The organism is Ruoffia tabacinasalis, assembly GCF_005864045.1.
Classification (GTDB): Bacteria; Bacillota; Bacilli; order Lactobacillales; family Aerococcaceae; genus Ruoffia; species Ruoffia tabacinasalis.
Genome location: NZ_VBSP01000001.1, coordinates 1 through 195,929 on the forward strand (window position 1 = coordinate 1; position 195,929 = coordinate 195,929).

General features: G+C 34.6%; 190 protein-coding genes, 4 pseudogenes, 1 riboswitch and 2 other annotated features. Of the genes and pseudogenes, 107 read left to right on the forward strand and 87 right to left on the reverse strand.

Annotation, left to right across the window (positions count from 1 at the left end; genetic code table 11):
* The first annotated feature begins 214 nt into the window (after window positions 1–214).
* The 4 genes from FEZ33_RS00005 to FEZ33_RS00020 all read left to right on the forward strand — a co-directional run bounded on the left by FEZ33_RS00005 (window position 215) and on the right by FEZ33_RS00020 (window position 2,680).
* Window positions 215–946 (forward strand): sortase family protein, encoded by a 732-nt coding sequence (locus FEZ33_RS00005; protein ID WP_138403331.1) that lies wholly within the window; start codon window positions 215–217, stop codon window positions 944–946.
* Window positions 947–1,062: 116 nt separating this feature from the next.
* Window positions 1,063–1,344, forward strand: a complete 282-nt coding sequence (locus FEZ33_RS00010) for a DUF503 domain-containing protein (RefSeq protein WP_138403332.1) — start codon at window positions 1,063–1,065, stop codon at window positions 1,342–1,344.
* A gap of 18 nt (window positions 1,345–1,362) precedes the next feature.
* Complete coding sequence (locus tag FEZ33_RS00015) at window positions 1,363–1,797, forward strand: pyridoxamine 5'-phosphate oxidase family protein (protein ID WP_138403333.1); 435 nt, start codon at window positions 1,363–1,365, stop codon at window positions 1,795–1,797.
* 211 nt (window positions 1,798–2,008) lie between these two features.
* Window positions 2,009–2,680, forward strand: a complete 672-nt coding sequence (locus FEZ33_RS00020; RefSeq protein ID WP_138403334.1) for a deoxynucleoside kinase — start codon at window positions 2,009–2,011, stop codon at window positions 2,678–2,680.
* 64 nt (window positions 2,681–2,744) lie between these two features.
* Here FEZ33_RS00020 and FEZ33_RS00025 read toward each other — a convergent pair whose 3' ends face one another.
* Entirely contained in the window at window positions 2,745–4,103 is a 1,359-nt protein-coding gene (locus FEZ33_RS00025) for an FAD-binding oxidoreductase (protein WP_138403335.1), read from the reverse strand.
* Between the two features lie 103 nt (window positions 4,104–4,206).
* On the opposite strand from FEZ33_RS00025, the gene FEZ33_RS00030 reads away from it, so the two are divergent.
* From FEZ33_RS00030 to FEZ33_RS00060, 7 genes and pseudogenes are all read left to right on the forward strand, one after another.
* Complete coding sequence (locus FEZ33_RS00030; protein WP_138403336.1) at window positions 4,207–4,968, forward strand: alpha/beta fold hydrolase; 762 nt, start codon at window positions 4,207–4,209, stop codon at window positions 4,966–4,968.
* Complete coding sequence (locus FEZ33_RS00035) at window positions 4,965–5,702, forward strand: pseudouridine synthase (protein ID WP_138403337.1); 738 nt, start codon at window positions 4,965–4,967, stop codon at window positions 5,700–5,702. Before FEZ33_RS00030 ends, FEZ33_RS00035 begins: the two co-directional genes overlap by 4 nt.
* Before the next feature lie 125 nt (window positions 5,703–5,827).
* On the forward strand, window positions 5,828–6,373 hold the full coding sequence (locus tag FEZ33_RS00040; RefSeq protein WP_138403338.1) for a MotA/TolQ/ExbB proton channel family protein: 546 nt from the start codon (window positions 5,828–5,830) through the stop codon (window positions 6,371–6,373).
* On the forward strand, window positions 6,363–6,863 hold the full coding sequence (locus FEZ33_RS00045) for a hypothetical protein (RefSeq protein ID WP_138403339.1): 501 nt from the start codon (window positions 6,363–6,365) through the stop codon (window positions 6,861–6,863). Before FEZ33_RS00040 ends, FEZ33_RS00045 begins: the two co-directional genes overlap by 11 nt.
* A 12-nt stretch (window positions 6,864–6,875) precedes the next feature.
* Window positions 6,876–7,283, forward strand: coding sequence for a hypothetical protein (locus FEZ33_RS00050; RefSeq protein WP_138403340.1), 408 nt, complete (start codon window positions 6,876–6,878; stop codon window positions 7,281–7,283).
* A gap of 118 nt (window positions 7,284–7,401) precedes the next feature.
* Window positions 7,402–8,279 (forward strand): annotated as a pseudogene (locus FEZ33_RS00055) (fumarylacetoacetate hydrolase family protein).
* A 13-nt stretch (window positions 8,280–8,292) separates the two neighbouring features.
* The gene (locus FEZ33_RS00060; RefSeq protein ID WP_138403341.1) at window positions 8,293–8,892 is read left to right on the forward strand and encodes an SOS response-associated peptidase; all 600 of its coding nucleotides are present in this window, start codon (window positions 8,293–8,295) and stop codon (window positions 8,890–8,892) included.
* Between the two features lie 58 nt (window positions 8,893–8,950).
* On the opposite strand, the gene FEZ33_RS00065 is transcribed toward FEZ33_RS00060, so the two are convergent.
* Entirely contained in the window at window positions 8,951–9,397 is a 447-nt protein-coding gene (locus tag FEZ33_RS00065; protein WP_138403342.1) for an Ohr family peroxiredoxin, read from the reverse strand.
* A 163-nt stretch (window positions 9,398–9,560) separates the two neighbouring features.
* Here FEZ33_RS00065 and FEZ33_RS00070 point away from each other — a divergent pair, with 163 nt between their 5' ends.
* Window positions 9,561–10,652: a baeRF6 domain-containing protein gene (locus FEZ33_RS00070; protein WP_138403343.1), complete on the forward strand. Its 1,092-nt coding sequence runs from the start codon at window positions 9,561–9,563 to the stop codon at window positions 10,650–10,652.
* A 79-nt stretch (window positions 10,653–10,731) separates the two neighbouring features.
* On the opposite strand, the pseudogene FEZ33_RS12650 reads toward FEZ33_RS00070, so the two are convergent.
* Together FEZ33_RS12650 and FEZ33_RS00085 are read right to left on the reverse strand one after the other, a co-directional pair.
* A pseudogene (locus tag FEZ33_RS12650) lies at window positions 10,732–12,491 on the reverse strand (ABC transporter permease/substrate binding protein).
* Window positions 12,484–13,740, reverse strand: coding sequence for a quaternary amine ABC transporter ATP-binding protein (locus FEZ33_RS00085; RefSeq protein ID WP_138403346.1), 1,257 nt, complete (start codon window positions 13,738–13,740; stop codon window positions 12,484–12,486). Before FEZ33_RS00085 ends, FEZ33_RS12650 begins: the two are co-directional and overlap by 8 nt.
* A gap of 398 nt (window positions 13,741–14,138) precedes the next feature.
* Here FEZ33_RS00085 and FEZ33_RS00090 point away from each other — a divergent pair, with 398 nt between their 5' ends.
* The 3 genes from FEZ33_RS00090 (at window position 14,139) to FEZ33_RS00100 (ending at window position 15,765) form a co-directional block, all read left to right on the forward strand.
* A complete protein-coding gene (locus FEZ33_RS00090; protein ID WP_138403347.1) occupies window positions 14,139–14,636 on the forward strand; it encodes a cupin domain-containing protein in 498 nt (165 codons plus the stop codon).
* 150 nt (window positions 14,637–14,786) lie between these two features.
* Window positions 14,787–15,095 carry a hypothetical protein gene (locus FEZ33_RS00095; RefSeq protein WP_138403348.1) on the forward strand — a complete coding sequence of 103 codons (309 nt, stop codon included), beginning with the start codon at window positions 14,787–14,789 and terminating at the stop codon, window positions 15,093–15,095.
* A 160-nt stretch (window positions 15,096–15,255) separates the two neighbouring features.
* Entirely contained in the window at window positions 15,256–15,765 is a 510-nt protein-coding gene (locus FEZ33_RS00100; RefSeq protein WP_138403349.1) for an AI-2E family transporter, read from the forward strand.
* Window positions 15,766–15,824: 59 nt separating this feature from the next.
* Here FEZ33_RS00100 and nth read toward each other — a convergent pair whose 3' ends face one another.
* The 3 genes from nth to FEZ33_RS00115 form a co-directional block, all read right to left on the reverse strand.
* Complete coding sequence (gene nth, locus FEZ33_RS00105) at window positions 15,825–16,448, reverse strand: endonuclease III (RefSeq protein ID WP_138403350.1); 624 nt, start codon at window positions 16,446–16,448, stop codon at window positions 15,825–15,827.
* A 79-nt stretch (window positions 16,449–16,527) separates the two neighbouring features.
* Window positions 16,528–17,301, reverse strand: coding sequence for an HpcH/HpaI aldolase family protein (locus FEZ33_RS00110; protein WP_138403351.1), 774 nt, complete (start codon window positions 17,299–17,301; stop codon window positions 16,528–16,530).
* A gap of 32 nt (window positions 17,302–17,333) precedes the next feature.
* A complete protein-coding gene (locus tag FEZ33_RS00115) occupies window positions 17,334–17,909 on the reverse strand; it encodes a YdcF family protein (RefSeq protein WP_212746642.1) in 576 nt (191 codons plus the stop codon).
* Window positions 17,910–18,412: 503 nt separating this feature from the next.
* On the opposite strand from FEZ33_RS00115, the gene FEZ33_RS00120 reads away from it, so the two are divergent.
* Window positions 18,413–19,243 carry an aldo/keto reductase gene (locus FEZ33_RS00120; protein WP_138403353.1) on the forward strand — a complete coding sequence of 277 codons (831 nt, stop codon included), beginning with the start codon at window positions 18,413–18,415 and terminating at the stop codon, window positions 19,241–19,243.
* 48 nt (window positions 19,244–19,291) lie between these two features.
* Here the strand turns inward: FEZ33_RS00120 and FEZ33_RS00125 are convergent, their stop codons facing one another.
* Window positions 19,292–20,338, reverse strand: a complete 1,047-nt coding sequence (locus FEZ33_RS00125) for a DNA/RNA non-specific endonuclease (protein WP_138403354.1) — start codon at window positions 20,336–20,338, stop codon at window positions 19,292–19,294.
* Between the two features lie 251 nt (window positions 20,339–20,589).
* Between FEZ33_RS00125 and FEZ33_RS00130 the strand changes: the two genes are divergently transcribed.
* From FEZ33_RS00130 to FEZ33_RS00215, 18 genes are all read left to right on the forward strand, one after another.
* Window positions 20,590–21,456: a helix-turn-helix domain-containing protein gene (locus FEZ33_RS00130; RefSeq protein WP_138403508.1), complete on the forward strand. Its 867-nt coding sequence runs from the start codon at window positions 20,590–20,592 to the stop codon at window positions 21,454–21,456.
* A gap of 17 nt (window positions 21,457–21,473) precedes the next feature.
* The gene (locus tag FEZ33_RS00135; RefSeq protein ID WP_138403355.1) at window positions 21,474–22,079 is read left to right on the forward strand and encodes an NADPH-dependent FMN reductase; all 606 of its coding nucleotides are present in this window, start codon (window positions 21,474–21,476) and stop codon (window positions 22,077–22,079) included.
* 18 nt (window positions 22,080–22,097) lie between these two features.
* On the forward strand, window positions 22,098–23,345 hold the full coding sequence (locus FEZ33_RS00140) for an NAD(P)H-dependent oxidoreductase (RefSeq protein WP_138403356.1): 1,248 nt from the start codon (window positions 22,098–22,100) through the stop codon (window positions 23,343–23,345).
* Between the two features lie 78 nt (window positions 23,346–23,423).
* Entirely contained in the window at window positions 23,424–24,356 is a 933-nt protein-coding gene (locus FEZ33_RS00145) for an FAD:protein FMN transferase (protein WP_235888729.1), read from the forward strand.
* A 170-nt stretch (window positions 24,357–24,526) separates the two neighbouring features.
* Window positions 24,527–25,483 carry a nucleoside hydrolase gene (locus FEZ33_RS00150; protein WP_171031209.1) on the forward strand — a complete coding sequence of 319 codons (957 nt, stop codon included), beginning with the start codon at window positions 24,527–24,529 and terminating at the stop codon, window positions 25,481–25,483.
* 170 nt (window positions 25,484–25,653) lie between these two features.
* Complete coding sequence (queF, locus tag FEZ33_RS00155; RefSeq protein ID WP_138403358.1) at window positions 25,654–26,151, forward strand: preQ(1) synthase; 498 nt, start codon at window positions 25,654–25,656, stop codon at window positions 26,149–26,151.
* Between the two features lie 18 nt (window positions 26,152–26,169).
* Window positions 26,170–26,814, forward strand: coding sequence for a 7-cyano-7-deazaguanine synthase QueC (gene queC, locus FEZ33_RS00160; RefSeq protein WP_138403359.1), 645 nt, complete (start codon window positions 26,170–26,172; stop codon window positions 26,812–26,814).
* Window position 26,815: 1 nt separating this feature from the next.
* The gene (locus tag FEZ33_RS00165) at window positions 26,816–27,286 is read left to right on the forward strand and encodes a QueT transporter family protein (protein WP_138403360.1); all 471 of its coding nucleotides are present in this window, start codon (window positions 26,816–26,818) and stop codon (window positions 27,284–27,286) included.
* 317 nt (window positions 27,287–27,603) lie between these two features.
* Window positions 27,604–28,155 carry a GNAT family N-acetyltransferase gene (locus FEZ33_RS00170; protein ID WP_138403361.1) on the forward strand — a complete coding sequence of 184 codons (552 nt, stop codon included), beginning with the start codon at window positions 27,604–27,606 and terminating at the stop codon, window positions 28,153–28,155.
* A 246-nt stretch (window positions 28,156–28,401) separates the two neighbouring features.
* Complete coding sequence (purF, locus tag FEZ33_RS00175) at window positions 28,402–29,907, forward strand: amidophosphoribosyltransferase (RefSeq protein WP_235888736.1); 1,506 nt, start codon at window positions 28,402–28,404, stop codon at window positions 29,905–29,907.
* Window positions 29,900–30,934 carry a phosphoribosylformylglycinamidine cyclo-ligase gene (gene purM / locus FEZ33_RS00180; RefSeq protein WP_138403362.1) on the forward strand — a complete coding sequence of 345 codons (1,035 nt, stop codon included), beginning with the start codon at window positions 29,900–29,902 and terminating at the stop codon, window positions 30,932–30,934. Before purF ends, purM begins: the two co-directional genes overlap by 8 nt.
* Before the next feature lie 9 nt (window positions 30,935–30,943).
* On the forward strand, window positions 30,944–31,534 hold the full coding sequence (purN, locus tag FEZ33_RS00185; RefSeq protein ID WP_138403363.1) for a phosphoribosylglycinamide formyltransferase: 591 nt from the start codon (window positions 30,944–30,946) through the stop codon (window positions 31,532–31,534).
* Entirely contained in the window at window positions 31,531–33,123 is a 1,593-nt protein-coding gene (purH, locus tag FEZ33_RS00190; protein ID WP_138403364.1) for a bifunctional phosphoribosylaminoimidazolecarboxamide formyltransferase/IMP cyclohydrolase, read from the forward strand. Before purN ends, purH begins: the two co-directional genes overlap by 4 nt.
* Before the next feature lie 25 nt (window positions 33,124–33,148).
* Window positions 33,149–34,411 (forward strand): phosphoribosylamine--glycine ligase, encoded by a 1,263-nt coding sequence (gene purD, locus FEZ33_RS00195; protein ID WP_138403365.1) that lies wholly within the window; start codon window positions 33,149–33,151, stop codon window positions 34,409–34,411.
* A 3-nt stretch (window positions 34,412–34,414) separates the two neighbouring features.
* Window positions 34,415–34,912, forward strand: a complete 498-nt coding sequence (purE, locus tag FEZ33_RS00200; RefSeq protein ID WP_138403366.1) for a 5-(carboxyamino)imidazole ribonucleotide mutase — start codon at window positions 34,415–34,417, stop codon at window positions 34,910–34,912.
* On the forward strand, window positions 34,905–36,056 hold the full coding sequence (purK, locus tag FEZ33_RS00205; protein WP_138403367.1) for a 5-(carboxyamino)imidazole ribonucleotide synthase: 1,152 nt from the start codon (window positions 34,905–34,907) through the stop codon (window positions 36,054–36,056). Before purE ends, purK begins: the two co-directional genes overlap by 8 nt.
* Window positions 36,057–36,075: 19 nt before the next feature.
* Window positions 36,076–36,762: a phosphoribosylaminoimidazolesuccinocarboxamide synthase gene (locus tag FEZ33_RS00210; RefSeq protein ID WP_138403368.1), complete on the forward strand. Its 687-nt coding sequence runs from the start codon at window positions 36,076–36,078 to the stop codon at window positions 36,760–36,762.
* 15 nt (window positions 36,763–36,777) lie between these two features.
* Window positions 36,778–40,314 carry a phosphoribosylformylglycinamidine synthase gene (locus tag FEZ33_RS00215; RefSeq protein WP_138403369.1) on the forward strand — a complete coding sequence of 1,179 codons (3,537 nt, stop codon included), beginning with the start codon at window positions 36,778–36,780 and terminating at the stop codon, window positions 40,312–40,314.
* A gap of 88 nt (window positions 40,315–40,402) precedes the next feature.
* Here FEZ33_RS00215 and FEZ33_RS00220 read toward each other — a convergent pair whose 3' ends face one another.
* Window positions 40,403–41,392: a substrate-binding domain-containing protein gene (locus tag FEZ33_RS00220; protein WP_171031210.1), complete on the reverse strand. Its 990-nt coding sequence runs from the start codon at window positions 41,390–41,392 to the stop codon at window positions 40,403–40,405.
* A 154-nt stretch (window positions 41,393–41,546) separates the two neighbouring features.
* Between FEZ33_RS00220 and FEZ33_RS00225 the strand changes: the two genes are divergently transcribed.
* From FEZ33_RS00225 to FEZ33_RS00260, 8 genes are all read left to right on the forward strand, one after another.
* Window positions 41,547–42,644, forward strand: coding sequence for a Gfo/Idh/MocA family protein (locus FEZ33_RS00225; RefSeq protein WP_138403371.1), 1,098 nt, complete (start codon window positions 41,547–41,549; stop codon window positions 42,642–42,644).
* A 13-nt stretch (window positions 42,645–42,657) separates the two neighbouring features.
* Window positions 42,658–43,617: a substrate-binding domain-containing protein gene (locus FEZ33_RS00230; protein WP_138403372.1), complete on the forward strand. Its 960-nt coding sequence runs from the start codon at window positions 42,658–42,660 to the stop codon at window positions 43,615–43,617.
* Between the two features lie 19 nt (window positions 43,618–43,636).
* Window positions 43,637–45,121 carry a sugar ABC transporter ATP-binding protein gene (locus FEZ33_RS00235; RefSeq protein WP_138403373.1) on the forward strand — a complete coding sequence of 495 codons (1,485 nt, stop codon included), beginning with the start codon at window positions 43,637–43,639 and terminating at the stop codon, window positions 45,119–45,121.
* Window positions 45,114–46,124: an ABC transporter permease gene (locus tag FEZ33_RS00240; RefSeq protein WP_138403374.1), complete on the forward strand. Its 1,011-nt coding sequence runs from the start codon at window positions 45,114–45,116 to the stop codon at window positions 46,122–46,124. The genes FEZ33_RS00235 and FEZ33_RS00240 overlap by 8 nt, the downstream gene beginning before the upstream one ends.
* A gap of 8 nt (window positions 46,125–46,132) precedes the next feature.
* Window positions 46,133–47,047 (forward strand): sugar phosphate isomerase/epimerase family protein, encoded by a 915-nt coding sequence (locus tag FEZ33_RS00245; RefSeq protein WP_138403375.1) that lies wholly within the window; start codon window positions 46,133–46,135, stop codon window positions 47,045–47,047.
* A 167-nt stretch (window positions 47,048–47,214) separates the two neighbouring features.
* Window positions 47,215–47,643: a VOC family protein gene (locus tag FEZ33_RS00250; protein ID WP_138403376.1), complete on the forward strand. Its 429-nt coding sequence runs from the start codon at window positions 47,215–47,217 to the stop codon at window positions 47,641–47,643.
* Window positions 47,644–47,699: 56 nt separating this feature from the next.
* Window positions 47,700–48,245: a DUF899 family protein gene (locus FEZ33_RS00255; protein WP_138403377.1), complete on the forward strand. Its 546-nt coding sequence runs from the start codon at window positions 47,700–47,702 to the stop codon at window positions 48,243–48,245.
* A 200-nt stretch (window positions 48,246–48,445) separates the two neighbouring features.
* The gene (locus FEZ33_RS00260) at window positions 48,446–49,129 is read left to right on the forward strand and encodes a metal-dependent hydrolase (protein ID WP_138403378.1); all 684 of its coding nucleotides are present in this window, start codon (window positions 48,446–48,448) and stop codon (window positions 49,127–49,129) included.
* Between the two features lie 45 nt (window positions 49,130–49,174).
* Here FEZ33_RS00260 and FEZ33_RS00265 read toward each other — a convergent pair whose 3' ends face one another.
* A complete protein-coding gene (locus tag FEZ33_RS00265) occupies window positions 49,175–49,588 on the reverse strand; it encodes an OsmC family protein (protein WP_138403379.1) in 414 nt (137 codons plus the stop codon).
* Window positions 49,589–49,853: 265 nt separating this feature from the next.
* On the opposite strand from FEZ33_RS00265, the gene FEZ33_RS00270 reads away from it, so the two are divergent.
* From FEZ33_RS00270 to FEZ33_RS00280, 3 genes and pseudogenes are all read left to right on the forward strand, one after another.
* Window positions 49,854–50,447: an RluA family pseudouridine synthase gene (locus FEZ33_RS00270; RefSeq protein ID WP_138403380.1), complete on the forward strand. Its 594-nt coding sequence runs from the start codon at window positions 49,854–49,856 to the stop codon at window positions 50,445–50,447.
* Window positions 50,448–50,994: 547 nt separating this feature from the next.
* Window positions 50,995–51,138 (forward strand): annotated as a pseudogene (locus tag FEZ33_RS12955) (hypothetical protein); the annotation flags it as partial.
* Window positions 51,139–51,144: 6 nt separating this feature from the next.
* Window positions 51,145–51,507 carry a recombinase family protein gene (locus tag FEZ33_RS00280; RefSeq protein WP_268951487.1) on the forward strand — a complete coding sequence of 121 codons (363 nt, stop codon included), beginning with the start codon at window positions 51,145–51,147 and terminating at the stop codon, window positions 51,505–51,507.
* Window positions 51,508–51,737: 230 nt separating this feature from the next.
* Here the strand turns inward: FEZ33_RS00280 and FEZ33_RS00285 are convergent, their stop codons facing one another.
* A complete protein-coding gene (locus tag FEZ33_RS00285) occupies window positions 51,738–52,100 on the reverse strand; it encodes an MBL fold metallo-hydrolase (RefSeq protein WP_138403382.1) in 363 nt (120 codons plus the stop codon).
* Window positions 52,101–53,538: 1,438 nt separating this feature from the next.
* Window positions 53,539–53,649, forward strand: a riboswitch (TPP riboswitch).
* 85 nt (window positions 53,650–53,734) lie between these two features.
* Here FEZ33_RS00285 and FEZ33_RS00290 point away from each other — a divergent pair.
* From FEZ33_RS00290 to FEZ33_RS00315, 6 genes are read left to right on the forward strand one after another with little or no spacing between them, the layout of a single operon-like run.
* The gene (locus FEZ33_RS00290; RefSeq protein ID WP_138403383.1) at window positions 53,735–54,784 is read left to right on the forward strand and encodes a LuxE/PaaK family acyltransferase; all 1,050 of its coding nucleotides are present in this window, start codon (window positions 53,735–53,737) and stop codon (window positions 54,782–54,784) included.
* A complete protein-coding gene (locus tag FEZ33_RS00295) occupies window positions 54,771–56,192 on the forward strand; it encodes an acyl-CoA reductase (RefSeq protein ID WP_138403384.1) in 1,422 nt (473 codons plus the stop codon). The genes FEZ33_RS00290 and FEZ33_RS00295 overlap by 14 nt, the downstream gene beginning before the upstream one ends.
* 13 nt (window positions 56,193–56,205) lie before the next feature.
* Window positions 56,206–56,949: an ABC transporter ATP-binding protein gene (locus FEZ33_RS00300; protein ID WP_138403385.1), complete on the forward strand. Its 744-nt coding sequence runs from the start codon at window positions 56,206–56,208 to the stop codon at window positions 56,947–56,949.
* Complete coding sequence (locus tag FEZ33_RS00305; protein WP_138403386.1) at window positions 56,942–57,703, forward strand: ABC transporter permease; 762 nt, start codon at window positions 56,942–56,944, stop codon at window positions 57,701–57,703. Before FEZ33_RS00300 ends, FEZ33_RS00305 begins: the two co-directional genes overlap by 8 nt.
* Window positions 57,690–58,646, forward strand: a complete 957-nt coding sequence (locus FEZ33_RS00310; protein ID WP_138403387.1) for an ABC transporter substrate-binding protein — start codon at window positions 57,690–57,692, stop codon at window positions 58,644–58,646. The genes FEZ33_RS00305 and FEZ33_RS00310 overlap by 14 nt, the downstream gene beginning before the upstream one ends.
* Before the next feature lie 4 nt (window positions 58,647–58,650).
* Complete coding sequence (locus FEZ33_RS00315; protein WP_138403388.1) at window positions 58,651–59,415, forward strand: SDR family oxidoreductase; 765 nt, start codon at window positions 58,651–58,653, stop codon at window positions 59,413–59,415.
* A gap of 169 nt (window positions 59,416–59,584) precedes the next feature.
* Here FEZ33_RS00315 and FEZ33_RS00320 read toward each other — a convergent pair whose 3' ends face one another.
* Window positions 59,585–60,394, reverse strand: a complete 810-nt coding sequence (locus FEZ33_RS00320; protein ID WP_138403389.1) for an MBL fold metallo-hydrolase — start codon at window positions 60,392–60,394, stop codon at window positions 59,585–59,587.
* A 161-nt stretch (window positions 60,395–60,555) separates the two neighbouring features.
* Here FEZ33_RS00320 and FEZ33_RS00325 point away from each other — a divergent pair, with 161 nt between their 5' ends.
* The 9 genes from FEZ33_RS00325 (at window position 60,556) to FEZ33_RS00365 (ending at window position 68,331) form a co-directional block, all read left to right on the forward strand.
* Window positions 60,556–60,972 carry a hypothetical protein gene (locus FEZ33_RS00325; RefSeq protein ID WP_138403390.1) on the forward strand — a complete coding sequence of 139 codons (417 nt, stop codon included), beginning with the start codon at window positions 60,556–60,558 and terminating at the stop codon, window positions 60,970–60,972.
* 14 nt (window positions 60,973–60,986) lie between these two features.
* On the forward strand, window positions 60,987–61,349 hold the full coding sequence (locus FEZ33_RS00330; protein WP_138403391.1) for a Spx/MgsR family RNA polymerase-binding regulatory protein: 363 nt from the start codon (window positions 60,987–60,989) through the stop codon (window positions 61,347–61,349).
* Window positions 61,350–61,369: 20 nt separating this feature from the next.
* Window positions 61,370–61,765: a hypothetical protein gene (locus tag FEZ33_RS00335; protein WP_138403392.1), complete on the forward strand. Its 396-nt coding sequence runs from the start codon at window positions 61,370–61,372 to the stop codon at window positions 61,763–61,765.
* Between the two features lie 127 nt (window positions 61,766–61,892).
* Window positions 61,893–62,143: a binding site (T-box leader), on the forward strand.
* Window positions 62,144–62,208: 65 nt separating this feature from the next.
* The gene (locus FEZ33_RS00340) at window positions 62,209–63,060 is read left to right on the forward strand and encodes an SAM hydrolase/SAM-dependent halogenase family protein (protein WP_138403393.1); all 852 of its coding nucleotides are present in this window, start codon (window positions 62,209–62,211) and stop codon (window positions 63,058–63,060) included.
* Between the two features lie 4 nt (window positions 63,061–63,064).
* Window positions 63,065–63,619 carry an ECF-type riboflavin transporter substrate-binding protein gene (locus FEZ33_RS00345; RefSeq protein ID WP_138403394.1) on the forward strand — a complete coding sequence of 185 codons (555 nt, stop codon included), beginning with the start codon at window positions 63,065–63,067 and terminating at the stop codon, window positions 63,617–63,619.
* Between the two features lie 5 nt (window positions 63,620–63,624).
* Complete coding sequence (locus tag FEZ33_RS00350) at window positions 63,625–65,352, forward strand: ABC transporter ATP-binding protein (protein ID WP_138403395.1); 1,728 nt, start codon at window positions 63,625–63,627, stop codon at window positions 65,350–65,352.
* Window positions 65,352–66,182 carry an energy-coupling factor transporter transmembrane component T family protein gene (locus tag FEZ33_RS00355; protein ID WP_138403396.1) on the forward strand — a complete coding sequence of 277 codons (831 nt, stop codon included), beginning with the start codon at window positions 65,352–65,354 and terminating at the stop codon, window positions 66,180–66,182. The genes FEZ33_RS00350 and FEZ33_RS00355 overlap by 1 nt, the downstream gene beginning before the upstream one ends.
* A gap of 167 nt (window positions 66,183–66,349) precedes the next feature.
* Window positions 66,350–66,751 carry a universal stress protein gene (locus tag FEZ33_RS00360; protein WP_138403397.1) on the forward strand — a complete coding sequence of 134 codons (402 nt, stop codon included), beginning with the start codon at window positions 66,350–66,352 and terminating at the stop codon, window positions 66,749–66,751.
* Between the two features lie 122 nt (window positions 66,752–66,873).
* On the forward strand, window positions 66,874–68,331 hold the full coding sequence (locus FEZ33_RS00365) for a DEAD/DEAH box helicase (protein WP_138403398.1): 1,458 nt from the start codon (window positions 66,874–66,876) through the stop codon (window positions 68,329–68,331).
* 58 nt (window positions 68,332–68,389) lie between these two features.
* Here FEZ33_RS00365 and FEZ33_RS12335 read toward each other — a convergent pair whose 3' ends face one another.
* On the reverse strand, window positions 68,390–68,566 hold the full coding sequence (locus FEZ33_RS12335; RefSeq protein ID WP_171031212.1) for a hypothetical protein: 177 nt from the start codon (window positions 68,564–68,566) through the stop codon (window positions 68,390–68,392).
* Between the two features lie 228 nt (window positions 68,567–68,794).
* On the opposite strand from FEZ33_RS12335, the gene FEZ33_RS00370 reads away from it, so the two are divergent.
* Window positions 68,795–69,046, forward strand: coding sequence for a hypothetical protein (locus FEZ33_RS00370; RefSeq protein ID WP_138403399.1), 252 nt, complete (start codon window positions 68,795–68,797; stop codon window positions 69,044–69,046).
* 100 nt (window positions 69,047–69,146) lie between these two features.
* Here FEZ33_RS00370 and FEZ33_RS00375 read toward each other — a convergent pair whose 3' ends face one another.
* Both FEZ33_RS00375 and trkA read right to left on the reverse strand, forming a co-directional pair.
* Window positions 69,147–70,598, reverse strand: a complete 1,452-nt coding sequence (locus FEZ33_RS00375; RefSeq protein ID WP_138403400.1) for a TrkH family potassium uptake protein — start codon at window positions 70,596–70,598, stop codon at window positions 69,147–69,149.
* Window positions 70,599–70,608: 10 nt separating this feature from the next.
* The gene (gene trkA, locus FEZ33_RS00380; protein WP_235888730.1) at window positions 70,609–71,985 is read right to left on the reverse strand and encodes a Trk system potassium transporter TrkA; all 1,377 of its coding nucleotides are present in this window, start codon (window positions 71,983–71,985) and stop codon (window positions 70,609–70,611) included.
* A 745-nt stretch (window positions 71,986–72,730) separates the two neighbouring features.
* On the opposite strand from trkA, the gene FEZ33_RS00385 reads away from it, so the two are divergent.
* From FEZ33_RS00385 to FEZ33_RS00525, 32 genes are all read left to right on the forward strand, one after another.
* Window positions 72,731–73,552 carry a ParA family protein gene (locus tag FEZ33_RS00385; RefSeq protein ID WP_138403402.1) on the forward strand — a complete coding sequence of 274 codons (822 nt, stop codon included), beginning with the start codon at window positions 72,731–72,733 and terminating at the stop codon, window positions 73,550–73,552.
* Window positions 73,552–74,421 carry a ParB/RepB/Spo0J family partition protein gene (locus tag FEZ33_RS00390; protein ID WP_138403403.1) on the forward strand — a complete coding sequence of 290 codons (870 nt, stop codon included), beginning with the start codon at window positions 73,552–73,554 and terminating at the stop codon, window positions 74,419–74,421. Before FEZ33_RS00385 ends, FEZ33_RS00390 begins: the two co-directional genes overlap by 1 nt.
* Window positions 74,422–74,491: 70 nt before the next feature.
* On the forward strand, window positions 74,492–74,629 hold the full coding sequence (locus tag FEZ33_RS12340; protein WP_171031213.1) for a hypothetical protein: 138 nt from the start codon (window positions 74,492–74,494) through the stop codon (window positions 74,627–74,629).
* Between the two features lie 78 nt (window positions 74,630–74,707).
* Window positions 74,708–75,028: a hypothetical protein gene (locus FEZ33_RS00395; protein WP_138403404.1), complete on the forward strand. Its 321-nt coding sequence runs from the start codon at window positions 74,708–74,710 to the stop codon at window positions 75,026–75,028.
* A gap of 217 nt (window positions 75,029–75,245) precedes the next feature.
* Window positions 75,246–75,998 (forward strand): DUF2786 domain-containing protein, encoded by a 753-nt coding sequence (locus FEZ33_RS00400; RefSeq protein WP_138403405.1) that lies wholly within the window; start codon window positions 75,246–75,248, stop codon window positions 75,996–75,998.
* 242 nt (window positions 75,999–76,240) lie between these two features.
* Window positions 76,241–77,182, forward strand: coding sequence for a hypothetical protein (locus FEZ33_RS00405; protein ID WP_138403406.1), 942 nt, complete (start codon window positions 76,241–76,243; stop codon window positions 77,180–77,182).
* 37 nt (window positions 77,183–77,219) lie between these two features.
* Window positions 77,220–77,402, forward strand: coding sequence for a hypothetical protein (locus FEZ33_RS00410; protein ID WP_138403407.1), 183 nt, complete (start codon window positions 77,220–77,222; stop codon window positions 77,400–77,402).
* 24 nt (window positions 77,403–77,426) lie between these two features.
* Window positions 77,427–78,011 (forward strand): hypothetical protein, encoded by a 585-nt coding sequence (locus FEZ33_RS12540; protein ID WP_212746643.1) that lies wholly within the window; start codon window positions 77,427–77,429, stop codon window positions 78,009–78,011.
* 144 nt (window positions 78,012–78,155) lie between these two features.
* Window positions 78,156–83,162 (forward strand): VaFE repeat-containing surface-anchored protein, encoded by a 5,007-nt coding sequence (locus tag FEZ33_RS00420; protein WP_138403408.1) that lies wholly within the window; start codon window positions 78,156–78,158, stop codon window positions 83,160–83,162.
* Window positions 83,163–83,223: 61 nt separating this feature from the next.
* The gene (locus tag FEZ33_RS12345) at window positions 83,224–83,400 is read left to right on the forward strand and encodes a hypothetical protein (RefSeq protein WP_171031214.1); all 177 of its coding nucleotides are present in this window, start codon (window positions 83,224–83,226) and stop codon (window positions 83,398–83,400) included.
* Between the two features lie 10 nt (window positions 83,401–83,410).
* Window positions 83,411–83,692 (forward strand): hypothetical protein, encoded by a 282-nt coding sequence (locus FEZ33_RS00425; protein WP_138403409.1) that lies wholly within the window; start codon window positions 83,411–83,413, stop codon window positions 83,690–83,692.
* A 14-nt stretch (window positions 83,693–83,706) separates the two neighbouring features.
* Complete coding sequence (locus FEZ33_RS00430; protein WP_138403410.1) at window positions 83,707–84,882, forward strand: hypothetical protein; 1,176 nt, start codon at window positions 83,707–83,709, stop codon at window positions 84,880–84,882.
* Window positions 84,883–84,944: 62 nt separating this feature from the next.
* Window positions 84,945–86,681 (forward strand): hypothetical protein, encoded by a 1,737-nt coding sequence (locus FEZ33_RS12545; protein ID WP_212746644.1) that lies wholly within the window; start codon window positions 84,945–84,947, stop codon window positions 86,679–86,681.
* Window positions 86,682–86,742: 61 nt separating this feature from the next.
* Window positions 86,743–86,991: a hypothetical protein gene (locus FEZ33_RS00440; RefSeq protein ID WP_138403411.1), complete on the forward strand. Its 249-nt coding sequence runs from the start codon at window positions 86,743–86,745 to the stop codon at window positions 86,989–86,991.
* Entirely contained in the window at window positions 86,981–88,000 is a 1,020-nt protein-coding gene (locus FEZ33_RS00445; RefSeq protein WP_138403412.1) for an ArdC-like ssDNA-binding domain-containing protein, read from the forward strand. The genes FEZ33_RS00440 and FEZ33_RS00445 overlap by 11 nt, the downstream gene beginning before the upstream one ends.
* 41 nt (window positions 88,001–88,041) lie before the next feature.
* Complete coding sequence (locus FEZ33_RS00450; RefSeq protein ID WP_138403413.1) at window positions 88,042–88,380, forward strand: hypothetical protein; 339 nt, start codon at window positions 88,042–88,044, stop codon at window positions 88,378–88,380.
* Between the two features lie 4 nt (window positions 88,381–88,384).
* Complete coding sequence (locus FEZ33_RS00455) at window positions 88,385–90,460, forward strand: VirD4-like conjugal transfer protein, CD1115 family (RefSeq protein WP_171031215.1); 2,076 nt, start codon at window positions 88,385–88,387, stop codon at window positions 90,458–90,460.
* Window positions 90,461–90,483: 23 nt separating this feature from the next.
* Window positions 90,484–92,517 (forward strand): pLS20_p028 family conjugation system transmembrane protein, encoded by a 2,034-nt coding sequence (locus tag FEZ33_RS00460; RefSeq protein ID WP_138403415.1) that lies wholly within the window; start codon window positions 90,484–90,486, stop codon window positions 92,515–92,517.
* A gap of 57 nt (window positions 92,518–92,574) precedes the next feature.
* Window positions 92,575–92,934, forward strand: a complete 360-nt coding sequence (locus FEZ33_RS00465; RefSeq protein ID WP_138403416.1) for a DUF5592 family protein — start codon at window positions 92,575–92,577, stop codon at window positions 92,932–92,934.
* Window positions 92,935–92,992: 58 nt separating this feature from the next.
* Complete coding sequence (locus FEZ33_RS00470; RefSeq protein ID WP_138403417.1) at window positions 92,993–93,631, forward strand: TraC-like domain-containing protein; 639 nt, start codon at window positions 92,993–92,995, stop codon at window positions 93,629–93,631.
* 85 nt (window positions 93,632–93,716) lie between these two features.
* Window positions 93,717–95,630 (forward strand): VirB4 family type IV secretion system protein, encoded by a 1,914-nt coding sequence (locus tag FEZ33_RS00475; protein ID WP_138403418.1) that lies wholly within the window; start codon window positions 93,717–93,719, stop codon window positions 95,628–95,630.
* 74 nt (window positions 95,631–95,704) lie between these two features.
* Window positions 95,705–95,881, forward strand: coding sequence for a hypothetical protein (locus FEZ33_RS12350; protein WP_171031216.1), 177 nt, complete (start codon window positions 95,705–95,707; stop codon window positions 95,879–95,881).
* Window positions 95,836–96,420, forward strand: a complete 585-nt coding sequence (locus tag FEZ33_RS00480) for a hypothetical protein (protein WP_138403419.1) — start codon at window positions 95,836–95,838, stop codon at window positions 96,418–96,420. The genes FEZ33_RS12350 and FEZ33_RS00480 overlap by 46 nt, the downstream gene beginning before the upstream one ends.
* A gap of 9 nt (window positions 96,421–96,429) precedes the next feature.
* A complete protein-coding gene (locus FEZ33_RS00485) occupies window positions 96,430–98,337 on the forward strand; it encodes a bifunctional lytic transglycosylase/C40 family peptidase (RefSeq protein ID WP_138403420.1) in 1,908 nt (635 codons plus the stop codon).
* A 2-nt stretch (window positions 98,338–98,339) separates the two neighbouring features.
* Window positions 98,340–99,200, forward strand: a complete 861-nt coding sequence (locus FEZ33_RS00490) for a hypothetical protein (RefSeq protein ID WP_138403421.1) — start codon at window positions 98,340–98,342, stop codon at window positions 99,198–99,200.
* A gap of 292 nt (window positions 99,201–99,492) precedes the next feature.
* A complete protein-coding gene (locus tag FEZ33_RS00495; RefSeq protein WP_138403422.1) occupies window positions 99,493–99,768 on the forward strand; it encodes a hypothetical protein in 276 nt (91 codons plus the stop codon).
* A 19-nt stretch (window positions 99,769–99,787) separates the two neighbouring features.
* Complete coding sequence (locus tag FEZ33_RS00500) at window positions 99,788–100,060, forward strand: hypothetical protein (RefSeq protein WP_138403423.1); 273 nt, start codon at window positions 99,788–99,790, stop codon at window positions 100,058–100,060.
* A complete protein-coding gene (locus tag FEZ33_RS00505) occupies window positions 100,050–100,520 on the forward strand; it encodes a hypothetical protein (RefSeq protein ID WP_138403424.1) in 471 nt (156 codons plus the stop codon). Before FEZ33_RS00500 ends, FEZ33_RS00505 begins: the two co-directional genes overlap by 11 nt.
* Window positions 100,513–101,748 (forward strand): MobP2 family relaxase, encoded by a 1,236-nt coding sequence (gene mobP2 / locus FEZ33_RS00510; protein ID WP_138403425.1) that lies wholly within the window; start codon window positions 100,513–100,515, stop codon window positions 101,746–101,748. The genes FEZ33_RS00505 and mobP2 overlap by 8 nt, the downstream gene beginning before the upstream one ends.
* Window positions 101,749–102,022: 274 nt before the next feature.
* Window positions 102,023–102,619, forward strand: a complete 597-nt coding sequence (locus FEZ33_RS00515; protein WP_138403426.1) for a recombinase family protein — start codon at window positions 102,023–102,025, stop codon at window positions 102,617–102,619.
* Between the two features lie 60 nt (window positions 102,620–102,679).
* A complete protein-coding gene (locus FEZ33_RS00520) occupies window positions 102,680–103,984 on the forward strand; it encodes a DUF3991 domain-containing protein (RefSeq protein WP_138403427.1) in 1,305 nt (434 codons plus the stop codon).
* A gap of 134 nt (window positions 103,985–104,118) precedes the next feature.
* Window positions 104,119–104,619, forward strand: coding sequence for a hypothetical protein (locus FEZ33_RS00525; RefSeq protein ID WP_138403428.1), 501 nt, complete (start codon window positions 104,119–104,121; stop codon window positions 104,617–104,619).
* 79 nt (window positions 104,620–104,698) lie between these two features.
* Here FEZ33_RS00525 and FEZ33_RS00530 read toward each other — a convergent pair whose 3' ends face one another.
* The 6 genes from FEZ33_RS00530 to FEZ33_RS00555 form a co-directional block, all read right to left on the reverse strand.
* Complete coding sequence (locus tag FEZ33_RS00530; RefSeq protein WP_138403429.1) at window positions 104,699–104,989, reverse strand: helix-turn-helix domain-containing protein; 291 nt, start codon at window positions 104,987–104,989, stop codon at window positions 104,699–104,701.
* Between the two features lie 88 nt (window positions 104,990–105,077).
* On the reverse strand, window positions 105,078–105,353 hold the full coding sequence (locus FEZ33_RS00535) for a helix-turn-helix domain-containing protein (RefSeq protein ID WP_235888731.1): 276 nt from the start codon (window positions 105,351–105,353) through the stop codon (window positions 105,078–105,080).
* Window positions 105,346–105,702, reverse strand: coding sequence for a type II toxin-antitoxin system RelE/ParE family toxin (locus FEZ33_RS00540; RefSeq protein WP_138403430.1), 357 nt, complete (start codon window positions 105,700–105,702; stop codon window positions 105,346–105,348). The genes FEZ33_RS00535 and FEZ33_RS00540 overlap by 8 nt, the downstream gene beginning before the upstream one ends.
* Before the next feature lie 114 nt (window positions 105,703–105,816).
* Entirely contained in the window at window positions 105,817–106,011 is a 195-nt protein-coding gene (locus tag FEZ33_RS00545) for a hypothetical protein (RefSeq protein ID WP_138403431.1), read from the reverse strand.
* Between the two features lie 66 nt (window positions 106,012–106,077).
* Entirely contained in the window at window positions 106,078–106,641 is a 564-nt protein-coding gene (locus tag FEZ33_RS00550) for a JAB domain-containing protein (protein WP_138403432.1), read from the reverse strand.
* 514 nt (window positions 106,642–107,155) lie between these two features.
* On the reverse strand, window positions 107,156–108,022 hold the full coding sequence (locus tag FEZ33_RS00555; protein ID WP_138403433.1) for a hypothetical protein: 867 nt from the start codon (window positions 108,020–108,022) through the stop codon (window positions 107,156–107,158).
* Between the two features lie 295 nt (window positions 108,023–108,317).
* Here FEZ33_RS00555 and FEZ33_RS12960 point away from each other — a divergent pair, with 295 nt between their 5' ends.
* From FEZ33_RS12960 to FEZ33_RS12920, 5 genes and pseudogenes are all read left to right on the forward strand, one after another.
* On the forward strand, window positions 108,318–108,656 hold the full coding sequence (locus FEZ33_RS12960; protein ID WP_369122672.1) for a phage holin family protein: 339 nt from the start codon (window positions 108,318–108,320) through the stop codon (window positions 108,654–108,656).
* 97 nt (window positions 108,657–108,753) lie between these two features.
* A complete protein-coding gene (locus FEZ33_RS00565) occupies window positions 108,754–109,365 on the forward strand; it encodes a hypothetical protein (protein ID WP_212746645.1) in 612 nt (203 codons plus the stop codon).
* 209 nt (window positions 109,366–109,574) lie between these two features.
* Window positions 109,575–111,365, forward strand: a pseudogene (locus tag FEZ33_RS12915) (SH3 domain-containing protein); the annotation flags it as partial.
* A 490-nt stretch (window positions 111,366–111,855) separates the two neighbouring features.
* Window positions 111,856–112,806: a site-specific integrase gene (locus tag FEZ33_RS00585; RefSeq protein WP_138403436.1), complete on the forward strand. Its 951-nt coding sequence runs from the start codon at window positions 111,856–111,858 to the stop codon at window positions 112,804–112,806.
* Window positions 112,807–113,719: 913 nt separating this feature from the next.
* A complete protein-coding gene (locus tag FEZ33_RS12920; RefSeq protein ID WP_328590756.1) occupies window positions 113,720–114,565 on the forward strand; it encodes a cytochrome b5 domain-containing protein in 846 nt (281 codons plus the stop codon).
* Between the two features lie 54 nt (window positions 114,566–114,619).
* Here FEZ33_RS12920 and FEZ33_RS00600 read toward each other — a convergent pair whose 3' ends face one another.
* The 8 genes from FEZ33_RS00600 to rsgA form a co-directional block, all read right to left on the reverse strand.
* Window positions 114,620–115,240 (reverse strand): carbonic anhydrase, encoded by a 621-nt coding sequence (locus FEZ33_RS00600; protein WP_138403437.1) that lies wholly within the window; start codon window positions 115,238–115,240, stop codon window positions 114,620–114,622.
* A gap of 75 nt (window positions 115,241–115,315) precedes the next feature.
* Window positions 115,316–115,807: a shikimate kinase gene (locus FEZ33_RS00605; protein WP_171031217.1), complete on the reverse strand. Its 492-nt coding sequence runs from the start codon at window positions 115,805–115,807 to the stop codon at window positions 115,316–115,318.
* Window positions 115,808–115,817: 10 nt separating this feature from the next.
* The gene (gene aroA / locus FEZ33_RS00610) at window positions 115,818–117,125 is read right to left on the reverse strand and encodes a 3-phosphoshikimate 1-carboxyvinyltransferase (protein ID WP_138403439.1); all 1,308 of its coding nucleotides are present in this window, start codon (window positions 117,123–117,125) and stop codon (window positions 115,818–115,820) included.
* Window positions 117,118–118,326 carry a chorismate synthase gene (gene aroC, locus FEZ33_RS00615; RefSeq protein WP_138403440.1) on the reverse strand — a complete coding sequence of 403 codons (1,209 nt, stop codon included), beginning with the start codon at window positions 118,324–118,326 and terminating at the stop codon, window positions 117,118–117,120. Before aroC ends, aroA begins: the two co-directional genes overlap by 8 nt.
* 24 nt (window positions 118,327–118,350) lie before the next feature.
* Complete coding sequence (locus FEZ33_RS00620; protein WP_138403441.1) at window positions 118,351–119,232, reverse strand: shikimate dehydrogenase family protein; 882 nt, start codon at window positions 119,230–119,232, stop codon at window positions 118,351–118,353.
* Window positions 119,210–120,310 carry a 3-dehydroquinate synthase gene (gene aroB / locus FEZ33_RS00625; RefSeq protein ID WP_138403442.1) on the reverse strand — a complete coding sequence of 367 codons (1,101 nt, stop codon included), beginning with the start codon at window positions 120,308–120,310 and terminating at the stop codon, window positions 119,210–119,212. The genes FEZ33_RS00620 and aroB overlap by 23 nt, the downstream gene beginning before the upstream one ends.
* Complete coding sequence (aroF, locus tag FEZ33_RS00630) at window positions 120,310–121,347, reverse strand: 3-deoxy-7-phosphoheptulonate synthase (protein WP_138403443.1); 1,038 nt, start codon at window positions 121,345–121,347, stop codon at window positions 120,310–120,312. Before aroF ends, aroB begins: the two co-directional genes overlap by 1 nt.
* Before the next feature lie 544 nt (window positions 121,348–121,891).
* Window positions 121,892–122,962: a ribosome small subunit-dependent GTPase A gene (gene rsgA, locus FEZ33_RS00635; protein ID WP_138403444.1), complete on the reverse strand. Its 1,071-nt coding sequence runs from the start codon at window positions 122,960–122,962 to the stop codon at window positions 121,892–121,894.
* A gap of 270 nt (window positions 122,963–123,232) precedes the next feature.
* Here rsgA and FEZ33_RS00640 point away from each other — a divergent pair, with 270 nt between their 5' ends.
* Entirely contained in the window at window positions 123,233–124,189 is a 957-nt protein-coding gene (locus FEZ33_RS00640; protein ID WP_138403445.1) for a glutathione S-transferase family protein, read from the forward strand.
* Between the two features lie 53 nt (window positions 124,190–124,242).
* Here FEZ33_RS00640 and FEZ33_RS00645 read toward each other — a convergent pair whose 3' ends face one another.
* Window positions 124,243–125,238: an ornithine cyclodeaminase family protein gene (locus FEZ33_RS00645; RefSeq protein WP_138403446.1), complete on the reverse strand. Its 996-nt coding sequence runs from the start codon at window positions 125,236–125,238 to the stop codon at window positions 124,243–124,245.
* 184 nt (window positions 125,239–125,422) lie between these two features.
* On the opposite strand from FEZ33_RS00645, the gene FEZ33_RS12355 reads away from it, so the two are divergent.
* Window positions 125,423–125,572, forward strand: coding sequence for a hypothetical protein (locus tag FEZ33_RS12355; protein WP_171031218.1), 150 nt, complete (start codon window positions 125,423–125,425; stop codon window positions 125,570–125,572).
* Between the two features lie 69 nt (window positions 125,573–125,641).
* On the opposite strand, the gene FEZ33_RS00650 is transcribed toward FEZ33_RS12355, so the two are convergent.
* The 3 genes from FEZ33_RS00650 to FEZ33_RS00660 all read right to left on the reverse strand — a co-directional run bounded on the left by FEZ33_RS00650 (window position 125,642) and on the right by FEZ33_RS00660 (window position 127,914).
* Window positions 125,642–126,637 (reverse strand): NADPH:quinone reductase, encoded by a 996-nt coding sequence (locus FEZ33_RS00650; RefSeq protein ID WP_212746646.1) that lies wholly within the window; start codon window positions 126,635–126,637, stop codon window positions 125,642–125,644.
* Window positions 126,638–126,701: 64 nt separating this feature from the next.
* A complete protein-coding gene (locus tag FEZ33_RS00655; protein WP_138403447.1) occupies window positions 126,702–127,169 on the reverse strand; it encodes a hypothetical protein in 468 nt (155 codons plus the stop codon).
* A gap of 70 nt (window positions 127,170–127,239) precedes the next feature.
* Window positions 127,240–127,914, reverse strand: coding sequence for a uracil-DNA glycosylase (locus tag FEZ33_RS00660; protein ID WP_138403448.1), 675 nt, complete (start codon window positions 127,912–127,914; stop codon window positions 127,240–127,242).
* A gap of 88 nt (window positions 127,915–128,002) precedes the next feature.
* Between FEZ33_RS00660 and FEZ33_RS00665 the strand changes: the two genes are divergently transcribed.
* Window positions 128,003–128,512 carry a GNAT family N-acetyltransferase gene (locus tag FEZ33_RS00665; RefSeq protein WP_138403449.1) on the forward strand — a complete coding sequence of 170 codons (510 nt, stop codon included), beginning with the start codon at window positions 128,003–128,005 and terminating at the stop codon, window positions 128,510–128,512.
* Window positions 128,513–128,522: 10 nt separating this feature from the next.
* On the opposite strand, the gene FEZ33_RS00670 is transcribed toward FEZ33_RS00665, so the two are convergent.
* The 9 genes from FEZ33_RS00670 to FEZ33_RS00710 all read right to left on the reverse strand — a co-directional run bounded on the left by FEZ33_RS00670 (window position 128,523) and on the right by FEZ33_RS00710 (window position 141,219).
* On the reverse strand, window positions 128,523–129,119 hold the full coding sequence (locus FEZ33_RS00670) for a class I SAM-dependent methyltransferase (RefSeq protein ID WP_138403450.1): 597 nt from the start codon (window positions 129,117–129,119) through the stop codon (window positions 128,523–128,525).
* 64 nt (window positions 129,120–129,183) lie between these two features.
* Window positions 129,184–131,910 carry a LysM peptidoglycan-binding domain-containing protein gene (locus FEZ33_RS00675; RefSeq protein ID WP_138403451.1) on the reverse strand — a complete coding sequence of 909 codons (2,727 nt, stop codon included), beginning with the start codon at window positions 131,908–131,910 and terminating at the stop codon, window positions 129,184–129,186.
* Between the two features lie 92 nt (window positions 131,911–132,002).
* Window positions 132,003–132,650 carry an amino acid ABC transporter permease gene (locus tag FEZ33_RS00680; RefSeq protein WP_138403452.1) on the reverse strand — a complete coding sequence of 216 codons (648 nt, stop codon included), beginning with the start codon at window positions 132,648–132,650 and terminating at the stop codon, window positions 132,003–132,005.
* Between the two features lie 108 nt (window positions 132,651–132,758).
* Window positions 132,759–132,965 (reverse strand) — a binding site (T-box leader).
* An 89-nt stretch (window positions 132,966–133,054) separates the two neighbouring features.
* Window positions 133,055–133,417 (reverse strand): DUF6568 family protein, encoded by a 363-nt coding sequence (locus tag FEZ33_RS00685; protein WP_138403453.1) that lies wholly within the window; start codon window positions 133,415–133,417, stop codon window positions 133,055–133,057.
* 65 nt (window positions 133,418–133,482) lie between these two features.
* Window positions 133,483–135,099, reverse strand: coding sequence for an LPXTG cell wall anchor domain-containing protein (locus tag FEZ33_RS00690; protein ID WP_171031219.1), 1,617 nt, complete (start codon window positions 135,097–135,099; stop codon window positions 133,483–133,485).
* Window positions 135,100–135,253: 154 nt separating this feature from the next.
* Entirely contained in the window at window positions 135,254–136,432 is a 1,179-nt protein-coding gene (locus FEZ33_RS00695; RefSeq protein WP_138403455.1) for a CapA family protein, read from the reverse strand.
* Window positions 136,433–136,442: 10 nt separating this feature from the next.
* On the reverse strand, window positions 136,443–139,940 hold the full coding sequence (locus FEZ33_RS00700) for a pyruvate carboxylase (protein WP_138403456.1): 3,498 nt from the start codon (window positions 139,938–139,940) through the stop codon (window positions 136,443–136,445).
* A gap of 26 nt (window positions 139,941–139,966) precedes the next feature.
* Complete coding sequence (locus FEZ33_RS00705) at window positions 139,967–140,590, reverse strand: thermonuclease family protein (RefSeq protein ID WP_138403457.1); 624 nt, start codon at window positions 140,588–140,590, stop codon at window positions 139,967–139,969.
* Window positions 140,591–140,757: 167 nt separating this feature from the next.
* Window positions 140,758–141,219 (reverse strand): PTS sugar transporter subunit IIB, encoded by a 462-nt coding sequence (locus FEZ33_RS00710; protein ID WP_138403458.1) that lies wholly within the window; start codon window positions 141,217–141,219, stop codon window positions 140,758–140,760.
* Between the two features lie 222 nt (window positions 141,220–141,441).
* Here FEZ33_RS00710 and FEZ33_RS00715 point away from each other — a divergent pair, with 222 nt between their 5' ends.
* Window positions 141,442–142,599: a helix-turn-helix domain-containing protein gene (locus FEZ33_RS00715; protein ID WP_171031220.1), complete on the forward strand. Its 1,158-nt coding sequence runs from the start codon at window positions 141,442–141,444 to the stop codon at window positions 142,597–142,599.
* An 81-nt stretch (window positions 142,600–142,680) separates the two neighbouring features.
* Here FEZ33_RS00715 and nrdH read toward each other — a convergent pair whose 3' ends face one another.
* From nrdH to FEZ33_RS00740, 5 genes are all read right to left on the reverse strand, one after another.
* Window positions 142,681–142,908, reverse strand: coding sequence for a glutaredoxin-like protein NrdH (gene nrdH, locus FEZ33_RS00720; RefSeq protein ID WP_138403460.1), 228 nt, complete (start codon window positions 142,906–142,908; stop codon window positions 142,681–142,683).
* Window positions 142,909–143,042: 134 nt separating this feature from the next.
* The gene (locus FEZ33_RS00725) at window positions 143,043–143,900 is read right to left on the reverse strand and encodes an LD-carboxypeptidase (RefSeq protein WP_138403461.1); all 858 of its coding nucleotides are present in this window, start codon (window positions 143,898–143,900) and stop codon (window positions 143,043–143,045) included.
* A gap of 29 nt (window positions 143,901–143,929) precedes the next feature.
* Window positions 143,930–144,721, reverse strand: a complete 792-nt coding sequence (locus FEZ33_RS00730) for an ABC transporter ATP-binding protein (protein WP_138403462.1) — start codon at window positions 144,719–144,721, stop codon at window positions 143,930–143,932.
* Between the two features lie 16 nt (window positions 144,722–144,737).
* Entirely contained in the window at window positions 144,738–145,628 is an 891-nt protein-coding gene (locus FEZ33_RS00735) for an ABC transporter permease (RefSeq protein ID WP_138403463.1), read from the reverse strand.
* A gap of 8 nt (window positions 145,629–145,636) precedes the next feature.
* A complete protein-coding gene (locus FEZ33_RS00740; RefSeq protein WP_138403464.1) occupies window positions 145,637–146,638 on the reverse strand; it encodes an ABC transporter substrate-binding protein in 1,002 nt (333 codons plus the stop codon).
* Window positions 146,639–147,074: 436 nt separating this feature from the next.
* Between FEZ33_RS00740 and FEZ33_RS00745 the strand changes: the two genes are divergently transcribed.
* Window positions 147,075–148,781, forward strand: a complete 1,707-nt coding sequence (locus tag FEZ33_RS00745; RefSeq protein WP_138403465.1) for an Rqc2 family fibronectin-binding protein — start codon at window positions 147,075–147,077, stop codon at window positions 148,779–148,781.
* Between the two features lie 103 nt (window positions 148,782–148,884).
* Here FEZ33_RS00745 and FEZ33_RS00750 read toward each other — a convergent pair whose 3' ends face one another.
* The 3 genes from FEZ33_RS00750 to parE all read right to left on the reverse strand — a co-directional run bounded on the left by FEZ33_RS00750 (window position 148,885) and on the right by parE (window position 154,474).
* Window positions 148,885–149,814: a manganese-dependent inorganic pyrophosphatase gene (locus FEZ33_RS00750; protein ID WP_138403466.1), complete on the reverse strand. Its 930-nt coding sequence runs from the start codon at window positions 149,812–149,814 to the stop codon at window positions 148,885–148,887.
* A gap of 75 nt (window positions 149,815–149,889) precedes the next feature.
* A complete protein-coding gene (gene parC, locus FEZ33_RS00755; protein WP_138403467.1) occupies window positions 149,890–152,385 on the reverse strand; it encodes a DNA topoisomerase IV subunit A in 2,496 nt (831 codons plus the stop codon).
* Window positions 152,375–154,474, reverse strand: coding sequence for a DNA topoisomerase IV subunit B (gene parE / locus FEZ33_RS00760; RefSeq protein ID WP_138403468.1), 2,100 nt, complete (start codon window positions 154,472–154,474; stop codon window positions 152,375–152,377). Before parE ends, parC begins: the two co-directional genes overlap by 11 nt.
* 255 nt (window positions 154,475–154,729) lie before the next feature.
* On the opposite strand from parE, the gene plsY reads away from it, so the two are divergent.
* Window positions 154,730–155,359 carry a glycerol-3-phosphate 1-O-acyltransferase PlsY gene (gene plsY / locus FEZ33_RS00765; protein ID WP_235888733.1) on the forward strand — a complete coding sequence of 210 codons (630 nt, stop codon included), beginning with the start codon at window positions 154,730–154,732 and terminating at the stop codon, window positions 155,357–155,359.
* Between the two features lie 75 nt (window positions 155,360–155,434).
* Here the strand turns inward: plsY and FEZ33_RS00770 are convergent, their stop codons facing one another.
* The 12 genes from FEZ33_RS00770 to FEZ33_RS00825 form a co-directional block, all read right to left on the reverse strand.
* The gene (locus FEZ33_RS00770; protein ID WP_138403469.1) at window positions 155,435–156,325 is read right to left on the reverse strand and encodes an aldose 1-epimerase family protein; all 891 of its coding nucleotides are present in this window, start codon (window positions 156,323–156,325) and stop codon (window positions 155,435–155,437) included.
* Window positions 156,326–156,346: 21 nt separating this feature from the next.
* Window positions 156,347–157,768 carry an ATP-dependent protease ATPase subunit HslU gene (hslU, locus tag FEZ33_RS00775; RefSeq protein ID WP_138403470.1) on the reverse strand — a complete coding sequence of 474 codons (1,422 nt, stop codon included), beginning with the start codon at window positions 157,766–157,768 and terminating at the stop codon, window positions 156,347–156,349.
* 39 nt (window positions 157,769–157,807) lie between these two features.
* The gene (hslV, locus tag FEZ33_RS00780) at window positions 157,808–158,329 is read right to left on the reverse strand and encodes an HslVU peptidase proteolytic subunit (RefSeq protein ID WP_138403471.1); all 522 of its coding nucleotides are present in this window, start codon (window positions 158,327–158,329) and stop codon (window positions 157,808–157,810) included.
* A gap of 2 nt (window positions 158,330–158,331) precedes the next feature.
* Window positions 158,332–159,252, reverse strand: a complete 921-nt coding sequence (gene xerC, locus FEZ33_RS00785; RefSeq protein ID WP_138403472.1) for a tyrosine recombinase XerC — start codon at window positions 159,250–159,252, stop codon at window positions 158,332–158,334.
* A gap of 275 nt (window positions 159,253–159,527) precedes the next feature.
* Entirely contained in the window at window positions 159,528–161,588 is a 2,061-nt protein-coding gene (topA, locus tag FEZ33_RS00790) for a type I DNA topoisomerase (RefSeq protein ID WP_138403473.1), read from the reverse strand.
* 189 nt (window positions 161,589–161,777) lie between these two features.
* Window positions 161,778–162,683, reverse strand: a complete 906-nt coding sequence (dprA, locus tag FEZ33_RS00795) for a DNA-processing protein DprA (RefSeq protein WP_138403474.1) — start codon at window positions 162,681–162,683, stop codon at window positions 161,778–161,780.
* Window positions 162,684–162,751: 68 nt separating this feature from the next.
* Window positions 162,752–163,549, reverse strand: coding sequence for a ribonuclease HII (gene rnhB, locus FEZ33_RS00800; protein WP_138403475.1), 798 nt, complete (start codon window positions 163,547–163,549; stop codon window positions 162,752–162,754).
* Window positions 163,542–164,405, reverse strand: a complete 864-nt coding sequence (gene ylqF / locus FEZ33_RS00805; RefSeq protein WP_138403476.1) for a ribosome biogenesis GTPase YlqF — start codon at window positions 164,403–164,405, stop codon at window positions 163,542–163,544. Before ylqF ends, rnhB begins: the two co-directional genes overlap by 8 nt.
* A 13-nt stretch (window positions 164,406–164,418) precedes the next feature.
* On the reverse strand, window positions 164,419–165,012 hold the full coding sequence (lepB, locus tag FEZ33_RS00810) for a signal peptidase I (protein ID WP_138403477.1): 594 nt from the start codon (window positions 165,010–165,012) through the stop codon (window positions 164,419–164,421).
* On the reverse strand, window positions 165,009–166,466 hold the full coding sequence (locus FEZ33_RS00815; RefSeq protein WP_138403478.1) for a S41 family peptidase: 1,458 nt from the start codon (window positions 166,464–166,466) through the stop codon (window positions 165,009–165,011). Before FEZ33_RS00815 ends, lepB begins: the two co-directional genes overlap by 4 nt.
* Window positions 166,467–166,485: 19 nt before the next feature.
* On the reverse strand, window positions 166,486–167,205 hold the full coding sequence (gene deoD, locus FEZ33_RS00820) for a purine-nucleoside phosphorylase (RefSeq protein WP_138403479.1): 720 nt from the start codon (window positions 167,203–167,205) through the stop codon (window positions 166,486–166,488).
* Window positions 167,206–167,219: 14 nt separating this feature from the next.
* Window positions 167,220–167,441, reverse strand: coding sequence for a YozE family protein (locus tag FEZ33_RS00825; protein WP_138403480.1), 222 nt, complete (start codon window positions 167,439–167,441; stop codon window positions 167,220–167,222).
* Window positions 167,442–167,642: 201 nt separating this feature from the next.
* On the opposite strand from FEZ33_RS00825, the gene FEZ33_RS12360 reads away from it, so the two are divergent.
* Together FEZ33_RS12360 and trhA are read left to right on the forward strand one after the other, a co-directional pair.
* A complete protein-coding gene (locus FEZ33_RS12360) occupies window positions 167,643–167,816 on the forward strand; it encodes a hypothetical protein (RefSeq protein WP_171031222.1) in 174 nt (57 codons plus the stop codon).
* A gap of 107 nt (window positions 167,817–167,923) precedes the next feature.
* Entirely contained in the window at window positions 167,924–168,568 is a 645-nt protein-coding gene (gene trhA, locus FEZ33_RS00830; RefSeq protein WP_138403481.1) for a PAQR family membrane homeostasis protein TrhA, read from the forward strand.
* Window positions 168,569–168,608: 40 nt separating this feature from the next.
* Here the strand turns inward: trhA and pip are convergent, their stop codons facing one another.
* The 9 genes from pip to FEZ33_RS00875 form a co-directional block, all read right to left on the reverse strand.
* Window positions 168,609–169,547 carry a prolyl aminopeptidase gene (gene pip, locus FEZ33_RS00835; RefSeq protein WP_138403482.1) on the reverse strand — a complete coding sequence of 313 codons (939 nt, stop codon included), beginning with the start codon at window positions 169,545–169,547 and terminating at the stop codon, window positions 168,609–168,611.
* Window positions 169,548–169,560: 13 nt separating this feature from the next.
* Window positions 169,561–170,367, reverse strand: a complete 807-nt coding sequence (proC, locus tag FEZ33_RS00840) for a pyrroline-5-carboxylate reductase (protein WP_138403483.1) — start codon at window positions 170,365–170,367, stop codon at window positions 169,561–169,563.
* Between the two features lie 15 nt (window positions 170,368–170,382).
* Window positions 170,383–171,681, reverse strand: coding sequence for an adenylosuccinate lyase (gene purB / locus FEZ33_RS00845; protein WP_138403484.1), 1,299 nt, complete (start codon window positions 171,679–171,681; stop codon window positions 170,383–170,385).
* On the reverse strand, window positions 171,681–172,181 hold the full coding sequence (locus tag FEZ33_RS00850) for a dihydrofolate reductase (protein ID WP_138403485.1): 501 nt from the start codon (window positions 172,179–172,181) through the stop codon (window positions 171,681–171,683). The genes purB and FEZ33_RS00850 overlap by 1 nt, the downstream gene beginning before the upstream one ends.
* 12 nt (window positions 172,182–172,193) lie before the next feature.
* Window positions 172,194–173,138: a thymidylate synthase gene (locus tag FEZ33_RS00855; RefSeq protein WP_138403486.1), complete on the reverse strand. Its 945-nt coding sequence runs from the start codon at window positions 173,136–173,138 to the stop codon at window positions 172,194–172,196.
* A gap of 16 nt (window positions 173,139–173,154) precedes the next feature.
* On the reverse strand, window positions 173,155–175,047 hold the full coding sequence (locus tag FEZ33_RS00860; protein WP_138403487.1) for an ABC-F family ATP-binding cassette domain-containing protein: 1,893 nt from the start codon (window positions 175,045–175,047) through the stop codon (window positions 173,155–173,157).
* Between the two features lie 181 nt (window positions 175,048–175,228).
* Window positions 175,229–176,878 carry an ABC transporter ATP-binding protein gene (locus FEZ33_RS00865; RefSeq protein WP_138403488.1) on the reverse strand — a complete coding sequence of 550 codons (1,650 nt, stop codon included), beginning with the start codon at window positions 176,876–176,878 and terminating at the stop codon, window positions 175,229–175,231.
* 137 nt (window positions 176,879–177,015) lie between these two features.
* Entirely contained in the window at window positions 177,016–177,198 is a 183-nt protein-coding gene (locus tag FEZ33_RS00870; RefSeq protein ID WP_171031223.1) for an LPXTG cell wall anchor domain-containing protein, read from the reverse strand.
* 58 nt (window positions 177,199–177,256) lie between these two features.
* On the reverse strand, window positions 177,257–178,933 hold the full coding sequence (locus tag FEZ33_RS00875; protein ID WP_138403490.1) for a formate--tetrahydrofolate ligase: 1,677 nt from the start codon (window positions 178,931–178,933) through the stop codon (window positions 177,257–177,259).
* Between the two features lie 281 nt (window positions 178,934–179,214).
* Between FEZ33_RS00875 and FEZ33_RS00880 the strand changes: the two genes are divergently transcribed.
* Window positions 179,215–179,715: a DUF2798 domain-containing protein gene (locus FEZ33_RS00880; protein ID WP_138403491.1), complete on the forward strand. Its 501-nt coding sequence runs from the start codon at window positions 179,215–179,217 to the stop codon at window positions 179,713–179,715.
* A 94-nt stretch (window positions 179,716–179,809) separates the two neighbouring features.
* Here the strand turns inward: FEZ33_RS00880 and lepA are convergent, their stop codons facing one another.
* The 16 genes from lepA to FEZ33_RS00960 form a co-directional block, all read right to left on the reverse strand.
* Window positions 179,810–181,633, reverse strand: a complete 1,824-nt coding sequence (gene lepA, locus FEZ33_RS00885; protein WP_138403492.1) for a translation elongation factor 4 — start codon at window positions 181,631–181,633, stop codon at window positions 179,810–179,812.
* A gap of 257 nt (window positions 181,634–181,890) precedes the next feature.
* Complete coding sequence (gene dnaJ / locus FEZ33_RS00890) at window positions 181,891–183,042, reverse strand: molecular chaperone DnaJ (RefSeq protein WP_138403493.1); 1,152 nt, start codon at window positions 183,040–183,042, stop codon at window positions 181,891–181,893.
* A gap of 107 nt (window positions 183,043–183,149) precedes the next feature.
* Window positions 183,150–184,976, reverse strand: coding sequence for a molecular chaperone DnaK (gene dnaK / locus FEZ33_RS00895; RefSeq protein ID WP_138403494.1), 1,827 nt, complete (start codon window positions 184,974–184,976; stop codon window positions 183,150–183,152).
* Window positions 184,977–184,997: 21 nt separating this feature from the next.
* Window positions 184,998–185,570, reverse strand: coding sequence for a nucleotide exchange factor GrpE (gene grpE, locus FEZ33_RS00900; protein ID WP_235888734.1), 573 nt, complete (start codon window positions 185,568–185,570; stop codon window positions 184,998–185,000).
* Window positions 185,571–185,592: 22 nt separating this feature from the next.
* A complete protein-coding gene (gene hrcA, locus FEZ33_RS00905; protein WP_138403496.1) occupies window positions 185,593–186,609 on the reverse strand; it encodes a heat-inducible transcriptional repressor HrcA in 1,017 nt (338 codons plus the stop codon).
* A 130-nt stretch (window positions 186,610–186,739) separates the two neighbouring features.
* Complete coding sequence (locus tag FEZ33_RS00910; RefSeq protein WP_138403497.1) at window positions 186,740–187,612, reverse strand: YitT family protein; 873 nt, start codon at window positions 187,610–187,612, stop codon at window positions 186,740–186,742.
* On the reverse strand, window positions 187,605–188,564 hold the full coding sequence (ribF, locus tag FEZ33_RS00915) for a riboflavin biosynthesis protein RibF (protein ID WP_138403498.1): 960 nt from the start codon (window positions 188,562–188,564) through the stop codon (window positions 187,605–187,607). Before ribF ends, FEZ33_RS00910 begins: the two co-directional genes overlap by 8 nt.
* A 17-nt stretch (window positions 188,565–188,581) precedes the next feature.
* Entirely contained in the window at window positions 188,582–189,490 is a 909-nt protein-coding gene (gene truB, locus FEZ33_RS00920; RefSeq protein WP_171031227.1) for a tRNA pseudouridine(55) synthase TruB, read from the reverse strand.
* Between the two features lie 136 nt (window positions 189,491–189,626).
* Window positions 189,627–190,001, reverse strand: coding sequence for a 30S ribosome-binding factor RbfA (rbfA, locus tag FEZ33_RS00925; protein ID WP_138403500.1), 375 nt, complete (start codon window positions 189,999–190,001; stop codon window positions 189,627–189,629).
* A gap of 21 nt (window positions 190,002–190,022) precedes the next feature.
* Window positions 190,023–192,239, reverse strand: coding sequence for a translation initiation factor IF-2 (gene infB / locus FEZ33_RS00930; RefSeq protein WP_138403501.1), 2,217 nt, complete (start codon window positions 192,237–192,239; stop codon window positions 190,023–190,025).
* A gap of 20 nt (window positions 192,240–192,259) precedes the next feature.
* Complete coding sequence (locus FEZ33_RS00935; protein ID WP_138403502.1) at window positions 192,260–192,583, reverse strand: L7Ae/L30e/S12e/Gadd45 family ribosomal protein; 324 nt, start codon at window positions 192,581–192,583, stop codon at window positions 192,260–192,262.
* Complete coding sequence (rnpM, locus tag FEZ33_RS00940) at window positions 192,580–192,873, reverse strand: RNase P modulator RnpM (RefSeq protein WP_138403503.1); 294 nt, start codon at window positions 192,871–192,873, stop codon at window positions 192,580–192,582. The genes FEZ33_RS00935 and rnpM overlap by 4 nt, the downstream gene beginning before the upstream one ends.
* 32 nt (window positions 192,874–192,905) lie before the next feature.
* Entirely contained in the window at window positions 192,906–194,231 is a 1,326-nt protein-coding gene (gene nusA / locus FEZ33_RS00945) for a transcription termination factor NusA (protein WP_138403504.1), read from the reverse strand.
* Window positions 194,232–194,255: 24 nt separating this feature from the next.
* A complete protein-coding gene (gene rimP / locus FEZ33_RS00950; RefSeq protein ID WP_138403505.1) occupies window positions 194,256–194,729 on the reverse strand; it encodes a ribosome maturation factor RimP in 474 nt (157 codons plus the stop codon).
* Window positions 194,730–194,927: 198 nt separating this feature from the next.
* Entirely contained in the window at window positions 194,928–195,368 is a 441-nt protein-coding gene (locus tag FEZ33_RS00955; protein WP_138403506.1) for a hypothetical protein, read from the reverse strand.
* 205 nt (window positions 195,369–195,573) lie between these two features.
* A partial coding sequence (locus FEZ33_RS00960; protein ID WP_138403507.1) for an IS30 family transposase occupies window positions 195,574–195,929 on the reverse strand: 356 nt, incomplete at its 5' end.

Genomic DNA, 195,929 nt, shown 5'->3' on the forward strand with positions numbered 1-195,929 from the left:
GTGGTGAATTAACCATATCAGAAAGGGGGTCTTTTTTCATCACCTAATGGGTGATGAAGCAGATTACTTTAAAGACTATTAAATCAATGTTAGGAAAGACTATTAGTAAAACTATGAATTATTCAGGATACTAAATATTAACGGAAATTTATAATATATTTAGTATTAAATTAGACACTTTTAGTTATAATATGATTACTAGACTAATTTTGAGGTGATTTTTATTAAACGCTTTCTACTATTAACATCAATACTCGCGACTCTCATGCCTTATACAAATTCTTATACGCCAAACACGGCAGTACTTGCTCAAGATACTTCGTCAGTACAGGAAAGAAACAGAGTAGACGAGGACGAAACAGAAAAAGATAATGAAGATGACAGCCTGAAACCCGAAGATATTGAAGGTGCGGTCATTCATGAACCAGTTTTACCAACTGACTACGATGAAGAGGAAATCGAATCCTTGCCAGAAGATGGGACAGAAGCAGGCTATACTGAAGAAAGCCTAAACGTGAATGGTTATGAGTTTTCTTTTAAAGACATGCGAGGAAACGAAGGCTTCGGTGATCATTTTGATGAATTAAATGAAGTCTTGAATGAAAACCGATTGGCTTATGTAGGTCAAAATAATATCAATACATTTTTTGGTCATTATTATGATTTATCGGGTACAGGCGTTTTTAATCCATTAGCGGATCAAGGTCTGCTAGAGATTGGAACAGAAGTGGTCATTACAGATGAAGATGGTTTAAGTAAAGGTTATGAAATTACTCAAACGATTGAATTTCTACATGAAAATCAACAAAAGCAATTTTACGGTGATGATTATATGCCTGATTTAGCTTACTACGGTAATGGTGATGATATGGTATATATTCAATATTGTCGTTGGGATATTCAGACTGGCCTATTAATCACAAATATTGGCTACCGCATTTGGTAATATTGTCATAACCAATATCAGAGGAATGAATCATGTTTTATAACGTGATTGATTTCTTTTTGTAATTCATTATCAATGTGAGACATTGAAATATTTAATTTAAAGTAGGGATATAGATGCATGTACATGTCTTGACAATCACCTTTATAATTAATGATGCTTATTCTTTAAAAGATAAACGCCGCATCGTCAAAAGTATCATTCAAAAGAGTCAAGGTCGATTTAAAGTTTCAGCAGCAGAAGTTGCATTTCATGATATATTAAATCAAAGTGAACTTGCTTTCGGGATTGTTACAAGCGATGCAAAGTTAGGCAAGAAGCGTTTAGAAGATATATTTGCCTTTATAGAGAGTACTTATCCAATTATGGTTACTGAATATAATATTGCAGGAATGTAATTTTTTAGGAGGAAGAATATGGAATACAAAAAATATTTTACTTTATTACAAGATGAGATTGGTGCAGCTGTTTTTTCAACAGTGGACAATGAAGGATTGCCGCAAGCACGTTATATTAATGTAGGCGTAGGGAATGAAAAAGGAATCTTCTTCATGACATCCCCTAAAACTGACTTTTACCAGCAATTAGAAGCGAAACCTGAAGTATCAATTACGGGAATGGCTAAATCTGATAAAGGTATTGAAGTTATTCGAGTCAGTGGATCAATCCGAAAAGTTGGAAAAGAGCATTTAAAAGAAATTCTAAAGGATAATCCATATGTTAATGATGTGTATCCAGATGAAGCAGACCAACAATCTGTTCAAGCATTCCAATTATTTAAAGGACATGGTAAATATCAACATCTACAAAATAAAATCGCCGAACATTTTGAATTTGATGTAAAAGATTAGCTATTCAGGGCGTCACTTTTTAACGAGAGTGACGCCTTTAATATTATAAATTTATGTGGAATAATTAACTTGAATCCATCGACAAAATTCTGTATAGTTTCATAGGTGCGTCTAAGACAATTTTTAATATTTACTTGATAACACAATATATAGTGTTATAATTTGTAAATAGACACAACATGTTGTTGCATGGAATAAAGGAGAGGAGTCGATGGCGATTATAGTTGTTGGTGGAATGATTGGTGCTGGAAAGACAAGTGTAGCAAAATTAATTGGTAATGCACTTGGTTCAGATATTTTCTATGAAAATGTGGATGACAATGAAATACTTCCATTATTTTATACCGCATCAGAGGAAGAACAAGAATTAAAAAGATATTCATTTTTATTACAGTTAGAATTTTTAAGTAGCCGTTTTTATAGTATTAAGGAGGCACTTGTTCACCGTAATAACGTATTAGATCGTTCAATCTATGAAGATTGGTACTTCGCGAAAGTAAACAACGACTTAGGTCGTATTTCAAATCTTGAGTTTAGTATTTACGAAAAGCTTTTGACAAATATGCTTGAAGAATTGGATGAACTACCTAAAAAATCTCCCGATTTAATGATTTATTTAACAGGCTCATTCGATACAATCTTAAAGAGAATCGGCATTCGTGGTCGTGAATTTGAACAAGATATCAATTTAGTGAACTATTATGAAACACTTTGGAGTGGCTACGATGATTGGGTAGATAATCACTACCACGCATCACAAGTAATCAAAATTGATATTGATAAATACGATGTCGTTAATAACCCTGCTGATGCAGAAGTGGTTATTGAGCTAGTAAAAAATAAACTTGTTGAGATGGGTCAATTAGAACCTGCGACAAAATAAATACATAAAAAATCACCTTAAAGAGTTAATCTTTGAGGTGATTTCTTTGTTTAAGGATGAAGTATTAATCAAAAATTTTACCTGGATTTAATCGATTGTCAGGATCAAATGCCAATTTAATTTGTTTTAAGTAATGCAAATATTCGCTACTCATCACTTGTTTAAAGTATGGCTTTTTAACTAAACCAATACCATGTTCTGCAGAAGGTAAACCACCGACTTCAGAGACATAAGCATATAAATTCGTCAGTATTTCATGTTTTTTCTCTTGCCATTCATCTTGGGTTAAGTCGCCTCGTAAGATAGAAGAGTGAATATTACCATCTCCTGCATGCCCAAAACTAATGAAATTTAAACCACTATTTGCTTCGACTTCATGTGTATATTTGAAAAAATTCACAAATTCATTCACAGGAACGGAATAATCTAGAGGCTCTTGTTCAGAAATTGTTAGTATTCCTGCTAATATATTATCGCGTAAATCCCATGCAGTTAAACTATCTTCTTCAGAAAGCACTAAAAACTCAACTGCATTATGATCATGAGTAATTTTTTCTAATCGCTGAGCTTCTTCTTGAATGACCGCTTCTTGCATCCCATCAAAGGTCATTAATAAGTAGGCAACTCCTTTTTCACTTGGGAATGTTTTATTCAAGAGTTGTTCACTATATGCGATGGCACGACGTTCGAAAAACTCAACAGCCGTGATATCCAAACCATTCCGCAAGATAGAAAGTACTGATTCCGCCGCATCGTCTAAAGAAGGGAAGGCGGCGATATAGGATTGTTTAAACTTAGGTAAGGGAATCACTTTTAAGTAGACTTTAGTAATGATTCCTAAAGTTCCTTCCGAACCAATAAATAGATGATTTAAGTTATAACCTGAACTGTTCTTAATTGCTACACTACCTGTCTCAATAACGTCACTGTTAGCAAGGACGATTTCCATCTTACGAACGTATTCACGGGTTGTACCATATTTAACCGCGCGCATACCACCAGCATTTGTAGCTACATTACCACCGATCGAACCGTGTTTTGCTCCAGGATCAGGTGGGTAGAAATAGCCTTTGGACTCTACATATTGTTGGACGTCACCGTTTGTGACACCAGGTTCTACCACTAAAGTTAATGTATCTAAATCGAAGTCAATAATCTGAGTCATCCTGCTGAGATCGATGATTAACTCACCTCCGAACGCTGAAGTCGCTTCAGCTAAACCAGTATTAGCGCCATAAGTAATTATGGCTAAGTCATTTTGGTTGGCATATTTAACTAAGTCGACGACTTCTTGAGTATTTAATGGATATGCCACCGCATGAAGATTAACTTTTATACTGTGCTCATTCACCGAATAGGCTTCAGGAATGCGACTTCCTTGTAGAATGCGTGATGGCTCTGATATAATATTATCTAATTTCATAATTGCCTCCTTTGAAAAGCTTTTCAATACAATAAGAATAACAAATTAGTTAAATATTGTCATCAAAACTACAATGATAAACTTTATAGAAAGTTGGAAAAAATTGAAAATTATTGTAAGAAAAAGAATGATTGGAACCATTCCAGTATTTGAAGTTGTTGAAGATACCGACCAAAATAAACCATTACCAATCATCGTATATTATCATGGTTGGCAAATTAATAAGACATTAGTAATTACCCAAGGTCGCAAGTTAGCGGCTAAAGGCTTTCGCGTTGTGTTACCAGATGCGGAGAACCACGGTGAACGCATCCAAACGGTTTCAACGATACCTTCATTGACCTTTTTTAATAGTATTCATACAAATTTATTTGAATTTGGCTATATTATTGATTATTTCAAAAAACGACATTTAACCACTAATTTCATTGGTGTAGGTGGTTTGTCGATGGGTGGAATGACAACTTGCGCCTTAATGACACATAATCCAGAAATTAATGCTGCTGCTTGTATTATGGGAACGCCCGCATTAACTGATTATAGAAACATGATTCATCGTCATGCGACCAGTCGCAATATTTATTTGCCTCAGGACTATTTTTATCTAACATCTTGGATTCCTAAGTATGATCTATCCCGTCAACCCGAATTATTAGGCGACAGACCTTTCTTTATCTGGCATGGGGATGAAGATGAAAAAGTTCCTTTTAGCCAAACAAAGGCCTTTGTAGAAGAGAATCCAGAGCTGAATATGGAAGTTATCTTCGAACATACTGGTCACCTTGTACAAACACAGACGATGGATCGAATTTCTGACTTTTTTGAACGTAGCCATAATGACTATTTAGAAGGGTTACACAAATGACGCTTGATGAGTTATTACAACAGGCACTCAATTTGCCGGTTAAAAAAAGAAAAAGATTGCTACAGAGTAAACAAGTAACATGTGATGGAAAAATCGTTACAGATAGAATGCTTACGATTGATTCTGGCCTATTTGATATTAGAGTAAAAGGTAAGCGCATCGGTGAAAATCTAGGACATACTTATATCGCTTTGAACAAACCCAAGGGGGTCTTGAGTGCTAAAAAAGATTTGGAATTCACTACCGTTTTAGAATTATTAAAAGAACAAGACTTTGATGAGAGTTTATCAATTGTAGGTAGATTAGACCGCGATTCAACAGGTTTAGTCTTTCTCACAAACAATGGTCAACTTCATTATTTATTTGAACAAGCGCGTTTTGCTAAAGAAAAGCAATATCATGTCACAGTGAATGGCAAGATGGACCAGAAAATGGTGGAGGCATTTGAAAAAGGCTTGTTATTAGAAGGCGGAATTCAACTCAAACCAGCTGAATTACGCATCTTAAATCAATCGATGAGTGAAAGTACTGGGGTAGTTACTTTAACTGAGGGGAAAAGACATCAAATTAAACGTATGTTTTTACAATGTGGGGTTAAAGTCATAGGCTTACATCGCATCATGGTTGGTCCCATTTATTTGGACAAGACAACGCAAAGTGGTCAATACCGACATTTATATAAAGAAGAGTTACAAGAAGTAAAAGAAATGATGCAAGAATTAAAACGATCATAATTTGAATATTTATTTAGTACCTAATGAAAAAAATGAAATAAATTTACTGTGATAAAGTTATATTCTTCGTAAATTACGTGTAAAATGGTATGATTAAACCACATATGATTAGAGGTGAATAGTCATTGCAATTTTTTCAACCAATATTAGATAATTTTTTTAAATTTGATTTTTTAATTATTATTATAGCGATTGGTGCAGCGTTTCTTTATTACAAATGCTTAGAAAGCTGTAAGCAATTATTTAATATTTTAATCCCACGGGGAAATGTGGCTCTAGGTAAAGAAAATCAAAAAAGTATGAACAAACATTACGAGTTATATTTTGATTCAGATGGTGAGCAAGAAATTCTCCAAAAGCGTCAGAAAAGTAATAGTCTCTATGTATTATTTACAAACGTCTGTGCGATATTCCCCTTGATGGGTTTATTAGGAACAGTCATTTCATTAATACCGATGGTTGGTGAATTAGATACAAGTTTATTCTTTATGGCATTGACTTCAACATTTTGGGGGATTGTATTCGCCATTATCTTCAAAGCTTTAAACGGTTATTTACAAGCGAGGGTGGAGGAGAATAATGAATTAGTCCAAACATATTTATTAAGAAAAGATGCGATTGTCGAACGACATGCGCGTCGAAATGACGAGGCCCCTTACGATGAAATTTAAAGAAATGATTGTTGATTTAACTCCTTTGCTTGATGTGATATTAATATTATTATTTATGGTATTAGCGACACAGTCTCAATCAACAGCGGAGACGATTACAGAATTAGAAGAAGAGGTTACCCATTTAGAACAAACACAAATGCCTCAAACGTATTCAGAACAAATTTGGTATCAAACGTATCAACAATCGATTGGGAAAGTAAATATTGTCTTTCCATCCAGCTTGGATAATGATCCCATGTATTTAGTTTTGGAAGATGGATCGGAAGTTCAAAAACCTGAAACTCAAGACTTATATTCATGGCTTTCCTCTCAAATCGAGACAATTGAACAAGAAGTTATCATTGTTTCGTTTACTTATAATAATGAGGAAATATTATTAAGAGATTATCGAAATATTCTATCAGCAATAACACAAATAGATCAAAATTCGAATAGTACAGTTGTGTATCAGGAACAGTTAATCGATCAAAGTAATAAAATTGAATAAGGAGTGGTAATGATGGCTAGAAAAGACAATAAGAAAAAAAGTAAATTCGGTATTTGGGGTTGGCTTGTAGCAGCCTTAGTATTAGTAGGTGGAGGCTTCGGAGTCACGCAAGGTGGCTGGTTAGATGGTGGTTTAGGCGACGGAACCGAAACGACAGAGACTACGATAAATGAAACCAGCAGTGTTGGTGAAGGGAATGAGGAAGCGAAACACGTAAATATAACGATTTCTCAATCTGATATTTTTTGGGATAATGAAGCTGTGACAGAAGATGAAGTAGAATCACGTGTGAGCGATGAGGAAGACTCTACTACTTATACTGTGACAGATGATAATGCGATTAAAGCTACTTATGATTCAGTCATTGAAACTTTAACTGATTCTCAAGTTGATTTCCAAGAAGCTGAGGAACAATCTTAATATAACTAAAATATAGAGAAATCTAGATTCATCAGAATCTTGGCTCTCTATTTGTTTATTCGTTATAATGTCAATATAGAAAACGCTTTATAATCATAAAAATGAAAGAAATTTAACAATGAAATTACTTAGTTACAGTCATAAAGATTCAAGCCATGTAGGTTTACTTACACCAGATGGTGTTCTTTCACTTGATATCCTTAGTAAATACACGGATAAAGAGCCAAAAGGCTCACTCGAATCATTCATTGAGGAGAAACAATTTCCGTTAATTAAACAAATTATTGAAGAAAATAAAGCATCTTTCATTGAATCTGATTATTTAAAATACGAAGATTTACATATTTTACCGTCAGTAAGTCGACCTGAAAAAATTATTTGTGTCGGTTTAAACTATTTAGACCATGTCTCAGAAGGTCCAGACTTAGATGTACCTGAAGAACCGGTCTTATTTAGTAAATTTAACAACGCTCTTTTTGCGGATGGGGAAGTTATACCTAAACCCTTAGATGGCGAACAAATTGATTATGAATGTGATTTAGTTGTGATTATGGGAGAAACTGCCAAAGACGTGTCTGAAGAAGAAGCGTTGGATTATGTATTTGGTTATACGATTGGGAACGATTTGTCAGTACGAGACTTACAATTTAGATCAGGCCAATGGTTACTTGGTAAGACCCCAGACAAATTTTCGCCCATTGGCCCAGTAGTTGTGACGTCAGACAGTATAAATCCTAATCAATTAAATATTTCTACTACGCGCAATGGTAAAATCGTTCAACAATCAAATACAGATAAAATGATTTTTAACTGTGCTAAAATTATTTCTTATATATCAAAATATATGACGCTTAACCCGGTGATTTAATATTTACAGGGACACCCGAAGGTGTTATCTTAGGCTATGATGAAACAGAACAAGAGTGGTTAGACTCTGGTGACGAGATACAAATCACAATAGAAGGTATTGGAACACTTACGAATCGTATTAGTTAAGGAGTGATTAACTATGTGTGGGCAATATAGTTTTTTAGAGAATAAAAAAGCATTACTGGATCGTTATGAAGGTACAGAATTAGATGCGAACTTACCTGAAGATGAGAGAGAAGTGTACTATCCAAGTCAAAATAACCTCATTTTACTTCCAAATAATAAATTTTATGCGATTAAATGGGGATTTACGCCTAGTTTCGCTAAGAAACCTCTGATTAATGCACGTTTAGAATCAATATTGGAAAAGCAGACATTTATTGAACCTTTTAAACGTAAACGTTGTTTGATTCCGGCCACTTCGTTTTATGAATTTAAGGAAGTTGATTCACAAGAGAAGAAAGAGCGTTGGCAAATTGCCGTAACAGATTCAGATATCTTCTCAATTGCAGGGATTTGTGAGCGTTACGACAATGAAGATGGTTCAAGTACATTGACCTACTCGATGTTAACGAAAGATTCAGTGGGGCAAATGGCTGACATTCATCACAGAGTTCCCGTCATTTTAGATAAGAAAACAGAGAAGGAGTATTTGAATTTAAATACTGATCCAAATCAGCTCCAAGAAATACTTCTCACATTAACTATAGATTTAACCTTTAAACAAGTAACAAATTAAAAGCAAGCTTATGGACTGTTCTTAAACAGTTTATAAGCTTGCTTTTTTAAGAGTTAAATTAATTTACGTCATCAATAAAGAATGTTTCGATGGCAGTAACTTTAGAATCGATGTTTCCACGAGTTGCTTTTGAATAAGCGCAATCACCGTGCGCTTGGTCAGCGATTTCTTGCACTTCTGTTAACGATAAGCCTTCAATACCAACTTCGATATTAGCCACTAGTTTAAAACCGCCGAATTCAGGGTCAGTATTAAGTCCAATTTCAACGCCAACTTTTGACTCACCTTCTGCACCAAACGTCTTCTTGTGGCGTTCTAAAGCTGAATGGAAGCAAGCACTCCAACCTAAAGCGAATAACTGCTCGGGATTGACAGCTTCTCCTGGGCCACCCATTTCTTTAGGAATTGCAACATCCACTTCAAAACTACCATCTACTAAACGACTAATTCCATGACGTCCACCAGTATTCACTGCCATAGTCGTATAACGTCTTTTTTCTGTCATTAATTATCATCCTTCATAAGTTCTATATATATAGATTACCAATAATTATTTGGGATGCAACTTTTCTGTACTAATATAGTGTGATATCTCAATGTGTATGATTTTACAGTTAAGAGAGATATTGTTACAATTAATGTATTACAAGAAAGAAAGGGGTTTCACTATGATTAAATTAACTGCCTTTCCGGCGAAAGAGTTAGAAAAGGTTGATAAGTTATTCGTGACAATTGCTATGGAGTTGCATGCAACATCTGTCAGCTCTGATAAAGATCGTATTCAATTGAATAATCTTTTAGAAGAGGCTAAAAAGAGAGTTGAAGCAGAATGCGACAAAGAAGTTTCAAACAAGTTTCAAGAACAGATTGAAAGAGCGAAAGTCAATGACGTTGAGTTAGTAACTTATCGAGGAGGACTCGCATTATATATTACAGAAGACGAAGTCTACTATTACCACCTAGGTATTCCGGTTGCTAATTTAGTTAATGTAGGTAAAGCACCAAATTTAACACCACTGATTGAAAATTATCAGTACACGAACCAATATCATGTATTAATTCTAAATCGTGAGGATATTCGTTTATTCGAAGGGGATGCTACTTCTGTTAAAGAAATTGACTTTGAAGATGATGATGCACCAAGAACATTAAATGATGCTCTAGGTTCAGAATTAACTGGTGGAGGAGAACAAGGCTATCATGGTCATAATGATACAAGTCATGAAAAAGACATAGATCGTGAGAATTACTTCCGAGAAGTTGACAATTACATTCATGAAAATTATTCTTCAGCTCGTGACTTACCACTCATTTTATATGCTTTGTCAGAAAATCAAGCTGTATTTCGTGAATTATCAAAAAACCCATACTTAATTGATGGGCGAATTGAAGAGTCAGGTGCAAATGCGAATTTCAATACTGTTCAAGAAAAAGCATTGAACAAAAATATTGAAATTGTTAAAAAAGAACAAGAGACCATGTTCAGTCGCTTTAGAGAAACAGCACCTAAGTTTAGAGTTGATAATCAATTAGATGATTTATCCATGAGTGCTATAGAAGGGCGAATTGAAGAGTTATTAGTAAATAAAGGTTATAGTCAATCCGGGACAATCACTGATAATGGTAGTTTTGAAGAATCAGACAAAGACTTCTTAAAACAACTCATAACAAAAGTTGCAACTGCTAAAGGAAAGATTTATATTGTTCCAGACGATGATATGCCAGAAGGAATTAATGTCTCTGCAAGATTGCGCTATTAAACATTAGAATATTAAAAGTAAAAATCACACTCCATTAGGATTATTTCCTAATGGAGTGTGATTTTTTAAGAGATTAATTTTATTCAAATACGCCTTCTAACCAAGAATCCACTGTTTCACGATTCTCATTAATCCAGTTTTGTGCGGCTGTACGGTTATCCGTACCATTTTGCATTGCTAATGTCACACTTTCCATGTCATCGATTTTCCAAAAGAAACGATCAACAATTTCGTTAGCTTCAGGATGATCTTCCGCAAAGCCTAAGCGAGTGAAAGTATAAATATCTTCAGCTTCACCATATACGAAATCAGGATCTTCTAACATCTTAATATCATACTCTAAGAACATCCAGTGGGGAGTCCAAGCAACAAAGACAAATTCTTCTTCATTTTGAATTGCTCCATCTAGTGAAGCTAACATTGCTCCAGTAGATGGTGCTTCTAATTCCCAATCACTTATATTGTCATAATGGCTCATTGCTTCTTCTGTTTGAATCATGGCACCTGCACCAGGCTCGATACCAATAATGGTTTGTTCTGCTTGCGAATCTAAATCAGTAATCGAATCAACGTCCATATAACTTGGAACACCAATTCCTGAAGAAGCACCTTCTAAGTTTGGGCCTAAATCAACCATGTCGTCTTCATATTCTTCAATAATGGTCCCATGTGTTGTAGGTAACCAAGCAGCAGTCATAACATCTGATTCTCCAGTAGAGATAGATTCGAACATGATGGCATTATCAACCGATACAAGATTTACATTGTATCCAGCTTCTTCTAAAACTAAGGCTAAAACAGTTGAGGACGCAATTTCTGTATCCCAAGGGTTATGAACTATTTGGATAGTCTCTCCCGTTGAACGTGTTGCAAGTTCAGTATTGTTAACACTATATACAATTTCACCTACGAACAGAACAGCTAGAATTGCTCCGATTATTCTATGTATTGTTTTCTTATTCAAAAATATTCTCCTTTCCGTTCTTAGTCTACGCGACTTTTATTTGAGCTTTGTAAGATACGATCAATAACAATGGCTAGGACAACTAAAGCGAAACCTGAAACAAATCCAGCTCCAACTTGACCACGTTGTAATGCAGTTAATACGTTCGTACCAAGACCTGGTGCACCAATCATTGAAGCAGTTACAACCATTGAAAGTGCAAGAAGAACGGTTTGGTTTGTACCAGCCATAATCGTTGATTTGGCATTTGGTAATTCGACTTTATAAAGTTTTTGCCATCCCGTACTACCAAATGAATCAGCTGCTTCAACTAATTCTTCAGGAACTTGCCTAATACCTAAGTTAGTGAAACGAACAATAGGTGGTAGGGCGAAGATTACTGAAGCAAACACACCAGGCACCATCCCAATCCCAAAGAAAGAAACAGCTGGAATTAAGTAAACAAAGGCTGGCATTGTTTGCATAAAGTCTAGAATAGGTTGAATGATTTTTTCAGCAAGTGAGCTCTTAGCCATCAGAATACCTAAAGGTATACCAACGATAATTGAGATTAAACTTGCAACAATAATTAATGTTAGGGTATTCATCATATTACCCCATAAGTTCTGGTTGTGAATATATAATAACCCAATACCAGCGAAAATTGATAAGCCCATTTTTCTATTTGAAACGAAATAGGCAACTAACATCACAATTATGATAAAAGCAAGTGGTGGAATTAACATTAACATACGTGTCATCCATTCCATTGAACTTGTACCAACATTGTTTAATGAATCAAATAACACATTGAAATTGGCAGTTATCCAATCAATAAAGTTAGAAACCCATTCTGAGACAGGCAACTGTGGAAACATATCTAATAAACTACTCATGGTCTAATTCCTCCTTAGTAGAATCTTTAATTTCTGTATCATCCTCATTGTTTTTAATAACATCGTATTGAGTGTCAGTTGTCATGGCACCAATAACGTTACTACGGACGATAACACCTTCTAATTCACCTTTATTGCTTGTAACAGCAATTGGCGTTTCAGAATCATGAATTACATCGAATAAGTCATCAATTAAAGCACCAGATTCAACTTCTGGAACATCTGATTGAACAGCACCTGATATATCATCATGACCTTGGTGTAGTAATGATTCCACTTCTTCGCGGGTTACATATCCAATTAATTGCTCATCTTTATCTACAACAAGAATGTTACTCATGCCTTCATCTACCATAATACGTAGTGCTTCTGAAGGTGTCTCTAATTGAGTTGTAACAGCTGTTGGTTCTTCCATAATATGTTGCGCTGTATATATTTTAGTACGATCAATATCTTCTACGAAGCGTTTAACATAATCATTCGCAGGTTTTGATAAGATTTCTTCACCCGTACCAACTTGAACAACTTCACCATCTTTCATGATTGCAATACGATTACCAAGTCTTAATGACTCGTTTAAATCATGGGTAATAAAGATAATTGTTTTATTTAATGTTTTTTGCATTTCAATTAACTCATCTTGCATATCACGACGGATTAGCGGATCTAAAGCAGAAAAGGCTTCATCCATTAATAAAATATCTGGGTCGTTAGCAAGCGCTCTTGCAAGTCCAACACGTTGTTGCATTCCTCCAGATAACTGATCAGGGAATTGATCCTTATATGGAAGTAAGCCAGCGTTATCTAATGCTTGTTCCGCTTTTTCTTGACGTTCCGCTCTCGGTACGCCTTGTACTTCTAAACCATACTCAGTATTCTCTAGAATAGTACGGTGAGGGAAGAGACCAAAATTTTGAAACACCATACTAATTTTTTTACGACGGATATCTCGTAAATCATTTTTATTCATTTGTGATACATTTGCTTCATCAATATATACATTACCGTTTGTCGGTTCAATAAGACGATTTAACATACGAACAAGTGTAGATTTACCACTTCCTGATAAGCCCATAATAACGAAAATTTCTCCAGCTTTTACATCAAAAGTAGCTTGATTCACACCAAGTGTTGCACCTGTAGCTGCTAATATTTCTTCTTTAGTTTTTCCTTGATTCATTAAGTCTAATGCTTCTTTTTCATTGTCTCCGAAAATCTTTGTTAAGTTTTCGACTCTTAATTTACTCACTAATTTTACCTCTTTTCAATGTAATCTTTTTGTAATAATCTCGTTTTTCACAATAACATAGTTGATAAAGCAAGTAAAATCAGACGAAAAGATGAATATGCTTACTAAATTAGATTATCGCTTACAATCCATTAAGTTAGCCATTCTAATAATATGATAAGAATTCTCTCATTTTCACTTTTTGAACAGAAATCAAATAAAATTTTACAATTATTAAATAATTTATATTCATAGAAGCAAGTGATAATCCTTCTGTGATAATTTTTATCTTAATTTATATAGAAATATATTTGATATTCTGGCGGATATAATGCAAGGTAAATTTCGTGCGATTTAATAAGTGTAGCGTTATAATAAACTATAAGTATTAGAATAAATAAAACGATAGGAGATTCAAAATGGAAACAATAAAAATGCAACTTCAAGAAAATAAACCTTTTCCCAATAACAAACTGCCTGTCGTCCTATATAAGAAGGCATTGGATGAGATTTTTAAACAAAACGACTATTCTGGAGAGGCTGTTCTAAGTTTCCTAGAGAAACACGACTATTCAAATGGTTGGATAAATGGAATTCTGTCAGAACATCACTTTCATTCGATTGCCCATGAGGTGTTAGCATGTATTTCCGGATCAGCGAGGGTACAATTGGGAGGTCCTGAGTCAAAAATTATTACCTTTACTCAAGGGGATGTCGTATTCCTACCAGCCGGAACAGCGCATAAAAAGATGGATTCAACTGAAGACTTCATAATTGTAGGCGCATATCCGAATGGAGATTCATACGACATGCGTTATGGAGAAATAAGTGAGTATGATAAAGTAAAAGAGAACATTATACAAGTTCCCAAGCCGGAACTGGACCCTGTCACGGGACAATCGTTTTTAAAGGATTGATTTCGTATAAATGAAAGTGAGATGTATACTATGTACACAGCAAGCAAATCAGAAAATATCGAAGCCCTAATAGATGAAATTATGCCAGAAAGTCAAATAGATAAAAATTATATTTATGGTTAGACACAACCAGGTTTAATGGCGTCAATAATGTATAATAAGTTTCAATTTTTAGTAGCTTCAGATTATTACATTGTGTATTTTACTCCTGACAATCTACTATTTTTATCCGTTACAACTTTAGGAGACTTAAGTGGAGAGTATGCAATTATTCCAACCGAAGATATTGAATTTTTCAAAGCGAAAAAAGGATTAATTCAATATAAAATCACAATCAAATTTTATGGTGAACAGAAGAGCATGATTTTAAAGTGCAATAAGGCTATTCTCAATATGAAATGGCAAAAAGAAAACTTAAATCATTTGCTTGAGACAAATTGGAATGGCTTTGTAAAATAAATCTAAAATAAACGCATTAAACAGATTAATTGTTTAATGCGTCTTTTGTTATAGAGCATATTTACGTCTTAGGGCGGATGATTTTTATACTAAATTTGTTAAAATATAACTATACTAAAAATAAAAAAATCAATCTGTAATAAATGAGAGGATAGATTTGATGAATTTAAACACACAATTTTGGGGTGAAGTATTTTCAACAGGAGTTAAAAATATTTGGCTATTTGCAAAAGCAGAAGTAAAAGTCATTGGTATTGTAATATTACTACTCTTTCTAGGCTTTCGGGGAATTGGCTATGAACCTGGCTATGCTATTGCATTTGCGATTGGAATTAGTCTATTAGATTTAATTCCCATCGTCGGTGCGGGCATTGCATTCATACCTTGGGTAATTATTGAATGGATATTTGGTGATCCAAGTCAAGGGTGGTTATTACTCTTCCTATACATTGGAGTCGAAATTATCGAACAATTAATTGAACCATTTTTCTTAGGAAAAGACTTAGAGCTACCATTCTGGTTACCCGCAGTGATTATGATCTTATGTGCGGTTATATTTAATGTATTAGGGATTGTTGTTGCCTCAGTGTTAATACCATTTATAGCAGCGTATCGCCAAGTACGCAATAAATACCGTAGAGAAAATCATTTAAACAACTATTATGATTAAATACTAAAGGAGCGCAGAATATATCTGTGCTCCTTTTTTGAATATGAATGAGAAGAATATTAGCCTAAATGTACATACAATTGCGGGTGATTTTCACAAAGTGGCTTACGCGGTTTACAAATTTCTCTTCCAAAGTTTATCATCGCTTGATGAGCATGTCCCCATTGCTCTGGAGGTAATATCTCTGTCACTCGCTTTTCTATATCTTGAGCTGTCGCATCATTGTCAACAATATTGTGATGCTTACATATCCGTGTTACATGGGTATCAACCGCAAAAGCTGCTTCACCATAGGCGACACTTAAGATAATATTGGCAGACTTTGGACCAATACCGGTTAAGGATGTTAATTCTTTACGTGTCGTTGGAACTTCACCACCAAAGTTATCTAACAGCTGTTGGCTACTCATAAAAATATAGCGCGCTTTATTATGATATAAGCCTATCGTATTTATATACGTTTCAATCTCTTCAATACTCGATTCAACGACCGCTTCAGGCGAAGGGTAGCGTTCAAACAATTTGTCCTGAATTTTCTCAATAGAGGCATCCGTTGCTTGTGCACTTAGGATGACTACCATTAATAATTGAAAAGCATTCTCATAACGCATCGTCGGTCTAGCTTCTGGATATAAATTCATAATTTCATTGAGTACGATTTTAGCATCTGTTTTACTTAGCATCTTATCATTCCTACTATAAGTTTTAGTTATATTATAGTATATATTTAAATTATTTACAGGAAAGAATAGATTCCAAGCTTTACTTTTTAACAGTTTCTAACATATTCTTAAAAGCTTCGATCATAATTGAAGCATCCATTGAGCAAGTAACGGCATCAAAGCCATAATCTCTATAATATTTTGCCTGCTCAGTATTAGCCCCAAAGATAAAAGTAAATTTATTGTTATCACGACACGCTTTATAAATACGAGCTAAAGCTTCTTTAAAAATAGGGTGATCAAATTGAGCGGGAATACCTAAGGCAATCGTTAAATCAAAAGGACCAACAAAGATACCGTCAACACCATCGATCGCACAAATTTCTTCGATATTCTCTAAACATTCAGGTGTTTCACATTGTGGGATGACTAACGTTTCTTGATTACGCTCTTTAAAGTAGGCTGGTAAATCGGAAACTTTATCACTATAGCCAAAATCAGTGACACGAGATAGGAAAAATCCACGATTACCAATGGGTGCGTACTTCCCCCAATCAACCACTTGTTTAACTTCATCAACAGTTCGAATATTTGGAATAATTAACCCTTGAACACCAACATCTAATGGACGTAATACATTCGATCGACTAATATCTTTTATTCTCATTAAAGTAGACATATCACGTAATTCAGCTGTATGAACAATTTCCAGCAGTGATTCCGCAGTAAACGTACTGTGTTCAAAATCAACAATGAAGAAATCTAACCCCGCAATTCCTAAACATTCTACGATAGAAGTTCCAATCGTTTCAAAGAACGTGCCAACCACTTGTTCGCCTGCCTGCATTTTCTTTAATATCATATTTTCTTTCATAATTATCCCCCCTAAATTCTATGTTAACTGTATCATAAAGGTAATGGGAACGCATTCATCAAAACCGCATAGTGCAACAAACTGTATAATAGGGTATAAAGAATTGAAAATAAAACAACCCACTTCAATTGCATATATAAATAAGCAAAGAACTCTCGAATAAAAGCATTCGCATTGAATACCCATTTCTTACCTGATTCAGCACCATAGCTCACAGATTTTAAACCTAGTTTTTTAGCAATCAATTCAGCTCTAAACAAATGATACATTGTACTGATAATTGCAAATGAAGCATCTTCAGAGGCAAAGTGCTGACTTGAGAATAAAATGTTTTCATATGTATTTACAGATTGATCTTCAATAATAATATGATTTTTTGGGACACCTTGGCTTATTGCATAATTAGCCATAGCTAGTCCCTCTGGAATCATCTCATCATCACCTTGGCCACCAGACATAATTAATATTAAATCAGGGGCTTCTTTGTATACTTGAATTGCTTTATCAATCCGTTTGGCAAGTAAAGGCGTCACTTTTTCTTTATTCAATCCAGCGCCTAGAACGATGAGATAATCTACGCTTGGTTTCTCTTTACTAAATAAATTCATCAGAGCCGAAAGAAGATAGCTGTTAACGACTAGTATACCCAAACAAATACCACAAACAAAGTAACCAATTCCCCATGTAATTAAAGGGAGTTGAAGTATTTCGATAACATTAATTTCGTTCAGATACAATAGAAGAGAAATGATAATACCGACAAACAAACTAATTATTAAGCATTTGAACAATTTTCTATGTTTGCTTAAGAAACCTATAGTCAAAACCACAGGTATAATTAAGAATAGAATACCTAATATTATACCCATAATTAGCGCCAAATTATTAAAGTTAAAAATCAGAAACATAACAACACTTTGAATTGCGACTAAAATCATGACCAGACCTAAAAAAATAGTTCTAGGTTCATATTTATAAATAACAAAACAAAGTACGAATAAAAGAATAAAAACTAACAATGACATTGCCATTTGATCCTCCGGGTGCATTTATTATACGAATTCAAGAAATAATGGTAACATAATCATATCAAGTTTAGGAGGAAATATGTATGACACAATTAAAAGAAGTATTTACATTTTCAAACGGTTTAGAAATCCCTGCGATTGGATTGGGAACATGGCAAATGAGCCCAGAAGAAGCAGAACAAATGACAGCTTATGCGTTAAATAATGGCTATATACACATCGATACTGCCCGCACTTATGGAAATGAAGAGGGTGTCGGTAAAGGGATGAAAGCTTCAGGAGTGAACCGAGAAGACTTTTTCCTAACTACTAAAGTAAGTGCTTTTTCAAAAACTTATGATGAAGCTAAAAAAGACATTGAAGACTCATTAACGGCTTTAGATACTGAGTATCTTGATTTAGTGATCATTCATGCTCCTCGTCCTTGGGATAAAATGCATTCCGATGGACCCATTGAGAAATTATATTTTGAAGAGAATCTGCAAGTATGGAGAGCATTGGAAGAAGCATATGAAGCAGGTAAAGTAAAAGCCATTGGTGTTTCAAACTTTGAAATTGATGACTTAGTTAATCTGCTAGAGAATGTAAAAATCAAACCAATGTTAAATCAAATTAAATACCATATTGGTTTCCGCGATGAGCAATTAGTTCAATATTGCCAAGAAAATGACATTATTGTTGAAGCTTACTCTCCAATTGGAACAGGAAAATTATTAAATAATCCTGACATTCAAAAGATCGCTGATAAATACAATAAATCAACCGCTCAAATTGCGATTCGTTATTGTTACCAAAAAGGCTTAGTTGTATTACCAAAATCAGTCCATGAAGAATATGTGGATAATAACGCAGACCTTGATTTTGAAATTTTAGCCGGCGACATGGATTACTTAAATCGTTTAGTTATAAACTAGTACACATATAAAAACAGACTCCAGCAAAAACTGGAGTCTGTTTTTTTGTTATTCGCAACCAATGCCGTCATTGTCACGATCTAAATGTGAAGCGTATCCAGGTTCACCGCGATGAATTGGTGCTGCTCCAGCCTCTCGAACAGCTGTACAATTTTTATATGAGACATATTCTTCTGCCGGCGTTTCTGTAGCTACCTCAGCAAATCCAGCAGGTTCAACTTCTCCTTGACCTTCAGTCGCATCGGAATTGACCGGCTGATTCGAAGAAGAGCTGTTAGCAATCGCATTTCCAGTGAAGTATAAAGTAGTGCCAGGGTGTTCCTTGTTTACTGGGGCAGCCGTTGCTGTTTGTTCAATATATTCTCCATCATGCTGACCAGTTCCATAATCAAGCTGGACATTTTTCTGTCTATTTGGAATATAAATATTAAATTGCAAGGTTTCACCGTTATCATCAATGGAGAAACCTTCCATAAATGCACCTGAAGCAAGTAAGTTCCCATCTTCAAATAAAGGAGTCACACGGTAACGGACGGTAAGTAAGTCATTTTCGATGGTACTTGCGACAAAGTTCTCAAAAGGTAACATACCATCCATATTAAACCATCGTGTTCCGGTCATTAGATTTAATTCTGGGACACCTTCGCCAATCAATTGATGACCAATTAAGTGAGATCGATTATAAAGCCAACCGCCACTACCGATTTGCTTGTACTTCCCTTGATGCCAACCAGTAGGGTGGATGGCCGAGATATCAGTTCTTGACTCTTGCTCCGCAGGTAAAGTATCCACGGAAAGAACTGCATTAGCTGCACCCACTCGACCTAAGTCATCTAATTGACTAAATTCCACCCATGTTTTTGTTGCGGTAATATCTTTGTTAGTAAAGTAAGGGATATTATTATTAATCTCGACATAAGTTTCTCCTTCAGGCACATTTGGTGCACTTTTCGGCAATTCTGGTGTAATCGAGAAGCCACTGCTATCAATAAATTGTTCGTTAGCATCTGCGGACTTATGATCAACGGGAAATACAAGTAGCGTCAATATAAAGAATATTGACAGTTTATGAAATACATTCTTATTTATTTTCAAATTAAAATCTCCTAATCCAAAGTATATCCTTATTATATTAATAATTAATTTATTTACAAGGCCTTTATAATATTTAATTATACATATTCAATATATATTACCGATGTAATATTTTAAAACGATTAAATAAATAATAATTATATAAAATTTTATATAAACGGTTGATATTAATATTAGTTATATGTATAATAAAAGCATTCGATAGTGAATGTAATCACAATGTGATAATAAGTGATTTAAGGGGTGATATCATAAATATAGAAAGATTTATCGAAGTCCGAAAGCAAAGGGGCTTAGTTCAAAGTGAGCTAGCTGAAGGCATATGCACTCAGGCGACTTTAAGTCGGTTTGAAAACAACGGTCACGTACCGAGTTTAAAAATATTAATTAAATTATGTAATCGGTTAGAATTACCACTTAGTGAATTGTTTCCTAAAGTTGGAGTCAAGCATTCTAAGTTAAAAGAGTTAATGGAAGAAGCCGAATTCTCGCTCATCTTAAGTGAGTATGAGAAAGCAGGGAATTTGCTGGAAAACATCGATTTAACTCTGATTGATAACTCTGAATTAACAATGCGATATCATTATTTAAAGGCATTTGTGATGATCTATAATAAGCATTCTACTATTGATACGTTGTATGAATTAGATCAGATATTACTTGATAATCATATAAATCAACATGAATTATATAAATTATTGGCTTATACGGGCAGTGGGATTATCTTTAAGCAATTAGACGAGTTAGAAAAAGCGGAGTTTTACTTTGCGAAAGTCTTAGATCGGATTTATGATTTTCCGACCAATCATATGGAAGAAGTTTGGCGCGTGTTACACATCGTCTTTGAATGCAGTAAGTTCTACGCGCATATCGACGAGATAGATATTAGTAATGCTTTAGCTGAACATGCCATTTCTATTTGCTCAGATAACCATGTAACCTATTATCTAGCGAGGGCGGCGATTCAGTTAGCTAAAAATGCTATGACCGTAAAAGAATCTAAAGATACAATCTTAGCGTTAATTTATGACGCTCGGGCTTATTCAAAAATTAATCGAAATAAAATCGCATTAAAAGAACTTGATGAGATGGAAAAATATATAAAAAATGAATATTAATAAGAGGGGATATTTAAATGAAGAAATTATTAGGAATTGTTGGGACAAACTCAGATAATTCAACTAACCGTAAGTTATTACAATATATGGAAACACATTTTTCAGAAAAAGCTGAAATAGAATTAGTTGAGATTAAAGACTTACCCATGTTTGTCAAAGATAAAAGCATTGAATTACCAGAAAGTGTTAAAGAGTTATCAGATAAAGTTGAACAGGCTGACGGTGTAATCATTAGTACACCTGAATATGATCATTCTGTACCAGCTGCATTAATGAATGCTTTAAGTTGGTTATCATTTAAAACACATCCATTCGTTGATAAGCCAGTCATGGTTGTCGGTGCATCATATGGAACACTTGGTTCATCACGAGCTCAAATGCATGCCCGCCAAATATTAGACTCACCAGAATTAAAAGCTAGAATTATGCCAAGTTCAGAATACTTACTAGACCATTCATTACAAGCATTTGATGAACAAGGGCAATTAATTTCAAAAGAAAAAATTGAACTACTTGATGGCTTATTCTCAGATTTCTTAACTTTCGTTGAGATTACTGGGCAATTAATGGAAGCACATGCTGTTAATGTTAAAGAAGCAGATAACTACACTTGGGAAGACTAATAAAGGAGATAATATAGTATGAAATTAGTAGGAATCGTTGGATCAAATGCAGTAGGATCATATAACCGTTTATTATTACAATTTATCCAAAAGCATTTCAATAAATTAATTGAATTAGACATCGTTGAAATTGATAAAGTGCCATTATTTAACCAAAGTGATGACCAAACTCAATCACCTGTTATTCAAGATATTGCTAAAAGAATTGAAGCGTCTGACGGTGTGATTATCGCCACACCAGAACATAACCATACCATTCCAGCAGCTCTAAAAAGCTTAATTGAGTGGCTATCATTTAAAATTCATCCATTCGAAAATAAACCTGTCATGATTGTCGGTGCATCGTACTTCTCACAAGGATCTTCACGTGCTCAACTTTCCTTAAGACAAATCTTAGACTCACCAGGTGTCAATGCGATTGTACTACCGGGGAATGAGTTCTTATTAGGGAATGTAAAAGAAGCATTTGACGAAGAGAACAACTTAAAAGATCAAGGAACAATAAACTTCTTAGCATCTTGCTTAGAAAAATTCATCCGATTTATTAAAGTCGTTTCAGAATTAGAAGGTAAAGGGGGAGCAACTGAAGTGGTAAAACCAATCGAGGAAGATTTATTTGCTAATGGAAAGATTGACACAACAATTGAAGGTGTAGAGATGACGGCTCCAGACTGGGTAGAACAAGCAGCTGAAAAAGTAAACCCAGCGACAGGAAATGACTATGTCAAACTTAATAGAGGTATCCTAACAGTGAACCAAATTGATCAATTCTTAAGATCAATGCCAATGGAATTAACGTTTGCTGATAGTAACAACCAATTCTTATACTACAACAGCGTTCTACCACCAGAAGAAATGTTCGCCAAACGTTATCCAGAACAACCAGGAAACCCTCTTGGTGCATGTCACCCAGACCGTACACACAAAAATGTGAAATGGGTTATCTCACAATTACGTTCAGGAAAACAAGATATTGTCCGTGTTCACGTACCAACACATGGGCCAGATAAATTTGTGGTTCACAACTATCAAGCGATTCGTGATGATGAAGGTAATTACATGGGAATTAATGAATATATTATGGATATTAAACCAACAGTTGATTGGTACTTACAACAAACTGGTCAAGAATTAGTTGGAGGAAAAGATACAGTATCAGGCGCTTCACAAAGCGATAATAAACAAGCTGACACAGTTTCAGGTGCATCACAAAGTAATGCAGCAGAACCAGAAGTGGATACAGTATCAGGTGCATCTTCACATTAATATGATATAATTTAGTAAAAGTTCGGAGGTAAATCTTCGAACTTTTTTGGCTAAATAATGATTTAAGGGGTTTTAAATATGGAAAGTATTACTTTTAAAGCAATGGGTACGACGATTAATTTACAAATCGAACATGAATTTTCGCACTATTTGTTAAACGAAGCTAAAAAACGATTGTTAGATTACGAAAATCGTTTTAGCGCGAATGATGCGAACAGTTTATTGATGAAGGTCAATCAATTTGCTGGTATCGAAGCTGTTGCTGTAGACTCTGATATATTTGAACTCATTAAGATAGGTAAAGTCTATAGTGTAGATTTATCGAATACATTAAATATTGCGATTGGCCCCTTAATCAAACTATGGAAGATTGGTTTTTCTGATGCAAAAGTTCCATCTCAAGCCGAGATAGACGAACGCTTAACACTCATTGACCCTAATTTGATTCAGTTAAATGACGAGAAACAAAGTGTTTATTTTGAAAGAAAAGGGATGGAAATTGACTTAGGTGCATTAGCTAAAGGCTTTTTTGCTGATCAAATCAAACACTTCTTGAAAAAAGCAGGCGTTAAAAAGGGGATCATTGACTTAGGCGGTAATGTCTTATTACTGGGAAGTCATCCAACAAATCCAGACACGTTATGGCGAGTTGGGGTTCAAAATCCTTTCATGACAAGGAATAATTTAGTTGGATTATTGAAGGTTAAAGATAAATCGGTTGTTACTTCAGGTATTTATGAGCGAACATTTGTCTATAATGGCGAAGAATATCATCATATATTTGATAGTAAGACAGGATACCCAGTCAAAAATAATATCGCAAGTTTAACAATAGTCTCTAAAGAATCTTTAACAGGGGAACTCTATACAACGATGTATTATAAAGCCGAAGCGCATGATATTATAAGACAAATAAATCAAATACAAGATGTAGAAGCGGTTGTTATTACAAAAGACAGTGAAATTTTAATCACGCATGGATTAGTGAATGATTTTATAAAAGTAGACTAAGTATACAGCTCTTGCTCATCAAGCAGGAGCTGTTTTTGAATTTTGATATAGTTATGAATGCGAACATATTATTCTGAAGAGTGTTTAAACGTAATGATAACTAGCTATCATTTGATGAGTCAACTATACTTTAGATAAGATAATAATAAATGACCGTGGAGATGAATGAGATGACAATGAAGATGATTATGGATTTAGACACGGGTGTGGATGATGCTTTAGCTTTAGCGTATGCACTTAGTTTTGAAGAAGTAGAACTTATTAGCGTCACTACAAGTTTTGGTAATGTCACTTTAGAAAACGCAACAAAGAATACAATAAACTTACTTGATTTACTAGGTCATAGTCATATTCCAGTTTTTGAAGGTGCGAGTTCACCTTGGGGCGAGACGAGTTATGAACCTCAACCGCATCTACTTCGTATTCATGGAGAAAATGGTATCGGTAATGTTGACTTGGGTGAGCCACAAAGACAACCGAGTAAACAATGTGCTGTGGATTTTATTATTGAATCTGCTAATAAATTTGGGAAAGAATTAATATTATATACGGCTGGACCTATGAATAATTTGGCTGATGCGATAAAAAAAGATAAAGAAGCGATTGAAAAGATTGGAAAAATCGTGAGTATGGGAGGTGCACTGACAGTACCTGGGAATGTATCTCCATATGCTGAAGCAAATATTCATAGAGATCCAAAATCAGCTCAATATGTCTTCGACAGTGATATCCCAATGACTTTAGTTGGTCTCGATGTAACACTCAAGACGATGATTAAAGGAACTGATATATCTTCATGGCATCCAATAGGCACCACAGCAAGCGATGCAATGGTTGAATTGGCTAATTATTATTATACCAATGAATTTGATGATGCTGATATTGGTGGCGCTATGCATGATCCATTAGCTGTGGAGGTGGCATTGAACCCTTCAATCGTTACTCAATCAACGAAAATTAATCTTAAAGTAGAAACTAAAGGTGAAGCGAAGGGGAGAACTATTGGAAATCTAGATTTATTAAACCGGCAGTTTAAGTCTATGACAGTTTGTTTAGATGTAGATAGTGTACTTTTTACGCAGCGATTTATTGAAAGAATGCAACATGTTTTAAGTCACGGAGACTAAGTCATTGCAATATATACTTAGTCAGTTATAATGAAGCTTAATTAAATATGACAGTTCGTAACCATCCTGTCATTAAACAAAACTAGGGCTAATTTTAAGATAAAACTCTAGAGGTGTTATATAGACATCTCTTTTTTGATGCTTTCAATTTGCCGAAGGAGAGAGAGAAAATGCAAGGTAGAAGTAATGAAGAAATGGGTAATGTAAGTTTGTTGGGGAATCAAGGGACAAATTATTTAGATAATTATGCTCCAGAAATATTAGAGTCATTTCCAAATAAGCATTTGGATAATGATTATTTTGTTAAATTTAATTGTCCCGAGTTTACGTCTTTATGTCCAATGACAGGGCAACCAGATTTTGCGACTATTTACATTAGCTATGTTCCAGGGGAGAAAATGGTTGAAAGTAAGTCATTAAAACTTTACTTATTCAGTTTCCGTAATCATGGTGACTTTCATGAAGATTGTATGAATATCATTATGAAAGACCTCATTAAGCTGATGGAACCAAAATATATTGAAGTATGGGGTAAATTCACACCTCGTGGTGGAATCTCGATCGATCCATATTGTAATTATGGTCAACCCGGAACAAAGTGGGAAGATATGGCTTGGGAACGACTTAAAAATCATGATTTATATCCCGAGAAAGTGGATAACCGTTAGGTTAAAGGGGGTATAATGATGAAATTAGTTTTATTAAGTGGTGGAGTTGATAGCTCTACAGCCTTAGCTCTTGCTAAATCAACCGATCCAGATATATTAGCAATTACTTTTACGTATAATCAACAACATGAACAAATGGAATTACTAGCCGCTCAAAAAGTCAGTGAATATTATCAAGTCAACCATAAAATTATGGATTTAAGTTCAATTTTTTCAGATAGTCAATCTGCCTTGAGTTTAAATAACGACATCCCAATTGCTGAGGGAGCATATGGAGAATCTAATGAACTTAATACAGAAGTGGAGTTTCGAAATGGTGTCTTTTTAGCAATATTAGCTTCATTGGCTAAACAGTATCGAGCTGATGAAATTTACTTCGGTGCACATCAAGACGAGTCCGGAACAGTTTATCCTGACTGTTCGCCTGAATTTATTCAAACAATGAATCAAGCGATTCAGCTTGGTACAAATAATTCTGTATCAATAAAAGCTCCCTTCATGACTAGGTTAAAAAAAGATATTGTAGCCACAGGGATTGAATTGGAGGTACCTTATGAGCTAACTTATAGCTGTTACAAAGGGACTGACCCTGCTTGTGGAGTTTGTGGTACGTGTATTGACCGCAAAAAAGCTTTTGAAGCGAATGGACTGGAGGTAGCATAAAATGCAAAGTATAAAAACAAAAAAATTAGTTAATAATGCGTTGTTAGCATCATTATACGTGGCCTTGACTTTAATTAACCCGATCTCTAGTGGGATATTCCAGTTTAGAGTGTCAACATTATTAGTACCAGTTCCATTTTATCAACCTAAATTAGCACCAGGAATACTCTTTGGTGTGATGATCAGTAATATTTTTAGTCCATTAGGGCCAATTGATATATTATCGGGTTTTCTAATTCAATCCGTGACTCTTTATGTGTTTAACCGATTATTCAAATCCGCTTATATTAAAAGTATAGCTTATGGAATATGGTGTGGCATCGTGGTTGGGGCGACCTTGCATTATGCAGTGGGCGCACCGTTTTGGGTAAGTGTCATCAGTGTTGCGATATCTAACATTATCGTAGCTTTAATAGGTACATTTGTTGTAGAGAGATATCTCTCTTCTTTCATAAAACAAATGGCACATTAAGTGTATTAATTTAATTCATCAATGAGCAGAAATCTAAATAGATTTCTGCTTTTTTTGTTATTTTTGAATTGCAAACACCTCAAATTTAAAAAACAAGTTTTATGCATGAATTAAAAAATAGTAAATCGAACGATCGACTGAATCCTTATACGGAACACTGCTATTCGTAATTCCAGTACAAAAAAATTAATTGCTTTCTAATACGAAAAGATAACCAGGTAAATTGCCTGGGTTTTTGCTTATATATACCGCTTTCTATGTTGATATAGCACAATAAAAATATGGAGAAAAATTACAAGTTTAGAGGAGTCAAATTTATGTATAAAGATAACGAATTGATTATCCGCACATTGAAAGAACAAGATTTAAATCAATTGTGGGAGTTTATATTTAAGGAAGATAATCCAGAATGGAAACAATGGGATGCACGTTACTACCCACATGCATCAAAGTCCTATGATAATTTTTTAAAGGATTCTAATCAATGGGTTGATCAAGTTGATCGATGGGCAATTGAATATAAAGGAAAGCTGATCGGGACTGTCTCCTATTATTGGGAGCACGAACCATCGCTGTGGTTAGAAACTGGTATTGTGATTTATGATGCGTCCAATCGAGGACAACATATTGGTAGGCGTGCATTATCTCTTTGGATTAGTCATTTATTTAATACATTACCCTTAGTTCGTGTGGGGTTGACGACTTGGTCTGGAAATGAACCGATGATCAAAGTCGCTGAGAATTTAGGCATGCAGATGGAAGCGCGAATACGTAAAGTAAGACTATACAATGATTATTATTATGACTCAATTCGCATGGGGATTTTACGTGAGGAATGGGATAAATTAAATAAATTTGAATTGGAGTAGCTTATTGCTGCTCTATTTTTTTTGATAAATTTGTATGCTATTTTTAAAAATTCAACTGTTAGATAAAAACCCTTACGAATAACTTTGCAAGTCTTATGTAAATATAAATATTATTTTAAGCCGAACGTTCGACTATAAAGCTTCTGAATTGTTCTCATAAAGATTGTTTCAAATTTTTATAAGGTGTAACTTAAATATGACAAAAAAGTTTTTTATATAAATATACGAATGGGAGTGAAATGTTTGATGAGAACGATTGAAGGAATGAGCTCAGTAGGAGCGAATTTCCGAGGCATCGATAGTGTCGTAGAGTCTGGTGGATTATTTGGTATTTGGAATCATCCCTTAGCTAATAAAATCACCTATTTTGGACTTCATGCTTTACAACACCGGGGGCAAACGAGTGCTGGGATAGTAACAAAAGATGAGAACACTTTTACGAGTTTTCGCGGTCGAGGATTAATTTCACATATTTTTGATACAGAAGATAAATTAGAGAAGTTAGTAGGGAACAGCGCCATTGGTCAGGTTCGTTCTGCCACTGTTAGCGATCAGGCAGATGATTCGAATATTCAACCGTTATTATTTCACTTCAATAATCAATCGATAGCCATCACGCATAATGGAAATTTAACTAAAGCCTTGTCTTTACGTCAACAATTAGAGGACGAGGGGGCCGTATTTTCCACAAACTCTGCGGCTGAAATTTTAATTCATTTGATTCGACGTTCAAAGAAGAATAATTTTACAGATGCTTTTCAATCATCCATCGAACAATTAAATGGTGGGTTTAATTTTTGTTTATTAACGGATGATGCGTTGTATGGAGCTGTGGATAAACATGGATTTAGACCACTAGTCATCGGACAGTTTTCTAATGGTGCTTATATCTTAGCTAGCGAAACATGTGTGTTATCAAGTGTTGGGGCAAAATACGTCACAGAAGTGCAGGCTGGGCAATATGTAGTTATAAATGATGAAGGTTATCATATCACAAACTACACTAACTCACAGAAAGCAACACTTGAACCAATGGAATTTATATATTTTTCACGACCTGATTCTGATATTTCAGGAATTAATGTTCATACTGCACGAAAAGAGATGGGGCGCCGTTTAGCTAAAGAACGGCCAACACACGGGGCAGATTTAGTGATTGGCGTACCTAACTCATCACTTTCTTCTGCAAGTGGTTACGCCGAAGAACATAGTTTGCCTTATGAGATCGGATTAATTAAACATCAATATATTGGTAGAACATTTATCCAACCCAATCAAGAATTACGGGAACAAGGAGTTCGGTATAAACTTTCTGTTGTTGAAAGTCTAATACGTAATAAATCAATTGTCCTTGTTGATGACTCGATAGTGCGGGGGACGACAGTGCGCCACTTAGTTGAGTTACTTAAAGGGGCTGGAGCGAAAGAAGTTCATTTAAGAATTGCCAGTCCGCCTATTCGATTCCCAAACTATTACGGCATTAATACAACACATACAGAGGAATTAATTGCTGCGAACTACACAATTAAAGAGTTAAATGAATTGTTTGGTAGTGATTCACTTGGCCACCTGTCAGTTAAAGGCTTAGTTGATAGTATTAATTTTGATAAGAATATCCCGGATCAGGGAGTTAGTTTAGACGCCTATACCGGTCAATACCCTTCAGATATAGGAGATTATCAGAATGAATTTCAAGAAAGTTTAACCCCATTACAAAAGAAAATTTTAAAAGGAGAATTTAGTGATGAGTAATGCATATCAACAATCAGGTGTCGATATTGAAAAAGGATATGAGGCAGTTGATCGAATGAAGAAGCACGTTAATAGAACGATGCGGCCAGAAGTTATGAATCAATTAGGAAGTTTTGGAGCATTGTTTAAATTGGATACGAAGCAATATAAAAATCCAGTGTTAGTTAGTGGTACGGATGGAGTTGGAACAAAAATATTACTTGCTCAACAGTCAGGTAAATTAAACACCATCGGTATCGATGCAGTGGCCATGTGTGTCAATGATATCTTAGCCCAAGGTGCTCAGCCTTTATTCTTTTTAGATTATCTTGCTGTAGGCAGTACAGTTCCAGAAGATATTGAACAAATCGTTTCAGGTGTAGCGGAAGGTTGTGTTCAAGCCAATGCTGCACTTGTTGGGGGCGAAACAGCTGAGATGCCTGATTTATATGCAAATGGTGAGTTTGATTTAGCGGGATTCTGTGTCGGAGTTGCTGATGAAGCAAATATTCTAGACGGTTCTAAAGTTAAGGCTGGGGATGTGCTCATTGGTTTACCGAGTTCAGGCATTCACTCAAATGGTTATTCATTAGTACGCAAAATATTCTTCAAAGACCATGAAATGAACTTTGAAGATCAACTATCAGATGGACATACATTGATTGATCATTTGTTAACCCCGACTAAGATATATGTCAAAGAAGTCATGCCGTTTGTCGATTCACAAAGTATTAATGGTATAGCGCATATTACCGGCGGTGGCTTCTTTGAGAATCTACCGCGCATGTTCTCAAAGAGTTTGACGGCAGTGGTAGATGTTCATACGTGGACAATCCCAACTATATTTAATGAATTACAGAAATTTGGAGAATTAGACCTTGAGGAAATGTTTAACGTTTTTAACATGGGTATCGGGATGGTCTTAGCAGTTGAAGAAACAAAAGTAGAAACAATTCTCTCAAGTATCAATGAAAGTATGGTTATTGGACGCATCGAGGATCAAAAGAATGAGGGCGAAACTGTTCGTCTAAATATAGATAAGGAGTAGTACTTGACTATGAATCTAGCACTATACGCTTCAGGAAATGGAACAAATGTACAAGCCATCATTGATGCAGTAAAAGCAGGAGAGATAGCGGGAAATATTAATTGTTTAGTCTGTGACAATCCTAAAGCTTATGTGGTTAAACGGGCAAAGGATGTAGGGATTGATACTTTAATCTTAAGTCCCAAAGACTGCCAAAGTCGCCAAGCATGGGAGCTTGAAATTATTAAATATTTAGAGGCTCATCAAGTTGATTTAATCATTCTAGCTGGCTTTATGCGAATTATTGGAGCGGACATACTCAATCACTATCCGAAAAAAATTATTAATATCCATCCATCACTCTTACCGGCGTTCCCTGGTCGTAAAGGCATACAAGACGCATATAATGCTGGTGTAAAAGAGAGTGGAGTCACAGTCCATTATGTTGATGCAGGGATTGACACAGGAGAAATTATTGCTCAGGAAAGACTTCAAATTCAACCGGAATGGACATTAGAAAAATTAGAAAATAAAATTCATCAAATAGAACACTCTTTATATCCGAAAGTGATTCAACAATTGGCAAAAGAGTTCAATGAGAAAGGAATCAATGTAAAATGACAAAATATGCACTACTTAGCGTATCTGATAAGACTGGAATCATCGAAGTAGCTCAAACGCTTGTAAATAATGGAATTGAATTATTATCAACAGGAGGCACCTTTAAGACTATCGAAGAAGCGGGTATTCCGGTAACTGCCGTGGAAGATTATACAGAATTTCCAGAAATGATGGATGGACGTGTAAAAACGTTACATCCAAAAATTCATGGTGGCTTATTAGGGTTACGCGATAATAATGAGCATATACAAGCTATGAATGACCACGGTATTTCAACGATTGATTATGTCATTGTTAATCTATATCCGTTCAAAGAAACAATTACTAAACCTGATGTCACATTGGCAGATGCGATTGAAAATATCGATATCGGTGGTCCGTCAATGCTACGTAGTGCAGCAAAGAACTATCAATCAGTCACCGTTGTTACAGATCCCGCAGATTACCCAACATTAATTCAACAACTTACAGATAATAATGAAAGTACTTATGAATTTAGACAGTATTTAGCTGGTAAAGTGTTTCAATTGACCTCTCATTATGATGCATTAATTTCAGATTACTTAGATCAGTTTAACAAGAAAGAACAAAACTTTGAAGTTAACCAGTGGTCCCACAAGACCTTAACTTATTCAGAAAAGCAATCTTTACGTTACGGGGAGAATAGTCATCAATCGGCTACCTTCTATAAAGAACTCAATGCACCGAAATCTTCCATTGCAGCAGCCATTCAATTGAATGGTAAAGAATTATCTTACAATAATCTAAAGGATGCGGATGCAGCGATTAAGATTGCAAGAGAGTTTACAGAACCAGTAGCCGTAGCAGTTAAACATATGAATCCATGTGGTGTGGCGATAGCAGATACAATTGAATTAGCCTTTGAACGTTGTCAACAAGCGGACCCTGTTTCAATATATGGTGGAATTGTGGTCGTGAATCGGGAAGTATCATTGGAATTAGCTAATGCTTTAGGGAAAATATTCTTAGAAATTATAGTAGCACCAAGCTTTAGTCCAGAAGCATTGGAAAGATTAACTAAAAAGAAAAACTTACGTCTTTTAACTATCGATTTTGATGAAGAATCAAATATTGATCAAGAAGAATATGTTTCAGTTTCAGGTGGATTATTAGTACAAGCAGTGGATCAATCCAATGAATTGGTGAAAGATTCTTTAACAGACATTCCAAATACATGGGATGTCTCAACTAAAAGACAACCCTCGCTTGAAGAGCTAAAAGCGATGAACTTTGGTATGAAAATTGTTAAACATGTTAAAAGTAATGCAATATTAGTGACAAATGATTATATGACCTTAGGAATTGGAGCAGGGCAGATGAACCGTGTCGGTTCCGCTGAAATTGCTCTAAAACAAGCAGAAGAAAAAGATGAATTCCTAAGACAAACTTATGTAATGTCGAGTGATGCTTTTTTACCAATGTCAGATACTGCCGAATTAGCACATCGACGAGGTATTACGGCTATTGCTCAACCAGGTGGGTCGAAATATGATCAAGACTCTGTTCAAGTTTGCGATGACAATGACGTTGCTATGGTTATGACTGGTTACCGCCATTTCAGACACTAAAATATATTAATTAGGAGAGAACCCAATGAAAGATATCTTAATTATTGGATCGGGCGGACGTGAGCATGCCTTGGCACTTGCTTTTGCCCGCAGTCCTCAAGTAGAGCAAGTATATGTTGCCCCGGGTAATCCAGGTATGGTTATGACTAATCATAATATAGAATGTGTAAATATTCCGGTAACAGAAATCGAACGTTTAGCGGAGTTTGTAGAAGGCTCAGCGATTGACCTGACATTTGTTGGTCCCGAACAACCTTTGGAGTTGGGCATTGTTGATTATTTTATAAGTCTCAATTTACCTATCATAGGGCCAACAAAAGCGGCTGCACGTTTAGAAAACTCGAAGAATTTCGCTAAAGATATTATGTCACTTGCAGAAGTAAAAACAGCTAAACATCGTTTTTTTCAAGCAGGAGAATGTCAAGAAGCGATTGAATATGCAGAAGCTTTAGGATTACCATTTGTAATTAAAGCAGATGGCCTTATGAGTGGTAAGGGTGTAGTGATTCCAGAAACGATGGAGGAAGCTGTGAGTACACTTGAGTTGATGATGGATAAGAATAATAAAGAAGTGCTCATTGAAGAATTTTTAACAGGAACAGAATTTTCCCACTTTAGTTTAGTTAATGGATCTCATATCATTTCACTAGGTACGGCATGCGACTATAAGCGTGCACTTGATAATGATCTAGGATTGAATACTGGAGGCATGGGTTCTTTCGCTCCAGTTCCTTGGTTTGATGAAGAAGCGGAACAACGTGTATTGACTGAGATTGTTCATCCAATTGCCAATCAAATGATTGAGAACGAAACACCGTTCACTGGTATTCTATATACTGGAATCATCTGGACGAGTGAAGGGCCAAAAGTGATTGAATTTAATACTCGTTTAGGAGATCCAGAGACTCAAGTCCTACTTACATTGTTAGAGAATGACTTCTATGAAGTCGCCCAAGCTCATTTAGATCAATCACCCATTGATATTCGTTTTAAAAAGCAATTTAATCTAGGAGTTGTCCTTGCAGCCGAAGGCTATCCAAGTCTGCCAAAGGCAGATATTCCTTTAAATATTCCAAAGTCAATCGAAGAGAATATTTACTTTGCTGGGGTAGGTGGTAGTCCCGAGATGGAGCTCCTTTCAAAAGGAGGACGAATCTTAATGGTTACTTCTAGTGGCGATACTATTGAAGAAGCTAGGGAAAAAGTTTATAACGATATGAAACAATTTGATATTCAAGATACATTCTACCGAACAGACATTGGTTTACATCGAAATAAGGAGGCGTAAAGCATGACAGAACAAACAGATATTGCTGTAGTCATGGGCAGTATTTCTGATTGGGAACAAATGCAACATTGTTGTCAATTTTTAGATACACTAAATTTAACTTACGATACAAAGGTAATCTCGGCTCATCGTATGCCTACGGAGATGATTTTTTTTGCAGAAAATGCTAAGAGCAATGGTTATAAGGTGATCATCGCAGGTGCTGGGGGAGCTGCTCACTTACCAGGTATGATTGCTTCAAGTACTACATTGCCCGTTATTGGTATACCGATAAAATCAAGCGCACTAAGTGGGATGGATTCACTCCTTTCAATCGTCCAAATGCCAGCTGGTGTACCAGTCGCAACGATGGCAATCGGACCAGCAGGAGCCAAAAATGCTGGATTAATGGCAGCAAGAATTCTAGCTGTGACTGACAAAATAGTTGAGAAATCTTTAAAAGAATTTCAAGTGAATCAACGACAAGCTGCTCTGGAGAGTAATGGTGAATTGAATGACTAAGGTAATTCAACCGGGCGCAATGATTGGTATTATAGGTGCTGGACAACTTGGAAAGATGTTAGCTCAATCTGCCCAAAAGATGGGCTATAAAGTAGCAATGTATGATCCTAACCCAACTTCTTGCGGCTTTGCTGTTGCTCATTCAACAACAGTAGCGGATTTTACGGACAGGGAAGCTTTATTGAAATTTGTTCAAAGCGTTGATGTAGTCACTTATGAGTTTGAAAATATCGATGGTGACTTACTTAAAGAACTGGAAAGTGAAAGTTATTTACCACAAGGGACAAACTTATTACTGAACTCACAAGATCGAATTAAAGAAAAGAATTGGCTGAATCAACAAGGCATACCTACGACAGACTTTGCTGAAGTGAATAGTTGGACGGATTTAACAGAGGCGATCAAAACAATCAATATACCAGCGATTATAAAAACAACGCGTTTTGGTTACGACGGTAAAGGACAAGTTTTCTTAACTGACAAATCAGATTTAGAAGCGAAGCAATCAGATATTGAAGCCTTGTTAAAAGAGCAAACTTTAATTTTAGAGGCATTTTGTGACTTTAAATATGAAGTGTCGGTCATCGTTTCTCAAGATTTATATGGAAACATTGAAATATTTCCAATAAGTCAAAATCAACATATCAATGGTGTCTTATACTCCAGTATTGTTGGAGCGAATTACTCTGAAGACTTGACTGATCAAATATATGACATTGCTGAGAAGATTGCTAAAGCAGGGAAGCTTATTGGTGTATGTGGGATTGAATTCTTTATTACTGAGGATGAAGAAGTATTTGTTAACGAAATTGCTCCCAGACCTCATAATACTGGGCATTATACAATCGAAGCGACTAACGTATCTCAATTTGATCAACATATTCTTGGAATAACAGGTCGTTCACTGATTAATATTCGCTTGTTTGAACCAGGATTAATGATTAATATTTTAGGTCAACATTTACCTTATGTTGAAAAAGTTAGTCAACAATATCCCGAAGCGATTTATCACATATATGACAAAGGGGAAGCTAAAAAACAACGCAAGATGGGGCACTTTACACTTACAAAACCTGACTATAATCAGTTAGAAACGATGCTCTATCAATCAACAAGCCTAAAGGCATGGCAAGACTTATTCTGATAAAGAAAAGGGGACAGACATGGAATTACTCTATCAAGGGAAAACTAAAGATATTTATCAAGGATTGAATCAGTCGATGATTCTAAAGTTTAAAGATGATGTGACGGGGACAGACGGTAAGTTTGATCCTGGTGCAAATCAAATTGGTTTATCTATTGAAGGTATGGGAAATTTAAACTTAAGATTAACAACATTATTCTTTCAATTACTTAACCAGTCTGGTATTCCTACTCATTTTATTGATTCAAATCTTAATGAAAATACAATGACAGTGAAGTCTGCAAGTGTATTCGGTAAAGGGTTAGAAGTCATTACTCGATTTAAGGCAACGGGTTCATTTATTCGTCGATACGGGGAATATATTGAAGATGGAGCAAAACTAAATAATTATGTCGAATTTACGTTAAAAGACGATAAAAGACAAGATCCATTAGTGACTAAAGATGGGCTAATTGCCTTAAATATATTAACGAATAAACAATATGAGATATTAATTGATTTAAATATTCAAATAGCACAGATCATCCAGAAAAAACTAGCTGAACATGGGTTTGATTTATACGATATAAAATTAGAGTTCGGTTATGTTAATCATCCAGATAATATTATTCTTATCGATGAAATTTCTGGGGGGAATATGCGCGTTTACAAGGAAGGGCAACTTGTTGACCCTATTGAATTAGCACAATATTTCAATGATTTATAAGGAAAGGACAAATTAATGAGCAAATTTATAGTAGTACCAGCGCAAGATTCTTCATTCTTATTAAAAGAAGCGCATCATTTCTTGAAATTAACAAACTTGCAAGCAGTAAAGCAATATGACGTTTTTGAAACTTCGGATGAAAGTGAATTAACTTTAGTCGAGCCTTTATTTGAACAAGGTATTATTTACGATAACTTAGAGTCATTTAACACTTCCACTGCATTTCGTTATCGCCAAGTATTGGGGCAATATGATGAAGTAGAAGAGATGACTAACCGTATTATACAAAATATTGAAGGACATGATCTTTCTTTACATCATTCAAGAATTATTGATTTAAAAGGTTTAACTGAAGTCGAAGTAAAAACTTTCAAAACATATTATATTAATGAAACAGAAACTGAACTCGTTTCTTTTAATGCTTTAAATTATGATATGGGAGTCAGCCAAGGCTTAGATTTACAAGAAATAGAAGGTTTTAATGATTTAGATACGGTTGGCTTACAAGAGTTAATTAAAGATTATTCAATGGACCTTGCTGATATAGAAGTCGTTCAAGCGTATTTTCAATCAGAAGCAGTTAATCCAACTGTCTTCCAATTAAAAGTCATCGATACATACTGGTCAGATCACTGTCGCCATACGACATTTTTAACTGAATTGACAGACATATCCGTGACTGAAGGTAAATACCAAGAAGCCATTGAAGCTACTATCGCAGAGTATAATGACGTGCGTGATTCAGTCTATGCTAATCGTCCTAAAGTTAAACCAGTTACATTAATGGATCTTGCAACGATTAATGCAAAACATGCAAAACAATTAGGTCTGTTAGATAACTTAGATGAATCTGATGAAGTGAATGCTTGTTGTATTCGCATTAAAGTGGATGTTGAGGGTGTTGAAGAAGATTATTTACTCTACTTTAAAAATGAAACTCACAATCACCCAACTGAGATTGAACCTTTCGGAGGGGCGGCTACATGTATTGGTGGGGGGATTCGTGATCCGCTTTCAGGTCGTAGCTACGTTCATCAAGCGATGCGAATTACTGGAGCTAAAAACCCGAATGCGTCATATGAATCAACACGAGATGGTAAATTACCACAACGTATCATCTCACAACGTGCTGCTATGGGATATAGTGACTACAGTAACCAAATCGGACAAAGTGCTGGTTACGTGCGCGAATATTACCATGACGGCTTTGAAGCTAAGAGAATGGAATTAGGTGCCTTAGTTGCTGCTGCTCCAGTTGATAACGTTGTACGTATCAAACCAGAACCTACGGATTTAATTATTTTACTTGGTGGACGTACTGGACGTGACGGATTAGGTGCAGCAGTTGGATCATCAATGGTTCAAACTGAGAAATCAATCGAACTACAAGGGGCAGAAGTCCAAAAAGGGAGCCCGACCATCGAACGAAAGATTATTCGCTTATTCCGTAATCCAGAAGCTACGCGCTTAATTAAGAAATCGAATGACTTTGGTGCTGGGGGTGTATCAGTAGCTATTGGTGAGCTTGCTGATGGCTTAACCATTGATTTAGATAAAGTTCCGACTAAATATGAAGGAATGGATCCTAGCGAAATTGCCTTATCAGAGTCTCAAGAACGAATGGCTGTTGTCGTTTCTAAAGCTGATGTTGATAAATTTATTACGCTATCAGAAGCTGAGGACTTAGAAGCGACAGTTGTGGCAGAAGTGACTGATTCATCTTATATGGTGATGCGTTATAACGGTGAAGAGGTTTTCCGCATAAAACGTTCATTCTTAGAATCGAATGGTGGCGCCAAAGCAGCAGATGCTGTCATTAATTATTCTGATGTAAGTCAATTCTTTTCTGATTCACGAGATGTATTAACTCAGTTACAATCGATTGAAAATGCGAGTCAAAAAGCATTATCACAAAACTTTGACTTTACGATTGGAAAAAATACAGTTCTTGCACCATTAGGTGGGGAGAAGCAGGTAACTCCTCAAGAAGGAATGGTCGCAAAAATACCTGTCTTAGGCCAAGATACTTCAACTGCTTCAGTCATGACAGTTTCATTCAAACCTGATCTAGCAACGCTCTCACCATACCACGGTGCTTATTATGCCGTTGTTAATTCAGTAGCTAAAGCTGTGGCCTTAGGTGTTCCTTATCAAGAAACTCGCTTAACATTACAAGAATTCTTTGAGAGTATGGTGAATGAGAATAGTTGGGGTAAACCGACCGCTGCCTTACTTGGAGCCTTTAAATCAATGAAACAATTAGGTTTAGCTGCCATTGGCGGTAAGGACAGTATGAGTGGTACCTTCGAAGATATTGAAGTTCCACCATCACTTATTAGCTTTGCCGTTGCAACAACAGACTTTACAAAAGTCAATTCGCGAGAATTAAAATCTACAGACTCAAAAATTGTTTTATTAGAAGCTAGATTAAATGCAGATGATTTACTAGATACTGATGAAATTAAAGCTACCTTTGAAACGATTACGAACTTAATTAACGAGAATAAAGTTCGTTCAATCTCAACCATGGACGATAAGACGATTGAAATGAATCTGATTGAAATGGCTCTAGGTAATGCGATTGGTTTTGACATGAAAGCAGAATACTTGCATAAAAAATCTGCCTTAGGTTTCTTAATAGAAGTCGCTTCTGATGTAGATGTTAAAGGTAGTGTCATTGTTGCCCAAACTAATAGTAGCAATGAAGCGAAATTTGATCAAATTTACTCTTTAGAAGAATTAGCACGCCTATATGCGGAACCATTAGCTGATGTATTCTCGGATATTGAATTGGTAGCTACTTCTGAAGAAGTGAAACCAGCTTTAGAGATACCAGAAATTTCATCGAATGCCAAGGTGTTAATCCCTGTTATGACGGGGGTACATGGTGAGTATGATTTATATGAATCTTTCAAACGATATACTGATCACGTTGACTTTTTTATTATTAAAGAGGAATTAGGTTATAAAGAATCAGTTAAAGAATTTGCAAGTAAATTAACAAACTATGATGTCTTAGCTTTTCCTGATGGTTCTATTCTATCTAACCGTCTGCAGTACGGACAAGCGATTGAGTTATTAATTAAAGATATCAAAGAGGAATTAGAAGCCTTTGCCAAAGATAAGTATATTTTAGCTATAGGTGCCTCATTTGCTGGATTTGTTCGGAGTGGTTTAATTGAATTTGGTCAAGTCCAGTCAGGCACATCGATTAAGTTTAAAGAAAATCCTATGGAGAAATTTGTTTCATCTGTCGTAACAGCTAATGTCGTAAAAGAATCAAACTTTGCGACCGAAGGTTCATATTCAACAGCCATTGCTGGTGACCACTTAATTGTTGAATTAGATGAAGTAGCATTAGAGCAACAAATCCTATCAAAATACAATACATTCTTTGAAGGTGAAGCGGGGATAGATGCTATGGTTGATCCAAGTGGGCATATCCTTGGAGTTAATAGTAACTTTGAACGATTTAACTTGGATGGCTTCAATAATTTAGAAACGAATGAAGCACCATTTATAGCAAATTTATTAAAAGTTGTAGGAAAATAATTAAATAGAAAATTGAAATCACCCCCTAAGGCTAAAATCTCTGGGGGTGATTTTTATGTTGTTAACTTATTCTATTAACTTATCAAATCTATGTAGAATCGCGAACAATTAATGTTGTATCCAAAAATATTTGCTTTTCGATCCGATTACTTTTATTAATTTTCTCGCGTAATAATTCGAGAGATTGATAACCGATATCAAAGCGCGGTTGATTAACCGTCGTTAGCGCGGGGCTGATGATATTGGATAAGTCAATGTTATCAAAGCCAATAATTGCAATATCTTCTGGGATGCGATAGTTATTATTAAGCGCTGCCTTCGTTGCAGCAGCTGCAAAAATATCCGAACTAGCAAAGATCGCATCGACGTTATCATTTACTTGTAAGTAGTAATTGAGTTGCGAATAAACTAAATCATAATTAATTGTTGAGAAGTACAAAATATCATTCTCTGATACAGCTATCTTATTATCTTCACACGCATTCAAAAAACCTTCTTGACGCATGACAGCATAATTGTGATTTAATGTTGAAGTGACGTGTATTAATTTTTTCCGGCCAGATTTAATTAAAAACTCCGTTGCATTATATGCAGCTTTAGTATCATCAATACTAACTAAAGACAAATCCTTATGGTAGATATAATCGGAACACATTACCGTCGGTATGATATCATTGAGTCTTTTAACAATATTAGCATCACTGAAAGGGGATAGGGATATAATTCCAATAACATTAATATCCTCAATGAGTGACAAATAGTAATCAATATTATTTGTCGTTGTCTTTGTTCGCGTAATAATCATGCGGTAGTTAGACAATTTGGCTGCCTTTTCGATGCCTGAAAGAACATCAATATTGAAAGGGTTTGCATAATCAGGTACGAAAACAACTACTGTATTAGAGAGTTTTACTTTGCTCGCAATTTCGTAACCATTGTCAATTAAAGTTCGAGTGATGGCTGATTTTAGAGATTGACTGACATTTCCTTTATTATTTAGTACCCGTGAGACTGTTGCGATAGAGACATTGTGATCATCTGCAATCGATTGTAGCGTAGAAGTTTTTCGTTTACCCATTCTCTCACCCCTCATTTATTTGACAAAAGCATATCATATTAAATCATGGATGTAAAATTTACATTCAAATATTTATTGATTTGAATGGATATTGTTAATATAATAAAGAAAACACTTACACAACAAGTGTAAACTTTACAAAAGGAGGGGTTATGTGAAAAGAATACATGCCGCAGTTGTTGGAATTGGATTTTTAGGAATTCAACATATTGAAGCTATACGAAGAATACCCCATACAGAAGTCGTCGCAATCGTTGGTCGTGACTTAGAAAAAACGCAACACCAAGCAAAAGAACTAGGTGTCGAACATGCTTTTGTTTCAGTAACGGATTTGATTAACTCAGGCTTGAACATAGATGTGGTGCATAATTGCACACCAAACGGACTTCATTATAGTATTAACAAAGAATTAATTGAAGCGAATATTCATGTATTCGGAGAAAAACCTTTTACAGTAAACTCAAGTGAATCAGAAGAATTAGTCAATCTAGCAATTGACAAAAATGTAAAAGGGGGCGTGAATTTTAACTACAGACAAAACATTATGGTAAGTGAGATGAAAGAGCGTGTAAAAAATCAGTCGATTGGAAAGCCTTGGTTTGTACATGTGGAGTACTTACAAGATTGGTTATTGTTTCAAGATGATTATGATTGGCGAATGGACCCAGAAATGGGAGGGAAATCTCGTGCTATAGGAGATATTGGCTCACACTGTTTCGATACAATTCAACACATTCTTGGTGAGAATATTGTTGAAGTCGAAGTGAAGAATTTGCGTAAGTTTAATCAACGATTCGATCATGGAACCACCCATGATATTACAGATGAAGATGTGTCGATTATTTTCATTACTTTTGAAAGCGGTTTAAATGGATTAATCCGATTGTCGCAAGTGTCAGCAGGTAAGAAAAATGAGTTTAAAATTTCAATAGAGGGGGATAAACAAACACTAGAATGGAATCAAGAACGTCCGGATCGATTGTGGATTGGTAATAGAGATATCGGGAACACTGAAATCTATGCGTCAAAACAGTATTTAACAGACGCTGCCGCAGACGTTGCTGTTCTACCCAACGGTCATCCTGTTGGTTGGCATGATGCAGTGGCGCAAGGGATTCAGAATTTCTATGAAAATATAAGAACAAATACAAATGAAGATTTTGTCAATTTCAAGCAAGCCCATTATATTATGAAAATCATTGATGCGTGTGTCTTAAGTGCTCAAGAAGGTAAAGCAACTCAAGTCAATTAAAAGGAGTATAACCATGAAAAAAATTAAAAACTTACTCATATTATTCGTAGCATTGCTTATAACTATTTCTGGAATCAATATCGCATCATTATCTCAAGTCCAAGCGCAAGAGGAACCAGGTGAATTGGCAATTATCATTCCTGGGGCTGAACACGGTTGGTTAGCAGGTGTAGCTTATTTCGCTGAATTAAAAGCTGAAGAATTAGGCATTGAAAATTATCGAATCTTAACGAGTTCAAACGTGAATGAGCAGGCATCTCAAATTGATGAAGTACTATCACAAGAAGTCGGTGCAGTTGTCTTACTACCGCATACGGACGAATTATCTCTATCAGCACAAAAATTAGTTGACGCCGACATTCCTTTAATCGTCTTTGACCGTCGAGTGGATGTTGATTATACAGCTTACGTTGCAGGAAGTAACCCTGAAATTGGGGAAATGACCGCAGAACTTCTAGGTGAAGAGTTAGTTGGCGAAGGAAAAATCGCTGTCTTAAATAACCCAAGTGCTGGGTCAGTGAGTTATGAACGTGTCGATGCATTTAAAGCAGTAATGGAAGAAACATATCCAGATATTGAATTAGTAGATATGACTGTCGAAAACTTTACACAAGAAGCTGGATTAAGCGTAGCGACGGATATGTTAGTTGCCAATCCTGAACTGCAAGCAATATTCTCAATTGATGACGAATCATCTTTAGGAATTCTGCAAGCGATTAAAGATACGGGCCGCGATGACATTCAATATCTGTCTGGTGCTGGTGGATCACAAGCTTATTTCCAAGAAATTGCTAATAACGAGGACATTAATCTATTCACAGCAACATATTCACCATCAATGATCGGTGATGCGATTGCTGAAGCTTGGAAAGTATTAAATGGTGAAGAAGTAGAACAAGATCAAATTGTATCACCAACAATTGTAAATAGTGACAACGTTGAAGACTTCCTAGATGAGAACTCTCCGTACTAAGTTATAAAGGAATGATTGTATGAATCCTGTTGCAGAAATGAAAAGCATTACCAAATCGTTCGGTAATAACCATGTGTTGAAAGAAGTTGACTTTACATTAATGCCAGGGTCCATTCATGCGCTCCTTGGAGAAAATGGAACTGGAAAAACGACACTCATGAATATCCTTGGGAATATCATTCCCAGGGATTCTGGTTCTATCGAACTCTTTGGTGAAGTCTATGATGAGAAGGAAGTAAAGAATCAAGTTGCTTTTATTCACCAAGAACTCTCGTTAATTAATGATTTAACCGTGTTTGAAAACTTATTTTTAGGACGAGAATTAAAAAAAGGTGTCTTTCTTGATAAAAAAGCAATGAGAGAAGAAACTGAGAAATATATACAAATGTTAGATGTGGATCTAAATGCAAATCAATTAGTCGGGACGTTAAATCCAGCACTAAAACAAATTACTGAAATACTCAGAGCTGTCATGCAAGAAGCAAAGATTATTATTATGGATGAACCAACATCCTCATTAACCGATGTTGAAATTAATCACGTTTTTAATGTCATTCGGAATTTAAAAGAGAGCGGCGTTAGCATTATCTTTATTTCACATAAATTAAATGAAGTACTAACGATATGTGATTCTTATACTATAATGCGAGACGGGCATGTCGTTGCCACAGGTGAAGTGACTGATGATCTCACTGAAGCTCATTTAAGTAGTCATATGGTCGGGAAAGATTTAAGTACGGATATTATTTATAAAGAAAGACCCATTGGCGAAATGATTCTAGAATTAGAGGATTTAACAAAAGAGCGTCAGTTTAAAAATGTAGACATGACACTTAAAAAAGGTGAAATAATCGGTGTCACAGGTTTATTAGGTGATGGTCGAAGTGAACTGTTTATGTCAGTTGTAGGAGCTAATAGTCCTTTTAAAGGGACAGTTAAAGTAAATGGTCAAGCAGTTAAGATTAAGAATACGACGCAAGCGATGAAGAACAATATTACTTACGTACCAAAGAACCGGAAAGAAAATGGGATTATATCTGATTTAAGCATCAAAGAGAATATGATTTTACCTATTATGAATAGTTTGGACCAATATGGTATTTTAAATTCTAAAGCGATTCAAGAACATAATCAACGCTACATTAATGAATTATTCATCAAAGTATCTGATACGAAGAATTTAATTACATCACTCTCTGGGGGTAACCAACAAAAAGTTGTGTTAGCCAAGGCGCTTGGAAGTCAACCAGAGATAGTCATCTTAGATAATCCGACCCAAGGGGTTGATGTTGGTGCAAAACTCGAGATTTATTCATTAATCATGAAATTAGCTGCTGAAGGGATTAGTTTCATTATACTATCCAGTGAATACCCAGAATTGTATAACTTATGTGACCGAGTATATGTGATGTTCCATGGTGAAGTGAAACATGAATTTCGTAGAGAAGATTTGAATGAAGAAGATATTATGTTAATTGCGACAGGAGGTTCCGTCCATGAATGAGATAAAAACTCAAGATAATATAAGAAATACTCAAAAGACGTCAACAGGCGAAAAAGTTAAAGCAATATTGGCGAACCATAGTGCCGCAATCGCATTGATATTCATTATGATCATTGGAATTATTTTCAGAGGGGATGTATTTTTCACCTATAGTAATTTGATGAATGTATTAATGAATAATTCCTTTATTGGGATCATTTCTTTAGGAATGACTTTAATTATATTAACGGGAAACATCGATTTAGCCGTAGGTTCTCAATTAGCTCTATCAGGTCTAGTAGCGGTCACTTTATTAAATAATACAGAAAGTGTCATCATTGCAATATTAGGAGCAATTCTAGTAGGCGCGATAACCGGTGGCTTATCCGGGATGGCGGTATCATACTTCAATATCCCGTCATTTATTGTTACTTTAGGGACCATGCAAATATATCGATCCTTTGCCCAATACTTTTATAGTGGGGGAGGAGTGATGGCATCAGCTACTAACGCGGATATCTTCACGAATATATCAAATTACCGATTATTTGGAGAAATCCCGATGCCAATTGTTTATTGGATTATCTTAAGTTTATTAATGGTACTATTTACTCGAAAAACAGCCTTTGGCCGGCATATATTTGCTGTAGGAAGTAATGAACGGGCGACATTCTTATCATCCGTTAATATTCACAAGATTAAAATCGGTGTATTTATTATGTCTGGTGTACTTGTAGCCATTGCGGGAGTGTTAGAGGCGTCTCGTTTAGGAAGTATGAACTCTGCCTCATCGGGGCGGTCATATGAGATGGACGCGATTGCCGCCGTTGTTATTGGAGGAACAGCTATGAACGGAGGGCGCGGAAGTATTATCGGTACGGTCTTTGGAACTTTAACAATCGGTATCATCAATAATTTGATGAACTTATTAGGTGTTCCATCATTCTTAGTTGGAGCAATTAAAGGCTTTATCATTATTGGTGCCGTTATGTTACAAAAAATCATGTCCAAACATAAAGAGTAGGTGCATATATGAAATTAGGACTTGTAACAGCAATATTAGAACATATGAATTTTGAAGAAGTGATTGATTTCGCTTCGAAAAACGATATCGAAAGTGTTGAATTAGCATGTTGGCCGAGTGGCGACGCTGAACGCAGATACGCGGGAGTCTCACATATAGATGTTAAAAATCTGACAGATGAGAAAGTGGACTATATCCGAGCTTACGCTAAAGAACGTCAAGTAAGTATCTCTGCTTTAGCATATTACCCTAATCCGTTATCACACGATAGCAAAAAACGCGACGAAGCCGTAGAGCATTTAAAGCATGTGATTAAAGCAGCGGATCGTTTAGATATAAACTTAGTGACAACATTTATTGGTAGAGATCAAACAAAATCTTTATCAGAAAACTTTGCGATATTAGAAACTGTTTGGCGACCATTGATTGATTTAGCTGAGTCACTACAAGTAAGATTAGGTATTGAAAATTGTCCGATGTTATTTACAGAGGATGAGTGGCCTGGGGGACAAAATCTAATGACGAGTCCTTCAAATTGGCGAAAAGTATTTGAGATCCTTGATAGTGACTACCTTGGCTTAACGTTTGACCCTTCACATTGCATTTGGCAACAATTAGATTACATTCAACCAATCTATGAATTTAAAGATAAATTATTCTTTGTTCACTTTAAAGATATAAAACTTTATCCAGATAAATTAGCCGATGTAGGTGTGATGGCTACACCACTTGAATATATGGCTCCAAAATTACCTGGTTATGGGGATGTAGATTGGTTAGCATTTCTGTCAGCCTTATCAGATATTAAGTATAATGGTCCGACAAGTATTGAAATAGAGGATAAAGCTTTTGAAGGCTCGGTAGAAGAAATAGAAAAATCAATCCAACATAGTGTGAATTACATGAAAAGTGTCATGTATTGAAGCATGTTAAGTAAAGGCGAATCTTCCGATTCGTCTTTTTAAGTGCCTTAATTTTATTGTTCAAAAGTGTAACGGCTTTCAATTACTGTTATAATATAGGAGTAATGTGAACAAAAAAGGGTAGCCAATTGTTAGTGACCCGTAGCCAAATAAAGGAGTGTAAAATAATGAAAGCAATTCCTTATTTCAATTTTGCTAATACTTTAGAAGTGTTAGAATTTTATCAAAAACTAGGAGCAACGGATATTCAAATGGTTCTTGGCTCAGATGAGATGTTTATTGAAATGCCTGAAAGCCAGCGTCCAAAGAATCCAGAAAAGTTTGTTATGAATGCCGAATTTAAGATGTTTGGTAATAAAATATTTGTTTCAGACACATGGGACCAACATAAAGCCGACCATACAGATAGTAATATTAGTTTTGTATTTGATCTAAATGACTCTAAAGAAGTTCAAGCTGTTAAAGACTTCTTTACTAAAGCTACTGAATTAGGTTGTACAATTGAAATGCCACTAGAAGAAGCTGAGTGGACTGAAATGTTCGGGATGATAAAAGATCCCTTTGGTCTGTCTTGGATGTTTAGTGGCGAAAATTAGAATTTAATTGAAAGACTCGCTTTAAAAATACATTAACATAGAGAAGGAGCTTCCCCATGTCACATATTGATGATGAAATCAGAGAATTATCACTAGAGCTTTATCAAACATATACAAAACTCCAAGAACTTAAGAAGCAGAAAGAGCCTCAACCTGTTAAAAATTATGAATTTCTTACAGAGAATCATAAACCCATTCACTTATTAGACATGTTTAAGGATCAAGATTATATGATTGTTATTCATAATATGGGCGGAAAATGTTCATGGTGTACTGCCTGGGCAGATGGCTTCAGTGGTATTTATCCTTTAATCTCAAAAGAAGCTGCTTTTTATGTATCAAGTCCAGATTCACCGGAACAACAAGCTGTTATTAAGAGTGAGCGTGGTTGGCAGTTTCCAATGGTTTCCATCGCTGAATCGAGATTTACAAAAGACATGGGCTTTCAAGAAGGCACAAGCTACTTTCCAGGTCTTTCCGTTTTTGTTAAAAATGCAGATGAAACGATTTCTCGAATAAATTCTGCACCTATTGGCCCGAGTGATCAATTCGGTGTGTTATGGCATCTATATGATTTATTGCCAAACAATCCTATGTCATAAGTGTTTCTTGTGTAAATATTATCATTTGAATACAAATTATAGTGAGCAGCTAAACTGACTTGACAATAGTTGCTCATTTTTTTTAGATATTTTATGATGCGATTTATAGAATTATAAAGTATATATTTTGTAAAAGTTATCCATAACCATTACACTGATAATGTGTAGAAAGCGTTTTAAAAATATAAGGAGGTAACGTCATGAAAGCAAGTTTTCATGGACACGCGGTTGTTCGTTTAGAATTAAATGATGGAACAAAAATATTAATCGATCCATTTATTACCGGGAATGGCTTAACTGATTTAGATGCCAATACAGTAGAAGCAGATGTAATTTTACTCACACATGGGCATTCTGACCATTTAGGAGATACGGTGGATATTGCAAAGCGTACTGGCGCTAAAGTTATTTCGACAGTTGAAATAGTAAATTATTTAGCTACTTTAGGCTTAGAAGATTTACACGGTATGCAGCCAGGTGGGGCGTATGAATTCGACTTTGGAAAAGTTAAGATGACGCCTGCAATTCATGGTTCTTCCATTGATATTGATGGTAAGCCATTTACGCTTGGTTTAGCGACTGGACTTTTAATTACTGCTGATGACCAAACGGTCTATCATGTGGGTGATACCGCACTTTACTCAGATATGAAACTTATCGGGGAAAAAAATGAGATTGATTTAGCCTTTATCCCAATTGGAGATAACTTTACGATGGGACCTGACGATGCTGCGGTAGCTGCAAAATGGTTAAAGGCAAAGAAAGTTGTACCAATTCATTATAATACTTTCCCATTAATTGAACAAGATCCGGCACAATTTACCAAATTATTAGCTGATGGGGTGGGTTATGTTCCAGAAATTGGTGAGACGATTGAGTTATAAAGTAAAAAACAGAAGTGAGATAGGTAATCTATTCACTTCTATTTTTTATACTAATTTAATATTTAAGTTGATATTATTGCCTTTGCCTAAAATACTTGAAACTTTACAATGGCGGTGAATAAAACGTTCTAACCCAGCTAATTGAACCTCATTCAATATAGCATCAGTTACAAGTTCAACAGATGCATCTAATCGCCACTCTCTGTTCTCATCAATAAAATCACCTGCCACACGAGCAGTTAATTGTGAAAATTCTATCTTTTTCATATTCAAGTATGATACTGCTGTCATCAAATGACACCCAGATAAAGAAACTAATAATAGTCCAGTTGGTGAAGTACCCTGACTAGTAAATTCAGGCATTCGTTCAGTATAATCCATAGTATATGAAAAACCTTCGATATCAGCTTGCACAATATAACGATCAATTACTTTTGCTTTTGTCTCTTTCTCTGCCATGATGCATTCCTTCTTTCATTGAGAATAATTAGATGATAAGCGAATTCTTTGATAGTATAAATTATATCACAGAATTTAATTCATACTAATGAAAGGGATTATCGCTTTATATACAAGGGGGATATCTAATGCTAATACACAATAGATTCATTTTGTTTAAAATAAGCAATTATAAAAATAATACGTTATAACAATTAAACAGCATCCTATTGCCTTTTTATTTTTCCATGTTAGGATAGATACATTATATTTATAGGAGGCTATTATGAATGTGCCAATTTTGTACGAAGATAACCATCTCTTAGTTGTTGAGAAGCCGGTTAATGTTCCTGTACAAGAAGATAGTAGTAAAGATTTAGATGTACTCAATCATCTAAAGCAATTTATGAAAGTCAGAGATAAGAAGCCAGGTAATGTTTACTTAGGACTAATACATCGGCTTGATCGACCTGTCGGGGGTGCGATGGTATTTGCCAAGACATCAAAAGCGGGATCCAGATTATCTAATACCTTAAGAAAACATGACTTGAAAAGATACTATCTAGCCGTAGTAATGGGGAAGTTGCCTAGGATGAAGGGGACATTGACACATTACCTCTGGAAGAATCGTAAAACGAATCAAGTTTACACTGTTGATAAAAATCATAACCAGGCTAAAAAGGCTTACTTGAGTTATGAAGTTCTAGCTTATCAGCACGGTATGTCATTAGTAAGAGTTCAATTGCATACTGGACGATCACATCAGATTCGGGTACAGTTTCAAGCAATTGGCTCACCTTTATATGGTGATCAAAAATATGGAGATCATCGAATAAAGCCTCACAGCCAAATTGCTTTATGGGTAACATTAATATTGTGAGATTGACTACATTTCAATTATAATACCCTGCGTATCAAGTAATTGGTGCGTACTCCACTTTAATTGCTAAGAATACCTAAAGCCTTATGACCAAAGCGGAATTTTAAAAAATAAACGTCAAGGTGCGAAAGCAGAAAAAATAATAAGGATAATCTAAGCTGAAATAAAAACTACTTAATATAGGACAGTATGTAAATAAGTAGCGCTAAGGATAAATTAAAATGGTTGTTTAGCAGCGAAAACTCTAAGTTCATGAATGAATATGAGGGACGTTCAACGACTATCTCCTTGAGGGAGAGTAAAGCCGCAAGCAAATGGCGGAAGAAAAATGTGGCTACCCATGTGGTAGAAGAAATAGTCTGCGCTATATGGAAACATATAGAAGTCTACTCGCAAGAGAAAGACTGTATTAAAGGTTGCGCTTTAATATGAACACGAAAAAATCAAATAATATAAAATCGATTTATAGTATGAATCCTCTCTGATAAAATATACAGAAGGGAATTTAAAATATAGAATTATTGTCTATTGAAAAGTTTGCAAAAAAACAGGGATAACTCCCTATATTTTAAGACGGATGCAGCAAAATGGTGAGTTGATTCCCCATCATATAACTAATGCAGGAACTCGCTATTATTCCTCGGAGCAATTAAAAGATTATCAACCTGAGACTATCAATAACGATGGTTAACTTATTATTGGTTATAGTAGAGTTAGCACTTCGACACAAATGGCTGAATTAAGGTCGCAAGTTAAGCTTGTTGAAGAATATATGCAAGCTCATGATTATACTTTTGAGATCTTTTCAGAAGTTGGTGGCGAACTTAATTATCAGCGAAAAAGCTTATTAAATCTCTTGAAAATGATTAACCAGCAAGAAATCAGCAAGATTGTCACTTTGAATAAAAGTCGCTTCATGCGAAATGGTTTCGAATTATTTGAGTATCAATGTCAATTGAATAAAATCGACATTGAGTTGATTGATGATTCAAAAGAAACCAGGATTTATAGTCTTTTATCGCGTAATCCTTTAAACAATAATTCTTATTTAGAACTATGATTTTAAAACTACATTTGGACATATAATTCCTATCGGCTTATGAAATGGAAATTCCACATCCTACGTTACAAGAATTGATTAAAATTCAATCTAATCCACCACAATTAGAACCATGGACAACATTTAATTTGTCCCAATAATAAAGCGTTACTTACCCTAATGAGGGGGTAAGTAACGCTTTATTTATTTCGAATATTGTTTAGTCAATAGATAATGTTACCTGAGTAGCTTTATTGGTGGAAAAACCTTTTATTTCGAGAGACAAAAGACTCTATACCACCTAAACGAATTCTAAAACGATCGTCTTTGTTTAATAAGATTTGCTCTGCCCAATATAAATTATGGTCTACTACAAAAGAGGGCACACCAAAGTTCGAATGCTGCGTTAAAACTGAATTGAATTCAGAACGGTGTTGATTTAAATTAATTAAACCTTCTCGGAATGATTCGACGGTTCCACTTGAATCTTGATTCATAATTGTTGGATTGGCACAAGCGTCACCGAGAATTGCAGTCTTAAGTTCAGGCATAAGAAACCCCATAATCCCTGAAGTATGACTTGGTAAGTGTATGGGAATGATAGTGACTCCCATAAGTTAAACTCATCGTATTCTTTATAAGAATGATAATTTATTTCTTTTTGAGCAATAAAGTGTTCCGATGTGAAAGATAAGCCTTGCTTTCGCATGATCTAGATGACCTTGTGTGCAGATGACATCATATGGCATATCAAGTAAGTTATCAACATCTTGCCTCAAATCCCCATATCTAAAACCAGTATTAATCAAAACGACTCTGTCACACCCATTGACAACATAAGCACAGACGTAAGGCATTTTAATACGGATTATGGCGTCGTTAATTTGTTCGCTTTCAAATAACTTTATAATGCACTCCTTTACTTGATTAGTTGAACTCTATAATAATCTTGGATTAAATAGAAGTAAATCAGAAAATATTGGATCAAATTCTTTTATAAAAGCTGAAAATGTGCGAAAATGTAATTAGTAAAGGGCATGCTACGTAATAAATATCTAATCTAATAAGGACGTGAATCATTTGTTAATACATCAGCCTAAATTATGGAGTGTAATACTCCGTTTATTGTTAACCGCGGTTGGTCAAGTTAGCCTAATTTATTTATGGATGTTGATTCCAGGTCAAGAGGCCATTGCTTATTTCTTACTCTTAATTTTAATGTCAGCCCCCGTGGGAACAATAATTAATCTCATGTTAAAGAAATGGATTTTTCAGTTAATGAATTATTCAGATTCATTTGCTTTAAAAATAGCGTACCCCTTTATAATTATTATTGGTCTATTTATCACTGTTATTGTCATAACAAACTTGAACATTTTTGATTTATTCTTTCTTTTGATTTTTGTCTTTGTATTGTCGCTACCATTATTATTACTTGAAATGCTATTTTATATAATAAGAAATTGGACTCAATTAAAAGAGTAGATAGAGTCAGTATGTTAAAGGAGATATGTATGTTAACTATAATTGGGCTAAAACATTGTACAACAATTCAAAAAGCAAAGAAGTATCTAGAAAATCAGGGCTTAGAATTTCATGAAATTACTGATATTCGCGAAAATCTACCTAGTTCTGAGAACAGATGCAAAACCGCATGATAAAGGGTAAGCAGTTAAAAGTGAGAAAAGCTAAAAAATAAAACATCATTTTATTTTTCATATTCCGTTTAGAAAGCATGAGTTAGCGACCATAAACGTTGGCTTTAATAATTTAGTATTTATTATAGTTTTTCAATTCTCATTGGCACTTCATCTAAGTAACGAAATGATTTTTACATTTCATACAATCCTTTAATGAAATGCCCGCTGTTATTTTTTTACTTTTAAAGGTACGTACATTCAGGTTTTGTAAAGGACGTGTTATTTGTTATCAACCAATAGACGATTACAAGTAGAAGTAAGTTTACATATCTAGGTACTCAATATTTCTTGACAAGCAGAAAACTTTGGCTTATTCTTAAGCGAGAATAAATGATTAATACAATTAAATAGCGATTCCATGTAGGGGGACCAGTGTTGCTGGTTGAGATATTATCCGTGAAGATAATGACCCTTAGAACCTGATCTAGTTGACACTAGCGTAGGGAACATATAACGATTATGAAGAACAGTAATAATAATACGTATGTGCACCCTAGAATCAGTCTAGGGTGCTTTTTTTGTGTCAATATTAAGGAGAAAGAGAAAATATGAAAACAATAATCCAAGAATTTATTTGTAATCCAGAAGAGTATAAAAGTTTCGATGAAGTAGCCATACAATTGTTCAGGTATCTTTACCAAAATAATCTGGCATATCAACAATATTGTCGAAAAAAAGGGATCGGTCTTAAGCAAGTTAGACATTGGAAGGACATTCCAAGTGTATCGACAGAGGCATTTAAGTCCAGCTTTTTAAGTGTAACTCCTGAAGAGGAATGCTCATATGTTTTTATGACGAGTGGAACTACGAGTGGCAATAAAGGAAAGCATTATCACCGTGATCTTGACGTCTATGATCTATCAGCGAAAGAAAGTTTTAAAAATTTGGTAAGTGCAAAGAAATATCCCATGGCAATTTTATTTCCAGATGAAAAAAATATGCCTCATTCTTCTTTAAGCCATTATTTATCGCTATTAAAAGCTGATGGAACGAAAGATTCCGCACATTTTGTGTCAAAAGATGGGTTAGAGTTAGAAAAATTGATTGAATGGACTCAAAAACATGAGCATACGCCCGTAATGATTTTGGGTGCGAGTTACAATTATGTTCATTTACTTGATAGTTTAGAAGACAAAAATAAATCGATTCATTTGCATGAGGATAGCTTAATTTTTGATACAGGTGGATTTAAGAATTTCTCAAGGTCTTATTCAGAAAATGATTTCTATAAATTATTAAAAGATAGGTTTAAAGTCAAGACAAAAATAGTAAATATGTATGGGATGACAGAATTATCTTCGCAATACTATTCGAAGATTGAATTGGGTGGAAAGAATATAAAGCGAGGACCACATTGGATTCGTTTTAAAATTATTGATCCAATCACTGAGCAAGAAGTTCCTAAAGGAGAAATTGGCTTATTAGTACATGTTGATTTAGCCAATATCAACTCTGTACCAGCTATTCAAACAGGGGACTTAGCTATTGAAAGAGAGGGTGGCTTTGAATTAGTAGGAAGGCAACCATTGATTGAATCACGAGGTTGTTCATTATCTGCGCAACAATGGATAGAGGAGTATCAAAATGGTTCAAATTGAAAAAAGTGGTTATTTACCACCGATGGCAAAAGATTTAAAGATTAAGAATCGACAGATTGATTTTCAGGATGTATCAATTTCAGTGCCACATCCTGATGAAGATCAATTGAAAATTTTATCACAGCGAATGAAAACGGTAGGAAATCACTTGACTACAAATGAAATTATCACAGCAATTACTAAGGCGGTCGCAGTGTTATTAGATCGAAAACATCCTTTACGTCGTAAACTAGAAAAACTTCTGCCACTAATTACTGGCTTTAATCACGAAACGATTCGATTAAGTCTGACTCATTCACTGAAGACTTTTAGAGAACATGAATTGATGCGTTGGTTATCTGTGAATTTTGAAAATCCTCTAATCCTTGATCAATTTATAGCAAGTTCTCATGGGGGATTTACCAAGGCTGTTGGACCAAAATTAACGGCACATATTTGGGCAGGGAATGTACCAGTTCTACCTCTTTGGAGTTTAGTAGGAAGTCTATTAGTTAAAGGAAAAGTGATTGGAAAAGTTTCTAGTAGCGAACCTTTATTTATTGGTGTTTTCTGTCAATTATTGGTTGAAATTGAGCCTCGATTAGCAGATAGTCTTGCGATTGTTTCTTGGAAGGGGGGAGATACCGGTCGTGAAAAGATGTTATTGAATGAAGCTGAAGTAGTAGTTGGATATGGTAGTAATCGGACTATATCCAAACTGCAGCAACAAATAGGTCACAATACACATTTCATTGGTTTTGGTAATAAATTAAGTTTTGGTTTTCTACACAAGCTAGTTTTAGATAAGCAAAAAGCAGAAAACTTGGCTAAACAAGCTGCAAAGTCAGTGATTTACTACGATCAGCAAGGGTGTTATTCTCCCCAACTCTTTTTCGTAGAAAAGAATGGACAAACAAGTCCGCATGAATGGGCATTACTATTAGCAGGCAAACTTCAATCTTATCAGAATCGTTATCCTTTAAGAAATTTATCAATTGAAGAAGCATATGATCGCTCAAAATTTTATGAATCAAAAATGTGGGACGATCATTGTAAAGTAATTGTCCCTGAGGATCGCTCCTGGATAGTAAGCTACAGTGAGAAGCCTTTTCTTGAACCAACTCCCTTATCACGGGTGGTACAAGTTATTGCTATTGATCATTGGAAAAGTTTAGCAGAAATCATTCGTGACAAGTCGCAAGTCCTTCAAACAGTAGGAATCGCTGCGCCGACGGATGAATTATTTGACATTGCTTCCGATTGGGGAGCTTTAGGCATTACGCGCGTAACTAGCTTGGATAAAATGGTACAGTTACATGCCGGTTGGCATCAGGATGGTTATTCATTTCTGAAAGAACAGGTTCGGATGGTCGATATCGACCCTTCGGTTGTTTGTTCTTCAGAATTATTCAATTACTACATGGATTAGAGGGGGACATATCATGGAATTAGAGCTACAAAAAGTCTCTTATCAGTATAAAAACCAAAATTTTACATTGAAAGGAATTGATTGGCAGCTACCAACGGGTGAGATTCATTGCTGGTTGGGTCGTAGTGGGAGTGGTAAGTCAACCTTACTAGAGTTAGCAGCAGGGCTAAAAAATCCAACGAAAGGAAAAGTTTACCATCAAGGACACATAGTTACAAAGCCATCGAATAAGATTGGCTTTGTATTTCAAGAGGCTACTTTACTCAATTGGAAGACAGTTTTAGAAAATGTATTGTTGCCGATTCAATTACAACGCGAAATTACGGCAGAAGATATTAATTATGCAGAAGTATTATTAGAGATTCTTCAAATATCAGAATTTGCGGAGCGAATACCATCTACTTTATCTGGCGGACAAAAAAGTCGAGTAGCGATAGCAAGAGCATTAATTAAGAAACCCACACTTCTTTTTCTAGACGAACCATTCGCTGCTTTGGATATCATAACAAGAGAGGAGTTACAAAATGAATTATTGAGATTAAATAAAAGAGAAAAGATCGCGATGCTTTTTGTTACCCATGATGTAACTGAAGCTGCTTTTTTGGCAGATCAAATTGGGGTGATTAGTCAGGGTGAAATGAGTTCTCAAAAAAAATCTCCATCTTGGGAAGAGACAGAGATCAATCGGCGAGATTCTCAAACATTTAGAGAATATTGTAGAACTATTCGTCAATTGTTAGGGGTGGAACATGAATAAGAGAGCTTCGCTACTATCACTGTTAATGGGTGTGTTGTTATTATTCATCTGGGAATTGAGTGCTCAACAGGTATCTGAGCTGATTTTACCACGCCCACTTGCTGTTTTTTCCGTCCTTTGGAAAGGGATTCTCGATGGCTATTTTCTCCCTCATATATTGACTACAGTCGTTGAACTAATCATTGGATTACTAATGGGTGGATTTTTGGGGGTATTACTAGGAATCATCATCGGGGAAAGCCCGTTTTTGAAAAATGTATTTTCTGTGTATATCGTCATTTCACAAGCTATTCCTAAAATCGCTTTGGCTCCATTATTCATGTTGTGGTTTGGATATGGTATGATGTCGAAAATTGTTATTACTGCTTTGATTTGCTTTTTTCCATTATTAGAAGCAACTGCCAGTGCGATTCAACATGTTAACTCAGATCAATTAACTTTGTTTCGTTTGATGAATGCCTCGCGATGGCAAACATTATGGTATCTAAAGTTTCCAGCTGGTTTGCCTACGATTGTTCAAGGACTTCGTGTTGCTGTAGTTCTCTCACTAGTAGGTGCTTTAGTGGGGGAGTTTATAGGCGCAAAACAAGGGCTAGGTGCATTGATTATTGCATCACAAGGAATGATGGATACAACTTTAATGTTTGCTGTTCTGATTCTATTAGCAATATTAGGCTGTATACTATATGGATTAGTTAATATTCTGGAAAATCTATTATGGTATAGCAAGGAGAATAAAAATGAGAAAAATTAAAATAGGGCTAGTGTTAATATTTATAGCAGTGTTAAGTGCTTGCAGTTTTCAAACGACGAATTCATTGACAATAGCCAATTGGAGTCAATTAATTGTTGAACAGACGAATTTATTGGCAGAAGAGGAACATGGATTCTTTAAAGAAGCTGGTATAGACTTGTCGATTATTCCGGGAAATGGCGGACAAGATGCGTTAAAAAATATGTTAACAGGACAAGCTGATATCGCATTCACCGATCCTGGTGCAGTTTATAGTGCTCTCGCTAATGGCGAAGATTTAGTTATTTTATATACGGTATATCCACAAAATGTTTTTAATGTAGTTACGATGGATAATCATATTCAATCTCCAAAAGATTTGAAAGGAAAAACCATTGGTATATATAGTCGGTCAAGTGGAACATATCAAAATTTATTAGTATTATTGCATCAAGCAGGTTTATCAGAATCAGATGTAGAATTATTAGATGTAGGTATTGCTAATTTTTCACCGTTGATTCAGGGACAAGTGGATGCAACAGCCGCAACCGATACAGCCTTAGTTCCGGCCATAAGGGCGGGTTTAAGTGCTCCAAATATTTTTGAAGTGCGAGACTCTTTGAATATACCGAGTGATTTTTTCGTAGTAAAACGATCAACCTACGAAGAAAAAGAAGCGCTGTTAAGGGATTTCATTCTCGCCTATAAAAAAAGTGCCCAATGGATGATTGGAAATCCAGATAGAGCAGCAGAATTAGCCGTAGAGTTAGCCATTGATGGGCGTGATCCAGAAATTAACCGAGAAATTATCAATTTAAGAAATACTGCGAGTTTAGATGAGAATGGTCAGATAGGTAAAGTGGATATTGATGTCATCCAGGAAGGTGCCGATACATATTTTGAATTAGGTCTCATTCCAAAAAAATTAGAAATGAGCCAGTACATTGAAGCAATTGAGGAGTGAAGATATGCTAGAAGGTAAAGTGGTTATCGTTAGTGGTTCAAGTCGTGGAATTGGTGCAACCTTGGCTAAAGGCTTCGCTAGTCAGGGTGCTTATGTGGTTGTTAATTATAATCATAGCAAGGAATCAGCCGAAGAAGTGGCAAGAGCATGTGAAAAATTAGGTGGCCAGTCAATAGTTATTAAAGCAGATGTAACCACAGAAGAAGGTGTGAATCATTTAGTAGAAGAGACGCTACTGACATTTGGAAGAATCGATGTGTTGGTTAATAATGTATTTGCACCCTATATATTCGATGCAGAAAATCGAAAAAAGGCATGGGAAATGGAGTGGCAAGATTATGAGATACAATTACAAGGAGGATTAAAAGCTGCACACTTATTGGTGCAAAAAGTATTGCCAAACATGACAAACTTTGGGAAGGGAAGTATTATCAATATTACTTCCAATTTAGTGGAACATCCAGTTATACCATATCAGGATTATACGACGGCTAAAGCAGCAATCATTGGTTACACAAGAAGTATGGCAAAAGATCTAGGTAGTATAGGTATTCGGATGAATGCTGTTGCACCCGGGCTAGTTTATCCAACCGCAGCAACTAAATCAACCAAAGAAGAACAAAAAGAAACGATAGCAGATGCTACTCCACTGGGAAGAATTGCAACACCTGAGGATATTGTGGGGCCAGTTTTATTTTTAGCTTCTGATTGGAGCGGCTTTATGACAGGACAGACACTTTATGTTGATGGTGGTTTAGTTACGAGATAAAATATCAGGATAGTAGAATCTTACTGTAAAAGCATATTGCCAAAATAACCTAATTACTTTTATATTATTAATAAGATAATGTAGTGCCCCCCTAAATCCATGTCCGGGTTTAGGGGGGCACTACATTAACTTGTCTATCCTCAAGTTAATTGTGGGTTATTAACGTCTATTAAAGACTTTGAGAAGTATAGACTAGATTCCCGGCATTCCCTCTGTAATGAGAGGTATTTCGGTTTCTAGCGACAAAAGACTCTTTACCTGACATTCTAACAGCTAAGCGATCATCAGAATTTAATATGATGCGTTCAGCCCAATACAAGTTATCTTTAACGACGTCAAGCGGTTCCGAAAACGAATTGTGTTGAGTTAGAACAACTCTAAAGTTTTTCTGTAATTTACTTAATTTCACTAAAGCATCACGATATTCTTGAATGGAAGCACTCGATTCTAAATTTAATAATGTTGGATTCGCACAAGCATCACCAAGCATTGCGACTTCTAATTCGGGGATGATAAAACCCATGATTCCCTTTGTATGACCTGGCAAGTGGACAGGGCGGATTGTTACGCCACCTAAATCAAATTCATCCTTTTCATTATATGAGATGTATTTCACGTCACCTTTCGGTAAGAAATTCTCTTTAGGGAATGATTTGTTAAAGCGACGCAACACGTTATTCATAGTTGAATGTCTTGTTTCAATCTTTGTTCCGTGCTTTACTAACTCAAATTCACCTTCTGGTAAGTACACAGTATCATATTGTCCATTACCGCCAGCATGATCGGGATGACCGTGACTACAGATGACATCATAAGGTAGATCAATTAATTCATCTACCACGGACTTTAAGTCTCCATAACCAAAACCAGTATCGATTAAAACAGCTCGCTCTGATCCTTTGACGATATACGAACATACATAAGGCATCTTGATTCGAGTAATTCCCGGAATTACCGGTTCTACTTTAAATAATTCCATATTAATTCCTTCCTTTGAAACTTGTAATATATAGATAGGATTTGTAAATTCACATATGCTAATATAAACTAAGTAAAAAGAGTTTTCAATTATCTTGTTTATATTAAATCATATTAACCTTAAATATTATCAACTAAAAGTTAAAGAGGAGGAGAGTAGCGATGCCAGAAAATTGGTTAAGACGAATGTTAACTCGCTTATTACTAACAGGAATTGGTCAAATTTTATTAATTCCGCTATGGATGCAGTTTCCTGGACAAGAAGCAGCTGGTTTTCTATTCCTTCTGATACTATTTGCGATTCCAGTTGGGACGATTTCAAATTGGGTAATAAAAGTGCTGATAATCAACGTAATAGGGCACACTCAGTCTAAATTAATAAAAAGTATCATTCCATTCATAATAATTGCAATCATAACTTATGTTTTATACTTATTGTTGCTTGTTTCAACCCATAATTTAATATACATTACCACTTTATACGCAATCTTGTCTTTACCTTTACTATTGTTAGAAATGATGATAATTGTGTTTAAACTGAACAAGGGCAACAGAGATGGTAACAAACGAAATATTTAATAAAGGAGTTTTTTATGTTAACAATTTATGGTTTAGGTCATTGTACAACTACGAAAAAAGCAAAGGAATATTTAGATGATAAAGGTGTCAGTGTGGATGATATTATCGATATTCGTGATGATCCACCTAGTAAAGAAATCATTCAAAGAGCAATTGCATCTGCGAATGGTCAAGCTCGCAAAATAATTAATACGGCTGGAAATTTGTACCGGGAAATGGGTCTAAAAGATAAGTTGGACACAATGAATGAATCGGAAATTATTGATCTACTTTCGAAAAACGGTATGTTAATAAAACGCCCTTTAATTACAGATGGTAAGACACTAACGAATGGCGCAAAGGAAAGTGTATTGAAAGCAGCTTGGTTAGATCAATAAGTCAAACATAAGAGGTGCCTATGAAAACAATATCTATCTTAAAACAATTTATATTCCGTTTAATACTCACAGGTCTTGGACAGTATGCTATCATTGAGGGAATTAGAGCGATTGATTCCTCGAATTCGATTATTGAGTTGATTCCGATGATTCCTTTCACAGCATTTTTTTCAACACTTATAAATACGGCTATATATCATTTTATTGTCTACGCCGTTAATAGATTAACGCGTTTTAGTCAAAAGTTGATCGTAACGCTTTCTATCATCTTAGGGTTGCTTTTATTATCAATTGTCCTCTTTATTTTCTCGGATAGTTTCTTAGGGTCTTTCTCAGCTTACTTGTTCTTTTATACTTTGCCATTTCTAATAATTGAAACGCTATTATACTTTATTCGAAATCGAAAGATTTTATAATTTCATAAGACTGAGATGACACGAACATTAATATCGTAGGGATGGACATGTTTCAAATAACGTTGACATTAATAATGTTTGCTGTTATATTAATTTTAAATTATATCATGAAAAAACAATGAGAATATTAAACACCTTGATAAGAAAAGTATATTTATTCATAATTTATAGAGAGCCTCGTAAGCTGGAAAAAGGTAATTATGATAGATAGAAAATGGTCTTTGAGTGGATATATCGAAAGTAGAGCTTAAGATATATACGTCGGCACCCGTTACAGTGTCTCAGTAAATCAATGAATTGTTTACTGAATAAGACAATGAGTTCATCGCTCTTGTAAATGAAGGTGGTACCACGTGAATGAATATTCTCGTCCTTGCGTAATTTATTACGCAGGGATTTTTTAATGAAAAAATTTAAATTTATCTTATATGATGGAGGACAATATGAATAACAAACATTTAGTATTACAGACAGATTTTGGATTAGTGGATGGGGCAGTCTCAGCTATGCAAGGTGTAGCATACACAGTTGCACCAGAGGTTACAATCAGTAATTTAACACATGAAATTGAACCATATAATATTAACGATGCATCATACAGATTGTTACAAACAGTAGCATATTGGCCAGCCAAAACAGTCTTTGTGTCTGTGGTTGATCCTGGTGTTGGGAGTAGCAGAAGAAGTGTTGTTGCTAAAACAACCGCTGGGCAGTATATTGTCACTCCAGATAATGGATCATTATCACACGTCGCAAAATTCGTTGGGTTAGAAAGCGTTAAAGAAATTAATGAAGAAGTTGACCGTCTACCACATTCTGAGAAAAGTCACACTTTCCACGGACGTGATGTTTATGTATATAATGGTGCAATGATTGCGGACAATGAATCATATTATGAAAATTTAAGTAAAGAGGTCAGTGTCGACTCAATTAAGACTTTAGAAATCGCGGAACCTGAATTACGTGATGGTGTCATTCACGGTGTCATTGACATTCTAGATATTCGATTTGGATCTTTATGGACAAATATTCCATTAGAACTCGTTGAAGAAGCTGGGATTCAAACGGGTGATAAAATCAGTGTACAAATTTTCCATGATGATATTAAAAAGTACGATAACCAATTATTATTCGGACACAGCTTTGCTGATGTTGCAGTTGGTGAGACTGTAGGATATATTAACTCATTAATTCGTTTAGGTGTAGCAATTAACCAACAGAACTTCTCTCAAACATATAATATCGGGACAGGGAAAGACTGGTTAATTCAAATTAAAAAAGTAAAAGGAGAATAGATTTATGAATAATAATAATAATTCATCTATAATTAAACTCGTTGCTGTAGGTATTGGTGCAGCTGTCTTCTTCATTCTAGGACGTTTCCTTTCAATTCCTACGGGAGTTCCAAACACAAGTATTGAAACGACGTATCCATTTTTAGCTTTAATGTCTGTCATTTATGGACCCGTTGCTGGTTTATTAATCGGTTTAATTGGACATGCAATTAAAGATTTACTTACATATGGTTTATGGTGGAGTTGGGTACTTTCTTCTGGTGTCACTGGCTTTGGTTATGGATTAATTGCAAAACGCTTAAACATTCAATCAGGCGAATTTACTAAAAAAGATATGATTACATTTAATATCGGACAAGTCGTTACAAATGTTCTAGCATGGGGGATTATTGCACCGCTTCTAGATATTCTAATTTATTCAGAACCTGCTAATAAAGTGTTTGTCCAAGGATTTGTTTCAGCTGCTATGAATTCAATTGCCGTTGGAGTATTAGGAACGTTACTGATTACAGCCTATACAAAAACCCGAACTAAAAGTGGAAGCTTAACGAAAGAGTAATTTATATGGACCTTCAAGAAAAAAGAACGCCGATGATCAAATTTGATAAAGTTAGTTTTCAATATGATAGTCAGGCAGAAAAAAATCTCATCGATATAAACTTTGATGTTTACGCCGGTGAAACAATATTAATTGTTGGACCGAGTGGATCAGGGAAATCGACTATTGCTCGTTGTATTAATGGGCAAATACCAAATACATATCCAGGTCAACTTGACGGGTTTGTTTCAGTCAATGGAAAAGAAGTACAAACGAGCTCTATTTTTGACTTATCCTTAGAAGTAGGAACGGTTTTACAAGATACAGATGGACAATTTGTTGGCCTAACAGTTGCTGAAGATATTGCCTTCGCATTAGAAAACGATGGTGTGGAGCAAGAAAAGATGCAAACCATTGTCGAGAATTGGAGTGAAACTCTAGAAATTGATGACTTACTTCAAAGCATGCCGAATAAACTTTCTGGTGGCCAGAAGCAGCGTGTTTCAATTAGTGGCATTCTAGTTAATAATGCGCCTATCTTATTATTTGATGAGCCATTAGCAAACTTAGATCCGGCATCAGGTGCGGATACAATGCGTTTAATCAACCAATTAAGCAAAAAGCACAACTATACAACAATAATAGTAGAACATCGTTTAGAAGAGGCTCTTTTAGCAGATATTGATCGTATTTTGGTCATTGATGAAGGTAAGCTAGTGTTTAATTCATCACCAACGGAGCTATTAAAAAGCACGGTCTTACAAGAAGTTGGTGTTAGAGAACCGCTTTATTTAACAGCGATGAAGTACGCTGGGATTGATATTAATAAATATAATCATGTGAACACTTTCAGCCAAATAAATCTATTATCTGAAGATATCAAGCTTATTGAAGAGTGGGCGAGTCAAGTGACACACGAAGAAGATTTTAATGAAAAAGATACTATATTGAGAGTCGACCACTTTAATTTCTCGTATAATTCAGAAACTAATGTCCAAACCTTGTCTGATATTAAATTCTCAGTAAATGAAGGCGAAATGATCAGTATTGTCGGGACTAATGGTGCCGGTAAATCAACATTAGCAAAAGCAATTAGTGGTTTTGTGAAGCCAAGTTCTGGGAAAATCATCGTAAATAACGAAGAGATTCGCGATTTATCCATTAAAGAAATTGCGGATACGGTTGGTTTTATTATGCAAAATCCAAACAATATGATTTCAAAAACTATGATTTACGATGAAGTTGCTTTAGGTTTAATTAATCGCGGATGGAAAGAAAGTGACATTGAAGAAAAAGTGTTTGATACTTTAAAAATTTGTGGCTTATATCCATACCGTAATTGGCCAATCTCGGCTTTAAGTTATGGGCAGAAGAGAAGGGTGACAATTGCGAGTATCCTTGTTTTAGATCCTAAAATTCTTATCTTAGATGAACCAACAGCAGGACAGGATTACGCGCATTATACTGATATGATGCAATTTCTTAACCAACTCAATCTTGAAAGAGACATGACTATTCTAATGATTACGCATGATATGCATTTAATGCAAGAGTATACAGATCGAACATTGGTGTTTGATACAGGTAAATTATTAGCCGATACGAATCCATCAGAGTTGTTTTCTAATACTCATTTATTAAAAGCCGCCCATCTTACTGAGACAAGTCTATACCAATTAGGTAAACTTTTACCTTCGATGACTTCAGAAGATTTTATTGGACGCTTTATGCGTTATGAGAGGGGGATGCGCTGATGAGTCAAGAGAATTTATTTGGTTACATCCCTAATAAGACAATCATACATAATCTAAGTGGCTCCACAAAGTTGATTAGTTTTATCTTAATATCCTTAATTGTAATGACTAGCTTTGACACTCGATTTTTAGTAGCAATGACAATCTTTAGTTTAATTTTGTTCTATATCGCACGTATTCCATGGAGAAATATTAAAGTATTAATCTATTTTGTTTTAGTATTTTCTATCTTAAATTTACTTACAATATATATCTTTGAACCAGAGTATGGCGTACAATTGTATAACTCGCGAACAGTGCTATTTGATGGCATCGGACGATATACAATTACGGCAGAACAATTATTTTATGAGTTTAATGTCGCAATTAAGTACTTTACGACCATTCCCTTAGCTTTAATATTTATATTCACAACAGATCCGAGTGAATTTGCTTCAAGTTTAAATCGAATTGGTGTATCGTACCGAATTAGTTACGCTGTATCATTGGCATTACGTTATATTCCGGATATTCAAGACAGCTTTTTTGAGATTAGACAAGCTCAACAAGCTCGTGGACTGGAGATGAGCCGGAAAACATCACTAATGAAACGAATTACCCGCTCTGCACAAATCATTATGCCATTAATCTTTAGTAGCTTAAATCGAATTGAAATTATAAGCCAAGCAATGGAGTTACGTCGCTTTGGGAAAAATAAATCAAGAACATGGTATAGATATAGACCTTTTACTAAAAAAGATGTTATCGCCTTGGCTTTGATCGTTATAATTACCGTCATTGGAATTTTATTATTCTTTGTTAATGGCGGAAGATTTTATAATCCCTTTTAATAAATACATATACGAATACATCTGCGAACAGGCAGGTGTATTCTTTTTTTGTTGTATATTGATTATATTCATTTTACTATCTTTAATTCTTGCTTATTCTGATGTATGTTTTATAATGAATATAGATAGGTTGGTTGCGCTTACAATAAGGAGAGGTGTTGATACTAATGTCAAAAATATATGAGAATATACTTTTGCCAGTTGACGGGTCACAACAGTCGATCGATTCATTCAAACGAGGCGTCCGCTTAGCAAGAGAATGGGATAGTAATGTGTATTTAGTTCGAGTAGTGAAGGAAGATGATGGTCAAGATATTCCTAAAGAACAACGTGAATCACTATTAAACTCACTAAAAGAGTATGCTAGAAATGAAAGGGTTTCTTTAGAAACAGAATTAATTTATGGAGATCCTCGTACTCAAATTGCTGAAGTATTAGTAGACCGTTGGTCCATTGATTTAATTGTATTAGGAGCGACAGGTAAAGGTCGTGTAGCAAAGATGCTTATTGGGTCAATTACAGATTATGTTGTTCGAAATGCCCAATGTGATGTCTTAATTAGTCGTTAAACAATTTATGGAACTGCTCTATATCATTTAGAGCAGTTTTTATGTGATTTATTATAATTTATCATACCATTTATCTGACAATCTGATATACTGATGCGACGTAGTAAAGAAAGTAGGAAAATATGAAAAAATTCACATTTGAATCAATGGGCATCAGCTCGGAAATTACTAAAGCACTAGATAGCCTTCGATATTACCAACCAACACCGGTACAACAAGAAATTATTCCACTCGCATTAAATAATGAGGACATTCTCACTGAATCGCAAACAGGAAGTGGTAAGACGGCGGCTTACGGTATTCCACTTTGTGAGCAAGTTATTTGGGAAGAGAATAAACCACAAGCTTTAATCTTAGTACCAACACGTGAATTAGCGATGCAAATTAAAGAAGATATTATGAATATCGGTCGTTTTAAACGAATTAAAGTGACGGCTGTCTTTGGTAAATCTTCATTCAAAACTCAAAAATCCGAATTAAAACAAAAAAGTCATATTGTAGTGGGTACACCCGGTCGTATCTTAGAGCATCTTCAAGAAGGTACTTTGAATGTAGATGAAATTAAGAGTTTAATTCTTGATGAAGCGGATGAAATGCTGAATATGGGCTTTATACAACAAGTTGAAGACATTATTGATTATCTACCTAAAGAACGTCAAACGATGTTATTTTCAGCTACAATGCCGTCTGAAATCGAACGACTCGCATTCTTTTATATGAAAAAAGACCATAAGACAATAAAAATGGAAAAATCAGAAGAAAATACACCTGACATTTCACAATCTTATATTCGAGTTCAAGATTTACCTAAAGAAAAGTTATTGTTGGATCTATTAACAATTGAAAATCCTGATACGTGTATCATTTTTTGTAACACACGCGAGGTGGTTGATGAAGTCGATAGCTATTTAGCAAAAGCTGGGATTCCTATTGATAAATTACATGGCGGAATGGATCAGGATGACCGTTCGGACGTCATGCAGGAATTTAGAATTGGTAAATTACGTTATTTGGTTGCAACCGATGTTGCATCTCGCGGCATCGATGTTGATAACGTGACGCATGTTATCAATTATAATGTGCCTTTTGAGAATGAAAGTTTCACGCACAGAACTGGTAGAACCGGTCGTGCAGGGAAAACAGGTGTTGCCTTAACTTTAATTAGCGATAATGAGATGAAGCGTTGGCAAGAAGTAAGTGAGTATGCTAAAGAAACTGGCATAGAATTTACGGAGGTAAACGCACCGAGCAATCGCCAAGTAATGAGTCGTAAGACAGCTTTTGAGAAAAAAATTAACTCTAGACCTGTGTTGAAAACAGCTCGTAATAAAGAACTGAATAAAGATATTACGAGAGTCTACTTCAATGGCGGTAAAAAGAAAAAACTCAGAGCCATCGACTTTGTTGGAACATTAACGAATATTAAAGGTGTCGAAGCCGAGGACATTGGAATTATTACCATTCAAGAAAATGTTACATATGTTGAAATACTGAATAATATGGGACCTTATGTCATCTCTGAAATGCAAAACCGCACAGTTAAAGGTAAAAAATTAAAAGTACATAAAGCGAGAAAATAAATATATAACGAACAACCCAATATCAACGATATTGGGTTTACTTGTCTTTAAAGGTCGGCTAATACAAATCAAGAATATCTTTTACTAATTCAAAGTACTTTTCTTTTAATAGAGGAGGGAACTCAATCACGATATTTTTACCGAATTTTATCATATATTCAGCCATATAAGTAATTTCCTCAGGATTAAAATACCCTGCGATATAATGCTTGTCACCTTCAGTAATTAGATGCATGTTAGGGTAACGGCTCTTCTTAAATGTCTCCACACCGCGTTGGTTAATCAAACATCTAAATGGTATTGTATTTAATTTTCCATCTGTATCTTTTTGTAATGTTTTTAATCATTCAAACTTAAAGTCTCTTCAAAATCTATCATGATCATTAATTTTTATATGGTATCTGTTCGAAGCATACGCTAAGCCTTCTTATTACAATCATCAGCATCAGAATCTGTAAGCTTAATGAGTAATGATCGAAATCTATTAATAATCCAATCGAGTGGTAGTATCTATACAAATAATGTTAGATACTCGCCATTGGAATTTAGTTACTATTATCTAAAAGAAATGCTTGAAAATGTTATGGGATTCCATGAAACATATATTGCACGTGCACAAGGGACTACAATACAACCCATCGATGAGCAACAAATACTGAGCGATGCTGTTAATGATTTAGAAAATGTGTTTCCTAAGTTTTGTAACGATTTGTAACACTGCCGCATAAAAATGAAAGTAACAAAAAACATAGTGAGACTCTTTCGAAATTAAGAGCACTCACTATGTTTTTTATAATGCTAAAATTTATTGTTGATTAATAGCGTTTTAGCCATGTATTCGGTGCAAATAAAATTATCATTGGAAATATTTCTAAACGTCCCATGATCATAATGAATGATAGGAATATTTTGATAAATGGACTAAAATGAGCAAAGTTTTGAGAGGGTCCCACAATGCCTAGACCAGGTCCAATGTTATTAAGGGTTGCTGCCACAGTACTAAAAGAGGATAGTAGGTTTGGTGTTTCTAAACTAATGACAAGCACCGCTACAATAAAAATAATAATATAGACCACCAAGTAGCTCAAGACTGTATTGGCTAATTTAGAGTCAATACGTCTACCTTCATAATCGATGGTAACGACACGATTAGGTCGTATTGTTTGTTTTATTTCTGCCCAACCTATTTTAACTAAAAGCAAAATACGTGAGACCTTCAAACCACCTGCAGTTGAGCCAGCCATTCCTCCAACAAACATCAAAAGAATGAGTATTAACTGAGAGAATAAGGGCCAATGATCAAAGAGGGCAGTTGAATAACCCGTAGTCGATATAATGGAAGCAACCGTAAAGAAACTATCACGAAATGCATTGCTAACACCATAAGATGTTGAGATTAAATTTATTGAGATTAAAAGCACAGCAATCGCGATAATTGCTAGAAACCAACGAAGTTCTTCACTTTTTAGAATTCGTTTCGCCTGATGAATATAGACTAGATAGAACAAATTGAAATTAATACTGAATATTATCATGCCGATACTTAATATCATCTCAACTGTAAAGCTATCATAAGGTGCGATACTCCCATTCAAGACACCGAAACCTCCAGTTCCGGCGGTCCCAAATGCAAGTAACATCGCCTCGAAGAAGGGCACACCTGCAATATACAAACAAACTAACGTGATCATCATAAAGGTGAAGTAAATAATATATAAAATCCGGGCCGTTGATGACAATTTAGAAACAAGTTTACCAAATGTAGGTCCAGTCATTTCAGCCTTCATGATATGTACAGAGGAAGACTCGGCTTTTGGCAATATGGCTAATGCGAAAACTAAGACTCCCATTCCACCTACAAAGTGGCTGAAACTACGCCAAAATAACATTGAATGCGATAAAGCCTCCACATCAAGTAAAATACTGGCACCAGTTGTTGTAAAGCCACTCGTCATTTCAAAAAAGGCATCAACAAAAGATGGAATCTGCTGACTAAGAACAAACGGAATCGCACTAACAAAAGAAATTAAAAACCAAGATAGAGAAACTATCGTAAAGCCTTCTCGCGCATAAAAAGTACGTCGATGCAATTTTGTTCGAGATAGGGCAAAACCAATAACAAGAGTCACTAGAGAAGTACCAAGAAAACTTGCTATATTTACCCAGCTTTCTTGGTAGATTACACTGACGATCAAAGGTAATAACATCAGGCCAGCCAGAATCATTAAGATATTTCCGAGTGTATAGCGGATAAATTGTGTATTCATTATTGCCTCCTTACCTTAAGATATCATCAATGTCGTTAAACGCTTTATGTTTGGTCACGATTAGGACATGATCATCAGCTAAAATAACATCCTCACCCGTAGGATAAATCAGTTGAGAACCTCGTATTATGTAGGCAATTAATAAATTGTCTTTTGTATTTAAATCTCTTAGCTTGATATTCACAACACGACTACTTTCTTTAACAAGAAATTGCAAGGTCTCGACTTGATTATCAGCAATTCGAATCAAAGCCTCTACATTAGATGCTGTTGCATTTCTTAATGAGCGAACGTAACGTAAAATCTTGTTTGTTATTAATCGTTTAGGTGTAACAATGGCTTGTAAGTCTGAATCACCTAATATTTTTAATAAGTCAGTTCGACTTACTTTTGTCATAACTTTTTTAATACCTAAAGATAGGGCGTACATTGAGTTGATAATGTTTTCCTCGTCGATACCCGTCAAACTTAAAACTGCGTCAAAGCTTTCAATACGTTCTTCTAATAACAATTCTTGCTCCATACCATCACCTTTAATTACTACTACTTGTGGGAAGCGGTGACTAAGATCTAAAGCTCTTTCTTCATTTAATTCGATTACTTTTATATCGATATCCATTTTACTTAACAGATGAAGCGTGTAATAGGTCACACGGCCACCGCCGATAATTAAAACCGACTTAGTTTTCTCTTCACGGTAACCAGCTTTGAAATAAAAATTTGCTAAATCTTCTCGAGATCCAGTAACATAAACACGATCCCCAACTCTCAAGACTGATTGCCCACTGGGAATAATAGTTTGTTTATCATGGGTTAGGGCGCAAATTAATACTTCACCATATTCATTTCTAAACTGATTTAAAGACTGATCGACCAATGGACTGCCGGCTTTAATTTCTAGTTCAACTAAATTGACTCGACCTTTACCGAATTGTTCAATACTGAGTGAATGCGGAAATTCGATACTTTTGGTAATATAACGAGCTGCCACCATTTCAGGATTGATAACCAAGTCGATACCTAGGCTATCACGGACGAATTCAATATGATTCGTATACTTAGGATTTCTTACCCGGGCAATAGTATATTTGGCACCCAGTTGCTTAGCTATAATAGAACTTATAATATTTGTTTCATCTTCAGGAGTCACAGCTATAAACATATCACACTGTTCAACGCCAGCTTCGACTAAGTTATCATAATCCGCTCCATCACCGACTAAGCCTGTAATATCATTTTTATTAATAATACGATTCAATCTTTCAGAATTAGCTTCGATGAGGACGACATTATTATTCTCCAATGCTAGTTCTTGGCAAAGAATTTCACCAACTTTACCTCCACCTATAATGACAATATCCATTTGACGATTCACCTTCGTTTTCATTTATTTTTAAAATTTAAATTAGTTGAATATTAGCACTTTGACCTGATCATTAATAAACATGCAATAAAAAGCGTATAATTGCAAGGTTTATAAGGATAAATTCTAGAGCTAATAAGACAGTCATTTTAAACTATATAAAGCAATATTACAATAGTTTCATCAACTTATAAAGAAAATACAAGAGGCAATATCACAAATCATTATTCAGATAAAAGAAGGCGGTTACACGATTATGAAATCTTATCACGGATGTAAAAGTTGATCCAAGTTCAATAAACTATTTTTGCGATGAAATATAAAATGTTTCTACAAGAATTGTGCTTATTTAAAACACTAAACAAATGTAGTGACGTATAGGTCGAAAATTTCAGGATCAAAGAAATATTTAGATATTTTCTATCATTAGCTAATGTAAAATAAAGGCTCTGATTATTATTACGCATAAGACTAAGCATAATAATCTGAATTAACCTTAGAATCGACATATATATTTATGACAATGGGAAAGAGAGGGATGAACTATTAAATAGCAAAAATATTGGATAAGTTAATTTTTATTATTGAGTTTACATAATATATAGTAAACTTGTTATATATATTATAAACGACTTATTTTAGTTATATATGAGTTAAATAATACGATAGTTAATTGATATATGATTAATATGTATATTACAGACCTACTAACCGAAAATGGTTAGTAGGTCTTTTTTTGTTACAAAAAATAAAAAGGACGTGTATTAATATGAAAAATAACCACGATCTAACTTCTTGCCACGCTGGCAAGAAGTTAGCGAAAGTAATTGCTATCACCAACCAAAAAGGCGGAGTCGGGAAAACAACGACTACGATGAATTTAGGTTACTCACTAAGTCAACAAGGGTTTAAAGTACTTTTAATTGACTTTGATCCACAACACAACCTCACTAATTATTTAGAAGGAGAAGCACACAGCTTCACAATTTCAGAAGCTATAGCAGAAGAAATTTCAGGTGAAACAGAATATGTTTCATCGCTCATACAAAAATATACTGAGTCCTTACATTATATCCCAACAAATTTGTCATTATCAGCTATTGAATTAAAACTTGTAATGACAAATGCAAGAGAGTATATTTTGACAGATATTTTAACCAACTTGAAAATCAGAGACCAATACGATTATGTTTTGATAGATTGTATGCCAGCTTTAAATATGTTGCTAATCAATGTAATAACAGCAGTTGATAGTATCATTGTTCCAGTTGAAGCTAGTTATGGCGCATTTGAAGGATTAGAACAATTATTTGAATATGTGAAGATGGTTCAAAAAAGATTGAATCGAGATTTAAAAATTGAAGGTATTGTTTACACTAAAGTTAATAATACTAAAATTAGCAAAGAAGTAAGGGAAAAGCTTCAAGATATATATCCAAATTTATTACTATCAATTGAGATCAAAGAATTAACAGAAGCTAGAAAATCTTATGCAGAAAGAATACCGCTTGAGGAAATGAAAAAAAGTCGTCTCGCTATGGATTATTCAAACTTAGCAACTGAAATTGCAGTTAAAAGGGGGCAAGGGTGATGGTGTCTTTAGAATCAATGTTTGGATTAAGCGAAACTGATACTGAACTAAACAGTATTGTATTACTTCCTATGTCGCAACTTGAACCATACCCAAATCAACCATTTAAAATGTATACAAAAGAAAAGCTAGTGGAACTTTCAGAAGATATTAAACAAAACGGTCTTTTAAATCCTTTAATTGTAAGAAAAATCAAAGGGAGAAAATATCAGGTGCTTTCAGGCCACAATCGCTTAAATGCATTGAAACTAAATGGTGAAGATGCAGCTCCAGCAATCATCAAAGATTGCACAGATAATGAAGCAAAATTGATTTTAGTACAGTCAAATTTACTTCAAAGACAAGAACTATCTAATCGAGAAAAAGCAGAAGCATTCAAAATGAGAAATGATGCTCTTAAAACGCAAGGAAAGTGTAAGGTAAATCAGCTTCAAACTTTAGATGAAATCTCGAAAACAGAAAAAGAATCAAGTAGAACAATTGCAAGATATATTAAAACTACAAAACTTGTACCAGAGTTAATGGATCGATTTGATGATGGGGAATTATCTTTACCAACTGCCGAATTAATCGCTGGATTAACTGAAAGTAATCAAAATAAATTAGTAGAATTAATATCCGACGGAGTATCTAAAATCAATACTAAGCAAGCTAAAGCATTACATGAAATAGATAAATTGAATACTGAAATAACAAAAAAGGATATTTTAAATGTTTTAGAAAAATCATCTGTAAATAAAATTACTGATGTAGAAAGGGTGAAGAACGCTTTAGTTGACGAGGGCATATTATTGAGCGATACAATCATTGAAGGGTTTCTGGAAACATTAAATGAATTAAAATACTTAAAGCATTCTATAATAGAATAGTGGTGATGATATGTTAAAAAGCAAGCAAACATACATTTCCACTTTTTTATGCAAAAAATGTGGAAGTAAAATGGAATTACCAAGAACTTTCAGTCGAAGACGAGAAATATTTCACATCAAAACAATGTACTGCTACAACTGTAAAAATGAAACAGACTTTATCGAAGCAGAAGAATTTAGAGATGAAACACACAGAAGTTTCTGGTGATAAATATTGCGAAAAAACTAAAAATTTTTTCACTTCTTGCCAGCATGGCAAGAAGTGATTTGAAAGGAAGTGGGTTCAATGGCACAGTTTCTATTATACATCCTGAAAAAAATCATAAGATTTTTATTATATGGTACATACATAATGCTGATTCTTATTACTCCTTTGGCTAATTTATTCGCTTTGTTTTCAACAATAATTGGAACTTTATTCCTTCTTTTTTCATTATTCATTGTGTTTGACCCCACACTGCCGAACGTTGAAAAATCATTATTTTTTTTATTTTCTTTACTAGTATTAGGCTCGGGATACTTACTTCCAGTCATTAAAGAATCATTAGGAGCTTATTTTGAACAAGATCCTAACAAAAAAGTAAATGAAAAGAAGTTAAATCTATGAAGTCAATCAAATTAAATACATATCCAACTGATTCACTTTGCAGAGTGTGTGGATGCAAAAAGACAATCCAGCGAAACAATAACGAAAAAAGAGAAATATTTAACGAAAAGACACTTTATTGTATCAAATGCAGAGTAGATACAATTCACTTAGAAGCTCCTTTTCATAAAAGTTTCAATCATGTTGAACTTTATTAAATCAAAATTGGAGGGTAGGCATGACAAATAACATTAAAGATTCTAACGATAAAATTATCAGTAAAATAAAAGAATTGCTGGCATTATCAAGAGATAATAATCAAGATGAAGAAAGTCAATCAGCTTTTTTATTAGCGCAACGCTTAATGTTAAAGCATCAATTAGATTTTTCAGCAATTGAAGATTACGAAGTAATGATCGAAAGAGAAGCGATTGGCGAAGAGAGTGTGACAGTTTATAAGCGTTTATATTGGTTTGAAAGAGAACTTGCTCGAATCATCTCAAAAAACTTTAGAGTTAAATTCTTTTATAATTCAAGACCCGTAAAAAGTGGCGCAGGACAAAAGAAAACAAGCATAATTTTTTATGGTAAACGAACTGATTTAGAATTTGCCAAAGTAATTTATTCTCTTGCTAGCGAAATATTGGTTTACCACTCAAAAAAATACCTTGAAAAATTTTATCAAGAAATTCAAGAAGGGCGAAGCCAATATTGGACGGCTAGAATCAAGAGAAATTACATTAGAGGTTTCTTAATTGGTTTGAATAATAAACTAAGTGAGCAAGTCGTGCTAATCAAGGAAGAATATCCACTTTTGGTTCTTATTCCAGAAGAAGTCGAAAAAGCATATGAAGAGTTTTCTCTCGATTTTGGTACAGCAACACTATTAAAATTACCAAATCCAGATGAGTCTACAGCGTTTAATGCCGGTATCGAAGAGGGGTTCACACGAAGTACACTTGCTGACTGCGGTGGTGAATATGTTAATTAAACAGTACCTATTATACAAGATACTTAAATATATATTGAGGATTATCAGCATTATTGTTGCATGCTTGGTTTTATTATTCGTTGTCGGATGGGGAATTTCTATCTATCAGCCAGATGTAAATAATAATATTACTGAATTTGTCACTAATTTAATTCCACAAAGAATTTTCGATTTAGCAGATAATATTTTTACAACTGTTAAGAACATTATTACCAATTTATTTAGGTGAAGGAGATGAAATAATGAGCGACACGATTAAACGGTATAGTAAATTTAAAGGATATGAAAGTTTACCAAGAGATTTGCTACAATCAAAAAATCTAACTCTTGAAGCAATTGGTTTATTAGCTAATTTAGCAAGTTATCCCGAAAATTGGATATTGAGAAAAACGGAATTAAGGACAAGATTTAAAAATGGAAAAAAAGCAGTGGATCGAATTTGGGATGAGTTAGTTACTGAAAATTATCTCATTCAGTTTCGAAAGAGAGTCGGAAGAGGTTATGAATATCGTTATTATTTTTCTGTAGAACAATTCAAAACATCAGATATCCAAGAACTATTATTAATAAACTTTGAAGAAAATTTTGTGCCTTATCACAAAGAAATGAAAACAGTAAATTTTAATGTCATAGATTTAAAACCATATATTTTTTGTGAAGATAAGGAAAAGTTGGACTTCTCGTTTTGGACTTCCCAAAAGGGGAAGTCCACAGAAGGTTATAACACCAACGTTCATTCAAGTTCCCCTTTTGGAAAGTCCAAAATGGAAAGTCCAAAAGGGGAACTTAGTAGATTTACTAATAAAGAGATTTACTATAAAGATAAAAATGAAGAAGAAGATATATATACTAGCGAAGAAGAAAAAAAATCTTTTGTTCTCTTACCAACAATGACAGAAGAGTTAAATAATATTGAAAATTTATTGAAAGAGTATTTAATTTTAAAACATGACAGATTAGAAATATTATTAGAACTAGAACACCATCTCGAATTGCAAAATCTAAAATTAATCGAAGAACAATTAAAGTGGTGTGAAGAAAAACAATTGATTAGCAGCATTGGAAATTACCCTAAATACTTTATAGATGGCTTGAAAATGAGATATACTCGTGAAAGGAAATCAAGAGATACTCGCTATGACCATTTGGAGATTCCAATAATTAGCGATTATTTCAATAGATAATTAAACTTAGTAAGTGAATTAGAGAGTAGGTATAATAATGACGAAAAGTATAACGAAGCAAGATAAACAAAAACGATTTATTATCGCGTTGAAGTTAGATGGTGATATTCACGAAATGACAGTAATGGCAACTGATTCAACAAGTGCACGTAGAAGGGCCGTTAAATTACTGAAATCCAGCAACAGCAACTTTCAACTTCTGGAAGTTGACCATAATTAAAATAAGAAAAGGACGTGCATTAATATGAAAAAGTTCGAAAAGTTAACTATAGGTTTAATATTTTTAAGTGCTATTATTATAGTTCAAACAAATAAATTGGTTTCTGCTGAAAGCATCATGCTTCAAACAACAGATGCGATTCATATTACTAATGAACTCCAACAAGCAAAAGTAACCGCATTTTTTAATAATCAACTTGAAAAAGAAGAGCTTGAAGATGATTTAAACACAGAGAAAGAAACTAAAGCATTTGCACAAAGCACAAATGAATATGAAAAAAGTGCTAAAGAAAACAATATAAAAGAATCAAATTCAATTGTAAATAATAATGAAACAACAACACCTGAATACAAACCTGAACCACAACCAGAACCGATTCCTGAACTAGAGCCTGAACCAGAGTATGTTCCTGAACCAGAGCCGACTCCACCAACAGTATTGTATCCTGAAGCACCTACATCAACTCCCGCTGGATATTTCGCAAGTTTAAACGAAGCATTGGAATGGGGCGCATATAACTTTCCAGAAGGCTCAACCAATTATCAAGCATATACCGCTGGTTATCTACAAAATGGTACACCATATTACGGAGTAGATTATTATTATTGAAATTAATTAACTAAACGACTTTTTATAAGTCGTTTTTATTTTGGAGGTGAAAATATGAAATTAGACATTTTGTACTTATTAATTCCACCTTAAATTTAGTTTATCTAAAAAAAAAAAAATAAACTAAACGAAAGGAAATATAAAATGGGTAAATATAATAAAATAAAAACAATTGCAGTCCTAACCGTTATGAGTTTAGGGCTATTTTTTAGCCCTGATTTAGTAGGTGCAACAACGTTAACTGATGATCCTATAGAAACACCCTCTGTTACAGCACCAGAAATTTCTTTAGAGGTAATCGAACCAATTTTAGAAGTAGCAGAAGAACTAAAAATTGATAATAGCGAAGCTGATTCAGAAGCAAGATTAATTGAAGAAGCTAGACTCGCCGAAGAAGCAAGATTAATTGAAGAAGCTAGACTTGCCGAAGAAGCAAGATTAATTGAAGAAGCTAGACTTGCCGAAGAAGCAAGATTAATTGAGGAAGCTAGACTCGCCGAAGAAGCAAGATTAATTGAAGAAGCTAGAGTCGCCGAAGAAGCAAGATTAATTGAAGAAGCTAGACTCGCCGAAGAAGCAAGATTAATTGAAGAAGCTAGACTCGCCGAAGAAGCAAAATTAATTGAAGAAGCTAGGCTCGCCGAAGAAGCAAAATTAATCAAGGAATCTAAGGACGAACAAGACAAAAAAGATAAGGAAACTTTAGAAAAATATTCAGAGCAATTTAATATTTCATTGGATAATTTAAAACTTGTTAGAAGTTCTGATGGCAAATATGCCGAAATTATGAATACCTCCACTAGCAATGGTATTTTAACGAATGCTTCTGGTACGAAAATTGGAACGGTATATTATGGCAGAGAACAATTAACTAGTTACTGGGATGATTTATATGTTCTAGAAATCAATGGTGATGTTGTGTTCTGTATTGAACCTATGACACCATGGACGGGTGGTACTTATTATGAAGGTACTGAATTTCCAGATGGAACTGTGGTATTAGATAACTTAGCACCATTGTATCCTGCGGATGCTGCTGGAAAAGTTGAAATTGATTCTGTAAAAAGGTTGAAAATCGAGCAAATAGTTCAGTTTGGATATAATCAACAGATGTCAAATCAAAACTATGCGTTTACTCAATCGTATATCTGGGAAATATTAGGAGTCAACTTAGACACTAGCAGAGGATATTTAGCGCAGAATTACAATGCCTTTTTAAATTGGAAAGATCAAGTTGATACAAAAATCACAAATCATAAGTCTACTCCTTCATGGAACAATGGCAATGTGTCTCTGAAAAAAGGGGAATCAATCACATTAAATGACACATATAATGTGTTAGATAAATTACTACTACCAACAAGTTGGAACGGATTTACATTCGAAAAACTTAGCTCAAGCCAACTAAAAGTAACAGCTGGTGAAAATGCAGTCAATGGTAGATATAATTTCATGCCAGATTTAACAAAGTTACCTGACGCTGTATCATTAATTTACAGAAGCCCGGGACAACAGACTTTCGGTAGATTAAACTTTCTAGATCCAGTAAGAGCGATATTAAACTTTAATTTATTGGCAAGTAGTGGGGAATTAGAGCTAAACAAAATAACAACTGATGGTCATGCACTTGCTGATACTGAATTCCAAATTGTTGATTCAAATGGAAATGTGGTTGCAACTAAAACTACTGATAGTAATGGTTATTTGTCCGTTAAGGATTTAGAAGCTGGGGAATACTCTATAAGAGAAACCAAAACACCAACTGGCTATGTGTTAAATACGGAGTCAATATCAGTATTAATTGAAGCAGGCAAAAAAGCGAGTGTAGAATTTATAAATAAAGTCCAAAAAGGATTAATTGAAATCGCGAAAGTTTCAAGAAAAAATGGTTCTACAATGATTAACGATTCATATACGCTGGCTGGCGCTGAATTTGGCGTGTTTCAAGGAACACAACAAGTCGGTACAATCATTACAGACGCTGATGGTAAAGGGATTCTAGGTAATTTAAATTTAGGTAGCTATATTTTAAGAGAGTTAAAAGCACCAAATGGATTCACTTTAAACACACAAGAATTCTTAGTTAATTTAGTATCAACCAATCATACTCAAGAGGTATTTTCACAATTAGTAACAATTGAAAATGACGAGCAATTAGGAACAATCAAAGTTGTTAAGAAAGATGAAGAAACAGGTCAATCATTAGCAAACGCTGAATTTAATGTCTTGGATAACGCAGGCAACGTAGTAGATACGATTACAACTAACGCAAGTGGTGAAGCAGTATCTAAAGCATTACCCTTAGGGAAATACACACTAGTAGAAGTTAAAGCACCAAATGGCTATCAATTAGATAAAACACCAAGTGCTTTTGAGTTATTGTATGGAGCACAAACACAAGCAGTCGTACAGGTAATTAGAGAATTAACAAATACTGATGTTCCACCAACAATAGGAACAACTGCAACAACTGGTGACGGAAAAGTGACAGACGCTCTAGAAAAAGTGACAATCGTTGATGAAGTGCAATATGACAAGTTAGTAATTGGCAAAGAATATACTGTTAATGGTGTTTTAATGGATAAGTCAACAAACAAACCATTGTTAATTAACGGTAAACAAATAAGGCAAACGGTAACATTTATTGCAGATGAAGTTAAAGGATCAATCAATCTATCATTTACATTTAACGCAAGCGCTTTGCAAGGCAAAGAAGTTGTCGTTTTTGAAGATTTAGTAAGAAATGGAAAAGTAGTCGCAAGTCACGCTGATATTGAAGATCAAAATCAAACAGTCAAATTTACTAAACCTACTATCAAAACCACCGCAACTAACCAAGACGATGGTGGTAAAGTGCTAGACGCTTTAAAGGAAGTAGTAATTAAAGATGTTGTGGAATATAAAGATTTAATCGTTGGAAAATGGTACGAAGTAATGGGTCATTTAAGAGACAAAGCAACAGGGGAAAAAGTATTGGTTGATGGTAAGGAAGTAACATCTAATGTTAAATTCCAAGCAGAAAAATCAGCTGGTTTCATAGATCTGTTATTTAAATTAAATGCAAGCGCCCTGCAAGGAAAAGAAGTCGTAGTCTTTGAAGATTTATATCGTGAGGGCACTCTTTTAACAAGTCATGCGGATATTAATGATTTAGGACAAACAGTTAAGTTCACTAAACCTACTATCAAAACCACAGCAACGAACCAAGACGATGGTGGTAAAGTGCTAGACGCTTTAAAAGAAGTAGTAATTAAAGATGTTGTGGAATATAAAGATTTAATCGTTGGAAAATGGTACGAAGTAATGGGTCATTTAAGAGACAAAGCAACAGGGGAAAAAGTATTGGTTGATGGTAAGGAAGTAACATCTAATGTTAAATTCCAAGCAGAAAAATCAGCTGGTTTCATAGATCTGTTATTTAAATTAAATGCAAGCGCCCTGCAAGGAAAAGAAGTCGTAGTCTTTGAAGATTTATATCGTGAGGGCACTCTTTTAACAAGCCATGCAGATATTAATGACTTAGGACAAACTGTTCGATTTACTAAACCTAAATTGCAAACAGAAGCTAAGTATGAAGATGGTTTGAAGGAAACAAACCCATTAGAAAAAGTTACAATCATTGATACTGTATCTTACCAAGATTTAATTATTGGAAAAAAATATACGGTAGATGGCGTTCTGATGGATAAAGCAACAAATAAACCATTATTAGTGGATGGCAAAGAAATTCGTTCTACACTTACGTTTACTGCTAGACAAGCGAACGGATCGGTAGAAATATTCTTTGATATACCTGCTCACTTACTAAGAGGTAAAGAAATTGTTGTCTTTGAAGATTTAATAAGAGAAGGACAAGAATTAGCTTTCCACCGAGATATTGAAGATAAGAAACAAACCATCATTGTAAATGATCCAAAAATTGGAACAACAGCAACTTCTAAAGACGGTGGTAAATTGGTTGATCCATTAAAAGAAGTAACATTAGTTGATAAAGTTACATATAACAATTTAGTTGTAGGAAAGAAATATGTTATTAATGGTGTTCTAATGGATAAATCATCTGGTTTAGAACTACTAATTAACGATAAAAATGTTACAAGTACATTAGAATTTATTGCAGAACAAGCAAGTGGTTTTGTTAATTTAGAATTCATTTTCAATGCCACAAACTTGAAAGGAAAAGAATTGGTTGTATTTGAATCATTAGTCAATGAAGAGCAAGAAATAGTAACTCATAACGACATTAACGACAAAGGACAAACAGTTCGTGTGACTAAGCCGATTTTACAAACAGAAGCTAAATACGATGATGGATTGAAGGAAACTGATCCTAATCAAATTGCTACAATCATTGATACTGTATCTTACAAAGATTTAATTATCGGTAAAAAATATACGGTAGATGGCGTTCTGATGGATAAAGCAACAAATAAACCGTTATTGGTGGATGGCAAAGAAATTCGTTCAACACTTACGTTTACTGCTAGACAAGCGAACGGATCAGTAGAAATATTCTTTGATATCCCTGCTCACTTACTACGAGGTAGAGAAATTGTTGTCTTTGAAGATTTAATAAGAGAAGGACAAGAATTAGCTTTCCATCGTGATATTGAAGATGAGAAACAAACAGTTATCGTGAACAATCCCCGAATTGAAACTGATGCAACAATCAATGGTGAAAAAATTATTATTGGTAGTGGAGCGTTCACTATTGAAGATTTAATTAAATACTTTGATTTGATACCGGGCAAAAAGTACACAATTAACGGTTGGTTAGTTAATAAGGCAACAGGAGAACCAATTTTCGTGGACGGAGAACAATTAATTGTATCTTTAGAGTTAGTTCCAGAAACGAAAGATGGTGAGGTGATTATGTCTTTCAATCTGCCAAATGGAGAAATATTCTGGGATACATCGTTAGTTGTTTTCCAAGAATTAATAAGTGAAAAAGGCGATATTATTGTAGAACATCAAGACATCGACAATGAAAGACAAACTGTAACTATCGCTTCACCACCAATCACACCTAGTGGTCCACGATTACCGAATACGGGTGAAGCAAGTTCAAACACTTTCTACTTAATTACGATTCTTATATTATCTGTAGGTCTGGTGTTAATTAGTTATGAACGAAAAGAAAAAAATAAGTAAATATAAATATTACGTTAACTTCTTGCCATGCTGGCAAGAAGTTGATTTATAGGAGGCTATAATGGCAGACTTGATAATTTCCGTTACAAAAAATGACATGAAACAAATGGAAAAGAACGCAAATACGATTCTAGAATTAAAAGGTGTTAATCCAGAAGAATACTGGTATCAATTGCACTTACAACTAGTTTCTGAGAATTTTGGATTATTGGTTCAAGAGCCAAATAATAAGGAGTGATGATTTAAATATGGATAATTTATCAAATTTTGTTCCTATTGTTGGACAAGGGAGTATCAATAGTATCATTGACGGATTTACTTCAAGTGCAACATCTACATTCGTTGCGATCGCTTCTGGTGTGGCTGTCATGATGTTTGCAGCTTTGGGTGTTTGGTTTATGGTGGCAGGTCAAGAGGATACTTCTAAAATTAAAAAGTGGTTTATACGAGTCATATTCGGTTACATTATTGTTATAACCGCAGCAAGCATTGTTGGCTATATAACTAGTCAAGCTGGTGGCTGGGGATAGGAAGGTGAGGATTAGTGTTCTTTAAACTCAAAACTAACAACTCGGAATTGATAAAAAAAATAGATCGTTCGAAAAAGTATTCAGTTTATGAAGCAGTTGAGCTTATTAGTGTTTTAGATAATAATTTCAAAGACGAAGATAAATCAGCTGATTTAACAGTTCTAATTTGGGATGAAAACCAACAGATTAGTAGTGACACAATTTCATTAGGGAAGGGAGAAGGAGTTGATTATTTAATATATTTAGAAAAGAGACTCTTGCAATTACATAAAGATGATAATGATTTTGAAAACAGGAAAATTGAAATTGATGTATTTATCAATAGTCTTCAAAATATATATACAGAACAATATAATGCGACACTTTTGCCAGAAATTGAAACAGAAAAGAAACCAAAAAAGAGTTATAGATTTTCTGGTAAATTAACAAAAAACGTAAAAATAACGGTAATAGCATTGTCGTTTGTTGCGGTATTGGTTATTGGCTACCTTGCACTAAAAAGCAGTACAGATAAATCAATTGCAATTGAAAATGAAGAATCAATTAGTCAAAATTTCGAGGGGAATAGTTTGAGTGAAGAAAGTCACTATGATTTAACATACCTAAATCAATTATTAACTGAGAAACGGTTTGAAGAAGCGTTGAAGGATTATCCGCAAGAATACCCTTACATTGAAAGAGAGATTTTTTATTTAGGGATTGAGGGTATTCCATATTTAGAAACATTTTTAGCTGAAAAACCAGATTACCTAAAAGGTCATTTTGATTTAGCTTACTTAAAAAAGGATTTTGTTAAAGTTGTTGAGTTAAAAAGTGAAGCTGATAGTGATGAACGATTGACCCAATTAACCGTTGCTTACATCAATTTGAATCAACTTTCCGAAGCGGAAGAACTGAACGAAACGTTACAAGTAACGAAACTTACCGAGCAAATTCAAACAGCAAAAAATAGGAATTTAATAAATAGTATCAAAGAAGGCAGACTGGATGAAGCAAAAGCAGATCAAGTTGCTTTACAAAATCCTCTAGTTGAAGAGTATTTTAAATTGTTTGATGAATCATCTCAACAATTAATTGTACTAGAAGAACAATTGTTGCAAGAAAATCTGAACGAAGAAGAAATAGAGTTGTTGAATAAAGAAAAAGAATCCATTCAAAATGAAATGAATAATTTTTTCTATTTGTTCTAGCCAAACTTCTTGCCACCGTGGCAAGAAGTTACATTTTACAAAAAGAAAGGGAAAATAAAACTATGAAAAATACATTACGGAAAGTTGTTACACTAGGTCTTGTAGGAATGTGTCTTGTACCAACGGAAACAATGATGGTTTTAGCAAATGAAACCTCTTCAATTGTAACATCAATGGATGCTTTTACAGTTTATGAAAATACACAATATGGAGTTATCGTTAAAATTCCAGAAGCAGAAACAGAGAATATCGAAAAAGTAGAGATAGAGATTATTACTGATCGTGAAGAGATCGAAAAGAAATTGAAGGGCGTACCTAAACCTATTCAAGAGAGCGTTTTTGATTTGTTAATTATTAGAATTACAGACGAAAACGGCAATCTTATCACAAATGCAAATGCAGAGGTAACAATTGATTCAGAAACTGATTATAGCAAATTAGATAAAGTTTTATTCCTAACTAATGATAAAACATACAAAACACTAGAGTTTAGTAACAATAATGAAATTGTAAAATTTACAACTAGGGATTTAGGAGAATTTGCACTCGTGTTTGAAGTAGCTGACAAAGTAGCTGATGATAGAGAAAGGGATCAAAATTTAAGTGCAATCGCAAGTATCCTTGATGAAGAAACAGACGATGAAACATTAGAGGATATTTCAAGCATTCATCCAGAAGAACCTAAGCCAGAAAAACCAGAAAGACCAGAGCCTGAACCAGAGCCTGAACCAGAGCCAACACCAGAGCCAACACCAGAGCCAACACCAGAGCCAACACCAGAGCCAACACCAGAGCCAACACCAGAGCCAACACCAGAGCCAACACCAGAACCAACACCAGAGCCTGAACCAGAGCCTGAACCAGAACCAGAACCTGAACTAGAGCCTATTCCAGAAGGGTATTTCGACAGTATGGAAACAGCATTGGAATGGGGAGCGTCAAACTTCCCAGCGGCTTCAACTAACTATCAAGTCTACACAGCTGGTGCATTGTCTGATGGAACGCCTTATTACGGAATCAATTATTTTTATGATTACGATTATAAATTCACAACCTTAGAATCAGCAGAGAAGTACGCTTCAAACTATAAAGCTTCTAACGAACAAGTGCATAGTTATGAAGTAGTTGAAATTGTGGATGTTGACGGTGAAACTAAATTTGTTGTTTTGGCTTCTTTGCATTTAAATCCCGATGAAACAGTTGTTTATAATCCTAATATGCCAGAACATGGTTTTACTTCTTTAGACGAAGCTATCGCAAAAGCACAAGAAATTAAAGATGGGGATTCTGATATTGAAAGTTATGAAGTCCATACAGCGGTAGGAAAAGATGGCAACGCTTATTATCTGTTATCATTTGCCTTTAAATCAGAAGATACAACTGAACCAGAAGTACCTGTAGAATCAGAAGATACAACCGAACCAGAAGTACCTGTAGAATCAGAAGATACAACTGAACCAGAAGTACCTGTAGAATCAGAAGATACAACTGAACCAGAAGTACCTGTAGATTCAGAAGATTCATCTGAACCAGAAGTACCTGTAGAATCAGAAGATCTATCTGAACCAGAAGTGCCTGTAGAATCAGATGATTCAACTGAATTAGGAGCTACAGAAGAAACAGAATATGTAGCTAGTTTGGTAGATCAAGAGATTCATAATGGATTCATTGAAAATGACTTTGAATATGTTGGAACAGATGGAGAATACAATGTATACGAAAAATCATTTAATGAATCGGAAGAGACTACCATCTATGACGTACAAACAAATCAACTTCTTATCGACTCAACAAACTAATAGATTATCATTTATACCACTTTGCTCAATGCAAGGTGGTATTTTTTGAAAGGAGATCATCATGAAATTACCTGGGTATATTGAGTATGACAAACAAAATAAACTTAAGATATCGATGTCAACAGAAGTTTTAATCGTCAAAATAAGCGGAATAGATTTCGCAAATAACATACTAAACAACATTGTTAATTACGAAAGAATCGCACACATAGATACTCAAACCAAAACAATCTACTTTGATGAAGAAGCTGACGATTCGAATATTTCAATTAAATATGAATTAATTGAGGTGCTTTCAAATGACTTATAATAAAAAATCATTAGATGAGAAAAAAGAAGAATTGAAACAGATCACTGAAATGATAAGAGATAAGGTCAAGCAATATTATGAAAAGCCAGAAAACATCGTGGACTTCGTAACTTTCAGCAGAAAGTTTTATCATTATAGCTTTAATAATCGACAATTAATTCAATCACAAATGCCAGCTTCTGGATTTGTTGCAAGCTATACCGATTGGAAAAAGAAGGGTTATAGCGTTAATAAAGGCGAAAAAGGATTGAAAATATTCCAGCCTGTGACCAAACAAGTATTCCAACGATCCAATAAAAATTGGTATTCAATTTACGAAGCGACTAAACATGAAAAAAAGATGATTAAAGATAAAAAGATTCCGTTGAAAAATGAATACGCTGGATCAAAAATAGGACATGTGTTTGATATTAGTCAAACAAACGTACCGATAAAAGACTATCCAACAATTATTAAACGTTTAGTTATTTCAGACACTGACCGCACTTATCAAAAATATATTGACGGTGCTAAAGAATATGCAAAAAATAAGACGGTTAAAGTGACTGATGAAAAAGTTGAAGGAATTGCTAATGGTTTTTACAGCCCAAGCACGCACAGTATAACGATGAGTAATCAATTAGATAGTCAAAATTACTTTTCAACATTAATACATGAGTTAGCACATAGCCAATTACATCAGAAAAAAACAACGCTTACAACAGAAGAGAAAGAAGTCCAAGCTGAAACAACTGCTTCGGTTGTTCTTCAATTCTATGGTATTGAGGCAACAGAAGGAAGTTTATCATATATTAAAGATTATGGTTCAAAATTAACTGAAGAAAAACAATATGACTTAATGAAAGACACCATCGAAACCGCAGTTGATATTACGCAAGGGATCGACGACTACCTAATTAGTCTAAAAAAAAATAAAGAAATAGATACAGAAAAAAGGAATTCAGAAAAGTTAAGTGATTTTAAAAATGAAAAGGATTCAAAAACAGCACAATATCAACCCGAAAGATAACTTCTTGCCAGCGTGGCAAGAAGTTGAAAGGGGGCAACTTAATGAAAAAACCATATGTTGGAAAGGTGTTTATAGAAAGCGAACATAATTTTCAAAGATACATAGTTTTCGCTGATAACATCTTTATAGCAAAAATGCTTTTGTATCAAGCGGATATAATTCCAATTGACTCCATAGGTGACTGTGAAATTTACCATGAAGAAAAATTTAAAGATAGTGAAAATGCATCCCACTATAAAATAGCACAATTACAATGGCGGTTAGGGTGGAAATTTTATGGTATGACTCCCCCAGATCCAGATATTTCGACAGAGAATGATTTTAAATTATGGTATAAAAAAGAATTTCAACCGATGAAATACCGGCAAATAAAGAGGTGAAATGGTGACGGATAAGAAAAAAATTGTAATCATTGTGCTTATTATGTCGTATTTTGCTTCAAATTATTTAGGTAACTTCTTAGCTAATATTTCAGAGATTTTGTCAGGTGGTCAGAGTAATCAGTGGGTATGGCTAATAAAACCTTCTGTTAAATATATTGTCTTTTATTTCTTGTTTAGTTTTATTTTTAGTTTAATTGCCGTTAGATTAACTGAATTTTATAACGTTCAATTTGGTGATTTAAGACAAGGCAATAAAGCAAGCTCCAGCTGGGCTTCGAGCGAGGAAATACAAATCTCGTACAAAGAAGTAGATTATATACCAAAGAAAAACCTTAGTTTAAAATCAACAGATTATGAAGGGATGGGTGGCGTTTTAATCCATCGTGAAGATAAGAAGGCATACATTGATACATCCGATTCTCACGGCTTAATTGTCGCTAGAACTCGAGGGGGAAAATCTCAAACAAAAACTTTGCCAGATATTGATTTATTATCAAGAAGTGAAGAAAAACCACATCTGATCATTTCATCTGCTAAGTATGAATTAGTTGAAATGACAAAATTAGAACTGGAAGCCAGAGGGTATCAAGTGCATGTTTTTAATTTAATCGACCCAAAAATGGGCATTCAGTACAACCCTTTACAGTTAATTGTCCAAAATTATCAGGCAAGAGAAATTGGTAAAGCCGTTGAGCTGACAAAAAGTTTCACACATAGTTTATATCACAATCCTAAAAGTAAAGATCCATTATGGGAAGAAGCTGCCATGTCATTAGTCAACGGATTGATATTAGCATTATGTTATGAATCAGTAGGAGAACAGATTGATAGCGAATCCCGAAATCCTGATTATGTAACATTGCCTAATGTCTTACGATTTTTAGAAAAATTAACTAAACCAGCAAATAAAGAACAACAATTAATGGATATATATTTTAATAATTTAGATATGGACAATCCCGCAAGAATGCAATTCACTACCGTAAATGCTTCCGAAAAAACAATGAGAAGTTCAATCGTTGCGGTTGCCATTTCTAAATTAAATATGTTTATATCACCAGAAATAGAAATCTTATTGTCAGGCAATACACTGCCATTTGAAATGCTAGCGCAGGAAGAAATACCACAAGCGATATTCTTGACAATGCCTGACTATACAAATGCAAACAACATCATCTTTTCAACATGGATCGAACAAGTCTATTATCATTTATCAATTGCTGCAAGCCAAAGTAACGATCGACTTCCTAAAAGAATCTTTTTTCTTCTGGATGAATTTGGTAACTTGCCAAAAATAAAATCATTAGAATCTATGATTTCGGTTGGTGCAGGACGAGGTATGTTATTTTATTTTTATGTCCAAGATTTTTTACAATTTAAAATGAACTATGAGCCAGAAGTAGGTAGTTTTGTAGAATCCCAAGTCATGACAATTCATTATTTGTCGTCAACTAGCGAAGAAACGAATAGAAAAATTGCTGATATGATTGGAAAGTATGAAGTAATTGAAAAAAGCAGATCGGGAAAAAGATACAGTCTTAATCAATCTATTTCAGAATCAGTCATTGACCGTTACTTAATAAATCCTACTGAATTGAAAAAAATATTAGAAGGTGAAAATGTTGTTATTCGTTCGAAAAGAAAAGGGGAACATGGCGAAGATGTCATTCCGAATCCTATTCGTAATTTAGGAGAAAATCGATTTAAACTAGCTTACGATTATTTAGAAAGTGTCTTTTATAAAACAAATTTCGAAACATTAGGTATTCAAAATAATGAGTTAGATAGTAAAATGAAAGCAGATTTTAGAGCTTTTCTGACGGATTTTTCACCTCATACCGCACAATCAAATTCGACTGCTCGATCAAAACCTTTGCCACTTAAAGCAAGTCAATACCACGAACAACTAACAAAACCAGCCTTTAATGAGACAGAAGAATTTCAAATCATTAAAAAACAAGTAATTGAATCAATCCCTAGTCTAGTTTCGGAAATCAATCAACTAACTAACGCAAAAGAGTTCGAAGCGTTTATAGAAAATCATAGCCACGAATTGGAAAGGACTGGTGTTATCTAATCGAAGCAGAATTACAGTTATTAATGGATTATAAAGAATATTTACATTTAGATAATGTTTTTACCTCACCATTTCGAAGTGTCGCTTGGTCGTTGGTAAAAGGGTTGATGTCTCTACTAGAATCAGCCCAACAAATTGTTTTAGATGTATTTGACTTTTCAGGTATTTTTCAAAATGAATTTATGCAAGAGTTTTTAACAACGTATAGTAACGTAGCTTGGACTATTGGAACATTGGCTTTAGTTTTTTGGGGTTTACGTTATATGTATGATGATAAAGTTAAAATTAAAACTATGTTTGACTCATTTTTACTTGGCATTGGAACGTTGTTATTAGGAACGCTGATCATTGGTAAAGTTACGACAGTTGGAATTCAAATTTCAGAATCTTTTCTTACAAATGATCAAAACAATAGTTTTGCTTTCGAGGTGTTGAATAGTAATACAACTGACATGTACAGAGTTCTAAATGATGGTGTTCAACCAGAACAAGCACACGCAAACGTTAATGAAACAAACATCCATTTTATAGATATCAATGAAACAATCAAAAAAGATGATCTGAATGATAAAGTTACTCAAAAGGCAATGGAACACAAAGTCCACATGCAATCTGATGGGTCACTCTCACTTAAAAAGATTAATGATTACTTATTCATTGGTATTGAACAAAATTACACCAGATACCTTTTTAATGGTTGGGTGATTATTTTCTTCCTAGCTACATCAATTTTAGCTTATATTTTAACAGCATTTAAATTCGTACAATTAATGTTTGAGATAGTATTCAACCAAACTCTATTGCCGCTTTTTGCTTTTAGTGATCTGAATGGTGCGAAAATACTAAAAATGATCTTGAACAATATTAAAAATGCGATTATTTCAATGGTTATGATTTCGATGGTACTGAAAGCTTACTCAATTGCACAACTATTTATTGTCACATTAGACATCAGTGTGTTTACTCAAATACTGATTCAATTTGCTTTGGCGCTAAGTGTCATTGATGGTCCGAAAATAGCTCAAGATGTAACAGGCAACGATGCTGGTATTAAGTCAACGGGTCTTGCGATGTTCGGAATTGCGAAAGGGGCAGGTAGTGCTATATCTGGTCTAAGTAAGGGAGCTAGTGCCATAGGAAGTGTTGGAAAGAGTGTGGGGTCTAAGGCAATGAGTTTAGGCGTCGGAATGAACAATTTAAAACATGACAATGAAGCGATCAACGCAAGTTCAACGCAAGCAAAATCAAGTTCTAACGGTTCACCTAACGACCGAGACAAAGATGTGCAAAGTGAGATGAATAAAGGGGCATGGGGCGCACATCAAACGGTGAGCGGAAATAACACACCAGCTGATTCAAGTTCCAATAACCTTCAATCTACTAAACCAAGTGATGGAGTGCCATTATCTGATAATCAGAAAATTAATGCTAGTCAATCGTCAAGTGGGCTTAAAACTCCAACCCAATCAGGCACAGAACAGGCTAAAAAGAGCGATTTTGTTTCAGCTCTTAATAATGGCAAGCAAGATCGAGGAAATACAAATAGCACAGAAAAACCGCTTAGAAATCAACCGCATTTACAAACTAATGACGACAAAACCTTCTCAAATAATGATTCTAATTTAAGTCAATCAGCTAAACGGTCAATTGGGAGTTCACCAAACGCACCAATTGCACCTAATTTAAGTCAAGAAATGGAAAGCGGAAAACAAACTAGCCAACTAATTAACCAAAATCAGATACCAAAATCAAATTTAAATTCAAAATCAGATAAAAATATGCAACAAGATACAACGGCTACACAAGCTGATCATTCAAATCGAATGGGAAGCGGACAACAAACTAGTCAACCAATTAATCAAAATCAGATACCGAATTCAAATTTAAATACAAAATCAGATAGTACGATGCAACAAGATACAGCGACTACACAAGCAAACCAATCACATAGAATGGCGAGCGGAAAACAATTGAACTCAAACGATAAGAAAGGTAATGAAGAAAAGAATAAGCTTAATGATTTAGGAAGTGGAACTAAAGATGAAAGGAATATATAGTTACAAAATAATAACTTCTTGCCACGCTGGCAAGAAGTTTTTTGAAAGGATCTAACTATGAATAACCGTAGACTGATTACTACTTTATCTCCAGAAGCAAAAATAGGATCATGGTTATATTTCACTGATCTATTTGCCGTATTATTGGGTTTAGCAGTCTTTATATTAACGCATGAGCTATTTGGTTATCTCTTATTAAAAGCTGTTTATGGCATCGTTATTGCAATTATTGCTTTATGGTCTGTCATTAGACCTAGGAATAATCCGTTCAAGAGAAATTATCAAGTTGTCGTATTCGCTTTTAAACGAGATAAAACGATTTATCATATGGTGAATAAAAAAGAATTATTATTTTACGAAGAAGAAATATTCAATCAGGAAGCACCACTGTTTGACACTACACAAAAAATGAAATAAGAAAAAACAAATAGTTTCTTGGTTAAAAGCAAGAAACTATTTTTAAGGAGTGGGTAATTTGAAATTTGACACTCGCAAGAAAGAAAAAGAATTAATCAAAAAGAAGTTTATACCTGATAAAAAAGGAGTTTTGAATAAAAAGAAACGATTTTCCAGAGTAAAAAAGAATCAAAAAACAAAAAGTCAGAAAAACTTAACGACATTGGATCTGTTACCTTATAAAACGGTAGTGGGGGAAGATAATGTACTTCAACTAAATGAAGGGTTTATGGATATATTAGAGCTAAAAGGATACAACATGGCTGGAATGGATAATGAAGATTTGCTGCATGTTATTTATCAGTATGAATCGTTAGTTAAAATGTATGTTTTTCCTTTTAAGCTAATAACGTTATATAGTCCACTTGATACAAGCGCCCAACAAAAATATTATTTAGATTTAATTAATGAAACAACAAATTTAAAACATAAAAAGTTACTTATGGAAACGTATTATGAAATGAAATGGTTTCAGAACAATAATTACAATAAGGAATTTTATTTTATGATTTATGCAGATACTTTAGAAGAGTTAAGAGAATGCAGAAATGATTTTATGCAGTATAAAGGAGATCTTTCTGTTGGTCGGATCACTTTAGAAAAGAAACGAGCTATATTGTTTAAACTCAATAATCCAACGAGTAAAATATTCAATTGATTAATCGCTAAAAAATAGTATCAACCAAAAGAAAGGAAGTTAAAATTGTCAGATATAGAGATTTCCTCATTCGAAGCGAAGGGTGGTGCGGAAAATTAATATTAATTCACTCAAAGAAAAAGGTTACGACATTGATTTTATGTTAGACACACAGCCCATTGGAAATATTAGATTTTTAGATAATATGATTCAAACAGGCAATGCTTATATGGCTAGCTTGTATTTTTATCGTTATCCATCACAGCCAGAAGGTCTATGGCAAGCATTGATCCATAACATTGAAAATAGTTTTGTAATCACAGATATTGCTAATCAAGAATCTGGAGAAGTATTACAAAAAGTTCAACGTGCAATTCGGGAACAATACAATCGAATGATTGAAGAGAAAGAAGCGTATGACGCTGAAATAGCACAAGAAGAATACGTTGACTTAAACTACCTTGGTAAAGCATTAAGACGAACAGAAGAGGTTATGAAATATTTCGCATTACGACTCGTTCTGTATGCTGATACGAAACAAGAGTTAGAAAAAAGAGTGGTTGAAGTTAGAAAATATTTAGAAAAAAATCAGTTTGGCGCAACGGTATTAGTGATGGAACAAGAACATGAATATCAAGCAATGTTTTTGGATCACTCTTCACAATCGTATCTGCCAAATAAACGAGTGGGTAGAGATATACCTAGCTCGCAAATTGCATTAACCTTCCCAGCAAATCATGTGTATTTACATGACAGAAGAGGATTGCATTTAGGATATAGTTTAACAAATGGAAATATCTTCTTTGATTGTTTTGATTTAGATGGAGTGTATAGACAACATTATAACGTGATTATACTAGGACAAATGGGTTCAGGCAAATCAACACTTATGAAGAAATTACTTGTCAATCTGGGGGCAAAAGGAACGCATTTAAGAGGGTTTGATAAATCAGGTGAATTCACTAAGGTGATTGAATATTTAGATGGGAAAGTTGTTGCATTAGATGGCAGTAGTGGAACAATTAATATCTTTCAAGTATTCCCTACAGTCTTAAATAATGTAACCAATGAAATTGACGAAGTATCCAGTTTTACACAACACAAAAGTAAAATCGCAACTTGGTACGGTATCATTAAACCAACTGCAACTAACGAAGAATTAGCTATTTTTGAATTAGCTCTTAATCGTCTATATCTAAACTACTGGATCGATCAAGATGAATTAAATCCTAATTATACTCAAAGGCATAATTCAGATTATCCATTATTAGAAGAATTCCTTCAAACAGTAGAAATGATGTTAAACGAGCCAAATAATACCGCCACAGTCCAAACGAACTTAGAGATGATACATTTGACACTTGATAAGTTAGTCAGCGTGTACGGTCAGTTATTTAACCAATATACTTCAATCGGAGATGTAATCACCGAACAAATTTTGTTTTTTAATATTGATAATCTTATGGCCATGGATAATAAAACAATTATTGACGCACAACTATTTAATGCGTTAAATCTATTTTGGGCTAGTTTAGTCAATCATGGAAAAGAGCAGGTAAGGCAATATAATGATCGTGAGGTCAGTTTCGACCAAATCAAACGATCGATGTTAGTTATTGACGAATGTCATAATTTAATCAATCAAGATAACCCTCGATTAACTAAATTTATCAATACTATGCAACGTGAAGGACGCAAACTATTTATTGGTGTGATGTTAGCGACACAGTCTTTATCCAGCTTAGCGCCAGAAGTCATTCGAAGTGAAGCTTCTGAAATGTTAAGAGAGATTTTTACGTTTAGTCAGTATCGATTTTACTTCCAAATTTCAACAGCAAATATAGATCATTTAAAAAGACTATCAAATAATGAAGTGACCGCAGGCCAAGTCGAACGTATCGCAAGATACCCACAAGGAAGATGTTTACTTAACTTTTCAGGCACAAACATTGAATTTAACGTGGAAGCAAGTGATCGTGAGCTAGAATTATTTGGCGGTGGTGGAAAGAGAGCAAATTAAAGATAAAAAAGAACTTAAATATTTATCTTAGATTGGTAGATTTTTTTACTATATAAAATATATGAGGTGAAGAAATGGAAGTAACAATTGACATTAAAGAATTAGAAACATTTTTAAATTACCTTCAAGATAAAGTGGATGAAGTGTATAAAATGGAAACTAATATTGCCATCAAAACATTTTTAGAAGAAAAGGAGTTGAGTAAATGCAAGGAAAGTATAAATATGGAATATTCATCACCATTGTTTTAGTTATCGTCATATCAGCAGTTTTTGTATTCTTCGACAGTCAAACATTTGATTCTACAATAACTGAACAGATTGTTTTAGAATCTGAAATAGATGATATTTCAAACAATATTGAATCATCAGAGCTTACATCAGAAGGTGATTCAATCCCACCAGAAGAATTTTACAACGAAATCGAAACGACTAATGTATATGAAACTCAAATTCTTGAAGGGCAAGATCTATTAACATTATTCTTTAGTTTAAATAATGAATTAATCGTCAGTCCGAAAGATTACGAACTATATACAACACCAGAAGTCGCCGAAGCTTTAGCACAAGCAAAACGAATTGAGCAACAAAACAATAGAGAGTTAATTAAACAAGTAAACAATATTTCTTATGAAATACAAACTGTATCACCTCTACCACTTTCAATTATTTACACGTTAGAAGGAATCCGAATAGAAAATGAAAAAGAAACCAACACAACTCAACTATTCTTGATAAAATTTGACGAAAATAACCATAAAATAACGACTTTAGAAGAATTGAATAGGTAGGACTAGCTAATGAATATTAAAGCTAAAACAATCATGAAATGGGCTTTATGGGGTGGTGGGTTGTCTGGAATATTTATTGTATTATTCTTAGTCATTGTTATTGGTGTAGGTATATTTACAAGTGAAGATTCAAGCGTTGGAACATATGGTAATACCTCTCAACCCACTGCGAATCGATATGATTCGAGTAAAGAAGAAAAAGCAGGGCCAGTAATAACTACTGGTTGGGATGAGTCATGGGTAGATAACTTTTATATTAATTCAGCAGATCCACCCTATATTACTGGAGAATATATAGATACATTTTTAAGTACAAACTATCCACAATCAAGACTCATAGGATATGGGAAAGAAATTAAACGTTATGCAGATTATTACGGTGTAGCGACTGGTGCATTTTTAGGTCAAATTGCTTTAGAAACTACCTTTGGTACTGCAAGTTGTGGGGGAGAGTACAATTTTGGCTGTATCCGTTGGTATGAAGGGGCAAACCATACAGGTATAGATACAAGTAATGGTGTATTTCAAGACTATCCAAATGTGGAAACTGGAATAGAAGCCTACTTTCATTTAGCGAGAACTAATTATATTGATACAGGACAAGTTCGTTATAAAGATTATTTAAATAAATATTCACCACAAAATGACCCATTCGGTTATAACAATCATGCTGATTTCAAAAGTTTATTTTGGGGAACGTTAAAAGCGTTTGGTTATGATACTTCTGATAATGTTCGTAAAAAGAATCATGCCTTACCGACAGAAGTTGTGGATGGTAAAATTGAAGGAACTATATCTGCTACTTCAATGTCTTCGAATAACACATCTTTCAGTTCAATTGATTTAAGTAACACGAGACTCACCCCTCTTGTTTTAAGTTGGCAATCTGCCATTGAAAGTGAAATGCAAAAACAAGGAGTACCTAATGAATACCTTCCAATTCTTTTAGGAATTTTAGCAAATGAATCAGGAGGCGGCGGAGTAAAAGATATATTCCAATCGTCAGAATCGAGAGGTTGGGCAATGAATACAATACAAGATGAATACCAGTCTATCAAAATTGGTGTAGAACATTTTAAAAATACAATTAACAAAACAAATGAGTATGGCAAAAGTATTTGGGCAGCAGCTGCTGGCTATAACTTCGGTCATGCTTTTTTAGATTATCTAAATCGAACGGATCAAGACTGGTCGATCGAAGTTGCTAAAGAATATTCAGCAACAGTCGTTGCGCCAAGTTTAGGAAATACAACTCGACAACAAGCACCTTATGTCAATGAAATATCTATGAGTTACAACATACCATATTATTATTGGAATGGTGGAAATTTTCATTACGTACCAATGATGATGTATTATTTAGGATTTAGTTTGGATGAAATAAGAGAAATGGCATTGAGTGGAGCGAGTGGATCAATGTCAGCAAGCACAACAAACTATCGCATTTTATTTGGAAAGTTTCAAAATGCTAATCAATTAAATTTAGCTGGAGGAGATTTAGTTGAAATCGCAAAAACACAAATTGACCTACCATATTCTTGGGGAGGTGGCGGTAAAGAAGGGCCGACTGTTGGAATTTATGACGCAAGTGTACAAGACGCAACTAACATTGTTGGTTTTGATTGTTCTGGTTTTATGCAATGGATTTACTACACAGCATACGGAGTTGATATTGGAGATTGGACTGAACCACAAAAAACTTCTGGGCCGAGAGTTCCTTCATCAGATTTACAAGTTGGTGACTTATTATTTTGGGGAGAACCAACAACCTATCATGTCGCAATGTACATCGGTGATAATCAATTAATTGAATCCAGTACACCAGGAAATCCTATCGGAATTCATCCGATGCGTGGGTATGATTTTATCGTTCGTCCTGATGTAGAAAAATTAAAATCGCAACAAGGAGTTGAATAATTATGACTCAAAATAAACAACCCAAAGTTAGTAAGTTAGAATTAATGAGAGAGTCTTTGAATCAGAATGTTTCTAGCATGTATAAAATTTTTGTCATTTCAATGTCCGTTTTATTTTCATTTTTAATCACTTTTGGAATAATATTCAAACCAGTTCAAGTAGTATCAGAATCAAAGTTAAATGAATTCTATGGAACAGGAAACTTAAAATTTTCAGTTTTAGAAAAAAGAATTAACCCAGAACAAAATAGGTTAGTCCTGATTTTAAACACAGACCCAAATCAATATAACGTTACTGACAAACTAAATATTGAAGTTAATTCGCAACTAAGGGGAGCTTCGTCTGACGATATGGAGATGAATATCTACAAAGGCAGTCCAGAGTATTTAGAAATAGTTTACGATAATATCCCAGAAGAATGGACAGCACTTCGATTAATGATTTCTGAATCAAATCAAGAGCCAGCGGTATTAATGTTTAATCGAAAAAGCGTATCAGAGGATTACACATTAATAACAGATGATACTTTTAATGAAGACCAAGCAATACTTCGATCAATCATTTACGAAAAGGAAACATTGGAGCGACTAAGAATTGACGAAAAAGAAACAGAAGCTGAAAATTATTTGAAGAATATAGAAGAATTGAAATCAAATATTCCAGAACTTGAAGCTGAAAAAGAATATCAAACTGAACAACAAAAAAATGACACAGACCAAAAAATTAGGTCGATTGAACAACAAATAATTATATTAGAAAGTTCGTACAATCAAAATCTATTTGAACAGAATGAGTTATTAGCGAGAGAGGAATTGTTAGTGAAAAAGTATGAAGAGACTAAAATTCAATTTAAAAACAAATAAAAACAGATTTAAAAGATAGAATTTTTTTCAATGACATTAAGTATTCAATGGGCTCGATTGTGGGTTGTTGTGGGCTTAATCGTGGGATATTACACTTAAAAGGTGATGTTTTTTATAAAATCACCAAAACATACGTGGGTTGTTTAGTGGGCTTTCACAAACAATCTGCCCCCACTGGAAACCCTTGCTCTGCAAGGGATATCACCTAGTGTGATATCATTTCCCCTTATGCTCTAACCAGAATCTCCCTAAAAATCAGGGAGATTGTGAAAATTCGCTGACGCGAATTATTTTGAAAGAAAACGAAAACGGAGTTGATCAGGTGGGAAATATTTTACTAAGGAATTTGAGTGATCAGAACAAAAATAATTTGATTCATTTACAGTTAAAAAGTGAATTTACTTCGCTTAATTCTTATCTTATTTTTGTTTTAGAAAGTCATATAGAAGAAAGAATCACAAAAAATATTAATTCAGAATTTATTGAACATGAGAAAGATTTGATAGCAGCGGTCAAAGAGAATACTAAAGCTGTAACTACTTTACTCACGCAATTGTACAATGACTAAATCATAAGGGGGATATAATTTGTCAGAAGAAATAAAAATAAGGAATGTACCAACTAATGTGAGAAATAAACTCAAAGAAAAGTATTTTAATTCAAACGAAAAATCGTTCAACAGTTTCATGTTAGTTGTTCTAAATAATTATGCATTTCAAAATGAATTAGAAACTTCGATGAGTGAATATTCTGATAGACAAAAGGTATTAATTGAAATAGTTAATAGAAATACGCAAGTTATAAATTTGATAAAAAATTTAAGTCTAGAAGAAAATGAGGGGAATTATATTGAAAACTAGGAAGCACTTGTTATTATCAGATAATACGTGGGAAATTCTGGATGATATACAACTCAAGATTGGGTCGAAATCTTACAGAGAAGTAATCGAATACTTAGTAGAAAATTATAAAGAAGTTTCAACTGTCAATAATATTTCAAATGTTGTCGGGAATTATGTTGCAAGTCAAGTGAAGCAACAATTTGAAGAATACGAAACTACAATGAACGATCGATTTAATATTTTAAGGTTGCGAACAGGTTATGCAAGTAAGCATACACAAATTATTCTAGATATGATGAATAATTATATTCTAAAACATGATTTAGATAATGGTGTTGACGATGTGCCGGCTCTAATATCAAATGCACCAACAAATGTTTATAACCAATCTTTAAAGAAGTATGACGAGCAAATGAAACACTTTCAAATGAACGCACAGAATAAAAAGCAAAAAGAGGAAGAAAAGCTAAATGAGTAGTCCGGCGATTGTTTTTAAAAATAAATTTTCACTGCATAATAATGTCATTTTAAATTCAACAGGTGGAACAAATAATTATGGCTTTTATGTTGATTATATGGATCGTGAAGATACAAAGATGGATGAAAAAATAGATGAACTCAACAAAATATCTGGTGAAATTAAGAACGATACCTATATTCAGTACATGGAAAATCCATTGAAAACCAATAATGTTTTCAATGAACGAAATGATAGTTTATCAAAAGATGAAATCAATAACATGAAAGATAGTTTTGTAAAGTCACAAGAAAATGAATCTCCTATGTGGCAACAAGTCTTTAGTTTTGATAATCAATTTCTAAAAGAAAATGGTTTATTAGCCGAAGATGGAAAACTAAATGAAGCGCCTTTAAAAAAGGCAACAAAAATTGCCATGGAAGAATTTAAAACTAAAATGAATTTTAATGAATCGATGAATTGGGTAGGAGCTATTCATTATAATACAGATAATATCCACATCCATATTGCGGTTGTGGAGCAGGAGTCGAGCAGACCTATTATAGAATCAGGCAAGTATGCAGGTCAACGAAAAGCAAAAATACCACAACGAGTGATGAAACAAGTTAAAAGTAAGTTTATTAATTCTATGATTGATCGTAATTATGAGTTGAACCGCATAAACGATTTAATGAGAATGGAATTAAATAAGCAAGTCAAAGATTTGAATTTAGAAAAGGATATAATAACGTTCCAAAAAGTAAATCTTTTATTAAAAGAACTTCCAACTGATCGCAGGCTTTGGAGGTACAACAATAATGTATTAAAGAAACACCGCCCATTGATTAATGAAATTACAAAAGATGTGATCAATCGGAAAGATCCTAAAAGTTATGAAGACCTTGAAGCAAGATTAATAGATGAAGAAAAATTTAGAAAACAAATTTATGGGAATACCAACGATAGTTACAAAGAAAATAAATTGAATGAATTAAATGCAATGATGGGAAATGCCTTATTAAAAAATATGAATATAAGCTATCCTAAAAATAGTTACAAGAAAGCGAACGATTTACACAATGATCTAAAAGTGATGTCTTATCAAAACAAAAAGTTTTTATTTAATATTTCACAAATATTCGGAAGAAATAAACAAGATTATTTAAATGAATTGAATTTCGAAAGAAATCAAAGAGAAAAATTAAATGAAGAGTATCTCTTACAAAATGATTTTGAAAAAAGAAGTTAAATGATTCAGTTAAATGATTATCAAATGTTGTTGTTGACATTTTTTGATTAAAAAGGCAAACACTTAACTTGACTGTACTTACGATAAGAAATAAATAACAATACACCTTCATTTTAAACAACACACAAAGAGAATTAGAAGATACAGTTTAAGGTGATTTATCAGGTGGCCTTGTTCATTAGAGTATACCCTAATGAACAAAGTGGACACATGAGTCAGTCAAGCTTTTGATATGGTTAATAGGGTTGGTTAAAATGTTTTAAGGAGAAAGAAAATGGCTACAAAAATTGGATACGCAAGAATTAGCACTAAAGATCAAAAGTTGGATCGTCAAATTGAAGCATTGTCAAAAACAGTATCAAAACTTTTTGTAGAAAAAGAAAGCGGAGCAACTCTTGAAAGGCCTGTTCTTCTTGAAATGTTAAATTTTATCAGAGAAGGAGATATTGTAGTTGTAACAGAATTAGATAGATTGAGTAGAAACCATAATGATATCTCAAATATTATGAATTCAATTCAAAATAAAGGAGCGACATTAGAAGTTCAGAATCTACCAAGTTTGTCAGGTATTGAAGATGAGAGTTTGAGAAAATTAATAAATAATTTAATTATTGAAATTTATAAGTATCAAGCTGAATCAGAAAGAACTAGAATTAGAGAAAGGCAACAGCAAGGAATTGAAATCGCAAAACAAAAAAATAAGTACAATGGAAGAAAACCACTTTTTAATAAAGAGTCACCTCAATTAAAACATGCGTTTGATTTGTATCTCTCTGGAGAATCTGATGCTGGTGTTGCTAGTTTAACTGGGATCGATCGCAGTACATTTCGAAGGTATAGAAAAAAATTTAATGTTGAAAGAATAGATTAACTTCTTGCCACGCTGGCAAGAAGTTTTTAATTTAACAATCTAAATAGGAGGTTAAGTATAATGGACGAAAAGAAACGATACCGCTTCACCAAAAATCAAATTAAACAGGCATCCGAAATTTCAATTTACGATTATGTTAAAGCGCACGATTTTGGAAAAATTATCAATGATAGTGGTAATTATGTCAAGTTATCTTATATGAACCACGATTCCATTGTCATTGATAAAAAGAAAAATTACTTTATCCATAATGCAAATTCTTATGATAAAAATGCTAAAGGTAATTTAATTAATTTTATCCAGTATATAAATAAAAATGAAATCGGCTTTCAAGAAGCTGTCCATCAAGCATTACTTTTTGGAAAGACTAATTCCAAAAATCAAACAGTTGTTATTGAAGACGAGCAAAAAGATTTTTTTGAGTATGATTACAAACAAGCGAAACATAATTGGACTTTGGAAAGGTATTTAACCAGGGAACGAAAAATTAATCCTGACATTGTAAAATACCTATTAAAAGAAAATTATATTATGCAGGACGTCCGAAATAATATTATATTCAATTGGACACAAGACGGAAAACCACCAACTAAAGACAATCCCATTATTGGCGCAACGCAACAACTAACAGAAAAAGTTGATTCTGATAATCCTAATAAATACATCAAAATGAATTCAGAAAAATATCATGGTTTTAATATTTCAATCGGTGAAAAAACAAATAAGATTTATGCTTTCGAAGCGTCGATTGATTTGTTGTCTTATTGGACAATCCATAAAAACGAATTAAATAATTGCCGACTGATTTCTCTTGAAGGTGTTAAAGACGGCACACTTTTTAAAATGTTGGCGGACGACTACACTAAAGAACCAAGAAATTTAACAGTTTATCTAAGCGTTGATAATGATAAAGCGGGGCATCTCTTTTTAGATAATCACATTCAATCGGTAGGAAAGTCACACTCAATCGAATACAAACAAAATATTCCTGATTATAATGCGATTAATTCAGATCAATATCAAGAAATAATAAACGTTGCTGAACAATTTAAATTGCCAAAAGAACTAATGCTAGCATTCTGGCAATACGACCGTCCGTTTATCAATGATAAAGAGAAGCTAACTAAAGTTTATCAAGGGGATATTCCGCAAGATATTAAGATTTTTTCAGAATTATATAAAGAAAATCGAGAGAATAAAAATGAAGTGTTTAAATCACTTGAATTGAGTAGCCGACAAATTGATCGTATAAACGAATGGCAAAATACGTTCAAAGCCCACAATCATACCTTAAAGGACAATATACTGAAAGATTGGAACGATGTATTAAAATCAGAAGTGAGCATTAAAAAAAAGAGTCCATAAAACCTAAAAAAGAAAATGCAACAAAGGATGAAATCGGTATTTCTGAATATATACTCAACAGAACACAACGATTAAATGAACAACAAGTTTCTGAAATTTCAAATGGAATACAAGTTGATTTAGACATTATTCAAATGTATGCAAATAAAGGCTGGTTACGATGTGACAAAGAAAACACTGATTATTATTTCGTATGGGGGAAGGATGGCAAGATTGTAGGTGCAAATAAATTGACAAGTGACTACCAAATAGCAAATCCCGTAAGCGGTAGCAGCGTTAAGGATAGTTTAATTATTACAATTGGAGACAATCCTAAAAATATCATTTTATTTGAACAACCCATAGATAGTCTAAAATATATTGCAGATAATCGGGATCAAATTGGTAACTGTATCTTAATTTGTAGCAGGGAAGGGGATTTAACTAAGCAATACTCCAGCGAAAAAGTGAATAATTATCTTAAAACCACTTCAATTGATAATATTGATATTTTTACTAACGCTCATAATAGTGAGAAGATTAAGGAAAACATTCTTAACCACATTGAAATTGAAAATAAAAACGAACACACCAAAAATTTTAACTTAAATGTGATGACAAATACACATACAAAAACCTTTGAAAAAACATTTTAATGACGATTAAGAATCAAATCAATATAAAAAGCACCAACTTCTTGCCAGCGTGGCAAGAAGTTGGTGCTTTTTTTGATTCCTATTCAAAACTCATGACTAATTTTTTCCCACTTTGTTCAGCAATGCTTTCTAGTGTTTTAATTGTAGGGTTAGCATTCCCATTTTCGATTCGTGTAATTGTTGATTGCGGTTTGTTGACTAATTCAGCAAATTCAAATTGTGTTAATCCTAATGATTCTCTCAACTTCATGACTAATACTGCATAATCAAACTTTTTACCTTCTTGTTCCATTCTATCAGAAAAATTTTTGTCAGATTGTTTCATTTCACTAATATACTTAGATGTTTTTATTGTAGTAATGTTTTTCACTTTATCATCTCTCTTTATACCATTTAAACTTCTTGCCACCGTGGCAAGAAGTTGTATTGTTTGTCGAGCGGAGATTAAACTTTAAAACTTATTTGAATTCTACTGATAATTGTTTATCCAGACCAATTGAAATTTCTATAATAAGTTCAATTGTTGGATTCATCTCTCCAGTTTCAATTCTTGAAATAGTTGATTGAGGTTTGCCTATTTTTTTTGCTAGTTCTTCTTGAGTCATTCCTGCTTTTTTTCTTTGTTCTGCTAACCTAACGGCAAAATCTAACTTAGCATTATCAACTTCAATCTGTCTTTTGAATTTAGGGTTTTTAAGTGAATTTTCTCTAATATAATCTTTAACTTTACTCATCACTATCGCTCCTTTTTCTTTTTGATAAATATTTATCTCGTATCTTTTTCGATCGTTTGATTTCTTTAACAGGGGTTTCATTTGTTTTTTTCTTAAAACCATGTGTTATAAAGTAATTTGATTGTTCAACTTGGAAATATAAAGAACGAATAAATAATTCATTTGTTCTTACGCGAATCTCATATAAATTATTGTCAATTTTTTTTACCCATTTCATATTTATTGCTATTTGTAGTCCATGCTCTTCAATCTTATTAATCATAGCAATTACTTGTGTCGTTTCTTTTAATCGCAAAGAATTTAAGAAATTATCAAATTCACTGTCCCAGTCAAAAGTTGGAAGAATCATATTTTACCTCCTGTTCACTTTTAATTATTGCATATACGCTATAAAATTTCAATTTATAGTTCCCTTAAAAAGAGGCTACATCTCTTGTTTTAATTTTGAGATGTAGCTTATTTATTAAATTGTTATTTTTAAAAAATCATCACTTATCAACCGAAGGTCATTCTCTATCCATTCATCATATAGTTCATCTAAACTTGTTTGATTGTAGTTGTTAGTTTCCAAAGCAATTATAGCTTGCACGTAGGCTTTTATATCTAAGTTTTGTATCGTCTCTAGCTGTGTAATCATAAGCAATACATTATTATTCATCTTTATTTTCTCTCCTTTTAATGGCACTTCTAGCCAGACTGGCTAGAAGTGAAAGACATTGTACAATTAATTCCAAAGGTTCGTTGCTTCTCTTAAAGATATCGAATCAAGTTTTCCAATGATAACATGGTCCAGTAATTCAATCCCCATGAGGTCGCCACATTCTACCATGCGTTTTGTGAATTGAATATCAGCCCCAGATGGTTCAGAATCGCCTGAAGGGTGGTTATGAGCAACTACTATTCTAGCTGTTTCGTATTGAACTGCTTTTCTAAAAATTTCTCTAGGGTGTGCGATACTAGAATTTACCGTTCCTTTGAAAATTTGTTCCATTTTAATTATTTCGTTTTTTGTATTTAATAATAAAACAACTAATATTTCTTCTTTGTAATGACACATTATTTTTTCCAAATGATACATCAACTGCCTTGAACTGCCGATTTGTATTTTTTTAAGACCATCCATAGCATATAGCTCATAAGATTCACGTATTATTGATAATTTTTCAATATCTCTTTTTGTGAGAAGTTGATTATCAATCACGAAAGTTGGATTTAATAAATCAGTTACCGGCACTTGATTAAAACTTTCTCTAGCTTTACTACTTAATAACGAAACTATATTATTCATATTCTACACGTCCTTTGAATTTAATACCTGCCGTTGTCGGCTGGCTTACTTTCAAAGTTGCATATTTCAAATGGATATCAAGGGCTAGTTCTTGTTAGCGACTTTAGGCGCTTACAAGTAACTGCATGTTTACCCTTGAAATCCATTTTAAATGTGCGACTATCTCTTTGTTTTTACTACATTAATCATCTGATGAACGTTATATTTTTTCTACTTTTAGACAGTCTTATTTTCAGTTATATGAATATTAAGTGTGATACATTCAAATGTACAGGCCAATATTTTGTCACCGATTCAGATGAAAAGTAAGTAAAAAACTTTCATGAATGAAAGAAGAAATACAATTTTATGATATTAGTGAGTCAATTTATAAGAAAGGGGACTAAAAATATAGGTTGGTCATTATTACTATTTATTAAATAATAATTAAAAAGACCCAGACAAAGTTAGATAAAATCTAGCTTTGTCTGGGTCTTTTTTTCATGAAATTTATATATTCCATATGATTTTTCGGTTATCTTTCTTCAAGAACCTCTTTAAGAGCTTCTTGGATAATCTCAGCATCGTCGGGGGTTTGAATGATTAGTTCGTCCGATTTCATAATTGCTGCAGATTGAGCCGTTTGTAAAGATTGTTTTACATTTGGATCTTCTATGGAGTTGATATATTCATTTTGGTTGTCCCAAGCTTTTTTAATTATGTCATAATATTCTGTTTTTGCATTCAAAATTGATGAATTGTTTTTCTGTTCAAATTGAGTATTACTAACCTCGTCCGTTTCTGTTTGATCGATTGACTCTAATAAATATTCTAAAAAGACTGAATCTTCTACGAAATCGTTCATTTTATCTACATCGTAATTATTAATTGCTAAAGAAATATTGCCTGCATTGTTATAAAACAAATAATATGCGTCATTAACTACATTCAATACATCCTCTTTGTCAGCATTCTCTTGAATTTTCAACTCTGTATTTACAAAAACATTTCGAGTTTTATCTTCTTCATCCAAGATTGTAATTTCCTTAGTTTGTATATTTTCAATAGTTACGGGATAGAAGATCGACGGTACTTCTTCATTCATATTGAAGTATATCCCCATTCCGTAAGGATTAAGATCCTCTACATTTATATCGATTGACATTGGTAAATGTTTTCTTGATTTTGATTCCCTAAGAAATCTTTGATTTGCTGATTGGTCGGTCGTTTCATCATCTAACGCAATTGTTTTCACCCACTCGTCAAGTTTAACAGCATATGGAAAATTATACTCTACAGAATATTTGGATTGAGAATCGTTGTCTGTCGCGTTACTTTTCTGCAAGCTATAGCCAAAAACAATAATTAGAATTGCACCAAAAAAAATTAATATTTTTTTCATTGTTGTACCTCCTTGTGTTTTTTCATCATTCAAACAATTTAATTCAATATAAACATTTTACTCATAAATTAGTATTTTATCAAATAAATTTGAAGACTACATTAATATAAAAACACAAAAAGAACATTATTTTCTGGAAATAAGTAAAACAAAAGAGTCACAAAATTAAAAAAACAACCACATATACATTAATAATAATTAAAGGGGGTGTAATAGTATTTTTCACAGGTAATGAAATATTCGGGGGAATGAATTGATGGTCGATTTAAGTTGGCTAACAAACAATGTTATTGATATGGTTTCAAGTCCGCTAATTCACCTTTTTGTCATTGTATCTTTATTAGATATATTAACAGAATTAAAGGCAAACTCGTGGCATAGCTCTGTGAAATCAAACAATAACTCGTCAAAATTAAGTTTTCTTTTGTCGCATGTATTGGTTATTAGTACTGTTATGTTTTTATATCCATATCTAGTTTATTTCGATTTTAAAGTATATGGAGACACAACTCTATTATTTTATATCGCTAGACATGGTGTGTCAGTTATAGATAATTTCACAAAAATGGGAGTGAATATACCTCCTTTTGTGAAAAGTTTAATTAGCAAAATAATGAGTAATAAACAAAATTAATTTTGCATTCCAATTTTCTTTGCAAAATTAAAATATGAATCAATCAATTTAAATCTTAACTCATGATCAAATGTATCCAGTTGATTGAGTAATGAGAGTGATAAAATTTATGTGGAATGAATTGGAGGAACTATTTTTAATTAATAATACATCATTAGAAATCAGTTATGTTTATGAAAAAGGGTTAGAAATAATAAATCCATACTTAATAAAATGTTCAAAAATTTTCCAACAAAATGCTAATGATAGAAATTTGAACATTCCATTCGAAGATTTTTATAGTAATGCTTTATTATACGTTTGGAAAGGTATGGAAGATTATATTGAAAAACAGCTGTCAGACAAATATACAATTAAAAATGTGTTGATACGTCGGATAAAATTAAGCGAGCTTAAAACTTGGGGTATGTACAAGAAAAAAGGCACAAAATATGACCAGCAAGAAATATCATATGCTAGCGCTAGAAATTATCCTCTTTCAGAAATAAATGAAGTTCATTTCAGTTTTGATTCGAACATAGATGAGAATGTCATTGTAAAAACTTCGGTTAAATCAGCTTTAAATATAATGAAAGAGAATAACTTAGAAAGCGCAATCTTTATAAAAAAATTACTTATCGGATATACTTCTAAAGATGCATTTTTATCCACGATGAAAGGAGTGAAAAGATATGGAAATAGAGAAAGGAAACAAGCTGAAAAGAATTAAGAAGAAATTTATAAGTATTTATGATAACGAGTTAGGAAGTAAATAAATATTTTGAGATAAAGTGTCACAAACTAATCTTTTGAGGTACATATATATCGTATTGAATTTATGCTGCAGCAGAATTAATACAACATTAAATTATATGGAGGAAAAATATGGCAACTACAGTAACAAATATATTACAAGAGGCAAGTAAATACATTGGGGTTGTGCAAGGTTCTGCTCAACACATACAAATTGTTAATAAATACAATTCCGTTAAACCGTTACCACAAGGATATCAAGTGACATATGATGATGATTGGTGTGACACCTTCATTAGTTATTTAGCTATTCAAACTGGTGCAGTAGATTTAATCGGTCGCGAATGTGGTGTTCAGCGTCACATTGATATTTTTAAGAACCTAGGAATTTGGATAGAAGATGGAACAATTAAACCAAAACCAGGTGATATTATTACGTTTGCTTGGTCTACCTCTTATCAGCCAAACAACTCTTGGGCGGATCATATTGGAATTGTTGAAAGTGTATCTGGAAATACTATCACAACTATTGAAGGAAATTCTAGTCGTTCTGTTCGTAGAAGAACATATAGCGTTGGTCATGGCAATATTCGTGGATATGCTAGACCTAGTTATCAAACCGGATCAAGCTCAACTCCACAACAATATAGTGGTGGCGCACTTACAAACGCTGGTCGAACTATGACGCAGAATAATATTCGTTTAATCATTCAATATGCTAAGCAATACAATATTAAACCAAGCTTTATGATTGCCCAAATGTATATTGAGAGTCATTGGGGTGACCCCAACACATCTGTTGTGGGTAGTGTAGATAATAATTGGAGTGGTATTTCTCAACCATTTACAGCACCTTCGGATTTAGCAATAAAAATGAGTAGGGGCTCAGCACGTCCTAGTAACGAAGGGGGATATTATGTACATTTTGATACGTTAGAAGATTATTTTAAAGCGTATGCCTTTATTCTTTCAAATAGAAATGGAATCTATAAAGTTCAAGGGGCCACAACTATTGAAGCGTTTTGTAAGGGATTATTTAGAGTAGGTGGAGCTACCAGTGATTATGCTGCTAGTGGTTATCAGCATTATGTTAACTTACTTGTACCAACCTATAATGCTATTAAGCAACAAAACCCTGGGAAATTAGAACAGATTGATTCTAGTGAAGCCGGTCCAGAAAATACCGGAGGAGTTTCACCCGATCCAGAAATTTCAAATCCTGGTGATAATGATACTTTCCATCGTACTCAGGAATTTGGAACCTTCTTCCCAAATACTACTGTTAATGTTCGAGACTATCCTAGTTTACAAGGAAATGTCTTAGCACAGTATACAATTGGCGAAAGTGTTACTTATGATTCATATGTTATTAACAATGGATACGTATGGTTGAGCTACATTTCTTATTCAGGATCTCGTCGATACGTTGCATGGCGTGTTCAAAACGGAGAGAAGTTTGGAACCATTCCTTCAGGATCGAATGACGGTTTTACAAGAGTTCCAGAGAATGGTACTTTTTTTCCAGAAATGACTATCAATGTTCGTGACTATCCAAGTACACAAGGGAATATAGTAGCTCAATATCATGTTGGCGAAAGTGTTATCTATGATTCATATATAATCAACAATGGATATGTATGGTTAAGTTACATCTCATATTCTGGTCCTCGTCGTTATGTTGCATGGCGTGTTCAAGGTGGAGAGTTATTCGGATCATTTAATGCTGAATTAACACCTTCAACACAACGCATCCTAGAAACAGGTGTATTTTATCCAAACAAAACGATTAATGTCAGAGCTTTTCCTGGAACACAAGGAAATGTTCTTGCTCAATATACAAACGGTGAGAATTTTACCTATGATTCATATGTTATTAACGATGGTTATGTATGGTTAAGTTATGTTGCGTCTTCTGGATCACGACGTTACGTTGCATGGCGTGTTCAGGGGGGAGAAACATTCGGTACTATCATTTAATTTTTTTATCTATAAACGTTATTTGTCAGTAATTTAGCAAAAGTGAATTTAGTTAAAATAGATAAAATATGCAAAAAGCAAGCCTATTTCAGGTTTGCTTTTTTAGTTTTTTTACTTACATACTAAGGGATATTAGTATAAACTAACTGAGAACTCACAACGTTTGCTCAATTTTATAATCTCTGTGAGATATCTAAAATCAATAACTTGTAATTTATTTCTAAAAAATAATTTTACTTCATTCACAATGGGAACGTTTTATATTGAAGATTATACAATTCAAGTTCATATAGTTAAATTTAAATTCTTTGTAAAGTTTCTGAAAAAGCACTTACCTAACACATTTACAAGACAAACTCCCAAAAAATAGGTTGTTAAATTGACGATTCGTTCTAAAACGTTAATTGAATAACGTTTCTTCTTTCTTTTACAATTTAAATAGTAAGCGAAAACGTGATAGAATGGATGATAGAAGGAGAGAGGTGATCAAATGGAAGACTATTCGCAGCATTTACTCAAAAAAGGATATAGTGTGAACACTATTACAGCCCATTCTTATTATGCACGTAAATTTAGTCAATATTTAGACCAACAAGCATTAGATATTGACACCATAAAAACAAATGATATATACCATTATTTAGAACAAACAAGACAAAAAAATGAAAATAGCACATATAATAGTGAGCTTTCATCCATAAAGGTCTTATTTAGTTATCTGTCAGAAAAGTATTCAAATCCAGTATTAAAAAAACCGGCGCAATTTAGGTCATTAAAATTCAAGAAATTACCTTGCTGTACAAACTTAGAAGCAATATTTAAAATTGAAATGCTCCTTAGAAATTCAACAAAGATTGAAGATTTTGAAAAAATAATTTTGTTACTAATTATGAATCATGGTATGAATCCAGTAGATATCATTCAATTAAAAATAGAAGATATAAACTTTAAGGACTCTATACTTTCTTATTCAAAGAACAATATTACACTATGTATAAAATTATTTAACGAGGACCAAAACCATTTTTTTAACTATTTTAAGAATAAACACCATGGTATTAACGACCAACTTTTGATTGATATGAAATATAAGTCTATAAAGAAGTATCATATCCATAAGTTATTTAAAAATCTTGAAAGATATGATATCTATACGAACCCAACACAGCTAAGGAATCGGTTTATTCTTGATAGCTTGAATGTTGGGATACCGGCGCTTTATGTCGCTACATACGTTGGGATAACAAGCTTAAATCAAATATTAAGATTTGAAACGTTAACAGACGAGTACATATTAAAAGGGAAAATTGAAATTAATAAACTAAGAATGAAAGAAGGGTATAATCATGGAAAAATCAAACAAAACAGAGGAAGTTCTATCCCTCTTCAAATCAATGTCAAGAGAAGAGAAGATACAAATACTAGAAATACTGCTCAATAAATATACAACAAATCAAATTGAAGCTACTCATTTAGCGGATGTTCATAACGGCCAGTTAGTAACAGCCGTTGAAAGAGGAACTTTAAGATTAATACATGAATATGGTAAAGGGAAGTACCGCTCACACCGTGTGTTTTTGCTAGAGGATATTGTAAAGTATGCAAACACAATGCGAAATATGAGAGATCTTAGAAACAAAAAATTCTATTAATTTTTAAAATAAAAAGAACAAAATTCCGTTTTTATACCTATGTGTTACACTTCAACACTTAAATGAACATTTAGCATTTAAGTGAAGTTGACAGAAAAATTTATTATCGATTGTTTACCGTTTACAGCAGTCATTTAGCTAGCATATGAAAGTTTTTGAATTATTAATAAATCGCTTGCTTTGTGTGTGGTTGTTTGGTAAACTTTCACTAAATAGAGAAACGAATGTATGTTCTCTGTTTCGTTCATTGATAAATAAATGGTAATATCGGTTATTACCTAACAGGTCAAAGCAGACCTATTGTAAAAAAGCGCTAGTCGGTGAAATGCGGACTATCGGTAGAAGAAACTACCTGCTATTGCTGTGAAAGATAACGTGCCTATAAAGCCAATATCAGCTATTTATCGCCATGAAACGCAATGATCTTCAATTATCATTGAGTGGAGCGAAAAAGGAGACGCAACGACCTTCAAGAGAAGAGAGCGAATGAAATGAATGAACTTTCGTTAACTCATTCATTTATTTTATTTTAACTAATTTGGGTTTACATAATATATATTATCGAACTTATTTAACGAAGATAACCATATTACTAAATCTATTGGTTAATATCGTGGCACATGAATTGTATTATAACTTCAATTATTTTATCATTAAAATAATCACTCCGTTGCTTTTATATTTTTAAAGGAGAAATTTGATATGAAGAAATCATTAAAGAAATTATTAACTGTTTCATTAGCCGCTAGCGTGTTATTTGGCACAGACTTACATATGGTTATAGCTGAAAACTCCTCTGAAGCCAGCTCAGAACAAATTGAAAATTCTGAATCTGAAACTGATACTCAAATGGATGGTTTGCCATTAATTAGTAAAGCAGATTTAAATGAAGCCAATGGTCAGGATGGAAATCCAGCTTATGTTGCTGTATTTGGATATGTATATGACGTTACTGACATTGATGAATGGGAAAATGGTGAACATAATGGTGCTCAAGCCGGTACTGATGCTTCGAGTTTTTTCATTGAATCCCCTCATGCTATCGACACTTTAGAAGGATTAGAACAAGTTGGAGTTTATAATGACTGGGAAGTATCAGATGATTTATTAGCTGAATTTAATAATGAAAACGAAGAACTACCAAATTTAGTTGCAGTTCGTGGAATCGTTTATGATGTTACTGACGAAGAAGCTTGGCCAAATGGTGAACATAACGGTATTAGCGCTGGATCTGATGCAACTGATAACTTTGAAAACGATTCTCCACATGAAGATGACCTATTAAGTACTTTAAAAATCGTTGGAAAACATGTAAATTATGTCTTTTCAGAGGATGAATTAGCAAATTTTGATGGTAAAGATGGAAATCCGGCTTATATTGCCGTAGACGGAACGGTATATGATGTTACAAACTTTGGTGCATGGGCAGATGGTGAGCATCAAGATATGGTCACTGCTGGTACAGATGCAACCGATCTTTTTGAATCAGAATCTCCTCATAATACAGAATTTTTAGAAGCCTTACCATTAGCTGGTCGTTTTGAATAACATTAAAATAGAAAAATCCCAGTCTAATTTTAATCGGACTGGGATTTCTTCTCTTTATAATTCTATGAATTCATTTTCTTCTTCATTAAATATGGAGATCACACCGTCACCAATACTATAATGCCAACCATTTAAAGTTATCTGATTTTTTTCAACACGATCTCTGATATTCTCATAAGTCATAAGATTGCTCAATTGTTGAATTACATTTAACTTTTCAAGTCGATTAGCCTTAACTGTCATATCTTCATCTGGTAACTCTTTAGATACTTGTTGACGTAAGCTTTCTAATTGTGAGATCCAAATACTAGTATATGGTAACTCCTCAATATTTTCAGGAGGATTAATACTTGCTGCACACCCACCACAATTTGAATGACCACATATAATAATATTTTTTACATTTAAAACTTCGACCGCATATTCTATAGCAGATGTAGTGGAAGCATATTTCACGCTCTGCCCCGCTGGTGGGACAATATTAGCAATATTTCTAATATGAAAAATCTCACCTGGATATGCTTGCAACAAGCGTTCTGGACTCACTCTAGAGTCAGAACAGCCTACAAATAATGTATGGGGTGTCTGAATTTCACTGAGTGATTCATATAAATCCTTATTTTCTTTGTAATCTTGTTTTTTAAATTGTTTCAGTGCTTTATATAAGTTTTTCAATTAACAAAACATCCTATCTTATTAGAATAATATTAAGTTTACTCATCTTAAATTAGAGATGCAAATTTTATTTATTTATATCATAGCAATGATTCTATCAGAAACTTCTTGTGTGTTTAGTGTATCGGTATCAATCGTGTAAGTAGCACAAGTTTCATAATAAATTAAACGCTTCATGTATAAAGCTTTTAGTTCCTCTGTTGTTCGCTTCTTAGCAATTGGTCTAAAATTCATTTTGTCATTATTTATCCGGTGGTGTAATGTTTCAAAATTTGCTCTTAAATAAACTACATTTGATGTCTCTTTTAGTATCGCCCTGTTTGCATGGTTTTCAATACAACCGCCACCTGTAGATATGACTCCAGGAATTGAATAGTATTTTAATAAAAATTGATGCTCAAGTTTTCTGAATTGTGTTTCACCATACTTATCAAAATAATCAGACAAAGGCATTTGTATCTTTTTGATAATTTCTTTATCTAAATCATAACATGGTATATTCAATGATTTGCTTAATGTTTGGGCAACAGATGTCTTCCCTGCTCCCATAAAGCCAATTAGAATCATAGTTAACACCTCAATTTTTGTCTGTTTTTTCTGTTTGAGACATACGTTCAATTTCATCAAAGAATGTTGGATAGCTGATATTCACACAATCAGCATCCTCTAATTCAATAGTTTCATTTGCTGGAATGAGAAGTCCCGCTATTTGTAGCATCATACCAATTCTGTGATCACCATAACTGTTTACTTTTGCTCCTTTTAAAGGAGTTGGACCGTGAATAATTAAGCCATCATGTGTTTCTTCAATGTTTGCATTCATTTTCCTTAATTCTTTCGCTACTGCTTGAATTCGATCTGTTTCTTTAACACGAAGTTCGTGAGCATCTTTTATTATTGTCGTCCCTTGAGCTTGTGTTGCTAAAAGTGCAATAACTGGGATTTCATCAATTAATCGCGGTATGATTGATCCAGATATACTTGTAGCCAATAATTGACTCGTTTCAATGCTGATGTCTGCACTGTAATGATTCGGCAGTATGTTAACAATTACTTTTCCACCCATAGCTTTAACAACATCTAAAATTCCTGAACGAGTATTGTTAATCCCTACATTTTTTATTTCGATGTTACTATTTGGTAATAGTAAACCAGCGGCAATAAAGTAAGCTGCCGATGATATATCACCAGGGACATCTATATCTTGCCCAATGAGTTGTTGCCCACCCTCTAACATGATTGTCTTACCTTCCATATTAAGAGATACACCAAATTGCTCAAGCATTTCTTCGGTATGATTTCGTGTTGTTTCCTTCTCTATAAGAGTGGTCACACCTTCTGATAAGAGTCCTGCTAATAATATTGCTGATTTAACTTGAGCACTTGCGACGGGCATCTCATATTTGATGGCTTTTAATTTTTCAACAGGTTTAATAACTAAAGGAGATAAAGTCGTATTGGCAAAACCTTGAATATTTGCACCCATGCTTTTTAATGGATTGATAATTCTATCCATCGGTCTTTTACTTAGGGACTCATCGCCAATAAGCGTGCTTTTAAAGTTTTGACCCGCTAATAGACCGCTTAATAGTCTCATCGTCGTTCCAGAATTCCCTGCATATAATGGTTTACCCGACTCTTGTAATTGTTTAATTCCTTTTCCATGAATAGTCACTGTGTCTCCATCATCATCAATTTCCACGCCAAGTTGTCGCATTATTTGAAGTGTATTTAAACAATCCTCTGATCTTAAAAAGCCAGTAACTTTTGTCATACCTTCAGCAATGGAGCCCATGATTATTGCTCGGTGTGAGATGGATTTATCTCCAGGAACGGATAATTGAAACTGAATATTTTTTAATGAACCTTTTAATCTTTTAGCCATGACTGTCCACTCCGTTTTGCCACATTTCAGGATTTTTACTGTATTCTCTGTAAGAATTCACTGCTTCTTTAAGTTCTATGAAACTATCGTGAGGAAATTTTTCTAAGATTGCTTGTGTTAATTCAGTTGCAATTACCGCTTGAGCAACGACGCTTGCTGCTGGAACAGCAGTCGTATCACTTCTTTCAATATTCGCTTCGTAATTTTCCTTTGTATAGATATCCACACTTTGAAGGGGTTTATATAATGTAGGGATAGGTTTTTTTACCCCACGGATTACGACAGGCATACCATTTGTCATTCCGCCTTCTAAGCCACCTAAATGATTACTCAATCTATAGAAACCTCTCTCTGGTGTATAAGCAATCTCATCCATCACTTCACTACCGAATCGTCGTGCTATTTCAAATCCATCTCCTATTTCTACACCTTTAAATGCATTAATACTCATCATAGCTTGTGCCAGTCTGCCATCTAGCTTTTTATCAAATTGTGTATAACTACCTAAACCAATTGGCAAACCTTCTGCAATCACTTCTACAACGCCACCTAAAGTGTTACCATCTCGTTTTGTTTGATCTATCTTTTGAATAACGGCCTCTTCTTGACTTGAATCAACCATCTTTACAGGGGATTTATCAGCTAGTTTTCGAATATCAGTAAGAGATAATTTTGAAATATCAGCTTGACCTTGAATACCCCCTAATTCACAAACATAGGCAACAATATCTATGTCTAATACGTTTAATAATTGCTTTGCAACAGATCCGATAGCAACCCGCATTGCAGTTTCTCTTGCAGATGAACGTTCGAGGACATTTCTTAAATCTTCATGATGGTATTTTATACCTCCTACAAGATCGGCATGTCCGGGACGAGGTCGTTGAACTGCACGTCTTTGTCGACTTTTCGGGTCATCATTCGATTCGATACTCATTACACTTTTCCAGTTTTTATTATCACGATTCGCTACGATTAGTGTTAAGGGTGACCCTAATGTCTTTCCATATCGTACTCCAGATGTAATTTCTACTGTATCGCTTTCTATCTTCATTCGATTTCCTCGACCGTAACCCTCTTGACGTTTCGTTAATTCATGATTAATTTTCTCAACATTGATGGGTAAACCTGCAGGTAGACCTTCAATAATTGTTGTTAAACTTGGCCCGTGTGACTCTCCAGCAGTAATAAATCTTAGCATGTACATTACCAACTTTCTTTTATTTTATGAATGACGTTTAATTAAATTCTGTATGGTTTCGATATTCATTTGATAACCTGTCATCAAAGTGTAATTTAATGCTGCTTGATGAACTAGCATATCAATACCTGTAATTACCTTACAGCCTCGGCGTTGTGCTTGTTGGATAAATTGAGTCATTAAGGGTTCATAAACAATATCGCAGACGACTGTGTTGGGATTTAACCAAGTTTCATTTTCTAATACTGTTTGCATTGTATTAGGAGACATTCCGACTGAAGTCGTTTGTACTAATATATCAGCATTTGTTACGGCTATTTTTACTTCACTTGAAACAGCCGAATCGATCAGATTAATAATGATGTTCGGAAAGTCTTCTTTTAAACTAGTAATGATATTTTTTATAGCTAATGGGCGGTAAATATTTCTGGCAATAATATTGATATGTTTAATGCCTTCTAATGCCGCCTGAGCCAAGATGATTCGTGTTGTATTTCCAGAACCAAAGATTGTAACAGTTTGATTCTTCAAAAGAACATCTTGTTGTTGAACGGCATTCCAAAACCCTTTGCCATCTGTATTAAAGCCTATCCATCTTCCATTATTGGGTATCAACATATTAATGGCTTGAACATATTGGGCTGCTTGATCTAATTCATCAACACACTGTAGTGCTTGGTATTTTCCAGGCATCGTTACATTAATACCTACCGCATTCAAACTTTTTAAGGCTTGAATGCGATCAATTGTCTCATCTTCCGATGTTTCGAAGGCTAGGTAGACTAAATTTAATTTATCCAATTCAAAACTAGTATTATAAATTAAAGGTGATTTGGAATGACTAAGTGGCGATCCAATCACTGTAGCAAAACCAGTGGTTGCACTAATATCTCTGATGTACTTCATATTGCTCCCACTCCTTTTCAAAATTTTGTTGAAAAGTGTTTAAATCGATTACATGTAAACGACACTGCCCAAATTCATTGGGTAAGACAGTTGTCATTTGATGCGTCCGTCTTTTTTTATCGTTTAACATTATATTTATCAGTTGGTCAGATGTATATGGTGGTTTTTCGCTTAATAGATGATATTCACTCAATAATTGTATAAGGCTAGTATAGATATCCTTATGTATAAGTTGTTGAGTAACTGCCATTTTTGTAAAAACAGCCATACCCATAGCAACACCTCGACCGTGACTTATTCGATACTGGCTTCTTTGCTCTAGAGCATGGCCTAAAGTATGACCAAAATTGAGTAATTGACGTAAGCCTTGATCAAATTCATCTTTTAATACGATATCTCTTTTCATTTTGACGCATTCGTAAATAATTTCAGGTAAATCTGAAGATTCTTTATTTAATGGCTGTTCTCTCTCTATTAATTCTTTTAGTAGTTTTGGATTCATAATCATAGCGTATTTGATTAATTCACTACAACCATCTTCGAATATATCTGTCGGTAAAGACTGAAATGTGCTTGTATCACACAGAACACAGACAGGATGATGGAAAGCTCCGACTAAATTCTTGCCTTGTGTGATATCGACGGCGGTTTTTCCACCTACAGATGAGTCAATCGCGGCAAGAAACGTTGTTGGAACATGTATATAAGCGATTCCTCTTAGATAAATACTTGCCGTAAAGCCTACTAAATCCCCAATTACGCCCCCACCTAAGGCGATAAGTACATCATCTCGAGTAAAATGGGCATCTGCCAAGTGTCGAATAATTAGCTCGACATTTTTCAAATTCTTTTGAGCTTCACCAGGTGGTAGAGAAAGATATTCAATATTTTCACAATGATTTTCTAATGAATGTTTAAATTTATCTAAATAACCATGTTTGTTTACGTTATCTTCAGTGATAATGAAAACTTTTCGTTTTTGAATAAATTGATTCAGATATTTTTCCGCATTATCGATTAAATTTTGCCCTATCACAATATCGTAAGGTTTATTGACTTGAATTGTAATTCTCTCCATCAAATTATCTCCTGGTCTGCACGATTCTTTTCTAATGTCTTCATGAATGCATGTAATTTCCAAACTTTCTCAGTTAATTGTTTGAATTGTTCTGGATATAAAGATTGTGAGCCATCCGATTCAGCGTGATCGGGATCAGGATGGGTTTCAATAATTAAACCATCTGCACCTGCTGCTATTGCAGCTAAAGATAAAGATTCGATAATATCACGACGTCCAGCTGCATGGCTTGGATCAATCACAATAGGGAGATGACTTAGTTCTTTTACTATCGCAATTGCCGAGAGATCTTGAGTATTTCGTGTTGTAGTTTCAAATGTCCGAATACCACGCTCACAAAGTATCACGTTCTCATTACCTTCAGACATAATGTATTCCGCACTCATTAACCATTCTTGTATTGTTGCTGACATGCCTCGTTTTAAGAGAATTGGTTTGTTTGTTTTACCCATAGCTTTTAATAAATCAAAATTTTGCATATTTCTTGCTCCTACTTGAAACATATCAACATCTTTAAATAATTCAATCTGATCAGTTGACATTACTTCTGAAACGATGGGCATATCCAACTTTTGCCCAACGCTACTCATAATATCTAACCCGCTCTTGCCTAATCCTTGGAAAGAATAAGGGGATGTTCTAGGTTTAAACGCACCACCCCGAAGCATATTTCCACCAGCTTCTTTCACATATTCAGCTGTTTTTTCTAATTGATCTTTATCTTCAATTGAACAAGGACCACCGATCATTGCGAAATGCCCACCACCAATTTTAATATTTCCAACCTCTATTACACTTGGGTCAGGATGAAGTTGTTTACTTGCTTTTTTATATGGGGATTGAATCTTTTCAGTTTTAATAACCTTTGGTAATCGAGTAATTAACTCCAATTTGTGATCGGTCACGATGCCATGTAATTCTAGCGTGATTCCTTTAGTGTGTGGTAATAAAGTAACATCCAGCTCCATTTGTTTAAGTGCTACAGTTAATTTATCTAATTCATCTTCTCTTGTTTGCGGGTTTAATTTTACAATCATTTTTATATCCTCCTTGGATGGTTGAGTATAGATTATCGTCAATGCAATGTCATCTTGACAGTCTCCTTCATTAAAAACTACTTAGAATTTAAAAATATATATAAAAAGACCCAGCGACTGCAATCACCTTTAGTAGTGATTCCAGTTGCTAGGTCTTTGGATATACTTTTCTAAGCTGACAATTAGCTAGTTAGAAAATGCTATCTTAAGTTCTCCTATTTGAGTGCAACATAAATCACTCTTACTTGAATAAAAGTAAAAGTAAAAATAGTTATAGAAACTAAAAAATGTTGCACTCATTAAAGATTTCAAGATATTTCCTCCTAACTTATATCATTTGATTAGAATCATACAGGTAAATTATAATTAAGTCAAATAATTATCATCGTTTTATAATAATTAATTTATTAATGGACATTATCCTGCTTGTTTTCTATGTTTAGTCTCTAAACTTCTACTACTGATTATTATTAACTATTTAAACTATTTTCTACCAAAAAAGCCGAGTTAATTAACTCGACTTTTCTCATAACTCATAGCTATATTATAGATTATTCTTTTGCTTTTGCATTTTACGAGCATTTTTCATGCCACCATAATCTCTAAATATTTCATTTAATTTAGTTCGTTCGATTTCTTTTGAACTTAATCCTGCGTATTTGGCTTCTCGTCTTAATTTTAAATAGCTATCGTATCTTTCCAATGACATATTTCCTTCGGCTATAGCATTAAGTACCGCACATTTGGGTTCATTTGTATGCGAACAATCATTAAATTTACATTGTTGAGCTAAAATATCTATATCATTGAAGGTACGTGTAATATCGGCACTTTCAAATCCGATTTCACGCATACCAGGTGTATCAATGACAGTTCCACCCTTTTGACTTATAAATAATTCACGATATGTCGTTGTATGTCGTCCTTTATCATCATTTCTTAACCCATCTGTTTCCAAGATTGTTTTACCGAGAAAATAATTAATTATTGTTGATTTTCCAACTCCAGATGAACCAATAAAGGCAGCGGTTGTACCAGCCAATAGTTGATTTTCTAAGTATTCAAGACTTTGAGGATCAAATGTTGAGGTAACTATGACCTCAACACCAATCGCTACTTCATCCAATTCAATTAGCTTTTCAGTTAAATTGTCACATAAATCTGATTTTGTTAGAACGATTACTGGCATCGCTCCGCTATCCCAAACAATACTTAAGTATCTTTCAATTCGTCGGATATTAAAGTCATTGTTAAGTGACATACAAATATATACGATATCGACATTTGTAGCTACCAGTTGTTCATCATTCGATGTTCCTGCTGCTTTTCGAATTATCGCAGTTTTACGACTAAGTACATGATGTATAATTGCATGCCCTTCATCATCGCTCAGCTTATCAACCATAACAAAATCCCCTACAGCTGGATAATCCGATATTTTATCAATGTTATATCGAAACTTTCCAGATACTTCTGCCGTAAATTCCTTGTCATCTGTCATGACTTTATATATATTTTTTGTTTGTGAAGAAATTCGGCCTACAAACAATTCAGGGTATTGATTTGCTTCTGTATTTATTTCTTTGCTAATCCCTAATTTTTTTAATTTATTCAATGTTTTCCTCCATTAAAGTGCTTAAGTGACTACCAACACTTGTGGGAGGTTCCGTACACGATTTAGTCTGTATACTCCTCCCGGAATATTACAATTGCCATTTTAATCATAAAATACTCACTCCTTTTGTACAAACTGTATTTATTTAATTATAACTGAATGATGATGGAATTACTATTATTTCACGCATTTTTTATAAGGTGTATTTTACGTAAAATATAAAAAGCATGTTATAATCAAAGTATCGATTGAATAAGAAAGGACATGATTATGGGATTATTAGTAGATGGACAATGGCAAGATAAATGGTATGACACTGAAAAAAACGGTGGTCGCTTTGTTCGTAAAGATTCGCAATTTCGCAATTGGATAACAGCAGATGGAAGTGCTGGACCTACAGGTGATAGTGGGTTTAATGCAGAAAAAGGACGTTATCATTTATATGTATCACTAGCCTGCCCTTGGGCTCATCGTACGTTGATTATGCGTGCGTTAAAAGGTTTAGAGGATTTTATATCACTATCCGTTGTGAATCCGAAAATGTTAGAGAACGGATGGACATTTGAAGACGGATCTGGAGTCATTAAAGATTCAGTTAATAACGCTGACTTTTTATACGAAGTTTACAAAGCTGCAGATGATAATTATAGCGGTCGCGTGACGGTACCTGTATTGTGGGACAAACAAACGGGTAAGATTGTTAATAATGAATCTTCAGAAATATTACGTATGCTTAACTCAGCTTTTGATGACATTGGTGCTAAACCTGGTGACTACTCACCTGAAGCATTAATGGACGAAATCGATGCCATGAACGATAGAGTTTACAATAACGTAAATAATGGTGTGTATAAGTCTGGATTTGCAACTAAACAAGAAGTTTATGAAGAAGAAGTTACGAATGTGTTCAAAGTACTAGATGAACTAGAAGAACATCTAGAAAACCGGAAATATCTGGTCGGTGATCAGTTAACAGAAGCTGATATTCGTTTATTCACTACCCTAGTTCGATTTGATGCGGTTTATTATAGTCATTTCAAATGTAACTTCAAACGTATTGTAGATTATCCAAATCTTTGGCGTTTAACACGTGAAATCTACAATATTGAAGGTGTAGCCGAAACTGTAAATATGCAACATATCAAAGATCATTACTATATTAGTCATAAGACAATTAATCCAACAGGCATTGTTCCTAAAGGACCAGAACTGGATTTTAGCCTATAAAATACTCAAAGCCAGCCTTTTAAGGGCTGGCTTTGTTTGATTATTAAATTTTTTTAAATGAAATCAAATTCTGTTCCGATATTTTGTTCAACAGCGCGACGGCGTACAACCTCCGCTACTGCAACATCTAGTGCTCCTGTACCGATAGGTATACAAATAATTTTTTCGTTAGAATAATCTTCTAGTGTCACTTTATTAGCAGCTAACTCGCCTAAGGTACAATAAATATCATCTTCAGTCACTTTACCATCTTTTGTTAGAGATTTTAACACTCCACGGTGTAAAGCTTGGTCAACATGGTCAACGATAATTTTGTCCGCTGAAAGAATAACATCTTCACTTACCTCTTTAAAAGATCCCATAGGGAAAACGATTGTTCCCGGTTTAACCATTTCTTTTGTTATAAATGGTTCTTGTGCCGGTGTGAATGTAAATAATGCTTCATTATCTGTTGCTTCTTCAGGATGGTCCGGGTCTGCAATAATAATTTCGCCTTTAACAAAAGGTTCCATATCTGCTTTAAATTGTTCTGCAGTAGAACGTCGATGATTCCAAACAACTAATCGCTCAATATCAAATAAATCAGCAATACAAATGGTGGCTGTTCTAGCTTGTAAACCTGCACCAAACATTCCTACTGTAATAGAATCCTTTTTACCAAGATATTTCAATGCTACTGCTGCCTGTGAACCAGTACGCATATTTGAAATATAAGAACCTTCCATTACAGAAGTAAATGTACCAAGTTCAGGATCAATTAACGTAATAAGTGCTGTAATATATGGTAAATTCATTTCTTTTCGTTTACCTGCAAAACCACCAACCCATTTTTGTCCACCAACTTTTAACCAGTCCACATAAGCTGGCATAGCATTCATAAACCCTTCATTTTGTGGCCAATTTCCTGTTTCACCTAAATCTAAGGTAACCTTCGTTGGATTCACAATCTCACCTAAGCCAAATCCTTCGAACGTCTTATCAACTACTTCATTAATTTCAGAAACCGTGATTAAACTCCTCACTTGCTCTTCGTTTAATAATCTTGTCATATGTGCCTCCTATACATTTAATTTCATTTGTGCTAATTGAGTGGTCAAATACAAAAAAATCAGAACACTCCTTATTTTCATTTTACACTAAAAATGAAATTTTCGCTGAGAATTTTTAAAAAGTAACTCATCTGATGATATTTCTACACATCCTGATAGTCATCTGATAACAAATATGAACTAATTGATAACGTTTATAATAAAAGAAGAAGTACAAGCAACAATTGCAGCTAAGAAACTTGATAGAGTTAAAGAAGACGCAGCTCCAAATATTCTTACAGAAACACCAGAATCTACAGAACCAGTTGCTCGCTTCAAAGACAAAGACGAATAATCAAATTTTCAAACTAAAAGACTCTGCTAGGTTAAAAACTTAGCAGAGTCTTATTTCTTTTAAAAAATATTATGGTTTTAAGATTGATTTACCGTTTCCAGATCGTGTTAATAAATCCTCATGTACCTTTTGAACTTCCCTTAAAGGGACACTCTCTCCAATAATAGGATTAATTACATCATGTTCTAACATGGCGATAATTCCAGCAGACGCTTCTGTGTAATCCTCTTCAGTTAAGTTTGGTAGCGAAGCACCTAGAACATTAATATTTCGGCTTAAAATGAGTCTAGGAGAGATTTCAATGGTGTCCCTAGCTCCTACGACTACAATTCTTCCTTTTGTTTTGATGGCTTGTAAATCTAGTTCTAAGTTTTTATTAGCTAAGAATTCAATAATAACATCTGGGCCCACTCCATTTGTATACTCATTTAACTGATCAAAATTGTTGTCATTCAAATGATTCATCGCGTAGTCCGCCCCATTATCTAAGATGGCTTGTAAACCTTCTTCGGTGCTTGAAGTTCCAATGACAGTTGCTCCAATGGATTTAGCCATCTGAACAGCAAGCGTTCCTACACCACCAGTTGCCCCATGGATAAAGACTGTTTCACCAGCTTTTAGATTCGCTCTTTGGAATAATATATGGTAGGCAGTAAACCCAGGTATACCTAGGGCAGCACCTTGTTCAAAACTGGCATTATCAGGTAAAGGCAACACGATATCTGAATCCACAGCTACCTTCTCAGCAAACGTTCCAGATTGGTTCACTTTACGGAATGTTCCAACAAACACTCTATCTCCAACTTGAAAATTAGATACATCATCGCCTATCTCTTCGATGACTCCCGCCCCATCAAAACCAGGTGTAAATGGTAGTTCTGGAATAAATAGATTATAATTCCCAGTTAAGACATAAGATTCGTTAGGATTGACACCAACGGCTTCCATTTTTATTTTTACTTGATTACGAGCAATTTCTGGTTCAGTTACTTCTTTATATAGTAAATTATGATAGTCTCCGAATTCTTCAACCACTACAGCACTCATCTGTTTATTCTTGTTCATTTATACCCCTCTTTATCTTTAAATCTTAATAAAAAATACTTCTAAAAATAAGTATTTTAGTAATTTATGCTAATTTACGTAAATCTTTTAACTCATTAATCTTAACGGATGGTGCACCATTCTCACTATATAAAAATTCACGTGGTGTAATACTGTTAGACATTGCAACGATTAATCGATCACGGTATGGCTCTGGTAGTTCATCAAAAAGTAATTGTTTGTCTGTAAGGTTTAATTGCTTTCTAAGGGACTCAATCTCACCTTTTGATTTTAATTTATAAGAGCGAGTGGGAAGTTTTTCAGTGATAGTTCTTTCTTCGACTCTGTAGAAATAATTATCATCTCCATAGTTTATTTCCAATGCACCAGTATTCGTTCTTGTTTTAGTTACGTTTGAATATTTGTCTTTTTGGATTTCCCACCAGGTCTCAATACCTTTGACTGCTTCTTCTTCGGTTTGGTAACTACCATGTTCTTTGCGGATATTTTGTCTGCGATTAACCCAATAATTAGTAAATACTGTCTGATTCATAGAGTACCTCCTAGATTGTCTTGATAGCGTTATCATATGATACATATGGTATAAGGTCAAATAAATAGCCTTAAATATTATCTAATTTCCAGTCAATTGGCGTTTGTCCATCAGCCTCTAAGAGAGCATTAACTTTGGAGAATGGTTTGGATCCAAAGAAAGAATATCTTGCCGAAAATGGACTCGGGTGTGACGACTCTATAATGAAATGTTTGTTAGTATTGATTAAATCTTTCTTTTGTTGCGCATGTCTTCCCCAAAGTAGAAAAACAACCGCATGATCTAAATCATTTAATGCTTCAATAGCATGATTAGTAACCTTTTCCCAGCCTTTATTTTTATGGGAATTGGGTGTGTGTGCTCTCACTGTCAAAACTGTATTTAACATTAAGACACCCTGTTTTGCCCATTTTTTTAAATAACCATGATTTACTGGAGGATATTTTAAATCATTTTCCAATTCTTTATAGATATTTCTTAATGAAGGCGGAATTTTAACTGTTTCTTTAACTGAAAAACTTAATCCATGTGCTTGATTTGGACCGTGATAAGGGTCCTGGCCGATGATGACGACTTTAACATCTTTGTACGGTGTCCACTCAAAGGCAGTCCAAATCTCTTCTATTGGCGGATAAACGATATGTTCTTCATACTCATCGATTAAAAATCGTTTTAAAGATTGATAAGATTCTGTGTTAGTAGCTTCTTCGATAATAGGTTGCCAATCATTTTGTATTTTTATCATTTTCTCCTCCTTAATATTATTCTATACCTTACATTAATTTACTCAATTTGTTAAACTTAAAGCATTATATAAATATAGAGGTGTACCATTGTCAAAAATAACATTTAGAAATGCAACATTAGAAGATGCAAGTCAAATTTTACAAATCTACCAACCATATATCGAGAATACAACTGTAACAATGGCCATCCAAGTGCCTACCATTGAAAATTATAAAAAAGTTATGCAAAAGATTATTGAGCAATTGGCTTTTGTAGTAGCTGAAATAGATCATGAGATAATTGGGTATGCTTTTGCTAATCACTTTCAAGAAAAGCGTCAAGCTTATAAATACACTTGTAATATCAATTTATACATCAATCCCTCCTACTATGGCACTGGTTTAGGCCAGCAATTATATGAGAACTTAGAACAGAAATTAAAACAAATTGGAATTGTTCAACTTTATTCGAATTTAACTGCAAGTAATATTGCTGGTTACCGTTTCTTACAAAAAAATGATTATGCCGTTGTTGGCCAAATGCCTAAATTCGGCTATAAATTTGATGAGTGGCACGACATCGTCTGGATGGCTAAAACTATTCAGTCAAATATTTAAAATTGCTTTATTATAAACTATATACATGTAAAAAATCTCTGGAATCATAAGTTCCGGGGATTTTTATTTTGTCTAGCAGTTCAAATGGCGTTTCTTCTTTCAAATATTTAATTACTACCCGTTCTGGATAGTACAAGATGAGTTTTACTGGACGACGAACCAAGTTCACAGAGTACATGATATTATTTATTACATCTTTGAAAATTTTAAACGCAAACGGATTGAAAAAATAGAAAATTGAATCACTCGATTCAACAAGATAATCGTCAGCATAAGTATGTTTAATATAAATATCATTATTAGGTACTTTGAAGCGCTTTTGAAATTGTTTTTTGTTATTCTCTAATTCATCAAACGTCATTGGATGAAGTTCTATTCCTTTAACAGTAATACCAAATCGATAATGAACATAGAACAAAGCTCTCCCTGTTCCACAGCCCATATCAACGAAAACATCATCTTTTGATACAGTTAGATTATCAAATAATAGACTCAATACGTCATAATCCGTCGATTCTAAGCGATGGTAATCATAGATTGCTGCCTGCCAGTCACGTTCATTTGTCGTTTTTATATTTAATAAATTGTCCCATTCTTGGTTATTCATTTAATCACCTGAATTAAAAAACGGGCAAGAAGCCCGTTTAAATTTTTTATTTAAAATGTGTTAATTAGCGAGTTAAACCGAAGTATGCATTGATTCCGTTAACAAGCCCATTAATTAATTTCTTCTGATATGAATGGTTAATTAATTTTCTAAATTCTGCATCATGATCTTGGAAACCTAACTCTACTAATGTAGCCGGAACGTCTGTCTTACGTGTAACGTGTAAGTTTTGCGCACGAGTTCCCATATCATTCGCTCCAGTAATCGCAACTAAGCTATTTTGGATAGCGTTTGCTAAACGTTTCCCTTCTGGAATAATGTCTGTTCCAATATGGTGATCAACTGTCTCATAGCCTTTTTCATCGATAGATTGATCGTGATATAAAGTTACGATACCATGAGCCGTATTTGGAATCGGCATTGCATTATGATGCACACTAATGTATACATCAGGCATAATGCTATTTGGTTCTAAATGACGTTCATGTAAAGGAATTGTTTCATCGTATGTTCTTGATTCATAAACAATATATCCTTGATTACGTAAAATTGTTGATAGTTGAGAAGTGATGTTTAAGTTTAATTCTTTCTCTTCTCGATTATTCGCAGCTGAACCTGTTTCAGTTCCACCGTGACCTGCATCTAGGTATACAACATTCTTACCTTGTGGCACTTCTACAGAAGCAGATTTAGGAACATATCCTAGAATACTTCCATTTGAATTTAATAATTCAATATATTTCGTTCCGCCTTTAACAAATTCACGTTTAACTGTAAATCGTTGACCAAAAAAATCAACAACATCGCTAGTACGCCCTGCATAAGATAAAGTGTTTCTTAATGCTTGTGTTGTACCATTTAACTTCACATCGTAGTTTACTGATACAGGAGTTACTCCAGATAGATCAGGAATTGGTTGGTTGCTAGATCCTGAGTTGTTATTATTGTTTCCACCATTATTTGAACCTGTTGGTTTTGAAACAATTAATACGTCTCCTGAATATAAGTAATTGCTCGTTAAGTTGTTCCAATCTTTTAGATTTTGAACAGTGATACCATGTGCTGATGCGATTTTGTATAAGTAATCGCCTGATTTAACCGTATAAGTTTTTGCTGATGTTGATGGTTTGTCATTGTTATTGTCGTTGTTGCCATTGTTCCCTGAATTATTTCCAGAACTAGATGGTTTAGAAACAACTAGACGGTCGCCTGGGTGAATTAAGTTTGATGAAAGGTTATTCCACTCTCTTAATTGAGCTTCAGTAATGCCGTATTGATTAGCAATTTTACTTACCCACTCTCCAGATTTAACCACATGAACTTTAGAAGGTTTATTTGTATTGTTATTTTCTTCTTTTTCTTCTTCTTTATCATCTGGTTTTGGAGCTGGAGTTGTTGAATTTGGTTTAGAAACAACTAACACATCACCTGAATAAATGTAATTACTTGTTAATTTATTCCAGTCTTTTAAGTTTTGAACTGAAATTCCATAACGACTCGTGATTGAGTATAAGTAGTCACCTGATTTAACCGTATGAGTTTTAGCAGGTGTCGTCTCTGGTTTATTGCTTTCGTTGTCACTATCATTACAAGTGTTTGAACCACCAGTATTATTAGGATTTGAAACAACTAAACGATCGCCTGGGTGGATTAAGTTAGATGATAAGTTATTCCATGATTTTAATTGTTGGTCAGTAATTCCATACTGAGCTGCAATCTTACTTACCCATTCTCCCGCTTTTACAACGTGAACTTTTTTAGTTCCAGAATTTTCATTGCTGTTATTGTTATTATCATCTGGTTTAGGTGCAGGTGTCGATGTGTTTGAACCTGGTTTTGCAACGTTTAAAACATCGCCAGAGTAAATATAGTTGTTAGATAACTTGTTCCAGTCTTTTAAGTTCTGAACAGTTACACCGAAACGACTCGCGATTGAGTATAAGTAATCGCCTGATTTAACTGTATATGTTTTCGCTGATTCTGTGTTTCCTGAGTTATTATTAGTGTTTTCAGAGTCACTATTTGAATTCCCTGAGTTACTGTTTCCGTTATTATTAGCAGACGCAGAAACAACTAAACGATCTCCTGGATGGATTAAGTTTGATGATAATTTATTCCAAGATTTAATTTGAGTTGCTGTCACACCATATTTTTGAGCAATTAAATTAACTGATTCCCCAGCTTTAACGACGTGAACATTTGTCGTTGAAGTGTTTCCAGTTGAATTGTTATTATCATTTTCAGTTGGTGTTGGCTTTGGTGCGGGTGTTCCTGCTTTAGAAACATTCAGTACGTCACCAGAATAAATATAATTGCTAGTTAAGCTGTTCCAATCTTTAAGGTTTTGTACTGACACACCATGTTTAACAGCGATGGCATATAATGAATCACCTGATTTTACTGTATAAGTTGATCCCGAAGCAGTTGTTGTATTTGAGTTATTAGACACAACTGGTGGTGTATTTGTTTCAACTTCAGTGTTATTAGAAGTTTGTGTCTCATTTGAAGGAGTAGAATTTTCTTCATTTTGTGCACTTTGACTTACTATTAAACTTTGACCAGGAAGTATAATATCGTTATTTAAACCATTAATTTCTTTAAGTTGCCCCAATGAAAGGCCATGACGGCTGGCAATTGAATATAAAGTATCGCCAGATTGTACAACATAAGTTGATGAAATTTCTTGTGCTGCTACGATTGATTGTGATCCACCAATTGCAACAAGCGCTGCTAATGAAAGTGAAACAGTAATCCATTCCCCTTTACGTTTGCGCATTAATTTTCTCTCCAAAATGAACACTCCTCAGATTGTAGTAATGTATATTTCAATTGTAACATGTTTTCATTACCAAAACGACTAGATTTATTACAAATATTAATAGATTAATTATCCGCTTTAGCAAAGCGATTCTCAAGTAAATTCATAAGTTGTGAAATTGTGAATGTCATAATGAAATATAACAGTGCCGCAAATAATAACGGTGCAAAAGTTGTATAAGTCGCCCCTCTAACTGTATCTGAAGCAAACATTAAGTCTTTGATTCCTAAAACCGACACGATTGATGTTTCTTTAATTAATACTGCGAACTCATTCCCGATGGCTGGTAATATGTTTTTTATCGCTTGTGGTAATAATACTTTTCTAAATGCTACCCATTTAGGTAAACCAAGTGCTCTTGCTGCTTCAGTTTGACCTGTATCGATTGATTGAATACCACTACGCATGATTTCTCCCATATATGCTGTAGAGTTAATAGTTACAGCTAATACTGCAGAGATGAAGTCATCTAAATAAATGTTAAACATTGGAAGTCCAAAATAAACTAAATAAACTTGAACAAGTAACGGTGTCCCACGAATAATTTCTACATATACACGCGCAATCGTGCTAAGGATTTTGTTTGATGAAATACGCATTAAAGCTAAAGCAGCTCCGAAAGGTAATGATAAAACGACTGTAACAAATGCTAATTGTATTGTGTACCAAGCTCCATTTAAAAATAGCGGGTAATATTCTTGAATAATATCCATAAGTATCTCTCCTCTTAATTTTATAATAATGATCAAACTAATATAAAGACTGTAAGTGTGTATACAAATATACAAAAAAAGTCTCTATTTCTAATGCATAACATTAAAAATAGAGACGAAATATCCGTGGTACCACTCTGTTTAATTGACATAATCAATTCACTTACTTATAACGCATATGCGATATTAGCTACTATGAGTTCACTAATATGTCTATTAAGTGCGGTTCAGCAAAGTGAATCTTTGTAGCCTTTCACCGGTTGCTACATCGCTTTTAGTTCACGTAAACTTACTCTCTTAAATCTTCGACGACTATTTAATTTAGAATAATATTAAAAGAATGAGAATTGTTTGTCAACCTAAATTCTAATTAATACTCCGAATATATGATATTAAATCCGTTTCTATGATGCTTCTACGAACGATGCGATTTCTTCTTCGGTCATAGAACTATCACAACGGACTTTTACATCGTTTCCATCAGCATATAGAATACCTGGAACAGTCGGTACACCATATTTTTCACGAAAGTCTTTTAATTCATCTGTATAATCAGGATGTTCTGAATTTACAAAATTCACTTGAACTTTATGTTCTGTACTTACTTTATGAAGTTTAGGTGCAAATTTACGGCAATATGGACATGTAGGACGTCCGATAAATACGATTGTACCTTCTTCATTAGAAAGTAATTCATCTGCTTCAGTCGGAGAAAGCTCCGTAAAGTCTTGTACAATTTCTAAAAACACATTTTCTTCTGCTGTCATATTAATAACCTCTCTTTCATAAGTAAATAGTACCTTAAATCTGGCCTTTAAACCAATTTTATTGCTCAATCTAATTCAATATCTTGAAGTGTTTCTTTTTTTTTACGCTTTATACGAAGGGTCGTAAATAATAAAATTAAGCCAATAACTAAGATGATTATTGCGATAATTGTCATCGGTTTTCTTTCACCAGTCGAAGGTAATTCGATATTACCTTTATTTGTTTTTTCACCTTTGTTCTCTTTATTTTTATTATTCATCGAATTTGATGCACTTGGTTTAGGAAGATCTTTTATATTTGTATTACTTCGAACGTTTGAAAGTTGGTCTTTTAAAGATTCTAGATGATCATTCGGTACTACCAAGTTATCAGGGACTTCGTCTAAGGTTTCATCTAATGTTAATTCATCATTACTTTCTGAATCTATTTCTGAAGTTGACTCTCCACTTAAGGCTTCTTCTAACGCATGTGATGAAATATCTTTTTGAACATATTCATCATAATAGCCAGACGAACTCATCGAGTTTGTAACCCACTGTTGTGAGCTATCGTCAAAAAATACTAGTTTCACTTGATATCTTTGGTGGATACTACGTACTAAATTTACGGCTTCTTCATTCGTATGCATATTCGAGTTTAGATAATTGACAAGTTCGCTCTTTATTAACTCAAAAGCCTCTGTGTTAATGCTATAAATATAATTCCATTGATTCTCTTTTAAGTTGATGACTTTTTGATAACTCTGTATAAATTCATCTTTGTTATTATTTTTTATAAATGCTCTTTGTGCATATTGAGCTAATGTTTCTATATCAATTAAACTTAACTCTTTAGCATAACTATATGTTTCATAGGCTAGATTATCTAAAACGATATTTGGTTTATCCGCTAAAGCATTTTCTAAAGCTTGTTGATCTAATTGCTCACTATATAGTCGATAAATATCTTCGAAAGCAACTTTACGATAAGCTTTAGCAACTATCTTTTCTAAATATGTATCAATTTGAACGAGATAATCATTTAAAGACGTTTGGCTATTCAGTAATATCTGGTCAGTTGATAAATATTCAGATGAATACGGATATAATTGACACTCATTGTAGGCGGCTTTTGATTGACTCGTGTTTTCTTTACTAGCGTGTAATTCATTTAGTGTAAAATTCAAATTGGAATAGTTTTGTTCTACGACATTACGATCGGCAATTAATTGGTTTAATGCAACTTGAATTTCTTGGATATAGGCTTGCCATTCCAAGACTGATTCATGACTTGCAACAAGATTTAATTGTTCTTCTTCACTTAAATATATAAACTCAGGGTCCAATTCAGATTGAAGTGCATATACCTCTTCGATAACGATGAGTAGTTGTGAATTTGCCCAATCTAGGGAGTCTACTTCCCCGCTTTCTAACAAAGCAATATAATTATTAAGCTCGTTATATTGTGCTTGAACTAACTGTAATTCCGCTTCAACTTCTTCAATTGTTCCATTTATTGATTCGGCTTCGAGACTTTCATCCGTTGGATTTTGTAATATGTTTAAACAATCTTCTAGTGAAATCGATTCATAATTAATATCCTGAGTAACAATATAAGGATCCGGCGCTTCCTGTGCGAATATTGAACCAAAAGAATTAAGTAATAAATTTAATAACGTCATTGATATGATTATTTTTTTCATAAATAACACCTCCATATATAAATACGTAAAAAAGTATCATTTCCATTATTTTATTTATTGACTTAATTAACAACTTTTCAAATTGCTATTTTAGACAACAAAAAAACAGTTAGTGAAATCGATTTGCTTTCACTAACTGTTTAAACTATCTCTATTAGTCTAAGTATTCAACTACTTCTACTTTATTAGTATAATATCGCATTCTTTGTTCTAATTCAGCATACAACTCACTGGCTTGAGCTAAGCCATATTCATCAGCATCTGCTAAAGGAACTACAGAGTATACCGGAGTCTCTGGCATACCGAAATTAAAGGTCGGCATGAATCGCATTGAATCTAAGACAACTTCACCATTACCAAGTTTATTAAATGTATATTCGGTAATACCTCCGATTTTTGTGTCAATTTCATACTGTCCAGTTAAAAAGTTCCCGTGTGAGAACATTCCTGCTTGGCTCTCATTATAATTAATAAATGGTTGTAAGACATGCGGGTGTCCTCCTAGAATAAAGTTTGCTCCAGCATCACGCGCTGTTTGCATAACTTCTAATTGCCACGTATTAGGTAAGTAATCATACTCATTTCCCATATGGAACATGACAACTGACACATCCACTTCCGTATTCAGTTGCTCAACTTCAAGTGGAATTAAATCCAAATCAATGAGTGATAATAAATATTCTTGATCTTCTGGGAGATAGTTTCCATTCGCATCATTAGCATAAGACAGAAAACCAACGGACATATCTCCTACTTCGATGATGCGAGACGTATTGTAATCTTCCCATGACTCATAACTACCTACATGCATCATATCACGCTCTTGTAAGGCATTAATTGAAGCATATGCCCCGTCTGCACCTAAATCAAGTGAATGGTTCGTTGCATTATTAACAATATCAACCCCAGCGTTTTGAAGTGCATCAATAATCTCTTCAGGTGAATTAAAAGCTGGGTATGTTGAAGGTCCAAAGACACTTCCCGCTGTGATCATCTCTAGATTCGCAGTTGTAATATCCGCATTCTCTAAATACGATCTAACCCCATCAAACATATGATCAAAACTATAACCATCCCCAGTATCCGCATCATAATAAACCGTATCATGAACTAATACATCTCCAATAGAGCGAATTGTTACAGAATCAACCACTTCATAATCACTACTAGATCCATTCTCTTCAGAAGTGTCAACCACTTCTTCACTGCCAACTTCTTCGGACTCAGCAACCGATTCCCCCTCTTGGCTAGCCGATTGGCAGCCTAAAAGGAGAAATGTTATACCGAGAAATAAACTTATTAATTTTATATTATTTAATCTTTTTTTCAACATTCACGCATCCTTATTCGAATTCTATCAGTAAATCTCCTGCTGTAATTTGATCTTGTTCTTTCACATAGATGCTTTTTATTACCCCAGCTTTAGGTGCTTGAATCGCATTTTCCATTTTCATTGCTTCAGTAATAATTAATACATCATTTTGTCTTACATGATCGCCTTCTTTAACATTTACCTTAAATACAGAACCAGGCATTTGTGCTCCGACATGATTCAGATTTGAACGATCTGCCTTTGGACGAGCTACTGATGATAAATCAACATTATTATCAATAATTTCTACTTGTTCAGGCATTCCATTTAGATTGAAATAAACAATACGTGTGCCATTTTCTTTAAGCGGTCCAATACTTGTTAATTCTACTAAGAGTGTTTTACCAGGTTCGATATCAACGACAATACGTTCATTTAACTTCATACCGTATAAGAAGGTTGGTGTATCAATTATATCAACTTGACCAAAATCTTCAATAAAGTTTAAATATTCTCTAAATACTTTAGGATACATTCCTAGACTCAACATTGAGTTCATATCCACATCTTTATAAAGCTTTTCATTCAATTCTTCTTCGGCTTCTTTGAAGTCGAAAGGTGCTAAGTGATTCCCTGGTCGATCGGAAATCGCTGTTTCATTTTTTAGAACTACTTTTTGTAATTCTTTATTCATACCACCCGCAGGTTGGCCAATCTCTCCTTTAAAGAAAGAAATAACAGATTGTGGGAAGTCTAACGCCTCGCCTTGCGCAATAACAGATGATTCGTCTAAATCATTTTGAACCATGAATAAAGCCATATCTCCTACAACTTTAGATGATGGTGTCACTTTTACAATATCTCCGAATAAGAAGTTCACACGGTGATACATATCTAAGACAGCGTCATAACGATCGCCTAGCCCTAAGGATTGTGCTTGCATACGTAAATTACTATATTGACCACCTGGCATTTCATAATCATAGACTTTTGTCCAAGCAGTTGTTAAATCACTTTCAAACGGCGTGTAATACTTACGTGTTTCTTTCCAATAATTTTGCATGATATTATTCGCTTCAACGTCCACGTTAATATTACGGTCAAGGCCTAGACGTGTATAGTACAAGGCATTCGCATCTGGCTGTGAATTTTGACCCGATAGAGCTGCATTAGCAGTATCCACAATATCCACCCCAGCATCAATCGCTCTTGAGTAAATAGCTACACCAGTACTTGTCGTATCATGTGTGTGTAAATGAATCGGTAGTGATACCTCTTGTTTCAATGCAGAGATAAGTTGGTAAGCTGCCTCAGGCTTTAAGACACCAGACATATCTTTAATCGCAATTGTATGAACACCAAGTGCTTCCAATTCTTTTGCCATATTTACGTAATAATCTAATGTATATAGGCTTGATCGTTGTGGGTTCAAAATATCCCCTGTATAACAGATTGTTCCTTCGACGATTTTTCCAGTCCCTAACGCTGTTTCAATTGGGAATTTTAACGCTTCTAACCAGTTTAGTGAATCAAAAATCCTAAAGACATCGATGCCCTCTTGAGCACTTGTTTTAATAAACTGTTTCACTAAATTATCTGGATAGTTCTTATAACCTACCGCATTTGAAGCACGCAATAACATTTGGAAAGGAATATCCGGAATTAATTGACGTAAGTCACGCAATCTTTGCCATGGACTTTCTTTCAAGAAGTTATAAGCGACATCAAACGTTGCTCCTCCCCACATCTCTAATGAGAAGTAGTCACGCATTGTTTCATTCATAAATGGCGCAATTTCACGCATATCTGTCGTTCTTAAGCGTGTCGTTAAAACAGATTGATGTGCATCACGAAGTGTTGTATCTGTTAGTAAAGTATTCTTAGTTCCAAGAATAGCTTTAGATACAGCTTCAGGTCCTTGTTGATCTAAAATCTGTTTAAATGACAAAGCTTTCTCGTCGTGTGGCTTTGTCCAAACATCCCCTGGTGTACTGAATGATTCACGGTGAATATTTGTACGGTGACCTTTAATTTTTGGCACTTGTCTCAATTCAAAGTGAGGTTTTTCAGTTTTTTCAATCCCTGGGAAGCCATTGACAGTGACATTCGCAATATACTTCAATAGTTTATTCCCGCGGTTTCTTGGAGGTATAAAATCGAATAATTCCTTATGCGTATCAATGAATGACACATCATATTCACCAGAGACAAATTGTGGGTGTTTAATAATGTTTTCAATGAAACGAATATTTGTTTTGAGACCCACGATACTCATCTCTTCTAAAGAGCGTCTTAAGTTAGCAATGGCGCCATCTTTGTGAATTGAATACGTTGAGATTTTAACAAGTAATGAATCATAGTAAGGGCTAATATTCGCCCCACTATAAGCGTCACCAGCATCTAAACGAACACCAATCCCACCAGGAGAACGGTAACCGATGATCTTACCAGAATCTGGTGCAAAATTATTTAAAGGATCTTCTGTCGTTACACGCGCTTGAATAGCGAAACCATTTAAGTGAATATCTTCTTGGCTTGGGAAACCGATGGCTTGATCAAATAATGCTTCACCATCCGCAATTAAAATTTGCGTACGAACAATATCTAAACCAGTCACTAATTCTGTAATGGTATGCTCCACTTGAACACGTGGATTTACTTCGATGAAGTAGAATTCATTTCCTGAGACTAGGAATTCCACTGTACCGGCATTAATATATTCGATATGATTCATTAATTGAAGCGAAGCATCTGTTAATTTTTCACGCATTTCCGAGCTTAAATTAAATGAAGGTGCTACTTCAACAACTTTTTGATGACGACGTTGAATCGAGCAGTCTCGTTCATATAAATGCACGACGTTGCCATGTGTATCTCCTAAAATCTGTACTTCAATATGTTTTGGTTCATTAATGTACCTTTCAGCATACATGCGGTCATCACCAAAAGAATTTTTTGCTTCGGATTTCGCACGGTCATAGGCACTTTCAATCTCATCTTCAGACGCCACAATACGCATCCCTTTACCGCCACCACCGCTGACAGCTTTTAGCATAATCGGATAACCATGTTCACTCGCGAAGGCTTTAACATCTTCTAATGAATTATCATCTGTCACAGTACCTGGAATGATTGGCAGTCCTGCAGCAATAGCCGTTTCACGCGCACGCGTTTTATTCCCGAACATTTCTAAATGTCGAAGTTCAGGACCGATAAAGATAATACCTTCTTCCTGACAACGTTTCGCAAACTCATAGTTCTCACTTAAGAAGCCATAGCCCGGATGAATCGCATCAATGTTTTTCTCTTTAGCTAAAGCAATAATACCTTCAATATCTAAATAAGCCCCCGTCGGACTTAACGTCTCGCCTACCAAATACGATTGGTCTGCTTTTTGTCTATGCAGCGACCCGATATCTTCTTTAGAATAAATCGCTACCGTTTCAATTCCTAATTCTTTACACGCACGGACAATTCGAATGGCAATTTCACCGCGGTTGGCTATTAATATCTTGTTAATTTTATTCATTTACTCAACTCCAATTTGTTTGCTATTTAATTCCAAATATTTAATGATTCATTTTGAGCCCGATCCTCAGCCTCTCTTAAAAGCGTCTCATAAGAATTATTAGGCGGATTGACATATCTCACTCGAGCTAATCCTTCTTCCAATAAGGCTTCATTCATTAACACATCATCACTATACACATAGGCTAATATCCGATTGTAATTATCTGTAGGTGGACCGACATCCAGTTCGATATATACTTGATCCGCTTCCTTTAGATAAGTTTCATTCATTTCTTTAGCTTCCTGAGCAAATGGTGCAGGATCACCACTATCATAATTCATTTCTGGTGTATCGATGATTAAGTATCTAACGGGAATTTCATATCCATTCAAATCAATTCGCATGGTGTCTCCGTCATTTACAGAAACAAGATCCACTGGAATCTTTTTCAATGTCGGTAATACTTCAAAATTCTCTCCGTTAAATTCACTTGAAATAACTTCCGTGTCTTGATTATCAATGACTGTATTGGATGATTCAAAATTTAATAAATCAGGTGCAAAGAATAAAAATAAAATAATAACGATGGCTGATAAGCTGATACCCATTTTATTATTTCGATTCCCTAACTGCTTTAATAATCGACGTAAGAGTGATTTATTATTCAAGTAAGCCCTCCGTTCTATTAGGTTAAATATACAGTAGCTATTATATCATAATTATTAGACTAGTTTACTCTTTTATTAGTAAATTTTAATCTTAAAGCATTTAATGTTTGATGTAGTCAAAAACCCCCAACAAAAATATTTGTTAAGGGTTTATAAAAAAAAATGGTTTATAATAAAACACTTTCTTCATCTGGTGTTTGACGCACTTCTACTTTAGTCCCTTGCTCTGAGATTGATGCCAACCAATTAATTTGTTTACTATTCAATGAGACTCCAGGTGCAATTGTTTTTCCTCCACCTGTTGGAGCCACACTCGATAAAGTTACTAATGGGATTGAAAAACCAAGATTCATAATAATTTTCAAATCTGCAATTGTTTCAAAGATTAGTATCGGATGTTTTTCTGAATCTAATTTATTTAGCATTTTAATGGCCTTACTCAAACTATAATAACGACATGTAATCCCATCCGGCACCGACATATCTAATAGACCTTGTTGCATTTTATTTTCTGAAAGTTTGTCATTTACGACAATAATAAGATTACTCTCGACTTCACTACACCAGAGTTCGGCTACTTGCCCATGGAGAAAATGATCGTCAATTAGAGCCATTCTTACATTAGACATTGCATCTCTTTCCTTTCTAAATTTACATTCAGCGGATATGTTACGCCACTTAAGAACTAAGTGCAATACTTTTCCATTAAAATACACAAAAAATTCGATTTAGTTTGATGAAATCGGTAAAAAGAAATCACTAATTAAGATAATCATTAGTAAAGAATTAAATTTTAAGGTATAATGTTATCTGAACTAATAACTAAAATGGGTAGAGGTGAAAAAATGTACTTGAAAACAACGTCAAATAACCATTCTGAGTTTTACACAATTATGGATGAGTCTTCCATTTCAAAATCTAAAAAGACAAATAGACGGATGCAAATTCAAAAGAGTGATTCTGAGTTATTTTTCCGTTTTAATCAATCAGTGCGGTTAACTTCTGATATAGGACTTGCCTTAATTGTGTTAACTACTACACCTGAAGATGAAGTAAGTTATCAGGAATTTATCTTAACTAATAGTATTGATTTAGTCCCAGGTGTCTATTTTAACACACTCGCTATCACAGAAGAATGTAGTATTTTTATGGAACCGCTTGGGAAGGATTCTCCTAAGACAGTCCCTACAGCTAAAAAAATTGCGATTCGAAAATACGAACCAAAACTAATGATTGAAAAACTACATACTTTGTTCTATCAAATTAAGATGGCGCCTTTCGAAAGCTTATCTATTCCAGGAGATTATTATGAACTTATTATTGTTGATCAAGGTGAGTTAATTCATCACATTGATGATGCGGAGTATATTGCTAAAAAGAATGATTGCTTTATCTATCAACCAGGACAAGTTAGAAAACAAAGTATTACTAAAGATGGAGTAACGTCTTATTTATCAATTATATTTGACGCAAAGGGGCTAACTCCTACAGCAACGAATCAAATCATACACTTAGGTTCTCAAAACACAGCTTTAATTGAACGAATCATTGAATTATCAAACATTACAACCAATGGTAGATATACGGATGATGAAGTGTTATTAAACTTAAAATTAATTCTACTTAAAATTGTTCAAGGTGAAGCGAATCATACCGAAAAACCAACCACATCGATGCGCGAAAACTATGAAAGTGAATTATTCCAAGCGATGGTAGATTTCTTGGATGCGCATGTTGAAGACCAAAACCAAGTGAGTGATTTAGTTGAACATTTCTCATTATCAAGATCAACCATTCAATCATTATTTAATAAATACGCAAATACGACACCAAAAAATTATATAAATACAATTCGATTAAACAGAAGCAAACAAATGATTCAAGAAACTCAAATGACCTTATCACAAATAGCTGATTATCTAGGCTATGGTTCGATTCAATACTTCTCTCGGGCATTTAGTAAGGAATTTGGTTTAAGCCCTTCTAGCTATGCTAAATCGATTGTTTAAACAATTAAAACTTGCACTAATAATAATAATTCCACTCCTTAAGTTATTGACTAACTTTAAAGAGTGGAATTTTTTAAATTATTAAGCTAATTTTGCTAATAAATCTGGACGGAAACCGTTAAAAGGCTCTTCCCCATCGATTTCAACTACAGGGAGTGATTGAAAGCCTAATGATTTAATATGATTCAGTGCTTCCTCATCAGCAAACACATCTAGAGTAGAATAATCGACACCTTTATCATCTAAATATTTTTTTGTAAAGTTACATTGCATACAATTTGGTTTTGAATAAACAGTAATTTTTGACATGGATATGACCTTCTTTCTTTGAACTAATATACTCATCATACTGTATTTCCAAACAAAAAACAACTACATGTTGATCGCTTTATTAAATGCGACACAATATATAGTTGTTTTGCACAAAAATGATGGCACTGAAACTAATTCATTATAAATGGATATACGGCTTCATGGTGTCCGACATAATCCGTAAAATATAATTTAAAATTATATTTATTCTGGTAAGTTTGGACTAATTTGTATAATTCGTCTTCTTGGCCTTTTTCTTTTATTTCACTGAAATGACCAATAACAACAAACTTCATTCTATCCAAAATATTCAATAAATCAAGTTGTGACAAGTAGCTGCGCATTTTATTAATATCTCCTGACTGACCTTCAAGAAGTAAACCTTCAGCATTATCAAGATTAAAATAAGGTGTCCCAGCTAATTTTAAATAGCATCGAATATTTCCACCAATAATAATTGCACTTTCTTCTATTTTGTTTGGTGTTGTGCTTCCTCTATCGATCCGTTCATTATTTAATAGCACACGTTTAAAACTATCTTTTGCAACGCCTGTATTATCTTTAATGATATTCGTTGCTAAAAAGTTTACAGCTTTGACGTTTGTCTTTAATAATAAAGCATTAATAATCACTGTATTGTCACTATAACCTAAATAAAACTTATCGGAAATAGATTCAATCGCTCGCCAATCATCTTCAGTAAATTGGTTTAAAACTTCCAACGCCAAGTCTCCCCCTGATAAGTCGAAAATGGCTTTGATATTAGGATCTATCAAGGCATTGTATAATTCTTCTTTTCGATAAGTAGCGTCATGTGTTTCATTATTAATGGGATCAATATATATAGTAGGGCTAATATGAACTTTTAGATCAAATTCATTAACCAAACAATCATATAATGATGTTATTTTTAATCTTACTTGTTCATCTAAATCTAGTCCGTTTGAACAGCCAAGCAAGATGACTTCATCATCAGAATTCAGGTGCATATTATCATCACTTTCTATATCAAGTTTTTTTAAGAAGCATTTGCTTCAATCTCTACTAATTTTTCCATAAGTTCGTGCAAATGTCCAATTTCTAAACTAGCAATTTCTTCTTTGCTATATACATTCGCAATTTTTCCTTGATGGAGGACAACAATTCGATCACCATATTTAATTGCGTCTTGCATATGGTGGGTAATCATTAAAGTAGTTAAATTGTTTTCTGTTACCATTTTGTGTGTCATTTCCATGACTTGTTTAGCTGTACGTGGATCTAACGCTGATGTATGCTCATCTAATAATAATAGTTGTGGCTTTTGAATCGTTGCCATCACTAAAGAGATGATTTGTCTCTGTCCACCAGATAAATATTCTATTGGTAAGTCTAAGCGCTTCTCTAAATCTAAATTAAACTGAGAAATATACTCTGCCATTTCAGCTTTATTTTCAGCATTTAAAGATAGAGACAAACCACGTTTTTTACCACGTTTACTTGCTAACATTAGATTCTCGAATACTGACATACGAGGAGCTGTTCCCATACTTGGGTTTTGGAAAACTCTTGCAACAATACTGGCACGCTTGATTTGAGGGATTTTTGTAATATCCGTATTATTTAATAAAATGCTTCCTTCATCGGGTTCGATATGCCCTGTAAGAGCATTAAATAACGTGGATTTCCCTGCCCCATTCGTTCCTATGATCGCAATAATCTCGCCTTGTTTTACTGAGAGAGTAATATCTTCTAACCCTTTGACAATATCTCCTGTTCTTCGTTGAAAAACTTTGGATACATGGTTTAATTCTAAATAATTTTCTGTCATCATTACACTCTCCTTCCTATAATTTTCCTAGTTTAGCTTTATTTAAGCCCATCTTCTTAGAAATAGCTGGTAATGCTAAGAATATAGCTAACACCAAGGCTGAGATTAATCTAAAGTCGTTTGGATTAAAGCCTAATTGAAGAACAAAGACAATTATTAATCGATAAATCACTGATCCAACAACGATTGAAATAAAACGCCCAGATAATTTCATTTGTTTTCTAAAGATAACTTCTCCGATAACAATTGAAGACATAGCAACAACTACGGTTCCTGTCCCCATCTGAACATCTGAGAACCCATTATCTTGTGCAACTAAAGCACCACTTAGTGCAATAAATCCATTGGCAAACATTAATGCTAGACGTTTCATTGTATTTGTTTTAATTCCGAATGAAGCCGCCATAATTTCATTATCACCGGTTGCAATAATCGCTTGTCCTAAATCTGTCTTAAATAAATAAGTCATAAAAAGGATAACAAGTAAAACAACAATTAAGCCAACAATAGCTCTTTGATATTGAACACTTTCAATCGCTTCACTTAAGTAACTATAGATTGTATCAAAACCACGTAAGCTTAAGTTCGGACTCCCCATGACACGTAAGTTGATCGAATAAAACCCAGTTAGGGAAATAATACTAGCAAGTAAAGCAGGAATATCAAAATACGTTGTTAATATTCCTGTTACTAGACCAGCTAACATTCCAGTAATAATAGAAGCAAAAGTGGCGACAATTGGGTTAACACCCATTGTAATTAATGTAACTGCCGAAGCAGCACCTAAAGTGAATGATGCCTCGCTGGTTAAATCGGCGAATCGTAGGATTCTGAAACTAATGTATAGTCCCAATCCCATAATTCCCCATAATATTCCTTGGTAAACTGCACTAAAATAAATACTCATACTAACAACTACTCCTCACCTAAACGGTCCTTAATATCCATCACTTCAGAAGCAAGCTCTTCTGGTACTTCAATACCTAAACGATCAGCTGTTTCAAAGTTAATCAGAGATTGTAATTCATCTAAAAATCGCACGGGTGTCTCACCTGGATTTGCACCATCGATGATTTCTTTGGCAACATCTGTTGCTAATAATCCGATATCTTTCTGGTTAATTGCTACAGCTGATAATGCCCCTTGCCCTACCATCACGTCAACCGTTGTAAAGACTGGAATTCCAGCTGCATCTGTTGCATCTAATAAAGTTTCAAAAGCACTTGCAATCGTATTATCTGAACCAACATAGATTGCATCGACTTCGCTAGCTAAAGTTTGAGCCACTAATTGCATGTCCATTGTAGAAGCAATTCCTTCAATTTGAACTTCTAAGCCCATTTCTTCTGCAACTGCTGCTGCTTGTTCAGTTTCTGCCAATGAATTGTCTTCACTTGTTGTATAGATCATACTTACTTTTTGCACATCTGGTTGTAATTGTAATAATAATTCAAATTGATCTTCATATGGTACTGCATCACTTGCACCAGTAATGTTTTCGCCTGGATTTTCTAAATCATCAACAATTCCTGCTGAAACAGGATCAGTGACCCCGGTCATAATAATTGGAATATCTGATGTCACATTTTGAAACGCTTGTGCTACCGGAGTCGTAATGGCGAAAATCATATCAGGCTCTTCCGCCACTACACTTTGAGCGATCGTTGAGAGGATGTTTAAATCTCCTTCAGCGTTTTGGTAATTAATCGTTAAGTTTTCACCTTCAGTATATCCGTGTTCCGCTAGCCCATCATAGACACCTTGTCGGATATCATCGAGTGAACTATGCGTAACTAATTGAACAACCGTTACATCTAATGAATCTTCTTGAGCGAAAGCCTCTTTTGTTGTTGTACTTGATACAACGACTAATGCCAGTGCAACCATTGCTAAGATAAGTTTTTGTAATTTTTTCATTTTTATTCTCCTTTTATATAAAAAACAGCCGACACATACAATCTATGTGTCAGCTTAATAAAGCATAAAAAAAGACCACATAGATTGTAAGACTACAAACTCTATGTGGTAAACTGGATTAAGAGCCACATAGATACAGTTTCAGTTAAATTCAAACTGGGCTGTATCCATGGAACAGATTCCAAGTCTACAACCTATCTACGCCAGCTTTGCCAGATTAAATTAATTTTGTTGTTAACTTGGTTCGTCATATTCATTGGCCCCTTTCGTATTTGTTAATACAATGATACAACCTCGTCAAATATATGTCAACCATTTCTATTCTTTTTTTAATCTTTCTTTAATAATCGGCTACGTTTTGATAATTAGTAATTTAAGCTTATTTAATGTACAATAATAGTCTAGTAAAATCATGTTATTAAAGGGGGTTTGGTTGATGTCATTTGATGGCTTTTATACACACAAAATTACAGAAGAGCTAACTTCCAAACTAAAAAATGGACGCATACATAAAATTTATCAACCGTTTGAACAAGAATTACAATTCGTTATCCGATCAAATCGTACCAATTACCGAATGGATGCTTCGATTCATCCAACCTACTATCGCTTACACCTGACTGAGGAGAAATCGAATAACCCACAACAAGCACCTATGTTTTGTATGTTATTACGAAAACATCTGGAAAATGCAACGGTATTGGATATTCGTCAACATGAAAATGACCGAATCATCACATTTGAATTAAGTGGTCGCGATGAACTGGGTGATCTACAAAGTTATTTACTTATCTTTGAATTAATGGGTCGTCACAGTAATATTATATTGGTTAATCCAGTTACGAATAAAATCATTGATTGCATTAAACATATTCCGCCAAGTATGAATAGTTTTAGAAGTTTACAACCAGGTGCTGAATATATCTTACCACCTAAGAAGGAAAACCAAGAAAACATCTTACAATTAAGTGAAGCTCAATTAAACGAGTTCGCGACTGAAAACCAAGAATTACTCGCAACAGGTAAAGCATCTAAAGTGATTCAAGGGATGTCTGGTCTCGCTAGTAAACAAATTACCGCGTGGATAAATGATGACCAGTTGACAGCGTATCAAGCCCTTGAAAAATATTTACACGAGTTAAAGACAGGCCAACCCGTCATATTTAGAACTGACAATCAAATGAAATTTTACGCAATGGATCTGCCCTATCTTGAAGGCGAACGAGATTATTATGAATCATTAAGTAAATCACTAGATGTTTTCTACAATCAAAAAGTTCGTTTAGATCGAGTTAAGCAATTATCTGGCGATTTAATTCAAAGAATCAAACAAATCATTGAAAAAAATTATCATAAATTAGAGAACTTAGAAAAAGACCGACAAGTCGCTCAAGATGCGGATACTTATCGTCTAAAAGGTGAATTAATCAATGCCTTTTCGTATCAAATCGAAAAAGGTCAATCTTCTACCGTTGTAGCTAATTATTACGATAACAATGAACCTTATACCATTGAATTAAATCCTAGAAAGACACCGTCAGAGAATAGTCAAACTTATTTCAAACGCTATACCAAATACCGTGACTCATTACGTTTTATTGAAAAACAAGAAAAATTAGCACAGCAAGAAATTGAATATTTGGATTCAGTCCTTGTTCAACTTGAACAAGCAGAAATTGAAGACATTGAAGATATTAAAGCTGAGTTAATTCGAGAGGGTTACGGCGGTAAACGGAATAAGTCCGTTAAAAAACGAGCAAAATCTAAATCTAAGCCCCGTCGCTATCAATCAAGTGATGGTGTGATGATATATGTTGGTCGTAATAACCAACAAAACGATGAATTAAGTATGCGCAAAGCAAGTAAAAACCACTGGTGGTTACATACTAAAGATATTCCAGGAGCGCATGTGATTGTCGAATCTGACAAGCCTAGTGATCAAACGATGACAGAGGCGGCTGAAATAGCCGCTTACTACTCTAAATCGCAAAATTCTGCCAATGTCCCTGTCGATACAGTCCAAGTGAAGCACTTACGTAAGCCTAATGGTGCTAAACCAGGTTATGTGATTTATGAAGGTCAAAATACATTATTTGTCACACCTGTAGAGAAGAAAATAAACGAACTAAAAATGAATGGATAATTTAAAACCGATCCGCTACCTAGTTTTTTGAACTAAGTAGCAGATCGGTTTTTATTTTTCTAATAAAAAAACTGGTGAAGATAGCCTCACCAGTTTAATTTGCTTAGTCTGAAAAAGCTTCAGTTAATTGAGGTACAATTTGTTTTTTACGTGATACAACACCAGGTAAAGTAATTACCTCTTCAACCACTGGTTGTTTGAATGCTTTTTCTACAGGAATAATATTCTCGCCAAGAACAAAAGCCATTGAATCGCTCTCTAAGATATCAGTAATAAGTAGAACAAATAAATCGAAGTTATTTGCAGCAATTTCTTCGCGCATTGCTTCTAATAATTCAACTTTACGTCCTAACATCTCGTCAAACCCAATCGCATTGATTTGGCCAATACGGACGGATTGTTCGTTCATATCAAATGTTTTTGAATCAGATTGAACTAACTCAAGTGCAGATTTAGCACTTAATTTTGTTCCTGCTTTTAATAAGTCAAGACCATACTTATCAATGTTTACATCTGCAATTTTTGCTAATTCATTCGCAATTTTCTCATCTTGTGATGTACTTGTTGGTGATTTGAATAATAACGTATCAGAGATAATCGCTGATAACATTAAGCCTGCGATTGCTTTTGGAACATCAAGGTTATTTTCTTTGAATAGTTTATATATAACACTTGCTGTACTTCCAATTGGTTCTGCACGGTAGAATAATGGATTAGATGTTTCAAAGTTAGCAATTCTATGGTGATCAATAACGAAATCAACTTCAACCTCATCTAAATCATTCACTGATTGTGTAGCTTCATTATGGTCAACTAAAGCGACGCGTTCTACTTCATTTGAGACAGATGACACAACACGTGGTCTCTCAACGTTAAAATAATCTAATGCAAATTGAGTTTCTTCATTTGGTGTACCAAGAGCCACAGCTTCTGACTCATGACCGATTTTTTCTAAATAAAAACTAAATGCAATCGCTGATGATATCGCATCAGTGTCTGGATTTTTATGTCCAAAAACTAAATATTTTGACATGAATATATTCCTCCTTAAGGTTAATTCTAATATAGTTTATCATTATATTACTAAAAAATGAATGACCTTTCCTAACTATTCTTCATTTTTAGATTCTTGATTAATTAGTTTTAGTTGTGCGAGATGAATATCAAGTACATTCCCTAGTTTTTCAATTTCCTTAACAGCAGAACCGTTTGATAACCGTTCTGATATTGGATAATCATTCGGTTGAATCTCACTTTCAAAGCCAGTATCTCCGTATACGACTAATGGAGCATTAGCATCTGTAATTGCTAATGCATTGATTAGTCGATGTGGTTGAGACTTCAATTCTTTTAATAATAGAATACCACGGCTACCACGAGAAGCTGATCCAACAATATCAGGTTTAAATCGTTTGATATTCCCTCTTTGAGTTAATCCAACAATTTGTGTATTTGTATCATCTTCGATAATTAAGGCAGCAGCAACATAATCTTCTTCTTTAAGGTTTATACCAATAACCCCTTGTGCTCGTAAACTATAACTAGACACTTCGCTAATCGGATATCTTAAGCTATAACTACGATGTGTTAAGAATACGACTTGGTAGTTAGTCTTACCTTTGATAGGTATCGCTGAGATAAGCTCGTCGTCTTTTTTCAACTTCATAGCAACGGCTGATTTTGTTTTGTAACTTCTAAATGTTACAAATTCATCGAGCCTAGTTTGTTTAATCATTCCTAAACGTGTGGCAAGAAGTATCTTATCGTCAGCAATACTTAAATCTGGTTCACCAATACCTTGAACGGCTTTAAAGGCAGCAACGAGTTGCTCACCCTCTTTAAGACGGTATTTTTGTGAGATGTGCATTCCCATATCATTCCAACGGATATCAGGTAATTCATTGACTGGTATGTAAATGTAATTTCCTTTGTTAGTAATCATGACGATCGCATCATAAGTACTTAACTTCTCCACATAAATTGCATAATCAAATTCACGACGCCCTAAATTCAATGTATCTGACGAATTAAATGAACGGTGGCTTGTCCGTTTAACATAACCTTCATTTGTTACGGATACAACGACATCTTCTTGTGGAATTAAAAGTGTTGATTCAATCGTAATTTCTTCAACTTCAGCTTCAATTTCAGTCCGACGTGGTGTTGCAAATTTCTTTTTAACATCATTTAATTCATTAATTAATACTTTATTTAGAATATCATCATTTGCTAAGATATTTTCATACATACCAATACGTTCATTCAATTCTAAACGCTCATTTTGTAAAGCGGTAATATCAGTATTAGTTAAACGATATAATTGCAGTGAAACAATCGCTTCTGCTTGCTCATTTGAGAATTCAAATTCTTTTACTAAATTTGCTTTCGCATCGGATTTGTTTTCACTTTGGCGGATGGTTGCAATCACTTGATCTAAAATTGACATCACTCGAATTAATCCATCAACAATGTGCAATCGCTTTTTATCTTGAGCTAATTGGAATTTCGTACGTCTTGTGATTACTTCACGTTGATGATCGATATAAGATTCAAGAATTAGTTTTAAATTCGCTAATACAGGACGTCTGTTATGAATGGCAATCATATTAAAGTGATAATTTACTTGTAAGTCAGAATTTTTTAGTAAATAGTTCAATACAGCATCAGCATCGACATCTCGTTTTAATTCAACTACAAGGCGAACTCCATCACGGTCCGATTCATCGCGGACTTCTGAAATCCCCTCTAATTTTCTTTGTAGACGAATATCATCTAAACGCTGGATGAGTTTGGACTTATTTACATCATAAGGAAGTTCAGTCGCAACAATTTGAGATTTACCACCCTTAAGCGTTTCAATCTCGATTTTAGATCGAACAACGACTTTTCCGTTCCCATTCTTATAAGCATTACTTAAATCTTTCGCTCCTTGAATAATCCCGCCGGTTGGAAAGTCTGGCCCTTTGATGAATTTTAATAAATCAGAGAGTTCATATTTCTTATGTTTCAATATATAAATCACTGCATCAATGACTTCACCTAGATTATGGGGCGGAATCTCAGTCGCATAACCGGCTGAAATACCTGTCGCTCCATTGACAATTAAGTTAGGGTATCTAGCCGGCAAGACAATTGGTTCTTCGATTGTGTCATCAAAGTTAAACGCATAATCAATTGTTTCATAGTTTATATCTTCTAATAGTAAAGAAGCAATCGGTGATAAGCGAGCTTCGGTATAACGCATCGCTGCAGCTGGGTCCCCGTCCATACTTCCGTTATTACCGTGCATATCAATTAATGGCTCTCGTAACTTCCAATCTTGACTTAATCGGACCATTGCTTCATAAACTGATGAGTCCCCATGAGGGTGATAGTTACCAATAACATTTCCGACTGTCTTAGCCGACTTTCGATAAGGGTTTTCAGACGTATTGCGGTCTTGTTGCATTGCAAATAATATACGACGTTGTACGGGTTTCAATCCGTCTCTTATATCCGGCAAGGCACGGTCTTGTATAATATATTTAGAATAGCGACCAAATCGGTCACCGATGACGTCTGCGAACGTCAGTTCTTCAATATGTTCATTTGGATTAACGACCATTTATATCATCCTCACTAAATAAATTTATCTGAGATTCACTATTGTCACGATTTAAATCAATCTCGGGTTCAGAATGATTTTCTAACTTTTCTTTGACGTCGATATTTGCTTCCTCGTCTTTTTGACTCGTACTGATATCAGCTTCTTTAAGCAATGTGTCCTCTTCGTCCAAGGTAAAGCGGACATTGCTTTCAATCCATTTACGTCTTGGTTCTACTTTGCTTCCCATTAAAGTTGTTAATCGTCTCTCAGACATGGCAGCATCATCAATGGTTACACGGATTAATAAACGTGATTCAGGATTCATCGTTGTATCCCATAATTGATCAGCATTCATCTCACCTAAACCTTTATAACGTTGTAAGATATAGCCTTTTCCAACTTGTTTAATTTTTTCTTCTAATTCTTCATCTGTCCAAGCATATTCAATCACTTCTTTCTTACCCTTTCCTTTACTTACTTTGTAAAGTGGTGGCATCGCCAAGTATACTTTCCCAGCTTCTAATAAAGGTTTCATGTAACGATAGAAGAACGTAAGTAGTAATACTTGAATATGAGCCCCATCGGTATCCGCATCGGTCATAATGATGACTTTATCATAGTTAGATTCAATGATATTGAAATCCTTCCCAACCCCAGCACCAATGGTATAAATCATCGTATTAATCTCTTCGTTTTTTAGAATATCAGCCATCGAGGCTTTTTCAGTATTAATGACTTTACCTCGTAATGGTAAGATTGCTTGATAGCGACGGTCACGTCCCAATTTAGCTGACCCACCAGCTGAATCTCCCTCGACTAAATAAAGTTCATTTTTCGAAGCATCTTTTGATTGTGCTTTGGTTAATTTTCCAGAAATTAGTTTTTCTTGTTGAGATTTCTTAGCACCGGTACGTGCTGCATCTCTGGCTTTTCTGGCTAATTCACGTGTTTCACGCGCTTTAATCGCCTTACGTAAAATCATTTGACTGAAGTTACCATTTTCATTTAAGTAAGCAGATAAAAATTCATTCACAGCATTATCAGCTAACTGACGCGCTTTCGGTGTACCCAGTTTATCTTTAGTTTGCCCCTCGAATTGTAAGTATTGTTCAGGTACACGAATAGATATGACGGCTGCTAACCCTTCACGCACATCTGATCCTTCAAGGTTTTTGTCTTTTTCTTTTAGTAAGCCTGATTTACGTGCATATTCATTGAACGCTTTTGTAATTCCCGTCTTCATACCCGTTTCATGCGTTCCCCCACCATAAGTGCGGACATTATTAGCAAAAGAAAGAATTGTTTCAGAATAACCATCATTGTATTGCATAGCAAAATCAATCTCGAATTCATCCACAACAGTTGAAAAATTCGCAATCTCACCCATTGTATCTTTTTCTTCATTTAGGTAATTGATGAAATCATGTAATCCATTTTCAAATAAAAATGTTTCGCTTTCTTCATGAATTTTATCCTCGATGGTGATTTCTAAGCCTTTTAATAAGTAAGCAGATTCACGGAATCGCTCGCTAATCGTGCTATAATTGATTTTTGAGCTACCAAAAATACTATCATCCGGCATAAAATGCACCGTCGTCCCTGTCATGGATTTCGAAGGTGCCTTTGTTTTCTTCAGTTTCGTCGCTGGTTTACCACCATCTTCAAAGCGCATTGTATATTTGTAACCATCACGATAAACGGTTACTTCTAACCAACTTGATAAAGCATTAACAACACTCGCTCCAACACCATGCAACCCTCCGGCAGATTTATAGCCACCTTGACCGAATTTACCTCCGGCATGTAGCACTGTAAAGATGACTTGAATTGTTGGAATACCACTGTCATGTAAACCAATAGGCATCCCTCGACCATTATCTTCAATTAGGACACTGCCATCCTCCATTAACGTTATATTTATCTTATCAGCAAATCCACTTAACGCTTCGTCTACTGAATTATCTACTATCTCATATATTAAATGATGCAAGCCTTTTTGATCTGTCGAACCAATATACATACCCGGACGCTTACGTACTGCGTCTAGTCCTTCGAGTATTTGAATGGCATCATCATTATAATTTGTAAGGTTTGGTTTCTGTGCCAAAATTACACCTCTTTTTTCTATAAATAATCAACTTCTTTATCATATCAAAAATTTCTCTATTTTTCTGTATTAAATTTTAAAATGTTTATTTGTCACGATTTCATTGCGTTTGACCTTTTGAATTTTATACAAAGAACTAAGATATTGCAAACTCTTTTAATATCCAATACTTGTTAATGACCTTTCACTATATTAAATTATCTATATTAATTAAATTTTATATGGTAAAATAAAGCCAGTTATTAGGAGGTTGCTATGGAAACAATAATGAATAATATCTGGCCTTTCGTATGGGTCATCTTAGCATACTGTATTGGATCATTTCCTACTGGCGTACTTTATTCAAGAACACGCCATGATATTGATGTCCGCTCTTTAGGTAGTGGAGGCAGTGGCGCAACCAATGTTGGACGAAATTTTGGTTTTCGTGCGGCAGTCATGGTAACGATTGTTGATGTACTGAAAGGTTTAATCCCAGTACTCATTGCAAAAAATTTATTCCCCGAGTCTCCGTTAATTATAATGGCGACTGCCTTAGCTTGTGTTATTGGGCATTCTTACCCTTTATGGGCTGGCTTTCGCGGTGGAAAAATTGTCGCAACTTCAATCGGCGTATTAGTCGCATTTAATATTTATCTCGCATTAGCTTTAGTTTTAATCTTAGGTCTTCTGATATTCTTAACAAGTACAGTCAGTCTATCGTCGATGACAAGCTATTCTATCATAGCACTATATATTGCGATTACAAATCCGGAACCTGTTTACAAAGTAGGTTTCATACTTATTGCACTGTTACTTCTGTATCGTCATCGTACAAATATCCAAAGACTTTTAAAAGGAAATGAAAGTCGTATTAATTGGGGATTGAATAAACCAAAAAATTAAATCAAAAAACCGCCTTGGGCGATAAGTTCTACTTTATAGTAGAGATTATCTAATAAAAGGCGGTTTTTTTATCGGTTAATTTTTGCTAAATGACATTGTGTAGTCATGTGTCATCAATTGCGACGCACGTAATTCGTGAATAGCATATTTTTCAGCTAAATGACCCGTTGTATTATCAGGATCTGCAATACCCGACCAAGGTTCAATACAAACGAAAGGCGCACGTTTAGGATATGGTGACCAAATCCCAACAAAATCCATGCGATTTGGCTTCATTCTAATTGCGACATCATTTGCTTTATCTTCTAATACTATCTCAGTTTGCTGACTGATTTGATAAATTAAAGCGTCGTTTTTGAATGTTGTATGTTTTAACGGAACTTCGTTCACTTCGACATATTTCGCTTTATTTGGTGTCGTCAAACCGTCTTTACTTAGCGGAATTTGCAAATATTGACCCGCAGGTTCGAATCTGAAAGAGACATCATCAAATTCTTCTTTAGAACCTGATGGAGATTGACTTACATTAAAAGCAGGATGTCCTCCAATACTATAATATAAAGTCTTATCTGTAGATGGATTGAGTATCTCATAACTTACCGTAATGCTAGAGTAATGCAAGATGTAGTTAATTTGTAAGCTAAATTCAAAAGGATACTTCTCATGTGTTTCATCCGTATTTTTTAAATATAAACTTGCTGAATTGCTCGTGATATTTTGAACGTGAAACGGCAAGTCCCTAGCAAAGCCATGTTGAGTCATATGATATTCTTTGTCATCGTATTGGTAAGTGTCATCTTTTAACTTTCCGACAATTGGAAATAACACCGGTGCATGTCTTGCCCAATACTTTTCATCGGCTTGCCATAAGAATTCATAATCCGTTTTCTTATCGACGATTGAAACGAGTTCGGCACCTTCTTCTTTAATTTTAACGATTAAATAGTCATTTTCTAAAGTAATCATTTAGGTTCCTCCCAGTTTCTATTATAAGATATAGTGACTTAAATCACGGTTTTCAACGATTTTCTCTAGTCGTTGCTCAACGTATTGTTCTGTAATTTCAATTTCTCCCATTTGCATTTCAGCTGATTCGAATAATAATTCTTCCAAGACTGTTTCTAGGATAGTATGCAGGCGTCTCGCTCCAATGTTATCAGTTGTATCATTTAAGCGTACCGCATATTCTGCTAGTTTTTCAATCGCAGCTTCAGTGAAATGAATCTCTGCACCTTCAGTGGCTAACATCGCTTCGTATTGTTTAATTAAAGCGTTCTTAGGCTCTGTTAAGATACTTACAAAGTCACTGCCAGTTAAGTCATCTAGATTCACACGAATCGGGAAGCGTCCTTGTAACTCAGGGATTAAATCAGATGGTTTTGATTCATGGAAAGCACCCGATCCAATGAATAAGATATGATCCGTTTCGATAATACCATATTTAGTTTGAACTTGACTTCCTTCAACGATTGGTAAGATATCTCGTTGAACACCTTGACGGCTGACTTCACCACTGTTTTGGTTTTTTGATGCAATTTTATCAATCTCATCAATAAAGATAATTCCATTACTTTGTGCAAGTTCTAAGGCTTTTTGATTAATATCATCTTGATTGATTAATTTATCTGCTTCTTCTTCTGTCAGTAATTTGATTGCTTCTGCAACGGTAATAGTACGTTCAATTTTCTTTTTAGGCTTGAGCGCATTTAAACTTTCTTGCATGTCCATCATTTGTTCCATTGCTGGATTCATACTATTTAATTGAAGCTTTTTCTCTTCCATTTTAATTGTCACTTCATGATTATCTAACTTACCTTCACGAATTTGTTGACGAATGGCACGACGAGTGGCTGCAACTTCTTCTGTGACAATTTCCTCTTCTTCTTCCTCAACGTCATTTCCTGCGGGATTCATTTGCTTAAACATTTCCGCAAAGTTTCCAAAAGGATTTGCTTGGTTTTGTTGCGAAGTTGACTCAGCTTTAGCAGGTTTTTCACCTGGTTTCAATGCTTTCGCGATGCGTTCAATCGCTTTGGCTTCAGCTGTCTCTTTAACTTCTTCTTGTTTCTGTTTCTTAAGTAGACGAATACTATTCTCAACTAAGTCACGAACCATTGATTCAACGTCTCGACCCACATAACCTACTTCTGTAAATTTCGTTGCTTCTACTTTAATGAAAGGCGCTTGAGCAATGTCAGCTAAACGTCTTGCAATCTCAGTCTTACCTACCCCAGTTGGTCCAATCATAAGTAAATTCTTAGGTTTTACTTCTCTTTGTAATTCATCATCGAGTTTTAGTCGACGAATTCGATTTCGTAATGCGATGGCAACTGATCGTTTTGCGTCACCTTGACCAACAATATATTGATCTAAAGCTTCCACAATTTTTCTTGGTGTTAAGTTATCCATGATATCCTCCTAGTAAATCTGTAATTGTATAAATTAATCTTAAAATGATTCGACAATAATATTATCGTTTGTAAATACATCAATCTCACTTGCAATTTGTAAAGAGTTTTTGGCAATCTCTTCCGCAGATAAGTTACCATATCTTAACATTGCTCTGGCTGCAGATAAGGCAAAGTTACCTCCTGATCCAATCGTTAAGACGCCATCATCTGGTTCAATGACTTCACCCGTCCCACTAACAAGTAAGATGTTGTTGCGGTCCATAACGATTAATAATGCTTCTAATTTTTGAAGTGAACGGTCTGTGCGCCATTGTTTAGCAACCTCAACCGCCGCACGAGCTAATTGTCCTTGGTGAGCTTGGAGTTTTTCCTCAAACATTTCTGATAAGGTAATCGCATCCGCAACCCCACCAGCAAAGCCAACAATGACATCATTATTATAAATACGGCGTAATTTCTTGGCGCCACCTTTCATAATAACACTTTCACCCATTGTTACTTGACCGTCTCCGGCCATTGCTACTTTATTATCTTTTTTAACTGCACATATTGTTGTCATTATTATTCCTCCTTAGATTGTCGCTTTGCTCTTGGAAACACATTTAAATAAGTGCTCCTTAAACGATCTTTTGTTACATGTGTATAAACTTGCGTTGAACTTAAGTCTTCGTGTCCTAATAATTCCTGCACACTCCGCATATCTGCTCCATTATTCAATAAATGCGTCGCAAATGTATGGCGAAGTTTATGAGGATGAATTGAAAGGTTTAGTCCTGCTTCTTTAACGATGGAATTAAGTATCTTCCTAACTTGCGTTGGACTTAGTTGTAAGCCCGTTTTTGATAAAAAAACATAATTCCTATCTTCTGGCTTACTTTTAGCAACAAGTTCTGGTCTTAATTCTTGAATATATGTTGCTAAGCTTTTTAAAGCGAGGTCTCCTACAGGAATAATTCTTTCTTTATTCCCTTTACCAATCACTCGAACTAAAGACATATCATAGTCTACTTGTTGGAGTGTCAAGTTGGTTAACTCACTAACCCGCATTCCAGTGGCATAGAGTAACTCTACCAATGCACTATGTAACAATTGCATAGATGACTCTGATACTTCAATCGCTGTAAATAATTCTCGCATCTCATCTTCATAAAAAAATTCAGGTAAATGTTGTTTTTTAACACTGTATTGAATTAACTCCATTGGATTACTTTCGATCCATTCCATTCTTAAAGCGTATTTAAAAAATACTCGTAAACTTGATAACTTTCTAGAAATGGTTGTTCGGGCTAATTCTCTCTCATTTAAAAAAGCTAAAAATAGTCTAAAATCTTGATAGACTAATTTTGAAATATCTGTTTCTCCAGAACTTTTTAAAAAATTATGAAATTCCTTCAAGTCTTTTGAATAGGCCAGGACAGTTTGTTTAGAGTAACGTCGTTCATTCTCAATATGATTTAGAAATTGACTCATATATTCTTCCATTCTATCCCTCATTTCAACTATAAGTCTTTCATGCATCTATCGCAATATTTTTACTTTTAAGTTAATCTTATAAAAAAGGTCCATACCATTTTACAGTACCTTTTAACATTCTATCAATTAAAATGCATTTTGTAATCCTTCCAAGGTCTGATTAATATGAAAACCGCATCATTTTTATAGTACTTTATTAGTTTAACACGTTTTCATAAACTAAATATGAAATTTATAAATAAAAAAACGATAACTACTCAATTGAATAGTTATCGCAAATTGGATTAATTTACTAATTCTTCAGCGTAATCACAGTTACTACATTTCACTTGACTACCTTTTCTTGTTACTTTTTCAGTTAAGAAGTGATCACATTTTGGACAAGAACGTGCAATTGGTTTATCCCATGAAACAAAGTCACATTCAGGATAGCGAGTACACCCATAGAAAATTCTATTTTTCTTAGATTTACGCTCAACAACTTCGCCTTCTTTACATGTTGGACAAGTAACGCCGATCTTCTTAACGATGGCTTTCGTATTTCGACAGTCTGGGAAAGCACTACATGCGTAGAATTTACCATAACGGCCAATTTTAATTACCATTGGATGTCCGCAAACATCACAATCAAAGCCAGCAGGTTCATCTTTAATTTCGATTTCTTCCATATTAACTTCAGCTTGTTTAATTTCTTTATCGAAGCCAGTATAGAATTCGTCTAATAATTTAACCCAATTTTGCTTACCGTCTTCAACCTCATCCAAGCCTCTTTCCATACCAGCTGTAAAGTCAGTATCAACGATATCTGGGAAGAACTCTACCATCACACTATTAACAATTTCACCAAGTTCTGTCGGTTCAAATCGTTTTGCGACCATTTTAACATAGTATCTTTTTCTCAATGTTTCAAGTGTTGGTGCATAAGTTGACGGACGACCGACACCTAATTCTTCAAGAACCTTCACTAAACTTGCTTCATTGTATCGAGCAGGCGGTTGAGTAAAGTGTTGTTCTGGATTAATTTCAGCAAGTTTAACTAAATCGTCTACAGATAAGTCTGGTAAGTAATTATCTTTTTTAGATTTAGATTCATATACTTTTAAGAACCCTTCGAATTTTATTCGAGAGCCATTCGCACGAAAATTCACGTCGTTTTGAGTGATGTCAGCACGAATTGTGTCATACACAGCATCTGTCATTTGGCTCGCTACGAAACGTGACCAAATTAATGAATATAATCTAAATTGATCACGCGATAGATATTCTTTAATGTCATCCGGCGCTAAAGTCACATCTGAAGGACGAATCGCCTCATGGGCATCTTGGGTGTTAGCAGAATTTGTCACTGCTGCACCTTTTCCAAGATACTCTTGACCGAATTTCTCTTTAATATAATTACTTGAACTTGCTTTAGCTGTTTGAGAAATACGTGTCGAGTCAGTACGCATATAAGTGATTAAACCGATTGTATTCTTCCCAATCGCAATCCCTTCATATAATTGTTGAGCAATCATCATCGTTTTCCCAGCTCGGAAATTAATACGGTTTGATGCATCTTGTTGAAGTGTACTTGTCGTGTAAGGTTTAGGTGGTTTACGACGACGTTCTTTTTCTTCGATATCAACAATTTTAAATTCTTTATCTTGTTCGAGTTTATCTAAGATCCCTTTGACTTGCTCTTCAGAAGTCAGTTCAACCTTTTTACCATTCTCACCATAGAATTGTGCTTCAAAACTTGAGCGACCTTTTTTGAATTTAGTAGGAATTGACCAATATTCTTCAGGTTTAAATGCTCGAATCTCATTCTCACGGTCAATGATTAATTTTAAGGCCGTTGATTGAACTCGCCCTGCACTCAAACCACCTTTGATTTTTTTCCAAAGTAATGGTGAAATTGAATACCCAACAATTCGGTCTAAAATACGACGGGCTTGTTGTGAGTCAACTAAGTCCTGGTTAATTTCTCTCGAAGTTTTAAATGCGTCTTTAACAGCATCTTTAGTAACCTCGTTAAATACAACGCGGTTTTTGTCTCCTTCTTCTAAGCCTAGAATATAGCTTAAATGCCAAGCAATTGCTTCCCCTTCGCGGTCCGGATCGGCTGCGAGATAGACTTTTTCAGCTTTTTTTGCTAATTTTTTTAATTCTTTAACAGTATCACCACGGCCACGTATAGTTATATATTGAGGATCAAAATTATTTTCAAAATCAATCCCCATCTTACTTTTTGGTAAGTCTCTTAAGTGACCTTTACTCGCTACAACTTTATAGTTTCTACCTAAATATTTATCTATTGTTTTAGCTTTGGTTGGTGATTCGACGATGACTAAATATTTATATGCCACCCTCAATCAACTCCTTTAAATTATTTTTATTTTTCGATATGTTTAATTTATAAAATCGTAAACATATTAGTCCATTCTGATAATGATGTCAAATATTAATTTTCAACTTTGTATTTTTCTATCCATTATATAGACAATAAAATAAAGTTCAAATGAATTTTTTCTTCTATATATATACGTGTCATTTAATTAATATCCTTGCATTTGAAAAATTCCCCTTAATTCGTCAATCATCGATGGAATATCTAATATAGGTGTTGCTCCGATTTGGATTAAGTCATTACACCCTCTTGATTGTTCATCGGTAATACGCCCAGGTACAGCAAAGACTTCGCGGTTATACTGCAAGGCGTAGTTAGCAGTGATTAAACTGCCGCTTTTTTGTGCTGCTTCAATGACGATGGTTGCCTTGGATAAGCCGGCTACTAATCGATTTCTTAATACAAAATGATGTTTCATCGGCTTAATGTTGGGCAAATACTCACTTAATATGAGATCTTGTTGTTCCATTCTTTTTTGAATATATTTATTCGCCCTTGGGTAATAATAGTCCAAGCCACATGGTATAATCGCAATACTTCTACCATTAGGATGTTCGAGTGAATACTCATGTACTGAAGCATCAACACCTAAAGCTAAGCCTGATACGCTCACCCATGCTTCTTTTGATAAGGCTTCTATTATCTCACGAGTGACTAACTTTCCATATGTGGTAATTTGCCGTGTCCCAATGACAGAAACCTTCGGTTCTCTTAAAAGTTCTATATCTCCCCTGTAAAAGACAAGTATGGGTGGTTGTGCCGTATGGTACCACAACATTGGATAATGATATTCACCTATCATAATAGAATGCTGTGCTAATTGAGTTAAAGTAGTTAACTCAGTTGTACGAATATGATTAAAATTTATTTCCGCTGCCAGTTTTACTTGTTTTCTTTGTTTAACTTCAATTAATATTCTCTGACATTCTTGGGGTTCAAGTTCTTCTCTTAATAATCGATCATCCATAATGACTTCTAAATAAGTAGCCAATACTTTGTGTGATACATTTTTTGCTTTTAGGAAAACGAGTTGTTCTTTAATTTTTAATTTCATTTTACACCTCCATATATATATACAAAAAAAAGAGGCAAATCCATTAAAAAAAGACGAAATAATTTAAATTATTTCGTCTTTCTACTATTATATATCGATGTCGCATTACTTACGGGTGAAAATGAATGTCTATGAATCGGTGTATAGCCAAATTGTTGTAAGGCATCTAAGTGATTTTTTGTCCCGTAACCCATATTTTTATCAAATTCAAATTCAGGATATAATTGATGATAACTTAACATCAGCTCATCTCGATGTATTTTTGCTATAATACTCGCTGCTGCAATGGAAATCGATCGTTCATCACCTTTAATAATTTTAGTTTGTGGAATATCAGTGTTCAAATTAAGTGCATCAATTAACAAGTGTTGTGGCTTAATTGGTAACTCACTTACACTTTTTAACATAGCTATCTTTGTAGCTTCCAATATGTTAACCTTATCAATTACAGAGTTATCGATTTCAATAATACTGTAAGCAATGGCCACTTCTTTAATTAATTTTGCGTATTCAACACGTTTAGCGTGTGATAATGATTTAGAATCATTAATTCCAACAAGTTTATCCATATCTCGAGGTAATATAACACTGGCCGCAACTACCGGTCCAGCAAGTGGACCACGACCTACTTCATCAATTCCCGCAATATACGTTAGATTTTGCTTGTCATAAAGATCAAGTTCGAATTCTAATCTCGTCTGATGCTCAAGTAATTGATTTGCTAACTTTTGCTTTTTAATTTCGAATTGCTTTAATAATTTCTGAACACCTTTGCGTTCGTCTAGTTTTAACTCAGTCAATTGAGCTTCCGTCAATTCTTCATTAGATAACAATTCCTTGATGTCTTTGATAGTCATTTTACTCATGTGTCACTTGCTCAACTTTATCTAATGTCACTGAGCCTAAGTTATTTTTTCGGTAATCAAAGATGATTCTTTGGCTTGCGGCTTCATAGTCATCTCTCAAGTTCATTTTTTCGGTAATTTTAATTAATAAGTCTACCGGTGTATTATTTAATACATCGTCTTGAGTCACATTGTATCTGTTAACTAAAAGATCTACATGATTCTCTTGGTAGTATGCAAGTAAAAATAAAGCAAGATCGTCCATATATAATAATGTATCTTTAATCGCACCTGTAATACCCAATTTAGTTCCAACATTTGGATCTTCGAATTTAGGCCATAAAATACCAGGTGTATCTAATAATTCAAAGTCTTTATTAATTTTTAGCCAACGTTGGGCTTTAGTGACCCCTGGCTTGTTCCCCGTTTGTGCTTGGTTCTTTCCTACAAATCGATTAATCAAAGTAGACTTACCGACGTTAGGAATTCCAAGGATCATCAAACGAATGGCTCTTGGTTTAACGCCTCGTTCTTTTTGTTTCTCAAAGTAATCCGCCATAATTGCTTGGATTCTTTGTTGAAGTTTTCGTAAACCCTTATTGTGTTGCGAATCAATCGCGACAGCAGGTATATTCTGTGATTCATAATAGTCTAACCATAGATTCGTTACTTCACTATCGGCTAAGTCACTTTTATTCAATGCAATAATTCTTGGTTTGTTTCCAACAATCTCATTAATCATTGGATTACGGCTTGATTCTGGAATTCTAGCGTCAACTAATTCAATAACGACATCAACTAGATGCATTTTTTCTGTAGCTTCACGTCTAGCTTTCGCCATATGACCGGGAAACCACTGTATAATATTTGATGACATAAAATATCCACCTCTATTCTAAAATGTTTACTGTTCCATTCTCTGTTAAATTATACTCTTCTATCTTACCAAATCGTTCGAAAGGAAAGTAGACAAAATTAGTCACTCCTTGAATATCATCGGCTTGAATGAGTCCAAACTGACGACTATCACCCGAATAGGGTCGATTGTCTCCCATTACAAAGTAATAGCCTTCTGGAACTTGCGTCAAACCTAAAGTATCCCATAAACTGAAATCTTCGGTAAATTTCCCTTCAGTTTCTGATTTAAGTGGTTCTAAATACGGTTCTTCAACTGCTTGATTGTTTAAATATAATGTATCATTTGAGAAATATAACTCATCACCGGGTTGCCCGATGATTCGCTTCACATACGAGTCCCCCGAACCTCTAGGGTCTGGGAATACTACAACATCGAAGCGTTCTATTTCTTTATTTCTCAGCATAACCATCTGATCTTGATTATGTAATTGTGGTTCCATCGAACTTCCTTCGACTTGAAAAGGCTGTAAAACATAATGGCGCAGTGCTAAAAAGATTAGCACTGCAACCAATACGGCAAATATGATACTCACTAATTCATTAATTAGATACTTGAGCAATCTCATGCTGCTTCTCCTTCGGAAACTAACTCAACTAACACATCCACTGCAGCATCATACTGAGCGTCATTTTCTTGAATATACTCTCTAGCTTTAGTATTTAAAGTCGTGGCAGTTTCTCCCGTCACTTCTCCAGTGACTTCTAAATCATTATCTTCTTGGAACTGCTCGACAGCTGTTTGAATCGTTTCATCAAAGTAAGTGCCGACATTCACTTCATAACCAAAAGCATCTAACATATTTGTAAGTGATTCAACTTGATCAGAGCCATCACCTAAAGCAAGGACTTCTTCAGAGTTCAGGATAATTGATGTTTCTATTGGATGTCCTTCTACTTGAACCGTTGGTTCAACCCCTACATCATGAATCCACTTACCGCTAGGTGTTAACCAACGCGCAAAAGTTAGTTTTAACTCACCAAAGTCAGTCGGATTTAAGATAGTTTGCACAGATCCTTTACCAAAACTTGTCGTACCTACAATAGGTGCTTCCGTATTTTCTTTAATCGCAGCTGCTAAAATTTCACTTGCACTCGCGCTACCTTCATTAATTAATAAGACGTAAGGTTCAGTTATTTGAAAGTCTCCATATTCTGAATCATTCGCAACATAAGTGGATGTTGTTGTCCCACTCTCTTCCATTTGCATAATGATTTCATCGTCTTCTAAGAACATATTACTAATGGCTAATCCTTGATCTAACAATCCACCTGGATTATATCTTAAATCAAATACAAAGGATGTTGCGCCCTGTTCACGTAAATCTTCAACTGCTGTGACTAATTCATCATAAGTTGTTCCATTGAACTGGGTAATTTGAACATTCCCGATGGTCGCATCATCTTCATCCAATTCACCAGTCACTGTTGTGATAGGAATTTCAGCACGTTCTAATTCAACATTAAATTCTGAAGTACCACGTTGAATTAATAGATTAACGGTTGAGCCTTCTTGGCCACGAATTAATTCAACAACTTCATTCGTATTGATCCCAGTTAGCTCAGTACCATCGGCTTCTAGAATAATATCATTCGGTTGAATTCCGGCTTCACTGGCTGGCGTTCCATCTATCGGCGTCACAATAACAATTTTGTCATCGCTCGCCATAATTTGAATGCCGACACCTTGAAATGATCCTTCAACGGTTTCATTCATATCTGCCGATTCTTGGGCATTTAAATACTCTGAGTAAGGGTCTCCGATGGAATCTACCATCCCTTTCAGTGCACCTTCCATTAATTGGTCTTTACTCACATCTTCAATATAGAATTGTTGAATGGCATAGTAATTATCCATAAAATTCTGAATATCATCATCACTCAGTTCTTCAACATTCGATTCTTCGTCACCAAATAACCATTCAAAACCATGAACTTCTGATAGCGAAGATGAACTAAAAAATACAAAGGCGAAAATAACGACGATAGAGGCGATAGACCCATATTTAAAACTTTTTTTCATATTCTCACCTCAGTTTTTTCTATTTATCTAGTTTCACTGCAGTTTCTAAAGCGATTTTCATCATTTGTGTAAATGTATTTTGACGTTCTTCTGCTGTTGTTTCCTCACCTGTGATTAGGTGGTCACTAATTGTACACATAGCTAATGCTTTACGGTTATGTTTGGCTGCGACAGCATAAAGTCCTGCTGCTTCCATTTCAACCGCTAAAACACCGTAATTTGCTAATTTTTTCTTGTCCATCTCTTCATTATAGAAACGGTCACTTGATAAGATGTTCCCAACATGAATATTATCTTCACTTAATGATTCGGTCGCTAAGTGATAAGCAATATCTAATACTTCGAAGTTAGCGATGGCCGAATAATGTACTTGTCCGTTAAAGATATTTTGTAAGATACTTGAATCTGTCGTTGCTCCCTGACCAAATACAATATCACGAACTTTAACTTCGTTTTTCATACCGCCTGCAGAACCAATACGGATAATCGTTTCAACTTCATATTCAGTATATAACTCTTCAGCATAAAGCATTGCAGAAGGAATTCCCATTCCCGATCCTTGTACTGAAATTTTAACCCCATTATACTCTCCTGTATAACCAAACATATTACGAACCGTATTGTATTGTGTTACATTCTCTAAGAATGTCTCCGCAATAAATTTCGCTCTTAACGGATCTCCTGGGAATAGAACTGTTTTTGCAATATCACCTTTTTTTGCTCCAATATGTACACTCATTTTATTATTCCTCCTTAAAAATTATCAAATTGATATGATTGCCAAGTATCATCAAAAATGACTAATAATTTACTATACTCTGGCGATGATTCTAAGTATGTTGATACTTCGTCAAAGCTTTCACTCTTCTTTGGAAAACTTTGATCAGAATGTATGCGATTTGCAAGACGGCTAATCGGATCATTCGCATCATGATTCACATATCTAAGAATATATTCGTAAAACGAAGGTCGCATTAAATTACCTACTTTCAATTTATCCTAAATAAGTCATGAATTTATTATAACATCGTATTTAAATAATCAAAACAAAACTTATCATTCTATTAGTTATATCTTAGTTTAAACTAATTTCAAATGTTTTTAATTTCAGATTGACTTTGTCTTTTTCATATCTATAATTAACTTTATCTTATGTTACCATGAAGGAGAAAAATTATGGGAAAAGCCGTTGTGCATGTTACATTTACTGGAAATGTTGAGTTTGAATTCGAGAATTCTGGTGATTTACTAGATTACGAATTAATTGATATGGCTATGGAGAATTTTGCTGAAAAACCTGAGTTATTCGGCCAACTCGCCGAATATGACTGGAAAATAGAACGCAAATAATCTGTTATAAAGATTTATTAGACTATTTACTATATGAAAGTTATGTTTATTGCTTTCTATTTGATATAATTAAAATAGAATTAAAAAGTCACTAGGAAGGTGAGTAGATGGATAATAAATCACAATCAAAAGGTAAAGCAATACTAATTGAAGTATTGAACGCAATGACTCACGGTGTTGGAACGATTCTTAGTATTGTAGGGTTAATCCTACTTATCATAAAAGGAATTGATCTATCTTCACCCACTGCCATTGTTGCTTATGTCGTTTACGGCGCAAGTTTAGTCATACTTTTTCTGAATTCTACCCTTTACCATAGTTTAAGTTTTACGAAATTCAAAGACTTTTTTCAACGTTTAGATCACAGTGCCATTTATATTTTGATTGCAGGTACTTATACACCATACGTTGTTATTGGTGTTGGCGGACGATTAGGATTATTTTTCTTAATTTTAGTTTGGGGCTTAGCTTTGGTTGGAATCTTTTTCGAACTTTTCCATATTAATAAGTTTCCTCGTTTAAGTACTTTTATGTACTTAGGATTAGGTTGGTTAGGCGTTACAATTATCTACCCACTCTTACAAACCATCGAAATTACAGGTATTGCGTTACTCGCGATTGGTGGTATTGTTTATTCCTTAGGTACAATCTTTTATAGTATGAAAAATAACAAATGGATGCACATTATTTGGCACTTGTTTGTTATGGCTGGTGCTTTCTTCATGTATATCAGCGTATTATTCTACGTATAAAGAAACATCCATCCGTTTCAGTTGATACGAATGGATGTTTTTATTTTGCTATCGTATCCATTATGTTAAGGAGTGCACTCATCATATTATCTTCAAAGGGTGAATGCCCTGCTTCTTCAACAATTTCTAATGAAGCATGTGGTAGCTGTTGTTGTAACTCATACGCCCCACTCACTCGACAATCAACATCATACCGTCCATGGACAATATGAATTGGGATATCTTTTAAGACTGAAATATGATTCGGCAAATAATTATCATCATCCCAAAACATGTGGTGTTTAAAGTAATGGGCTTCTAATAAGCCAAGTGATAAATCCCCTGGTTTAACTAGAGACACTTCTTGTTTGACTGGCTTATGTAACACTAGACTAGATTCCCAAATATTCCATTGTTGGGCAGCTGCCTCTCGCTCTTCTTTACTACCTTGAGTCATAAGATCATAATAGGCACTGATTAAATCACTTTGTTTATCTTCTGCGATAAATGATTTATATTGTTCAAATTCAGCAGGATAAAACTCACTTGCACCAAACTTAAACAACCAATCAATATCCGCTTGTCGGCCTAAGAATATTCCTCGCAAAACAAGATGCTTCACTTTTTCTTGATATTTAATAGCGTATGCTAAGGCTAATGTTGAACCATAACTTCCACCAAAGACAATCCACGAGTCAATGTGACAATGGAGACGAATGACTTCTAAGTCCTCGACACTCGCATCAACCGTATTATTCTCAAGTGATAAAAGGGGTTTGCTGCGTCCTGTCCCTCTTTGATCAAATAAAATAATCCGGTATTTCTCTGGGTTAAAAAAACGACGTGATTTCTCACTAATAGCTCCCCCAGGACCACCATGTAGAAATACTACTGGAATACCCTCTGGATTCCCACATTCTTCAACATATAAAGAATGACCATCAGTGACATCAATATGATAGCTCTCATTTACTGGTGTATTTAAGTAACCAAGTGTCATATTTTTTCTCCCTCTATTTCTTACTCATTTGAATAGATTTATTAATAGCTGCAGTTACGCCTTTGTTAATCGCTGATTTAAATCCAGCATGTTCAAGCGCAACAACACCCGCAATTGTCGTGCCATTTGGGCTAGTTACTTTATCTTTCAGTTCGCCTGGATGCATACCCGTCTCTATAACCATGCTAGAAGCGCCTTTTACAGCCTGTGACGCCATTTTACGACTTTGTTCACGTGAGAGACCGTGTTCTACTCCAACGTCGCTCATCGCCTCTATCAGTTGATATATGAAGGCTGGGCTCGACCCGGCTAAACCAGTTACAGCATTAAAAAGTGATTCTGGTATCGCTTCGATGATACCTGCATGTTGTAAACTTTTTTCGAAGAGTTCTATTTTTTCATCATCGATATTATCTGACGTACAATAAGCAATATACCCTTCGCCAATTTCGACTGGCGTATTTGGCATGGTGCGAATCCATTTATGAGAAGCGGGTGTAAAGGCTTCTAATTGCGCGATTGATAGCCCAGCTGCCATACTCACCCAAGTTTTAGGTTTAGATTCAATGACTAAATCATCGAGTTGTTCAAAAATCGTTCCAAATTGATCGGGTTTCACCCCTATAAATATGATGTCTGATTCATTGATTAATTCATCCAATGATTCTGATCCGACAACGTCTGCGCCAACTTGTTCAGCTAAGACGGCTAATTTCTCTTGTGTGCGGTTATGTAATATCATCGAGTATCCTGCTTTAAGTATTGCTTTTGCAATAGCAGATCCCATATTACCGACGCCGATCATTCCAATTGTTGGCATGTTATCCCTCTTTCTTTAGTCTAGTCCCACACGTTTAAATATAGCATCTACTTGTGTTAAATGGTATGAAGGATCAAATAAATGATTCACTTCATCTTTTGATAATTTTTCATTAATTGTTTCATTTTCTTTTACTAATTCTTCAAATGATTTTGATTCATCCCAAGCAATCTTAGTCAGTGGTTGAACTAAATCATAGGCTGCTTCACGTGTTAGACCTGCATCGATTAATGATAACATGACGCGTTGTGAATAAATTAGGCCATAGGTTTTCGCCATGTTTTTTTCCATATTCTCAGGTAGTACAGTTAATTTTTCAACGATATTAGCGAAGCGATTAAGTTGGTAATTTAGTAAAGTTGTTATATCTGGTAAGATAATTCGCTCTGCAGAAGAATGTGAAATATCACGTTCATGCCATAGAGAGACATTTTCATAGGCTGGTGTCATATAGCCACGCATGACACGTGCTAAACCAGTGACATTCTCACTTCCTATCGGGTTACGTTTGTGAGGCATTGCTGAAGAGCCTTTTTGACCTGCAGCAAAATATTCTTCCACTTCACGTGTTTCAGTTTTTTGTAATCCTCTGATTTCAGTCGCAAAACGTTCGATACTTGTTCCAATTAACGCCATAACCGCCACGTAATGTGCATGTAAATCACGTGGTAGTACTTGAGTTGAAATATCTTGGGCACGAATACCTAGTTGTTCACAGACATATGCTTCAACTTCAGGAGGTGTATTAGCGAATGATCCAACTGCACCACTAATCTTACCTGCTTCAACCTCTTTCGCCGCTTCTTCAAAACGTTTTTGATTACGTTTTAATTCTGAATAAAAACCTGCTAATTTCAAACCAAAAGTTGTTGGCTCTGCGTGAACACCATGGGTTCTTCCCATTTGAATCGTATATTTATGTTCTTTAGCTTTTTTACCGACGACGTCGATGATGCGTTGAATATCTTTTCTTAAGATGTCATTGACTTGTTTTAATTGGAAGCCGTAAGCTGTATCAACTACATCAGTACTTGTTAAACCGTAGTGAATCCATTTACTTTCATCGCCCAAGCTTTCACTCACACAACGGGTAAACGCAACAACGTCATGACGCGTTTCATCTTCAATTTCTAAGATGCGCTTCACAGTAAAACTCGCATTTTGTCTTATCTTGTCTACATCTTCTTGTGGGATTTCGTCTAAGTTTGCCCAAGCTTGACACGCTTCGACCTCAACTTCTAACCATGTTTCATATTTCTTCTCAAGTGACCAAATATCTTTCATTTCTGGTCTTGTATAACGTTCTATTGTCATTATTTACCCTCTTCCTTACGTTGCCACCATTCATATCGGTGTTTATGAATATTTTTTTCATCCGTTTCGCCTCGAACGACTTTCGTTAATTCCCAGTTATCTTCATTAATCTCAGGCATGACAACATCATTCAAAAATTCGTCCTCGATAACCGTTCTTACAACTCGATCCGCATGATCAATTAAATATAGGAAAACTTTAGCCCCACCAATAACCATTAAGTTACGGCCTTCTGACAAAGCTAATACATCTTCAATCGAATGAACGACTATTAACTCTGGAATATCTTGTCCATAAGATCTATCAGATGTTAATACAACCGTTTTTCGACCCGGCAACAGTCGTCTATTCATTGATTCAAATGTTCGACGACCCATTAACATTGTGTGCCCCATAGTCGTTTTTTTAAAGAATTTTAAATCATTTGGCAAATTCCACGGTAAGTCATTTTGATAACCAATCCCGCCATTTAAATCTTGTGCATATACAAATGTTATCATAATTTCACTTCCTTAAACTGCGATTGGTGCTTTGATTGAAGGATGTGGATTGTAATTTTCCACTTTGATTTCATTGCTTTCAATTTCATCTAATTTAGCCTCACTTTGAATAACGAGTTGAGGTAATGGTCTAACGTCTCTTTCTAATAAAAGTTTAGCTTGTTCAAGGTGATTCGAATAAATATGAGCATCACCAATCGTATGAACAAAATCTCCGACGTCCAAACCAGTTTCACGCGCAATCAAATGCGTTATTAAGGCATAACTTGCAATATTAAATGGAATACCTAAAAAGATATCGCCACTTCTTTGATATAATTGACAACTTAATTTACCATCTGCCACATAGAATTGGAATAAAGTATGGCAAGGAGGTAACGCCATTGAAGGAACATCTTCAGGGTTCCAAGCGGATACAATGTGTCGTCTTGAATCAGGATTTGTTTTAATTTGATCAATGACTACTTTAATTTGATCAAGGGTTTCACCATTACGTAATTGCCACGCACGCCATTGTTTACCATAAACATCGCCTAAGTGACCAAATTCTTCACTAAAGTCATCATTCGTTAATATTTCATTTTGAAAATTAGTCATTTCTTCATCATATTGCACTTTAAACGCTTCATCTACTAAGGCACGTCTACCGAAGTCGGTCATATCTGGTCCTTCATACGCATCACTTTCAACATAATTTTTAAATGCCCATTCATCCCATATATGATTATTATTTTCTAATAGGTAGCGAATATTGGTGTCTCCACGGAGAAACCAAAGTAATTCTGATTTAATGAGGCCAAAGGGAACGCGCTTAGATGTTAATAAAGGAAAGCCTTCTTGGAGATTAAAGCGCATTTGATGCCCAAATATGCTCAAAGTTCCAACACCTGTCCGGTCCTCTTTTTTTGTTCCTTCGTTTAATACTTTTCTTACTAAATCTTGATATTGAGTTGTCATTCTATAATTATCCTTCCTATAATGAAAGTTCACTTAAGTATTCATAACGTTCATAATACTCTAATAAAGCTAACTCTAGACTTTCTACCTTTTCTTGTAATTCCATTAATCTGTAAGCATCGCTACCTTGTGTAGCCATTTCTGCTTGAGTCGTTTCAATTTCAGCTTCCGTTTCTTCGATATCTTTTTCGATTGTCGCCCATTCTTTTTTCTCATTATATGACATACGTTTTTTCTCAGTCTTTACTTTTTCGACTTCTTTTTTCGGAGCTTCTTTGCTTTCTGTCTTCTCAGTTTGAGGTGCTGGTTTACTTTGAGTATTTAAATAATCACTATAATTTCCGTAAATTAACTTAAATTTACCTTCACCCTGAATGTCTAACAATTGATCCACGGTTTTATCAATGAAGTAACGGTCATGGGATACGATAATGACGACTCCGACAAATGAATCTAAGTAATCTTCTAGCACCGTGAGTGTTTCAATATCTAAATCATTCGTTGGCTCATCTAAGAACAATACGTTTGGTTCTTGAATTAATAATGTCAATAAATACAAACGTCGGCGTTCACCACCTGAAAGATATTTAATTTGAGTACCGTGAGTCACTCTAGGGAAGTTAAACTGCTCTAACATTGATGCTGCTGAAACAGATTGACCTCCATCCGTTTGAAATTCGTCCGCAATTTGTGTTAAATACTTTAGAACGCGCATCTCACCAGGTAAGTCTTGATCCAATTGACGGTAATATGCCATCTTAACAGTTTGACCAATTTCATACACACCACTTGTAATAGGATGTAATCCAGCTAAGGTGTTTAAGAATGTTGATTTTCCGATACCATTCTCACCAATAATACCTAGACGTTCACCTTTGATAAAGCTTTTCGTAAAGTTTTCAATAACAGTCTTATCACCAATCTCAACTGTGACATTTTCTAAATCCATAATTCTTTGGCCGATTCTTTGTTGATCAAAGTTAAAATCAATCGCTTCATCTGCTTGATTACGTGATTCGATTGAACCTTTTAAATCTTCAAAACGATTGATACGTGCTTGTTGTTTAGTGGTTCTTGCTTTGGCACCCTTGCGCATCCAACTAAGTTCTTGTTGGAATAAGCGGTTTTGTTTCTCTTGCATTCTTTCGTTATTGGCTGCTTCTTCGCTTCGTTTAGTTAAATAGTCTTGATAATTCCCAGAATATTCTCTCAATTTTCCAAAGTTTAGTTCTACAATTTTATTAACTGAACGCTCTAGGAAGTAGCGATCATGCGTTACGAGTAATAGTGCTCCTTTATAAGTAGCTAAATATTTCTCTAACCATTGAATCGATGATATGTCTAAATGGTTTGTTGGCTCATCTAAGATTAATAAATCAGGTTCAGATATTAGCACTTGAGCAATCCCAATACGTTTACGTTCCCCACCTGAACATGTAGATACGAGACGACTTAAATCATTCAGGCCAAGCTGACTTAAGATTGTTTTGGCATTCACTTCAATTTCCCAACCATTATTTAAATTCATTTCATCACTCATCTTAGTGAAGCGGTCGAAATTGGTCGGATTCTCAGGATCATTTTCCAAATCTAAGCGTGCTTTTTCATAGCGTAATAACTTTTGAATTTGGGGTGCTGGACTATCATAGACTGTCTCTAATATCGTCTTATCTAAATCTAATTCTGGATGTTGATCCAAATAGCCAATGCGGTAATCATTAGGTTTGAGTATCTCTCCCTCGTCATATGTATCGATATTGGCAATCACTTTTAATAGTGAACTTTTCCCAGTCCCGTTTGGCCCAATCAAACCAATTCGGTCTCCTGTGCGAATCGATAAGTCAACTCCACCTAGTAAAGTTTTTGTTCCGTAAGTTTTATGTAAATTTGTAATTTTTAATTCTTTCATATCAAAACTCCTCGCTAAATTCACTATATTATAACATAGATAGACTGAAAATATCCCATTCCCCTTAGCTTAGATTAAGAATTTATTAGACTCTAACGTCCAATAAAAAATCCAGGAACAATTAGTCCCTGGAAATCATTACATCCCACCAAATTGGCTACGGTATAAATCCGCATAGATGTTATTTTGAGCTAATAATTCCTTCAGGAGTGACAACGATGATGCGATCTGCATTAGTAATTGTTGCTAGGCGGTGAGCAATGACTAAAGATGTTCGCCCTTGTGACAATTCATCGAGTGAAGATTGAATAAAGCGTTCAGTAGCTGTATCTAAAGCACTTGTCGCTTCATCTAATATAAGAATTTTAGGGTTTTTCAAGAATATTCTAGCAATAGATAAACGTTGTTTCTGTCCACCAGAAAGTGAAACTCCTCTTTCACCAATCTGGGTATCAATCCCATCCGGTAAGTTCGAAATCACTTCACGTAATTTTGCAGAATCAATGGCTGCTTCTACCTCTTCATCTGTCGCATCTAAGCGACCATAGAGTACATTCTCTTTAATGGTTCCATCGAATAAAAAGACATCTTGTTGAACAATACCGATTTGTTTCCGTAATGACTGCATCGTCACATCTTGAATATCTACACCATCTACAGTTATTTGCCCTGATGTAATTTCATAGAAACGAGGAAGTAAGTTTACTAATGTCGTTTTACCCGCACCAGACGGTCCAACAAAAGCTACCGTTTGTCCTGCTTTTATATCAATCTTTACATTTTCCAGGACAGGTTTTTCTTTGTTATAACCGAAAGAAACATTGTCATAACGAATATTTCCTTCGAACTTAGGTGCTTCAACCGCATTTGGATGATCAACAATATCTGGTTCTTTATTCAGTTCTTCTTGCAATCTTACAAATCCAGCATACCCTTTTGGATAAACTTCTAACATCGCATTAATTCTCTCAAGTGGACGAATAAATACATTTGAAAGGAGAATATATCCAACGAGCTCACCGATCGTTAATTCACCCACAATTGTATAATAAGAACCCGCTAGTAAGGCAAATAAGTTGATCAAACGCATCACGATATAATTAAAGGAAGAACTTGTTGCCATAGAATTATAAAATCTAACCATAGCTAAACGATATTTCTCTGCTAAATCAACGAAAATATTATTCTCGTATGACTCATTCGCAAAAGCTTTTACCACTCTCATTCCACTAATTGAGTTTTGAATTCCAGAGTTAAACCGTCCCAAGTTTTGTTTGATACTTACATTAATATTAACCATATAACGGCTAAACAGTCCCAGTACAACTCCCAAGATCGGAATTAAAGCGACAGTCATTAATGCTAAGGGTATGTGTACATTTAACATTAAGAGAAACGCTCCAACTAAAGTCATGATCGTTATAAAAACATCTTCAGGACCGTGATGGGCCAATTCACTAATTTCGAATAAGTCCGTTGTAATACGACTCATTAAGTCCCCAGTCTTCATCTTGTCAAAATACGCATAAGATTGTTTTTGAAAATGCTCAAACAGCTCTTTACGCATATCTGTCTCAATATGACTTCCAAAGACATGCCCGATATATACGACAATATAATTCATCGTCGTATTAAATAAATATAAAGCAAATAATAACACTGAGAACATGACAATATGACGTAAATTACCTTGAGGTAATATTTGATCAATGACCATATTCACGGCAATCGGAAAGAATAATTCCAAGATAGCTGAAATAACAGCACAAATAAAATCAATCGCAAATAATTTTTTATATGGAACATAATACGAGAAAAATTTTTTTAGCATTGTTTAACTCCTCTGACATAAAATCTTAAACCATTCTACCTGAATTCAATAGGCTTTTCAAAGTTAAAAATTAAAAAGCATGGCTCTGAATAAATTCAAAGACCATGCATTCATAATTAAACATTCATATCTTTAGCTTATTTTTTCTTTCTTGATGAAACTACTAACCAAATCCCAGCAACTACAGCAACTGCTGCTATTAGGATAAATATCCAGCTATTTGACTCACCTGTGTTAGGTAAAGTTGACATTGCTTGAGCTTTAGTAGGAACAAAAAGTAATAAAGTTAAAATGAAGCTAAATAAAGTTTCTTTTTTCATAAATATACTCCTCATCTATAAGAAATGATTCATTCTTCATTAATTATATGTAATATGATTAAAATAAGCCAGTAATATTCCCTTCCCTATCGACATCTATACTTTCTGCAGATGGTTTCTTAGGTAAACCGGGCATCGTCATAATTGTTCCAGTAATGGCAACGATAAAGCCAGCACCAGCTGATAAGCGTAATTCACTAATTTTAATATCAAAATCCGTCGGTGCGCCAATTAAAGAAGCAGTATCTGAAAGTGAATATTGAGTTTTAGCCATACATACAGGCAGATGACCAAAACCAGCTTGCTCGATTTCTCTTAACTGTTTCATCGCTTTATTTGAATAGGTTGCGCCATTGCCTCCATACACTTTTTGAACTACATGATTGATTTTGTCCATTAAAGTCGTATCTAAATCATAAGCAAAAGTCATGTCTGTCTTATTCTCACAAGCCTCAACAACTAATTGAGCTAATTCGGTCGCTCCTTTACCACCTTGTTCCCATACTTTCGCAACAGAAGCCTTAATGCCCCATTCTTGACAAGCATCTAAAATAACTTGAACTTCTGCATCTGTATCGGTATAGAAGTGATTAATCCCAACTACCGTATTTAAATTAAAGACATCTTTCATTGTTTGAATATGATGCTTTAAGTTCACTAGCCCTTTCTTTACTGCAATCACATTTTCTTCATTCAGATGCTGTTTTGAAACACCGCCATGCATTTTTAAAGCTTTAACGGTTGCTACAACAACGACTGCATCAGGCGAAAGTCCCGCGGTACGGCATTTGATATCAATAAATTTCTCTCCACCAAGGTCTGCACCAAAACCGGCCTCAGTCACGGCATAATCACCATAATTTAAAGCGTGTTTTGTTGCTAATATACTATTACAACCATGAGCGATATTGGCAAAAGGTCCACCGTGGATAAATGCAGGCGTGTTCTCGAGCGTTTGAACTAAATTGGGTTTAAAAGCATCGACTAACAAAGCCGTTACTGCCCCAGAACCTTTTAAGTCATCCACAGTTACGGGTTGATTGTCATGAGTGTAAGCCACAATGATGCGACTGATTCTTTCTTTCAAATCGACTAAATCTTCTGATAAGCAGAAGATAGCCATAATCTCTGAAGCAACGGTTATATCATAGCCATCTTCTCGTGGCACTCCGTTAGTTGAACCATTTAATCCATTAACAATATGACGAAGTTGACGATCATTCATATCTACGACACGTTTCCAATGAATCTTTCTCGAATCAATATTCAATGAGTTACCATGATGAATATGGTTATCTAATAAGGCAGAAATCAAATTATGAGCTGAAGAAATTGCATGAAAATCTCCAGTAAAATGAAGGTTAATGTCTTCCATTGGCACTACCTGCGCATATCCTCCTCCTGCTGCACCACCCTTCATCCCAAAGACGGGACCTAGTGAAGGTTCTCTAAGTGCCAGGACTGGTTTCTTACCAATCTGCGCTAAGCCATCAGCTAAACCTACAGACATTGTTGTCTTCCCTTCACCTGCGGGTGTTGGCGATATGGCTGTAACTAAAACGAGTTTCCCCTTGTTCTTTTCAAAGTCCTCTTTATTCATCTTTACATCAATTTTGGCTTTATAATGCCCGTAAGGTATAAACCCCTCTTCGGAAATACCTAATTTTTTGGCAATTGCATTTATTGGTTTTTTATCAGATTGCTTAGCGATATCTATATCTGTTAATTGACTCAAATAATCACTCCTAATTTGTCGGTTTCTTCAAACATTATATCATAGTAGAACGTTTTCATTAGCTTAATGGACAAATAACTTATTTTAATAACGATCAATCATTCGTGTATTCTATTAATAATAGCGTATTCTATAATCAAGCAAATTTTAACTTGCTTTTTATTTGTAAAATAGATATTATAAATGAAGTATTTACAGCGTATAATTGTTCAGCGTAAAGCACTTAATAGTGTCTTTGCGCTGTTTTTTTATGCGCAAAATTGAAAAGGAGTTTTTATATTTTGGATTATCACATGAAATTACCTCGTAACGGTAAAGAATTTATTGTCTTTTTATTAATTTTATCAGTCTTATCTGTTCTTATTATCGCCCCGTTCATCACAAGCTTAGAAATGGGCTTTAGTCTTTCAACCTTACGCAATGCTTTTGGTGTTATGCCGTTTATATGGATCGCGGTTGTCATCTTAGTACTTTTAACTCATGAACCTGCGACAAAAATTTCGAATAAAATTCTTACACAGGAAGACAGCTTCAGGGCACATATGATTGTTAACTGTTTAGTGAATGTCTTTATGATGTCCATTGCCCTATCAATCATTGCTCCCTGGATTGGCATGCGCCAAATCAATATGATTCCAATTCATAACTTTCTAAACCTTTGGCCACGGAATTTTGCGATTGCTTTCTTTATTGAATTATTAATCGCGCAACCTATCGCTCGTTACATTATGCTTAAAATGCATGTAAAAATGGACGGAAATACTGCTCTTGAAACTAAATAATAATAGTAAGGTGATACAATAAATTCTCAAAGTGTCGCCTACATTGTGCCAAAAAAATAGACATCCAGTGAAGGATGTCTATTTTTAATATATACTAATCTTCGTCCATAGAAAGTACTGCCATGAAAGCTTCTTGGGGAATCTCCACACTCCCGACAGACTTCATACGTTTCTTTCCTTCTTTTTGTTTCTCTAATAGTTTTTTACGACGAGAAACGTCCCCACCATATAATTTGGCAGTTACATCTTTACGGTAAGCTTTAATTGTCGTACGCGCAATAACCTTATTACCAATAGTAGCTTGTACAGGGATCTCAAACATCTGACGAGGAATGATTTCCTTTAATTTACTTGCTAACTCTTTACCTCGGTTGAAAGCAAAGTCACGGTGAACAATTGTACTAAATGCATCAATAATTTCTCCATTAAGAAGAATATCAAGTTTCACTAAGTTTGATTGTTTGTAACCAATCACTTCATACTCTAATGAAGCGTAACCTTTAGTGTTTGATTTTAATTTATCAAAAAAATCAAAGATAATTTCAGCCATTGGCATTTCATATACGACGTTTACACGATATTCATCAAGGTAATCCATTGTTAGGAAGTTACCACGTTTACGTTCACATAGATCCATAACCGCTCCAACATAATCATTTGGTACCATGATTGTTGCTTTAACGTAAGGCTCTAAAATCTTATCAACTTCTGTGTTATCTGGCATCATAGATGGATTATCAACGATAATAGTCTCACCATCTGTCTTAACCACTTCATAGATTACCGAAGGTGCAGTCATAATCAAGTCTAGGCCAAATTCACGCTCTAAACGCTCTTGAATTACATCCATATGTAATAAACCTAGGAACCCTGTTCTGTAACCAAAACCTAGCGCTTGAGACGTTTCTGGTTCAAATTGCAGTGCCGCATCGTTTAATTGTAATCTTTCAAGAGACTCTCTTAAATCATTGTAGTCACTTGAATCAACTGGATATAGTCCAGCATAAACCATTGGATTTAATTTACGGTATCCAGGCAATGCTTCTTCCGTTGGGTTATTAGCTAATGTGATGGTATCACCAACACGCGTATCTTGAATAGTTTTGATGTTTGCTGTTACATAGCCAACATCCCCGGCCATTAAGAAATCACGTTGAATTGGCGATGGTGAGAATATACCTACTTCTACAACTTCGAATTCTTTCCCGTTGCTCATTAATTTCATCTGATCACCCGGGCGCAATACACCTTCCATGACACGAATGTTTAAAACAACACCACGGTAACTATCATATGCCGAGTCGAAGATTAATGCTTTAAGAGGTGCATCAACATCCCCTTGTGGTTCTGGCACTTTTTCAACAATTTGTTCTAAAATTTCTTCAATTCCAATACCAGATTTTGCACTTGCATGAACGGCTTCAGAAGCATCAATCCCAATAATATCTTCAATTTCAAATTGAACACGTTCAGGATCTGCTGCTGGTAAATCAATTTTATTAATCACAGGTAAGATTTCTAAATCGTTATCTAAGGCTAAGTAAACATTCGCTAATGTTTGAGCTTCTATCCCTTGAGCCGCATCAACAACTAATAAAGCACCCTCACAGGCTGCTAATGAACGAGAAACTTCATATGTAAAATCGACGTGACCAGGTGTATCAATTAAATGGAAGATATAATCTTCGCCATCTTTTGCTTTATATGTTAATTCAATCGCATTTAATTTAATTGTAATTCCACGCTCACGCTCAAGATCCATTGAATCCAATAATTGAGCTTGCATATCACGATCAGCGACTGAATGGGTCTGTTGCAAAATTCGGTCAGCTAAAGTTGATTTTCCGTGGTCAATATGGGCAATAATCGAGAAATTTCTTATTCTTTTTTGTCTTTCTCTCATTTCATTTATATTCATAAATCCTTCACTTCCTTTATAGCCAAATGGCTTACCTACAAAAATACTCACACTTAATCATACCAAAAAACATTGCATATTGATAGGCTTCAACACTCTTTTTTTAATTAATTATCCATTCATAAAAATACAATTTAAAAGAAAAGTAAAACATTTTATAGACATACGACAATCTGAAATAAGCAAAACTTAAAGGAGGCAATTCAAGCAATAAAACTAGCCCGAGTTGCCTCCTTATATTACATACTCAAATAAAATTATTTATCGAACATGTCTCGCATTTTGTCAAAAAATCCACCTTCATTATTGGCACGAACCGTTTGGCCAGATTCCTCAGCTAATCTTTGGAATAATTCGCGTTCTTTTTCTGTCAATTTTGTAGGTGTTTTAACTGTCACTTTAACGTGTTGATCTCCCGTGAAGTTACCTCTTATACTAGGTGCACCCTTACCTTTAAGTCGGAAACTTGTACCTGTTTGTGTACCACCAGGTACTTTTAATTTCACTTTTCCGTGAACAGTCGGTACAGTAATTTCATCACCTAAGGCAGCTTGAACGAATGAAATTGGTAATTCATAATAAATTTCAGTCCCGTCACGTTCATATTCCTCACTTGGCTGTACTCTAAAAACTACGTAAAGGTCTCCATAAGGTCCCCCATTTTGACCAGCTTCTCCTTGTCCTGATAAACGAATTTGTTGGTCAGTTTCTACTCCGGCTGGAACAGTTACTTTAACTGAATGCTCTTTAGCTTCAATTCCTGCACCATGACACGTTTGACATTTCTCTTTAATTTCTTGGCCAGTTCCTGAACAAACATCACAAGCTCTTTGAGTCATAACACGACCAAATGGTGTGTTTTGCTCTACTTGAACAGCTCCAGTTCCATGACATTTAGAACATGTTACTGGACTTGTTCCTGGTTTAGCACCTGAACCATGACACGTATGACATTCTTCATTACGGTTGTATTTAATTGTTGTTTCTTTTCCGAAGATTGCTTCTTCAAAAGTTAATGTCACACGGTATTGTAAGTCGCTTCCTCGTCTAGGCGCATTTGGACTTTGACGAGATCCACCAGAACCTCCAAAGAATTGTTCGAAGATATCTTCGAAGCCAAATCCTGCTCCGCCATAACTTCCGCCACCGAAGCCACCGCCGCCGAAGCCGCCACCAAAGTTTGGATCATTTGCAGCGTGTCCATATTGGTCATAAGCCGTACGTTTTTGCGAATCACTTAGTACTTCATACGCTTCAGAAACTTCTTTAAACTTATCTTCCGCGCCTTCTTCTTTATTAATATCTGGATGATATTTCTTTGATAATTTACGATAGGCTTTCTTTATCTCTGCATCAGATGCATCACGAGATACGCCAAGCACTTCATAATAATCACGTTTCTCTGCCATAATCTACCTCCTTCTTAAAATGATAGCAAGTCAGTTTATATAAAAAGCCAAGGGTATTGATGCCCTCGGCTAAAAATTAACATCATAATGTAATCATTTTATAAAAATTACTCTTCGTCGTCAACTTCCTCAAATTCAGCATCTACGACACCGTCATCTTCAGCTGTTTCACCAGAAGCATCTGCTTGAGCTTGTTGCTCAGCTGCTGCTTGCTCATAAAGTTTAACAGTTAAGTTTTGAACAACTTCGTTTAAAGCGTCGCGTTTTTCTTTCATTGCTTCTAAATCGTTCTCATCGATTGCTGCTTGTAACTCATCACGAGCTGCTTCCGCTTGTTTAACTTCTTCTTCAGATACTTTATCTTTTAAGTCTTCTAAAGTTTTGTTAGTTGTAAAGATTAATTGATCTACTTCATTACGTAAATCTGCTTCTTCACGACGTTGTTTATCTGATTCAGCGTTCGCTTCAGCATCTTTAACCATTTGATCAATTTCTTCATCTGAAAGACCTGAAGATGATTTGATTGTAATTGTTTGTTCTTTTTGAGTTCCTAAGTCTTTAGCACTTACGTTAACGATACCGTTTTTGTCAATATCGAATGAAACTTCAATTTGTGGAACACCACGTGGTGCTGCAGGAATATCTGTTAATTGGAATCTTCCTAAAGTTTTGTTGTCTTGAGCCATTTCACGCTCACCTTGTAATACATGTACATCTACTGCTGGTTGGTTATCTGCTGCTGTAGAGAATACTTGTGATTTACTTGTTGGAATAGTTGTATTACGATCGATTAATTTAGTGAAAATTCCACCCATTGTTTCGATACCTAATGATAATGGCGTTACGTCAAGTAATACGATATCTTTAACATCACCAGAGATGACTCCACCTTGAATTGCAGCACCCATTGCTACAACTTCGTCAGGGTTTACTGATTTATTAGGTTCTTTACCAGTTTCTTTACGTACTGCTTCAACTACTGCAGGAATACGTGTTGATCCACCAACTAAGATAACTTGGTCAATTTCATTTTTGTCAACGCCAGCATCTTTTAATGCTTGACGAACAGGGTTTTTAGTACGTTCTACTAATTCGTCTGTTAATTCGTCAAATTTAGCACGGCTTAATGATGTTTCTAAGTGTAATGGACCAGCATCTGAAGCTGTAATGAATGGTAAGCTGATTTGTGTTGATGTTACACCAGATAAATCTTTTTTAGCTTTTTCAGCTGCATCTTTAAGACGTTGTGCTGCCATTTTATCTTTAGTTAAGTCGATGCCGTTTTCTTTTTTGAATTCAGCTGCTAAGTATTCGATAATTTTCTCATCAAAGTCGTCTCCACCTAGGCTGTTATCACCTGAAGTTGAAAGAACATCAAAGACTCCATCTCCTAATTCAAGGATTGAAACGTCGAATGTTCCTCCCCCTAAGTCGAATACTAAGATTTTTTCTTCGCTATCAGTTTTGTCTAAACCGTAAGCTAAAGCAGCTGCTGTTGGTTCGTTAACGATACGTTCAACTTCTAAACCAGCGATTCGACCAGCGTCTTTAGTTGCTTGACGTTGTGAGTCGTTGAAGTATGCAGGTACTGTAATAACTGCTTTATCAACTTTTTCACCTAAGTAGTCTTCTGCATAACTTTTAATGTATTGTAATGTCATTGCAGAGATTTCTTGAGGTGTGTATTCTTTATCTCCCATTGAAACTTTATAACTGTCACCCATGTGACGTTTAATTGAACTTACTGTATCTGGGTTTGTTACTGCTTGACGTTTAGCAACTTCCCCTACTTGAATTTCATCATTTTTTAAAGCTACAACAGATGGTGTTGTACGGTTTCCTTCTGGGTTTGGAATAATTTTCGCTTCTCCACCTTCAAGAACCGCTACAGCAGAGTTTGTTGTACCTAAGTCAATACCAATAATTTTAGCCATATTACATTTCTCCTTTTAAATTTATTCTGATACGATAACCATTGCCGGTCTAATGACACGATTATCAATTCGATATCCTTTTTGTAACACTTGAATCACATGATTACTTTCTTGTCCTTCTCCTGCAGGCATAACACTCACTGCTTGATGGAAGTTTGGATCAAATTCTTCATTCAATGGATCAATTGTATCGATTTTCTCTTTTTCAAACGCATTTTTGAATTGGTTATGAACCATTTCTACACCTTTTTTAAGTGCTTGTCCATCTTCAGATGGTGTTTCCGTTTGTAGAGCTCTTTCTAAGTTATCAATAACTTCTAAGAGTGATGATGCTAAGTTTTGTGATCTAAATTTTGCTGCTTCAGATCGTTCTCTCGTATTAATACGACGCATATTAGCCATCTCAGCTTGTAGGCGTAATATTTTGTCATCTAGCTCTTCATTTTCTTGTTTTAATTTATCTAATTCTGATACCTCTTGAGTTTCTTCTTCAGAAACTTCTGGTGCATCAGTCGTTGTCTCTTCTGATGTCTCTGGTTCGATAATTTCTACAGATTCATCAACAACATTGTTATTTTTTTCGTTATCTGTCAATTGACACCCTCCTTCATTCATATTATTGAATCGATAATTTGTTAATCATCACTTCTAATAACGCAATTACTTTTTCATAGGACATTGTTGTAGGTCCGAGTAATCCTAAGATTATTTTTTGATTTTCATTCACAAATGAACCGGTGAGAAGATTTATATTCGCTAAGCTATCAGCTAAAAACTCATAACCAAACATAATATTAATGCCTTCTTCTTGCTCTTCGAGTAAATGATACATTTCCCTTGAACCATCAATGAGTTCAAAAAGATGTTTCAATGCTTCTCTACTCGTTTGTCCATCTATCAAATCAAAGAGATTACTTTTCCCACTAATGTAATAGCGGTGTCCTTTTATGTGGTGCATTGATTTTTCAATCAACGGAGAGAAATCTAATTGATATCCTGTTAAACGTTGAGTTAATAAAGGTATTCCTAACTTCATCCTTTGATAGGTATCTTCAAGTACAACACCTTTAAGTTCATCGTTTATCATCTCTACTGACTTCGTGATATCATCTTTTGAAAGTGACACTTTTAATTCAATTTGCTCGCTCTCTATATTCCCCTTATCTGTCATAAGGATTGAAATATAACGCGTCCGATCGATTGGCACTAATTTAAATTCTTCAAAATAATGCGATTCTTTATTCTGTCCAAGTACCACTGCTGTAAATCCAGTCAATGAAACTAATATATCTGCACAAAGTTGTGTCAGTTGTAACGGACTATAATGTTTCGCTTGAGTTAACTCTTCAAAATTAGCGTCATCATCAAGAAATGGTAATTCTTTGTCTTCCTGATGAATAATCCCGTCAATATAATAACGATAGCCATCAATAGATGGTATTCGGCCACTAGAAGTATGTGGCTTCATTAGTAAGCCTTGTTGCTCTAACACAACCATATCATTACGTATTGTTGCAGGACTCACTTTTAAGTAACTCTCTCGAAGTAAAGTTTTAGAACCAATGGGTTCTTCAAATTGTCCATAAAGTTGTATAATTAAATTAAGAACTTCCTGTTGTCTTGGTGTCAACATTTTCTCACCCCACTTATTAGCACTTAAATTATCTGAGTGCTAACTGTTATTATAATACATCCTACTAGGACAATTGTCAAGGGATTTACCGAAAAAAATCAAAAAAATTAGCACTCTTTGGTTAAGAGTGCTAGATTACTTCATTTTCTTCAATATCATGTGATTGATCCAGGTTAAATGTGAAACCTTCACCTAGAACTTGTTGGATTCCAGTCACTGTGACAAAAGCATTTGAATCAATGTCATTAATGATTCTTTGAACTTTAATTAACTGAATTCGATTAATAACTACATATAGAACATCTTTTTCTGCTTTAGAATAATATCCGTAACCTTTTAACACTGTGATTCCCCGATCAACTCTCTTCATAATTTCTTCAGCAATTTCGTCATGCTTATTTGATACAACCATGATCGCTTTTTTAGGATTATACCCTTCCATGACAAAGTTTAAAATCTTACTTGTAATATATAATGAGATTAAAGTCAGTACGCCTTTTTCTAAACCGATAACAACAGTTAATGGAATGACAATCATAACGTCAAGGATTAACAATGCAATGGAAACTTGCAAGCCCATATATTTATTAATGATTAACGCAATGATATCAACGCCTGCTGTCGTCCCGTGTCCTAAAATAACAATTCCAATCCCTAGACCAATTAAAAATCCACTTGCTAAAGGTCCTAATAATGAATTCGTTGGGATAAAGCTAGGTAAGAATACAAATTCTAAAAATAATGACATGGATACAATTGCGACGAGCGTATAAAAGATTGTCTCTTTTTCGAGAAACTTCCAACCGATAAGCATAATAATCGCATTGATTATAAAGTTACTCAGTGAAGGACTAATGTCAAATACATAGAACAGTAAGAGTGTGATCCCTGTGACGCCACCTTCACCAAGTTGGTTAGGAATGACAATGGAATTAATCGCAATTGAAAAGATAAACGTTCCAATTAATACGAGTGCTAGGTTTATGATTACTGGTTTATACATCTCGACCACCACCTTGATCTTCGAAATAAAGACGAGTGTTCTCTTCATCAACTTTCAATTGATCAATCAATTCATCGACACTATTAAATTTATATTCTCCACGTAAATAATGGTGCCATCTGACTCTGACTTTTTCACCATAAATCATTTGATCAAAATCTAAGATGTAGACTTCACAAGTTAAATCATGATTATCGTAAAATGTAATATTATGACCTATAGATGCACTACCTAAGTACCAAGTATCGCCTATCTTGATTTCAACGGCATAAACGCCTATGCCAGGAAGCAGTTGCGGATGTGGGACTTTGATATTAGCTGTTGGATATCCTAATGTACGTCCTACTTTTTCACCATGAATAACTGTACCGTATATTTCATAAATATAGCCCAAATCATGATTGGCTTGCTCCATATCGCCTTGGTAAACGAGTTCTTTAATTCGAGTCGTTGCTACTTTGGAAAAGTGTGATGCTAATTCCTCAACTTCAATGACATCAAAGCGCTCGGCAGCATGAATGGGTAAAGTTTGCATATTCGCGATGTCTTTTTTTCCATAAGTATAATCAAAACCTGCCACCGCGACTTCGGTATGCAAATCAACTAAGTACTTTTCAACGAATTCTTGCGGCGTTTGAGTACCAAAAGCAAATGTATATTCAACAATGTATAAAATATCCACTTCAAATTCTTCCATTAGTTCCGCTTTTCGCATATTCGTTGTTAAGTAATGAAATGAATCTAAATTAAGATCTTCATAAACTATTCTAGGATGTTGATTAAACGTCATTAGAGCTAGTTTAATTCCTCTTTTATCTGCTTCTTCTCTTGCTCTTTTTATTACTTTTTGATGACCTAAATGAACGCCATCAAAAAAACCTAAAGTCATGACTACTGGTTCATTTGATATTTCTTTTGAATCGTAAGGATGACTTAAGTGTACTATCTTCATTTAGAATCTCCTTTCATTTAAACAAACATTTTGTATGGTTTTATATATAATTCTTTTTCTGGATGCTGACGATAAAGCGCGATTATTTTATCTTTATAATAGAAAGCCATTGGTTCTTGAAAATCTTGCTCGAAATCAGCTTTCAATAATACTTGACCGTTTTTCACTCGATCATATAATTCATCGTCCAATTCAATTTTTGGAATGTGCTTCAATGCTGTCTCAATTGTAGCCACTTTATCATTGATTTCTTCATTATCTATTAATGTTTGTATTTCTTCAAGCGTATAGCTCTCAGAATCTGAAAAACCACTTGTTTGTAATCTTGTTAATTTCGACATATGCGCAGGATACCCTAACTTCTTCCCTAAGTCGACAGTTAATGTTCTAACGTAAGTTCCTTTTCCACAATCTACTTTGAATTTCCAAGATTGAGTACCACTTTCTTGATTATACACGGGCTCGCCGTCGCGTTCAAACGAATGAATGACAGTATTTCGGATTGGTCGTTCTACCTCTAATCCCTCTCGAGCATACTCATATAATCTTCGACCATTCACTTTCACTGCAGAATACATCGGTGGGATTTGTTCAATGACACCTTCAAATGTTGACATCGCTTTATCGATTTTTTCATTTGAAACGGGCTGAAGAACTGCTTTTTGGTCAACGACTTCGCCGTGAGCATCTTCAGTTTCTGTCGACGTCCCAAGGGTAATCTCTCCAAAATATACTTTAGGTGAGTCCATCAGCAACTCAACTAAGCGAGTTCCTTTTCCTAAACAAACAACTAGAACACCATCTACTTCTGGATCAAGTGTTCCAGTATGTCCAATCTTTTTCATTCTTAACATTTTACGCAATTTAAATACCACATCATGACTCGTCATGCCTTTAGGTTTCCAAACCGCTAAAATACCATTTATCATAATTAACTCCTTAATATAAACTTTTCGACACTTGATTATATCAAACTTCCATCCTAACCGCTATTCTATATTAATTGTTTGAAAATGCAAAAAACCATCCAAATCACAATTGTGACTTGAATGGTTTAAATCTTTACGCTTCGTTGTCACTTTCTTCGTTATCGTCACCTTTAATTTGGTTTAATAACGAATCAATATGACTACCGTAATCAATTGAGCGATCACGTTCAAATTTAATTTCCGGTGTTTTATATAAAGTTAATTTCTTACCTAAATCACTACGAACTTTACCTGTAATAGCATCCAGACCTCTTTGAGTCTTTTGTCTTTCACCAGCTTTATCCGATAAAGTACTATAGTAAATTGTCGCTTGTTGTAAATCTCCGGTAACATTTACGTCGGTAATTGTTACTCCTTCAACACGCGGGTCTTTAATTTCTAATAATAAGATATTATTAACTTCACGTAAAATTTCTTGTCTAACTCTACCTGCACGGTATTTTGCCATAGTATCGTCCTCCTTAAAAGGTTATCTTTCTATTTCAACCATATGGAATGCTTCGATAACGTCATCCATCTTAACATCGTTATAGTTTTCAATCATGATACCACATTCATAGCCTTTAGCTACTTGTTTTGCATCATCTTGGAATCGTTTCAAGCTTGCGATTTCACCTTCAAAGATAACAATGTTATCACGAATTAAACGAACTTGGCTATCACGAGCAATATAGCCATCTGTTACGAATGAACCAGCAATCGTACCTAATTTAGAAACTGTAAATGTCTCACGTACAAGTGCTTGACCTTGAACTTCTTCTTCATATTCTGGGTCTAGCATACCTTTCATTGCTGTTTCTATTTCTTCAATAGCGTCATAAATTACACGATATTGTCTAATGTCGACAACTTCAGAATCTGCTTGTAGACGTGCTTGTGGTGTTGGGCGAACGTTAAATCCAATCACAATCGCACCTGAAGCAGCAGCTAATGAAATATCACTTTCATTAATTGCTCCAACGGCTTGATGGACCACGTTTACGCGCACACCTTCAACTTCGATTTTTTGTAAGCTTGCAGATAAGGCTTCTGCTGAACCTTGCACATCGGCTTTAATAATCACGTTAACTGATTTCAATTCGCCTTCTTGTAATGATTCAAATAAGTTATCTAACGTTACTTTCTTAGTTAAACTTCGTTGAGCTTCTTGTGCTTCTTGTGCACGTTGCTCACCGGCTTGACGCGCAGTTTTCTCATCTTCGAATACAACGAATAAGTCACCCGCTTGAGGTGCCGTTTGTAAACCAGTAATCTCAACAGGAGTCGCTGGTCCAGCTGTACGAATACGACGTCCAATATCGTTAACCATTGTTCTAACACGACCATACGTATTACCAACTACGATTGGATCTCCAACATTTAAAGTACCATCTTGTACTAATAATGTTGCCGTTGCACCTTGGTTTTTATCAAGACGCGCTTCGATAACTGACCCTAATGCTAAACGATCTGGGTTAGCTTTCAGTTCTTGAACTTCTGCAACTAGTACGATCATTTCTAATAATTCTTCAATATTTTGATTGAATTTCGCTGAGATTTCGACAAAGATGTTGTCTCCACCCCAATCCTCAGAAATAATTCCGTGTTCAGATAACTCTTGTTTTACACGGTCTGGATTTGCTGTTGGTTTATCAATTTTGTTCACAGCAATAATAATTGGTACATCGGCAGCTTTCGCATGGTTAATCGCTTCAACTGTTTGTGGCATTACACCGTCATCGGCAGCAACAACAATAATGGCAATATCCGTTACGTCCGCTCCACGAGCACGCATAGTAGTGAAAGCCTCATGTCCAGGCGTATCTAAGAATGTAATAATATTGGCGTCTTCTGTCTCAACTTGGTAAGCACCAATATGTTGAGTAATCCCACCAGCTTCACCTTCTGTAACACGTGAATGACGTAATTGGTCAAGCAAAGTTGTTTTACCGTGGTCAACGTGACCCATAATTGTAACAACAGCTGGACGGATTGTTAATTTAGCTTCATCTTGTTCTTCTTCGAAGTACACATCTAAATCAGATACATCAACAACAACTTTTTCTTCTGGTTCTACACCATATTCAAGCGCGATTAATTCGATCACATCTTTTGAAAGTGCTTGGTTTTGGTTAGCCATAACACCGTTCATCATTAATTTTTTAATGATTTCAGATGTATCACGGTGCAACATTTTAGCAATTTCTTGAATATTTGTTCCTTCAGAATACACTAATTTTTCTGGTAAATCTTTATGTTTACGTTGTGTAATCCCTTTAGATTCAGTGTTCTTGAAATTCTTGTTCCCTTTACCACGACGATTGCGTCGATTACGGCGTCCAGGTTGATTTGATGATTTATTGTTATTAGAAGCGTTCTTATTTGAGTTGTTATTCTGCTTAGTATTCGTTTTAGATTCCTCTTTTTTATGTTGATTTTGTTTTGCTTGGTTTTTATCCGATGCTTTTTTACTAGTATTTTGAGAAGGTTTTGAACCTTCTTTATTTGCCTCTTTCGAGTTTGTTTCTGGTTTTTCGGATTTCTTAGTGTTTTTATTACTAATAATATTATTCAGTTGCTTTTCTTGGTCTTCAGAAATTGAAGACATATGGCTACCGAATTCCATGCCTTTTGACTTAGCCATAGTTAGTAGCTCTTTACTTGTCAGATCATGTTCTTTTGCATATTCATATACGCGTTTAGTCATGTAATCACCTTCCTAATTAATTAGTCATATGATTCCTCACTCTCCACATCATAAGATAAAAATTTCTTTGTCATGCCTTGATTTGTCAAACCGATAATTGAACGGTTTTTACCAATAGCTTGACTTAATTCATACTTAGTAAATTCAGTGTTAAGGGGAATATCTTTTCGTTCACTTAAAGAACGGTATCTCTCTAATGTTTTCTCACTGGCATCGCTAGCGCATAATACTAGGCGAACACGGTTATTTTTTACCGCTTTTTCGACCAATTCATCTCCAGAAATAATCTCTCTGGCGCGCATAGCTAGACCTAACATATTTAATTTCTTTAAATCATTTTTCATAGTAGTTCTTTACGAGCTTTCTGATGATCAATATAATTGTATAACTCATCATAGAATTCATCATTAATCTTCACACCAAATGCACGATCAAATGTTTTTTCTTTTTTTGCTTTTAATGCCAACTCAGGTTCAAGTGCTATATAAGCACCTCGTCCATTTTGTCGTCCTGTTGGATCAAGAAAAACTTCGTTTTCTTTGGATTTAACAACACGCACTAATTCTTTTTTTGGATACATTTCCTGAGATACAATGCATTTTCTCATTGGTTGTTTGCGTTGTTTAGCAGCCATTAGTTCGCTCCTTTAATGAAAATTATCATTTATTATAATTCATCTTGTTCTTCTTGCTCTTCAAGCAATTCATCATAATCTTGCTCATAATCATGCTCAACTTCAGAAATTGCTTCTTCGACAGCTTCTGCATCGTAATTATTCTCTGCTAGATCTTGTTCTTCTAGTTGTTCATCGATACTATCTTGTTCTTCAATTTCTTCAATCTCTTCAACATCAGCAATAATTTCAGCTTCATCAAAAGCGTCATACTCTTCAGTTAATTCTTCTTCATTATTAACTAAGTAATCTTCTTCGATTTCAGCACTTTGTTCTGATAAATACTCTTCATAAGCTGTTTCTGATTTAATATCTATCTTATGTGATGTTAAACGCGCAGCTAAGCGAGCATTTTGCCCTTTTTTACCGATTGCTAACGATAATTGGTAATCTGGCACTACAACGATACAAGAGTTTCCTTCTTCTTCAAAAATTACATTAATAACTTCTGCAGGACTCATAGCGTTACGGATAAATGTTGCAGGATCTTCACTATATTCAATGATATCCATGTTCTCGCCATTCAGTTCATTTACGATTGTTTGTACACGTTGTCCTTTTTGACCCACACATGTACCAACTGGATCAATATTCTCATCACGAGATCTTACCGCAACTTTAGAACGGTCTCCAGCTTCACGTGAAATTGAAACAATCTCAACAATCCCATCATAAATCTCTGGCACTTCTTGTTCAAATAATCTGCGTAAGAAATCTGGATGCGAACGACTCACGACCACTTGTGGTCCACGGGGTGTTTTATCAATTTTTGACACATACACTTTTACACGTTCGTCAATTTCTAAGTTTTCTCCAGCAATTTGTTCACGGATTGGCATAACTGCCTCAACTTTATCTAGGTTGATATAAAAAATTCCTTTTTCGAAACGCTCAACAGTCCCAGTTAAAATCTCATCTTCATATTGGATGAACTCATTATAAATAATATCACGTTCAGCTTCACGAATACGTTGCATTACAACGTGTTTCGCTGTTTGAGTGGCAATACGACCAAAATCGTTTGGTGTTACTTCAAATTTGATTTTGTCGCCAATCTCATAAGCGCGATTAATTTCTAAAGCTTCTTCTAATGAAATTTCAAAAGTAGGGTCATACTTAGTTTCTACAACTTCTTTCACTGAAAAAACTTTGATTGATCCACTTTCTTCGTCAAATTCTACTTCAACGTTTTGTGCATTATCGTATCTTTTTTTATACGCTAATACTAAGGCTGATTCTAGTGCTTCTTTGATGACCTGACTAGAAATCCCTTTTTCTTCTTCAAGAATCTGCATAGCTTGTACTAAATCTTTACTCATCTTCTTAATCACCTCATTAATTTTTTAGAATTTAATTGCTAAGCGGAGTTTTGATACCGCATCGCGTTTAATTTCAAGTACTTTCTTTCTTGTCTTAATTGTTACTTCAATTTGGAAAATTCCATCCGTGACTTCTAATAAAGTACCTTCATGAAATTTCTCCCCAAATTGTGGTACGTAATAATCTAAATGAATATATTCGCCCACAGCATTTAAGATATCTTTTTCAGTTTTTAATGGACGTTCAGCACCTGGCGATGACACTTCTAAAAAATATGCTTTTGGAAATGGATCTGGGCTAATCTGATCGAGTGCCTCACTTAGTTTTTCGCTAATTTTCGCACAATCTTCAATATCTATTCCATTTTCTTTATCGGCATAGACTCTTAAGTACCAGTTTGGTCCCTCTTTTACATATTCAACATCAACCAAATAACAATTTTCTGATTCTACAATTGGCTCAATTACTGGAACTACGGACTCAATAACTTTACTCAATATTTCACCTCATCCTTTAAATTTAATTCTTAGTTATAAATATGAAAGGAGCAAGCGTCGCCGCTCACTCCTCCCCGTCTCTTCTAAATTCCTTAACCAATATACCACAAATCTTTAAAATGTACAAGTAACAGCCTCTTTAAAGGATTCCAAATAAAAAAACCTTCAATCAAATATGATCAAAGGTTCTAGTTTAAATTAATTTGGGTAAATATCATTAACATGATTATTTACATCGATAACTAAAAATAGTTTTCCATCTTGGATTTTTCCTGACATGAATTTGTTCACTGTGCCACTCTCTTCAGTTACTTCAAATGGGAAGTAAACTTCTTCACTGTCTTCATTATCCCATACGACTGTCAATCGTTCGATATCTTGATTTTTTATCACTGTCTCAAACATTCCAGCCTCTAATCCACCTTGATTAATGTCTGTTGTTTGAAAAGTATCAGCTTCAGGTAGTAATTCCATTCTGAAAGCTTCTGAAGGATGAATCTCAACAATTTCTCCATCATTAATTCTACCTAAACTTGTTGAAACACGTTTAATCCAAATATCACCGACTAATTCTACTGGAATTTCCCATTGGCCACCATTATGGAAATGAAAATTAAATGTCTGAACCTTTCTTCCCATTACAATTCTCCCCTTTAAGCTATTTATTTTACTTATAAACTTATTATAACATATTTTTTTGGCGAGTCCAGAAGTTTGTTATTGTTTTCACAATTAAACTATATGAGTAAATCCGTGTTTAATTCAATTAAATTTTAATATGAAACTTTTTCATGTGAATAAAAACATATCAATCTGTTATATTATATTTTCATTATTTGATTTGTCAAATTAAGCTAGACAAAACAGCTTCATCTAAGTAACTCAAAAATACTTCCAACGGTGTTTGGTAGTGCAAGGATTTCCGTGGAATCGTGTTCCGTTTGTGTGCAATCGATGACACAAAGCTTTGGTCTACTTGATTAAAGTCCATTCCTTTTGGCAGTCCGTCTCTGCGTAATAAACCATTGGAATTCTCATTCAAAGCTCGCTGTGAGGGCGTTCCTGGATCGGCAAAATAAATATCAATGTCATGTTGATTACTTAATGCTTTCCAATTGGAAAATTCCTTACCACAATCAAACGTCATCGACTTAAAGAAATGTCGAGGAATCGATTCCAGCCATTGGTTCATCCTCTGTT

Coding starts and splice junctions, on each gene's coding strand:
- FEZ33_RS00010 (WP_138403332.1), top strand. CDS start 1,063: ATGCATGTACATGTCTTGACAATCACCTTTATAATTAATGATGCTTAT.
- FEZ33_RS00015 (WP_138403333.1), top strand. CDS start 1,363: ATGGAATACAAAAAATATTTTACTTTATTACAAGATGAGATTGGTGCA.
- FEZ33_RS00020 (WP_138403334.1), top strand. CDS start 2,009: ATGGCGATTATAGTTGTTGGTGGAATGATTGGTGCTGGAAAGACAAGT.
- FEZ33_RS00025 (WP_138403335.1), bottom strand. CDS start 4,103: ATGAAATTAGATAATATTATATCAGAGCCATCACGCATTCTACAAGGA.
- FEZ33_RS00035 (WP_138403337.1), top strand. CDS start 4,965: ATGACGCTTGATGAGTTATTACAACAGGCACTCAATTTGCCGGTTAAA.
- FEZ33_RS00045 (WP_138403339.1), top strand. CDS start 6,363: ATGAAATTTAAAGAAATGATTGTTGATTTAACTCCTTTGCTTGATGTG.
- FEZ33_RS00050 (WP_138403340.1), top strand. CDS start 6,876: ATGGCTAGAAAAGACAATAAGAAAAAAAGTAAATTCGGTATTTGGGGT.
- FEZ33_RS00060 (WP_138403341.1), top strand. CDS start 8,293: ATGTGTGGGCAATATAGTTTTTTAGAGAATAAAAAAGCATTACTGGAT.
- FEZ33_RS00065 (WP_138403342.1), bottom strand. CDS start 9,397: ATGACAGAAAAAAGACGTTATACGACTATGGCAGTGAATACTGGTGGA.
- FEZ33_RS00070 (WP_138403343.1), top strand. CDS start 9,561: ATGATTAAATTAACTGCCTTTCCGGCGAAAGAGTTAGAAAAGGTTGAT.
- FEZ33_RS00090 (WP_138403347.1), top strand. CDS start 14,139: ATGGAAACAATAAAAATGCAACTTCAAGAAAATAAACCTTTTCCCAAT.
- FEZ33_RS00095 (WP_138403348.1), top strand. CDS start 14,787: ATGTATAATAAGTTTCAATTTTTAGTAGCTTCAGATTATTACATTGTG.
- FEZ33_RS00100 (WP_138403349.1), top strand. CDS start 15,256: ATGAATTTAAACACACAATTTTGGGGTGAAGTATTTTCAACAGGAGTT.
- nth (WP_138403350.1), bottom strand. CDS start 16,448: ATGCTAAGTAAAACAGATGCTAAAATCGTACTCAATGAAATTATGAAT.
- FEZ33_RS00110 (WP_138403351.1), bottom strand. CDS start 17,301: ATGAAAGAAAATATGATATTAAAGAAAATGCAGGCAGGCGAACAAGTG.
- FEZ33_RS00115 (WP_212746642.1), bottom strand. CDS start 17,909: ATGAATTTATTTAGTAAAGAGAAACCAAGCGTAGATTATCTCATCGTT.
- FEZ33_RS00120 (WP_138403353.1), top strand. CDS start 18,413: ATGACACAATTAAAAGAAGTATTTACATTTTCAAACGGTTTAGAAATC.
- FEZ33_RS00135 (WP_138403355.1), top strand. CDS start 21,474: ATGAAGAAATTATTAGGAATTGTTGGGACAAACTCAGATAATTCAACT.
- FEZ33_RS00140 (WP_138403356.1), top strand. CDS start 22,098: ATGAAATTAGTAGGAATCGTTGGATCAAATGCAGTAGGATCATATAAC.
- FEZ33_RS00145 (WP_235888729.1), top strand. CDS start 23,424: ATGGAAAGTATTACTTTTAAAGCAATGGGTACGACGATTAATTTACAA.
- FEZ33_RS00150 (WP_171031209.1), top strand. CDS start 24,527: ATGACAATGAAGATGATTATGGATTTAGACACGGGTGTGGATGATGCT.
- queF (WP_138403358.1), top strand. CDS start 25,654: ATGCAAGGTAGAAGTAATGAAGAAATGGGTAATGTAAGTTTGTTGGGG.
- queC (WP_138403359.1), top strand. CDS start 26,170: ATGAAATTAGTTTTATTAAGTGGTGGAGTTGATAGCTCTACAGCCTTA.
- FEZ33_RS00165 (WP_138403360.1), top strand. CDS start 26,816: ATGCAAAGTATAAAAACAAAAAAATTAGTTAATAATGCGTTGTTAGCA.
- FEZ33_RS00170 (WP_138403361.1), top strand. CDS start 27,604: ATGTATAAAGATAACGAATTGATTATCCGCACATTGAAAGAACAAGAT.
- purF (WP_235888736.1), top strand. CDS start 28,402: ATGAGAACGATTGAAGGAATGAGCTCAGTAGGAGCGAATTTCCGAGGC.
- purM (WP_138403362.1), top strand. CDS start 29,900: ATGAGTAATGCATATCAACAATCAGGTGTCGATATTGAAAAAGGATAT.
- purN (WP_138403363.1), top strand. CDS start 30,944: ATGAATCTAGCACTATACGCTTCAGGAAATGGAACAAATGTACAAGCC.
- purH (WP_138403364.1), top strand. CDS start 31,531: ATGACAAAATATGCACTACTTAGCGTATCTGATAAGACTGGAATCATC.
- purD (WP_138403365.1), top strand. CDS start 33,149: ATGAAAGATATCTTAATTATTGGATCGGGCGGACGTGAGCATGCCTTG.
- purE (WP_138403366.1), top strand. CDS start 34,415: ATGACAGAACAAACAGATATTGCTGTAGTCATGGGCAGTATTTCTGAT.
- purK (WP_138403367.1), top strand. CDS start 34,905: ATGACTAAGGTAATTCAACCGGGCGCAATGATTGGTATTATAGGTGCT.
- FEZ33_RS00210 (WP_138403368.1), top strand. CDS start 36,076: ATGGAATTACTCTATCAAGGGAAAACTAAAGATATTTATCAAGGATTG.
- FEZ33_RS00215 (WP_138403369.1), top strand. CDS start 36,778: ATGAGCAAATTTATAGTAGTACCAGCGCAAGATTCTTCATTCTTATTA.
- FEZ33_RS00220 (WP_171031210.1), bottom strand. CDS start 41,392: ATGGGTAAACGAAAAACTTCTACGCTACAATCGATTGCAGATGATCAC.
- FEZ33_RS00230 (WP_138403372.1), top strand. CDS start 42,658: ATGAAAAAAATTAAAAACTTACTCATATTATTCGTAGCATTGCTTATA.
- FEZ33_RS00235 (WP_138403373.1), top strand. CDS start 43,637: ATGAATCCTGTTGCAGAAATGAAAAGCATTACCAAATCGTTCGGTAAT.
- FEZ33_RS00240 (WP_138403374.1), top strand. CDS start 45,114: ATGAATGAGATAAAAACTCAAGATAATATAAGAAATACTCAAAAGACG.
- FEZ33_RS00245 (WP_138403375.1), top strand. CDS start 46,133: ATGAAATTAGGACTTGTAACAGCAATATTAGAACATATGAATTTTGAA.
- FEZ33_RS00250 (WP_138403376.1), top strand. CDS start 47,215: ATGAAAGCAATTCCTTATTTCAATTTTGCTAATACTTTAGAAGTGTTA.
- FEZ33_RS00255 (WP_138403377.1), top strand. CDS start 47,700: ATGTCACATATTGATGATGAAATCAGAGAATTATCACTAGAGCTTTAT.
- FEZ33_RS00260 (WP_138403378.1), top strand. CDS start 48,446: ATGAAAGCAAGTTTTCATGGACACGCGGTTGTTCGTTTAGAATTAAAT.
- FEZ33_RS00265 (WP_138403379.1), bottom strand. CDS start 49,588: ATGGCAGAGAAAGAGACAAAAGCAAAAGTAATTGATCGTTATATTGTG.
- FEZ33_RS00270 (WP_138403380.1), top strand. CDS start 49,854: ATGAATGTGCCAATTTTGTACGAAGATAACCATCTCTTAGTTGTTGAG.
- FEZ33_RS00285 (WP_138403382.1), bottom strand. CDS start 52,100: ATGGGAGTCACTATCATTCCCATACACTTACCAAGTCATACTTCAGGG.
- FEZ33_RS00290 (WP_138403383.1), top strand. CDS start 53,735: ATGAAAACAATAATCCAAGAATTTATTTGTAATCCAGAAGAGTATAAA.
- FEZ33_RS00295 (WP_138403384.1), top strand. CDS start 54,771: ATGGTTCAAATTGAAAAAAGTGGTTATTTACCACCGATGGCAAAAGAT.
- FEZ33_RS00300 (WP_138403385.1), top strand. CDS start 56,206: ATGGAATTAGAGCTACAAAAAGTCTCTTATCAGTATAAAAACCAAAAT.
- FEZ33_RS00305 (WP_138403386.1), top strand. CDS start 56,942: ATGAATAAGAGAGCTTCGCTACTATCACTGTTAATGGGTGTGTTGTTA.
- FEZ33_RS00310 (WP_138403387.1), top strand. CDS start 57,690: ATGAGAAAAATTAAAATAGGGCTAGTGTTAATATTTATAGCAGTGTTA.
- FEZ33_RS00315 (WP_138403388.1), top strand. CDS start 58,651: ATGCTAGAAGGTAAAGTGGTTATCGTTAGTGGTTCAAGTCGTGGAATT.
- FEZ33_RS00320 (WP_138403389.1), bottom strand. CDS start 60,394: ATGGAATTATTTAAAGTAGAACCGGTAATTCCGGGAATTACTCGAATC.
- FEZ33_RS00325 (WP_138403390.1), top strand. CDS start 60,556: ATGCCAGAAAATTGGTTAAGACGAATGTTAACTCGCTTATTACTAACA.
- FEZ33_RS00330 (WP_138403391.1), top strand. CDS start 60,987: ATGTTAACAATTTATGGTTTAGGTCATTGTACAACTACGAAAAAAGCA.
- FEZ33_RS00335 (WP_138403392.1), top strand. CDS start 61,370: ATGAAAACAATATCTATCTTAAAACAATTTATATTCCGTTTAATACTC.
- FEZ33_RS00340 (WP_138403393.1), top strand. CDS start 62,209: ATGAATAACAAACATTTAGTATTACAGACAGATTTTGGATTAGTGGAT.
- FEZ33_RS00345 (WP_138403394.1), top strand. CDS start 63,065: ATGAATAATAATAATAATTCATCTATAATTAAACTCGTTGCTGTAGGT.
- FEZ33_RS00350 (WP_138403395.1), top strand. CDS start 63,625: ATGGACCTTCAAGAAAAAAGAACGCCGATGATCAAATTTGATAAAGTT.
- FEZ33_RS00355 (WP_138403396.1), top strand. CDS start 65,352: ATGAGTCAAGAGAATTTATTTGGTTACATCCCTAATAAGACAATCATA.
- FEZ33_RS00360 (WP_138403397.1), top strand. CDS start 66,350: ATGTCAAAAATATATGAGAATATACTTTTGCCAGTTGACGGGTCACAA.
- FEZ33_RS00365 (WP_138403398.1), top strand. CDS start 66,874: ATGAAAAAATTCACATTTGAATCAATGGGCATCAGCTCGGAAATTACT.
- FEZ33_RS12335 (WP_171031212.1), bottom strand. CDS start 68,566: ATGCATCTAATTACTGAAGGTGACAAGCATTATATCGCAGGGTATTTT.
- FEZ33_RS00370 (WP_138403399.1), top strand. CDS start 68,795: ATGAGTAATGATCGAAATCTATTAATAATCCAATCGAGTGGTAGTATC.
- FEZ33_RS00375 (WP_138403400.1), bottom strand. CDS start 70,598: ATGAATACACAATTTATCCGCTATACACTCGGAAATATCTTAATGATT.
- trkA (WP_235888730.1), bottom strand. CDS start 71,985: ATGAAAACGAAGGTGAATCGTCAAATGGATATTGTCATTATAGGTGGA.
- FEZ33_RS00385 (WP_138403402.1), top strand. CDS start 72,731: ATGAAAAATAACCACGATCTAACTTCTTGCCACGCTGGCAAGAAGTTA.
- FEZ33_RS00390 (WP_138403403.1), top strand. CDS start 73,552: ATGGTGTCTTTAGAATCAATGTTTGGATTAAGCGAAACTGATACTGAA.
- FEZ33_RS12340 (WP_171031213.1), top strand. CDS start 74,492: ATGGAATTACCAAGAACTTTCAGTCGAAGACGAGAAATATTTCACATC.
- FEZ33_RS00395 (WP_138403404.1), top strand. CDS start 74,708: ATGGCACAGTTTCTATTATACATCCTGAAAAAAATCATAAGATTTTTA.
- FEZ33_RS00400 (WP_138403405.1), top strand. CDS start 75,246: ATGACAAATAACATTAAAGATTCTAACGATAAAATTATCAGTAAAATA.
- FEZ33_RS00405 (WP_138403406.1), top strand. CDS start 76,241: ATGAGCGACACGATTAAACGGTATAGTAAATTTAAAGGATATGAAAGT.
- FEZ33_RS00410 (WP_138403407.1), top strand. CDS start 77,220: ATGACGAAAAGTATAACGAAGCAAGATAAACAAAAACGATTTATTATC.
- FEZ33_RS12540 (WP_212746643.1), top strand. CDS start 77,427: ATGAAAAAGTTCGAAAAGTTAACTATAGGTTTAATATTTTTAAGTGCT.
- FEZ33_RS00420 (WP_138403408.1), top strand. CDS start 78,156: ATGGGTAAATATAATAAAATAAAAACAATTGCAGTCCTAACCGTTATG.
- FEZ33_RS12345 (WP_171031214.1), top strand. CDS start 83,224: ATGGCAGACTTGATAATTTCCGTTACAAAAAATGACATGAAACAAATG.
- FEZ33_RS00425 (WP_138403409.1), top strand. CDS start 83,411: ATGGATAATTTATCAAATTTTGTTCCTATTGTTGGACAAGGGAGTATC.
- FEZ33_RS12545 (WP_212746644.1), top strand. CDS start 84,945: ATGAAAAATACATTACGGAAAGTTGTTACACTAGGTCTTGTAGGAATG.
- FEZ33_RS00440 (WP_138403411.1), top strand. CDS start 86,743: ATGAAATTACCTGGGTATATTGAGTATGACAAACAAAATAAACTTAAG.
- FEZ33_RS00445 (WP_138403412.1), top strand. CDS start 86,981: ATGACTTATAATAAAAAATCATTAGATGAGAAAAAAGAAGAATTGAAA.
- FEZ33_RS00450 (WP_138403413.1), top strand. CDS start 88,042: ATGAAAAAACCATATGTTGGAAAGGTGTTTATAGAAAGCGAACATAAT.
- FEZ33_RS00460 (WP_138403415.1), top strand. CDS start 90,484: ATGGATTATAAAGAATATTTACATTTAGATAATGTTTTTACCTCACCA.
- FEZ33_RS00465 (WP_138403416.1), top strand. CDS start 92,575: ATGAATAACCGTAGACTGATTACTACTTTATCTCCAGAAGCAAAAATA.
- FEZ33_RS12350 (WP_171031216.1), top strand. CDS start 95,705: ATGGAAGTAACAATTGACATTAAAGAATTAGAAACATTTTTAAATTAC.
- FEZ33_RS00480 (WP_138403419.1), top strand. CDS start 95,836: ATGCAAGGAAAGTATAAATATGGAATATTCATCACCATTGTTTTAGTT.
- FEZ33_RS00485 (WP_138403420.1), top strand. CDS start 96,430: ATGAATATTAAAGCTAAAACAATCATGAAATGGGCTTTATGGGGTGGT.
- FEZ33_RS00490 (WP_138403421.1), top strand. CDS start 98,340: ATGACTCAAAATAAACAACCCAAAGTTAGTAAGTTAGAATTAATGAGA.
- mobP2 (WP_138403425.1), top strand. CDS start 100,513: ATGAGTAGTCCGGCGATTGTTTTTAAAAATAAATTTTCACTGCATAAT.
- FEZ33_RS00515 (WP_138403426.1), top strand. CDS start 102,023: ATGGCTACAAAAATTGGATACGCAAGAATTAGCACTAAAGATCAAAAG.
- FEZ33_RS00520 (WP_138403427.1), top strand. CDS start 102,680: ATGGACGAAAAGAAACGATACCGCTTCACCAAAAATCAAATTAAACAG.
- FEZ33_RS00525 (WP_138403428.1), top strand. CDS start 104,119: ATGTATGCAAATAAAGGCTGGTTACGATGTGACAAAGAAAACACTGAT.
- FEZ33_RS00535 (WP_235888731.1), bottom strand. CDS start 105,353: ATGAGTAAAGTTAAAGATTATATTAGAGAAAATTCACTTAAAAACCCT.
- FEZ33_RS00540 (WP_138403430.1), bottom strand. CDS start 105,702: ATGATTCTTCCAACTTTTGACTGGGACAGTGAATTTGATAATTTCTTA.
- FEZ33_RS00545 (WP_138403431.1), bottom strand. CDS start 106,011: ATGAATAATAATGTATTGCTTATGATTACACAGCTAGAGACGATACAA.
- FEZ33_RS00550 (WP_138403432.1), bottom strand. CDS start 106,641: ATGAATAATATAGTTTCGTTATTAAGTAGTAAAGCTAGAGAAAGTTTT.
- FEZ33_RS00555 (WP_138403433.1), bottom strand. CDS start 108,022: ATGAAAAAAATATTAATTTTTTTTGGTGCAATTCTAATTATTGTTTTT.
- FEZ33_RS12960 (WP_369122672.1), top strand. CDS start 108,318: ATGGTTTCAAGTCCGCTAATTCACCTTTTTGTCATTGTATCTTTATTA.
- FEZ33_RS00585 (WP_138403436.1), top strand. CDS start 111,856: ATGGAAGACTATTCGCAGCATTTACTCAAAAAAGGATATAGTGTGAAC.
- FEZ33_RS12920 (WP_328590756.1), top strand. CDS start 113,720: ATGAAGAAATCATTAAAGAAATTATTAACTGTTTCATTAGCCGCTAGC.
- FEZ33_RS00605 (WP_171031217.1), bottom strand. CDS start 115,807: ATGATTCTAATTGGCTTTATGGGAGCAGGGAAGACATCTGTTGCCCAA.
- aroA (WP_138403439.1), bottom strand. CDS start 117,125: ATGGCTAAAAGATTAAAAGGTTCATTAAAAAATATTCAGTTTCAATTA.
- aroC (WP_138403440.1), bottom strand. CDS start 118,326: ATGCTAAGATTTATTACTGCTGGAGAGTCACACGGGCCAAGTTTAACA.
- FEZ33_RS00620 (WP_138403441.1), bottom strand. CDS start 119,232: ATGAAGTACATCAGAGATATTAGTGCAACCACTGGTTTTGCTACAGTG.
- aroB (WP_138403442.1), bottom strand. CDS start 120,310: ATGGAGAGAATTACAATTCAAGTCAATAAACCTTACGATATTGTGATA.
- aroF (WP_138403443.1), bottom strand. CDS start 121,347: ATGATTGTAAAATTAAACCCGCAAACAAGAGAAGATGAATTAGATAAA.
- FEZ33_RS00640 (WP_138403445.1), top strand. CDS start 123,233: ATGGGATTATTAGTAGATGGACAATGGCAAGATAAATGGTATGACACT.
- FEZ33_RS00645 (WP_138403446.1), bottom strand. CDS start 125,238: ATGACAAGATTATTAAACGAAGAGCAAGTGAGGAGTTTAATCACGGTT.
- FEZ33_RS00650 (WP_212746646.1), bottom strand. CDS start 126,637: ATGAACAAGAATAAACAGATGAGTGCTGTAGTGGTTGAAGAATTCGGA.
- FEZ33_RS00655 (WP_138403447.1), bottom strand. CDS start 127,169: ATGAATCAGACAGTATTTACTAATTATTGGGTTAATCGCAGACAAAAT.
- FEZ33_RS00660 (WP_138403448.1), bottom strand. CDS start 127,914: ATGATAAAAATACAAAATGATTGGCAACCTATTATCGAAGAAGCTACT.
- FEZ33_RS00670 (WP_138403450.1), bottom strand. CDS start 129,119: ATGAATAACCAAGAATGGGACAATTTATTAAATATAAAAACGACAAAT.
- FEZ33_RS00680 (WP_138403452.1), bottom strand. CDS start 132,650: ATGGATATTATTCAAGAATATTACCCGCTATTTTTAAATGGAGCTTGG.
- FEZ33_RS00685 (WP_138403453.1), bottom strand. CDS start 133,417: ATGACAGCAGAAGAAAATGTGTTTTTAGAAATTGTACAAGACTTTACG.
- FEZ33_RS00690 (WP_171031219.1), bottom strand. CDS start 135,099: ATGAAAAAAATAATCATATCAATGACGTTATTAAATTTATTACTTAAT.
- FEZ33_RS00695 (WP_138403455.1), bottom strand. CDS start 136,432: ATGTTGAAAAAAAGATTAAATAATATAAAATTAATAAGTTTATTTCTC.
- FEZ33_RS00700 (WP_138403456.1), bottom strand. CDS start 139,940: ATGAATAAAATTAACAAGATATTAATAGCCAACCGCGGTGAAATTGCC.
- FEZ33_RS00710 (WP_138403458.1), bottom strand. CDS start 141,219: ATGTCTAATGTAAGAATGGCTCTAATTGACGATCATTTTCTCCATGGG.
- nrdH (WP_138403460.1), bottom strand. CDS start 142,908: ATGTCAAAAATTACTGTTTATTCAAAACCAAATTGTATGCAATGTAAC.
- FEZ33_RS00725 (WP_138403461.1), bottom strand. CDS start 143,900: ATGCACCTGAATTCTGATGATGAAGTCATCTTGCTTGGCTGTTCAAAC.
- FEZ33_RS00730 (WP_138403462.1), bottom strand. CDS start 144,721: ATGACAGAAAATTATTTAGAATTAAACCATGTATCCAAAGTTTTTCAA.
- FEZ33_RS00735 (WP_138403463.1), bottom strand. CDS start 145,628: ATGAGTATTTATTTTAGTGCAGTTTACCAAGGAATATTATGGGGAATT.
- FEZ33_RS00740 (WP_138403464.1), bottom strand. CDS start 146,638: ATGAAAAAATTACAAAAACTTATCTTAGCAATGGTTGCACTGGCATTA.
- FEZ33_RS00745 (WP_138403465.1), top strand. CDS start 147,075: ATGTCATTTGATGGCTTTTATACACACAAAATTACAGAAGAGCTAACT.
- FEZ33_RS00750 (WP_138403466.1), bottom strand. CDS start 149,814: ATGTCAAAATATTTAGTTTTTGGACATAAAAATCCAGACACTGATGCG.
- parC (WP_138403467.1), bottom strand. CDS start 152,385: ATGGTCGTTAATCCAAATGAACATATTGAAGAACTGACGTTCGCAGAC.
- plsY (WP_235888733.1), top strand. CDS start 154,730: ATGGAAACAATAATGAATAATATCTGGCCTTTCGTATGGGTCATCTTA.
- FEZ33_RS00770 (WP_138403469.1), bottom strand. CDS start 156,325: ATGATTACTTTAGAAAATGACTATTTAATCGTTAAAATTAAAGAAGAA.
- hslU (WP_138403470.1), bottom strand. CDS start 157,768: ATGGATAACTTAACACCAAGAAAAATTGTGGAAGCTTTAGATCAATAT.
- hslV (WP_138403471.1), bottom strand. CDS start 158,329: ATGACAACAATATGTGCAGTTAAAAAAGATAATAAAGTAGCAATGGCC.
- xerC (WP_138403472.1), bottom strand. CDS start 159,252: ATGGAAGAATATATGAGTCAATTTCTAAATCATATTGAGAATGAACGA.
- dprA (WP_138403474.1), bottom strand. CDS start 162,683: ATGAAATTAAAAATTAAAGAACAACTCGTTTTCCTAAAAGCAAAAAAT.
- rnhB (WP_138403475.1), bottom strand. CDS start 163,549: ATGAGTAAAATGACTATCAAAGACATCAAGGAATTGTTATCTAATGAA.
- ylqF (WP_138403476.1), bottom strand. CDS start 164,405: ATGTCATCAAATATTATACAGTGGTTTCCCGGTCATATGGCGAAAGCT.
- lepB (WP_138403477.1), bottom strand. CDS start 165,012: ATGAGATTGCTCAAGTATCTAATTAATGAATTAGTGAGTATCATATTT.
- FEZ33_RS00815 (WP_138403478.1), bottom strand. CDS start 166,466: ATGAAAAAAAGTTTTAAATATGGGTCTATCGCCTCTATCGTCGTTATT.
- deoD (WP_138403479.1), bottom strand. CDS start 167,205: ATGAGTGTACATATTGGAGCAAAAAAAGGTGATATTGCAAAAACAGTT.
- FEZ33_RS00825 (WP_138403480.1), bottom strand. CDS start 167,441: ATGCGACCTTCGTTTTACGAATATATTCTTAGATATGTGAATCATGAT.
- FEZ33_RS12360 (WP_171031222.1), top strand. CDS start 167,643: ATGGGAAAAGCCGTTGTGCATGTTACATTTACTGGAAATGTTGAGTTT.
- trhA (WP_138403481.1), top strand. CDS start 167,924: ATGGATAATAAATCACAATCAAAAGGTAAAGCAATACTAATTGAAGTA.
- pip (WP_138403482.1), bottom strand. CDS start 169,547: ATGACACTTGGTTACTTAAATACACCAGTAAATGAGAGCTATCATATT.
- proC (WP_138403483.1), bottom strand. CDS start 170,367: ATGCCAACAATTGGAATGATCGGCGTCGGTAATATGGGATCTGCTATT.
- purB (WP_138403484.1), bottom strand. CDS start 171,681: ATGACAATAGAACGTTATACAAGACCAGAAATGAAAGATATTTGGTCA.
- FEZ33_RS00850 (WP_138403485.1), bottom strand. CDS start 172,181: ATGATAACATTTGTATATGCACAAGATTTAAATGGCGGGATTGGTTAT.
- FEZ33_RS00855 (WP_138403486.1), bottom strand. CDS start 173,138: ATGACAACTCAATATCAAGATTTAGTAAGAAAAGTATTAAACGAAGGA.
- FEZ33_RS00860 (WP_138403487.1), bottom strand. CDS start 175,047: ATGAAAGAATTAAAAATTACAAATTTACATAAAACTTACGGAACAAAA.
- FEZ33_RS00865 (WP_138403488.1), bottom strand. CDS start 176,878: ATGCTAAAAAAATTTTTCTCGTATTATGTTCCATATAAAAAATTATTT.
- FEZ33_RS00870 (WP_171031223.1), bottom strand. CDS start 177,198: ATGAAAAAAGAAACTTTATTTAGCTTCATTTTAACTTTATTACTTTTT.
- lepA (WP_138403492.1), bottom strand. CDS start 181,633: ATGAATATAAATGAAATGAGAGAAAGACAAAAAAGAATAAGAAATTTC.
- dnaJ (WP_138403493.1), bottom strand. CDS start 183,042: ATGGCAGAGAAACGTGATTATTATGAAGTGCTTGGCGTATCTCGTGAT.
- dnaK (WP_138403494.1), bottom strand. CDS start 184,976: ATGGCTAAAATTATTGGTATTGACTTAGGTACAACAAACTCTGCTGTA.
- hrcA (WP_138403496.1), bottom strand. CDS start 186,609: ATGTTGACACCAAGACAACAGGAAGTTCTTAATTTAATTATACAACTT.
- FEZ33_RS00910 (WP_138403497.1), bottom strand. CDS start 187,612: ATGTATAAACCAGTAATCATAAACCTAGCACTCGTATTAATTGGAACG.
- ribF (WP_138403498.1), bottom strand. CDS start 188,564: ATGAAGATAGTACACTTAAGTCATCCTTACGATTCAAAAGAAATATCA.
- rbfA (WP_138403500.1), bottom strand. CDS start 190,001: ATGGCAAAATACCGTGCAGGTAGAGTTAGACAAGAAATTTTACGTGAA.
- infB (WP_138403501.1), bottom strand. CDS start 192,239: ATGACTAAACGCGTATATGAATATGCAAAAGAACATGATCTGACAAGT.
- FEZ33_RS00935 (WP_138403502.1), bottom strand. CDS start 192,583: ATGAAAAATGATTTAAAGAAATTAAATATGTTAGGTCTAGCTATGCGC.
- rnpM (WP_138403503.1), bottom strand. CDS start 192,873: ATGGCTGCTAAACAACGCAAACAACCAATGAGAAAATGCATTGTATCT.
- nusA (WP_138403504.1), bottom strand. CDS start 194,231: ATGAGTAAAGATTTAGTACAAGCTATGCAGATTCTTGAAGAAGAAAAA.
- FEZ33_RS00955 (WP_138403506.1), bottom strand. CDS start 195,368: ATGGGAAGAAAGGTTCAGACATTTAATTTTCATTTCCATAATGGTGGC.